This is a genomic window from Stenotrophomonas sp. Bg11-02 (genome assembly GCF_002836635.1).
In the GTDB taxonomy this organism is placed as follows: Bacteria; Pseudomonadota; Gammaproteobacteria; order Xanthomonadales; family Xanthomonadaceae; genus Stenotrophomonas; species Stenotrophomonas lacuserhaii.
On sequence record NZ_PJAY01000060.1, the window covers coordinates 57,672 to 284,431 of the forward strand.

Sequence of the window (226,760 nt, forward strand, 5' to 3'; positions counted from 1 at the left end):
TCTCCTGGGGGGTTTGGCGGGGTGCTCCCATTGACTGTGGGGCCACAAGTGTTAACCCCGGGTCCCGGGCAGGTGAGTGCGCAGGGAAAACGGCGGTCGGCTATGCTGTGTCCATGCGTGTTGAACCTGCCGACATCGAAGCCCTGTTCGACGCCATCCCGGACGTGCTGTTCTTCATGAAGGACTGCGAGGGGCGCTACACCCACATCAACCAGACCATGCTGCGCCGGCTCGGGTTGAAGTCGCGCAAGGAGGTGATCGGCCGCACCGCAGCGGAGATCTACCCGACCGGACTGAGCGCGGACTACGCCGACCAGGATGCCCGGGTGATCGGTGGGGCGGTGATCGAAAACCTGATGGAACTGCACCTGTTCGCCAATCGCGAGCCGGGCTGGTGCCTGACCTGCAAGCGTCCGCTCGTGGTGGAAGGGGAGATCAAGGGGCTGATCGGCATTTCCCGCGACCTCGGCCAGAAACACAGCCTGGGCGCGCAGTACGAGCACCTGCGGCTGGCGCTGGCGCACCTCAATGCGCATTACGCCGAAAACGTGCGCATGCAGACCCTGCTGGACATCACCGGGTTCTCGTTGTCCAAGCTGGAGCGGAGCTTCCGCAAGGTATTCCAGATGACCCCGCAGCAGGTGCTTACCCGGTTGCGCATCCAGATGGCCATGCATCTGCTGCATGGCAACGACAGCATCGCCAGCATCGGCCAGGCGTGCGGTTTCAGCGACCAGAGCGCGTTCACCCGCAAGTTCAAGGCGGAGGCAGGGGTTTCTCCCCGCGCCTACCGGGCCCGCATCACCGAACTGGCCGGCGGCTGAGCCGGCAGGCCATCCGGCCTATCCCACCGGCGCGCTGGACAAGGTAATGTGACGGCCTTGTTGCCGCACACAGTGTCCTTCGATGCCCGCCAACCCGACGCCTGCCGCTCCTGCTTCGACCACCCGCCTTGGGCATGCGCTCAAGCCCCGCCAGCTGATCATGATGGGGCTGGGCAGTGCCATCGGCGCCGGCTTGTTCCTTGGCTCCGGGGTCGGCGTGCAGCTGGCCGGCCCGGCCGTGCTGCTGTCCTACCTGGTGGCCGGTGCGCTGGTGATCATCGTGATGAACGCGCTGGGCGAAATGGCGGCCAACAAGCCCACCAGCGGCGCCTTTTCGGTGTATGCCGCCGACGCCCTGGGGCCGACCGCCGGGGCCACCGTCGGGTGGCTGTGGTGGGTGCAGCTGGTGATCGTGATCGCCGCCGAAGCGGTGGGCGCGGCCGGCCTGCTGGCTACGGTATGGACCGGCCTGTCGGTGCCGATGGCGGCACTGGCCTTCATGCTGTTCTTCACCGCCATCAACCTGCTGGGGGTGAAGAATTTCGGTGAGTTCGAGTTCTGGTTCGCCATCCTCAAGGTGGCCGCGATCCTTGGCTTCATCGCCATCGGTGCGGCGCTTCTGCTGGGCTGGTTGCCGGATGCGACGTCGCCGGGCCTGTCCAATTTCACCGGCAACGGCGGCTTTGCCCCGACCGGGCTGGCCGGCGTGGGCGCGGCGCTGCTGGTGGTGATCTTCGCCTTTGGCGGCACCGAGATCGTGGCGGTCGCCGCAGCCGAAACCGAGGATCCCGAGCGCAGCATCGCGCGCGCGATCCGCACCGTGGCGTGGCGCATCCTGGTGTTCTACATCGGTTCGCTGAGCGTCATCATCGCGGTGGTGCCATGGACCAGCGAGGCGCTGAAGTCGCCGTTCGCCGCCGTCCTGGAAGCGGCCAATATCCCCGGTGCCGGTACGGCCATCACGCTGGTTGCGGTGATCGCCCTGCTGTCGGCGCTCAATGCCAATCTGTACGGTGCGTCGCGGATGATCTTCTCGCTGGCACAGCGCCATGAGGCACCCGCCGTGCTGGGCTGGGCCGACCGTCGCCAGGTGCCGGTGCTGGCGGTGCTGGCCAGCGTCCTGTTCGGCTTCGCCGCCACGGTGATGGAACTGCTGTTCCCGGACAGGGTGCTGCCGGTGCTGCTGAACATCGTCGGTTCCACCTGCCTGCTGGTGTGGACGTTGTCGCTGCTGTCGCAGCTCGTGCTGCGTCGGCGGGCGGACCGCGCCGGTGTGTCGCTGCCGTTCCGGATGGCTGCTTTCCCCTGGTTGACGGCCTTGGCGCTGGGCATCCTGGCGCTGATCTTCGCGCTGCTGCTGTACGGCGACCAGACCCGCCTGCAGTTCCTGTCGATGGTGGTGCTGACCCTGTTCATCGCCGGCTGCAGCGCCACCGCCCGGCGTCTGCGCGGCAGCGCAGGCTGAGCGGCCATGAAGGCGTAGCGATCCGTACCGCTACGCCTGGGACGCTGTCAGTCACGGCGGTCCATGGCGGCTGAGCCGTTGCCACCGCCACCGCCCAGCAGGCACAGGGCGAATTCCGCCGAACACGTGAAGATGTTCTGGGTGACTATGCAGGTGGCGTATTGAATGCCGCAGTCGATGATGCCGCGCTGCTCGGCGTTGTTTAGCGCAAAGGCTGCCGGCGCGGCAAGGAACCCGGTGAGCAGGGCGATGGCGGGCAGTGTTCTGATGCGTTTCATGGAATGTCTCCACTAGTGACGAGAGGCTCCCTGCGCTGCAGGAAGCGGGCGTGCCCCGATTGATGCGGGGCCGTTCCGGGCTGTCGCGCCGGAACGTGCCAGCATCGTCCCGCTACCGCCGCATCAGACCCATCAGGGAAGCAGGTGCGCACCCGTCAGGGGCCTGCGTGCCTGTTTGTCGTCGTTCTTCATGATGGCGACGGCGAACGACTGCCCATGACGCACAAGGCCCGCTTGCGCGGGCCTTGTGGTTGACCGTGGATGCCCCGGGAGGCCGATCAGGCGTCGACTTCGTCATCCTTGTACGCATCGACCGGGATGCAGGCGCACATCACGTTCTTGTCGCCGTACACGTTGTCCACCCGGGCCACCGGCGGCCAGTACTTGGACTGCTTCAGGCTGGCCAGCGGGAACGCCGCCAGTTCGCGCGGGTAGGCGTGGGTCCACTCGCTTGCGGTCACGGCGGTGGCCGTGTGCGGTGCGTTCTTCAGCGGATTGTCCTCACGCTCCAGGCGGCCATCTTCGATCGCGGCGATCTCTTCGCGGATCTGGATCATCGCGTCGATGAAGCGATCCAGTTCGTGCTGGGATTCGCTTTCAGTCGGCTCCACCATCAACGTGCCGGCGACCGGGAAACTCAGCGTCGGCGCGTGGAAGCCGAAATCGATCAGCCGCTTGGCGATGTCCTCGGCGCCGATGCCGCTGGTCTTTTCCAGCGGGCGCACGTCCAGGATGCACTCATGTGCCACCAGCCCGTTGCGGCCCGTGTACAGGGTCTTGAAGTGCGGGGCCAGGCGGGTGGCGATGTAGTTGGCGTTGAGCAGGGCGACCTGGGTCGCCTTGCGCAGGCCTTCGCTGCCCATCAGCGTGATGTACATCCAGCTGATAGGCAGGATCGACGCGCTGCCGAAGGACGCCGCCGAGACCATGCCGACATCCCCTTCGCCACCGAGGACGCGCGGCAGGAATGGGGCCAGGTGCGACTTCACCGCGCAGGGACCGACGCCGGGACCACCGCCGCCATGCGGGATGCAGAAGGTCTTGTGCAGGTTCAGGTGCGACACGTCCGAGCCCCACTTGCCCGGCTTGGCCACGCCGACCAGCGCGTTCATGTTGGCCCCGTCGGTGTACACCTGGCCGCCGTGCTGGTGGATGATCTCGCAGATCTCCACGATCTCTTCTTCGAACACGCCGTGCGTGGACGGGTAGGTGACCATCAGCGCGGCAAGGCGGTCGCTGTACTTTTCCGCATTGCGGCGGATGTCGTCGACATCGACGTTGCCGTTGGCATCGGTCTTTGTGACCACGACCTTCATGCCGCACATCTGCGCCGATGCCGGATTGGTGCCATGCGCCGAATCCGGGATCAGGCAGATGTCACGGTGGTCATCGCCGCGCGAACGGTGATACGCGCGGATCGCCAGCAGGCCGGCGTATTCACCCTGCGCGCCGGAATTGGGCTGCAGGCTCACCGCGTCGTAGCCGGTGCATTCCACCAGCATGGCTTCCAGACCTTCGATCAGTGCCTTGTAGCCCACGGCCTGGTCGGCCGGCACCAGCGGATGGATGTTGCCGAACTCCGGCCAGGTCACCGGGATCATCTCGGCGGTGGCGTTGAGCTTCATGGTGCACGAACCCAGCGGGATCATCGTGCGGTCCATCGCCAGGTCCTTGTCGGCCAGCGAACGCAGGTAGCGCAGCAGTTCGTGCTCGCTGTGATGGGTGTTGAAGACCGGGTGGGTCAGGAAAGCGCTGCGGCGGGCCAGGTCGGCCGGGATGGCGTCGGCAGTGCTGTCGTCCAGCGCATCCACGTCGGCCTGTGCACCGAATACCGCGGCCAGTGCGACCACGTCCTCGCGGGTGGCGGTTTCGTCCAGGCTGATGCTGACCGAGCTGCTGTCGATGGCGCGCAGGTTGTAGCCGGCCGCGCGCGCGGCGCCGTGGATGGCGGCGGCGTCGATGCCGGTCACGTGCAGCGTATCGAAGAAGTCGCTGCCGACGGCCACGCCGTTGCTGCGCAGGGCAGCGGCCAGGATCGCCGCCAGGCGGTGGGTGCGCCGGGCGATGCGGGTCAGTCCGTCCGGGCCGTGGTACACCGCGTACATCGAGGCCATCACCGCCAGCAGCACCTGGGCGGTACAGATGTTGGAGGTGGCCTTTTCGCGGCGGATGTGCTGCTCGCGGGTCTGCAGGGTGAGGCGGTAGGCGGGATTGCCCTGCGCATCGATGGAGACCCCGATCAGGCGGCCCGGCATCGAGCGCTTGTAGGCATCACGGCAGGCCATGAAGGCGGCATGCGGGCCACCGAAGCCGAACGGCACGCCGAAGCGCTGGCTGTTGCCGACCACGATGTCCGCGCCCCATTCGCCGGGAGCGGCCAGCAGGGTCAATGCGAGCAGATCGGTCGCCACCGCGACGAGGCCGCCGCGGGCGTGCACGGCATCGACCAGCGCTTTGTGGTCGGCCACCTGGCCGAAGGTGTCCGGGTACTGCAGCAGCAGGCCGAAGGCCTCCGCTTCCAGCGCTTCGGCCGGGGTACCCACGCGCAGCACGATGCCCAGCGGTTCGGCGCGGGTGCGCAGCAGTTCCAGCGTCTGCGGATGCACCGCGTCATGCACGAAGAACGTGTCCGACTTCGACTTGGCCGAACGCTTGGCCAGGGTCATCGCTTCGGCCGCCGCAGTGGCTTCGTCCAGCAGCGAGGCGTTGGCGATTTCCATGCCGGTCAGGTCCGCGCACAGCGTCTGGAAGTTGATCAGCGCTTCCATGCGGCCCTGCGAGATCTCAGCCTGGTACGGCGTGTAGGCGGTGTACCACGCCGGGTTTTCGAGGATGTTGCGCAGGATGACGTTCGGCGTGTGGGTGCCGTAGTAGCCCTGGCCGATGAAGCTGCGCAGCACGGTGTTCTGGTCGGCGATGGCGCGGATCTTGGCCAGTGCCTGCACTTCGGTGATCGATTCGGGCAGCGCCAGCGGCGCAGGCGACTTGATCCGGGCCGGCACGATGGCGTCGGTCAGCGCATCCAGCGAGGCATGGCCGACCACGCTCAGCATCTGCGCGATCTCCGCATCGTTGGGGCCGATGTGGCGCTCGACGAACGCGTTGTGGTGTTCAAGCTCGCGCAACGAAGGGGTGTTCTGGGACATGGCGAAGGATCCGTCGGGAAAGGGCACGCACGTGGGCAGGCTGCCGATCAGCAGCCTGCGGGGGCGCCCCTCTGTCCTTTTGCCTGAGAGTTTGGAAGCACGCATGTGCGCGGCTTCGTGCCCCTTCGGCGCCGGATCGAACCGGTCTCTCCAGAGTTTTGATGCGGGTGGTCACGGGCCTGAGCGATTACGGGCGTTTGCGCCTTCGGCAGCGGTGTCCTGCTTCTCCCACCTTGTTGCCCCCCGATTATAGCGGTCGGCCCCCACGGATGCGCGGCTGGATGGGGTCAGGGACCAGACGTTTTCGGACCGGACCGAATGGCAAAGGCGAACGCTACGGTCTATCATGGCGCACTACTCGTATTCATCCGGCGCCGCCCTTCTGTCTCTTCTGGACACGGGCTGGCGCCTGCCGCGCATGGCCTGCGCGGAACCTCCGGACGCTCCCATGACTGCCGCCTCGCCTTCGACCCGCCGTCTGGCCCTGCTGCTCGCAGGCCTGGCGATGTTCGGCCCGTTCTCCATCGACACCATTTTCCCGGCGTTCCCGCAACTGGCGCAGCGGCTCGGGGTGGATGAAGTAGCGGTGCAGCAGACCGTCAGCGTCTACCTGCTGTTCTATGGGCTGATGAGCCTGGCGCACGGCCCCCTTTCCGATGCCTGGGGGCGCAAGCGGGTGATCCTCGGCGGGCTGGTGGTGTTCGTGGGCGCCTCGGTCGGCTGCGCGCTGTCCACCGACCTGACCACGCTGCTGATGTTCCGCGCGCTGCAGGGCCTGTCGGCCGGCGTCGGCATGATCGTCGGCCGCGCGGTGATCCGTGACCTGTACCACGGCCACGATGCGCAGCGGTTGATGAGCCAGGTATCGATGATCTTCGGCATCGCACCGGCCATCGCGCCGATCATCGGCGGCTGGATCCTGCTCAGCGGTGCCGGCTGGCCGCTGATCTTCTGGTTCCTGGTGGTGTTCTCGCTGCTGCTGCTGGTGGCCACCGCGCGATTCCTGCCGGAAACCCACCCGATCGACGCGCGCACGCCGCTGTCGCCGCGCGGGCTGGTGCGCGATTACCTGCGGATCGGCTCGAACCCGCGCTTCATGCGACTGGCGCTGGCCGGCAGCATCAACTTCGGTGGCATCTTCCTGTATATCGCGTCCGCGCCGATGTTCGTGATGCAGCACCTGCGATTGGGCGAGGGCGGATTCGCCTGGCTGTTCATCCCGACCATCGGCGGCATGACGGCCGGTTCGTTCCTGTCCGGGCGCATGGCCGGCCGTACCACGCCGACCCGCCAGGTCAGCATCGGTTTCATCTGCTGTGCGGTTTCGGCCGTGCTGAACATCGGCTACGTTGCCACGGCCCCGCAGCTGGTGCTGCCGTGGGCGGTGCTGCCGATCTTCATCGGTGGCCTGGGCATGGCGCTGATCTTCCCGATCCTGGCGTTGGCGGTGCTGGACATGTATCCGCACCAGCGCGGGCTGGCCTCGTCATTGCAGGCGTTCCTGCAACTGATGGTGAGCACGCTGGTGGCCGGGCTGGTGTCCCCGCTGCTCAGCCATTCGCCGCTGCAGCTGGCGCTGGGCCAGGCGGCCTTCTTCGCGGTGGGCTTCCTGTTCTGGTACTGGGAACACCGGCGCGAGCGCGCTGCGGAGGCGCTGCGGGTGGCCGCAGGCGGGGGCGCGCCGTGAAGCAGGTCAGCGCGCGGCGTGCGGTATCCTTGCCGCCCCGATTGCCCGTACCCCCCTGATGTCGACCACCTCCAAACTGCGCCGTGACATCCGCCGGCGACGCGAAACCCAGGCCGCCAACCGCGAAGCCGCGCACGCCTCACCGGTCGAGCCGCATGCCGAACTGCGCGACCAGCAGCGCACGCTGCTGGCTGGCGTGGTGCGCCGCGATGGCGAATGGGTGCTGGGCATGGATGGCCGAATCGCCGGCCAGAGTGAGAGTGCCGCCCAGGTGCTGGCCTTGATCATGCAGGCCGGCGAACTGCACGAACGCAAGGGTACCCCGGTGCGGCTGGTGTACTCAGACGCGCTGCGCGACGCCGCGCAGGCCGAGGCCAATGCGCAGGGGCTCAGTTTCGATGAGTTCAAGGACGCGCTTGCCGCGAAGATGGCGGCCGGCAAGGCCAACTGATCAGGCGTTGCAAGGAGTCCGAAGGTAACGCCGAGCCCTGCTCGGCGCTACCGGATTCCGGGTGTATCGATCAGCGTTGCGCGGGCGCTGCCGGTGCAGCAGGCGCCGCGGCGCTGGCCTGCCAACCGCAGACCTGGCCCTGGTTCTGTTCCTTCAGCCAGGCATTGACCGGGGTGAAGTATTCGATCATCGGGCCCGCATCGAGCTTGTCACCACCGGTGAGTTCCTTCAGCGTTGCCTGCCACGGCTGGCTGGCGCCCTTGCTCAGCATCGACCAGAACTTCTGCCCGGCTTCCTTGTTGCCGTAGAAGCTGCACTCGTGCAGCGGACCCTTGTAGCCGGATGCATCGCACAGGCCCTTGTAGAACTGGAACTGCAGGATGCGCGCAAGGAAGTAGCGCGTGTACGGCGTGTTGCCCGGTACGTGGTACTTGGCGCCCGGGTCGAAGAACTCCTCGCCACGGGTGGTCGGCGGGGCGACGCCCTGGTAACGCGCCTTCAGGTCCCACCAGGCTTTGTTGTAGTTGTCCGGGGTGATCGAGCCATCGAACACGCCCCAGCGCCAGCGGTCGATCATCAGGCCGAACGGCAGGAAGGCCACGCCGGACAGTGCCATGCGCATCTGGTTGTTGATCACCGCTTCGCGGCTCTCTTCGGGCTTGTCGACCAGACCGATGGAATTGAGGTACTTCGGCGTCATCGCCAGCACGATGGTGTCACCGATCGCTTCATGGAAGCCATCGTTGGCACCGCCCTGGAACAGCGGCGGCAGCGGGTTGTAGGCCAGGTCGTAATAGATGTGGCCCAGCTCGTGGTAGATCGTGGTGAAGTTCTCTTCGTTCGGCTTGATGCACATCTTGGTGCGCACATCGCCGTCCATGTTCATGTCCCAGGCGCTGGCATGGCAGACCACGTCGCGGTCCTGCGGCTTGATGAACTGGGTGTTTTCCCAGTAGGACTTCGGTAGCGCCGGCATGCCCAGCGATACGTAGAAGTCCTGCGCGCGTTCGGTCATCTGCCGTGCGGTGCGCAGTTCGGCTTCGCGCTGCGCCTTGTACAGGCCTTCCACGTTGGCGGTGCTGCCGGCCTTGGCCAGCGCGCCGCTGAGGTTGCCCTGGTACTGCTTTTCCAGTGCAGCGGTGATGTCCAGGCTGCCGGCGCCGGGATACGGCTGCAGCTGGTCCCACAGGTTGGACCAGTCCTGCTGCCACATGTTGCCGGTCAGGTGGGCGGCGATCAGCCCATTGCCCACTTCGGCCTTGTCCTTGCCATAGGTGGCGTCCAGCTTGCCGCGTGCATAGCAGTGCAGCTGCTCGTACATCGGCTTGACCTGTTCCCACAGGCGGTCGGTTTCCGGTCCGATCTGCTCTGGCGGCATGTCATAGCCACTGCGCCACATCTGCCCGGCATCGGCGAAGCCCAGGCCCTTGGCGCCTTCGTTCACCAGGCCGACGAACTGCTGGTAGTCGCCACGCATGTTCTTGGTGGTGCCGTGCCAGCCCTGCCACGCATCCAGTTGCTGGTCGTAGTCGCGGCTGCTGGACAGCACCTGTTCCAGGTCGCCGAGCTGGCGGCAGGAGCTCGGATCGTTGGCATCGGTGCAGTACTTGCCAGCGCCATAACTGCCTTCCATGCGGGTGGCGATCTGGGTCAGCTGCGCCAGCTTGGCCGGGTCGCGCGGGGCGGGCATCGAAGACATCAGCTTGAGCAGCTGCAGGGCGCGCCTGCTGTCATCGGACATCGGCTTACCTTCGAACTTCGCTGCCTGTTCGATCCAGCTGTTGAGCTGGGTCAACGAGCGCTCGTTGGCCTTGGCCGCCACGCGCTCGGAATCACTGTTGATATAGGTCGAGGACAACCACTGCGCCGAGGTCATCTCCGGGTACGCGGCCTTGTATTCGGCATTGATGCGGGCCACGAACTGGTCGGCGGTTTCGCCGGCCGGCGCGGTTGCGGTTGCCGATCCGGTGCCCGGGGTGGGCTCCTTCTTGCAGGCGACCAGCGACAGCGTGGCGGCGGCGATTGCCGAAGCCAGCAGGAGATGACGGTGTTTCACGGGTGGTCCTTGGGCGGTGAACGACCGCTGAAGGCTAGTGGGCCGGGCCCGCTGCCGCAAGGGGCAGAGGTCGGGGGGCGCCGGAGGCGCCTGCCGATGATCACCCCTCGCAGGCGGCAAAAAGGTCCCGCTGCGGCGCGTACAGGGCCGTACGTACCTGCATCAATCCGAGCACCGATGAAAACAGCGCATCGTGGTCGGTGTACCGGCCAGCGCGCTGGCGCACGCACTCCAGGTCCAGCCCGCGGTTGCGCGCGAACGAAGGCGAGAACCACATCGTCATCGGGACATGGGTCTGCTCTTCCGGCGCGATTGCGTACGGAATCCCATGCAGGAACAGGCCTTTCTCGCCCAGCGATTCCCCGTGGTCGGACACGTAGATCATCGCCGTGTCGTAGTCTTCCATGCCCTGCAGCGTACCAATGGCCTGGGCAAGCACGTGGTCGGTGTACAGCAGCGCATTGTCGTAGCTGTTGGCGATCTGGTCGCGGGTGCAACGTCCCAGGTCGACGGTATCGCAGGTAGGGGTGAAGCGGCGGAAGCGCGGCGGATAGCGCTCGAAGTAGGCCGGGCCGTGGTTGCCCAGCTGATGCAGCACGATGACCCGGTCACCGGGTTTCGCGCGCGCCTGTGCGGGAAGGTCCTGCAGCAGGATCTCGTCCAGGCAGCGCCCGTTGGCGCAAAGCCCCGGCGTGGTTGCATCGGCCAGTGACTGCAACGGCAGCCCTTCGCAGACGCCTTTGCAGCCGGACTGGTTGTCGCGCCACAGTACGTCGATGCCGGCGTGGTCCAGTACATGCAGCAGTGATTGGTGCGCACGGATCTTCTTCTCGTCATAGTCGCCACGTCCCCAGGGCGAGAACATGCAGGGCACCGACACTTCGGTGCTGGTACCGCAGGAATGCATGTCGGGGAAGTTGATCACCGGCTTCTGCGCCAGCTCCGGGGTGGTCTGGCGGCTGCCGCCATTCAGGCCCCAGTTCTGCGCACGCGCGGTTTCGCCGAGGACGACCAGCAGCAGCCGCGGCCTGCTGCCCGACGCGTGGTGCATGGCCTGTGCATCGACGCCAATCGGCAGTTTGGGCGCGCGCTGCACCGGGTTGTCGCCGCGCAGCGCACGGGGCAAGCCCAGCAGCACGTTGGCCGGGGTCGCCAGGTAACGCACTTCACGCTGGCTGCGCATCAAGGCGGAGATCTCCTGGAACGACAGCAATGCGCCGCCCACTGCAACGCCGGCTGCAAGCAGCAGGAAGCCTGCGCGCCACGACAGCGCGCCCGTCCAGCGTCGGTCGGTGAGCTGCAGGCGCCAGACCGCAAGCGTGGGCACCAGCCCCAGCAGCAACGGACCGGCCAGCGACGCGGTCAGCAGTTCGCTGCTTTCGCGGCGGTCGGTGGCCAGCACGTTGCGCAGCATGTCCGCATCCAGGTAGATGTGGTAACGGCCCATGTAGTGGGAGGCCAGCATCGTCAGCATCAGCAGCGTGCTGACCACCACCTTGGCATTCCAGCGCCAGACCAGCAGGCCAAGCAGGAAGGCATGCGTGCCCAGCAGCAGGAGCAGCAGCGACAGCGCATAGCGGAGGCTGCCGGGATGGGTGGCCATCGCGCTGTTCCAGAACAGCCCATTGCCGGCGATGGCGAAGAACAGGCTGGCCAGCGCAATCAGCGCCTCGGTGGAGAGCCGCGGCCGGCCTTGCAGCCAGGCGACGGCGGGCAGGCGCAGGGTGCGAGCGACGGTGGCGCTCATGCGCGCGCTCCCGCCGGGCGTGCGAGCGGGCGCCGCAGATAGCCGTTCAGGAGTGCGTAAAGGCCCAGCGACAGCAGCCAGCACACGATCAGGGTGGCGACGTCGTGCGACATGAAATGCGCGCCACGAAGCTGCTGGGCAAGCCCCAGCGCCATGCCGGCGAGCAGCCCGATGGCCAGTCCGCGCCAGCGCCATGCCGGTCGCCAGAGCAGCGCGAAGAAGTACAGGCTGACCCACGCATAGCCCGCACTGGCCTGGCCGGCGGGAAAGCAGGCAGCGGCGGGCAGGACGGCGGGGCGGGCCTGCAGCAGGCCGACGAACGGGCGCTCGCCTCCGTAACGCACAAGGTCCCAGGGGCAATCCATGTGGGTAAGCGATTTCAGCAGCGATACCGCGCCGGTGCCCAGCGCGATGGCCAGCAGCAGATACAACAGCGCCCAGCGCAGGCGGCGATCCTCGCCACGGCGCCACTGGTACAAGCACAGCATCAGTGCCGTAAGCGTGGCGGCGACGCTGAGCCACTTGCCCCCCTTGTGCATCAGCGTGCTGGTCATCCACGCTTCGCGCAGCAGCCATTGGTGGCCTTCCAGTGCGAAGATGCGATCGGCGATCCACTGGTCGCCGCCCAGCACCAGCACGCTGGAAAGCAGGGATGCGGCGATCAAAGGCAACCAGAGATGGCGTGCAGTGAATCCGCTGCCTGCGGTCTGCCGAACGCGTGGGAGTGGATATGCGGGAACAGCGGTGCGGTGCATGGTCAAGGCCATCTGAGGATCTGCGGCCATGCTAGGGAGCATGCTGTCGGAGAAAAATCGGAGCCCCGTTCGCCTTTGGTTAAAGCGCGAATGCGTGGCGCTTTCGATCATTCTTCGGCGTTGCTGGCACCGCTCATCGCTGCATGACAGTCGCCGGACCATGCGGTTCCCGGCACCAGTTGCCACCGGTTGCGGTTGGAGATGCCGATGTCGATGACCTGCGCGGTATCCACGCAGGGGCTCATCGCCGCATCCAGCACCAGCAGCCAGCGTGCCTGCGGTGCAGCAGCAAGCCAGCGGCCCGCATCACGCCACTGCAGGTCCCACGGTCGCTTGAAGCCGAACTCGCGTGCCGGTCGGTCGGCCTGCAGCAGGTTCTGTTCGCGCCATGCCAGCAGGCCCAGTTCTGCCTGCGGTCCGATACGCTCCCCCGCGCGCTGCATCAGCTCCGAAGCGGAGGCGTAGGGGTCCACCGCGGGCAGCAGCAGCACGCCGTACACGCACCACAGCAGGCTGTGGATGAACAACACCAGCAATGCTGCGCGGCGTTGCCGCAGCCATGCACACATGCCGAGCACAGCGGCTCCCAGGGCAAGCAGGCTCCCGCCCAGCACGGGCAGCAGACCGATCGGCATCGCACGCCGTTCCAGTTGCGCCAGCGCCCAGGGCGCGCCGTGCAGCAGCAGGGCGCCGACTGTGAATGACAGCAGCCCCAGCGCGATGCTGTAGGCCAGAAGGTAGCGACGCACACTCATCCGGCGCAGCAGGCCGGGCAACAGCGGGGCACTGGCCAGTGCCAGCGCCGGCAACATCGGCAGCACGTAGACCTCGCGCTTGCCTGCGCTGATGGTGAAGAACAGCAGCACCAGCGCGGCCCAGCCCAGCAGCAGCCAGAAGCGTGCATCGGTACGACGCAGCCGCCGCCACCACGGCCGCGCCAGCCAGGGCAGCAGCAGACTGCCGGGCAGCCACAGCGTCAGCATCACCTGCAGGTAGTACCAGGCAGGTTGCAGGTGATGCCAGGCATGGGCGTAACGCGTGGCCGTCTGCTTGAACAGCAACTCGTGCGCATAGGCCTGCAGGGCTGGGTCGGGATGGTGCAGCAGGGCCCAACCCAGCGGCGCCAGCCAGACGGCGGTGCCGAGCAGGAAAGCGGGAATGAGCCACGCCAGCGTCGCCGGGGCCGGGCCAGGCGCGTCCCGGCAGTGCCTGCGCCGGTACTGCAGCCGCCACGCCCACCACGGCAGCACGATCAGCAGGGGCAGGAAACCGACCCCCTTGGTGACCGTGCCCACCCCGGCGGCGATGCCGGCCAGCCACAGTGCGGGCAGGTTGGGACGTTCGCACAGGTGCCGCAGCAGGCCCCACAACGACGCGGTGGTCATCGCCACCAGCACCATGTCGATCTGCGCGCGCTTGGCCATCAGGCCGAACTGCAGACTGCAGAACAGGGCCGCCATGGCATAGGGCGCCAACCGCGGCGACCACAGCCGACGTGCCAGGTCAGCCACCAGCCACAGGCTGAGCAGGGCGGCCAGCAGGGAGGGCAGCAGGAAGCTGCCCTTCCAGTCCAGCAACTGGTGCGCCGCGGCCTGCATCCACATGTACACCGGTGGTTTTTCGGCATAGAACTCGCTGCCCCGGTGTGGCACCAGCCACTGGCCGGAGTCGACCATGGCACGCGCGGCCAGCACGAACCGTGGCTCGTCCGGCGGTTGTGGCAGGCGCATGCCGATTCCGGCAGCCAGCGCGACCACGGCCAGCAGCCAGAGCAGGGGCAAGCGCCAGCGCGCGCGGGGGGAGGAAGGCAGGGCCAAAGGGGGGCGTCCGGGTAAAGCCGGACTATCCACCCGGGCGCGTGGGAAAATCGTCGGAAGCGCGGGGGCACGGGATTCCGACACCGGCGGCGCTACCATGCAGGGAATTACGGGATGGGTACGCGCATGCGTCTGCTGGTGATCGAAGACAATCGGCAACTGGTCGCCAACCTGTTCGACTACTTCGAGTCGCGCGGGCATGTGCTGGACGTAGCGCCGGACGGCATCACCGGGCTGCACCTGGCCACCACGCAGGTCTACGACGCGCTGATCCTGGACTGGATGCTGCCGCGCATGGAGGGCCCTGAGGTACTGCGTCGCCTGCGCGCCGAACATGCCTCGGAAGTGCCGGTGATCATGCTGACGGCCCGCGATGAACTGCCCGACAAGATCGCCGGCTTCCGCGCCGGCGCCGATGACTACCTGACCAAGCCCTTCGCATTGCCCGAGCTGGAAGTCCGGCTGGACGCGCTGCTGTTGCGCGCGCAGGGGCGCAACCCACGCAAACGCCTGCAGGTGGCCGACCTGGTGCTGGACCTGGCCACGCTGGAAGCCCAGCGTGCAGGCCAGGTGCTGCACCTGTATCCGGCCTGCCGCAAACTGCTGGAGGTCCTGATGCGTGCCAGTCCCGCCGCCGTGACGCGGCAGCAGCTGGAGTTCGCGCTGTGGGGCGATGAACCGCCGGATGGGGACCTGCTCAGATCCCATGTCTACGAACTGCGCCGCAGCGTGGACGGACCTTTCGCGCGCAAGCTGGTGCACACCCTGCCGCGCGTAGGCTATCGCTTGGCCGTGCAGGAAGGAGAGGCCACCGATGGCCGCTAGGCCCGCCCCCCTGTATCGGCGCGTGCTGGGCTGGCTGCTGACCTACCTTGCGCTGATTTCGCTGGCGGTGTTCGGCGTGGGCAACAACGTGCATGAACATGCCGAACACGCGGCGTGGCGCGCGCTGCTGAACTCCGAGCTGGACAGCATCATCCTGCACAGCAAAGATGATCCGGACTACCGCTGGCAGGATTCGGACACGCTCAGCCTGTTCCGTCTGGACCAGCCGGGCACCCCGGCAACGCTGCGCGGACTGCACCCCGGGCTGCATGACGGCATTCCGATCGGCGAGCGCAAGGCAGCAGTGATGGTGCGGCAGACCGACACCATGGGCCGGCTGGCACTGGCCCTGGATATCTCCGACTTCGAAGCGCTGGAGCAGTTCGCCACGCGCTGGGTGCTGCTGGCCGGGCTGGTGATGGTGATCGTCACGGTGATCATGGCGCGCCTGGGCATGCAGCGGGTGGTACGCCCGTTGAGCCAGCTGGCCGGCGATATCGCCGCGCTGAAGCCGGGGGCGCCGGGGCAGCGCATCGTCGTGGATCCGCGTGGAAGCGCCGAGCTGCATACCATTGCCAATTCCCTCAACGATTACCTGGCGCGCAACGAGCAGTTCGTCGAGCGCGAACGGGTGTTCATCAGCACCGCCAGCCATGAGCTGCGTACGCCGGTGGCGGTGATCACCGGGGCGGCCGAGCTGGCGCTGGAACAGCCTGGCCTGCCCGAGCGCGCGCGCCAGCAGGTGCTGCGCGTGCAACGCACCGCCGGCGACATGGAGGCACTGATCGAACTGCTGCTGGTGCTGGCGCGCGATCCGGCGCGGCTCGCCGCGCGTGCCGAGCGCATCGCGCTGGACCAGCTGTTGCCACAGATCATCGACGACCATCGCCACCTGCTGGGCGACAAAGACCTCACCGTCGGCCTGCGGGCTGCGCCGGTCGACCTGGTGGCGCCGCTTGCGGTAGTGCAGGCGGCGATCGGCAACCTGTTGCGCAACGCCATCGAAAACAGCGGGCGGGGGAACATCCAGCTGGAACTCTCTTCCGGCGGCGTGCTGACCCTGCGCGATCCCGGGCACGGCATGAGCCCGGAGGAGATCGCCGCGATCCACGCGAGGATGGCGCGCGGGTTGCGCAACGAACACGGCGGCATCGGCCTGGAGCTGGTCGCACGCCTGTGCGAACACCTGGGCTGGACGCTGCGGTTCGAACCGGTGAAGCCGCGCGGCACCCTGGCCACGCTGGATGTCGGTGCCTCGCGCCTGCAGTGAGGCGCTCGCGCAGTGGCGACCTCGGTCGGCCCCCGCACCGCTACTCACGCTGCAGGGCCGATGGTAAGCTCAGCGGGTGCCGCCTCCTGCGGCATTTTTTTCGCCCGTCACTTTTCGATCGACAGAGGACCGCATGCCGACCGAACCTGCTACCGCCCTGATCTCCAGCGACATCGTCGGCCTGGGGCTCATCGCCGCCACCCTTGCGCTCATTTTCTGGGCAGCCAGTGGTCCCACGCCACTGCTGAAGAAAATCTTCGCGTGGGTGCCCGCCTTGCTGCTGTGCTATTTCATCCCGGCCATCTACAACACCGTCGGACTGATCGATGGCCATGGCACCGCGCTGTACAACCCGGTCGCGCGCGATGTACTGCTGCCGGCAGCGCTGGTGTTGCTGACCCTGTCCATCGACCTCAAGGGCATCGCCAAGCTGGGTCCGAAGCTGCTGCTGGTGTTCTGCGCAGGCACGGCCGGCATCATGCTGGGTGCGATCGTCTCCTTCCAGGTGATGAAGCTGATCCATCCGGAGACGGTGGCCGGTGATACCTGGGCGGGCATGGCCGCGCTGGCCGGCAGCTGGATCGGCGGCGGCGCCAACATGGTGGCGATGCGCGAGGTCTTCGGCACCGATGCCACCACCTTCGGCCAGTTCGCGGTGGTGGACGTGGCCTGCGCCAGCCTGTGGATGGCGATCCTGCTGTTCCTGGCCAACCGCTCGCAGCAGATCGATGCGCGCAACGGCGCCGACACCCGCGCCATCGATGAAATGAAAGCGCGCATCAGTGCCTACGAGGCGCAGAACGCGCGCATTCCCAGCCTGACCGACCTGATGGTGATCGTCGGCGTGGCGCTGGGTGGGGTGGGGCTGGCGCATGCCATCGCCACGCCGTTGGCGGGCTGGTTCAAGGCCAACGTGGCCTGGTCCAGCCAGTTCAGCCTGGACAGCCCGTTCGTGTGGGTGGTGCTGCTGTCCACGGCGCTGGGGTTGGCCCTGAGCTTCACCCGCGCGCGCCGGCTTGAATCTGCCGGTGCCTCGCGCCTGGGCACGGTGTTCCTGTATTTCCTGATTGCCTGCATCGGCATGCAGATGGACCTGCTGTCGCTGCTGGATCGTCCGTGGTTGTTCCTGCTGGGCCTGATCTGGATGGCCACCCATGTGCTGGTTCTGTGGATCGTGGCCAAGTTGCTGCGCGCGCCGCTGTTCTTCTTCGGCGTCGGTTCGATGGGCAACATCGGTGCGGCGGCATCGGCACCGGTGGTCGCTGCCGCATTCCATCCTTCGCTGGCACCTGTGGGCGTGCTGCTGGGGACGGTGGGTTATGCCACCGGCACCGGCCTTGCGTACGTCACCGGCCTGATCCTGAAATGGATGGCCGGGGCATGAAAAAACGGCGGGGCCGAAGCCCCGCCGTTTTCGCCTGACTCAGCAGCAGCGTCCGCCGTTCCTGCCGCCATAACGCGCTTCCTGGCGCTCGCGGAAGAACGTCTTGTAGTCCATCGGCGTGCGGTCCGGATGGTTCTCCAGTACATGCCGGACGTAGTTGTCGTAGTCCGGGATGCCGCAGCACAGCCGCGCGGTCTGCACCAGGCGTCGCCAGATGCGGCGATGGGCCTGGTGCTGGCCGACCGGTACCAGTTCGGTACTCATCACAGGTCCGCCATCTGGTGCGGCAGCAGCTTCACGTACTCGGTTTCCTTGTCCGTGCGCTGCGGCGTGCGGCGTGCGGCCGCGATGGTCTTCAGCGAATAGAACAGGATCGAGAACACCACCAGCAGGAACAGCACGGTCAGGCTCGTGTTGACGTAGGCGTTGACCACGATCTGCTGCATCTGCCCAACGGTCTTGGCCGGGGCGGTGAGGGTACCGCTGGCGATGGCGTCCTGATACTTGTGGGCCTGGGCCAGGAAACCCTGCGCCGGGTTGCTGTCGAAGATCTTGATCAGCCCGGCGTAGGTGGTGCAGATCAGCAGCCACACCGCAGGCACGGCGGTGACCCAGGCGTAGCGGTCCCGCTTCATCTTGAACAGCACCACGGTGCCCAGCATCAGCGCGATACCGGCGAGCATCTGGTTGGAGATGCCGAACAGCGGCCACAGGGTCTGGATGCCGCCAAACGGATCGACCACGCCGGAATACAGCAGGTATCCCCAGAGCGCGACGCAGCCGGCGGTGGCCAGGATGTTGGCGGTCCACGATTCGGTCTTCTTCAGCGCCGGGATGAAGTTGCCCAGCAGGTCCTGCAGCATGAAGCGACCGGCACGGGTGCCGGCATCGACCGCGGTGAGGATGAACAGCGCCTCGAACAGGATGGCGAAGTGGTACCAGAACGCCATCATCGCATCGCCGGCACTGGGGATCGCTTCGTGCAGGATCATCGCGATGCCCACGGCCAGGGTCGGCGCGCCACCTGCTCGATGGAGGATGGTCGGCTCGCCGATGGCCACCGCGGTGGCTTCCAGCTGCTCCGGGGTGATGGTGAAGCCCCAGTTGGTGGTGATGTAGTGCGCCGCCGACACCGCATCGGCACCGATCACCGAGGCCGGGCTGTTCATGGCGAAGTAGATGCCGGGCTCGATGATCGAGGCGGCGACCAGTGCCATCACCGCGACGAAGGATTCCATCAGCATGCCGCCGTAGCCGATGTAGCGCGCGTGCGCTTCATTGGCCAGCAGCTTGGGCGTGGTGCCCGAGGCGATCAACGCATGGAAGCCGGACACCGCACCGCAGGCGATGGTGATGAACAGGAACGGGAACATCCCGCCCTTCCACACCGGGCCGTCGCCGCTGGCGGCGAACTGGGTCAGCGCGGGCATCTTCAGTTCGGGCATGACGATCAGGATGCCGACCGCCAGCGCGATGATGGTGCCGATCTTGAGGAAGGTGGACAGGTAGTCACGCGGCGCCAGCAGCAGCCACACCGGCAGCACCGAAGCGATGAAACCGTAGCCGATCAGCATCCAGGTGATCTGCTTGGCGGTGAAGGTGAAGGCCGGGCCCCAGACCGGATCGGCCGCGACGATGCCGCCGAACCAGATCGAGCCGAGCAGCAGGATCAGGCCGACCACCGAGATCTCGCCGATCTTGCCGGGACGGATGTAGCGCATGTACACGCCCATGAAGATCGCGATGGGCATCGTGGCGATCACCGTGAACATGCCCCACGGGCTCTCCGCCAGCGCCTTGACCACCACCATCGCCAGTACGGCCAGGATGATGATCATGATCAGGAACGCACCGAACAGCGCAATGGTGCCGGGAACAGGCCCCATTTCCTCGCGCACCAGGTCACCCAGCGAACGGCCGTTGCGGCGGCTGGACAGCACCAGCACCATGAAATCCTGCACCGCACCGGCCAGCACCACGCCGACCACCAGCCACAGCAGGCCGGGCAGGTAACCCATCTGCGCGGCCAGCACCGGGCCGACCAGTGGACCGGCGCCGGCGATGGCAGCGAAATGGTGACCGAACAGGACGTGCTTGTTGGTCGGGACGTAGTCCAGGCCATCGTTGTTGAGCACCGCCGGCGTGGCCCGGGTGGGGTCCAGCTGCAGCACCTTGCTGGCCACGAACAGGCCGTAGAAGCGGTAGGCAATCAGGTAGATGGAGACCGCGGCAACCACGATCCACAAGGCGTTGATCGGTTCACCGCGGCGCAGTGCCACGGTGCCCAGACAGAATGCGCCGAGCAGTGCGAGCAGTGCCCAGCCCAGCTTTGAGAAGCCTTTCATGAGGTGAACTCTCCCTTAAGAACATCACAAGGGTCCGCCTTGCCCAGTGTTGGGTCAATGCAGACAGGGTGTTTCCCAGCTAGTACTTTGGTCGTAACGCGGTCACGGCGGCTCCCCGGCCGTGGCGGGCACCGCTGGAACAATGGGTTGCGGTGCGAGGGCTTGGCGCTGCCGCCGACAGCCGCCATCTTGCGGATAGACACTTTGCTGGAGTTTCCATGAGCACCCAGATCGCGGCCCGCGTGCTGCGCACCATCGAAGGCGCGCCCACGTCCGACGGCGCCGGCGTCCGCCTGACCCGCGTGATAGGCGGTTCGGCCCTGCCGGACCTGGATCCCTTCCTGCTGCTGGATGAATTCGGCACCGACAAGGCCGAAGACTATCTGGCCGGCTTCCCCAGCCATCCGCACCGCGGCTTCGAAACGGTTACCTACATGCTCGACGGGCGCATGCGGCACAAGGACAACCACGGCAACGAAGGCCTGCTTACGCCGGGCAGCGTGCAGTGGATGACTGCTGGCCGTGGGCTGGTGCATTCAGAGATGCCCGAGCAGGAAAGTGGCCGCATGCGCGGCTTCCAGCTGTGGGTGAACCTGCCGGCGCGCGACAAGATGACCGCGCCGAAGTACCAGGAGTTCGCCCCGGACCGCATCCCGCAGGTCACCCCGGCGGCCGGCGTCAGCGTCAAGATCATCGCCGGTGAGGTCGGCGGCACCGCCGGGCCGATCATCCAGCCGGCCACCGATCCGGTGTATCTGGACATCACCCTGGACGCCGGCGCGGCGTGGGACTACGTGCTGCCCGATGGCCACAACGTGTTCGCCTATGTGTTCGAAGGCGAGCTGCAGATCGGCGTGGCAGATGAGGCGCGGCCGGTGGCGGCGCAGCAGATGGCGGTGCTGGGCGGTGGCAATGCGTTGCACCTCGCCGCTGGCAGCAGTGGTGCGCGGCTGATCCTGGTCGCCGGTCGCCCGCTGCGCGAGCCGGTGATGCGGCACGGCCCGTTCGTCATGAATACCCGGCAGGAGCTGATGCAGGCCTTCGTGGACTTCCAGGAGGGCCGTTTCTGAGGCCGCCGTGGCGTTGGGCCGGTCGTCCACCGGCCCCGCCAACACGGGGCGCATGATCAGCGACCGGCGGCCACGGCTGCCGGATTGAGGTTCATGCTGCGGATCATCTGCTGCAGGCCGGCGCGCTCTTCGCTGTCGCCGGGATACAGCGCCAGCTGCGCATAGCGGTTCTTGTCGATCTTCACCACGCTGACGCGGCGGTCGGCGAAGCCCGGGGGTTCCTGGCCGCCGAGGTCGGGCAGGTACCAGTAGAGTTCTTCGCCGGCGAAGCTGTCCTTTTCCTGGCGCAACGCGCGCGGGAAGCGCAGCTCCGGATCATTCCCCGTCAGCATCAGGCTCATCACTTCGCGGCCGTCGCTGGTGGTGGCGCGGCACACCAGGAAATCGCCGGTGGCCTGCTCCTGCCATTGCAGGTTGCTGGCGGCCGGCAGCGACGGACACTTGGGTGCGCTTTGCGCTTGGGCGGTAACGGCGATGGCGCACAGGCACAGCAATATGGCAGCAGAGACGGTTTTCATGCAGTTCCCCCAGAGGCGTTCAAGTCGACGGCACCGCCAGCGGCGGGCCGGCGTGGTCGCCGTTGCGACCTGGCATCCATCCCCGGATGCCGCGTCGGCCCGCCAGCCCAGCTGGCGGGTATGCCCTGACCTTAACGGAACGTGAGCAACTGCACAAATCGCGGTTTCATCGGTAACCAAATTCCGGCGCTGTGCATGGCAGGCGAAGCCTTGGCGCCTCAGTCGCGAGCACTGCCCAGCCACTTGTAGATCATGCCGCCGATCAACCCACCCAACAGTGGCGCTACCCAGAACAACCACAGCTGCGAGACGGCCCCGCTGCCGGCGAACAGCGCCACCGCCGTGGAGCGGGCCGGGTTCACCGACGTGTTGGTGACCGGGATGCTGATCAGGTGGATCAGGGTCAGGGCCAGGCCGATCGCCAGCGGGGCGAATCCTGTGGGCGCGCGGCCATGGGTGGCGCCCATGATGACCACCAGGAACGCGGCGGTGAGCACCACCTCGCAGAGGAAGGCGGCGGCCGCGCTGTAGCCGCCGGGCGAGAGTGCGCCATAGCCGTTGCTGGCGAAAGCGCCTGCCTGTCCGGGCATGATGCTGAAAGCCGGGCTGCCCTTGGCGATCTGCAGCAGGATGAAGCCGGCCAGCAGGCCGCCCAGCACCTGGGCGATCACATACGGGCCCAGATCCCTGCCGGCGAAGCGGCCACCGGCCCACAGGCCGATGCTCACGGCCGGATTGAAGTGTGCGCCTGAGACGTGGCCGAACGCGTACGCCCCGGTCAGCACGGTCAGCCCGAAGGCCAGCGCGACGCCGAGAAAGCCGATGCCGAGTGGATTGCCATCGCCGCCGAAGTTCGCGGCCAGGACTGCGCTGCCGCAGCCCCCCAGGACCAACCAGAACGTGCCGAGGAACTCGGCAGCAAGACGCTTGCCCATGCTCATCGCAGCAGCCTCCATTGGGGTCCCGGCGGTGCCGGGACGCCGCCATTTACGTGTCAGGGCAGTGAAGGCGATGTCAATGCGCGATGAAGGATCACCTGGCCGGCAGCGGGATGAACTCCTGTGCGTCGCCGGGGATGGTGCCGAAGCGGCCGTTTTCCCAGTCGTGCTTGGCCTGCTCGATTCGCTCCTGGGAGCTGGAGACGAAGTTCCACCACAGATGGCGCGGTGCATCCAGCGGCTCGCCGCCCATCAGCATCGCCTTGACCGGCGTCTTCGCGCGAAGTCGGCCGCGGGCGCCTTCGGCCGGGATGATCAGGTGCTGGGCGGGAACATCCACGCCGTCCAGCTGGGCCTGTCCTTCCAGGATGTACAGCGAGCGTTCGCGGTGGCCGGTGTCGATGTCGATCTCCGCATCCGGGTCCAGGTCGATGGCCACGTTGAGCGTATCGGCGAACACCTTGACCGGGGATTCTTCGCCGTAGGCGCGGCCGGCGATCACCCGCAGCCAGGCGCCATTGCGGCGTTGCTGGGGCAGGGTGGCGGCACTGTGGTGGTGGAAGGCCGGTTCAACTTCCTCGTACTGCTTGGGCAGCGCGATCCAGGTCTGCATGCCGTGCAGCGGATGGCCGTGTTCGCGTTCTGGCGGCGGCGTGCGTTCGGAATGCGAGATGCCACGGCCGGCGGTCATCCAGTTGACATCGCCGGGGCGGATCACCTGGTCCGAACCGAGGCTGTCGCGGTGGCCGATGGCGCCGGCCCACAGGAAGGTCACCGTGGCCAGGCCGATATGCGGATGCGGACGCACGTCGATGCCGGTGCCGGCATCGAGCAGGGCCGGGCCCATCTGGTCGACGAACACGAACGGGCCGACGCTGCGCGCCTGCAGGGACGGCACGGCGCGGCGTACTTCCAGCCCGCCGATGTCGTGCACGCGGGGGGCGATGATGGTGGTCATGCGGGCGATCTCGCTGGCGGGGACAGGGGCGCAGGATCGCACGGGCTGCGGGGCAGGGGATGCCCCGAATGGGCAACAGGCTGTTGCGCGGTGCGCACGGGTGGGACCCCTCGCGGGTGGCTGTTGCGAAAAGCGGACTCCGTGTCTGGAGCCGGGCGGTGGGGCTGGGCGGGGGACGGCAAAAACCGCATCCATGCGGGCCTCGTTTCGCGCCATCCATGGCGCTCAACGCCCCTGTCAGGTCCCGGTGGCCGCCACCCGCGTAAGAAAAAAAAGCGGTAGCGCCGACGCATGGTCGGCGGAAACCGTCAGACCCCATTTCCCCCACAATCCGCCGACCATGGGTCGGCGCTACCAGGGCAACCACAGCCACCCCGCCCCGCCAGCAAGCGCCCTGCAGCCTTTGACGTTGATCTTGACGTTGCTTGAAGAGCAGTCGCCGGGCGCAGCCCGGCACACACACAACCTCAGCGCAGGGCATCCAGCAACCGATCGGCATCGCCATCATTGGCGGCCGCGGGCACCTGCAAGAGCCGCGCCAGCAGCGGATACACATCCACGTTGTCGAACGGCGCGATTACCTTGCCCTGCTTGAACGAGGGGCCGCGCGCGATGAACACCGCACGCATCGACGGCAGCGCATTGTCATAGCCGTGCGAGCCCCGATCCTGGTAGCTGCGGCGCGCGATGCTCTGGCGGCTGAGCGCATCCCAGCCCTCGTCCATCTGGCAGATGATCGACGGAATGCGCGGGTTGCTGCCGTAGTGCCAGCGTGCCGGCAGGTCCTGCTTCTTCCAGCACTGGTAGTGCGCGTGGCGGCCGAGCAGTGCACGTTCGGCGGCGGCCTGCTGCCCTTCCACCGGCTCGAAACCGATCGACTGGCCCGTGCTGATGTTGCGTGCCAGCCGCGGGTCCACCATGTCTTCGGTGGCGACCACCTGGCCCGGCGCCACCGCTGCCATGCCGTGGTCGGAGACCACCACCACGTTGGTGTCCGCGCTCAATCCATGCTGCTGCAGGCCATCCAGCAGGCGTCCCACCACGGCATCGGCCTGCTTGACCGCTGCGGTGTACTGTATCGAATCCGGACCATGCCGATGGCCGGCCTTGTCGACGGTTTCCAGATACAGCGTGGCCAGCCGCGGTGCAGCGGCGTCGGTCTGCCGCAGCCACCCCAGTACGCTGTCGGCGCGGGCTTCCGGTGCGATGCTTTCATCGTAGCGGCGCCATTGGCTGGGCCGGATGCCCTTGATTTCCGCTTCGCTGCCCGGCCAGGACCAGGTAGCCGTGCGTACCCCGGCCTGCTCGGCGCTGACCCAGATCGGCTCGCCGCCCCACCACTCCACCCGCGTCACCGTCTCGGCCTCGCTCAGCTTGAAGCGGCCCAGTTCGGCTACGTCCATGCTGTTGTGGATGATGCCGTGATGGTCCGGACGCAGGCCGGTGACCAGGGTGTAATGGTTGGGGAAGGTCAGCGAGGGATACGACGGGGTCATCCATTTCGCGCGTACCCCGCCGTCGATGATGCGCTGCAGGTTCGGCGTGATGCCGCGGTCCAGCGCATCGGCGCGCAGGCCATCGATGGATACCAGCAGCAGCTTGTGCGCGGGCTTTTCCTGCGCCACGGCCGGGGGCGTGGTGGGCACGGTGGAATGGGGCGGGGCGGTGGTACAGGCAGCCAGCGGCAGGACAGCGGCCAGCATCCAGGCAAAGGGGCGTCGAGTCATCACGTCATTCTAAGGCGAGGCGATGACGCACCCAAGACACCCCATGTCACTGGCGTACGAACAACGCGCCATCCCCCTGTTCCAGGCGCAGCAGCGCGGCCTTGGTTTCCAGCCCGCCGCCGAAGCCGGTCAGCGCGCCATTGCGGCCGATCACCCGATGGCAGGGCAGCACGATCGGCAGCGGATTGCGCCCGTTGGCCGCGCCCACTGCGCGGGTGGCGGTGGGCTGGCCAAGCAGGGTCGCCAGCTGCAGGTAGCTCCATGTCTGGCCGAATGGAATGTCGGCCAGCGCGTTCCAGACGCGCAGCTGGAACGGCGTGCCGCGGGGTGCCAGCGGCAGGTCGAAGTGGGTGCGCTCGCCGTGCAGGTAGGCCAGCAACTGCTCGCGTGCATCGTGCACGGTGGCCGGGTTGTGTATCCAGTGCCCGCGCCCCTTGGCATCGTGGCGGTTCTGCGGGAACAGGATGTGGGCGATGCCGTGCGCATCACCGGCCACGGTCAGTTCGCCGATCGGACTATCAAAACGATCGTAGTGCAGGGTCATGACGGAACTCCGGTAAACGGGGTGGACAGATGCCACAGGTGCAGCACGGCATACGCCCGCCACGGACGCCATGGCTGCGAGCGCTGCTCGGCCTGGCGCTCGGTCAGGCGTTTTTCCGGTGTGCCGAGCATCTGCTGCAGCACCAGGTCGCCGGCCGGGAAGGCATCGGGCTGGCCGAGCGCGCGCAGCGCGATGTACTGCGCGGTCCACGCGCCGATCCCGGGCAACGCCACGCAGCGCTGTACGAATTCCTGCAACTGCTGGCCGGCGTTGAAATCCAGCTCACCGGCATCGCAGGCGCGTGCCAGGGCGCGCAGGGTCGCCGCGCGCGTACGCGGCAGGCCGATCGACTCCAAGGGGGCGTCGGCAAGCTGTGCAGGCTTCGGGAACAGCCGGTCCAGCCCCTCCGGCATGCCCGGCAGCACCTGCCCGTACGCCTGCACCAGACGCCGTGCCAGCGTGGTCGCCGCGGCCACGCTGACCTGTTGCCCCAGCACAGCGCGCACCGCCACTTCAAAGCCTTCCCAGCCGCCCGGCACGCGCAGCCCCGGCCGCAGCGCGATGCCCTGCGCAAGCAGGGGGTCGCCCTGCAGGGTGGCGTGTACCTGGCGCAGGTCGGCATCCAGGTCGAACATATGCCGTACCCGCCGCACAACCTGCGGAATCTGCCGCGGGTCTACGCCGTCCAGCTGCAGCACCAGCTCGCTGCGGCGTGCGTCGGCATGCACCCGCAGCAGCGCGGGGCGCTCGGCCGGACCGATGACGCGTGCATAGCCGTCCTCTTCGATGCGCTCGATGCCGGGGATCATGCGCCGGCGCAGGAACTGCAGCATCAGCCCGAAATCAAGCGGCGGCCGGTAGCCCAATCGCAGGCGCAGGCCCTCGCCGGTCCGGGTTGCCACGCCGGGCAGCCGGCGGATGGCGCTGGGTGGCATGCCGCAGCCGGCCAGGAAGGCGTCGTTGAATCGGCGCAGGCTGTTGAAGCCTGCAGCGAGCGCGACATCGGTGACCGGCAGGCGGGTTTCGGTCAGCAGCTGCTTGGCCTGCAGCAGGCGCTGGGTGGTATGCAGCTGCAGCGGCGTCACGCCCAGCGCGGCCACGAACACGCGCTGCAGCTGGCGCGCGCCGACGCCGACCCGTTCGGCCAGCGCGGCCACGCTGGCGTCCTGCAAGAAGCCTGCGTGGATCAGATCGAGCGCGCGACGGACCGTCTCTTGTTCCAGTACCTGCTGGGCGGCGGGCGACAACTCCGGGCGGCAGCGCAGGCATGGCCGGTAGCCGGCGGCGGCGGCGGCCGCTGCGTTGGGGTAGTAGCGGACGTTGGACGGCTTCGGCGGCGGGGCCGGGCACACCGGCCGGCAATAGATGCCGGTGCTGCGCACGGCGGTGAAGAACGAGCCGTCAAAACGCGCGTCGCGCGCCAGACGGGCGCGTTCGCAGGTGGCAGTGTCAAGGGCGACGGTCGGGGACATGGCCACAGTCTAGGCCGCAGGGCAGGGCAGGGCTCGCCATTTTCGGACATGAATGCCAGTGGCGGGTGCCGATTCAGGAAGCGTTGTCGTCACACGCGGCGCAGGCTCTAGACTGGGGTCGTGTCCCCTTCCCGGTTCCAAGGTTCATGTCGCCCAGATGGTGCCTGCCCCTGCTATGCCTCGCCCTCGCTTCGTGCAGCAAGCTGGAGAACCCCGGCAACGTCACCGCCAATGAAGCGGCGACGCGCGCGCCCGGCGCCGATGGCGACCACATGGTATCGATCAACGTGGCCGACGCCCCACGCCCTGTCGCCCCGCCTGCCGAGCGTACCGATCGTGCATGGCCGACGGCATCACTGGAAAACGGCGAGGCCTGGATCAGCTGCAGCACTGACTACGCCAGCGAGGGTGACGGCGTAGCGCTGCCTGGCCTTGCGCGGGCCGATATGGAGCAGGCGTTGCAGCCCTGCGTGGAGCGTGGCCTGCTGCGCGTCCGCTACAGCGGCAAGATCAACCCGGGATTTGCCGAACTGAGCTGGCGGCTGGCCGTGGTGGCCGAACAACTCGGCATCCACAAGCGCATCCTGGACCTGGATTCCAGCGGCGGCCAGGTGGAGTCGGCGATCGTGGCCGGCGATGGCATCGGCGAATCGAACTGGACCATCTGGGTGCGCGAAGGGTCGATCTGCCACAGCGCCTGTGTGTTCGTGCTGGCGGCCGGTGACAATCGCCTGGTATCAGGCAAGGTCGGGATCCATCGCATGATGCGGATCAGTTCGAAGGCCACCTCGCGCGCCGAACTCAACCGCGAACTGCACGAGGTGTACGACAACGTAAAGGACTACCTGCAGCGCAACGGCGTGGCGGTGGGCGTGGCCGACCTGATGATGACCGTGCCCAACCGCAGCCTGCGCCTGCTCAGTGCCGACGAACTGCGCCAGTACGGCCTGGACGGCACCAATGCGGTGCAGGACGATCTGGAGCGGATCAAGCAGATGCGGGCCTGCGGCGATGACTTCGTGCGCCGCAAGGATGCCTTCCTGGTGGCCTTCGACCAGCAGTGCAAACGCGAAGGCGCGGAACTGGATGCAGTCAACAGCTGTGGCCAGGCACTGAAGAAAGACTACGGTTTCCCCGATGAGGTGTGCCCCTCGGACAGCCCTTTGTCGGAGATCGATGTGGCGACCCTGCCCCCCGCGCCGGGAGCTTCCCCGGCTGCCGACGATGGCGCACAGGGAAGCCTGGGGATGGATGCTTCCACGGCCGCAGGACTACAGCCCGTGGACGCGCCACCGGAGTCGTGAAGCCGCATCCCGAAGCTGGCGTAGACTGCGGGCACTTCTCCTGAACAGGTAGTGTCCGATGAAGCGTTCGTTGATGGTGTTGTCCCTGCTGCTGCCGTTCACCGCAGGGGCGCAGCAGCCCCAGCCGGCCGCGCAGCCGGCGCCGCGACCTGCCGCTGCGCCTGCCACGCCGGCTGCCGCACCGGCCGCCGCACGGCCGGGCACGCCGACCCAGCAGCTCACCCCGGCCCAGCAGGCCCAGCTGGACAAGCAGAATGCCGAAATGAGTGCTGCCGCCCTGCAGGCCGTTCGCCTGGTCGATGGCGGACAGGCCGCACAGCTGTGGGATGGCGCCTCGTCGGTGGCACGCAAGGCGGTTGCCCGCGATGCGTTCGCCAAGCAGGTCGCCGCTGATCGCGCCCGACTGGGTGCGCTGGTCGGCAGGGGCCAGCCGAGCATCAGCCGGGTCCGCTTCAATGCCGGTGCGGCGGTGCCTGAAGGTCTGTACCTCAACGTGACCTACCCCACGCGGTTCGAGAAGAGCGCCCAGCCGGTACGCGAACTGGTCAGCTTCCGTCTGGATGAGGACCGCGTCTGGCGTCTCGCCGGCTACAGCGTCCGCGCGCCGGGGACCTGAGCGATGGCCATCGAACTGCAGATGCTGGCCTGGGCCGGTGTGCTCGGGCTGGCGCAGGTGATGCTGGCTGCTGCGGCGATCACCCGCGAGCGTGGCACGCAATGGAACGCCTCGGCCCGCGATGGCCAGGCGCCGCCGCCCGGGCTGCTGGCGGGGCGCCTGCAACGGGCGCAGGCCAACTTCCTGGAAACCTTCGCGGTGTTCGCCGCCGCCGCCATCGCGGTGGTGGTGGCGGGCAGGCAGGACAGCAGTACGGCGTTGGCGGTGCAGCTGTATTTCTGGGCGCGACTGGCCTATGTGCCGCTGTATGCGGCCGGCATCCCCTACGTGCGCAGCCTGGCATGGCTGGTGTCGCTGGCTGGCATTTTGATGCTGTTGTGGGCGCTGTTGTGAACCGTCACCGCAGCACCTGATCCAGATCAAGGCCCCGCGCGTGCCCGCATCGCTATGCTGCTGCTGGACATGAAATCGCGGGGAAGCAGCATGCAGGTGACCGATGTGGTGGTGGTGGGCGCAGGCCCGGCCGGACTCTGCTTCGCCCGCGCGCTGGCAGGCAGTGGACTGCAGGTCACGGTGGTGGAGCCGCAGCCGCGCCAGGCGCTGGCGGACGCAGCGTTCGACGGCCGCGAAATCGCCCTGACCCATGCCTCGCGCCGGGTCCTGCAGGACCTGCAGCTATGGCAACGGCTGCCTGCCGCGGACATCGCCGAACTGCGGGACGCGCGGGTGCTGGATGGGCGCTCGCCGTTCGCGCTGACCTTCGCCAGCGACCGACGCGGCGGCGACCCGCTGGGCTGGCTGGTGCCCAACCACCTCATCCGCCGCGCGGCGTGGGACGCCGTCCATGACCAGCCGGGCCTGGAGCTGCGTGACGGACGCAAGGTACAGGGCGTGCGTGCGGTCGACGGTGGCCAGCAAGTGCTGCTCGACGACGGCAGCACCGTGCAGGCACGACTGCTCGTGGCGGCTGACAGCCGGTTCTCTTCCACCCGGCGCATGCTGGGGATCGGTGCGCGCCTGCAGGACTTCGGCAAAACGATGCTGGTATGCCGGATGCAGGTCGAGCGCGACCACCACCACACGGCGTGGGAATGGTTCGGCTATGGCCGCACCATGGCCCTGCTGCCGCTCAACGACGGTCTGGCATCGGCGGTGGTCACCCTGCCGCCGCGGCAGGCCGAGGCGCTGCTGGCGATGGACGGTGCCGCGTTCGGTGAAGCGGTCAGCGGGTTCTTCGAACACCGGCTGGGCCACATGCACCCGGTCACCACGCCGCAGGCGTATCCGCTGGTGGGCGTGTATGCCGAACGCTTCATCGCCGCCGGTGCGGCGCTGATCGGTGATGCGGCCGTTGGCATGCATCCGGTGACCGCGCACGGGTTCAACCTGGGCCTGGCCAGCCAGCGGCGGCTTGCCCGGCTGGTCGTCGCGCAACAGGCGCGGGGGGCGGACATCGCCGATGCACGCATGCTCGCGCGCTACCAGCGCGAGCACCGGCTGGCTTCCCGCGCGCTGTACGAGGCCACCAACGCCATCGCCCGGGTCTACACCGATGATCGCGTGCCGGCGCGGCTGCTGCGCGCGGCCGGGCTGCGCATCGCGCAGGGCGTGCGCCCGTTCCGCCGGCTGATCGCCCACCGGCTTACCCAGCCGGTGGCCGGGTAGGAGCCGGCCAGGGACCCGGCAGCGCCGGGATTACCCGGCTTCGGGTGGCAGCGCCAGCACGCGGATCACGCTGTCATTGAATTCCACCTGCTGGCCCGCGCGGATCTTGCAGGCCTTGCGCAGTTCGACGGCCCCATCGACCAGCACCAGGCCCTCGCTGATGGCCATCTTGGCTTCGCCGCCACTGCTGACCAGGTCGGTCAGCTTGAGCAGCTGCTTCAGCTCGACGTACTCGCCGTCGAGGTCGAATTCAAGGATCTGCATGGGGTATTCCCGGAATGAATGGCGCCCATTGTGAGGCAGGCGCGGGGCCCACGCACCGGTCCGGGGGGCGGCCAGAGGGACAGCGATGACACGCCGTGCACGTCGTTCATGCAAGGTGCTGTAAGCTATGCACTCGAAAAAGCGCCGGGGCACGCGTCAGAAGGGCGCCCTAAGCGCAAAATACCCCCCTTTTTTCGCCTGCCACGTTCGTGGCAGTGCCTTCGGAGTTCCCCATGTCCCAAGATACCCAGGCGCCGCTGCAGTTCGCGCAGCTCGGCCTTTCCGAGCCCGTGATGCAGGCGGTTGCCGCCGTCGGTTACGAAACCCCCTCGCCGATCCAGGCCGCCACCATCCCGGCGATGCTGGAAGGCCGCGACGTGCTGGGCCAGGCCCAGACCGGCACCGGCAAGACCGCTGCGTTCGCCCTGCCGGTACTGTCCAACATCGACCTGCAGCAGAGCAAGCCGCAGGCCCTGGTGCTGGCGCCGACCCGCGAACTGGCGATCCAGGTCGCCGAGGCCTTCCAGACCTATTCGTCGAAGATCGCCGGCTTCCGCGTGCTGCCGGTGTATGGCGGCCAGCCGTATGCCACCCAGTTGTCCGCGCTGCGTCGTGGCGTGCACATCGTGGTGGGCACCCCCGGCCGCGTCATCGACCATCTGAACCGCGGCACGCTGGACCTGTCCGAGCTGAAGACGCTGGTGCTGGACGAAGCCGATGAAATGCTGCGCATGGGCTTCATCGACGACGTCGAAGCGGTGCTGAAGAAGCTGCCGGAGAAGCGCCAGGTGGCGTTGTTCTCGGCCACCATGCCGCCGGCCATCCGTCGCATCGCCCAGACCTACCTGAAGGATCCGGCCGAAGTCACCATCGTCAACAAGACGACCACCTCGGCGAACATCCGCCAGCGTTACTGGTGGGTGAGCGGCATGCACAAGCTGGATGCGCTGACCCGGATCCTGGAAGTCGAGCCGTTCGATGCGATGATCATCTTCGCCCGCACCAAGGCCGGCACCGAAGAGCTGGCCGGCAAGCTGCAGGCCCGCGGCCTGGCCGCCGCCGCCATCAACGGCGACATGCAGCAGGCCCAGCGTGAGCGCACCATCGCCATGCTGAAGGAAGGCAAGCTGGACATCCTCGTCGCCACCGACGTGGCCGCGCGTGGCCTGGACGTGGAACGCATCAGCCACGTGCTGAACTACGACATCCCGTACGACACCGAAAGCTATGTGCACCGCATCGGCCGTACCGGCCGTGCCGGCCGCAGCGGTGAGGCGATCCTGTTCGCCACCCCGCGCGAGAAGGGCATGCTGCGCCAGATCGAGCGCGCCACCCGCCAGCCGATCGAAGAGATGCAGCTGCCCAGCGTGGAAGCGGTCAACGACAACCGCGTCAACAAGTTCACCGCGCGCATCAGCGAAACGCTGGGCCAGGGCGGCCTGGACTTCTACCGGCAGCTGCTGGAGCGCTTCGAAGGCGAGAACAACGTGCCGGCGATCGACATCGCGGCCGCGCTGGCCAAGATGATGCAGGGTGACACCCCGTTCCTGCTGCAGCCGCCGGTGCGTGCGCCGCGCGAAGAGCGTGCCCCGCGCGAGCGGTTCGAGCGCACCGACCGTCCGGAGCGGAATGATCGCTTCGATCGCGGCGAGCGCCCGAAGTTCGACCGCGCCCCGCGCGCCGAAGGCGAAGGTTTCCAGGAGCGTCCGCGTCGTGAGATGCCGCCGCGCGGTGCACCGGAGCAGGGCATGGAAACCTTCCGCATCGAAGTGGGCCACCAGCATGGCGTGAAGCCGGCCAACATCGTCGGCGCCATCGCCAACGAAGCCGGCCTGGAAAGCCGCTTCATCGGTCGCATCGACATCCACGACGGTTTCTCGGTGCTCGACCTGCCGATCGACATGCCGCAGGACGTGCTGACCCACCTGAAGAAAGTCTGGGTGTCCGGCCAGCAGCTCAACATGCGCCGCGTGGAGCCGGGCGAGGACATCAGCCAGGCACCACGTGCGCCGTCCAAGCCGCGCTTCGACAAGGGCGGTCCGCGCCGCAGCGGTCCGGGTGGTCCGGGTGCGCCGGGTGGCAGTGATCGTCCGCCGCGTCGCGAAGGCTTCAAGCCGCGTGGTCCGCGCAACGTCTGATCCGCGCATGATCCGATGAATGCAACGCCAGCCTCCGGGCTGGCGTTTTTTTTGTCCCTGGACAGGCATCCGGCCAGCGGCGGGCGGTCTACCGGGGATGCAGACAGCGCCGATTCCAGCGTGCATGATGCGCAGGCAGCAAGCAGGATCTACCACGGATTCGGGGGGTTCCAGGTATGGTTGAGGCCGGTGCGGGGACGCGGCAGCGTGCAAGGGCACGCGGCCTGACACTGCGCTTTGCACTGCTCACCGGCATGGCGGTCGGCCTGGTGGGCATCTCCGCGCTCATCCAGGAACTGCAGGCTGCCTCTACCGCCTGGATCGTCGGCCAGAGCCACTGGTCGCGTGCCCAACAGCAGGCGGTCGCCTCGCTGCACCGCTATCTGGAAAGCGGCCACGCGGCGGATCTGCAGCAGGCACGCACGCAGCTCGACGTGCCGCTGGCTGATCTGCAGGCGCGTCAGGCGCTGGAGCGGCAGCCGCCGGATACCAACGCGGCCCGCGCGGCGTTCCTGCGCGGGGGAAATGCACGCGGCGATGTGAACCGGCTGATCCTGTCCTACCGGTATGGGCGCGACCTCGCCTATTTCCGCGAGGCCTCGCAGCTGTGGCGGGAAACCGATTCGCCGCTGCTGGAAATCGCCGCGATAAGCAACGAACTGGAGCAGCGGCTGTCCGGCGGGGCCATCCCGGCCCAGGACGCAGTGCGGTATGAGCGGCGGCTGCAGCAACTGGACCTGCAACTGCAGGACACGGCGCGCCGGTTCTCGCTGGCGCTGGTCAACATGTCCGCGCTGGTGCGCATGACCACCCTCGTCGTCGGCGCGCTGTCGGTGGTTGCGATCGCGATCGTGGCGGTGCTGCTGGCCCGGCGTGTACGCATCGACCTGATGGAACAGGAGACGCGCTTCCGTGCGGCCTTCTACCAAGCCAGCGTGGGCATGCTGAAAATCGACAGCGGCGGCGGCCTGATGGAGGTCAACCAGGCCTTGTCCGATCTGCTGCAGCGACCCCGCGAGCAGCTGGTGCACATGCACCTGCGCCAGCTGCTGGCCGAAGGAGAACTGGTACTGGACGGCGAAGGGGAGATCGACTGGCCCCGTCAGCTGGAGGCCGGCGAGCTGCGCTTCCTGCGCGCCGATGGCAGCCTGATGTGGGGGCGTTGGAGCGGCACCGCCGTCCACCGCGGCAAGCAGGGCACGTCGATCTTCGCCATCGTCGAAGATGTCACCCAGAACCACGTGTTGGCCCGGCAGGTGCAGCACCACGCCAGCCACGATGTGCTGACCGCCCTGATCAACCGCCGCGAGATCGAGCGGCAGCTTGAACTGGCGTTGCAGCAGGTGCGCCACGACGGCGGCGTGCATGCGCTGTGCCATCTCAACCTGGACCACTTCAAGCTGGTCAATGAAGCGGTCGGACACGCGGCAGGCGACCAGATGCTGCGTGCCTTCGCCGAACACCTCAAGGGGGCGGTGCGCGAAGGGGACTGGGTCGGCCGGCTGGGAGCAGACGAGTTCGCGGTGTTTCTCGCCGGCGCGAGCCAGGAGGAGGCACGGCGGGTACTGCAGCGGGTGATCCGCACGCTGGGCCAAGCCAGCATCCAGTTCGGCGACGACACGCTGAAGATCAGCTGCAGCGTGGGCGTGGTCGAAGTGCGCACCGATACGCCGGACGTGAACTGGTTGATGGGCGCGGCCGACAGCGCCTGCTACGCCGCCAAGCAGGGCGGGCGCAACCGGGTGCACTGCTTCAACGAAGACCGGCTGGCGCTGGACGAGCACCGCGGCGAGGCCGAGCGTCTGCGTCGGGTCAGCCACGCCATCGCCGACGGCCGGATGCTGCTGTATGCACAGCGCATAGCCACCGTCGGCGACCCGGACTACCTGCATTACGAAGTGCTGGTGCGCATGCGCGATGAGCAGGGCGTGTTGCATGGTCCGGGTGAATTCATTGGCGCCGTTGAACGCTATGGCATGGGCATGTCGCTGGACCGCTGCGTGCTGTCCATGCTGTTCCGCCACCTGCAGGTCTGTCCGGCGCACGTGGCGCGGCTGGGCCTGTGCAACGTCAACGTCTCGGCGCAGTCGATCGCCGAGCCAGGCTTCCTGACCTTCGTCAACGACCTGCTGGAACGCAACCGCACGCTGGCCAAGCGGCTGTGCTTCGAGATCACCGAAACGGCGGTGATCAGCAACCTGGCTCAAGCGCGGGAATTCATCGATGCAGTCAAGGCGCGTGGCTGCCGCATCGCGCTGGATGACTTCGGCTCGGGGCTTTCCTCGTTTGCTTACCTGCGGCAGCTGTCAGCGGACCTGCTGAAGATCGATGGAACCTTCGTGCGCGACATGCAGACCGACCCGGTCAGCCGTGCCACCGTGCGCGCCATCGCCGCGCTGGGGCGCGAACTGCAGCTGGAGGTGATCGCTGAGTGGGTGGAAACCGAAGAGCAGGCGGCGCAGCTGGTGGAGATGGGCGTGCAGGGATTGCAGGGCTATGCGATCGAACGCCCGCAGCCGCTGGAGCGGATCACCCAGACCGCCCTGCACCCGGTGCGGCATGACACGCACGGGAAGTGGCTGGGTCGCGGTTGAAGCGCGTCGTCGCTCCCGCGCGCGGCGGCGGTCCGGCGTGAAATCGGCCGGGCTGCGATAATCTCCGGACACGGATGGCAAGCAGGCGGGTGTTGCGTGGGGAGCACGATGGTACGGTCGGGCCGCTGGAACAGGAGCGGATGGGGGCTGGCTGCGGTGCTGCTTTCCAGCCTGCTGTGGGTGTGCAATGCCGCCGCCGCGCCGCAGCCGGTGCGCGACTACCTGCTGCTGGGCGGGGCGACCGACGAGCCGACGCCACATCGCGCGTGCGAGGGCTACATGCTGCGCGGACAGCGCCAGCAGCTGGATATCCCCGCGCCGGAGGGGGGATGGTCCGGCCAGCCGCAGGCATTGGACGTGTTCAATGTGTTCGCCGGTGAGGTGTCCATCCGCCATGGCGACCGCGAGATCTGCGGCAACATGGGCGATGCGCGTACGCGTGACTCGCGGTTCCGGGCGGGCATCGGCATGGTGACCGTGCCGCGTGCCGGAAGCCGCGAACCGATCCATGTGTCCTGGGCGACCCCGCTGAAGGAGCGCTGGGGGCCCACGCTGCGGCTCGGCGCGCCGAGCCCGGTGCAGCAGCGTGATACCGCCCGGCTGCTGGTGCGTACCGCCTGCGTGGCGGTCGCGCTGGCGCTGGCGCTGTCGTCCCTGATGGGATTTTTTACCTCCCGTGACCGCATTTTCCTGATGTACATCGGTGCCTGCGCTGTGTTCGTGCTGTGGCAGGCGGTGCTGGGGGGACTGAGCGGGTATCCCGAGCCATGGTTCCCGATCGGGGTGGACAGTGCCTGGTGGCTGGTAGGCCTGACCGCCTGCGCACAGGCCGTGCTGCTACCCATGCTATGGCGACTCAATGCAGGTCATCGCGCCTGGCCGCGGTCGCGTGGCGTGGTGTCGGCCGTGAGTTGCGCCTTGTTCGCGGTGGCGCTGCTGGTGCCCTGGATGGACTGGACGTTGCTGGGCTGGACGTCGGATGTGCTGGAGGCGGCCCATTTTGCCGGCTGCGTGGCGGCCCTGCTGGCAGGGGTATGGGCGTGGTCGCGCAACGACCGCTGGGCCAGTATCGGGTTGGTCGCGCTGGCACCGTTCCTGCTGATGATCGTGGCCGACCTGGCGCGCGCCCAGTGGTTGCTGGCCCACCGTGTCGAAGCCCTGCAGCTGGCGGTGACCTGGCTGCTGATGATGGCCGCCTATGCGCTCAACCAGCGGCTGGGCAACCTGCGCGAACAACGTGATGAGATGCGCCAGCTGGCCGACACCGACGCATTGACCGGCCTGCCCAATCGCCGCGCCGGGCTGCGCGAGCTGGGCGTGCAGATCGAACGCGCACGTGCCGAGGGCGCACCGCTGGTGATCGGTTTCCTCGACATCGACCTGTTCAAGGAAATCAACGATCGCCACGGCCACGACACCGGCGATGCGGTGCTGCAGGCGGTCGCCGGGGCCCTGCGGGGCGCCCTGCGAGGCCGTGACGAGGTGTTCCGGATGGGCGGGGAGGAGTTCCTGCTGCTGTTGCCGGGCGCTCCGCGCGATGTCGCCGCGGCGCGGCTGCAGCAGGTGGGGCGCCGGATCACCGAGGCCGGGGTGGCGCTGCAGGTGGACGGCCTGGCATTGACCGCCAGCATCGGCCTGGCCCAGTGGCGGCCCGACCATGATGACCTGGCCGCACTGCTGCGCCGGGCCGACCATGCGATGTACGGCGCCAAGCGCGCGGGGCGTGACCGGGTGATGGATGGTGAGCAGCTGGACGCGGTGCGTCCGCTATGAACGGATGCCGTGGGCGCGACAATGCCGGATAATGCGGGCATGACCATCCGCATCAACAAATACATCGCCGAAACCGGCTTCTGCTCCCGTCGCGAGGCCGACCGGCTGATCAGCGAACGCCGTGTCACTGTCAATGGACGTCCCGCCGGTACCGGCGCGGTGGTCGGCGAGGAGGACAAGGTGCTGGTCGACGGCCAGCCCCTGCGCGCCCGCCAGGCCAGCCGTCCGGGCGGCCGCCGCCACGTCTACATCGTGCTCAACAAGCCGGTCGGGGTGACCTGCACCACCGAAAGTTCGGTGAAGGGAAACATCGTCGAGTTCGTCGGGCATGAGCAGCGCATCTTCCCGATCGGCCGGCTGGACAAGGATTCCGAAGGGCTGATCCTGATGACCAGCAACGGCGACATCGTCAACCAGATCCTGCGCGCCGAAAACGGCCACCAGAAGGAGTACCTGGTGGCGGTGAACAAGCCGGTGACCGACGAGTTCCTGCGCGCGATGGCGCGTGGTGTGCGCATCCATGACCAGATGACCCTGCCGTGCCGCACCTCGCGCATCGCCAAGTTCGGTTTCCGCATCACCCTGCAGCAGGGCCTGAACCGGCAGATCCGCCTGATGGCGGCTGAATTCGGTTTCCGGGTGACCCAGCTGCGCCGCGTACGCATCGACAACATCAAGATCGGCGCGCTCAAGCCGGGCCAGTGGCGCAACCTCAGCGAGCCGGAACTGCGGGGGCTGCTGCCGGGGCAGGTCGACTGGTAGGAAGGTCAGATCAGTTCGGGATGCTGGACGGGGCGACGACGGTTGAGCAGGGGATGCAGGAAGACCGCCCCGACGATGACCGCGACGCCGACGTAGAACCAACCTGCGACTTCATGTTGTTCGCGCAGCAGCACCACTGCCAGGATCACCGCGTACACCGGCTCCAGGTTGGTCACCAGCTGCACGGTGTAGGCGCTGAGGTGACGCAGCGCGACCAGCGCCAGCGCGAACGGCAGCAGGGTACAGAAGCCGGCCAGCACCAGCAGCAGGATGCCGTCGTGCACGTCCGGCAGCACCCACAGCGGGCTGGCCAGGGCGGGCAGCAGGAACGGCATCAGCGGTGCCAGCAGGGTCAAGGTCAGGGTGCCGGCGCCCAGTTCCAGCGCGGTGACCGTCAGTGGATCGGCATGGCTGACCATGCGTTTGTTGAGTGAACCGAACACCGCCACGAGCAGCGCCGACATCGCACCCACCAGCACCCCCAGGCGCATGCCTTCGGGCACCCCGCCCACCACCAGCGCCACGCCGGGCAGCACCGCGATGCCGAACAGCAGTTCGCGCAGCTGGAACGGCCGCTTGGCCACCCAGGGTTCGATGATGGAGGTGAACACCGGGGCCAGCGCGATGCAGGTGGCGGCGACCGAGGCATTGGCCAGCTTCACCGCGCCGTAGAAGGTGAGCCAGTGCAGCGCGACCAGCGCGCCGATGCCGGAGTAGGCCGCGACCACCCGCCAGGGCATGTTGCGCAGGCCCTGCCACACCCGCGGCAGCAGCGCCAGCATGGCCACCACCAGCAGCATGCGCCACCACACCAGCGGCAGTGCGGGCAGGGTGATCAGCTTGCCAAGGATGGCCGTGATGCCCCACAGCAGCACGCAGAAGTGGATCTGGAAAAGGGCTTTGCGGGTATCGGGGCTGCTCATCGCGGTATTGTGCGTCAAGCCAGCGTCGGCGGCGATGGGTCAGCGTGTGTCGCAGCGCTGCTGCAGGGCGATGGCGGCTGCCGGGTTGCGCCGCTTGCCCGCCCCGATGCACAGCAGGTAGACCTCGCGCGGCGTCGGATCGGCTGGCGATGTGATCAACGGAAGATCTTCGACCGCAGCGCCTTGTGCCCACGCCTGCGCGCGCGCGGCCCAGCGTTGCTGTAACGGGGCCGGCAGCCCGGCACGGAGGCGCGGCTGGCTGCGCTTGATCCGGGCGTAGACGAAGTCGGCGCTGAGGTCGCCGTGCAGCGGGGCCTCGTCGCTGTCTTCGATGACCAGGGCAACGTTGTGGGCGCGTGCTGCCTGCACCAGCGTGGCATTCACTGCCGCGGCGTTGCGTACCTCCAGCGCGTGCTGCAGCGGCACGCCCTGCAGGGTCGCTGGCAGTGACCGCATGAACTCCGCCAGCACGCCGGCATCTGCTTTGTGAGTGGGGGCGAACTGCCACAGCAGCGGGCCCAGCCGGTCACCCAGGCCCAGCGCGGCCTGCAGGAATGGCTGCGCGGCCTCGGCAACGCCGGACAAGTCGCGCCGCTGCACGAGGTAACGCGGGGCTTTCATCGAAAACCGGAAGCCTGGCGGTGTCTGCGCGGCCCACTGCGCGCATTGGGCCTGGGTCGGCGTGCGGTAGAACGTGCCGTTGATTTCGATGCAGCGCAGGGCGTTGCTGGCGAATGCCAGTTCCTCGCGCTGTGGCAGTCCTTCCGGATAGAACATGCCACCGCGCCACTCCGGGAATACCCAGCCGCCGATGCCGCAACGGATCGGCGCGGAAGTCGAACCCCCTCTGGTCTTTCCACCTGTCTCCATCCCACCCCTCCTTTGGCACGGGGAAGGCTGCACCGCCGGCCGTTACCATGATGAGAATTCCCGGCGCGCCCGCTCGGCGCGGCCATCCACTCTGGAGAACGTGCGTGATGAAGTCCCTGATCGGAGGCGCGATGCTGCTGGCCTTTACCACCCTGGCGACTGCGGCGACTCCGGCCCCGTTGCAGGATCTGGATGCCACGGTGGAGCGGGTACGCGCGCGCTTCGACGTGCCGGGCATCGCGGTGGCCGTGGTCAAGGACGGCAAGGTGGTGCTGGAGCAGGGCTGGGGCGTGCGCGAGCAGGGCCGCCCGGAGCCGGTGCAGGCCGATACGCTGTTTGCGATCGCCTCCAACACCAAGGCGTTCACCGCGCTGTCGCTGAACCTGCTGGCCGAAGAAGGCAAGCTGAAAATGGACGACAAGGTGGTCGACCACCTGCCGTCGTTCCGCATGTCCGATCCCTTCGTGACCCAGCAGATGACCCTGCGCGACCTGCTCTCGCACCGCAGTGGGCTGGGCCTGGGCGCCGGTGACCTGCTGTTCTGGCCGACCACCGGCTACAGCAACGCCGAGGTGGTGGAACGGTTGGGCAAGGTGCCGCTGAAGGGCGGCTTCCGCGAACGCTATGCCTACGACAACATCCTGTACGCGGTGGCGCAGCAGGTGATCGAGAAGGTCTCCGGAAAGTCCTATCAGGACTTCCTGCAGCAACGCATCTTCGACAAGGTCGGCATGGCCGGCACCCGCTACAACGCCGACCATCTGCGCCCCGGCGACAACGCCGCGGTCGGCCATGCCAAGTTCGATTTCAAGGACCTGCGCACGGTGGCACCGCTGACCTGGCAGAACAATGCCGGCGCCGGTGGCATCTACTCCAGCGTGCATGACATGGCGCGCTGGATGCAGGTGCAGTTGGCGCAGGGAAGGTTGGCTGACGGCAGTGCGCTGTTCACAGCGAAGAGCCAGCAGCAGATATGGCAGATGATCACCCCGCAGGTGGTGGCCGAGCCGGCGGTGGCGGAACTGGCGCCGGCGCGGCCGAACTTCGCCGGCTACGCCGAAGGCTGGAGCCTGAGCGATTTCCGCGGCCGCAGGCTGGTATGGCATACCGGCGGTTGGCCGGGCATGGTGTCCCGGGTGACGCTGGTGCCCGGTGAGAACCTGGGCGTGGTGGTACTGACCAACCAGGAAGCCGGCGCGGCCTTCAATGCCATCACCCTGAGCGTGCTCGATGCCTATCTGGGTGGTGACCGGCATGACTGGGTGGATGCCTACGGCAAGGCCGTGGACAAGAGCCGTGACAAGGCCGACGCGGCCTGGGCCAAACACCAGGCGGCACGCACCGCGCACACCACACCATCGTTGGCCCTGGAGCGGTATGCCGGTCGCTACCGCGACCGCTGGTACGGGGACATGCACATCACCGGCAACGGCAAGGCGCTGCGCCTGCGGTTCGACAAGACCGCGCAGCTGGTCGGCACGCTCGAACACTGGCAGCACGACACCTTCATCGTGCGCTGGGACGACCGTTCGCTCAACGCCGATGCGTTCGTCAACTTCAGCCTGGACCCGGACGGGAAGGTCCGCGAGGTCCGCATGCAGGCGATCTCCGAGCTGACCGATTTCAGCTTCGACTTCCAGGATCTGTTGTTCGTGCCGCAAGGGTGAAGCTTGCGGGGATGACGGCCAGTGGCCGTCACTCCACGACAGGCCTGCGGTGGGATAATCAACCGGTTACCCCGTTGTGAGCGACTGTGATGTTCCGCTGGTTTGAATCCCTGATCCCGGTCTTTCCGCCGGTGGACACGCGCATGCCGCCGCGCAGCGTGTTCAAGTTCTACCTGTTCTACCTGCGCCCGGTGTGGCCGGTGCTGCTGGCCACGCTGGTCGCCGGCCTGCTGCTGGCACTGGTGGAAGTGGCGATGTTCGACTTCCTCGGCCGCATCGTGGACATGGTCGCCGAGCAGCCCGGTGCCGGGTTCTTCCAGCGCCACGCATCGGACCTGCTGTGGATGGTGGCGGTGTGCGTGGTCGCCCGGCCGGTGCTGGTCGGGCTGCACAACCTGCTGGTCAACCAGGCCATCGTGCCGGGCCTGAGCAACCGCTCGCGCTGGCTGATGCACAACTACGTGGTGCGCCAGAGCCTGACCTTCTTCCACAACGATTTCGCCGGCAGCGTGGCCAACCGCGTGATGCAGACCGGTACCTCGCTGCGCGAATCGGCGGTGCAGATGGTCGATTCGCTCTGGTACATCGTGGTCTACACCGGCACCGCGCTGTTCCTGTTCGCCCAGGCCGACTGGCGGCTGATGATTCCGCTGGTGCTGTGGATGCTGGCCTACGCGGTGATCATGGTGTACTTCGTGCCGCGCGCGAAGGAGCGCGCCTGGATCGCCTCCGAAGCGCGTTCCAAGGCGATGGGCCGCATCGTCGATGGCTATACCAACATTCCGACGCTGAAACTGTTCGCCCACGGCGGACGCGAGCAGGCCTACGTCGCCGAATCGATCCAGGAACTGGCGGAGAAGCATCGCCGGCAGACGCGCATCACCAGCGGTATGGACCTGACCATCGCCATCGTCAACGGGTTCCTGATCGCCGGCACCTGTGGGCTGGCGCTGTGGCTGTGGAACGATGGGCTGATCACGGTCGGTGCGATCACCCTGGCCACCGGCCTGGTCATCCGCATCCACAACATGTCCGGCTGGATCATGTGGACCATCAACGGCATCTTCGAAGACATCGGCACGGTGCAGGACGGGATCACCACCATTTCCCAGCCGCTTACCGTGCAGGACCGCGATGACGCGGTGCCGCTCAGGGTGAGTGCCGGTGGCGTGCACTTCCAGGACATCCACTTCCACTACGGCAAGCGCGGCGGGGTGATCGCCGGGCTGGAACTGCGGGTGAAGCCGGGCGAAAAGATCGGCCTGGTCGGGCCCTCGGGCGCGGGCAAGTCGACCCTGGTCAACGTCCTGCTGCGCCTGTATGACCTGGAGAGTGGACGCATCCTGATCGACGGGCAGGACATCGCCGGGGTCACCCAGGAAAGCCTGCGCGGGCAGATCGGCGTGGTGACACAGGATACGTCGCTGCTGCATCGTTCGATCCGCGACAACCTGTTGTACGGACGTCCCGAAGCCTCTGAACAGGAACTGCGTGCGGCCGTGGCCAAGGCGCGTGCCGATGGCTTCATCGATTCGTTGGTCGATGGCCAGGGGCGGCAAGGTTACGACGCGCTGGTCGGCGAGCGCGGGGTGAAGCTGTCAGGCGGGCAGCGGCAGCGCATCGCGATCGCGCGCGTGCTGCTGAAGGACGCGCCGATCCTGGTGCTGGACGAAGCCACCTCCGCGTTGGATTCGGAGGTGGAAGCGGCGATCCAGGACAACCTGGATGAGCTGATGGGCGGCAAGACGGTGATCGCCATCGCGCACCGGCTGTCGACCATCGCGCGGATGGACCGGCTGGTGGTGATGGACCAGGGACGCATCGTGGAAACCGGCACGCATGCCGAACTGGTGGCGGCCGGCGGTCTGTACGCGCGGCTGTGGGCGCGCCAGACCGGGGGCTTTGTCGCCGCCGACGGATGATCGGTAGCGCCGAGCCCTGCTCGGCGGACGTCTTCCGTGCCGATTCAACAAGAAGCCGCCGAGCATGGGCCGGCGCCTCCTGCTGCTCCGAATCTGCTTCCACGAAATGGCTTGATCATTCTGGCCACCTGGGTTCCGGGCCGGTGGCTGATTCCAGCGGCTTGCCCATAGTCTTGCCTCACGGCGGCAGGACGTCGCCCGGCATTCGCAGCAGGCGCGGTCGGGCGCAGCCTTGCACGCTGGATCTGCGATGGCGATCAGGTGACGCCTGGTTACAGCGTCAGAGATTCCGCCTCGCGGCAAAGCTGCGATAGGTCTCTGCAGCGTCCCTCTGCACGCGTCATCCGATGATGCTCCAGGCTCCTGACAAGACGAGGCATCGCAACGACACTGGGTTGCAGCGGCCATCCGGCTGCGCTGCCTTCGCCCGAACAAGAGACCTGGCAGATGATCCGACACCTGAGCATGTTGATCGCCGCAGCGATGCTTTTTTCATCGACATCGGCAATCGCAGCGGCGGCACCGTACCAGTGCACGTTCGTGCTCCGCAGTGCACCAACTACGCAGAGCGTAAACGCAGACTCTGAGATCCATGCCAAGGAAATCATCCGCCACGAACATGGCTACTCCAATGTTGATCGCCTCTCCTGCAGCCGTGTCTGACACGGCCCTGACGCTCCCGTGCTGAAATGAGAAAGCGCCCCTGACGGGGCGCTTCGCATCCGGAGAGCCAGCAGGCCCGCCAGAAACCAGACCGGCGCCCTTACTCGATCGGCTGGTCCAGCATCAGCTGGCGCGCGAAACGCACCGGCGGGGCGCCGTAGGACAGCATCTTGTCGTGGTAGGCCTTCAGGTTGAACTGGTCGCCCAGCTTTTCCTGCGCGGCCTTGCGCGTGTCGAAGTGTTCCTGCGCACCGACGAAGTAGGTCGGCAGCTGCGCGGAGGTCAACTGCGCGCGCACCCACTTGCCCGACGCTTCGCTTTCCTGCTGGAACGCATCGTGGGTCATCAGGTGCATGGCCTGTTCGCGCGTCCAGTTGTCCACGTGCACGCCCTGGTCCAGGATCGCGTTGGAAATGGTGCGCAGGTAGAACTTCAGCTGCACCAGGTGGAACAGCGGATCGTTATCCAGGTAGCCCTGTTCCTGCATCATGCGTTCGGTGTAGACCGCCCAGCCTTCTGCGAACAGGCCCGAGCGCAGCACCGCGCGCAGCGTGGAGGGGAACTTGGCCGAATGCCAGCCTTCCAGGTAGTGCCCCGGGGTGCCTTCGTGGATGCTCAGCAGGTGGATCATGCGGGAGTTGTACTCGCGCAGGAACGAGTCGACCTGCTTGTCGTTCCAGTCATCCGGGATCGGCGAGACCGCGTAGAAGGTCTTCAGGTTCTTGTCCAGCGGGCCGGGCGAATCACAGTAGGCCACGGCCACGCCGCGCTGGAATTCGGGCATCAGGATGATGTCCACCGGTGCGTCGGGCAGGGTCATCAGGTCATGCTCGCGCACGAACGCGGTGGACTGGTCCAGCGCGGCCTTGGCATCTTCCACGACCTTGTCGCGGGCCGGTTTGTCGGCGTAGGCCAGTTCCAGCGCTGCTTCGATCGCCTTCTGCTGCTGGTCGTCGCTCGGGTTGGCCGGCATCTGCGGTGCGCCCGGCTTGTCCTTCAGCACGGTCTGGGCGATGCCATACATGTCCTGGCGCACGCGCTTGAGTTCGGCACGCGCACGCTCACCGATCTCCTGCCGGGAAAGCGAGGAATTCAGCGCGAACTTCAGCTTCTGGTCGTACAGCTCGGCGCCGACGCGGAACTCGCCCTTGGCATTGGGCACCAGGGTCTTGTCCAGCCACTGCTGCTGTTCGTCCACGGCCTTCTTCAGGCCGTCGATGGCGGCCTGCAGGCGCTGCTGGTCGGCCTGCGGCAGTTCGCCGATGTGCGGGGTGATGAAGGTATCGACGATGCTGAGGATGCCGCGGTTCTGCTTGGCCACGGTTTCAGCGTGGATCTTCGGCACGCGGGCCGGGTCCAGGTTTTCGCGCGCCTGGGCGAAGATCGCCGGGATCTTCTCCATGCGTGCGGTGGCCGACTTCAGGCGCTCGGGCAGCGGGGCGAACTCGCGCGCCATCAGGCCGTAGATCGCACTGCCTGCCAGGCCGTTGTACATCTGCGGATCCCACTTGGACGACTGCAGCACTTCGGCATTCCAGATATCCGACTGCAGCTGGTTGCGCAGGATCGCCGCATCCACCTGGTTTTCGCGGCCAAGCTTGGCCACGTCGATCTTTTCCAGCTCGGCCAGCAGGCCCTTGTAGGCGGTCAGCGTCTTCTGCTGGCCGGCGGCACTGAGATCGTCGATCTCGCTGTCGAAGCGGTGGTCGCCGATCTGCGTGGCACCCACGGGCGAAAGCTGCATCCAGCTGTCCAGGGCGCGCTTGGACAGATCGGCAAAGGCCGCATCTGCAGCGGCATCGGCGGCCTGCGCCGGCGCGGCGGCGGGCGGGGTGGCGGACGACGGGGCGTCGGCCTGCTGGCAGCCGCCGAGGGCAGCGATCAGGGCGAGGGCAAGGAGATGCTGGCGCATCGGCAATCCTGTCTTGGGGTCAATCGCCAAGCATAGGTCGCGGGCGTCGCCCTGTCTGCGTGCCAAAGGATTACCATCGTCGCCACTCCAACGCAGGGACGAGACAGAATGCACAAGGAAGCACGGCGTCATCCGCGCTGGGTCGGCGCGCTGGCCATGCTGCTGACCCTGGCCGGCTGCGGACGGCATGAGGCGGCGGCCGAAGCGGGTGCCGGCGCTGCCGGTGCGGTGGTGTCGCCGGAAGGCGCATCGCTGGCCTACGAACATGACCTGGACATCCGCCTGGATGCGGCGAAGATCGGCCCGCGGGTCAAGCAGATCGCCGACGCCTGCCAATCCGCCCGATTCGGCGACTGTGCGGTGCTGCAGGTGGGGCAGCAGGGCGGTGAGTACCCCAGCGGTTCGATCCGCGTGCGCATCGCGCCGAAGGGCGTGGAGCCGATCATCGGACTGGCCGGGCAGGGCGGGGAGGTGTCCTCGCGCAACACCCATGCCGAAGACCTCGCCCAGCAGGTAGCGGACACTGCATTGGCCAAGGCGCGCCTGCAGAAGGAGCACGATCGGCTGCTTGCCTACCAGGACAGCAAGGACATCAAGCTGGCCGACCTGCTGGTCATCACCCAGCGGCTGTCGGAGATCGAGGCGGGGGTGGAACAGGCCAACAAGGATGCGGCCCAGCAGCGCCGACGCATCGACACGCAACTGGTGACGATGCAGTTCAACGCACCGTCCGGCCAGCGCAGCCGCAATGAAATCGGCATGGCGCTGTCAGAATCCGGAGCCATCCTGACCACCAGCATCGCGTACCTCATACGGGCCATCGCCGCGCTGCTGCCGGTGCTGGTGATCGTCAGCATCATCGGTTGGATCGGCCTGCGCCTGTGGCGCCGGCGACGTGCGCGCAGGGCGGGTTGACCCCGCCCCTTCACGCGCGCCGGATCAGCCCTCGTCGGTCTCGTATTCGACGAAGACATCCAGCTCCAGGGCGAGCTCCTGTACCGCATCGCGCACCTTCTGCGCGGTGCTTTCGTTGCCCACTTCCACTTCCAGTTCATGGCTGCCCGGGCCGATGTCATCGGACAGGCCGGCCGAACTGGAATCGTCATCGTCCATCTTCGGCATCAGGTCGTCGGTTTCCTCGACATGCTCGATGCCTTCGATGCCGAGCAGCAGGTCGCTGATCGCACGCGCGTCGTCTTCGGTTCCGGTGATTCGCAGTCGCAGCAAAGCCATGGGGGTTGTCCTGATGGGAAACAGGACTCCAGCCTAGCCAGCCGGCGGAAAAGAGCGGGTGAGGGCGGAGCGGGGCCCGTGCTCACGCGTTCTGTACGGCGCTGCACGGGCCGCGTGGCGGTCAGCCAGCGCCGCTGCGCGTTACCGCACCGGCACCGGAATGTTGCACAGATCGATGTGCCCGGCCGGTCGTTTGTAGAAATCATCGACGCGGTTGCGACGGGCTTCCACGGTATCGGCGAAGGTTTTCGAGTCGGTGCGCAGTACCTGGATCGGCGTGCGTTCGGCGGCGGGGACATCGCTGGCGCGGCGTATCGAGGTGATCGGCGTACGCTGCTTCGGGTCGGCATAGAAGCCCATCGGCGCCGGACCCCGCGGCACCGCGCTGAGCAGTTCCATTCCCTTCAGCACACGGCCGACCACGGTGATGTTGCGGTCCAGCTGGCGCGGCGACTGGCCGGTGACCACGTACAGTTCGGCGCCTACGCTGCTGTCTTCGTCATTGTTGCGACCCGCGCCCAGCGCGCCATAGCAGTGCGCCAGCCAGGTCCTGCCCTCCTTCATGTCCTGGCCGACCGGGAAGCCGTCGACGAAACCGGTGCGCGACGCCCAGCCATCGCGGTCCGGCAGCGGGCTGACCTTCAATCCCGCCGTGGCCCGTTCGAATTCGGCCGGCAGTTTCTTCTGCGCCGATCCCATCGGCCGGGCCTTGGCGGCGTCGTCGGCGTCGGCATCGCCGAACTGCACCACGAAGTTGTCCTGGGACCGGTAGATGCTGGTGCCGTCCCAGAAATGTTCGTGGGCAAAGGTCTGGATGTTGGCCACGTGGCGCGGCGCGAACTGCGGCGCCAGCTCGATGATCACCCTTCCGGCGGGCAGGTCCATGTACAGCAGGTTGGCCGGGTCAGGCGTGCGCCAGTCGCGGTCGGGTGCGGCTTCCAGGATCTGCTGCGCGCTGCGGTAGGGCGTGGCCGCGGGGGCCAGCGAAGGCAGCAGGCAGGTGGCCAGGGCAAGCGCCAACAGGGCAGGGCGACGGTCCATGGTGAGCCTTTCAGGAAAGAGAGCCCGATCATGCGCGAGGCCACCGTTTCCTGCCAGCGCCCGGCGCGGTTGCCGCACGGCACCGTGACGTCCGGCCTATTCCACTAGGTCGAACTCCGCACTATTGTTCACTTCAACGTAGTGGAGATGCCGCCATGGTCGATGAAGAGATCCAGCTGAAGAAATTCCAGAAGGAGCTCAGTGCGGGGACCGTATCGCTGGCGCTGATGGCGGTGTTGGCCAAGGCACCGGAGCCGCTGTACGGCTACCTGATCGCCAAGGAGCTGGAGCAGGTGGGCGAGGGCGTGCTGAGTGGCAAGCAGAGCGCCCTGTACCCGGTGCTGCGCAACCTGGAAGGGGCCGGCCTGCTGCAAAGCCACGTAGAGCCTTCCACCAGCGGCCCGCCGCGACGCTACTACCGCATCACCGAGCAGGGACGCGCCGTGCTGGAGCAGTGGATCCAGGCCTGGCGTGCCACCCGCGATTCCGTCGATTCCGTTCTGGAGGGCGTACTGCAATGAACATCGAACACACCATGGGCAGGACCCTGCCGGCGACCATTCCTGATTACCTGGCGCAGTTGCGCGCGGCGCTGCACGATGCCGATCCGGCGATGGTCCAGGATGCGCTGTACGACGCCGAGGAGTACCTGCGTTCGGAACTGGCCGCACAGCCGGGGCGCAGCGAGCGCGAGGTGATCGCCGACGTGGCCGGCAGCTACGGCGCGCCGGACGAGGTGGCCGAGATCTACCGCGAAACCGAGCTGACGGTGAACCGCGCGCTGCGCACGCCGAAGACGCCGCTCGGAACACGTGTTGCGACCACCCCTGCATTGGGCAGCGGCTTCGATGCGGTGCCACCGGCGGCAGGCGTGGCGGCATCCGGTCCGGCCATCCCGGATCCGCCGCCGTCGCCGCCGCGCTCGCTGGCGGCGCGATTCTTCGGCGTAGCGGTGGATCCGCACACCTATGGCGCCCTGTTCTACATGCTGCTGTCGCTGGCGACGGGCACCTTCTTCTTCAGCTGGGTGGTGACCGGCCTGTCGCTGTCGCTGGGCCTGCTGATCCTGATCATCGGCGTACCGGTGGCGGTGCTGTTCTTCGGTTCCATCCGCGGGCTGTCGCTGCTGGAGGGGCGGCTGGTGGAGGTGCTGCTGGGCGAGCGCATGCCGCGCCGGCCGCGCTTCAGCGACCGCAGCCGCAGCTGGCTGCAGCGGATCGGCGACATGTTCACCGATGGCCGCACCTGGCTCACCCTGCTGTACTTCGTGCTGATGCTGCCGCTGGGTATCGCGTATTTCACCGTGGCGACGACGTTGCTGGCGCTTTCGCTGGCGTTGATCTGGTCGCCGGTGGCGGTCTGGTTTCCGGGTGCCTACACCGGGGTGACCATCAATGGCCTGCCGCTGCTGGAAGGCGCTTGGGCCACGCCGCTGCTCGCACTGGCCGGCGGGCTGCTGCTGTTCGGCACGCTGCACTTGGCGCGGGCGGTCGGTAGGATGCACGGCACCCTGGCCAAGCACCTGCTGGTGCGGCTGTAGGGGCGGCGGGCCGGTAGCGCCGAGCCATGCTCGGCGAGCGCGCAGCGCGGCCTGTGTCAGCCACCACGATGCTGGATCGAAATGCCGCCGAGCATGGCTCGGCGCTACCTTGGTCCAACGGTAGTGACGGCCGCTGGCCGTCAGCGCCAACGCCGGTTGTCAGCTAGCTTTCCGCCGCAACGGGGTGACGTTGCTCTTCTTCTTCGGCTTCGCCGAGGCCGGTGCTTCGGCATTGGCGGCGAAGAAATCGCGCACCTTCGGGTACACCACTTCGCGCCAGCGACGGCCGCTGAAGATGCCGTAATGGCCGGCGCCTTCGACGATGAAATGCTCGCGGCGGTCCTCGGCGATGCCCGTGCACAGCGACTGCGCCGCTTCGGTCTGGCCGAGGCCGGCGATATCGTCCAGTTCGCCTTCGATGCTCAACAGCGCGGTATCGCGGATGGCCGAAGGGTCGACCTTCTCACCCTTGATGTACCACTCGCCGCGCGGCAGCAGGAAATCCTGGAACACCACGCTGATGGTATCCAGGTAGTACTTGGCCGGCATGTCCAGCACCGCGTTGTACTCGTCGTAGAAACGCCGGTGCGCATCGGCATCTTCCAGGTCGCCCTTGACCAGGTCGGCGTAGAAATCCCAGTGCGAGCTGAAATGCCGGCTGGGGTTCATGGACAGGAAGCCGGCGTGCTGCAGGAAGCCTGGATACACGCGGCGGCCGGCGCCAGGGTAGCTCGGCGGCACGGTGTGGATGACGTTGTTCTCGAACCACGACAGCGGGTTCTGGGTGGCCAGGTTGTTCACTGCGGTCGGGCTGCAGCGCGCATCGATCGGACCGCCCATCATCACCAGCGACTTCGGCGTCGGTTCACCGCGGCTGGCCATCAGCGAAACCGCAGCCAGTACCGGTACGGTGGGCTGGCACACGCTCACCACATGCAGCCGCTCCACGCCGAGGTGGCGGATGAAATCCTGGATGTACTCCACGTAATCATCCAGCCCGAACTCGCCTTCGCTGCCCGGCACCATGCGTGCATCGACCCAGTCGGTCACGTACACGCGATGGTCGCGCAGCAGGGTGCGCACGGTATCGCGCAGCAGCGTGGCGTGGTGGCCGGACAACGGCGCCACCACCAGCACGAACGGCTGGTTGAGCATGGTGTGCAGCTGGTCGGCTTCGTTGCTGTGCCGCTTGAAGCGCAGCAGCTTGCAGAACGGCTTGCTGACCTCTTCGTGGACCACGATCGGCACGCGCTCGCCGTCCACCTCGATCTCGTTGATGCCCCACTCGGGCTTCTCGTAATCCTTGCCCAGGCGATGGAACAGCTCGTTCATCGCCGCCAGGCGATCAGCCCCGGGCATCTGCCCCCACCAGTGGCCGGCATTGTTGAAGAAGTGGGCATTTGCCTGGGCCTGGTGGACCCAGGGGGCCAGCAGGTTACGGGTCAATTCGTGAAGCTGGTAGAGCATATCGACTCAATATGTATGGTCATATGTTGCCGTGCAGCATACCCGATCCGGCGCGGCGTAATATTAATTGGGGTCGCAGACCTGCCGGCACCCGTTCAGGCCGTTTCCAGCGCCGAAGCTTCCTGGCCCAAGGAGGCGCCCAGCCAGCAATGCGAACCGATCGGGGCCAGGCCGTGCTTGCCCAGTTCGCGCCGGTACCAGCGGGCCGGCCGGGGGTGGAAGCCTTCGTGGTCCCCGTCGAAGTCGTCCTCGGCGGCGAAGGTCTCCAGGAAGGCGACGCCCCCGGTCAGCTCGCCGATGCCCGCCAGACCGGCACGCAGCTCGCGGTCGGGCACGTAATGCATCACATCCGAGCAGATCAGCAGGTCCACCGGCGCGCACGGCCGCAGCCAGGCGAAATCGCCGAAGCTGGCCGGGTGCAGGTTGCGGGTGCGACCGTAGCGGCCCACGGCGTAGTCGCTGCTGTCAAAGCCCAGGTAGCTCAGCTTCGGGCGCAGCTTCAGCAGCGGCGCGCGCCATGCGCCTTCGCCGCAGCCGATGTCCAGCACGCTGCGGATCGGGCGTTCCAGGTAGTACTCGGCGCTGGCCACGGCCAAGGCGACCTTGCGCGCCAGCCGCGCGCTGCCGCCGATATCGGCACGCCGGTACCAGTGCTGGAAATAAGCGGCGTCGTAGGTCTTGTGCATGTACGTGGCCCTGCGCATCGGTGAAAATGGTGCTCATCCTACGCCAGCCGCTGGAGCGAGCACATGCAGTCCTACTTCTGGGTCAAGACCTTCCACCTGGTGTTCGTGGTGGCCTGGATGGCGACGGTGTTCTACCTGCCGCGCATCCTGGTCAACATCGCCGAGACGGCAGGGCAGGCGGCAGTCAGCGAACGTCTGCAGTTGATGGGGATGCGCCTGTACCGCTTCGGCCACAGCATGTTCGGCCTGGCCTTCGTGCTGGGGCTGGTGCTGTGGCTGGGCTACCGCGTCATCCCGGACTTCCCGACCATGGTGGCCCCGGGCGGAGCCGGCTGGCTGCACGCCAAGCTGGGCCTGGTGGTGGTGCTGCTGGGGTATTTCATCTGGATCGGGCGGCTGCTGAAAGGCGTGGCCAAGGGCCGCGCGCTGCCGTCTTCGCGCGCGCTGCGCTGGATCAATGAGATCCCGCTGCTGGCCTCCATCCCGATCGTATGGCTGGTACTGGCCAAGCCGTTCTGAGCCACGCCGGGTAGCGTCGGCGCGTCGGCGTGCCGGTAGCGCCGGTAGCGCCGAGCCATGCTCGGCGAGCGCGGAGCGCGGCCTGCATCCGGCCTGGAGATGCCTGATCGGAGAGCCGCCGAGCATGGCTCGGCGCTACCAGCTACCTGATCGGAGAGGCGCCGGACATCGTCCGGCGCGTCAGGTCATGCGGCTTCGTAGGTGCCGTAGCTGCGCAGGCGCGTGTAGCGCTTGGCCAGCAGCTCGCCGGTCGGCAGGCCCTGCAGGGCGTCCAGTTCGTTGACCAGCACGGCCTTCAGGCGCTTGGCCATCTGCACCGGGTTGCGGTGTGCGCCGCCGGTCGGCTCGCGCACCACTTTGTCGATCAGGCCCAGGCCCTTCAGGCGCGGCGCGGTCAGCCCCAGCTGTTCGGCGGCGTCCTTGGCCTTGCTGGCGTCCTTCCACAGGATCGAGGCGCAGCCTTCCGGGCTGATGGTCGAATACACGCTGTATTCCAGCATGATGGTGCGGTCGCCCACGCCCAATGCCAGTGCACCGCCGGAGCCGCCTTCGCCGATCACCGTGCAGATCACCGGCACCTTCAGCTCGGCCATCTCCATCAGGTTGCGCGCGATGGCTTCGGACTGGCCACGGGATTCGGCGTCGATGCCCGGCCAGGCACCGGCGGTGTCGATCAGGGTCAGCACCGGCAGGCCAAAACGCTCGGCCATCTTCATCAGGCGCAGCGCCTTGCGGTAACCCTCCGGCTTGGGCATGCCGAAGTTGCGCTTGATCTTTTCCTTGGTGTCGCGGCCCTTCTGGTGGCCGATCACCATGACCGCGCGGCCATTGAGGCGGGCCAGGCCGCCCATGATCGCCTTGTCGTCGGCGAAGGCACGGTCGCCGGCCAGCTCCTGGAACCCGTCGAACATCAGGTGCAGGTAATCCTGCGTGTACGGACGCGACGGGTGGCGGGCCAGCTGCAGCACCTGCCATGAGGTCAGGTTGCGGAAGATCTGCGCGGTGCGCGTCCGCAGCTTGCCCCGCAGGGCCGTTACTTCGGCTTCAACGTTGACCGCCGGACCGGCGCTGGCGCTGCGCAGCTCCTGGATCTTGGCTTCCAGGTCGGCGATGGGTTGCTCGAAGTCGAGGTAGTTCGGATTCATCGGAAGCCGTCGTATGAATGTAAGGGGGGAAGTTTAGCCGAATGCGTGCGGATGCCCCGTACGCCGTCGTCTGGTCAGCTCGCCCACGGCGGGCTGTAGCGTACCTTCAGCGTGCGCACGGCGGGGTCGGCGCGCAGGGCCTGGATCAGCCTGGAATCGATGCGTACAGCGCTGTCGCCGCCCACGTCCAGCATCCCCGCCAGCGACCCTTCCGGGTCCTTCAGCAGCAGGTCCAGGCGCAGAGGCGTGCGGCCGGGGCGATGGCGGTCGAGCAGGGCATTGATGCGCTCCCAGACCGGCCGTTCGCGGCGCAGGTCCACGCGCAGCGACAGCCGCGTGGCGTAGTTCGCGCAGACCTCGTCGAAGTCCCAGCACTGGCGGATGCGCAGGGCGAAGCCGCCATTGAATTCGTCCTCGCGCAGACCGCCCTTGACCACCAGGATGCGGTCCTTGGTCATCAGGTGGCCGAACTCGGCCATCGCATCGGAAAACGCACTGCACTCGACCCGGCCGCGACCGTCTTCAAGCTGGATGAAGATCTGGCTTTCACCTTTGCGGCGCACCCCGACGACCTGACCTGCCAGCACCGTCTGCACTTCCGGGCGCCAGCGCTTTTCGCCACCGCCGCCCCCGCCGCTGGCGGCACTCCAGATCTTCTCCACCGCGCCGAGATCGGTGCCGACCAGGTCGCGCACGTCCTCCCGATGCGGATCGAAGGGGTGTCCGCTGAGGTAGAAGCCCAGCGTATCGCGCTCACCGGTCAGGCGCTGCAGCAGTGGCCATTCGTCGGTTTCCTGCAGTTCCAGGTGGATCGCCGGTGCATTTGGATCCGGACCGCCGAACAGCGAGTTCTGGCCGGACGCGCGCTCGCGCGCCATCTGCTCGGTCGCCTTGATCACTTCGGGCAACTGCAGGGCCAGCGAGGCACGATTGCGCCCCAGCTCATCCAGTGCGCCGCAGTTGATCATCGCTTCCAGCGTGCGGCGGTTGAGCTTGGCCGAACCGATGCGCGTGCAGAAATCCAGCAGGTCGGTATAGGGCCCGTTCTGCAGGCGCTCGTCGACCACCGCTTCGCAGGCGCCCTGGCCGACGCCCTTGATCGCGCCCAGGCCGTACTGGATGGTGTCCGGCGTGGCCGCTTCGAACATGTAGGCGGACTGGTTGACCTTCGGCGGCAGCACGGTCAGGCCGAGGTTGCGCACCTCATCCAAGAAGCCGACCACCTTCTCGGTATTGTCCATGTCCGAAGACAGCGTGGCGGCCATGAACTCGGCCGGGTAATGCCGTTTCAACCAGGCCGTCTGGTAGCTGACCAGTGCGTAGGCGGCGGCGTGGGATTTGTTGAAACCGTAGCCGGCGAACTTCTCCATCAGGTCGAAGATCGCATCGGCCTTGGCCTCGCCGACGCCGTCCTTGGCCGCGCCTTCGCGGAAGATCTCGCGGTGCTTGGCCATCTCGGCCGGCACTTTCTTGCCCATCGCACGACGCAGCAGGTCGGCGCCGCCCAGCGAATATCCGCCGACGATCTGCGCCATCTGCATCACCTGCTCCTGGTACACCATGATGCCGTAGGTGTCGCGCAGGATGCGCTCGGTGCGCGGATCGGGGTATTCCACGTCTTCGCGCCCATGCTTGCGGTCGACGAAGGAAGGAATCAGGTCCATCGGGCCGGGGCGGTACAACGACACCAGCGCGATCAGGTCTTCGAAGCGGTCCGGCTTGGCGTCCTTCAGCAGGCGCCGCATGCCGGAGGATTCGAACTGGAACACCGCGCCGGTGTTGCCCGAGGCGAAGATGTCCTTGTAGGTGGGGGCGTCGTCCAGCGGCAACTGGGTGATGTCCACCGGCGGGATGCCGGCGCGCTCATGGCGCTTGTTGATCGCCTTCACCGCCCAGTCGATGATGGTCAGCGTGCGCAGGCCGAGGAAGTCGAACTTCACCAGGCCGACTTCTTCCACGTCGTTCTTGTCGAACTGGGTGACCGGATTGCGGCCGATGCCGTTTTCATCGTGCTCGGCGAACAGCGGGCAGAACTCGGCCAGCGGCTCCGGCGCGATGACCACGCCACCGGCGTGCTTGCCGGCGTTGCGGGTCAGGTCTTCCAGCTGCCGGGCCAGGTCGATCAGGTCGCGGACATCGTCCTCGCTCTGGTAGCGCTGGATCAGCTCCGGCGAGGCCATCTCGCTGTCCTTGCCTTCGCCCATCGCATCCTTCAGCGAAATACCCAGGATGTTGGGGATCAGCTTGGCCACGCTGTCCACCAGGCCGTACGGGAAGCCAAGCACACGCCCGCAGTCGCGCACTACGGCCTTGGCCGCCATGGTGCCGTAGGTGATGATCTGGCTGACCCGTTCGCGGCCGTACTTGCGCGCCACGTAGTCGATGACTTCGTCGCGGCGGTCCATGCAGAAGTCGATGTCGAAGTCGGGCATCGAAACGCGTTCGGGATTGAGGAAGCGCTCGAACAGCAGGTTGTAGGGCAGGGGGTCGAGATCGGTGATCTGCAGCGCCCAGGCCACCAGCGAACCGGCACCGGAACCACGGCCCGGGCCGATCGGGATGCCCTGGTTCTTGCCCCACTGGATGAAGTCGGCCACGATCAGGAAGTAGCCGGGGAAGCCCATCTTGATGATGGTATCCAGCTCGAATTCCAGGCGGTCGCTGTAGTCCTGCAAGGTCATGCCAGGCGCTACAGGGTTCTTCTCCATGCGCAGCGCCAGGCCCTTGCGCGCTTCGCTGCGGATCCAGCTGTCCAGCGTCTCGTCGTCGGGCACCGGGTAGTTGGGCAGGAAGTAGGTGCCCAGCCGCATTTCGATGTTGCAGCGCTCGGCCAGCGCGCGGGTGTTGTCGATCGCATCGGGGATGTCGGCGAACAGCGCGCACATCTCTTCGGATGACTTCAGGTACTGCTGGTCGCTGTAGTCACGCGGACGCTTGGGATCATCCAGCACGCGCCCGGAGGCGATGCACACGCGCGCTTCGTGGGCGCTGAAATCGGTGGGTTGCAGGAAGCGCACATCGTTGCTGGCGATGACCGGCAGGCCGCGCTGGCCGGCCGCCATCAGCGCGAACTGGTTGAACGCCTCTTCGCCTTCGCGCCCGGTGCGGGTCAGTTCCAGGTGCAGGCCATCGCCGAACACCCGCTGCCAGTCGGCCAGCTGTTGTTCGGCGAGGTCGTGCTTGCCAGCGGCGGCCAGGCGGCCTGCCAGGCTGTCGCGGCCACTGAGTGCGAACAGGTTCTGGCAGCCGGCCTTCAGCCATTCAGGGTGCACGGCCACGCCGCCTTCCGGGCGATGGCCTTCCATCCACGCACGCGTCAGCAGGCGCGACAGGCTGAGGTAGCCTTCGCGGTCACGGCACAGCAGGGTCATCCGCCAGGGATCCTGGCCTTCCTCGGCGATCATCACGTCCGCGCCGGCGATGGGCTTGATGCCCACGCCTTCGGCGGCCTTGTAGAACTTGACCAGCGCGAACAGGTTGTTCAGGTCAGTGACGGCCAGCGCGGGCAGGCCAAGTTCGACCGCGCGCGACAGCAGGTTGGCCTGTTTGGCCTTCTTCGGGTCAGCCTGTTCCGGCTTCGCCGGCACGCGGATGGTGGAATCCGCCAGCGAAAATTCGGTGTGGACGTGGAGATGGACGAAACGGGAGTTGGACATGCCGGACCAGGTTGGAGCGCACCGGCCCCGGGAGCAGGCGTAGGAACGGCCGCCGGGGTCGCAGGTGCGCAGGAGTGCCCGCTCAGGGTAGCGGCGAGGGGCTGTACGGACAAGGTCTTGACGTCGGGGTGTTGCGCGCTGCGCGCGGGCTTCGAAGCCGAAGCAACGTCAACGTCAACAGCTGCATTGCTATGGGTTGGCGGGGCGGGGTGGGTTGGCGGGGGACGGCAACAACCGCATCCTGCGGGCCTCGTTTCGCGCCATCCATGGCGCTCTACGCCCCCGCCAACCCACTCCGCCCCACCTTCGACAGGTCCATGGCGGCCCTGGTAGCGCCGACCCATGGTCGGCGGATGGTGGGGGAAAAGGAGACTGACAGTGTCCGCCGACCATGGGTCGGCGCTACCGCTTTTCTTCTTTTTCATTACGCGGGTGGCGGCCACCGCCCGGCCCAACCCAGCGCTGCGGCTTTCCAGCCACCCGCGAGGGGGGTCTCACCCGTTCGCCGACCCACTCACAGCGCCAGCGCCATCTCCACCGGAGCAGCAACCGGCACCGCCAGACACTCCCGCACGGGCGCGAAACTGCGTCGGTGCTCCAGGCACGGGCCGTGCGCGCGCAACGCTGCCAGATGCGCCGGTGTGCCATACCCTTTGTGCTGGTCGAAACCAAAATGCGGGTACTGCATGTGCGCCTGCTGCATGTACCGGTCACGGCTGACCTTGGCAAGGATCGAGGCGGCCATGATCGCGCGGTCGATGGCATCGCCGCCGATCAGCGCCTCGCCCGGCAGTACCAAGCCCTTGGGCACCACGTTGCCATCGATGCGGGCCAGTTCGGCCACGTGGGCGACGGCGGCCACCACCTCGCGCATGCCCTGCAGCGTGGCCTGGTAGATGTTCAGCCGGTCCACGGTGGGCGCATCCACCAGCACCACATGGAAGGCCAGTGCGCGGTCGATGATGCGGTCGTACAACTGCTCGCGGCGGGCGGCAGTCAGCTGTTTGGAATCATCCAGGCCGTTGATGCGTGGCCGTGCCGGGTCAAACACCACCGCAGCCACCGCGACCGGACCGGCCAACGGACCGCGACCGGCTTCGTCCACGCCGGCAATGCGCTGCACCACCACGGGGGCCGGACCGCCCGCGCCGAACAGCGCCAGCGAGGCGGCGGCAGCGCCGCGACGGCTCACGAGGCCACCGCTCCGCGCGCGACCAGTTCGGCTACCGCGTCGGCCGCGCGTGCCGACGCATCGCGGCGCAGCGCTCCGTGCAACTGCTCGTAGGTCGCTTGCAGGTCGATGATCTTCTGCGGATGGTCGAACCACTGCTGGATCGCCGCGGCCAGCTTTTCCGGCACGCAGTCGTGCTGCATCAATTCCGGCGCAAGATCCTTGTTGGCCAGGATGTTGGGCAGCGCATAGCGGTCCACCTTGAGCAGGCCCAGCGCCTTGACGAGACGGTAGGTCAGCTCGTTGACCCGGTAGCCCACCACCATCGGCCGCTTCACCAGCATCGCCTCCAGGGTGGCGGTACCGGAAGCGAGCACCACCACGTCGGCGGCGATCATCGCAGTACGTGCCTGGCCATCGAGCACATGCGAATGCACCACCGGCAACGCCGAGCGCGACAACTGTTCATCGATCAGCGCACGGCAGGCCGCGTTGGCGGCCGGTACCACCACGTGCAGGCCGGGAATGCGCTCGCATACCTGCCAGGCCGCCTCGAAGAACGGTTCACCGAGCCGGCTGATTTCACCCAGCCGGCTGCCGGGCAGCACCGCCAGGACCTTGGCATTGGACGGAAGGCCCAGCGCCGCGCGCGCCTGCTCGCGGTCCACGTGCAGGGGAATGTCATCGGCCATCGGGTGGCCGACGAAACGCGCATCGATGCCGTGCCGGGCATAGATCGGCGGTTCCATCGGGAACAGGCACAGCACCAGGTCGGCGCTGGCGCCGATCTTCTCGGCACGCTTCTCACGCCAGGCCCAGACCGAGGGGCTGACGTAGTGCACCGTGCGGATGCCACGCTGCTTCAGCCAGCGCTCCACGGGCAGGTTGAAGTCCGGGGCATCGATGCCGATGAACACATCCGGCTGCCACTCCAGCACGCGCTGGCGGAACTGCGCGCGCAGCTTCAGCAGGCGTGGCAGGTGGCGCAGTACTTCGGTCAGGCCCATCACCGCCAGCTCGCTGGCATCGAACCAGGTCTGGCAGCCGGCACCGCGCATGCTGTCACCGCCGATGCCGGCGAACTCAGCATTCGGGAAACGGGCCTTGAGCTCGCTCACCAGGCCTGCGCCGAGCAGGTCGCCGGAGGCCTCGCCGGCCACCAGCGCAACGCGCAGCGGCCGCGGATCCACGTGTGCCGGCAAGCTGGCGTTGTGCACGCGGAACGGGATGACCGCAGCGGTCGGCGGCAGCGGCGCAGGATTCATCGCAGCAGCGGCCGCTCGGCCTGCTCGATGAACGCCAGCAGTTCGGCCACGTCTTCGCTGCTGCGGGCCTGTTCGGCCAGCTGCACCTTGGCCTCGGCCAGGGGCAGCCCAGCGACGTACAGCGTGCGATAAGCGCGCTTGATGCTGGCGATGCGCTCGGCATCGAAACCGCGGCGCTTGAGGCCTTCGCTGTTGATGCCGCGCGGACGGCCGAGCGAATCGCTGCCGACCATGGTGAACGGCGGCACGTCGCCATTGGTCAGCGCGCCCATGCCGAGGAAGGCATGCGCGCCGATGCGGCAGAACTGGTGCGCACCGGCAAAGCCGCTGATGATCACGTGGTCGCCCACGGTCACATGGCCAGCCAACGTGGTGTTGTTGGAAAACACGCAGTGGTTGCCGACGTGGCAGTCATGCGCCACGTGCGTATAGGCCAGCATCCAGTTGTCGTTGCCCACGGTGGTGATGCCACCGCCGCCGCCGGTGCCGCGGTTGAGGGTGACGAACTCACGGAACACGTTGCGGTCGCCGATCACCAGTTCGGTGCGTTCGCCGGCGTACTTCTTGTCCTGCGGTTCGCCGCCCACCGCCACGTGGCCGATGAAGCGGTTGTCGCGCCCGATCCGGGTGGGACCGTGCACACTGCAATGCGGTCCGATCTCGGTGTTCTCGCCGATTTCAACATCGGCACCGATCAGGGTGAACGCGCCCACGCGGACGCCATCGGCGAGTTTCGCCGACGGATCGATTGCCGCCGTGGGGTGGATCAACGGAGCGTGTCCGCTCATCGGTGGTCCTCCTGTTGGGTTATTCGCGGGTGCCGGCACACATGACTTCGGCGCACGCAACGATCTTGCCGTCGACGAAGGCCTTGCAGTCGTACACCGCCATGTTGCGGATCACGCGCTTGATCTCCACGTGCATCTCCAGCACATCGCCGGGAACGACCTTGTCACTGAAGCGGACGTTGTCGACCTTCACCATGTAGAACAGCTTGGACTGTGCATCGCGGCCCAGCGTGAGCTGGGTCAGCACGCCGCCGGCCTGCGCCATGGCTTCGATGATCAGCACGCCGGGCATGATCGGTTGTTCCGGGAAATGCCCCAGGAAAAACGGCTCGTTGATGCTGACGTTCTTGCGCGCGACGATCCTGCGGTTCTCGAAGTCGAGCGATACGACCTTGTCCACCAGCAGGAAAGGGTAGCGGTGCGGGATCAATGCCCGGATCTGGGCGATGTCCGGCAGGGTCTGTTCCTGGCTCATTCCTTCTCCTTGCTCACAGACAGGATGCGACGGGCCAGCGCATCGAGCTGTTTGAAGCGCGCGGCGTTCTTGCGCCACGTGCGGTTGTCGGTCAACGGGGTGCCGGACGAGTATTCGCCTGGCTCGGTAATGGAGTTGCGCACCACCGATTTGCCGGTGATCACGACCTTGTCGCAGATTTCGAGGTGGCCGACCACGCCTACCGCACCGCCCAGCAGGCAGTAGCGGCCGATCTTGGCGCTGCCGGCGATGCCGGTGCAGCCGGCGATCGCCGAATGGGCGCCGATCTGTACGTTGTGGGCGATCTGCACCAGGTTGTCCAGGCGCACGTCTTCGGCCAGCACGGTGTCTTCCAGGGCGCCACGATCCACGCAGGTATTGGCGCCGATCTCGCAGTCATCGCCGATACGCACGCCGCCCAGCTGCGGCACCTTGATCCACTTGCCGGCGTCCATCGCCAGGCCGAAGCCATCGGCGCCCAGCACCGCGCCGGGATGGATGCGCACGCGCTTGCCCAGCTTCACCCGGGTGACCAGGGTGACCCGGGCGATCAGTTCGCAGCCGCTGTCCAGCGTGCAGTCTTCGCCGATCACGCTGCCGGCGCCGATGATGCAGTTCTCACCGACCACGCTGCGCTCGCCGATGGTGACGAAGGGGCCGACGTGGGCGCTGGCGGCCACCTGCGCGCTGGGGTCGATGACCGCGCTGGGGTGGATGCCCGGCGCGCGCGTGGGCGCCACGTCGAACAGGGCGGCGATGCGGGCGAAGGTGTTGTAGGGATCCTTGGCGACCAGCGCGGTGCCGGGGGCGGCCTCGGCGTCGTCGGCGCGCAGCACCACGATGCCGGCCTGGCTGTCGGCCAGCTGCGCGCGGTAGCGCGGGTTGGCCAGGAAGGTGAGCTGGCCGGGTCCGGCATGGGCCAGCGTCGCCACGCCACCGATCACGGTGGAGGCATCGCCATGGACCTGCAGGCCGAACTGCTCGGCGAGTTGCTGGGCGGTGTAGGTAGGAGTGTTCACGCGGGGAGTTTACCGCGTGGCGTGACGGGGGTCATTGTCCGGCTTCGGTGGATTGGCCGTGCAGCACCTCCCCGCAACGGCGACGGGGAGGGGCCGGGCTGGGGCAGGACACGCTGCAGGCCCATCCCTGCGGCTCAGGGTCCCGCCCGATCCGCCCCATCAGCACCTGTTCCCTCCCGCACCCGCGGACGCCACGCGCCGCAATGCCGGTAGCGCCGAGCCGTGCTCGGCGAGCGCGAAGCGCGGCAGGGGCGGCCGCTGCCGGAAACAAGATCGCCGGGCAATACCCGGCGATCTTGTAATACCTGCACCAGCTTTTAGAACTGGCCGCCGAAGGTGAACTGCAGGCGTTCGACTTCGTCGCCGTCTTCCTTCTTCAACGGGAAGGCGTAGCTGATCGAGATCGGGCCCACCGGAGCGCGCCACAGCAGGGCTACACCGGTGGAGACGCGCAGTTCGTTGGCCTTGAAGTTATCGACACCGGTATATACGTTGCCGAAATCAAGGAACGCGGACACGCGCGCCGATGGGCTGTCGAACAGGCGCGGGAAGTAGGCTTCCACCGAACCCACCGTCTTCAGCGAGCCACCGAGCGGCTGGCCGTTACGGTAGCCGTTGGTGATTTCGGAACGCGGGCCGAGTGTGTTGTCTTCGAAGCCGCGCACCGAGTTGGTACCGCCAGCATAGAAGTTCTCATAGAACGGCAAGCCGGAGGCAGTAACAGTACGCCCGTCAGGCAAAACGACCGTGCTGTCGTTGCCATAGCTGTCGCCATAGCCGACCTCTGCGCGGGTGTTGATCACCAGCGAGGGAATGATGGGCCAGTACTTGCTGATCTGGTAGTTCAGCTTGTAGTACTCGACGGTCGAGCCCGGCAGGGTGGCCTCCAGGCCGACGCGCTGGTAGGTACCGCGGGTCGGCATGAAGTAGTCATTACGCGAATCGCGTGCCCAGCCCAGTTCGCTGCGCCATGCGTGGAAGGTCTTGCGGCCTACAGCATTGATGTAGTCGATGATCGACTTCGGCGTCGAGCCCTCGTACGTCGTGATCTGGTTGCTGTCAATACCAAACATCAGCGAAACCGTGTCGGTCTCGGTGATCGGCACGCCGAACACCATCTGCGCGGCACCGTTGGTGCTGTTGTACTGCGCGGTGTTGAAGTCGGAGTAGTCCAGTTCGCGCCAGGACAGGTTGTAGCCCAGCGACACGCCGTCATCGGTGAAGTACGGGTTGGTGTAGCTGAAGCCGTAACGCTGCAGGTAGCTGCTGCGCGATGCTTCCACCGACACGCGGTTGCCGCCGCCGAGGAAGTTGTTCTGTGACAGCTGCACCGAGGTGGTCATGCCGTAGGACTGCGAATAACCCAGGCCGAACACGAAGCTGCCCGAGGTGGTTTCCTTGACGTTGTACACAACGTCGACCTGGTCATTGCTGCCGGTGACCGCCGGGGTTTCCACTTCCACCGCCTCGAAGTAACCCAGGCGCTGCAGGCGGATCTTGGAACGGTCGATGGCGGCCTGCGAGTACCAGCTGTTCTCGAACTGGCGCATTTCACGGCGCAGCACTTCGTCGGACGTGCGGGTATTGCCGCGGAACACGATCTGGCGGACCGAAACGCGCGGGCCGGGAACGACCTGCATGTTGATCGCCACGGTGCGGTCGGCACGGTTGCTGGTCGGGATCGGGTTCACCTTGGCGAACGCATAACCGATATTGGACAGCGAATTGGTGATGCTGTTGCTGCTGAACTCCAGCAGCGCGCGCGAGAACGTATCGCCGGGCTTCTGGATGACCATGCGCTCGACATCTTCCTGCGGCAGCACGGTATCGCCGCTGACCTTGATCTCGGAGATCTTGTACTGCTCGCCTTCGGTGACGCCGGCGCTGATGAACATGTCGCGCTTGTCGGGGCTGATCGAGACCTGGGTGGAGTCGATGCTGAAGTCCACGTAGCCGCGGTCCAGGTACCAGGAATTGAGCTTTTCCAGGTCGCCGGACATCTTTTCCTTGGAGTACTGGTCGTCGCGGCGGTACCACGAGGCCCAGTTGTGTTCCTTCGACTCCCAGGTATCCAGGATGTCTTCGGCTTCGAACTTCTCCGTGCCGATCAGGTTGACGTGGCGGATCTTGGCCGCCTTGCCTTCCTTGATGGTGATCGCGATGTCCACCCGGTTGCGGTCCAGCGGGCTCACCACCGGGGTGATTTCCACGTTGTACTTGCCACGGTCGTTGTACTGGCGGCGAAGCTCCTGGGTCACCCGGTCCAGGCTCAGGCGATCGAAGGTACCGCCCTCGGTCAGGCCGATATCGCTCAGGCCCTTCAGCAGCTGGTCGGACTTGATGTCCTTGTTGCCGGTGACGGTCAGCTTGTTGATGGCCGGACGTTCCTTGACCGTCACCACCAGGATGTCGCCCTGCCGGTCCAGCTGCACGTCTTCGAAGAAGCCGGTCTTGTACAGGGCGCGGATGGTTTCACTGATCTTGGCGTCGGTCAGTGCCTGGCCGCGTTCCACCGGAAGATAGGTGAAAACGGTACCGGAGCTGATGCGCTGCAGGCCGTCAACGCGGATGTCGCTGACCGTGAAGGGGGCGGCAGCCTGGGCCAGTGCGGGGGCGCCGATGCCAACAGCGAGGGCGAGGGCCAGCAGGCGGCGGTTCGGGAGTCGCGTCATGTCACGTCCGGTTGAGGTCGATTGCGTGTTGCGGGATGCGGGATGCCGACGTGTAGACGGCGACAGCAGGAAAAAGTTCATCAAGGAGCCCAGGTTCATCGGGTAACCAGGCCAAGGATGTCGTTGTAGAACGCCAATCCCATCAGCCCTGCCAGCAGCGCCAGGCCAACAAACTGCCCGGCGGCCATGGCGCGCTCACTGAGCGGGCTGCCCTTGACCAACTCAATAAGGTAATACAGCAGGTGCCCGCCGTCCAAGACGGGGATGGGCAACAGGTTGATGATGCACAGGCTGAGCGACAGCAGGGCAAGGAACTGGAGGAACCAATCCAGGCCCCGCTGCGCGGAAACATTGGCTACCCGGGCGATGGTGACCGGCCCGGAAACGTTCTGCAGCGAGGCGCTGCCGGTGACGATCCGGCGCATCATGCCCAGCGAATCGGCGGCCATGCGCCCGGTTTCGCCGACGGCGACGGGCACGGCGGCGAAGGCACCGTACTTCAGCACGGTGTCGTAGGCGGGGGCATGCGACTCGGAAAAACCGATGCCGAGCTGCCAGACGGGCTGCCGGTTGCCATCCAGGCCCTGCCGGGGGGTGACTTCCAGCGCCAGCCGCTCACCGCCGCGCAGCACGTCGATCATGCCGGGCCCGCCGCGCTTGCCCAGCGCCTGCACGGCCGGGTAGACCTGGTCGGCCGCATCGATACGCTCGCCGTCCACCGCCACGATCAGGTCGCCGGGTTGCAGTATGCCGCGTACGGCGGAGTCGTCCACCAGCCGGTCCACCAGCGCCGGCTGCAGCCAGAACTGCCAGTTGACGCCGGCCAGCGGGGCAACCCGGCGTTCATCGAAGCCGGCCGGCAGCTGGGACAGCGGCAGCACGCGCTGGTGCTGGCGTTCCTGGGCGTCGACCACCTGCAGGGTGACGTCGTGGCGGTCCATCGCCGCCGCGGTGAGCGCCATGCTGGCCTCGCCCACGGTGGCCACGCTGCGGCCGTCCACCGCCAGGATGCGCTCGCCGCCCTGCAGGCCGGCGGCCTGGGCCATGCCCGTGGCGCGGCCGACGGTAGCCGAATAATCCTGCTTGCCGATGACGAACATCGCCCACAGCAGCAGCATGCACAGCAGCAGGTTGGCCAGCGGACCGGCGGCGACCACCGCGATGCGCTGCCAGACGGTCTTGTGGTTGAAGGCCTGTCCGCGCTCGTGGGGGTGCACCTCCACCTCGCGCTCATCCAGCATCTTCACGTAGCCGCCGAGCGGGATGGCGGCGATGGCGAACTCGGTGCCATGGCGGTCGCGGCGCGACCACAGTGGCTTGCCGAAGCCCACCGAGAAGCGCAGCACCTTGATCCCGCACCGGCGCGCCACCCAGTAGTGCCCGAACTCGTGGATGGTCACGAGCAGGCCCAGGCTGACGATCATCCACCATACCGATCCGAGGAACTCAGTCATGGCAGCTCACGGTGGTGGTGGCAGGGCAGGGCATTCAGAGGGCTTCGATGGCAGTCCGGGTGAGCAGGCGGGCACGCTGGTCGGCGGCAAGCAGGCCGCCCAGTGTATCGGCAGGCTCGACCGGCAGTGTTGACAGAGCGTTATCCACAAGCGCGGGAATGGTCAGGAAGCCTATCCTTCCCTGAAGAAACGCTGAAACGGCCTCTTCGTTGGCCGCATTGAGCACCGCCGCGGCGGTGCCGCCGGCCTGCATGGCCTGCCAGGCCAGCGCCAGGCAGGGGAAGGCGTCGGTATCGGGAGCTTCGAAATCCAGCCGGCTCTGGCGCAGCAGGTCCAGGCCGGCGACCCCTGCATCGATGCGCTGCGGCCAGCCCAGCCCCACCGCCAGGGTGGTGCGCATGTCCGGCAGGCCCATCTGCGCCAGGGTGGAACCATCGACGAACTCGACCAGTGAATGGACCAGGCTCTGCGGATGCACCAGCACCTCGATCCGCGAAGCCGGCACGTTGAAGAGGTGGTGGGCTTCGATGACTTCCAGCCCCTTGTTCATCAGGGTGGCTGAATCCACCGAGATCTTGGGGCCCATCGACCACTTGGGGTGCGCCACGGCCTGTGCCGGGGTGACCCGTTCCAGTTCGGCGCGGCTGCGGCCACGGAACGGGCCGCCGGAAGCGGTCAGCAGGATGCGGCGTACGCCGGCGCCTTCCAGGGTAGCGTCGCGAGAGCGCAGGCACTGGAAGATGGCGCTGTGTTCGCTGTCGATGGGGATGATTTCCGCCCCCGCCTGCTGCGCGGTGCGCATCAGCAGTTCGCCGGCCAGCACCAGCGATTCCTTGTTGGCCAGCAGGAGGCGCTTGCCTGCCGCCGCGGCGGCGAGCGTGGAAGACAACCCGGCGGCACCGACGATCGCGGCGATCACCGTGTCGCAGTCATCGCCGGCGGCCAGTGTGTCCAGTGCAGCGCTGCCGGCGTGGGCGGTGGTTGCCAGGCCGGCCTCGCGCAGGCCGTCACGCAGGCGCGGGTACAGCGCCTGATCGGCGATCACCGCGTGCAGCGGACGGTGGGCGAGGCACAGCGCGATGAGCGCATCGACCTGGGTCCCGGCAGCCAGCACGGTCGGCTGGAAGCGGTCCGGGTGGCGCGCGATGACATCCAGCGCCGATGCGCCGATCGAGCCGGTGGCGCCGAACACGGCGACACGGCGCAGGGCAGGGGCAGCATGCATGGTCAGAGTCCGAAGATTTCCTTGCCGATGGCAAACACCGGCAATGCGGCCAATACGCCGTCGATACGGTCCAGCACGCCGCCATGGCCGGGAATGATGTGGCCCGAATCCTTGGCGCCGGCATGGCGCTTGAGCAGGCTCTCGAACAGGTCGCCGAGCACCGAGGCGAACACCGCCACCACCGTCACCAGCAGCAGCCAGGGCAACTGTGCAGGGGTGACCAGCTGCCAGGCATCCACGCCGAAACCAAGGCCGAACGCGGTAGCCACCAGCAGGCCGGCGACCAGCCCACCAAACAGGCCTTCCCAGGTCTTGTTGGGGCTGATGCGCGGGGCCAGCTTGTGGCGGCCGAAGGTGCGGCCGGCGAAATAGGCGCCCGAATCGGCGGCCCAGACCACGGCCAGCGCGGTCAGCAGCCACAGGTGGCCCTGGTCGCTGGTGGCGTGCAGCAGCACCAGCGAGGCCCACGCCGGCAGGATCGCCAGGGTGCCGGCAAGCAGCTTGAGCGCGCGCGCCGGGCTGTCCGGCTGTGCACCGAAGTTGAAGAAACGCAGCCACAGCAGGGCCAGCAGCCACCAGCCGACGCCGATCAGCGCAGCCACGCGGAACAGGAACAGCGAAGCGTCGCGGTCCCAGACCACCAGCACCATCAGCACCAGGTTGAGCAGCAGCAGGGTGGTGCGGGCCAGCGTGTCTTCCACGCCCGCCAGCTTCAGCCATTCCCACAGGCCGATCAGGAACACCGCGGCGGCGGCGGCGGCGAGCCATTGGCTGGGCAGCAGCAGGATCGCGGCGATGGCCGCCGGCGCCATGATCAGCGCGGCGAGGACTCGGGTCTTGGTCATGGGCTGGACGTCTCGGTGGCCAGGGCAGCGATCTGGGCACTGGTCAGGCCGAAACGGCGCTCCCGCCCGGCGTAGGTGTCCAGCGCGCGCTGCAGCTGGTCGGTGTCGAAGTCCGGCCACAGTACATCGGTGAACCAGAGTTCGGTGTAGGCCAGCTGCCACAGCAGGAAGTTGCTGATGCGGGTGTCGCCACCGGTGCGGATGAACAGGTCCGGGGCCGGTATGTCGGCCAGCGCCACGTGGCTGCCCAGCAGGTCTTCATCGATCTGTTCGGGCAACAGGCGGCCGGCGGCCACTTCCTGGGCCAGCGTACGCGCGGCACGGGCGATGTCCTGGCGGCCGCCGTAGCTGGCGGCGATGGACAGGGTCATCGCGGTGTTGTCCACGGTGCGCTGTTCGGCCAGTTGCATGCGGCTCACCAGCGAGGCACCGAATCGCTCGCGTTCGCCGATGAAGCGTACGCGCACGCCACGGCGGTGCAGCTCGTCCACTTCGCGATCCAGCGCGTGCAGGAACAGCTTCATCAGCGCCTGCACCTCGTCATCCGGGCGGCCCCAGTTTTCGCTGGAGAACGCGAACAGGGTCAGCGCCGGGATGCCCAGTTCCAGGCAGCGGTCGATGGTGCGGTTGACCGCGCGGGCACCGGCACGGTGGCCGATCATGCGCGGGCGGCGGCGCTGCTGCGCCCAACGCCCGTTGCCATCCATGATGATGGCAACGTGGCGCGGCAGCGCGCTGGGCAGCGGGGGCGGGGCTGAAGGCATCGACTTCAGACCGCCATCAGTTCCTTTTCTTTTTCCGCCACGACCTTGTCCACGTCCTTGATGCTGTTGTCGGTCAGCTTCTGGATATCCTCCTCGGCGCGCTTCTTGTCGTCCTCGGTGATTTCCTTGTCCTTGAGCAGCTTGGCCACTTCCTGGTTGGCATCACGGCGGATGTTGCGGATGGCGACCTTGGTTTCCTCGCCTTCCTTGCCCACGGTCTTGGCCAGTTCCTTGCGGCGCTCTTCGGTGAGCGGCGGCAGGTTCAGCCGGATGACCGTGCCGACCACGGTCGGGGTCAGGCCCAGGTCGGAGGCGTAGATCGACTTCTCGACCGCTGCGACCAGCGACTTGTCGAATACCGAAATCACCAGCGAACGACCTTCGGAAACGCTGATGGTGGCCACGTTGGCCAGCGGCGACTGCGAGCCATAGGCCAGCACGGAAATGCCGTCCAGCAGCGCCGGCGAGGCGCGGCCGGTGCGGATGGTGGTCAGGGTGTGGCGCAGAGCGTCGATGCTCTTGGCCATGCGCGTCTGCGCGTTCTGCTTGATGTCGTTGAGCATCGCCCGGTCCTGGGTATTACTGGAATCGGGCGATTATAGGCGAATAGGCGCCCAGCCGGGACCGCAGGGCCCCGGTCATGCATCCGGCGCTCAGGCGGCGGGATTGCGGCCGCTGACCAGGGTGCCGATGTTCTCGCCGTGCAGGATCTTCAGCAGTTCACCCGGCTGGCCCATGTCGAACACGCGCATCGGCAGGTCGCTGTCGCGCGCCAGGGCGAAGGCCGCGGTATCCATCACTTCCAGGCCGCGGATGATCACTTCGTCGTAGGTCAGGCTGTCGAAGCGCACCGCATCGCTGTACTTGTTCGGATCCTTGTCGTAGACGCCATCGACCTTGGTGGCCTTCAGCAGCAGGTCCGCGCCGATCTCGATGGCGCGCAGAGCGGCGCCCGAATCGGTGGTGAAGAACGGACTGCCGACGCCGGCGGCGAAGATCACCAGGCGGCCCTTTTCCAGGTGGCGGATGGCGCGGCGGCGGATGTAGTCCTCGCACACGTCGTTTATCTTGATGGCGCTCATCACGCGGGCCTTGGCACCGACTTTTTCCAGTGCGTCCTGCATGGCCAGCGCATTGATCACCGTGGCCAGCATGCCCATCTGGTCGCCGGTGACGCGGTCCATGCCGCCTGCAGCCAGCCCGGCGCCGCGGAAGATGTTGCCGCCACCGATCACCAGTGCCACTTCCGCGCCAGCCTGCTGGGCTTCGACCACTTCACGGGCCAGGCGGTTGATGATCTTGGGATCGATGCCGTAGTCCTCGTCCCCCATCAGCGCCTCCCCGGAAAGTTTCAACAGGATGCGGCGATAGGCGAGCTTGGACATGGGGGACCTCAGGGTGCGTGAATTCCCGGCAGATTCTACTGGCAAGCGCGGCGCTGCTGTAGTTATTTCGCGCGCGGACCCTGGTTCAGGCGGCGGACGGGGCTTCTGCCGATGGGGCCAGGGCCGCTCCATCGCCCGGGGAACGCGCGATCACCCGGTTGCGGCCAAGGTTCTTGGAGCGGTAGAGCACATCATCGGCGGCACGCAGCAGGTCCTGCACGTCGGCGAAGCGTTCATAGCCTCCCTGGGTCGCCACGCCGGCGGAGAAGGTGATGAACAGCGGCCCGCCCTCCAGCATTGCCATCGGGGTGGACACGATGCGCGCCAGCACGCGGCGGATCACATCCAGGGCGACCGATTCGGTGGTGTTGGGCAGCAGCGCGACGAACTCTTCGCCACCAAAGCGCGCCACCGTGTCGCTGGTGCGCAGCTGTCCCTGCAGCGTGCCGGCGAACTCGCGCAGCACTTCATCGCCGGTCAGGTGGCCGTGCGCATCGTTGATCTTCTTGAAGTCATCCAGGTCGATGAAGGCTACCGAAAGCGGCCAGCCGTGCCGCGTAGCGCGCAGGAATTCCTGTTCCAGCACGGTTTCCAGCTGGCGGCGGTTGAGCACGCCGGTCAGGGCGTCGCGGTGGGCCTGTTCGGTGAGCCGGTTGGCCCGCGCTTCGAACTCGTCGGCGCGGCGGCGGGCCTGCTCGGCGTCCTGCATCTGGCGCAGGTTGCGCAGGGTCGCCAGTTCCTGTGCGTGGTCGATCAGCAGCTGCACGCGCGCCGGGGTGGTCGGCGAGGTGTCGAACAGGCTGGCGATGGTCGGCAGGGCCTGGCTGATCTGCGCCAGCACCTGGTCGAACTGCGCGCTGTCCAGCTGCAGGCGGGCATGCGCCTGCTCAAGCGCGCGCTCGCGTGCGGCGTCGGGGTCGCTGTCCAGCCAGATGTCGGCCACCGTGCCGGACAGCTGGACACAGGCCTGGAAGGTGTCCTGGGACGGGGTGCCGTCTTCACTGCGCGCGATCGCTTCGCTGAGGTAGCGGGGCAGGTCCCACTGCGCGGCCATGTAGGCCCCGACCTCGGCGTGGGTGCACTGCAGCTGCGCGCGTTCGGCGTCCAGCAGGGCCGCGTTGCTGTCGGCGTCGCGCAGCAGCGGCAGGTAGGTATCGGGGTGTGACTGGGCCAGCGCAAGCACGCCGATGTCCTGTAGCAGGCCGGCCAGCATCAGTTCTTCCAGCCGGCGCAGGCCGCGCGCCTGGCCCAGCTGGCTGGCGGCCAGCGCACTGAGGATGCTGCGGCGCCAGGCGCGTTCGCGCAGGTCCTGTTCGGGGCTGCCCGCCGTACCTGCCACGCCTTGGGTAATGGTGAAGCCCAGGGCCAGGCTGAGGGTGGCATTGAGCCCGAGCATGGTCAGCGCCTGGCCCAGGTTGTCGATCCGGCGGCGGCTGGCATACAGCGGGGAATTGGCGATGCGCAGCATGCGCGCGCTGAGCGCCATGTCGATGGCGATGATATCGGCGGCGGTGCTGAGGTCGGCTTCGGGATCCTGGGCCAGTTCGATGATGCGCAGCGCGATGCCGGGAGGCGACGGGAGATTGCGGCAGAGCGCCAGGACGGCTGTCAGCTCGGGAGGCATATCGAGTCGATCGTTCAAGGGTGCGGGATGAGGGTTCCGTCACAGATCTGCATAGTGGCCCTTGCACTAAACGAACTCCCCCGGAAGAAGTATCGGTCCGAACGCCACATAACGCAAAGGCAGTGCGGCGCTGGCCCGGGGGCCTTGCGCCGCACGCACAAAAAAGCCGCGCAAAGCGCGGCTTCTTCGTGAATCAGGTCAACCCGGCAATCACGCCAGGCCGGCCTGCTTCATCACTTCGGCGGCGTAGTCTTCCACCACCTTCTCGATGCCTTCGCCCACGGCCAGGCGCTTGAAGCCCACCACGTCGGCGCCGGCAGCCTTCAGCACCTGCTCGACGGTCTGGTCGGTGTTCAGCACGTACGGCTGGCCGTACAGGGTGACTTCGTTGACGATCTTGGCGATCTTGCCGCTGATGATCTTTTCCAGGATGTCGGCCGGCTTGGCCTTGTCCTTGTCGGTCATCTTGGCCAGCTCGATTTCCTTCTCCTTGGCAACGAAGTCGGCCGGAACGTCGGACGCCTTGTTGTGCGGTGGATTCATCGCCGCCACGTGCATGGCCAGGCCACGGGCCAGCTCGGCATCGCCACCGGCCAGTTCCACCAGCACGCCGATGCGACCGCCGTGGACGTAGGCCGCCACGTTGTTGCTGCTTTCCAGGCGCACGATGCGACGCACGTCGACCTTCTCGCCGACCTTGGCGATGACCGCAGCGCGGGTCTCGTCGACGGTGTCGCCCGAAGCCAGCTTGGCGGCCTTCAGCGAATCGATGTCGGCAGCGCCGGAGGACAGCGCAACGTCGACGACCGACTTGGCGAAGTTGGTGAAGTTCTCATCCTTGGCGACGAAGTCGGTTTCGGAGTTGATCTCGACCAGCACGGCCTTGCCGGCTTCCTGGGCGGCCACGATGACGCCTTCGGCGGCAACGCGGTCGGACTTCTTGTCAGCCTTGGCCAGGCCGGACTTGCGCAGCGCTTCGATGGACGCCTCGATGTCGCCGTTGTTCTCAACGAGCGCCTTCTTGCATTCCATCATGCCGGCGCCGGTGCGCTCGCGCAGTTCCTTGACCAGGGAAGCAGTGATTTCCATGGGATTACCTCACAAAAGAAAGGGGTTGGGCCGGCATGCTGGCCGGCCCGTATGACAGGGTGCTGTCAGCCGCCGAAGCGGCCGGCAGGGCGGGTGGACGCAGCGCATCCACCCGGGGCCTGGATCAGGCCTGTGCGTCGTCGGACTTCTTCGGCGCAGCCTTCTTGGCCGGAGCGCGACGGGCCGGCTTGGCCTCTTCGCCTTCAGCGGCTTCGGCGAACTCTTCTTCGCGCACGGTGGCGGCATGCGGAGCAGCGGCCTTGCCTTCCAGCACGGAGTCAGCGGCAGCGCGGGCGTACAGCTGCACGGCACGGATGGCGTCGTCGTTACCCGGGATGGCGTAGTCCACCAGTTCCGGGTTGTAGTTGGTGTCGACCACGGCGATCACCGGGATGCCGAGCTTCTTGGCTTCCTTGATGGCGATGTCTTCGTGGCCGATATCGATCACGAAGATCGCGTCCGGCAGGCGGTTCATGTCCTTGATTCCGCCCAGCGAAGCTTCCAGCTTGTCGCGCTCGCGACGCAGGCCCAGCACTTCGTGCTTGACCAGCTTCTCGAAGCTGCCGTCGTTCTCGCCGGCTTCCAGTTCCTTCAGGCGGGCAACCGACTGCTTGACGGTACGGAAGTTGGTCAGGGTGCCGCCCAGCCAACGCTGGTTCATGAACGGCATGCCGCAACGCTCGGCTTCTTCGCGGATCGACTCACGCGCGCTGCGCTTGGTGCCCAGGAACAGGATGGTGCCGCGCTTCTGGGCCACCGAGGAGATGAAGTTCATCGCATCGTTGAACAGCGGGACGGTCTTTTCCAGGTTGATGATGTGGATCTTGCCGCGGGCACCGAAGATGTACGGAGCCATCTTCGGGTTCCAGTAACGGGTCTGGTGACCGAAGTGGACGCCGGCTTCGAGCATCTGGCGCATGGTGATCTGGGGCATTGCAAAACTCCTGGCAGGGAACCGGCGTGCTCCGTTGTCCCTTGCGGGACGCCCGCGGAAAGTGTGCGGGACTGCGCGGGCGCGCATTGATGGTTCCGGGGTTGGGCTTCCCCATCGTCTCCGTGGCCGAACCCCTTGCGGGGCACCCCGGCACGGATCGGGACGATGGGTGTGGATTCACCGGTGACGTCCGGTGTGGACGATGTCCCGCGCAGGGATGCGGCAGGCAATCCGCCGATTATAGGCCAGCAGGGCGCGCGCTGCAATCCGCTCCAGGTGAGTGACGGCAGCGGCGGCGCGACAGGCTGGAGCTGCCGCCCGCAAGGGCTCTGGGCCCCGGGCGAGAGTCCCTGCCGGCCCGTATTCAGCTTCCTTTATGGTCCCGTGCCCTCGGTCAGCCCCGCACGTCGCTGTGTCACGAACCCGTTCAGCATCGGGCCCGGATCGGCGATAATGGCAGGCATGAGCGTAAATCTGAAAACCCCCCAGGAAATCGAGTTGATGCGCGAGGCCGGGCGACTGGCCAGCGAAGTGCTGGACATCGTCACGCCCTTCGTCAAGCCCGGTGTCACCACCGAAGAGCTGGACCGCATCTGCCATGACCACATCGTCAACGTGCAGAAGACGATCCCTGCCAACGTCGGCTACCGCGGCTTCCCCAAGAGCGTATGCACGTCGGTCAACAACGTGATCTGCCATGGAATCCCCAGCGAGGCCAAGGTGCTCAAGGACGGCGACATCGTCAACATCGACGTCACCGTGATCAAGGACGGCTGGCACGGCGACACCAGCCGCATGTACTACGTGGGCTCGCCATCGGTAATGGCCAAGCGCCTGGTCGATGCGACCTATGAAGCGATGTGGCGCGGCATCCGTGCGGTCAAGCCGGGCGCCACCCTGGGCGATATCGGCCATGCCATCCAGAGCTACGCCGAAAGCGAGCGCTTCAGCGTGGTGCGCGAGTACTGCGGCCATGGCATCGGCAAGGTCTACCACGATGAACCGCAGGTGGTGCATTACGGCCGCCCGGGGCAGGGCCTGGTGCTGCAGCCGGGCATGACCTTCACCATCGAACCGATGATCAACGAGGGCACCCGCTACAACAAGGTGCTGCCGGACGGCTGGACCGTGGTCACCAAGGATCGCAAGTTGTCGGCGCAGTGGGAGCACATGATCGCGGTCACCGAGACCGGCGTGGACGTGCTGACCCTTGCGCCGGGCGAATCGCAGGTCGCTTGACGATGCTGCCGGCGGGTTCGTTGCTGGACACGCCGGCCTCGTCGGTGCCCGATGCCGAATGGGCTGCCGCGGCGCGCCAGGCGCTGCAGCAGGCCGATGCGCGCCTGCACCGCCGCTTCGACCAGGGCGACCGGATCGAGCGCCTGCTGGCACTGCGTGCGCGTGCCGCCGATCATCTGATCCGGCTCGCCTGGCAGCGCTGCATGCCGGCCGCGCAAGGCCTTTCGCTGTTTGCCGTGGGCGGCTACGGTCGCGGCGAACTGTTCCCCCACTCGGACATCGACGTGCTGGTGCTGGGCGAAACCTCGGCCCAGCACGCCGCCGAAGCGGGGCTGTCGCGCCTGTTCGCGCTGCTGTGGGATTGCGGCCTGCCGGTCAGCCATGCGGTGCGCTCGCTGCAGCAATGCCGTGACGCCGCTGCTGACCAGACCGTACTCACCGCGCTGATCGAAGCACGTCCGCTGGTCACCGCAGACGGCGCGCGGGGTGCCCTGCGCCAGGCCACCAATGATGGGTCGCTGTGGCCGCCGCGTGCCTTCTTCCTGGCCAAGCTGGAGGAACTGCACACGCGGCATGCCCGCTTCGGCGATACCGCTGACAACCTGGAGCCGGATATCAAGGACGGTCCGGGCGGGCTGCGCGATCTCAATACGCTGGGCTGGATGGCGCTGCGTGCCTTCGGCGTGCGCGAACTGGAAGCGCTGGTCGGTCTGGGCCACCTGGGCGCCGATGAAGCGGTGGCACTGCAGCGCGAGCGCGCGGTGCTGGCTGGGCTGCGCTATGGACTGCACCTGGTCGCCGGACGTCCTGAAGAACGATTGCGCTTTGATTACCAGAAGACCCTGGCCGCACGGCTGGGGTTTGAAGACGACGCGGAAAGCCTGGGCGTCGAAAAAATGATGCAGGGCTTCTACCGCGCCGCATCGGTGGTGCGTCGGATCAGCGACCGGCTGCTGCAGCGCTTTGAAGAACAGTTCGACGGCGAGGCGGTGCCGGAGCCGTTGACGGTCGGCTTCTCGCTGCGCCGGGGGTATCTGGCAGCCAATGATGCGGACTGGCCGCGCGGGGAGATTGGCGAGGTCTTCGCCCTGTTTTCCAGCTGGGCCAACAATCCGCAGGTCCGCGGGCTGCATTCGCTCACCGCGCGCGCGCTGGCCGAAGCATTGCCGCAGCTGCCCGGATACCAACAGGCCTGCCCACACACCCGTCAGCAGTTCCTGTCGCTGCTGCGCCAGCCGCGTCCGGTCGACACGCTGTCGCGCATGGCGCGGCTGGGCGTGCTCGGCCAGTGGGTCCCGGCCTTCGCCCAGGTCAGCGGGCGCATGCAGTTCGATCTGTTCCATGTCTATACCGTGGACCAGCACACCCTGATGGTGCTGCGGAACATGGGCGAGTTTTCCAGCAGCCGGGCCGCCGAACGCTTCTCCATCGCCCACGAGGTGTGGCCGCGCCTGCGCAAGCCCGAACTGCTGCTGCTTGCCGGGCTGTTCCATGACATCGCCAAGGGCCGCGGTGGCGATCATTCCGAGCTCGGCGCAGTCGACGCGCGCGCCTTCTGCCAGACCCTGGAGATGAGTACCGCCGACACCGACCTGGTGGCCTGGCTGGTGGAACAGCACCTGCGCATGTCGGTGACCGCGCAGAAGCAGGACATCTCCGATCCGGCGGTGATCCATCGCTTCGCCACGCTGGTTGCCAGCCGCGAGCGGCTGGATTACCTGTACCTGCTGACCTGCGCCGACATCGCCGGCACCAGTCCGAAGTTGTGGAATGCGTGGAAAGACCGTCTGCTGGCCGACCTGTATTTCGCTACGCGTCGCGCACTGCGTGAGGGCCTGGAGCCGCCGCTGCCGGCCGCTGAGCGGGTGATCGAGGCGCGCGAATACGTGCGCCAGCTGGTGCGCGAGCAGGGCTATGACGATGCCACGATCAACCGGCAGTTCGCGGTGATGCCCGATGAAGGCTTCATCCGCCTGCGCCCGGAGCAGCTGGCGTGGCAGGCGGGTGCACTGGTGCCGGTCCGCCAGGGCCATACGCTGGTGAAGGTACGCCCGATCAGCCCGGATGACCCGGCGCTGGAAGTGTTCGTGCATTCGCCCGACCGCGATGGCCTGTTCGCCGCGATCGTGATGACGCTGGACCGCAAGGGCTACGGCATCCACCGGGCACGCGTGCTGGATGGACCCTCCGACACCATCTTCGATACCTTCGAAGTGAACCCGGCCGACAGCTTCGCCGATGGCGACCCGCTGCGGCTTGAGGCCGCCCTGCGCGAAGCGCTGTCCGGCGACCTGTCGCGGCTGCGTCCGTCGCGACGCGCGATCCCGCGCCAGCTGCGGCACTTCCGCTTCGCCCCGCGCATCGAGTTCCGCGATGAAGCGGGCGATGCCGCCGGCACCCGCTTCAGCCTGGTCGCACCCGACCGCCCCGGCCTGCTGGCCGACGTGGCGCACGTGCTGCGCAACCAGCGGCTGCGCGTGCACGATGCACGCATCGCCACGTTCGGCGAGCGCGCCGAAGATACTTTCGTGATCACTGACGAACACGACCTCCCCCTGGATGAAACCGCCAGGCAACAGCTGCAGGACGCCATGCTGTGCTGTCTGGACCCAGACCGAAACGCCGGAGATACCCGCTGATGGCCACCAAGCCGACCAAGAGAACCGCCGTTGCCAAGACCGTGGCAACCAAGAAGAGCACCGCTGGCAAGGCCGTGGCGGTCAAGCCGGCCGTGAAAAAGGCCGCTGCCAAGCCGGCCGCTTCCAGGAAGCCGGCCGCCAGCAAGGCCGTCGCGAAGAAGGTGCCGGCGGAGAAGGCCCGCGCGGAAAACATCGCCCGCAAGTCGCTGCGCAAGCCGCCGGCGGTGGGCGTGGAAGAATTGAAGTTCGGCATCGAGAGCGCCTTCGAGCGCCGTGCCACCTTGACCCTGCATGAGCTGGAGGGCTCCACCAAGCCGCTGGTCGGCCGGGTCATCGATGGTCTGGAAAGCGGCGAGTTCCGCGTCGCCGAGCCGGACGGGCACGGCGGCTGGAAGGTCAACGAATGGTTGAAGAAGGCGGTGCTGCTGTACTTCCGCGTCAACGACATGGCGGTGGTCGATGCGCGCCCGGCACCGTTCTGGGACAAGGTCGAATCGCGCTTCGCCGGCCATGACGAAGCGAAATTCCGCCGCGCTGGCGTACGCGTGGTGCCCGGTGCGATCGCGCGCCGCGGCACGTACTTCGGCAAGGACGTGGTGTTGATGCCGAGCTTCACCAACATCGGTGCCTACGTCGGCGAAGGCACCATGGTCGATACCTGGGCGACCGTCGGTTCCTGCGCGCAGATCGGCCAGCACTGCCACCTGTCCGGTGGTGCCGGCATCGGTGGCGTGCTGGAACCGCTGCAGGCCAGCCCGACCATCATCGAGGACCATTGCTTCATCGGTGCACGTTCGGAAGTGGTGGAGGGCGTTGTCGTCGGCCATCACAGCGTGATCGGCATGGGCGTATTCCTCAGCCAGAGCACCCGCATCTACAACCGCGCCACCGGCGAAATCAGCTACGGCTACATCCCGCCGTACAGCGTGGTGGTGTCCGGCTCGCTGCCTTCGGCAGACGGCACCCATTCGCTGTACTGCGCGGTGATCGTCAAGCAGGTGGACGCGCGTACCCGCAGCAAGACCAGCGTCAACGACCTGCTGCGCGGCCTGGCTGACTGACCGCCATGACCACCACCGTGCATGGGTTGAAGAACTGCGATACCTGCAGGAAGGCCACCAGGTGGCTGGACCGTTTCCAGGTGCCGTACACCTTCGTTGATTATCGCCAGGACAAGCCCTCGCCCGAGACGCTCATCGACTGGGCCAGCCAGGCCGGTGGCTTCCCCGCGCTGGTCAATAAATCCTCCACCACGTGGCGGCAACTGCCGGACAACCGCAAGGCGGCCGGTTCGGACGCCGAGTGGAAGCTGCTGCTGCGCGAGTACCCGCAGTTGATCAAGCGGCCGGTGGTGGTGACCGCCGATGGCAAGGTCAGCCAGGGCTTCTCGGACAACGGCTTCAAGCAGCGCTTCGGAGTGGACGCGTGAGTGCGGTGCTCGACCTGGCCTGCGAGCTGATCGCACGGCCGTCGGTCACCCCCGATGATGCGGGCTGCCAGCGGCTGCTGGCCACGCGGCTGCAGGCCGCCGGCTTCCAGTGCGAGCACCTGCGTCTGGGCGAGGTCGACAATCTGTGGGCCACCCACGGCAGCGATGGGCCGGTGCTGGTACTGCTCGGCCACACCGATGTGGTGCCGACCGGGCCGGTGGCGGACTGGACCACCGATCCGTTCGTGCCGACCGTGCGCGATGGCGTGCTGTATGGGCGCGGGGCGGCCGACATGAAGGGCAGCGTGGCCGCCTTCGTGGTCGCAGCCGAACAGTTCGTTGCCGCGCACCCGGATCATCCGGGCACGCTGGCGGTACTGCTGACCAGCGACGAAGAAGGCGATGCGATCGATGGCGTGCGCCATGTCGCGCGGCTGTTCGCTGAGCGCGGCGAGCGTATCGACTGGTGCATCACCGGTGAGCCGTCGTCGACTGCCCGGCTGGGTGATCTGTTGCGGGTAGGTCGCCGCGGCAGCCTGTCCGCGCGCCTGCTGGTGCAGGGCGTGCAGGGCCATGTCGCGTATCCGGACAAGGCGCGCAACCCGATCCACCAGGCCGCGCCTGCGCTGGCCGAGCTGACCGCCCGACAGTGGGACGAGGGCTTTGAGAGCTTCCCGCCGACCAGCCTGCAGGTGTCCAACGTGCATGCCGGGACCGGTGCCAACAACGTGATTCCCGGTCAGCTGCAGGTCGATTTCAACCTGCGCTACAACCCGCATTGGAACGCAGACAAGCTGGAAACGGAGATCGCTGCGCTGCTGGACCGGCACGGGCTGGAGTACACCGTGAAGTGGCATCGCAGCGGCGAGCCGTTCCATACCCCGGAAGGCACGCTGCGACGCGTGGCACGCGAGGTGCTCGGCGAATTCGCCGGTGCACCGCCGGAAGAAAGCACCGGTGGCGGGACGTCGGACGCGCGTTTCATTGCGCCGTTGGGCGCGCAATGCATCGAAGTAGGTCCGGTCAATGCGAGCATCCACCAGGTGGACGAGAACGTGCGCGTGGACGAGCTTGAGCGGCTGCCGGCGCTGTACCAGCGCTTGATCGAACGCCTGCTGGCGTGAGGGGTGGTAGCGCCGAGCCATGCTCGGCGGCTCCTTGCAAACGGGCGTGCGGATGGTCTTCGCCGAGCATGGCTCGGCGCTACCGCGGGTCGCGGCTAGGCCACCACCAGGCCGAACGCGGCCAGCGCTGCGGCGGCCTGGCGCTGCGAAATCACCGCCTTCCGGAACAGCTTGGCCTCCATCACGTTGAGCCCGCTGATGTCGGTCCCGCGCAGGTCCGCGCCTTCGAAGCGGGTCAGCCGGGTCTGCGCGTTGCGCAGGCTGCCGCCATTGAACACCGCCTCGCGGAAGTCGCAGCCGGAAAGATCCGCTTCGGAGAAATCCATGCCCTGCAACCGGGCCTTGCGGAACGACAGGCCGCGCAGGTCGGCGCTGACCATCAGGCAGTCGCGGAACTCCAGTGCCCATCCGCTTGCCTCCTGCAGGTGCGCGCCGGTCAGCTTGCAATCCAGGAACTGCACCGAAGACAACGTGGCGCGCCGCCAGTGGCTGTTGTTGAGATCGCAGTGCGAAAAGCGCGCGTCGCTCAGCAGTGCCGAACTGAAGTCGCAGGCCGCGCCGCGGCATCTGCTCCATTGGCTTTCCTCCAGCGAAGCCGCCAGCCAGTTCGCCCCCGCCAGCGAACACTGGTTGAACTGGAAGCCGTCCATGTCCAGCCGCGAAAAATCGCCATGATCGAAGCTGCAGCCTTCGAATACCGCCGCGCGGGGGTGCGCGGCGATGATCGCCTGCATGCGTTCGCGGGTGAGGGTTTCAGTGCGGAAAATGGCGGTCGTCATGCCGCCATTCTGGGCGATGTACACCGCTCACAATAGGCTTGAGCATTGCGTTGGAGTGTGTACAACGCCAGCGTGAAGCCGTTACTCGAACGTCCAGAAGGGCGGTGCGATCGCCTCGCGCCAATACGATTCGGCCGCCATGTAGAAGCCCTGTGCCTCGGCCAGGGCGAACCATGCCGCCGCCGCGTCCACGTCCTTGGCCAGTCCGTCGCCACCACGGCCCACGGCCAGCCCGGCCAGGTACTGGCCATACACGTTGCCCTGCCTGCCGGCACGTTCATACCAGCGCAATGCTTCGGCCTTGTCCTGCACCACGCCGATGCCGGCTTCATGCAGTGCGCCGAGGTCGACCTGGGCCTCGGCATCGCCACGCGCGGCGCGGCGCTGGATACCGGCGATGACCGGGTTCGGCGCCGGGCCTGTATCGATCGGCTGGCCATGCGGTGCCGAGCCACTGGTTGCCTCGCGCAGCGGCTTCAGCTTGTACAGTTCGCGCAGGTACACCGCCGAACGCAGCCGCCAGCGCAGCGCGCCGGTCATGTCGCCGCGACCTTCGTACCAGCGCTCCAGGTCATGCATCGCATAGGGCGAGCCGTGGTAGGCCGCACTCTGGAACCAGCGGAACGCCTTGCGCGGTGACGCCTTCATGACCACGTCGGCGGGTTTCTGTGGGCCCTCGCCGCTGTCCAGCCGGCCGCGCGCGTACAGCGTGCCGAGCGTTTCCTCGGCACTGGTGCTGTGGTGCGCGCGTGGGGTCGTCGCGGCCGCGCGCGCATACCAGTCCAGCGCGCGCGGATCATTCCAGGCCTGGTACATCCGGGCCACGCGCAGCGCCGAGTCGAAACGACCATCGGCGGCCGCGGCGAGGGCGTCGCGCTCGGTGTCGTTGGGCGGGCGGGCAGGCGTGCTGGCACAACCGGCCAGGGCAAGCAGTGCCAGCGCATGCAGCAGTGCGCGGCGGGGGAAGGGAATCATCCGTGAAGTCCTCCAAGGGGGCGGGAGATTATCCGGGACGTCGACCGCGCGGCGGCTGAACGTCGGCGCAGGAACGGTTGCCATCGCAACAGTTGCGCCGCCGCCGGAACCCGGTTACGGTCGGTCCATGTCCTTGTTCCCCGCCACCGCCGTCCGCAATACCAACCGCAATAACCTGCGCGCGAATAATCGTGCGCGGCCGATGCGGGACTGCGCCCTGGGTAGATAAGACACTCCACACCCGGACACCAGAAAACCCGCATCGACCGATGCGGGTTTTTTTTGTGCCCGGGAAACCTCCCGGGCCAGGCTGGCCGGTCGAACACCCCTACCGCGTATAGACACCAAACAGGAGCTTCCCCCATGTGTTCGATCTTCGGAATATTCGGCCTGCAGGCCGGCGATGACCTCCCCGCGCTGCGCCGGCATGCGTTGGAATCCTCGCAGCGCCAGCGCCACCGCGGTCCGGACTGGAGCGGTGTGTACCTGGACGACGGCGCGCTGCTGGTGCACGAGCGGTTGGCCATCGTCGATCCTGCTGGCGGCTCCCAGCCGCTGCTGTCCGAAGATGGTGGCCTGGCGCTGGCGGTCAATGGCGAGATCTACAACCACCAGCAGCTGAAGAACGGACTGAGCCAGCCGTACGCGTTCCAGACCGGCTCGGATTGCGAGGTGATCAACGCGCTGTACCGTCAGGGTGAGCCGTCGCAGTGGCTGGAACGGCTCAACGGCATCTTTGCTTTTGCGTTGTGGGACAAGGCGGCTGCGCGGGTGCTGGTGGCGCGTGACCCGATCGGGGTGGTGCCGCTGTACTGGGGCCACGATGCACAGGGGCGCCTGCGCGTGGCGTCCGAATTGAAGGCGCTGGTGGATAGCTGCGCCGATGCCGCGCAGTTCCCGCCGGGTCATTACTACGACAGCGCAACCGGCGAGCTGGTGCGTTACTACCAGCAGTCCTGGCGCGAGTACGACGCCGTGCAGGGCAAGCCGGTGGACCTGGCCGAACTGCGTGAAGCGTTCGAGCGCGCGGTGGAGCGCCAGCTGATGAGCGACGTGCCTTATGGCGTGCTGCTGTCCGGTGGGCTGGACTCCTCGCTGGTGGCTGCGGTGGCCGCACGCTATGCGCGCCGGCGCATCGAGGACGGTGGAGAGAGCGAAGCGTGGTGGCCGCGCCTGCATTCCTTCGCCATCGGGCTCAAGGGCTCGCCCGATCTTGCCGCCGCCGCCATTGCCGCCGAGGCGCTGGGTACGGTGCACCACGGGTTCGAATACACCTTCGAGGAAGGCCTGGACGTGCTGCCGGAGGTGATCCGCCATATCGAAACCTATGACGTCACCACCATCCGTGCATCCACGCCGATGTTCCTGCTGGCGCGCCGGATCAAGGCGATGGGCGTGAAGATGGTGCTGTCCGGCGAGGGCAGCGACGAGATCTTCGGCGGCTACCTGTACTTCCACAAGGCGCCGGATGCACGGGAGTTCCACAGCGAGCTGGTGCGCAAGCTGGATGCCCTGCACAACTACGACTGCCTGCGCGCCAACAAGTCGATGATGGCGTGGGGCGTGGAGCCGCGCGTGCCGTTCCTGGACCGCGAGTTCCTGGACGTGGCGATGCGTTTCGATGCCGCGCACAAGATGGTCGGCAGTGAAGCCTCCGGTGGGCGCCGGGTGGAGAAGGGTGTGCTGCGTGCGGCGTTCGAAGGCTATCTGCCGGAGAGCATCCTGTGGCGGCAGAAGGAACAGTTCAGCGATGGCGTGGGCTACGGCTGGATCGACGGGCTGAAGGCACACGCCGAAGCGCAGGTCAGCGACCGTGTGCTGGCTGCTGCCGACAAGCGCTTCCCGCACAACCCGCCGCAGACCAAAGAGGCCTACTACTACCGGCACGTTTTCGAGCAGTACTTCCCCAGCCATGCGGCGGCGGAGACGGTGCCGGGTGGCAAGTCGATCGCCTGTTCGTCACCGGCGGCGATCGCGTGGGATGCCAGTTTCGCCGCCGCCGCGGACCCGTCCGGGCGGGCGATCAGCGGTGTGCACGAAGCGGCGTTGGCTTGAGATGTGGGTATCGCCGAGCCGTGTTCGGCGACTCCTTGTCGAAGGCCGCCGATGGATACCCGGACACAGCTCAGCGGGCAGGTCGCAGGGTAAGCGTGTGCTGGCTGGGACCGGGCAGGAACGGGGTCGGACGTCCGTGCACGTAGTCCTCGTGGCCGGCCGCCCAGAACGGGGACAACGGGTGGCCGCTCTGGCCGCCCGGCATGTGGATGATGCCCTGGTCTTCGTGGCCGGGGGACACCACCATCCGCTGCGAAGCGCCGAAGCCGGGCCCCTGCACGCGCGGCATGTTGTTGTCACCGGGCAGCGGTTCGGCGGGCATGCACAGCCAGCGTTCCGCGAAGGCGGGCAGGGCACGGCTGATCGGGTGGCAGATCGCAGCAGTATTGCGCTCACCCCAGGTGCGTTCGGCCAGCGGCCCCTGCGCGGTCAGGTCCGCTTCCACGCGCTTGGCGGTGTCGGCCAGCAGCGCGTCCCAGCTTGCGTGGCCAGGCGGCAGTAGATGCGCCGGGCGCTGGCTGACCAGCGGCCACAGCACACCTTCGAACTGCGCCAGCCGCGGTTCCAGCCAGTCCTCGCCCAGCGCTTGTTTCGCCGGTGCCAGCATCGCACCGGTCACTTCCTCCAGCAACATGCCACGGAAACCACGCACTACCCGATAGCTCACCGAATCCACCGAGGCATGGCCCGCCCAGCTGCGCGTGATGGCCTCCAGCCGCTGCAGTTGCGGGTCATTGGAGCCCTCCACCACCTGGCGCAGCAGGTGCCACCAGCGCTGCAGGAATACCGCGCGGTCATCCAGCTGGATCGCCAGCAGGTCCGCTTCGCTGAAACGTCCGCTGGCCTGCAGTGCATCGCGGATCTGTGCGCCGCGCGCGCCGAGGTCGTAACCGCCGTCACCGGCGAGAGCCAGTGCTTCGCCGTCCATCACACGTCCGTTGGCGGTCCACAGGCGGTGGCTTGGCGGGTCGACCAGCGAGGGCGCCGCGTCACTGCGGATGCCCCATGCCGGGCAGCCATCGGCCGTGGTGGTGCGCATGCCGGTGGGCGCGCAGCCGGCAGCACGATCCGGGCGCGCACCCAGCACACGCCAGGCAATGCGTCCGGTGCTGTCGGCCAGCAGCAGGTTCTGCGCCGGGATGCGGGTGCGGTCGGCGACCTGCAATGCCTGGTCAAGATCGGCGACGCGTGCAAGCTCGGTCAGCGCCAGGCTCACCGCGCCGGGTTGGTGGGCAACCCAGCGCAGCGCATCGCCGCTGCCATCGGCACGCTGGTGCAGCAGCGGCCCCCATGCGCTCTCGCGCACGGTGAAATCCACCGGCGCAGCACCGGCCACCTCGATCTTTTCGTGGTACTCGGACAGTTTCGTGCCGGCCGGCACCGGCTGGAAATCGGCGGTGTCGATGTAGCTGTTGGTGAAGCCCCACGCCACGTGTCCGTTGCTGCCGACGATGATCGCCGGCAGGCCAGGCAGCGAAAATCCACTCACGTCGACCTGCCCACCGGGCGCCTGCGGATCAGGGTAGCGCAGGCGCACGCGGAACCAGATATTCGGTGCGCGCAGGCCCAGGTGCATGTCGTCGGCCAGGATCGCGCGGCCATCGGTCGTCAGCGCCGCGCCGACGGCGAAGTTGTTGCTGCCTTTGACATCCGTATCCGCCACGGCAGCGGCAGGCGCGGCAGGCTGGCCACGAAGGTCCAGCACATCGGCGCCGGGCAACACGGCATCGCCGCGCGGTCCGCCCATCAACGGCGCGTCCCAACTGCTGCCATCGTGGCTCAGCAGTGCGTACAGCGCCGGTGGCACTACCGCACGCAGGCGGCTGTACGCCAGCTCGCTCTGGTTGGCCGGATCCTGCAGGTCGGCATACATCGCATAGCCGGTAAGCAGGCTGTCGCTGGCCTGCCACGGCGCGGGCCGCTGGCGCAGCAGCAGGTAGGGCCAGGGCCGCACGTGCAGGCTGGCGATTCCTGCGTTCACCCCTTCCACGTAAGCCTGCAGTTCGGCACTCACCGGTTCTTTCGATGCGCGGTGGCGCAGGCGATGCACGCGCATGCGTTTGTCCACCTCCAGCGCGGCCGGGCCGAACAGCGCGGACAACTCGCCGGCGGCGCTGCGGCGCATCAGGTCCATCTCGAAACCGCGTTCCTGTGCGTGCACCTGGCCCAGGGCGCGCATCACATCGCGTTGGCTGGCGCCTTCGATGGTGACCACGCCCAGGCTGTCGCGGCTGACGGTCACCGGGGCCTGCAGGCCACCGAGGACCTGCTCGCCGTCCAGCGGCGCAAGGCTGCCGCGCAGCAACCACCAGGCCATCAGGCCGAGTCCCAGAGCCAGTATCAGCAGCAGCCAGAACAGCCGCAACAACCATTGACGCATGGGGCGCTTCCTTGCAGGGAAAGAGTGGGAACGAGTGTAGACAGCCGGTATGGCAGATCGCAGACGTGACGCGACTGCGATTGATTCCGATTAGATCACGGGATTTCCGGATAGGGCACCATGGCGCCATCGAGTCAAAGGAGCATCCCCCATGAAAGGCAATCCGGACGTCATCGCCTGCCTGAAAGAACTGCTGCGCGGCGAGCTTGCTGCCCGCGACCAGTACTTCATCCATTCCCGCCGTTACGAGGACCAGGGCCTGTTCGCGCTGTATGAACGCCTGAACCACGAAATGGAAGAAGAGACCCAGCACGCCGATGCGCTGCTGCGCCGGATCCTATTCCTGGGCGGCGACCCGGACATGCGCGCGCATGCCTTCGAACCCGGCAAGACCGTGGAAGAGATGCTGCGCAAGGACCTGGACACCGAATATGCGGTGCGCAACAACCTGGCCGCCGGCATGAAGCTGTGCGAAGCCAACGGCGACTATGTCAGCCGTGACATGTTGCTGGTGCAGTTGAAGGACACCGAAGAAGACCACGCCTGGTGGCTTGAGCAGCAGCTCGGTTTGATCCAGCGCATCGGCCTGGAGCTGTACCAGCTGAGCAAGATCGACGGAAAGGGCGCTGCCGCGCACTGACCTCGCAGCCAGCCAGCCTCGCGCCAGCCAGCAACGAAAAAGCCGGGGATGTCCCCCGGCTTTTTTCTGCTCGATTCCAGGCCATGCGTGGCGCCGGGCAGGGCCCGGCGCTACCTCCCTCATTCCACCGACAGTCCTTCCACCTTCTGCCAGCCGCGCGGCAGCAGGTGGCCACGCGTGGCGCGCGAACCCAGGTAGGTGTCCAGCTCGTTGAACTTCAGGCCCATGGTGCGTTGGCCGCTGCGGACCTGCAGGGTCTGGCCGGGGCTGATCGCCACCACCGCCACCACCCGCTCGGTGGCCAGCTTGGCTTTGGGGATCTCGATGATCTTGTTGCCCTTGCCCTTGTCCAGTTCCGGCAGGTCACTGGCGGCGATCGCCAGCAGGTTGCCCGAACTGGTCACCGCCACGATGCGGTCGGTATCCACGTTGGCCACCAGCGCCGGCTGCAGCACCGACGAGCCCGATGCCAGGTTGAGCATCGCCTTGCCGGCCTTGTTGCGGCCGATGAGGTTCTCGAAGCGGGTCACGAAGCCGTAGCCATGGGTGGAGGCCAGCACGAAGCGGCCGTTCGGCTCGGCACTGGCCAGGGTGACGAAGCTGGTGCCCGGGGCCGGCGAGAAGCGGCCGGTAAGCGGTTCACCGTTGCCGCGTGCCGAGGGCAGCGTGTGCACCGGCGTGGAATACGCGCGGCCCTCGCTGTCCAGGAAGGCGACCTGCTGGGTACTGCGCGCGCGCACCGAAGCCAGCATGCTGTCGCCATCGCGGTAATTCAGCGACGACGCATCCACGTCGTGGCCCTTGGCCGCGCGGATCCAGCCCTTCTCCGACAGCACCACGGTCATCGGCTCGCTGGGCACCAGCTCGGTTTCGTCGATGGCCTGGGCGGCAGTGCGTTGCACCAGCGGCGAACGACGCGCGTCGCCGAACTTCTTCGCATCGGCGGTCAGTTCGTCCTTGATCAGCTTCTTCAGCTTGGCCTTGCTGTCCAGGATGCCGAGGATCTTGTCGCGTTCCTTGGCGAGCTCGTCCTGTTCGCCGCGGATCTTCATTTCTTCCAGGCGGGCCAGCTGCTTCAGCTTGGTTTCCAGGATGTACTCGGCCTGGTCGTCGGACAGGCCGAAGCGCGCGATCAACGCGGCCTTCGGCTCGTCTTCGGTACGGATGATGTGGATCACCTCGTCCAGGTTGAGGAAGGCGACCAGCAGGCCTTCCAACAGGTGCAGGCGACGCTCCACCTTCTGCAGGCGATGCTGCAGGCGGCGGGTCACTGTGCTGCTGCGGAAGGCCAGCCATTCGCTCAGCAGGGTCTTGAGGTTCTTGACCTGCGGGCGGCCATCCAGGCCGATCACGTTGAGGTTGACCCGGTAGCTGCGTTCCATGTCCGTGGTGGCGAACAGGTGGCCCATCAGCTGGTCGGCGTCGACCCGGTTGGAGCGCGGCACCAGCACCACCCGCACCGGGTTGGCATGGTCGGATTCATCGCGCACGTCCTCGATCCACGGCAGCTTCTTGGCGCGCATCTGCGCGGCGATCTGCTCGATCACCTTGGACGGCGATACCTGGAAGGGCAGGGCGTTGACCACCACGTTGCCGTTTTCCTTGAAGAACGTCGCACGCGCGCGGACGCTGCCATGGCCGGTCTCGTACATGTGCAGCAGGTCGGCGGCCGGGGTGATGATCTCCGCGTTGGACGGATAGTCCGGGCCCTTCACGTGTTCGCACAGGTCGCGCACGCTGGCATCGGGATCTTCCAGCAGGTGCAGCAGGGCGCTGACGATCTCGTTGAGGTTGTGCGGCGGCACGTCGGTGGCCATGCCCACGGCGATGCCGGTGGTGCCGTTGAGCAGCAGGTGCGGCAGCCGCGCCGGCATCCAGGTCGGCTCCTGCATCGTGCCGTCGAAGTTCGGCGTCCAGTCGGTGGTGCCGTGGCCCAGTTCGCCCAGCAGCACTTCGGCGATCGGGGTCAGCTTGGATTCGGTGTAGCGCATCGCCGCGAAGGATTTCGGGTCGTCGCTGGAACCGAAGTTGCCCTGGCCTTCGATCAGCGGATAGCGGTACGAAAACGGCTGCGCCATCAGCACCAGTGCTTCGTAGCAGGCGCTGTCACCATGCGGGTGGTACTTGCCGATGACGTCGCCGACGGTGCGGGCGGACTTCTTCGGCTTGGAGGCAGCGTTGAGCCCCAGCTCGCTCATCGCATAGATGATGCGGCGCTGCACCGGCTTGAGGCCGTCGCCGAGGAAAGGCAGCGCACGGTCCAGCACGACGTACATCGAGTAATCGAGGTAGGCGCGCTCGGCATACTCGCGCAGCGGCAGTTGTTCGAAGCCGTGGAAGACGGGGCGGGCAAGATCGGTCATGCGGGGTTGTTACCTGTGTTCGGAGGCGGCGACGGCCGTCGCCCTCGCAATGCGTTGATTATCCGGATGCGGCCGGAGAAGCCAAGCCACGTGGTGGATCCAGTCCGTGCGCGGCACGGGCCAGATAGCGTCCGGGCGGCACCCCGAAGTGGCGGCGGAACACGGTGACGAAGGCGCTGGAGCTGCTGAAGCCCAGTGCGTGGGCGATATCGGCCACCGCGCGGCCCTCGCTGAGCTGGCGCAGCGCCTCGGCCAGTCGCGCCTGCTGGCGCCAGTGGGCAAAGCTCAACGTGGTCTCTTCGCGGAAATGGCGGGTCAGCGAACGGGTCGACAGGCCCGCCCAGGCCGCCCACTGCGCCAGGCTGCGGTCATCGGCCGGTTCGGCCAGCAGCTGCGAGGCGATCTTCAGCAGGCGCCGGTCGCGCGGCATCGGCAGGTGCATGCGCTGGCGCGGGGCGGCGCGGATTTCGTCCAGCAGCACCTCGATCAGGTGCTGCTGGGGTGCGCTGGCCGCATCGGCGATCGGCCAGTCGCAGACCCGCAGCGCCACGGCCTGCAGCAACGGGGAAATACCGATCACGCAGGGATCAGCCGGCAGATCGCGGCACAGCGCCGGTGCCAGCACCATGCCCCAGCCCCGCAGCGGCCCATCGATGGCCACCGTGTGCGGTTCGGCAGCAGGCATCCAGCCGGCGGACCCGGGCGCCAGCGACCAGGTCCCGTGGCGGGTGCGGGTGGTCAGCAGGCCACTTTCCACGCAAATCAGCTGGGCACGGCCGTGGGTGTGCCAGTCCACCTCGTTGGCCAGGCCGGTCGGGCTGTCGATGCGGAAGCCCACCACCGGCAGCCCATCCTCGCGTTCGAACCACTCCAGCGCACTCTCGCGCAGAACCTGCCGGCCCGCCTCGATATCGGGACCTTGGCGGACGAGGGCGGGCGACGTTGGCTGGAAACTGTCATTCATTGGCTGGATTGTACTACCGGGCCAACTGCGCGCGCTATTAACGTGGCAAGCCTGCCGATCACGCCATTGCTGCAACACAGCATTCCCAGCCAGATCGAAATATTTCCATTGAGAAATATATTTTTTGGAAGAGAATGCTACCCCATGATCTGTCCTTCCGACTCTCCCCCCAGCTTCGGGCTGCTGTTGCGCCAGGTGCGCGACGGCCTGGTCCGCCAGCTTGATGCCTCGATGGCCGAGGAAGACCTTGGCCTCAACTTCACCCACTACATCGGCCTGAAAGTGCTTGCGCGGATGGCGCCGTGCACCGCCAACGAACTGGCCAAGGCCATCGACCAGGTGCCCAGCGCGGTGACCCGCCTGCTGGACAAGCTTGAGGCGCTGGGCTGTGTTCGCCGCGAAGCGCACGCGCAGGACCGGCGCGCGCTGCAGATCGTGCTGACCGAAGAAGGCCGCGCGCTGTGGCTGCGGCTGCAGAAACGTGGCGAGGACGTGATCGATTACGCCTCCCGTGAGCTCAGCGCCGACGAACGCGCGCAGCTGCTCTCCCTGTTGACCCGAATCCGCGACTCCCTGGCGACCCCATGACTCCCATCACTTTCTCTTCCAAATGGCGGCATGGCCGGCCGTTGCTGCTTGCCGGCCTCGCGCTGGCCCTGGCAGCGTGCGCCAGCAGCCGTGGCCTGCAGCCGCACGGCGCGCTGCGCGATGTTGATTCCCTGCACAGCGAGCGCACGCTGGCCGATGCCTCGCTGGGTGCGCCCGGTTTCCCCGCGCGCGACTGGTGGACCGCGCTGGGCGACCCGCAGCTGGATGCCCTGATCAGCGAAGGACTGGCCAGCCACCCCAGCCTGGAAGCGGCTGACGCACGCCTGCGCCAGGCCCGTTCGCAGGTTGGCGGTGCACGTGCCGACCAGTTGCCGAACCTGTCTGTTTCCGGTGGTTACACCGGCCTGCGCCTGCCGGAGTCGATGCTCGGCGAGGAGACCGGTGGCCATTACGCCGGCAGCGGGCAGGTCGCGTTCAATTTCAGCTACGGCGTAGACCTGTGGGGCGGCAAGCGCGCGACCTGGGAAGCGGCGGTGGACAGCGCCCACGCGGCGGCCGTCGATGAGCAGGCCGCTCGACTGAACCTGTCGGCCAACATCACCCAGGCCTATGCCGGGCTGGCCTACGCGTGGCAACTGCACGACGTGGCGGCCGAAGAACTGGCGCGCTCGCAGAAGGCGCTGCAGTTGACCCGCCAGCGGCGTGCGGCCGGCATCGACAGCGATCTGCAGGTGCGCCAGGCGGAATCCCGCGTGCCGGCGGCGCAGCAGCAGTTGCAGGCCGCCCAGCAGCAGATCGACGAAGGGCGTACCGCTTTGGCTGCGCTGGTCGGGCAGGGGCCGGATCGTGGCCTGCGGATCGAACGCCCCCATGCGCTTGATCCGATGGCGCTGCAGCTGCCGGGCGTGCTGCCCAGCGCGCTGCTGGGCCGTCGCCCGGACATCGTGGCGGCGCGCTGGCGGGTGGAAGCGGCCGGCAAGCAGATCGATGCAGCCAAGGCGAAGTTCTATCCCAGCCTCAACCTCACCGCACTGGCCGGGGTGGTCGCCCCGGACGTTGGCGACCTGTTGCAGAGCAGCTCCACTTTCGCCTACATCGGCCCTGCGCTGAGCCTGCCGATCTTCGACGGCGGCCGCCTGCGTGCGGGACTGGACAGCAAGGACGCCGACTACGATCTGGCGGTGGCCACCTACAACCAGCGGCTGGTGGACGCGCTGCACGAGGTGGCCGACCAGGTCAACGCGGTGCGCTCGCTGCAGCAGCAGGCGCAGTCGCAGCAGCAGGCGGTGGATACCGCCCGCGCCGCGCATGGCCTGGCCGAACAACGCTACCGCGCCGGCATCGGCGGCTATCTCGACGTGCTGACCGCGCAGTCCACCTTGTTGCAGGCACAGCAGCGGTTGGCTGGGCTGCAGTCGCAGCAGGTGCTGTCCTCGGTGCGCCTCAGCCAGGCGCTGGGCGGGGGCTTTGAGCCCTCCGCCGATGACAGCCGCCGCGCCGCCTCCCTTTCCGATTCCTCGCATTCCTGAAGAAGCCTCCCATGAGCCAGACTCCCAATTCCGCGGCCCCCGCCGCTCCCAGCCGCCGCGGCAAGCTGCTGCGCGGACTGCTTGTCATCGTGCTGCTGCTGATCGCCGCAGCCGCGCTGTGGTACTTCATGTTCGGCCGTTGGTTCGAAGAAACCGACGATGCCTATGTCGGTGGCAACCAGGTGCAGATCACCTCGATGATCACCGGCACGGTAGTCGGCATCGCGGCCGATGACGGCATGCGCGTGGAGCGTGGCCAGGTGCTGGTGCAGTTGGATCGGTCCGATACCGAAGTCGCCCTGCAGCAGGCCGAAGCCAAGCTGGCCGGTACCGTGCGCCAGGTGCGCGGTCTGTACCGCAGCGTGGAAGGTGCGCAGGCCGAACTCAACGCCCGCCAGGTCACCCTGAAGCGCGCCCGTGATGACTTCGCACGCCGCAAGGACCTTGCTGCCACCGGTGCCATTTCCAATGAAGAGCTGGCGCATGCGCGCGATGAACTGGCCGCTGCCGAAGCAGCCGTGGCCGGTTCGCGCGAGACCTTCGAGCGCAGCCGGGCATTGGTGGATGACACCGTGATCGCCACCCAGCCGGACGTGCAGGCAGCCGCGGCGCAGCTGCGCCAGGCGTGGCTCAACAATGCGCGTGCCGGCATCGTTTCCCCGGTCAGCGGCTACGTTGCGCGTCGTTCGGTGCAGGTGGGCCAGCGCGTGCAGCCGGGTAATGCGCTGATGGCGGTGGTGCCGACCGAGCAGATGTGGGTGGAAGCCAACTTCAAGGAAACCCAGTTGCGGCACATGCGCCTGGGCCAGGAAGTGGAGCTGCGTTCGGACCTGTACGGCGGCGACGTGCGCTATACCGGCCACCTGACCAGCCTGGGGATGGGCACCGGCTCCGCGTTCTCGCTGCTGCCGGCGCAGAATGCCAGCGGCAACTGGATCAAGATCGTCCAGCGCGTGCCGGTGCGCATCGCCATCGATGCCAAGCAACTGGCCGAACACCCGCTGCGCATCGGCCTGTCGATGAAGGCCGAGGTGAGCCTGCGTGACCAGAAGGGCGAAGTGCTGCCCAGCCAGGTCGCTACCGGTTCGGTGTTCGATACCGATGTGTATTCCAAGCAGATGCACGATGCCGACGAGGCGATCCACAGCATCATCCAGGGCAACCTGCCGCAGCGCGCCGACGCGGCCGCAGCGGCCGGCCCGAAGGCGACCGCCGCGGTGGGCCAGCAGCCGACCACGCCGCCCCACGTCTCCAAGGCAGGCTGAGTTTCCATGTCTTCCCAAGCCCCTGCCGTGCCCGGTACGCCGGGCCCGCCGGCCGCCCCGGCGACCGGTTTCCTGCCGCCCAACATCGCCCTGTGCACCGCCGGCCTGGCGATGGCCTCGTTCATGCAGGTGCTGGACACCACCATCGCCAACGTGTCCCTGCCGACCATCGCCGGCAACCTGGGGGCCAGTTCGCAGCAGGCCACCTGGGTGATCACCTCGTTCGCGGTCAGCACCGCCATCGCGCTGCCGTTGACCGGCTGGCTCAGCCGCCGGGTCGGCGAGACCAAGCTGTTCGTCTGGGCCACGCTGGCCTTCACCATCGCCTCGCTGCTGTGCGGCCTGGCCCAGAGCATGGGCATGCTGGTGGTGTCACGCGCGTTGCAGGGCTTCGTGGCCGGCCCGATGTATCCCATCACCCAGTCGCTGCTGGTGTCGATCTACCCGCGTGAGAAGCGCGGACAGGCGCTCGCGCTGCTGGCGATGATCACCGTGGTGGCGCCTATCTGCGGGCCGATCCTGGGAGGTTGGATCACCGACAACTACAGTTGGGAATGGATCTTCCTGATCAACGTACCGCTGGGCATCTTCGCCGCATTGGTGGTGGGCAGCCAGATGAAGGGCCGCCCGGAGCAGATCGAAAAGCCGAAGATGGATTACGTCGGCCTGGTCACCCTGGTGATCGGCGTCGGCGCGCTGCAGTTGGTGCTCGATCTGGGCAACGACGAAGACTGGTTCAGTTCGCCGATGATCGTCGCGCTGTCCTGCGTTTCGGTGGTCGCGCTGGCGGTGTTCCTGATCTGGGAACTGACCGACAAGGACCCCATCGTCGACCTGCGCCTGTTCCGCCATCGCAACTTCCGTGCAGGCACGATGGCGATGGTGGTGGCCTACGCGGCGTTCTTCAGCGTGTCGCTGCTGATCCCGCAATGGCTGCAGCGTGACATGGGCTATACGGCGATATGGGCCGGCCTGGCCACCGCGCCGATCGGCATCCTGCCGGTGATCATGACCCCCTTCGTGGGCAAGTACGCCTCGCGCTTCGACATGCGCATGCTGGCCTCGGTGGCGTTCGTGTTCCTTTCCTTCACCAGCTTCCTGCGTTCCGGGTTCAACCTGCAGGTGGACTTCCAGCACGTCGCCGGCGTGCAGTTGCTGATGGGCGTGGGCGTGGCGCTGTTCTTCATGCCGGTGCTGCAGATTCTGCTGTCCGACCTGGACGGGCGCGAGATCGCCGCCGGCTCCGGCCTGGCCACGTTCCTGCGCACGCTGGGCGGCAGCTTCGCCGCTTCGTTGACCACCTGGCTGTGGTCACGGCGCACCCAGGTGCACCATGCGGACATCACCGAGCACATATCGGTGTACCAGCCGGGCATCCAGGAGCAGGTGACCGCGATGGGGCAGGGCGACCTGCAGCATGGCGCGGCGGCGCTCAATACGATGATCAATCATCAGGCATCGCAGATGGGATTCAACGACATCTTCTTCCTGCTGGGCTGGATCTTCCTGGCCATCATCGCGTTCCTGTGGTTGGCCAAGCCGCCGTTCGGCGCAGGCGCGGGAAGTGCGGCGGCCGCCGGCGGGCACTGATCGGCAATCGAGAACGCCGAGCATTGCTCGGCGTTTTCTTTTGCACGGCGCCATCCAGGCCGAACGCCAGGCATGAAAAAACCCGCTTGCGCGGGTTTGATCATTTTCCGAGTCGTGGTGCCCAGGAGAGGACTCGAACCTCCACGAAGTTGCCCCCGCTAGCACCTGAAGCTAGTGCGTCTACCAATTCCGCCACCTGGGCGACTCAGGAGGAGAATTATGGGCAACGAATTAATTCGTGTCAACACTATTCCTGCATTCCAATGACGCCACCTCGTCAGTCCTCCACGGCGTGCCCGCCGAGGTGCAGCAGCAGGCTCTGCATCGAGCGTGAAAGGCCGTTCCAGCGGACGAAGCACAGGCTCAGCTGGCGGCGCGCCCAGGCATCTTCCAGCGCGATGGCGTGGAAGCGGTAACGGCGCCGGTGCTGCCGGCAGATCGAGCGCGGCACGATGCCGATGCCGATACCGTGGCCGACCATCTCGCACACGCCTTCGAAGGTCTTCATGCGGATGCGCGGTGAAAGGCTGCGGCCGAGCGTACGCGCGTTGTCTTCGATGTGTTCCTGCAGCGCGTTGCCATCGGCGAGGGCGACGAAGGTATCGCCCAGCACCTCGGCGAAGCGGATCGCGGTGCGGGCCACGAGGCGGTGGTTGGGCGGCACGATCAGCAGCAGCGGATCATCGGCCACCGGCTGCAGCTGCAGCGGGGCGCTGTCCACCGCATCGGAGGTGATACCGGCCTCGGCCTGTCCGCCGCGTACCGCGCGCACGATCTCCTTGCTGGTGCGTTCCTTCAGGTCCACGTGCAGGCGCGGTCGCGCAGCCATCCAGGGTGCCAGCCGGCCCGGCAGGAAGGTGGTGAGTGCGCCGGTGTTGGCATACAGATGCAGGGTGCCACGCGCACCGCTGGCGAACTCCTGCAGTTCTTCGCGCAGCAGCGACTGCTGGCGCAGCATCAGCCGTGCATGGTGGGCGAGGGCTTCACCGGCCTCGGTGGTGGTGACCCCGCGCGGGTGGCGGGTCAGCAGGGCGATGCCCGCTTCGGCCTCCATCGTGCGCAGCCGTTCGCTGGTCGAGGCCAGTGCAAGGTGCGCGCGTTCGGCGCCTGCGGTGATGCTGCCGGCTTCAACCACCATCAGGAACAGGCGCAGGTCGGCCAGGTCCATTCGCATATCCGCTGCTCCCTGCCTTCGGCCCAGCCGAAGGCTCGCTCATCCAGGCCGCATTGTGCCGCAGGCGGGTGGCAGGTCCTAATGAGGGAATGAACGATTCGCTCTACTTCTATTTCCTGTTGGTGGTGGTGTTCGTGTTGGCCGGCGTGGTCAAGGGCGTGACCGGCATGGGCCTGCCGACTGTCGCGATGGGCCTGCTCGGCAGCGCGCTTTCACCGGTGGCTGCCGCCTCGATGCTGTTCGTGCCGACGCTGGTCACCAACGCGTGGCAGATCCTGGCCGGGCCGTCGATCGGGCGCATCGTGCGCCGGCTGTGGCCGATGATGCTGGGCGTGGTGGTGGCCACCGTGGCCGGCGCGGCGCTGCTGGTGCGGGTGCAGGCGCGCTGGTCCGGCCTGGCACTGGGCGTGGCGTTGATCGTGTATGCCCTGTACTCGGCGTTCGCGCCGGCCTTCCGCGTGCCGCCGCGCAAGGAGCGCTGGCTTTCGCCGCTGGTCGGTGCGATATCCGGCCTGGTCACCGGCGCCACCGGGGTGTTCGTGATGCCGGCCGTGCCGTACCTGCAATCGCTCGGGCTGGATCGCGACGAGCTGGTGCAGGCGCTGGGCCTGGCGTTCACCGTATCCACGATCTCGCTGACCACCGGGCTGCTGGTGCACGGCGCGTTCGGTGTGCAGCAGTTGGGGCTGAGCGCGCTGGCAATCGTACCGGCGCTGGCGGGAATGTGGCTGGGGCAGAAGATCCGCGGGCGGATCAGCGCGCGCGCGTTCCGGCTGTGCTTCCTCGGTTTCCTGCTGCTGCTGGGAATCGAGCTGGTGGTGCGTCCGTGGATCGGATGAGAAGGCAAAAAAAAACCCCGCATCAGCGGGGTTTTTTTCATCGATGGTGCCCAGGAGAGGACTCGAACCTCCACGAAGTTGCCCCCGCTAGCACCTGAAGCTAGTGCGTCTACCAATTCCGCCACCTGGGCATCGAGGGAGCGAATTATGCAGAGGCGTGAAGAGGCTGTCAACCCTGTTTTTCAGGCGTTTCATCGCGCCCAACAAAAAACCCCCGCTTGCGCGAGGGTTGTTTGTTTTGGTGCCCAGAAGAGGACTCGAACCTCCACGAAGTTGCCCCCGCTAGCACCTGAAGCTAGTGCGTCTACCAATTCCGCCATCTGGGCCTGCAGAGCGGGCGATTTTGAACATGAGAGAGGCGCTTGTCAACGGTTTTCTTGAAAAAAGGGCCGCCATTCATTTACGCCCGGCCATGACCCGTTCTGCACGCCCGCAGCGGCTACCATGGAGGGCGATGAACACCAAAAAACCAAGCAAGGGCGGGAAGAGCTCCCGCACATCGCCGCCGCAGGGCGCCCCCGCCGGATCGCCGAAGGGCCCGAAGAAGAAGAGCCTGCCGCCGTGGATGCCGGAAACCCTGACCGGTGGAAGCGCCGGTGCGGCTGCCGCGCCGCGTGGCGCAGGCCGCCGCGGCCCGCCCCCGTCCGGCCCGCGCGGTCGCCGTCCGTTGCCGCCGCTGGGCGCACCGGTGGATGATCCGCATGCCGCCCGCGAAGCGGAAAAATACGAACAGCCCATCGCCAGCCGCGAGGCCATCCTGGCCTTGCTTGAACGCTGCGAAGGGCCACAGACCGCCGAGGAAGTCGGCGCCCGCCTGGGCCTGACCGCACCGGATCGCGCCGAAGCGCTGTCGCGCCGACTGGGCGCGATGGTCCGCGATGGCCAGCTGGTGCAGAACCGCCGCGGTGGCTTCGCCCCGATCCAGGCGCTGAACCTGGTGACCGGCGTGGTGATCGCCAATCCGGAAGGCTTCGGCTTCCTGCGCCCGGTGGAAGGCGGCGACGACCTGTTCCTGCCACCCTATGAAATGCGCAAGGTCATGCACGGTGACAAAGTGCTGGCCAACGTGACCGGCATCGATCACCGCGGTCGCCGCGAGGGCAGCATCGCCCGCGTGCTTGAGCGCGGCATGACCCGCCTGATCGGCCGCTTCAGCGTGGAGATGGGCATCAATTACGTGGTGCCCGATGACAAGCGCATCCAGCGCAATGTGCAGGTACCGCCGGACCACACCGGTGGCGCGCGCGATGGACAGCTGGTGGTGTGCGAACTGACCCAGGCCCCGGACAGCCGCCGTCCGCCGATCGGCCGCATCATCGCCGTGCTCGGCGACAAGCTGACCGCTTCGCTGGTGGTGGAAACGGCCATCCACGGCCACGAACTGCCGTTCGAATTCCCGCAGGAAGTGCTCGATGAAGCCGCCTCGGTACCGCTGGTGGTCGAACCGGCGATGATCGGCAACCGCGTGGACCTGCGCAGCACCCCGCTGGTCACCATCGATGGCGAGGATGCCAAGGACTTCGATGACGCGGTCTACTGCGAACCCAATGCCAACGGCTTCCGGCTGGTGGTGGCCATCGCCGATGTCTCCAACTACGTGCGTCCCGGTACGCCGCTGGACGACGAAGCGCAGAAGCGCGCCACCTCGGTGTATTTCCCGGGCTTCGTGGTGCCGATGCTGCCGGAAACGCTGTCCAACGGCATCTGCTCGCTGATGCCCAAGGTCGACCGCATGTGCTTTGTCTGCGACATGCAGGTGGACCGCGACGGCCAGGTCAGCAGCTCGAAATTCTACGAAGCGGTGATGAACTCGCACGCGCGCCTGACCTACACGCAGGTGTGGCAGGCGGTTGGCGAGGACGATGCCGGCGCCAAGGCGGTGATCGGTCCGCTGCTGCCGCAGGTGGAGCGCCTGTACCAGCTGTACCACGTGTTGGCCAAGGCGCGCAGCAAGCGCGGTGCGATCGAGTTCGAATCCAGCGAAGTGCGCTTCGTGCTGGACAACACCGGCGAGGTCACCCAGGCCGGCATGCTGGTGCGCAACGACGCGCACAAGCTGATCGAAGAATGCATGATCGCCGCCAACGTGGAGGCCGCGCGTTACCTGCTCGGCCATGGCGTGCCGGCACCGTATCGCGTGCATGAAAAGCCGCCGGAGACCAAGTTCGCCGACCTGCTGGAGTTCCTGAAGGAATTCAAGCTGAGCCTGCCGCCGTGGTCGAAGGTGGTGCCGGGCGACTACACCAAGCTGCTGAAGAAGATCCGCGATCGCCCCGACGCCGCCCTGCTGGAATCGGTGCTGCTGCGCAGTCAGAGCCTGGCGGTGTACAGCCCGGACAACAACGGGCACTTCGGGCTGGCGCTGGAGGCGTACGCGCACTTCACCTCGCCGATCCGTCGTTACCCCGACCTGCTGGTGCACCGTGCCATCAAGCACGCGCTGACCGGTGCACGCGTGGACAAGTACACCTACACCGCGCGCGAAATGGCCGCGCTGGCGCTGCAGTGTTCCGAGCGCGAGCGCCGTGCCGACGAAGCCGAACGCGAAGTGGACGAGCGTTACCGCGCCGCGTGGATGGAAAAGCACGTCGGTGGCCAGTTCGAAGGCGTGATCAGCGGCGTCACCAGCTTTGGTCTTTTCGTTGAATTGACCGATTCCAAGGTGCAGGGCCTGGTGCATGTCACCCAGCTGCCGCATGACTATTACAAGTTCGATGCGGTGCGTAAGACGCTCGGTGGCGAGCGTCGTGGCACCAGCTACCGCTTGGGCGACAGCGTGCGCGTACTGGTGCTGAAGGCGAGCATGGAAGAGCGCAAGATCGACTTCCGCCTGGTCGAGCACAAGGGTGAGGAAGAAGAAGCGCCGCGCGCGGCACCATTGCCCGAGCACGGCAAACCGGCCAAGCGCACCAAGAAGAAGTACTGAGAAGACGCGGGTAGCGCCGGGTCCTGCCCGGCGTCTGCTGCAGAGGAGGCGAACACCATGCAGGGCCAACCCGAACACAGCGGCGGCTGCCAGTGCGGTGCCGTCCGCTTCGAAGTGCGCGGTGAGCTGAAGGACAGCTCGATATGCCACTGCCGGATGTGCCAGAAAGCCTTCGGTGCGTACTACGCGCCGTTGGTTTCAGTGCGCGGCGCGCAGTTCAGCTGGACCCGCGGCCAGCCCAGCCACTTCCAGTCGTCCAACCTGGTGCGGCGCGGCTTCTGCAACCAGTGCGGAACCCCGCTCACCTACGAAGCGCCGGACGGAATGGCCATCGCCGCCGGGGCCTTCGACCGGCCTGCGCGGCTGCCGCCGGTGCGCCAGTACGGCATGGAAGCGCGGCTGCCGTTCATCGATGCGCTGGGCGCATTGCCGTCCTCGCGTACCGAGCAGGACGTGGAGGCCCTGGATTTCCTGGCCCGGCTGGTCTCCCACCAGCATCCGGACCATGACACGCCGCACTGGCCCCCGCAGAGTCGCTGAGGTGCCTGCGCCGGCGCGGCCGATGCTCTACCATACCCACCCCCCTTACCGGTCACGCCGAGCATGAGCAGCAAGAGCAGCCAGTGGATTGTCGGCGTCAACGCCGTCGCTTCCTCCATCGAAAACGATGCCGAGAACGTCCGCGAGGTGCTGGTCGAAGCAGGCGCGAAGAACCCGCGGCTGGTCGAGATCGAAGAGAATGCCCGCCGCAAGGGCATCGATGTGCGCAAGGTGAACAGCCAGGCGCTGGACGGTGTCGGTGGGTCGGTGCGTCACCAGGGCGTTGCCGCACGCTATGCCGCTGCGCGCACCTACAACGAAAACGAGCTGGAAGCGCTGGTGGAAGCTGCCGAGGGCAAGGCGCTGCTGCTGGTGCTGGATGAAGTGCAGGATCCGCACAACCTCGGTGCCTGCCTGCGCAGTGCGGCCGCTGCCGGTGCCACTGCGGTGATCATTCCGAAGGACAAGTCGGCGACGGTGAACGCCACCGTGCGCAAGACCTCGGCCGGCGCGGCCGACCGTATCCCGGTGGTCGCGGTGACCAACCTGTCGCGCTGCCTGAAGGACCTGCAGAAGCAGGGTGTGTGGATCTACGGCCTGGCCGGTGAAGCGACCGCCTCGCTGTACGACCTGGACCTGAAGGGCAACATCGCGCTGGTGCTGGGTGGCGAGGCGGACGGCCTGCGCCGGCTGACCCGCGAGAACTGCGACGGGCTGGTCAAGATCCCGATGCCGGGCGAGATCGAAAGCCTGAACGTGTCGGTCGCCACCGGCGTGAGCCTGTTCGAAGTGGTACGCCAGCGCGGCTGAGCCGCCGTACCCGGTAGCGCCGAGCCATGCTCGGCGAGCGCAGCGGTAACGCAGCAACAGCGTGACGACCAACGGTCGTCACCCACAAGGGCGGAAAGCCTGACGGCCAGCGGCCGTCACTACCAGCGCCAGGAGGGTAGCGCCGAGCCATGCTCGGCGAGCGCAGCGGTAACGCAGCAACAGCGTGACGACCAACGGTCGTCACCGACCACGGCGGAAAGCCTGACGGCCAGCGGCCGTTACTACCAGCGCCAGGAGGGTAGCGCCGAGCCATGCTCGGCGAGCGCAGCGGTAACGCAGCAACAGCGTGACGACCAACGGTCGTCACCCACAAGGGCGGGGCGTTACCCACCAAAGCGGGTCGTCACCCACCAAAGCGGGTCGTCACCCACCAAAGCGGGTCGTCACCCACCAAAGCGGGTGGTCACCCACCAAGGCGGAAAGCCTGACGGCCTGCGGCCGTTACTACCCGGCGGCGCTGCCTCCCAGCGCTTTGAACAGCGTGACGTCATTGGCCAGCTGGCTCTGCCGCACGCGCGCCAGTGACAGCTCGGCCTGGCGCCGGGTCTGCTGCGCCAGCAGCCAATCGCGCAGGTCGGTCGCACCGACCCGGTAACGCACTTCTTCGGCCCGCTCCACTGCCACCGCCTCGTTGAACGAGGCTTGCGATGCGGCCACCTGGATGGCCAGCTGGTCACGTGCGGACAGCGCGTTGTCCACTTCGGAAAGCGCGGTATACAGCGTCTTGCGGAACGTGGTGGCGGCGATCTGGTAGTCCGTGCCGGCCACATCCGTGTCCAGCTGCGCACGCGGCAGGTTGAGGAAGGGAAGGGCAAGTCCGGCGCCCAGCGTAGCCACCGGATTGCGCAGCACATCGCCCAGGTTCGGACCGCTGGTGCCGATGCCGCCGTTCAGGCTCAGCGTCGGGTAGTAGCTGGTGGCCGTCACGTGGATCTGCTTGAGGCTGTTGCGCAGGCGCAGTTCGGCCGCGCGCAGGTCCGGGCGGCGCGCCAGCAGCTCGGCTGGCAGGCCGGCCTGCAGCGACGGGCTGCTGGCGCCGGCCAGGCTCTGCGGCTCCTCCGCCTGCGGCCACGGTTGGCCATCCAGCAGCACGGTCAGCGCGTTGCGTGCCTCCACCCGCTGCTGTTCCAGCGCCGATTGCCCCGCACGTTGGGCTTCAAGGCTCTGCCGGGCCTGGCGCACTTCCCTGCCCGATGCCGCGCCGGCATCCAGCCGCGCCTGCACCAGTTCCAAGGTGCGCTGCAGGCGCGCGAGGTCCTCCGCGCCTGCAGCGATGGACTGGTTGAGATAGGCGAGGTTCCAGTAGTCGTTGACCGCATCGCCGATGGCGATCAGCGCGGTGTTCTGCCGGTCTTCCTCGCTGGCCTGCGCCGACCACACCGCGATGTCACGCTGGGTGCGCAGTCTGCCCCACAGGTCCACTTCCCACTGCAGCGAAACGCCGGTGCTGTAATCACCCGTACGCTGCCAGTCCGCACTGCGGTCGATCGGCCGCGCCGTGCTGGTGCTGATGCCGGACAGGGACGGGTCCGGCCACAGCGCATTGCGCGCCAGGCCTGCCTGCAGGCGGGCCCGTTGCACGTTCAGCCCGGCCACGGCGAGGTCGTTGTTGGCGTCCATTACGCGGCTGACCAGGCGGTCCAGCCCGGCATCACCGAAGCCGGTCCACCAGGCATCGGCGCGTACATTCGGACGAGGCTGGTCCAGTCCGCTCAGCGGTGCTGCATCGGCCGTGCCGAGGCCGGCGGTGCCATAGCGGGCGGGAACCGCGGCGTCCTGCACCGGGTAACGGCCCGCCGTGGCGCAGCCGGCCAGCGCGGCGAGCAGCGAAGCGGCCAGCAGCAGGCGCGAAGGCATCGAGTAGGAACGGGTCATGGGGATCCTCATTCGCGGGCCAGCGCGTCGACCGGATCCAGCTGCGCGGCACTGCGCGCGGGCAGGAAGCCGAAGGCCACGCCGATCAGGGTGGAACAGGCAAAGGCAGCAATGATGGACCCGGTGGAGAACACCATCTGGAAATCGTTGGAGAACCTTCCGAACGCCCAGCCCAGCGCCAGCGCGAGGCTGACGCCGATCAGCCCGCCCAGCAGGCAGACCAGCACCGCTTCGATCAGGAACTGCTGGCGGATGTCACTCTGGCGCGCCCCCACGGCCATCCGCACGCCGATCTCGCGGGTGCGCTCGGTCACCGACACCAGCATGATGTTCATCACTCCGATGCCGCCGACCAGCAGCGCAATGGCGGCAATCGCGCCGATCAGCAGGGTCATCGTGCGGGTGGTCTGCTCGATGGTCTCGCGGATTTCCGCGCTGTTGCTCAGGAAGAAATCTTCGGTGCCGTGGCGCATCGTCAGCACGTTGGTGATCGCCGCCTGGGCGGCATCCATCGGCGTATCGTCCTTCACCCGCACGGTGATGCTGGACACATGGTTCTGGCCCAGCATGCGCGACATCGCCGTGGTGTGCGGCACCCAGACACTCAGGCTGGTGCTGCCGCCAAAGCCGAAGCTCTGCCGTTTTGCCACCCCGACCACGCGCGCCGGCACGTTGCCGAGCAGGATCACCTGGCCGATCGGGTCGCTGTCCAGGAAGAACTGGGTCCTGGTGTTTTCGTCGATCACCGCGACCTGCGCCAGTGACTTCACCGCGTCGGTATCGAAGAAGCTGCCACTGACCAGGCTCACCCCTTTCACCCGGAAGAACTGCTCGCCCACGCCGCTCACCGACGCGGTGGCCGACAGGTTGCGGTAACGCGCGGTCACCGAGGTGGAGACGCTGGGCGTGGCGCTGTCCACGTAGCTCTGCCCGGCCAGCGCATCGGCGTCGCTGGCCCTGAGCGTCTGCACCCGCGCCGAACGCATGTCACCGAAGCCACGTCCCGGATAGACATCGATGGTGTTGGTGCCCAGCGAACTGATGTTCTGCAGGATCTGCTGTTGCGAGCCATTGCCCAGTGCCACCACCGACACTACCGATGCGATGCCGATGATGATGCCGAGCATGGTCAGGAAGGTGCGCAGGCGGTGCGCGTTCATGGCCAGCAGGGCCATGCGGAAGGCTTCGGTGAAGCGGTCGCGGGCCGCACGCCAGCTGTTTCCCTTGCCGGCATCGATGCTTGGCGCGCGCTGCGCACGGTAGGCCGGCGCCTTCTCGTTGATGCGGTCGGCGATGATCTCGCCGTCGCGGATTTCGATGATGCGCTGGGCGTGCTCGGCCACGCTCATGTCGTGGGTGACGATGATGATGGTGTGGCCTTCGGCATGCAGCTCGCCCAGGATGCCCATCACTTCTTCGCCGGAACGCGTGTCCAGTGCGCCGGTGGGTTCGTCGGCCAGGATCACCTCGCCGCCGTTCATCAGCGCGCGCGCGATGGACACGCGCTGCTGCTGGCCACCGGACAACTGTCCCGGCTTGTGCTGCATGCGATCACCCAGCCCCAGGCGTTGCAGCAGCTGCACCGCACGCGCGCTGCGCTGTTCGCTCGGGTTGCCGGCATAGATGGCCGGCACTTCCACGTTGCCACGCGCATCCAGGTCGCCGAGCAGGTGGTAGCGCTGGAAGATGAAGCCGAAGTGCTCGCGGCGCAGTTCCGCCAGTTCATCCGGGTCCATGCGACCGGTCTCGCGGCCGGCCACCTGGTAACTGCCGCGGGTAGGGCGGTCCAGGCAGCCCAGGATGTTCATCAGCGTCGACTTGCCGGAGCCGGACTGGCCGACGATGGCGACCATCTCACCTGCATGGATGTCCAGGTTGACCTCGCGCAGCACGGCGATGGTGTCTTCGCCGGCCGGGAATTCGCGGCGCAGGTCGCGCAGCCGCAGCAGCACGGTGGAAGCGGCCGGCGTGCTCATCGGCGCGGCCCGCCGCCGCCCATGCCCGGACCCATGCGCATGCCGGGGGCACGGTTGGACGAGGCCGAGGCGCTGGCCGAGCCGCCTTCGCCGACCACCACGCGCTCGCCTTCGGCCAGGCCGGACAGGATCTCGGCATTGGCGCCGTTGTTGATACCGACCTTGACCCGGCGCGGCTGCCGCTGGCCGTCTTCACCGACCACGCGCACCACCTGCTGGCCATCACGGGTCTTCGGCCCCAGCGCGACCGATGGCACGGTCAGCGCGCCTTTGGCCTGCTTCAGCAGTACCGAAACCTGCGCGGTCATGTCGATGCGCAGGGTGCCATCGGGGTTTTCAACGTCGAACAGCGCGTTGTAGTAGACCGCCGTGCTGGAGCTCGAACTGGATGAACTGCTGGAGCTGGACGAGCTCTCGTTGGCGATCGATGCCGGCGCCGGATTCACCTGGCGCAGCGTGGCGTGGTACCTGCGGTCCGGTTCGCCCAGCGTGGTGAAGTACACCGGCATGCCCGGCTTGATCTTGACCACGTCGGCTTCGGAGATCTCCGCATTGACCGTCACCAGATCCAGCCGCGCCAGCATCACGATGGTCGGTGCGGTCTGGTTGGCATTCACGGTACGGCCTTCTTCGGTCACCACCGCCACCACCGTGCCATCCATTGGCGCGGTGATGCGGGTGTAGGCCAGGTCGGCACGCGCGGTGGCGACTTCGGTTTCGCTGCCCTTGATCTGCGCCTGGTTGGCCTGGATCTGCGCGCGGGCGGTCTTCAGCGTGGCTTCGGCGGCGTCGTATTCCTGCCGCGACGTGGCTTCGGCGGCGAGCATCTGCTGCTGGCGGGCGAAGTCCAGTTCGGCCTGGCGCAGGCTGGCCTGCTGCACCGCCAACTGCGCGCGCTGCTGCTGAAGGGTGGCTTCGGCCTTGAGCACGGTGTTCTGCTGGGTGGTGGCGTCGATCTCGGCGATCAGCTCGCCTTCCTTCACCGTATCGCCGAGCTGGACCTTCAGCGAGCGCACCTGGCCGGAGGCCTGCGCGCCGACGCTGACCAGCCGGTAGGCGTCGATGACCCCGGTGGCGTCCACCGTCTGCTCCACATCGGCGCGGGTCACCGGGGACGTGGCCAGCGTCGGTGCAGCGGGCTTGCGCAGCAGCCACCAGGCAATCGCGGCGAGCAACACGATGACCAGCAGTGACAGCAACAGACGACCGCGGCGGGTCTTGGGCAGCAGGCGGAAATTCACGGTGGGGTGTCTCGACAGGCCGTCCAGCGGCATCGTGTTCATTGTGCGAACCGTTTGCCCGCAGGCTCAATCCTCAACGTGTGTCCGTGTGTAACATGGCGGCATCAAGCGTGTTTCACCGTGTATCGCGTATGCCACTGGATACACTGCAACGCATTGGCCCAAGTGCGGTTCAGCTGCCGACAGGGGATGATGCCGCCATGGAGACCACCCACCCGATGCACCGCCTGCTCATCGTCGATGACGACAACGACATCCGCAGCCTGCTGGCCGAGCAGCTCGGTCGCGCCGGCTACCAGGTCAGCACCGCCGCCGATGGCGCGGGCATGCGCCAGGTACTGGAGCGCGAGCATGTCGACCTGATCGTGCTGGACCTGAACCTTCCGCGCGAGGATGGGCTGACCCTCTGCCGCGACCTGCGCGCACGCTCGGCCACGCCGGTGATCATGCTCACTGCACGCGCCGAACCCATCGATCGCGTGCTGGGGCTGGAAATGGGGGCCGACGATTACCTGGCCAAGCCGTTCGAACCGCGTGAGCTGCTGGCGCGCATCCGCAACGTGCTGCGCAGGACCGAAGCGTTGCCGGCCAACCTGGAGCCGCTGGCGATCCGCCGTGCGCGCTTCTCGCGCTGGATCTTCGACCTCGAACACCGCCACCTGGTCGATCCCGATGGTCGCGTGGTGGTGCTGTCCGGTGCTGAGTTCCGCCTGCTGCGGGTATTCGTCGGGCACGCCAACAAGGTGCTCTCGCGCGAACAGCTGGTCGCCCTCAGTACCGGGCGCAACTACGAATCGCAGGACCGCGCGATCGACCTGCAGGTCAGTCGCCTGCGCAACAAGCTGGCCGATGACGGTGGCCCTGATGGCCTGATCAAGACCGTGCGCAACGAAGGCTATGTGCTGGCTGCGGCGGTGACGCTGGAATGAGCCGGCTGCGCCGCTTCCTGTCTTCGATGGTGGGCCGGCTGTTCGTGATCCTGCTGCTGGGCATGAGCGTGGCGGCGATCGGCGCGACCTTGCTGGCCGGCGCCAAGCGGCAGCAGGAGTTCGAACGGCAGAACCTGACCCGCATCGCCGACCGCCTGCAGGGCTACGTGAACCTGCTGGACGGCAATCCGGAACTGCGTGAGCGGCTGCTGGCGGCGGGCGGTCCCAGCGTGCGCGTGCTGCTGCCCGGTGCCCGCCAGGGCAGGGCGGACAGCGCGTTGATGGACGTGCTGGCGGCGCGCCCCGGTCCGGTGGCCAGTGCGTCGGTGCATTTCACTTCCTTCCGGGCCTGCCTGCCGCGCATGGAAGACCTGCTGCCGCCGCCGGACAAGGACAAGCACCGCAACCGGCCGCCGCGCGAGCGCGATCCGGCCTTCATCCCACCGCGTTGCCGCGCAGTGCAGTTGACCCTGTCCGATGGCACCGCGCTGGCGCTGGCGCTGGAATCGCCTGCAGTGGCGCACAACGGCGTGCTGGCAGTGGATCCGCTGTTCCTGAGCCTGCTGGTGCTGGCCATCGCCGTGCTGGCGTATGCCGTCGCGCGGATGGCCAGTGCGCCGCTGCAGCGGTTGGCCAGCGCTGCGCAGGAGCTGGGCCAGGACCTGCACCGCGAGCCGATGCCGGTCACCGGCCCGCTGGAAGTCCAGCGCGCCGCCGAGGCCTTCAATGCCATGCAGCAGCAACTGCAGCGGCACCTGGCCGAGCGCACCCACATGCTGGCGGCGATCACCCATGACCTGCAGACGCCGGTCACGCGCCTGCGCCTGCGGCTTGAGAACGTGGAAGACGAAGCCCTGCGCGAGCGCCTGATCGCTGACCTGGCGGCCATGCAGGCGCTGATCCGCGAAGGGCTGGAGCTGGCGCGCAGCGCCGAAAGCGCCGAACAGCGGGCGCCACTGGACCTGGATTCGCTGCTGGAAAGCCTGGTGGAAGATGCCGTGGAAGCCGGCGCCGACGCCCGCTTCGATGGCGGCTGTGGCGCGGTGCTGATGCTGCGGCCGCTGGCCATGCGCCGTCTTTTCAGCAACCTGCTGGACAACGCGCTGATGTACGGGCAGTCGGCCAGCGTGCGGGCCGAACGGGATGGCAAGGGCGTGCGGGTGCGCATCAGCGATCAGGGCCCCGGGCTGGCCGAAGACGAGCTGCGCAGCGTGTTCGATCCCTTCGTGCGGCTGGAAACCTCGCGTTCGCGGGAAACCGGCGGGGCCGGACTGGGCCTGACCATCGCCCGCGCCCTGGCCGGCAAGGACGGCGCCCGGGTGAGCCTGGAGAACCGCGCAGGCGGCGGTCTGGATGCAGTCGTTTATTGGCCGGCGCCGGTGATGGCCGCCTCGCGCGGCGGGGCTTGACACAGGCGGGCGCGGATTTGCCTATGATGCGCATATCTTCCCAGCGTCAACCCGATGAACCAGATCGATCCCGCCCCTGCCCGCAAGGGCGCACGGCGCACTTGCGTGCGCGTGCGTCGGTGCCATCGTATGCCGGGAGCTGACGCGCTGCGATGAGGCACCGGGGGATTCAAGCCATCGCGCGGCGGCGCGATGGAGACGTGGCCGGCTTGCGGCGCCTGGCGCTGCACGTGCTGCTGGGGCTGCTGATGCTGGTGGGCTGCCTGCCGGCATCCGCGCACGGCGGCGGCGCGCCGCCGCTGCGCGACTACGCCATCGATGTATGGACCTCACGCAATGGCCTGCCGCACAACTCGCTGCGCGACATCGCCCAGACCCCCGAAGGCCACCTGTGGTTTGCCACCTGGGAAGGCCTGGTGCGTTACAACGGCCTGGATTTCACCGTCTTCGACCGCAGCACGCGCCCCGGCCTGCGCGACAACGGCGTGGGCTCGCTGCTGGTGGACCGGCAGGGCGGGCTGTGGATCAGCGATTCGCGCGGCAACATCACCCGGCGTTCGACCGATGGCCAGTGGGACGTGTGGCAGCGCCAGCAGCACACTCCACAGGTTCTCATCCAGGCGATGCAGATGGACAGCCATGGCCGCCTGTGGCTGTTGTTCGAAGGCAAGGGAATCGGCTATCTGGGGCCGGACGGGAAGATGGTCTACGAGGCGCCACCGAAGGATCTGCCGTTCGCGCTGAACTTCACCAAGCTGGTGGTCGATGCGCAGGACCGGGTCTGGATCGGAACCCTGGACGGCCTGGTGCTGCGCGATACCGATGGCACGCTCAAGCGCGCGCCAGCCGCCTGGGGCGTGGGTAGCGGTCTGGTGTGGCCCTACCGCGCTCCCGATGGGGTGCTGTGGATCGTCGGCGGGGAGAGCCTGTACCGGTTGCAGGACGATACACCGCACCTGGTCCATCGCCTGCCAGGGCAGATCCACCTGACCGCCATGCTGCAGGATCGCCACGGCGATCTGTGGCTGGGTACGGAGAACCAGGGCCTGCTGCGCATTTCACAGCACGGACTGGAGCGCCTGCCGGCGGGCCTGAACCTGCCCGGCGGGCGGGTGGTGAGCCTGCGCGAGGATGCCGAAGGCAGCATCTGGGTCGGCGCCAATGGCGGGCTGTACCGGCTGCGCGAAACCCTGTTCGCCAGCTATACCGAGCGCGACGGCCTGAGCGGTGACTACGTGCGCACGGTGCTGGAAGATGCGCAGCGCACGCTGTGGGTCGGCAGCGCCAGCGGCCTGGACCGGCGCGGCGCGGACGGTCGTTTCGCACCGGTCATCCTGCATAACCGGGGCGGCAAGCCCCCATCGGTGCTGAGCCTGGCACAGGGCAGGGACCGCGCTGTATGGGTAGGCACCTTCGGTGACGGGGTGATGCGGCTGGACGAAAGCGGGCATCCCGAACGCACCTATGACAGCGTCGACGGGGTGCCTATCGGCAACATCCGCGCGATCAGCATCGATGCGCAGGGCGTGGTGTGGGCCGGTACCCAGAGGGGCGTGGCACGCATCGATGAGAAGGGTGCCAGCCTGCCGCGCATGGAAGGCATGCCGACCGCATTGATCACCGCGCTGGCCCACGATGCCGCCGGCAACCTGTGGATCGGCACCATCGAAGGCATCCGCGTGCTGCGCGGCGATACCGTGCAGTACATCGACCTGGCCGGACTGGGCGGGGGGCGCAGTGTGTTCGGGTTCCAGCAGATCGGCGATGCGATGTGGATCAGCAGCGACCGCGGTCTCTATCGCTATCAGCACGGCGTGCTTTCGCGCGTCGGGCTGGAGCAGGGCATGCCGGTGGACACGGTGTTCCAGCTGGTGCCGGACAAAGTGGGCAACGTCTGGATCAGCAGCAACCGCGGCGTGCTGCGTACCGACATGGGCATGCTCAACGAAGTGGCCGACGGCCGCGCCCCGCGCCTGGACGTGGAGCGTTACAACGAAATCGACGGGATGGCGAACTCGCAGGCCAACGGCAGTTCCGGTCCGGCGGCGCTGTTGCGCCAGGACGGCACCTACTGGGTGGTGACCGCCGGCGGCCTGAGCATGGTTGATCCGTTGCGGCTGCAGCGCTTCCGCGAGCGTCTGGCGCCGCCGGCGGCGATCGAGAACGTGCAGGTGGACGGCGCACCCATCCATTGGGAAGGCAGCGAGCGCAATCGCATCGAAGGCGGGCGACGGCTGGCGGTGAGCTTTGTCGGCTTGAGCTACCTGATGTCCGAACGGATCCGCTACCGCACCCGGCTGGACGGACTGGACAGTGGCTGGGTGGAGCGCGGGCAGCAACGCAGCGTGGAGTTCATCGGCCTGCCGCCGGGTGATTACACCCTGCATGTATCGGCGGCGCATCCAGGCGGCGCCTGGAGTGACAGTGAAGCGGTGTGGTCGTTCACCATCGAGCCGTTCTGGTGGCAGCGGCACAGCGTGCAGGCGGTGGCGGCGCTGCTGCTGCTGGCCGCGCTGATCGCCCTGTACCGTTTCCTGATCAACCGCTACAAGACCTCCAATATCCGCCTGGCGCGCATGGTGGACGAGGCCACGCGCGACCTGCAGGCGCAGACCGTGCACCTGCATGCGTTGAATTCAGAGAAGAGCGACCTGGTGGACCGGCTGGCGCTGCAGTCCGAGGCGTTCGAACGCCAGGCCCGCGAAGATGCACTGACCGGCCTGCCGAACCGCCGTGCCTTCGACGAAACGATGGCGCGTGACTTCGCCCGTTCGCAGCGCAGCGGGCATCCGCTGTGCCTGGTGGTGCTTGACGTGGATCACTTCAAGAACGTCAACGACCGCCATTCGCACAGCGTGGGCGACGCGGTGCTGGTCGAGGTGGCGCAGGTGCTGGCCTCCGCCTGCCGCGATTCGGACCTGCCTGCGCGCACCGGCGGTGAAGAGTTCGCCCTGTTGCTCAACGACACCCGGCTGGAGGAAGCGGCGCAGGTCTGCGCTCGCCTGCACGGGCTGTTCCACGACCATCCGGACTGGGCCGGGATCCCGGACCTGCGGGTCACCTTCAGCGCCGGCCTGGTGGAGCTGGACCCGGCCGACCGCACGCCCAAGCTGCTGTACCAGCGCGCCGACCGCGCGCTTTACCGCGCCAAGAGCGACGGTCGCGATCGCACGAGCATCGGCTGACCCACTCGGGTCAACCGATGCTCGTCCACGTGGGTGACGACCGGTGGTCGTCGCGCTTCCAATGCAGCTCAGCGCGGCCAGGCATTGGCGATCGTGCAGAACAGTTTGGCGGTCTGCTCGGTGTCATAAACCGCGCTGTGCGCCTCTTCGGCATCCCAGCCGAGTCCTGCCGCAGTGGCGGCGCGGGCCAGTACGGTCTGGCCGTAGGCGATGCCGGCCATGGTCACCGTGTCGAACACGCTGAAGGGGTGGAACGGGTTGCGCTTGTGGCCCACGCGCTCGACCGCGGCGTTGACGAATCCCAGGTCGAAATGCGCGTTATGGCCGACCAGGATCGCGCGCTGGCAACCGTACTTCTTCATCGCCGCACGCACCGGGGTGAAGATGTGGTCCAGCGCGTGCTTCTCTTCCTTGGCCAGCCGGAACGGGTGGTCCAGGATGATGCCGGTGATCTCCAGCGACTTGGGATCGATCTCCAGGCCTTCGGCCGGCACTACATGCGCGCTGGCCGTCTGGCCCGGGTACAGCAGCCCGTTGTCGTCCATTTCGATGGGAACCGCCGCGATTTCCAGCAGGGCATTGCGTCGGCAGTCGAAGCCGCCGGTTTCCACGTCCACCACCACCGGCAGGAAGCCGCGGAAGCGCTGCGACATCGCACGGTGCGTGGCAGGAGGCGGGGCAGGGGCGTCGACGGGCGGGGGCAGCGGGGTGTCAGTCATACCCGAATTCTAACAGAGGCCGCCGGTCGCCCCCTCCAGGGGCCATGAACGAGGAAAGCCGAGCAGGGCTCGGCTTCCGGGCACTGCCACGCCGGGGGGATCACTCCGCAGCGCTGGAGGTCTCGTCGCGCTTCTCGCGCGGCGGCAGCGGCTGTTCGCCATGCACCAGGAACCAGACGTTCTCGGCGATGTTGGTGGCGTGGTCGCCGACCCGTTCCAGGTTCTTGGCCATGAACAGCAGGTGGGTACAGGGGGTGATGTTGCGCGGGTCTTCCATCATGTAGGTCAGCAGCTCGCGGAACAGCGCGGTGTACTGCGCATCCAGGCGGGCGTCGTCTTCGCGCAGCGCCAGCGCCGCTTCCACGTCGTTGTCCCGGTAGGCCTCGATGGCCCGGCGCACCTGCACCGCAGCCAAGCGGCCGAGAGCCCGCAGGCCCTGGATCTGCGGCAGCGGCGGCACCTTGCCCAGCGCGATGGAGCGCTTGGCCACGTTGGCGGCATAGTCGCCAATGCGTTCGATGTCGGCCGGGATGCGCAGGCCAGCGAGGATCTCGCGCAGGTCGCGCGCCATCGGGCCACGCAGCGACAGGCGCATGACGTCGTGGCTGATCTGCTGTTCCAGCGCGTCGATGGCTTCGTCGTTGGCGATGATGCGGCGGGCAGCATTCTCGTCGCGCTTCTCGATCACGTCCATCGACGCCTCGAGCTGTGCCACGGCCATCTCGCCCATGCGCACGATTTCGGCGACCAGGCGCTGCTGCTCTTCGTCGTAACTCTTGACGATGTGGTCGTTGGGAAGGTTCATGTCTATGCTCTCGAAAAAGGGCGTGCGTCGGATCAGCCGAAGCGGCCGGTGATGTAGTCTTCGGTCTGCTGCTTGCTGGGCTGCGAGAAGATCACTTCGGTCCGGTCATGCTCGATCAGGTCGCCCAGGTACATGAAGGCGGTGTAGTCGGAAACACGCGCGGCCTGCTGCATGTTGTGGGTCACGATGACGATGGTGTAATCGTGCTTGAGCTCCTCCACCAGCTGCTCGATGCGGCTGGTGGAGATCGGATCCAGCGCGGAGGTCGGTTCGTCCAGCAGCAGCACGTCCGGGCGCAGGGCGACGGCGCGTGCGATGCACAGGCGCTGCTGCTGGCCACCGGACAGGCCCAGCGCGCTCTGGCCCAGCTTGTCCTTCACTTCGTCCCACAGCGCGCCCTGGCGCAGCGCATGCTCCACGCGGTCGTTCATGTCCGCCTTGGACAGTTTTTCGTGGTGGCGGATGCCGTAGGCCACGTTCTCGAAGATGGTCATCGGGAACGGCACCGGCTTCTGGAACACCATGCCGACCTTGCTGCGCAGGCGGTTCATCGGGTACTTCGGCGACAGGATGTTCTCGCCATCCAGCAGCACCTCACCACGGGCTTCCAGCTTCGGGTACAGCGCGTAGATGCGGTTGAAGATGCGCAGCAGGGTCGACTTGCCGCAGCCGGAAGGGCCGATCAGCGCGGTGACTCGCTTCTCCGGCACTTCGATGTCGATGCCCTTCAGGGCATGGAACTTGTCGTAGTAGAAGTCCAGTCCACGCGCGGCCAGCTTGACCGGCGCCGGGGTGGCAAGCGATTCATGCGAGGCCGGGACCACGATGCGCTGCATCGGCACGGCGTTGGAAAGATCGTTCATGGCAGTGTCCGCGGAAAGGTCAGTCATGGGAGATACGGTTGCGCAGCAGGATGCCGCGTGCGCTCAGGCTGATAAGGAGCACGAAGACGGTCAGCACCAGTGCGCCGGCCCAGGCCAGCACCTGCCAGGATTCGTACGGGCTGCCGGCGAACTGGTTCATCACCACCGGCACAGAAGCCATCGGCTGGAACACATTGCTGCTCCAGTACTGGTTGCCGAAGGCGGTGAACAGCAGCGGGGCGGTCTCGCCGGAAATGCGCGCCAGCGCCAGCAGGATGCCGGTGACGATGCCGGCCGAGGCGCTGCGGTACAGCACCTGCACGGTGACCTTCCACTGCGGGATGCCCAGCGACAGCGCCGCTTCGCGCATCTGCGAAGGCACCAGGCGCAGCATCTCGTCGGTGGTGCGCACCACCACCGGCAGCACGATGAAGGCCAGCGCCAGCGCACCGGCGAAGGCGGAGAAGCTGCCTCCGGTCTGCATCACGAACAGCGTGTAGACGAACAGGCCCAGCACGATCGACGGGGCCGACAGCAGGATGTCGTTGACGAAACGGACCACCGTGCCGGCCTTGCGGAAGTTGCCGTACTCGGCCAGCCAGGTCCCGGCCAGCACGCCCAGCGGGGTACCGATGCCGATCGCCATGGCGCACATCACCGCACTGCCGTAGAAGGCATTGGCCAGGCCGCCTTCCTGCATGGGCGGCGGGGTCATCTGGGTGAACAGCGCCCAGTTGATACCCGGCAACCCCTTGGAAAACAGCGTCCACAGGATCCAGCCGAGGAAGAACAGGCCGAACAGCGCGGTGACGACGGAGAGCAGGATCGCCACGATGTTGCCGATGCGGCGGCGCAGATACAGCGATTCAGTGGCAGTGGACATCAGTTGCCCTCCTTGCGGGACAGGCGCATCAGCATCAGGCGGGCAATGGCGAGCACCACGAAGGTGACGATGAACAGGACGAAGCCGAGCAGCAGCAGGGCGGAACGGTAGGTCTCGGTGGCTTCGCCGAAGTCATTGGCGATCAGCGCGGCGATGGTGGTGCCCGGCTCCAGCAGCGAAGGCGACAGGCGCACGCTGTTGCCGATCACGAAGGCCACCGCCATGGTCTCGCCAAGGGCGCGCCCCAAGCCGAGGAAGATGCCGCCGATCACCGCCGAGCGGGTGTAGGGCAGCACGATGTCCCAGCTGACTTCCCATTTGGTCGAGCCCAGCGCATAGGCCGATTCCTTCAGGCGGGTCGGCACGGTGAGGAACACTTCGCGCATCACCGAAGAGATGAAGGGAATGACCATGATGGCCAGCACGAAGCCGGCGGTGAGCATGCCGATGCCCAGCGGCGGACCCTGGAACATCGGGCCGATGATCGGCCATTCGCCCAGGGTTTCATTGAGGAAGGGGGTCACGTACTCGGTCATCACCGGCACCAGCACGAACAGGCCCCACATGCCGTAGATGATCGAAGGAATGCCGGCCAGCAGTTCGATGGCCGTACCGACCGGGCCGCGCATCCAGCGCGGGGCGACTTCGGTCAGGAAGAAGGCGATGCCGAAGCTCACCGGTACGGCGATGACCATCGCGATCAGCGCGGTGACCAGGGTGCCGTAGATCGGTGCCAGCGCACCGAATTTGTTCTCCACCGGATTCCATTCGGAGGAGTAGAAGAAGCTCAGGCCCTGCGCTTCCAGGGCGTGGCGTCCGCCCCACAGCATGGACAGCGCGGCGCAGGCCAGCGCGGCCAGGACGAAGATGACGGTGCCGACCAGCACCCATCGGAACAGGCGGTCATTGCGGGCGTCACGCGCATCACGCGTGGAAGGTACGGCGGCAGGCTGTGCGATGGCATTCATGGGATAGGCGACGCGGCCAGTTGGGGGCGGGGTGACGCGGTACTCGAAAGGACGGTGCCCGCGCGGGGCGGGCACCGTGCCGGCATCACTTCAGTTCAGTACCCCAGTAGGCTTCGATCTGGGTGACCAGCTCGGCCGGCAGCGGCACGTAGTGCAGCTCGTTGGCCTGCGCCTGGCCGTTTTCGAAGGCCCACTTGAAGAACGCCAGTGCGTCCTGGTTGCGCTTGGCATCCTTGGGCTGCTTCTGCATCAGCATGAAGTTGGTGGCGGTGATCGGCCAGGCCTGCTCACCCGGTGCATTGGTGATGACCAGGTTGAAGTCCTTGGCGCTGGCCCAGTCGGCGCTGGCGGCAGCGGCGGCGAAGGTTTCAGCGCTCGGCTGCACCCAGGTGCCGGCCGCGTTCTGCATGGAGGTGTACGGCATGCTGTTCTGCAGGGCGTAGGCCAGTTCGACATAGCCGATCGAGCCCTTGATCTGCTTCACGTACGAAGCCACGCCTTCGTTGCCCTTGCCACCCACGCCGTCCGGCCACTGCACCGAAGTGCCTTCGCCGACCTTGCCCTTCCAGTCCGCGCTGACCTTGGACAGGTAGTTGGTGAAGTTGAAGGTGGTGCCCGAACCATCGGAGCGGTGCACCAGGGTGATCTTGCCTTCCGGCAGGGTCACGCCCGGGTTGGCGGCGACGATGGCCGGGTCGTTCCAGGTCTTGATCTTGCCCAGGAAGATGTCGGCCAGCAGGGCGCCGCTCAGGCGCAGCTTGCCCGGCTCCAGGCCTTCGATGTTGACCACCGGCACCACGCCGCCGATCGCCGACGGGAACTGCGCCAGGCCGGACTGGGCCAGCTCTTCGCTGCTGAGCGGCTTGTCCGACGACCCGAAATCAACGGTGCCGGCCTTGATCTGGGCGATGCCGCCGCCGGAGCCGATCGACTGGTAGTTGATCTTGGCGCCGCTGGCCGCGTTGTAATCGGCCGACCACTTGGACACCAGCGGGAAAATGAAGGAAGCGCCGGCGCCGGAGACTTCGGCGCTGACCTTGTCACCGGCGGCCGGGGCCGCGGCAGTGGAACCATCGGCCGGCTGCTGGGCGGTCGGCGCTTCGTTGCCGCCGCAGGCCGACAGGCCGAGGGCAATGGCCAGGGAAAGGGTGGCCAGGCCGGCCTTCTGCAGTTTCATGCGTCACTCCATAGCGGTAGGTTGCCGGTCTGTCCGGCGGTTGCGGCTATGAAATGATGTTTTTGTTACAGCCTGATGACGCAGGTCACGAACACCCGCCACGTCACCATATGACGGGCCTTTCACACCCCCACGCCAGCGCCCGCTTCCCGCGCGGGGGACCAGAACTGCGCGGCTTCTGCTCTCGCCTTTCACCCCCACCGCGCCCGCAGTCTGTCAGGAGTGGGCGAAGGGAGCTGGGCAGGACTCTGTGAGGCAGGAGCCGAACAGAAGCCTACATGGACGTACTTGCGGCGTGTCCTGCCCAGCTCCCTTCGCCCACTCGCCCGAGCATGCACGCGAGCAAGACCGGGCGCAAAAAAAAACGCGCAACCCTGGAAAGGTCACGCGCCCCGGACGGGGCCGGCGGAGGGAGAGAGTCCCCGCCGGCCCCATGTCGTGATGGATCAGTACTTCAGGTTCTGCGTCCAGTACGTTTCGATCTGCTGCACCAGGCTGTCCGGCAGCGGCACATAGTCCAGCTGCTTGGCCTGGTTGTCGCCGCTCTTGTAGATCCAGCGGAAGAAGTCCTGGGTCGCCTTCGCATTGGCCACGTTGCGCGGCTGCTTGCGCACCAGGATGAAGTTGGTGGCGGTGATCGGCCAAGCCTGGGCGCCCGGTGCATTGGTCATCACCAGGTAGAAGTCCTTGGCGTTGGCCCAGTCGGCGCTGGCGGCAGCGGCGGCGAAGGTGGTGTCCGACGGCTGCACGACATTGCCGGCGGCGTTCTTCATCGAAGCGTAGGACATGCGGTTCTGCAGCGCGTAGGACAGTTCGACGTAGCCGATGCCGCCCTTGATCTGCTTCACGTAGGCAGCGACGCCTTCGTTGCCCTTGCCGCCGATGCCGGCCGGCCACTGGACCGAGGTGCCTTCACCGACCTTGGTCTTCCACTCCGGGCTGACCTTGGACAGGTAGTTGACGAAGTTGAAGGTGGTGCCCGAACCGTCGGAGCGGTGCACGATGGTGACCTTCGCCGCCGGCAGGGTCAGGCCCGGGTTCAGCGCGGCGATGGCCGGGTCGTTCCAGGTCTTGATCTTGCCCAGGAAGATGTTGGCCAGGGTGGCGCCATCCAGCTTCAGCGCGCCCGGGGCGATGCCGGCCACGTTGATCACCGGCACCACGCCGCCGATCACCGACGGGAACTGGGCCAGGCCTGCAGCAGCCAGCTCTTCCGGCTTCAGCGGCGCATCGGAGGAACCGAAGTCGACCGTGGCGGCCTTGATCTGCGCGATGCCACCGCCGGAACCGATGGACTGGTAATTGACCTTCTTGCCGGTGGCGACGGTGTAATCGGCCGACCACTTGGACATCACGGGGAAGATGAAGGACGCGCCGGCGCCGGTCACATCAGCGGCGTTGGCGGCGAAGACGGACGACGCGGCCAGGATGGCGACGGCGGCGCGCGACTTGAAGGCGTGGATCACGGGGATGGCTCCTGGGTGGTGGACGGGTGGGTACCCGTCGTGTCGCTGCACATTCCATAACGATTGCGTGACACCAGCGCGACTGTCACATGACGCATCCATGACAGCGTAAAAACCGACCAGACGGCGGGAAGGTGCCCACAAACGCAGAAGGGCACGGCGCAATGCCGTGCCCCTGCTGATCAGCGTGTTGCAACTGCAGGTTTTACCAGAAGAACTGCAGGCGTGCTTCCAGGATGTTCGGGTCGTCATTGACGAAGCCACGCACGCTGGAGCTGTACTTCTGGCTGTCCACCATCACGTAGTTCAGGGCGAACTTGGTGTTGGAGCGCCAGTAGTAGTTCACGCCCACGGTCCAGATATCCATCTTGCCGCCGAGCACGCCGTCCACGATCGGCGGACGTCCGGCGACCGGGTTGGCGCTCAGGTTGCCGTCGTTGAGGTCCATGTGGTCATAGCGTGCGCCAAGCTGCCACATGCCGCTGGCGGGGTTGTCCGGCAGGCCGGTGCCCGGTACGCCGCCCTTGTAGCCCCAGGTTTCGCCGGTGATGTTCCACAGGCCGCTGACATAGAAACCATCGCTGGTGTAGTTGTCGTTGGCCATGCGCTTGGCCTTGCTGCTGTAGTACTCACCCTGCGCCTTGAACGGGCCACCGATGTACATCGCTTCCACGCCCAGGGTGGTGACGTTGTCGGTGTCGACCATGTTGCCGCTGTCGATCAGGCGCACGGTGGCGAGGTCGGCATTCGGACGGGCACGCACGCGCAGGGTGTCCGCGTCGGTGTCATAGGCCACGTAGCTCAGGCCGAAATGCAGCACCTGGCCCTTTTCGTTGATCGGGGCGAAGGTGCCGCGCGCGCCGTAGCCACTGCCGTGGGCGAGGTTGCGGGTCAGTTCGCGACCGAAGGCGCTGGCGGTCACCGACCAGTTGTCCTGGCCGTAGCCCCAGGCACCGCCGAGGCGACGCGCCACGGCGTAGGTGTTGGTCACCGCGGCCTTGGAGATGAAGTCGTTGTTCTTGGTGCTGGACAGTTCTTCCAGGCTGTTGGGCTGCTTGTACTGGCCCAGCTGGATGAAGTGGCTGCTGTTGCCGCCCAGCTTGTACTTGATGTTCGTGTCGAGGAACTTGTCGGCCTTCGCGTCGTAGCCGACCACCCATTCCACGTTGCCCGGGCCCTTGCCCTTGAGCACCAGTTCGGCACGGCGCAGCTCGAACTCGCTGTCCTTGCCGTTGGCTGCATCGCCGCCGTTGAGGTCGGCTACATCATTGTCGAACCAGTTGCCATCGGCCTGGACCAGGCCTTCGAAGGTGATCTCCGAACCGCCGATCACATCGATGGCCACTTCAGCGTGGGCGGCCGGGACGAACAGCGCAGCCGCAACGGCCGCAGTGAGAAGTTGGCGATGCAGTTTCATGGAGAAAGTAGCCTTGCAGGCAGGTGGGAAGATGCGCGCAGGCTAGATCGTGAAGATTGCGTAAATATGACAGTTCGCGAACGCGCCCCGGCCGCCACGGCCTTTGCCGTGGCGCAGGGCCCTTATCAGGCCCGATCCATATGACGGCAGGATTGCGTCGGGATGGCAGGCCGCGCAATGGCTTCAGGCGCTTTGTGTCTTGTCCTTGTAGAGGCACAGATCGTGGATCACGCACTGCGGGCAGTCGGGCTTGCGCGCCTTGCACACATAGCGCCCGTGCAGGATCAACCAGTGGTGCGCATCGCGCAGGAACTCCCCTGGAATCGCCTTCATCAGCCCGTCCTCAACGGCGCGCACATCCTTGCCCGGTGCCAGCCCGGTACGGTTGGACACCCGGAAAATATGCGTGTCCACCGCCATGGTCGGCTGCCCGAAGGCGGTGTTGAGCACCACGTTGGCGGTCTTGCGGCCCACGCCGGGCAGGGCTTCCAGCGCGGCGCGGTCTTCCGGCACCGCGCTGCCGTGCTGCTCCACCAGCAGGCGGCAGGCGGCGATCACGTTCTTCGCCTTGGCGTTGAACAGGCCGATGGTGGAGATATAGCGCTTCAGGCCTTCTTCGCCCAGGTCCAGGATCGCCTGCGGCGTGTTGGCCACCGGAAACAGCTTGCGCGTGGCCTTGTTGACGCCCACGTCGGTGGCCTGCGCCGACAGCGCCACGGCCACCAGCAGCTCGAACGGCGAGCTGTACTCCAGTTCGGTCTTCGGATGCGGATTGAGCTCGCGCAACCGGGTGAACATCTCCACCACGTCGGCGCGCGGCATCTTCGCGGTACGCCGCGCAGGCGCGCGTGCGGTCTTGCTGGCGGTAGCCATCAGCTTCCTTTGGGGACGGCCGCCCGCGCCTTGGCGCGCGCCAGGATCGCCGCGGCGGCATAGGGCAGGGCGGGCTTTTGGTCGGGTGCCGGCGGCGGTGCGCGGCGCGCGTCGCGCTCGGCTTCGCGGCGCGCCAGGCGTACCGCACGTGCCCGGTAGCGCTCCCGTGCTGCCCAAGCCTGGCGCAGCTGGTGCTGGGCCTGCAGCAACCGCTGCGGCAGATCCGGATGCCCGGGCACCCGGCTGGGATCGGCCTCACCGGGCGCGTACTCCATCAGGCCAGCCTGTACCGCGCCATCCAGGTCGTCGGCCAACACCCGTTCCAACAGCACTGCAGGGTCGATCGCACGTGCCATGGTTCAGCGGTTCTGGAATACGGCAGGGCGGCGTTCAAGGAAGGCGCTGGTGCCTTCGCGCATGTCCTGGGTGGCGAACAGCAGCCCGAACTGCGCACTTTCGTATTCCAGACCCGATTCCAGGCTGCATTCGCCGCCTACATGCACCGCATCGAGCAGCGCCCGCAGGGCCAGCGGCGCCGCGTTTGCGAGGCGTTCGGCGTGCGCGGCCACGTGCGCATCCAGCGCGTCGGCGCCGGCGACTTCGTTCACCAGGCCCAGCTGCAGCGCACGTGCGGCATCGATGGGAGTGCCCAGCAGGCACAGTTCCAGCGTGGCGGCGCGTCCGCACAGGCGCAGCAGGCGCTGGCTGCCGCCGAAGCCGGGAATCAGCCCCAGGGTGATCTCCGGCTGGCCCAGCCGGGCGGTATCGACGGCAATGCGCAGGTGGCAGGCCATGGCCAGCTCCAGCCCGCCGCCCAGTGCGAACCCGTTCACGCGTGCGATGACCGGCTTGGGCATCCGCTCGATCTGACGCATAAGGCGCTGTCCCAGAAGGGAAAAGTCCCGCCCCTCCACGGCCGACAGGGTGTTCATCTCACTGATGTCAGCCCCTGCAACGAAGGCTTTCGGCCCGGCGCCGGTCAGGATCACAACGCGTACGGCCGGGTCCCGGGCGGCGTCCTCGAAGGACGCAGCCAGCGCGCGCAGGGTTTCCCCGTTGAGTGCATTGAGTTTCTCCGGCCGCTGCACCGTCACGGTGCGGATGGCACCGTGGTCCATTACGGCAACGGGGGCGGTAATCGGGGCGTCGGCCACGCGGAATCTCCAGAAACGTTAAAAAACAGTGATGTTGAACTCTTGAAACGCAATCAGGTCAAAGCCTGCGTTGTCAGTAGCGGAACCCCCCTCGCGGCCGCTATCCTAACCCGTCGCCTCAGGGCGGCGAAAACGCCCCCTGAGTTACCACCCCTGGAGAATTGTTTGATGAAGTTGCGTTCTATCGCGGTCGCCGTCGCGGCCCTGGCCCTGACGGGCAATGCCTTCGCCCAGGACGTTGCGTCCGAAAAGGGCAAGCTCAGCTATTACTTCGGTTATGACTACGGCAACAACCTTGCCGAGCTGACCGGTCGCGGTGAGCAGCTGGACATCAACTCGGTGGTGAAGGGCCTGCAGGATGCCTACGCCAAGAAGCAGCCGGCCATTACCGCCGACCAGCTGAAGCCGGCCGTTGAAGCGTTCCAGAAGCGCGAACAGGGTCGTGCGCAGGCCGCCAAGGCCGAGTACGACAAGGCTGCTGCTGAAAACAAGACCAAGAGCACCCAGTTCCTGGCCACCAACAAGGCCAAGGCCGGCGTGCAGACCCTGGCCAGCGGCGTGCAGTACCGCGTGATCGAAGCCGGCAAGGGCGCCAAGCCGACGCAGGCCAGCACCGTGCAGCTGGAAGTGGCCGGTCCGTTCCCGTACGGCACCCGTCCGGCTGAAGCACGCCCCGCCCAGCAGATTCCTGCGATGAAGCTGAGCGAAGTGGAAATGAAGGCCATGCGCGAGACCCTGCTGCAGATGCCGGCCGGTTCGAAGTGGGAAGTGACCTTGCCGCCGGAACAGGCCTATGGTGCCGACCCGCGTACCCCGTTCCCGCCGAACGTGGCCGTGCAGTTCGAAATCAAGCTGGTCAGCGTCAAGTAATCAGCAACACCGTTCAACCCGACGCGCCGGTGGCTTCCACCGGCGCGTTTTTGTTTGCGCCGGGTGCCGGCCGCGGTCCATTCGCGGTAATGTACGGCGGTGCAAACCACGGAAAAACCAGCACGTGCCGTGCCCAGTCCCTGCATTGGAAAATGCGAACTCGACCCGCATCGGTCGTGCACCGGCTGCCTGCGCAGCCTCGACGAAATCGCGCGGTGGTCGTCGATGAGCGAGCGCGAACGGCAGCACGTCATGCACCATCGCCTGCCACTGCGCGAGCAGCTCCGAGCTTCATTGGAAGGCTCGCTGGCCGATCATCAACGCCTGATGCGCGCGCTGCATCCGCTGGATGCGCCGCCGCTGGGGGATGGCTGGAACCGCAGCGAGCTGGAGGATCTGCTGCCGCCCGGACCGCTTGTCGAAGCAGCGGTGCTGGCCGGTATCGTGCCGCGTGCCACCGGCGCGCAGGTGATCCTGACGCGCCGCACCGAAGCGCTGCGCCAGCATGGGGGGCAGGTGGGTTTCCCCGGTGGCCGCACCGAAGCCGACGACGCCGATGCGATGGCCGCGGCGCTGCGCGAAAGCAACGAAGAGATCGCGCTGGCGGCCGGCCAGGTGCAGGCCCTGGGTTACCTGGACCCGTTCGTGACCATAACCGGCTACCGCGTGACGCCGGTGGTGGCGGTGATTGATCCAGGTTTCAAGCCGGTGCCCTCGCCTGACGAAGTGGCCGACGTGTTCGAGGTGCCGCTGGACTTCCTGATGTCAGCGGACAACCTGCGCCACGTGGAAATCGTCCATCGTGGACGCGTGCGCCATGTCCTGGAATACAGCTGGCCCGGCCAGCGCATATGGGGCGCAACTGCGGCCATCCTGTACAACCTGCGCCGTCGCCTGGAGGAAGTGTCATGAACGCCAACGATGCAAGCTGGACCCCGCTTGTCGATGCGGCATCATTGGCCGCGATGCTCGATGCCGATGTGCTCCGCGTGGTGGACGCGCGCGCCACGGCAAGCACCGCAGTGCGCGTGGTCGATGCGCGTTTTTCGCTGGCTGATGCCCAGGCCGGGGCAGCACAGTACGCCGCCGGGCACATTCCCGGTGCGGTGTATGCCGACCTCGACCACGATCTATCGGACAAGCGCAGCGTGGGCCACGGCCGGCATCCGCTGCCGGACAGCGCGACCTTCGCTGTCACCGTGGGTCGCTGGGGTATCGGCCCGGACACGCAGGTGGTGGTGTACGACGCAGCCGAAGGCAGCATGGCGGCCGCGCGCCTGTGGTGGCTGCTGCGCTTGATGGGTCACCGCCAGGTGGCCGTGCTCGATGGTGGCTTCGCGGCGTGGCAGCAGGCAGGTCTTCCGGTGGCCACCGAGGCCGTCCAACCTGCCGCCCTGCCACCGTATCCCGGCCACCTCGATGCCCGTCAGGTGGCCAGCGTGGATGAAGTGGCAATGCGGCTGAAACACGCATCCGGCTGGCTGGTCGATGCACGCGCCAACGAACGTTTCCGCGGTGAAGTGGAGCCGCTGGATCCGGTGGCCGGCCACGTACCTGGCGCCGTGAACCGCCCGTTCGGCTTGAACGTGGCGGGCGGCAGGATGCGCCCGGCCGATGAACTGCGCGCCGAACTGCAGCAGGTGATCGGCGCGCATGATCCGGCGCAGGTGGTGCTGATGTGTGGATCCGGGGTTACCGCCTGCCATCTGCTGCTGGCGATGGAATCGGCCGGCCTGCACGGCGCACGCATCTATGCCGATTCCTGGAGCGGCTGGATCAGTGACGGCAGCCGGCCGGTGGCGACCGGCGCATAGCCTCCCTGACCCGTAGTAGCGAGCAAGCTCGCCACTACACATCTGCTTGGTTCACGGCACGGCGTGCTGCAGCGGCACGGCGGCCTGTACCTCGCGCCACGGAAACAACGGACCGGGATCGCGTTTGCGCGCCACCTTGTTCGCCGCATCGTCACTGGCCGGGATCTGCTCCAGGTCCAGCTCGTCATGGCCCACGATGTGGCGCAATGACGGATACCGCGCCGCCAATGCCTGGACCAGGCGCACCAGCGCGGCGATCTGTGCTTCGGGATAGGCCTCCGGCATGGTCTGGCAACGGCTGTCGAACCAGTCCGGATAACGGCCCGTATTGACCAGCTCGATGCCGATGGACTTATCGTTCATGCCCCGCACGTGGTGGGCGATGCGGTCGGTGGCCACGTACTGGTACACGCTGCCATCGCGGTCGATGTAGAAGTGCCCGCTGTTGCCGGTGCCGCTCTCGTAAAGCGGCTTCTCACCGTACTGGCGCGCCATGGCCAGGTCGGGCAGTTCGGTGCAATGCACCACCACCGTCTGCAGCGTATCCGTCGCGCGCAGTGGCAGCAGGTCGTGATAGGGCAGCGGCTGGATCTGCAGCCCGGGAATCAGCGGATTCGGCATGTGCCGATGCTAGCATTGCGCGATGAACTGCATTCCCGAAATGACCCCTGCGCGCGTTCTGCCGGTGTCCGCATGAGCCGCGGCCACTGCATCCTTTCGCATGGCTTCGAAAGCGGCCCCGATGCCATCAAGGTGACCGCGCTGGCCGACGTTGCCGAGCGCCTGGGCTGGACCCACGAGCGGCCCGACTTCATGGACCTGGACGCCAAAGCGGACGTGAGCCGGCTCGGCGATGTGCCGGCACGGCTGCAGCGGCTGATCGAGCGGGCCACGTCGGCCGTGGCACGCGGCCCGGTGGTGCTGGCAGGTTCCAGCCTGGGCGCCTACATCTCCGCCATCGCCTCGCTGCAGGTGCCGGTGGCCGGCCTGTTCCTGATGGTGCCGCCAACCACCATGGGCCCCATGCCGGCCCTGGATGCGGCCGCTGTCCCCACCAGCGTGGTCCACGCTTGGCATGACGAACTGATCCCTGCGGCCGGGGTCATCGAATGGGCGCGCAAGCGCGCCGCTTCGCTGCTGCTGGTCAACGACGGCCACCGCCTGAACGACCACGTGGCCGAATCGGCGGCCGCCTTCGAGGCCCTGCTGCGCCGGCTGTAAGGCGTGGCGACCAACGGTCGCCACCCACCAAGGCCTGAAGGTGGGTGACCACCATTCCCCAAGGTGGATGACCACCATTCCCCACGGTGGGTGACGACTCTGCCCACGGTGGGTGACGACCGTTGGTCGTCACGCTCTTGTCCCAGCACCCGCCACCCTTCAGGGCGGGCCGGCCCGCCAGCGATTACAATGGTGCCCCCGTGCCGCCGGCATGGGCGCGGGCCTGTTGCCAGGGCCTGCCCGATCCTGCGCCGCGCAAGCGGCCGCCCCACCTGCGAAACCGATCCCGTGAATTTCTTCGTCTCCTGCGCCAAGGGCCTGGAATACCTGCTTGCCGACGAGCTGTCGGCCCTGGGCCTTGCCAAGGCGACCGCCACCATTGCCGGCGCCAACGCCGAAGGCGACCTGGCCCAGGCGCAGCGCGTGGTGCTGTGGTCACGCCTGGCCAGCCGCGTGCTGTGGCCGCTGGCCGAGTTCGAATGCCCCGACGAACAGGCCCTGTATGACGGCGTGCACATGATGCCGTGGCAGGACCACATGAAGCCGGAGATGACTCTGGCCGTGGATGCCCACGTGTCCGGCGACAAGATCACCCATGCGCGTTTTGCCGCGCAGCGGATCAAGGACGCGGTGGTCGACCGCATGCGCAGCGAGGGGCTGGAGCGCCCGTCGGTGAATACCGATCTGCCCGACATCCGCATCAACCTGTCCCTGCGCAAAGGCCGGGCCACGATCTCCATCGACCTCGGTGGCGGCCCGCTGCACCGCCGCGGTTGGCGTGGCGCCGCGCATGATGCGCCGCTGCGCGAGAATCTGGCCGCCGCCGTGCTGCTGCGTGGCCAGTGGCCGCGCCTGCATGCTGCCGGGGGTGGCCTGCTGGACCCGATGTGCGGCAGTGGCACGCTGCTGATCGAGGGCGCCCTGATGGCCGCCGACGTCGCGCCCGGCCTGATGCGCCACGGCAGCCTGCCGCCGAGCCGCTGGCTGGGCTTTGACAAGCATAGCTGGAAGGCCCTGTTGACCGAGGCGCGCGAGCGCGAGACCGCCGGCCTGGCGGCGTTGAAGCCGGTGGTGTTCGGCAGCGATATCGATCCGCTGGCGATCGCCGCGGCACGCGAGAATGCTGAAGTGGCCGGCGTCGCGCATGCGATCACCTTCACCCGCGCCGACATCGATGACCTGCCGGCGCCGCCGCTGGAGATCGGCACGGTGGTCTGCAATCCGCCCTACGACGAGCGGCTGGCGGCCGATCCGGCGCTGTATCGCCGCCTCGGCGATGCCCTGCAGAAGGCGGTACCGCAGTGGCGCGCCAGCCTGCTGTGTGGCGATGACGAACTGGCCTTCGCCACCGGCCTGCGTGCCGGCAAGAAGTACCAGATGTTCAACGGTGCGCTGGAGTGCGCGCTGATCGTCTGTGATCCGGTGGCCGTGCCCAAGCGCGACCCGGCGGTGCCGCGCGAACTCAGCGAAGGCGCGCAGATGGTGGCCAACCGCATCCGCAAGAACCTGAAGAAGTTCAAGACCTGGCGTGCGCGCGAGCAGGTGACCTGCTTCCGTGCCTACGATGCCGATCTGCCCGAATACGCGGCGGCCATCGACGTCTACCAGGAAGACGGCGGCAAGGGCCGCACCTTCCTGCACGTGCAGGAATACGCCCCGCCGGCGACCATCCCCGAGAACGACGTACGCCGTCGCCGCAACGAACTGCTGTCGGCCGCGCGCGAGGTGTTCCAGGTGCCGCCGGAGCAGGTGGCGCTGAAGTCGCGCGAGCGCGGCAAGGGCGGCAGCAAGTACGGTCGCTTCGAGCGGCGCGATGAGTTCCTCATCGTGCGCGAGAACAACGCGCTGCTGCGGGTGAACCTGTTCGATTACCTGGATACCGGCCTGTTCCTGGACCACCGTCCGCTGCGCCGGACGATGGCCGAACAGATACGCGGCAAGCATTTCCTCAACCTGTTCTGCTACACCGGCGTGGCCAGTGTGCAGGCGGCGGTGGCGGGGGCGGCCAGCACCACCAGCGTGGACCTGTCAGCGACCTACCTGCAGTGGTGCTACGACAACCTGGCCTTGAACGGGCAGGGCGGCAACCAGCACCTGCTGGTGCAGGCCGATGCGATGGCCTGGCTGGAGGCCGACGAAGGCCTGTATGACGTGATCTTCTGCGATCCGCCGACCTTCTCCAACTCCGCGCGTGCCGAAGATTTCGACGTGCAGCGCGAGCAGCTGCGGCTGTTGCGCGCGGCCGTGGCCCGGCTTGCACCGGGCGGCGTGCTGTACTTCTCCAACAACTTCCGCCGCTTCAAGCTGGAAGAAAACGCGATCGCCGGGTTCGCCACGTGCCGCGAGATCAGCCCGCGCACCATCGGGCCGGATTTCGAACGCAACGCGCGCATCCATCGCGCGTGGGAACTGCGCGCGCTGTGATGGCAGCCGGTGGGTGATGACCGACGCTTACGGTGGGTGACGACCGTTGGTCGTCACTACCGGGATCGCGCGGGGCGCTGAAGCGTGACGACCAACGGTCGTCACCCACAAACACGGTCAAACCAACGCCGCAACCAGCCCCAGCGCGGGCAACGCCAGCGCCAGGGGCGCGATCCAGCGTGGCTTCCACGGGTACAGCCCGAAGGCCAGCAGCAGCCCGGCGATGGTCATCGTGCCCAGCCACAGCACCGGTCCCATCGCCCAGCCGTGGTCGACCACGCTCAGCCCGAATGCCGCGCCCAGCAGCACCCAGCCCAGCCCCGACCACTGCCGACGCCGCGACACCGGGGCGGCCTGCTTTCCATGCAGGTCCAGCTGGTGCTTTTCCATCGCCAGCGACAGCGCGGTGAATGCGCTGAAGGACAGGCCCAAGGCGAGCAGCATCATGCCTTCGCCTCGATCGGCACCGCACTGCCCCCGGCTGCCGCGGCCGCGCGCTTTTTCTTCTCTGCCGCGCTCAACGGCGGCGTCCAGCGCTGCATCCGCCAGCCGCACATCGCCAGCATTGCGCCGAAGGCCAGCATCACCAGGTCGAAGCCGGCCAATACCCAGTCGCCGGCCGGGATGGTCACGCCCAGATGGGCATGCGTGGTCAGCGCATTGAGCAGCGGCAACAACGCAAACAGGGCCGCGCCGAGGTACAGCTGCCAAGTCCACATCAGCCGCTTGGGCCAGATGAACGCTGCCAGCAGGGCCGCGCCCCAAGCGTAGAAGAACACGCTGACCTCCGCATCGGCGCGCTCGGGCAGCTGCAGCGGCAGCAGCCGGTTGCCCCAGAAGTACGATGCGAACGCAATCGGCAGCCCCGCCACCGCGCCGATGTTCAGCGCGTCCACCAGCCGCAGGCCGAAGCCGATCCGGCCACTCTTGGCATGTTTGGGCCGTTCCTTCACTGCCCACAGCACCACGCCGCTGGCCACCATCAGGCAGCCGGTCAGGCCGGACAGGAAGAACAACGCACGCAGCCCCCAGTCGGCGAAGCGGGCCAGGTGCAGTCCGTACATCACCCCGCGGGTGGCAGTGGCTGCGCCGGAGGCCGGTGATTCCATCAGCAGCGTGCCGGTCACCATGTCGTAGCGCAGCGCCGGTGTATCGACGGACAAGCGGCGGCCATCGCGCTGGCGGATGTCGATCACCGCATTGGCCGCGCCCGGGTGGGCGACGCTGAAGCCGGACACATCCACGCCTTTCCAGTGCGTGCGCGCGCTGTCCAGCAACTGCTGGATCGGCAGCGGTGCAGCGCGCCCTTCGGCCGGTGTACTGACCTCGGGCATGCCGCCGAACGCTTCGCTGAAGAACGCATCTTCATCGGTCGGGTAGGCCGCCTTGATGCCCCACGGCAGGTACATCACCATCAGGGTAACGATGCCGGTGTAGGTGATCATCGCGTGGTACGGCAGCGCCATCACCGCGCTGACGTTGTGGAAATCCAGCCAGGAACGCAGGCCCTTGTCTTTGCGGAAGGTGAAGAAGTCCTTGAAGATCTTCTTGTGGGTGATGACCCCGGTGATGATCGCCACCAGCATGAACATCGCGCAGAAGCCCACCAGGTAACGCGCCCACAGCACTGGAATGTAGTGCAGGTCGAAGTGCAGGCGGTAGAAGAACTCACCGCCGCGGGTTTCGCGGGCTTCCAGCTTGTCGCCGGTGTTCGGATCGACCGTGGCATCGCCGAAGCGTCCGCCACCGCGGCGGCGGCGCTCGCCTTCCACCGGCGGCTTGACCATCGATTCGGGATTGCGCCAGAACATGCGCATGGCCGGGTTGCGCGGGTCGGGCAGGGTGACGAACCAGGTCTCGGCGTGGCCGGCGTGTTCCTGCAGGTAGTGCACCGCGCGCTCGGCCGCGACGTCGGTACTGACTGTCGTGGCCGGCAGTTCCGGGCGCATCCAGCGGCTGATTTCCTCGCGGTAGTAGCTGGCGGTGCCGGCCATGAAGATCAACAGCAGCAGCCAGCCCACCAGCAGGCCGGTCCAGGTATGCAGCCAGGCCATCGACTGGCGGAATCCGTTCTTCATGCCCACGCTCCCAGTGCCCGCGCAACCGCCGCCATCACCACGGTGGGCAGCAGAATACCGATCCATGCGCGCAACGCCGTGCGCGTGGCAAAGGCCCACAGCGCCGCGCAGGCACACACCACGATCGCCAGCAGCATGCCGGTCAGCACGGTCTGTCCGCGCGCGCCGGGCAACGCCAGCGCGCAGAAAACGCTGGTCACCGCGGCCAGCGCGTAGCCACCGAAGATGGCGGCCATGCTGCGCGAAAACACCCCCCAGCCGGGGCGGGCGAAGAACGTGGCCAAGCGAGTGTTGGCGGTCGTGTTGGCAGTAGAAGGCGAGCGGTCCACGGTGATCCTGCAGTTGCGGTTGATGGCATCGCTGCCGGTGGAAAAGGTGGCCATCCGTGGCCGGCTGCCGGCACATCGCCGGCGGCATCCATCAGATCTTCAGAGCTTCCAGCGCAGCGTCATGGTCACGTTGCGCGGTTCGCCCCAGTACACGCCCTGGTAGAAGCCGACATTGTTGTAGTACGCCTTGTCCAGCACGTTGTTGAGGTTGAGCTGCGCACTGAAGTTCTGATTGAAGCGGTAACCGGCCGACAGGTTCACCAGGTAGAACGCATCCTGTTGGATGCGCGCACTTTCGGTGCGGCCGCTGGTCAGGTAGTCCGCGCGCGGCTTGGTGCTGTTGTTCCAGATGCCGCTCTGCCATGTCGCACCACCGCCCAGCCAGAACCGGCCGTCGATGCCGCCCGGGCGCCAGCTGGCGTTGAGCCGGAAGGTGTCCTGCGGGTTGGTGGTCTTCTGCAGCACGCCGGCACGGTTGCGGATGGTGGTGTGGGCGAAGCCGGCGGAGAGGTTCCAGTGCTCGCCGATGCTGCCCTGGGTTTCCAGCTCCCAGCCTTTCACCTTGTTGCCCTTGCCGGTGGAACGGTAGGCCTGGCTGCCATCGGGCAGCGACGACGGCGGGACCGAATCATCGATCTCGGCCACGTTGTCCTGCTCGCCTTCGAAGATTGCCGCTGAGGCATTGAGCAGGCCGCCGAAGAACTCGGCCTTCAGGCCGCCTTCCCACATCGTGCCGACCACCGGTTCCAGATAGTCGCCACTGCGGTCGCGGTAATTCTGCGGCTGGAAGATATCGGCGTAGCTGACGTAGCCGCTGAAGATCGCGTTGAAGTCGTACACCAGACCCAGGTACGGAGTCAGCGAATCATCGGGCTTGTAGCCGGTGCGGGTCGTGGCGGTCAGGTTGCCGGCGGCGTCATGGGCATAGCGCCAGGTCCTGGTTTCCCAGCTGCCATAACGTGCACCGACCACGGCCAGCAGCGGATCAGCCAGCTGCAGCCGTGCGGCCAGGTAAGCGGCGCTCTGCTTCAGCTCGTTTTCCGATGCCAGGTAGCCCAGCCGGGTGACCGGCAAGCGCGGCACATCGCCTGTCCAGCTGCGCCAGTCCGGCACCACCGCATAGGCGGAGGTGTAGTCGAAATCGAGCGCATCGGATTCCCCCTTGCGCACCGACCGGCCCAGACCGAACACCAGCTCGTGGTCGCGCCCGAACAGCTTGAACGGACCGCTGGCGTTGAGGTCGAACACCTCCATCGTGCTCTGCTCGTTGAAGTGCGAAACGTAAGCCGACACGCCGGTGCCATCCGCGCGCGGATAGCCCTGGGCGCCATACCAGACACTGCCATCGGTATCGCGGTCGGCGTGGGTCAGGCTGGCCTTGGCCGACCAGCCGTTGCCGAGTTGCTGCTCCAGGCGCACGAAGCGGGTCTTTTCAACGATCGGCCAGGCACTCCACGAGGCTGACAGGTTGGTCGAGCGCGGCAGGTTCGCCGGCGTGCCATCGGCGCCCCAGTACGGCACCACGCCCCAGGTCACCCCGGAGGTATGCGGCGACTGGTACTCATAGCCCAGCTCCAGCAGGGTGCTGTCGGTGACGTCGGCCTGCACGATGCCGTAGAACACGTCCTTGTCCAGTTGGTACACATCGCGGAAGGAATCACTCTGCTGCTTGGCCGCCACCACGCGCGCCCGGATGCGCCCATCCAGTGCCACCGGACCGCCGAGGTCGGCTTCCAGGCGCTGGTTGCCCCAGCGGCCCACGGTCAGGTTGGCACCGGCCTGGAAGGTATCGGTGGGGCGCTTGCGCACGAAGCTGATGGTGCCCGAAGGATCGCCGGCACCGGTGGTCAGGCCGGTGGCGCCGCGGATCACTTCGATACGCTCGTAGATCACGCTGTCGGTGTTGGTCTTGATCGACCCACCGAAGGTGTTGAGCATGCCATCGACCTGGAAATTGGTGATGTTGTAGCCGCGCGACACATAGTTGATGCGCTCGCTGTCGGTGACCGACACGTGCACGCCGGTGACTTGGCCCATGACATCGGACAGCGCGAACAGGCCCATGTCGTCCAGCCGCTGGCGGGTGACCACGGTGACCGACTGCGGCGTTTCGCGCAGCGACAGGTCCAGCTTGGTGGCGGTGTTTGCGTGCTTGACCGTATAGCCGTTGCGGATTTCACCATCGGCGGTGACCTGCACCGCGTCCAGGGTACGCGCGGAGGCATCGGCCGGGGTGTCTGCGTGGGCGGCCGAAGCGAGCAACAGGCTGGTGATGGCAAGCGCGAGCAGCGAACGGGGGGAAGCGTTGGACAGCGACGACATGAGGGGTGCGATTCCATGCAGGTAAAAAAGCCGGCGATGGAAACGGCCGCGCAGGCGCGCATGCCCAGCGCCAGCATGCAGCGCCCGCTCCCATCGTCACCGCACCAGGCTGGGGCGGCGAACGTTAGCTGGTACACGGGGCGGCAACGGCGGAAGGGATCCGCGACTGACTGGCTGGGCGTACGTGTTTACTAAATGATAAGTATTCGCATTTAGTTAAGCAAGCGTTTTCAGTACGGTCACACGTGTGACCGCACGGGCTTTCAGCGTACCGCGCAGGCGCGGTGGATTTCCTGGTCGATGCGCGCAGGAGCGCTGCGGCCGGTGAACACTTCGGCCATCTCCTTGCGCAGGCGGGCGTCTTCGCAGGATTGCGGATCGACCACGTTGTCGATCACCGTGCCGCGCACGTCGGGCTGGTCGTAACCGGCGCCCTGACGCACCCAGCGGCGCGCCTGTGATGATTCCTGCGCCACGCGCACGCGGTCGGCGCTGGTCAGGTTCGGATCGCGCACGACCGGACGGCTGATGCCGGTGTCCTGCTCCTTCGGGCAGGGCACCGACTGATAGGCCACCTGCTTGCCATCGCTGCACTTGTACACGCGTTGCGCGTGCGCCTGCGTGGCCAGCGCACACAGCGCCAGCGTCACCAACATCCTGGTCATTGATCCCCCCGGCGCACCGCCTTGGCGCGCGATGCGCGGGAGAATACCCGATTCAGGGAGCGTCAACACCTATGTTGGTGTAGAAATCCGAACAGTAGCGCCTGCCATTACGGCTGAGGTTGAAGCGCTGGCAGTTGGTGTCGTAACTGGTGCCCGTGGCGGTGATCAGGTAGCTGGACAGGGTCACACCGTTCAGATGGTGCTGGCTGCCGTTGGACTTCAGGGACCAATGTTCGTGCGGGCCGGTAGAGGATCCTCCATCGCACAAGGCCTGGTTCCGGGTATTGGCCGGGTTGGCAATGGCATCGTTGGCCGCCACCATCGCGCCTGTTGCGGGGCGGATGTTCATCAGGTGGTAGTAGGTGGTGGACCAGCCACCTTCGTGCACGATCTCGGCCATGCAGGAGGAGTGACGCTTGAAACGCCCCGACGCCGATGCCGATACCCAGTAGTTGCTCTGGTTGCTGCCCCACCAACCGCCGACCGACATGTCCAGCGAAGACATCGGGAACCGGCCGCTGCCGGAGTGCGTGTGTGCGCCGCCGATATGCCACTTCGCCTTGAGTGGATAAGGAAACTGCAAGAGGTTGGTCGGCGGCACATCGGCCTGCGCCCGCGCCTCGCCACCGCGTTGCGCCCTCGCCGGGCTGCTTCCGAACAGTTTGCGGTAGACATCATTGAAGCCAGCGTCGGCCAGCGCCGTGGCACGCACAGTGTCCATGCCTGAGAGCGCGTACAGGGTGCGCAGCGGGTTGTCGGCCGACAGCGCCACAGGCCCCATCGTGCGGGTGTCAGCGGCGTCATACATCGCATCACGCAGCGTTTCGGCCACTTCGCGCAGCTGCGGCCCGAAGCCGGTCCTGGTGACCAGCGTGCCGAAGGGCCGTTCCAGACTGCCAGGCGAAGCATCCTGGTTGCCCACCACGCCGGTCTGCAGCTCCATCAGGGCAAGCAGGACGCGCGGACTGATGCCGCTGTAGCCCGCCCAATGGGACAGCACTTCGGCGTGGGGGCTGAGCTGTGGCGCATGCCCGGCCAGCCAGGTGGCGATATCGAACTCAAACATTTCCTCGTACTGGTATACAAGGTCCTGGCTCTGCACGGCAGGCGCGCCGGCTTGCGCCGTTCCCAGCGTGGATGCCGCGCAGAGCACGGCCAGCAGTGCAGGTTTCATCAATCGGCGCGTATGGATGGTCATCGTTCGGATTCCAGAGTGGATCTGAGCGGCATGGTGTATTCAGGCCGCAACCTTCCCTGGACCCTGCGGAAGGGACCACGTCGAGTTGTCGGGGCTGGCTCGCTGCTGCCGCTATTGGCTGGCGGGCAGGGCCAATGCTAGGTACGTGGGACAACGCCGGGTTTGTCGGCAATCACAAAGTTACCGGCGTTGGAAAGATCCATCGGAGGTGGCATTGATGGCTATGCCATCAATCGGACAGCTCGGCAGCACGCCCGCACGCCCGCACTCACATCGGCAGCAGTGTGGTGGCCGCGTGCAGCAACAACCCGATCAGGCCACCGACCAGCGTGCCGTTGAAGCGGATGAACTGCAGGTCGCGGCCTACGCTCAGTTCCAGCTGTTCCACCAGGTGGCGTTCGTCCCACCCCTTCACCGTCTGCGCGATATGCGCGGTGACGCCATCGCGCAGGCGCGAGGTCAACCGCTGCGCACCCTCCAGCAGGTGCAGGTTGAGCGCATCGCGCAGCGCCGGGTCCGACGACAGGCTGCGGCCCAGCGCGGCCATGCTGCGCTCCAGGTGCCCGGCCAGCGCGGAGTGCTCACTCTGCAGGTCCGCACGCAGGCTGGCGTGGATGCGCGACCACAGGCCCTGCACATACTCCTGAAGGGCAGGGTGGTCGATCATTTCCTGCTTCAGCTGTTCAATGCGGGTAGCCAGCGCAGGGTCCTCGCGCAAGCGCTGTACGTAGGTGCCGAGCCACTGTTCATAGTCCTGCCGCAGCGGGTGCAGCGGGTCGGCCAGCACCTGCTGCATTTCCTCCAGCACCGCCCCGGCCAGGCGCTCGGCCAGGCTGTCGCCGATCTCGTCGATCGGCTTGATCCAGTTCACCGTGCTGGACAGCGTGGGCCACTCGCGCTGGATGTAGCGCACGATCAGCTGCGAGGCCCGCTCCTTGACCTCCGGCTGTTCCAACCAGCGCCCCAGCCGCTGCAGGCCTTCGTCCAGCACGCGCTGGTGGCGGCCATCGGCGGTCAGCAGGGTCAGCAGTTCGCCCGCGGTGGAGGCCGCGTTCCACTGCCGCAGCTGCTGCACCACGAAGCCGTGCAGCTGGCGGCGCACGGCCGCTTCGTCGAAGAAATCCAGCGCCTGCAAGGCCCAGGCGCGGGCCATGTCGGCCAGCATGCGCACCTGCTCGGGCGCGGACAGCCAGCTGCCCAGGCGGGTAGCCGGATCGAACACTTTCAGTCGCGCCAGCAGCATGTCCGGCGCCAGGAACTGGTCGCGCACGAAGACCGCCAGGCTGTCGCCGATGCGTTCCTTGCTGCGCGGGATGATCGCTGTATGCGGGATGGGCAGGCCCATCGGCCGGCGGAACAGCGCCACCACCGCGAACCAGTCGGCCATGGCACCCACCGCGGCGGCTTCGCAGAACGCGGCGACCCAGGCCCAGATACCGCGCTCGCCCTGCCAATGGCTGACCGCGAAACCGGCCAGCATCACCAGCAGCATGCCGAAGGCGATGGCTTTCAGGCGCCGCAGCTGGGCGCGGCGCGGATCATCGGGAGTCGTGTTCATGCGGGCAGTCTACCGGGCCCGGTGTTGGGCCCCGTTGACGGGCAAGTGCATGCGGTAGCGCCGAGCCACGCTCGGCGAGCGCAGCGGCAGCGTGATGCACGCCGCCCCACGTCCGGATTACGCGCTGAGCTGCGCGCGCAGCGCCGCCAGCTGCTGGCGCAGCGCATCGTTTTCGCGGGTCAGGCTGACGATGCGGGCGCGCAGCGCCGGGGCGCCTTCGCCCAGCTGTTCCAGGGCGTGCATCACCTCGGCATCGCGCAGCGCCTGCTCGTCATCGCTGACCTCTTCCGCCTGCACCGCCACGTCCGGCTTGGCCGCACGCGGCTTGCGGTTGGCTTCGCGGGCGCGCTTGGCAGCCTGCTTCAGTTCGTCCTTGCCCCCGGTGGCGGCCGCGCGCTGCTCGTCTTCCGGCAGCGATGCCACGGCTGCCGCCGCGCTGATCGACAGCTGGCCGCTCTTCACCGCCTCCACCACTTCCGGTGCCGCCTGCGCACGGATGCGTTCGATCATGCTGATCTGGTTGCTGCTCAGCTTGGCTTCGCGGGCCAGTTCGGCGCGGCTGAAGCTGGGTGCCGGATCCCACGGCGGGCTGTCCTGGTCCTCGTCCTGGCTGTCGGCGGTGCCGTCGCTTTCGCGCTGCAGCTTTTCCTGCTCGATGCGCTTGCGCTCGGCCAGGATCTCGCGCTTGCGCAGCGCCAGTTCGCCCCGCTGGAAGTCAGACACGCTGCGCCGGCCCAGGTGCTGTTCGATCATCCACAGGTGGACATCGTCCATGCTCTGGAAGCGGGTGTTCTGCACCGTGTTGAACGGCAGATCATGCTTCTGGCAGATGCCATACCGGTTGTGTCCGTCCACCAGCACGTCGCCCCACAACACCAGCGCATCGCGGCAGCCTTCGGCCAGGATGCTGCGCTCCAGCGCTTCGTACTCGTCCGCGGTGAGCGGGTCGATGTAGGCCTTCAGTTCTTCTTTGACGACGATGTTCATGGGCAACGGGCAGTCGTGGAGCGGAACCGCCCATTGTACCGGCTCGGGCTGGCGCGTCCCGGCTCAGGCGGTAGCACGGATCATCGCGCCGAGAACGTCGGCGATCTGGTCGATCTGCGCCGGTTCCACGATCAGCGGCGGCGACAACGCGATGGTGTCGCCGGTCTGCCGCACAAGCAGGTTGCCGTCGTGGAAGCAGCGCCGGAACACCTCGTAACCGCGGCTGCCCGGGGCATCGCGGCGCGGGGCCAGCTCCACCGCGCCGACCAGCCCGAAGTTGCGGATGTCCACCACGTTGGTCAGGCCCTGCAGGCTGTGCAGGGCGCGCTGCCAGTACTCGCCCAGCTCGATTGCGCGCTCGAACAGGCGCTCTTCGGCATACACATCCAAGGTAGCCAGCGCGGCGGCGCAGGCCAGCGGATGGCCGGAATACGTATAGCCATGGAACAGGTCGATGGCCTGCGCCGGCCCCTGCTGCAGGCTGGAATGGATGGCATCGCTGACCAGCACCCCGCCCAGCGGCACCGCGCCGTTGCTGGCGCCCTTGGCGAAGGTGATCAGATCCGGGGTGACGCCGAAACGCTGCGCCGCGAAGGGCATGCCGACGCGGCCGAAGCCGGTGATGACCTCATCGAACACCAGCACGATGCCGTGGTGATCGCAGATTTCGCGCAGGCGCTGCAGGTAGCCCGGCGCCGGCAGGATGACCCCGGCCGAGCCGGCGATGGGTTCCACGAACACCGCCGCGATGGTGGACGCATCGTGCAGCGCGACCAGTCGCTCCAGTGCATCAGCCAACTCCGCCCCGTGCCGCGGCAGGCCCTGGCTGAAGGCATTGCGCTGCAGGTCCAGCGTATGCGGAAGATGCGCACTGCCCCCCAGCTGCAGGCCGAACTGGCGCCGGTTGTTGGGCAGCCCGCCGATCGCCATGCCGCCGAAACCGACGCCGTGGTAGGCCTTCTCGCGCCCGATGAAACGCGTGCGCTGGCCTTCGCCGCGGGCGCGATGGTGGGCCAGCACGACCTTCATCGCCGTATCCACCGCCTCGGAACCGGAGTTGGTGAAGAACACATGGTTAAGGCCCGCCGGTGCCAGCGCGGCCAGGCGCTGCGCCAGTACGAACGGCAGCGGTGAGCCCATCTGGAAAGTGGGCGCGAAATCCAGCGTGCCGGCCTGGTCGGCGATGGCCTGCACGATTTTTTTGCGGCCATGACCGGCATTGCAGCACCACAGCCCAGCGGTGCCATCGAGGATCTGCCGACCCTCCACGTCCTCGTAATACATGCCCTGCGCACGGACCAACAGGCGCGGCGCGCCCTTGAACTGCGCGTTGGCGGTGAACGGCATCCAGAAGGCGTCGAGAGTGTCCGGCTGCGTGGTGGCCAGGACGTTGAGCGGCGGGGTCGGGGAGGGCATGACGGGCTCCGGAACGGCGGCGGTTTTTCTGACTTTAGCGTAGGGGTAAATCGCGCTGGCGTGACCTCGGCGAGGTGATGCATTCTCTGCCGGGCCCGTGAGCGCAGCAACGAAGTACAGGGAGTAAACGGATCAGGATGCCAATCCCTGCTGGCGCTCCTACGTCGCCAGCATCGCCATCGTGCGTAACGCGACCCGGACAGGTACATGGGCAAAGCATGCAAAATGCGTCCGCCGCGACAAACCGCGCGCCTCACCGGCAGTTAGCGCTCACCTGATGTATCGCATCGCGCAGCGCCTGCCGGTCCCGCTCGTCCACCGCATCCTGGAAGTACTGCAGGTCCTGCTTGCCCAGTCCGCAGGGGTCGTCGGTATAGCCGGGCGGCCACAACCCAAGGAACTGCGCCACCCCGGCGATGATCTGCTGTGGGCTCATCTGCGGACGCATGCGGAAGTAGCGAGGTCGTTCCTGGAAGGCCGCATGCACGGTGCGGCGTCCGATCAGTTTCGGGGCGAGGGCGGCAGCGTCGATGCCGTCACCGCCGCTGACGGCATCGCCGCGCAGGCGAAGGTCCAGCGGCGCGCTTGCGACCGGGTCGGCGATGTCCACAAGGGTCGCCGCATCGGGTGCGGAAACGACATGCTGTAGCGGGCTGACCACGCGGAGGCTACGTTGCATGGGCGAAACATCAGGGCTGCTGGGCAGCGCGATGGGCTGCGATGCAGGGGGTGGCGGCGGCAACCAGCGCACGCTCATGCGATGGGTATCGCTGCGCGTCAGGGTGGCGCGGGTGGTGGTCAGCAGCCACCAGCCGATCAGGGCATGCACGGCGATCACCAGCGCCCACGCGATCACGTGCGGGGCGGGCACGGGGAGTGATGGGCGGGTCAGGGCGAGGGTCGACATCGGCGGTGCATCCATGCGGTTACCTTCGGGGTGAGAGTAGGCGTGAGGGCGGAAAGTTTCGTTGGGTGGTTCGGGGGCGGCCGCTTTGCTCGCCGAGCATGGCTCGGCGCTACCAAAATCGAGCATGGCTGGGCGCTACCAAAATCGAGCATGGCTCGGCGCTACCAGCGGTGTCGGCTGAAACCAATCTGCCCCCCTTCGAGAGGGGCGTGGCAGAATCCGGAACGCTCTCTGCTTGTTGATCCTGCCCATGTCGTCCACTGCTGCACCCGCCACGTTCCCGTCCGCGCCGGCCAATTCGCCACAGCGCGTGCTGTTGGCCAGCTTGATCGGCACCACCATCGAGTTCTTCGACTTCTACATCTACGCCACTGCGGCGGTGCTGGTGTTTCCGCATCTGTTCTTCCCGGACAGCAGTGACAAGGCGGCGATGCTGCAGTCGCTGGCGACCTTCGCGGTGGCGTTCATCGCCCGGCCGGTGGGGTCGGCGGTGTTCGGGCACTTCGGCGACCGCATCGGGCGCAAGGCGACGCTGGTGGCAGCGCTGCTGACGATGGGCCTGTCCACCGTCTTGATCGGCCTGCTTCCCACGCATGCGCAGATCGGCCTGTGGGCGCCGGCACTGCTGGCGCTGTGTCGTTTCGGGCAGGGCCTGGGGCTGGGCGGTGAATGGGGCGGTGCGGTGCTGCTGGCCACCGAAAACGCGCCGCCGGGCAAGCGTGCCTGGTACGGCATGTTCCCGCAGTTGGGCGCGCCGCTGGGCTTCCTGCTGTCGGCCGGCATCTTCCTGATCCTGGGCCGCCTGCTCAGCGCCGATGACTTCCTGCAGTGGGGCTGGCGCATTCCGTTCGTGGCCAGTGCGCTGCTGGTCGGCCTGGGCCTGTGGGTGCGCCTGAACATCCATGAGACGCCTGCCTTCCAGAAGGCGCTGGATGCGCATGCGCGGGTCAAGCTGCCGATGCTGACGGTGCTGCGTGACCACGCCGTGCCGATGCTGCTGGGCACGTTGGGCGCGTTCGCTACCTTCGTGCTGTTCTACCTGATGACCGTGTTCGCGCTCGGCCATGGCACCGCGGTGCTGGGCTACAGCCGCGAGCAGTTCCTGCTGCTGCAGATGGTCGGCATCCTGTTCTTCGCCGCCGGCATTCCTATTTCGGCGCGCTACGGCGACCGCTGGGGCACGCGCCGCACGATGATCATCGCCAGTGGCCTGATCGTGGTGTTCGGGGTGCTGCTGGCGCCGATGTTCCAGGCCGGCAGCCCGTGGATGGTGCTGGGTTTCCTGTCGCTGGGGTTGTTCCTGATGGGCCTCACCTACGGTCCGTGCGGCACGTTCCTGGCAGAAATCTACCCGGTGGAGGTGCGCTACACCGGCGCGTCATTGTCGTTCAATCTGGCCGGCATCCTGGGCGCGGCGCCGGCACCGTACCTGGCGACATGGCTGGCCGAACGCTTCGGGCTGGTGGCGGTCGGCTATTACCTGTGCATCGCCGCGCTGGTGACCATCTGCGCGCTGCTCGCGTTGCAGCGGCGGGTGCGCTGATCAGACGAAGAAGCGCTTCAGCGTGCGTCCCAGCCAGCTGCCGCCCTGGTGTTCGCGGGTGAACTGGTTGAGGTGGTGCTTGACCGATTCGGCGTAGGCCTTGTCATCGCCGCGGATGTGGTTGAACAGCCAGCGCGAGAGCATGGTGCGCAGTTCGTCGGTCACGTCTTCGCCGGCCTGGAAGCGCAGGCGGTAGTCGGACACGCGCTTGCCGAAGATCTCGTGCACGCGCTTGTGCGCGGCGCAGAACGGGTAGCCGGCTTCTTCCATCAGCTCTTCTTCGAAGGCGAAGTGGGACATGGTGTAGTCGACCAGTTCGTCGATCACATCAGCCACGGCCAGCCGCTGCAGGCCCTGCTGGGCGACGTGCAGATGGTTGAGCATCTCCACGATCCGCTTGTGCTGGTTGTCGATGACCTCGATGCCGATGTTGAGATCGTCCTGCCAGACCAGTAAGGCCATCTGCGTGCTCCCTGTGTGCGATGGGAGCGAGTGTGGGCGGGCGTGCCGAGTGCGACACTGATCTGGATCAAAGCGGGTGACAGCGTGACGACCAACGGTCGTCACCCACCAGGGCGGTGGTCAAGCGGGGGTGGCGTTCAGTGCGGCGCTGCAGACCCGGTTGCGGCCGCCGGCCTTGGCCAGGTACAGCTGGCGGTCGGCTTCGGTGATCAGTTCGTGCAGGCTGTCATGCTGGGGGCGGATGCAGCACAGGCCGATGCTGACGGTCATGCGCAGCGCGGTGCCGGCGATGGGAACCTGCAGCGCGGCGATGCTCTGGCGCAGGGTTTCGAAGTACTCCACCGCTTCGTCCGGCGCCAGCCCGGGCACCATCAGGCAGAACTCTTCACCCCCGAAGCGGGCGACCAGATCGCCGCTGCGCGCGTGCGTGGCCACGGTATCGGCGCAGGCACGCAGCGCGTCGTCGCCGCCGTCGTGGCCGAAGGTGTCGTTGATGTGCTTGAAGTGGTCGATGTCCACCATCGCCACCGCGATCCAGTCGTCCTGCTGCTGCACGCCGTGCAACTGGCGCTGGCTGTGTTCCAGGAAGCAGCGGCGGTTGGGCAGGCCGGTCAGGAAATCGCGGGTGGCCAGATCCTGCAGGGTGCCGATCAGTTCCAGCTGGTCCACGTTCTGCGAGACGCGGCAGAAGAACTCTTCGCGCGAGAACGGCTTGCGCAGGAAGTCGTTGGCGCCGTTCTTCAGGAAACGGGGAATCAGCGAGGCATCGGTATTGCCGGACAGGCCGATCACCGCCACCTTGTCGCGCGAACGCTGCATGCGCAGCCGGCGGGTGAACTCCACGCCCTGCATGCCGGGCATTTCCTGGTCCACCACGGCCAGCCGGATGGACGGATGTGCATCGATCGCTGCCAGCCCTTTTTCACCGTCGGCCGCCTCATACACCGGGTGGCCGTACATGCGCAGCAGGGCGGCGGCATAGGCACGCGCGGACGGCGAATCATCCACCACCAGCGCGGCGATGCGGCGGTTGCGGTCCAGCCGCTGCACCAGCCACACCAGGTAATCCACGCTTCCGGGGGTGTTCTTCAGCACGTAATCGATGACTTTCTGTTCCAGCACGCGGCGGCGCACGTCTTCGTCATACACCCCGCTGACCACCACCGTCGGCAGGCCGCGGGAAACGAAGTAATCCACCACGGCTTCGCGGTCGCCATCGGCCAGCACCAGCCCGGTCAGCACCAGGAACCAGCCCTGTTCCTGCTCCAGCAGGCCGCCGGCTTCGGCCAGGGTCGAAGCCACCGTTACCTTCAGCTCCAGGCGCTGTTCGATGGCTTCACGCACCAGGGTGGTGAAGGTTCGCGAATTCTCCACCAGCAGGATGCGCTGGGGCAGGGGATCAACACCGGGGTCGCTTACGAAAGCGCCCTGCAGCAAGGCGGGCATGAGGCGTGCGCTCGGAACGGGCTGGGTCTTCAAGGCTATCGGCCGCTCCCCTGAAAACTTGAACTGCGTCACCAAATTAGATTGCGCAGCTTTACAAATGCCATCGTGGCGACCAGCAACGGGGTGCGCAGTAGGCGTCCGCCGGGGAAGGGCCGGTGCGGCAGCCGCTCGAATACCTCCAGCCGTCCGGCCTGGCCGGCGATGGCCTCGGCGATGACCTGCCCGGCCAGGTTGGCCGAGGCCACCCCATGCCCGGAAAAGCCCTGCGCGAAGTAGATGTCCGGGGTCAGCCGGCCCCAGTGCGGGGCGCGGCTGGGAGTGATGTCCACGTAGCCGCCCCACAGGTAGTCCAGCGGCACGCCGTGCAGCTGCGGGAACACCTGCCACAGGCGTCGCTGCATCACCGCTTCCAGTCCGGCCGGGGGCCGCGAGGAGTAACTGGCGCCGCCGCCGAACAGCACGCGGTGGTCGTGGCTGAGCCGGAAATAGTCCAGCACCAGCCCGGTATCGGACACGGCCATGTCGTTGCGGATCAGCGACCGCGCGCGCGCTTCGCCCAGCACCGGGGTGGCGCCGACATAGGTGCCGACCGGCATCACGTGGCGCTCCAGTTCCGGGGCGATGCCTTCCAGCCAGGCATTGCCGGCCAGCAGCACGTGGGCGGCGTGCACGGTGCCGGTGGCGGTACGCAGGGCAGGGCGCGGCGTGCGCTGCAGTTCCAGCACGGGCGTGTGTTCGTGGATCATCGCGCCGGCGGCGATCGCGGCATCGGCCAGCCCCTGCGCGTAGGCCAGCGGATGCAGGTGGCCGCTCAGCGGGTCGAACATCGCGCCCTGGTAGCGCGGGCTGTCCAGCTGCGCGCGCAGGGTAGCGCGGTCCCACCACTGCATGGGGTAGTCGTACTGGGTGGTCAGCCGTTCCGCGTCGCGCTGCAGCGCCTGCGACTGTCGCGTGGTGATCGGTACGTTGGCATGGCCGGACACCCAATGGCAGTCGATCCGGTGCTGGTCTATGCGATCGCGCAGCAGCTGCACGCCCTGGCGGGAGTAGTCGAACAGGGTGCGTGCGTCTTCCGCGCCGACCTGCTTTTCCAGCACGTCCACCTCGCAGCCATAGCCGACCAGCGCCTGTCCACCGTTGCGGCCGGAGGCCCCCCAGCCGATCCGGCAGGCTTCCAGCACCACCACGCGCAGGCCACGGCGCGCCAGTTCCAGGGCCGCCGAAAGCCCGGTGTAGCCGGCGCCGAGGATCGCCACGTCAACGTGGACATCGCCGTCCAGCGCCGGCAGCGGGGCGCGGGGTCGTACGCTGGCGGCATACCAGCTGGGTGGCAGGGCAGGGTCTTCGCGCAGGGCGTGCGTGGGGTCCATGGGCATAGTCTGGCGCAGTTGCCACGGTGATGGTGTGACTGCCGGTAAGGTTGCTGCGGTCATCTGCCGGGGTTACCGTGTGCGCAGCGCCGAGGACCTTCGCATGCGCCTTCCGCCCCTCGTGGGATTGCCGACCGACAGTACGCAGCAGGGCCATCATCGCTTCGCGATGGCCGGCGGGATGTATGTGCGTGCGCTGGTGGATGCCGCTGTGGTGACCCCGGTGCTGCTGCCCTCGCTGCAGCCGCCGCTGCCCGCGGGCGGCGGGCTGGCGCAGTGGCACGGCGGCCGTTCTGCCGTGGTCAATCCGGTACACGGCCAGGGAATCGACGCCCTGGCTGACGGCCTGCTGGCCGATGCGCACGCTGACGATGGCCTCGTCGAAGCCGCCCGCAGCCGCGGGCATTCCTTCGTGCCGGGCGTGCCGTGGCATCCGCAGTGGCGCGCCATCCACAATCCCTTCTATCACGCTGTGTTGCATGCGTTCGGCCAAGCTTGCCGGCAGCGACAACGATTTCAACAGGATTCCGCATGAGTACCGACAGCCGCACGCGCAGGATGCCAACGGAGGAAGATGCGCAGGAAAGCAGCCTGCTGCGCTGGCTGAAGGACCGCCGCATCACCGAAGTGGAGTGCCTGGTACCGGACATCACCGGCATCGCGCGCGGCAAGATCATCCCGGCCGACAAGTTCTCCCACGATTACGGCACGCGGCTGCCGGAGGGTATCTTCGCTACCACCGTCACCGGTGATTATCCGGATGATTACTACGAACTGACTTCGCCTTCGGATTCGGACATGGTGCTGCGCCCGGATCCGGAAACGGTGCGCATGGTGCCGTGGGCCACCGATCCCACCGCGCAGATCATCCACGACTGCTACACCAAGAACGGCCAGCCGCACGAACTGGCGCCGCGCAACGTGCTGCGCCGCGTGCTGGATGCCTACACCGAACTGGGCCTGCGCCCGGTGGTGGCGCCGGAGCTGGAGTTTTTCCTGGTGCAGAAGAACACCGATCCGGACTTCCCGCTGCTGCCGCCGGCCGGTCGCTCGGGCCGTCCGGAGACCGCGCGGCAGTCCTATTCCATCGATGCAGTGAACGAGTTCGATCCGATCCTGGACCTGATGTACGACTACGCCGATGCGATGAAGCTGGACGTGGATACGCTGATCCACGAATCCGGCGCGGCGCAGCTGGAAGTCAATTTCACCCACGCCGATGCGATGAACCTGGCCGACCAGGTATTCCTGTTCAAGCGCACCATGCGCGAGGCAGCCATGCGCCACGGGGTGTATGCCACGTTCCTGGCCAAGCCGATGGAAAACGAGCCGGGCAGTGCCATGCACATCCACCAGAGCCTGCTGCGGATCAGCGACGGAGCCAATGTGTTCGCTGGCGATGGCGATGGGGAAGGGGAGTTCAGTCCGGTGTTCGGGCATTACCTGGGCGGGCTGCAGAAGTTCGCGCCGCAGGCGATGGCGTTCTTCGCGCCCAACGTGAACTCCTACCGGCGATTGGTATTCGGCGAGGTGTCACCGAGCAACGTGCACTGGGGCTTCGACAACCGCACCTGCGGCCTGCGCGTGCCGATGGATACGCCGGACAACATGCGGGTGGAAAGCCGCTTTGCCGGTTCAGATGCCAATCCGTACCTGGCGATGGCGGCCACCCTGGCCTGCGGGCTGCTGGGCCTGCGGGGACAGCTGGCACCGGATGCGCCGATCAGCGGCAGCGCCAAGGAACTGGGCTACGACCTGCCGCGATCACTGGGCGAGGCACTGGATGGGCTGGAGCAGTGCGCCGAACTGCAGGCGCTGCTCGGCGAGCGCTTCTGCAGGGCCTATATTTCGGTGAAACGCAAGGAATACGAGACCTTCTTCCGGGTCATCAGTTCGTGGGAACGCGAGTTTCTGCTGCTGAATGTCTAGACAGTGGATACATTCGGCCGAGCATGGCTCGGCGCTACCCGTTCCGGCGCTGCGGCGTTAGGCTGGCAGCCGTCTGCAGGCCGGCATCGGCCCCCACCCCGCTATGGAGCCCCCTCCCATGAAGCTGCGTACCCTGACCCTCGGCCTTTCCGCCGCCCTGCTTGCCGCCTGTGGTGGCGGTGGTGGCAGCGGCACCGCGCAGGACAGCAAGGTCCTGAACGTCTACAACTACAGTGATTACATCGCCGAAGACACCATCCCGGAGTTCGAAAAGCAGAGCGGGATCAAGGTCACCTACGATGTGTTCGACAGTGACGAGATGGTGGAAACCAAGCTGCTGGCCGGCAACAGCGGCTACGACGTGGTGGTGCCGACGCTGAACTTCTTCGGCCGGCAGATCCAGGCCGGCGTGTTCCTGCCGCTGGACAAGGCGAAGATCCCCAACCTGGCCAAGCTCGACCCGAAGGTTATGGAGCGCATCGCCACCCAGGACCCGGGCAACAAGTACGGCGTGCCGTACATGATCGGCACCACCGGCATCGGCTACAACGTGGACATGCTGAAGGAACGTTTCGGCGGCAGCGCCGACATCGCCAACAGCTGGGACCTGGTGTTCAAGCCGGAAAACATCGCCAGGATGAAGGACTGCGGCGTGACCCTGCTGGACACCCCGGCCGACATGATTCCGGTGGCCATGCACTACCTGGGCCTGGACCCGCACAGCAACAAGCCGGCCGACATCCAGAAGGCCGGCGAGCTGCTGAAGTCGATCCGCCCGTACGTGCAGAACTTCCACTCCTCGCAGTACGTGGGCTCGCTGGCCAACGGCGGTACCTGCCTGGTGGTGGGCTGGTCGGGCGATATCATCCAGGCGCGTGACCGCGCCGAAGAAGCGGCCAACGGCGTGCACGTGGCCTATTCGATCCCGCGCGAAGGGGCGCCGCAGTGGTTCGACATGCTGGCCATCCCGAAAGATGCCAAGAACCCGGAAGCCGCCTACCAGTTCATCAATTACCTGCTGGAACCGAAGGTCGCCGCGGCCAACACCAACTTCATCCACTACGCCAACCCGGTAAGCGAGGCGACGCCGCTGGTGGACGAGGCGATCCGTACCGATCCGACCATCTACCCGCCGGCAGACGTGGCGGAGAAGATGTTCACCTATTCGATCAACACCCCGGAAACCGACAAGCTGTACACCCGCTTGTGGACGGAAATCAAAACCGGCCGTTGATCGGTGCGGTCAGCCAGCCAGATCCCCGCCTTCGGGCGGGGGCATGCTGGTGCCGGGGCAGGTGGCGGAGTTTGACGTGCTGTCCCAGTTGCGGATCTGCGGGCCCTGCCAGTGCTCGAACGTCATATCCGGCTTGCTCAAGCTGCTATAGACCATGCAGGTGTTCCAGTTCTGTATGTGCACCACGTTGGCGAACACCACTTTCTCCGGGTTGTATGCCACCCAGGTGAGCCTGTGGAGGCCGGCGCCCATCGGCGTGTACGCGTACTCCACGGTGTTGTTGTTGCCGATTGCATCACCGCTGACTCCCCAGAAGCTGGCCGTACAGCCGTCGTCGTGGAAATGGATGAGGAAGGCGCCGTTGGTGAAGTCCGACAGCATGGTCTGGCCGGTTCCGGGGTAGCCGGTGGGGCTGCAGGCCCAGGCACCCAGCGGTGCGCAGGCGAGGATCAGGGCGGCGAGGGGTCGGAGGGTGCGCATGGAAGGGGTCTCGGCTTCTGGGACTGCGGTGCAGGTACCGGGATGAGCGTGCCTGTCCACCGTGCCCAAGGTAAGAGCGGACCGCGACGCGCCGCAGTGGTGCGCCGCCGGCCGCCAACTGCCGTCATGTCGCTTCGGCACGGGCATGGCTAGAATGACGCCGCTGTCCACCATCCGCTCCCGGAGCCCCCCATGCCCGCTGAAGCCCTGCCGGAAGCCGTCGTCGCCGATACCCACGGTGAGCCCGGCTACCTGTCCATCCGTGACCTGCGCAAGGAATTCGACGGTTTCGTCGCGGTCGACGACGTCAACCTGGACGTGCGCAAGGGCGAGATCTTCGCCCTGCTGGGTGGCTCGGGCAGTGGCAAATCCACGCTGCTGCGTTGCCTGGGCGGGTTCGAAACGCCCACCAAGGGCAGCATCGTGCTCGATGGCCAGCCGCTGGTGGCGCTGCCGCCGTACAAGCGTCCGGTCAACATGATGTTCCAGTCCTACGCGCTGTTCCCGCACATGAGCGTGGAGCAGAACATCGCCTTCGGACTGAAGCAGGATGGGCTGGCAAGTGACGCGATACGCCGCCGGGTGGGCGAAATGCTCGAGCTGGTACACATGACCCAGCTGGCCAAGCGCCGGCCGCACCAGCTGTCCGGTGGCCAGCAGCAGCGCGTGGCGCTGGCCCGTTCGCTGGCCAAGGGGCCCAAGCTGCTGCTGCTGGACGAACCGATGGGGGCGCTGGACAAGAAGCTGCGCTCGCAGATGCAGCTGGAGCTGGTCAACATCATCGAAACCTCCGGGGTGACCTGCGTGATGGTCACCCACGACCAGGAAGAGGCGATGACCATGGCCACCCGCATCGCGGTGATGGACGCCGGCTGGATCCAGCAGGTGGGCAAGCCGGAGGATGTCTACGAGCAACCGGCCAACCGCTTCGTCGCCGGCTTCATCGGCTCGGTGAATTCGTTCGAAGGGGTGATCGACGAGGACCTGCCGGAGTACGTCACCGTGCGCTCGCCGGCGTTCCCCGCGCCGATCTACATCGGCCACGGCATCACCTGCTACGAAGGCCAGCCGGTCGCCTTCGCGGTGCGTCCGGAGAAGATCATGATCGGCAAGGACGAGCCGGAAGGGCATACCAACAAGGCCCAGGGCGTGATCGAGGACATCGCCTACTTCGGCAGCCATTCGGTGTACCACGTGCGACTGCCCAGCGGGGCCAGGGTGATGGCCAACTTCGCCAATTCGCAGCGCTGGGCCAGCGATGGCCTGACCTGGGGCGATGAGGTGTGGGTGCACTGGCGCGACAACGACGGCGTGGTGCTGACCTCATGAGCGCGGCCGTGCGCAAGCGCTGGATGCCGGGACTGCGCGATGCGGTGGTGGGCGTGCCGTATCTGTGGCTGCTGCTGTTCTTCGCGGTGCCGTTCGTGATCATCCTGATGATCTCCTTCGCGCATAACCGGGTGGGTTCGCCGCCGTACACCTGGCTGCTGCAGTACGTGGATGGCGCGCTTGCGCTGAAGCTGAACCTGGAAAACTACCTGCAGCTGGTGCGCGACCAGCAGTACGTGCTGGCCTATGTCAGCTCGTTCAGGATCGCTGCCATTTCCACCGTGCTGACCCTGCTGATCGGGTATCCGATGGCCTATGCCATCGCGCGCATGAAGCCCTCCACACGCAACATCATGATGATGCTCGTGGTGCTGCCGTCGTGGACTTCCTTCCTGATCCGCGTGTACGCCTGGATCGGCATCCTGGACCGCAACGGCCTGCTCAACCAGCTGCTGCTTAAAACCGGCCTGATCGACCAGCCGCTGCAGATCCTGTACACCCCGACCGCAGCCTACATCGGCATCGTGTACTGCTATCTGCCGTTCATGGTGCTGCCGTTGTATGCCAATCTGGTCAAGCATGACCAGCGCCTGCTGGAGGCCGCCTACGACCTCGGCGCCAGGCCGTGGCAGGCCTTCCTGCGCATCACTCTGCCGCTGTCCAGGGCCGGCATCATCGCCGGCTGCATGCTGGTGATGATCCCGGCGGTGGGCGAATTCGTGATTCCCGAAATGCTCGGTGGACCGGACACACTGATGATTGGCCGCGTGCTGTGGGGCGAGTTCTTCAACAACCGCAACTGGCCGGTGGCCTCGGCGGTGGCGGTGGTGATGCTGTTGCTGCTGCTGGTGCCGATCTTCCTGTTCAACCGGTCCCAGCAGCGCGTGCTGGAAGGAAAGCAGGCATGAGCACCCTGCGCGGTTACCGCTGGATGGGCTGGGGCGCGTTGGCGCTGGGCTTTGCCTTCCTGTACCTGCCGATCCTGCTGCTGATGGTGTTCTCCTTCAACAGCTCGCGGCTGGCCACGGTCTGGGCGGGTTTTTCCACCCGCTGGTATGGCGAACTGTTCAACGACCGCGCACTGATGGATGCGCTGTGGATGAGCCTGAAAGTGGCGTTCTGGACCGCCTGTGCGGCCACCGTGCTGGGCACGATGGCGGCCATGGTGATGACCCGCTTCCGGCACTTCCGTGGCAAATCCGCCTTCAGTGCGTTGATCACCGCGCCGCTGGTGATGCCGGATGTGATCCTGGGCTTTTCACTGATGACCCTGCTGGTGTCGATGGGCGGCATTCCCGGTTTCCCGGCACGGGGCGCGGCCACCATCTGGATCGCCCACGTGACCTTCACCCTGTCCTTCGTGACGGTGGTGCTGTCTTCGCGGCTGCAGGAGCTGGATATATCCCTGGAAGAGGCCGCGATGGACCTGGGCGCCAGCCGGCTGACCGTGTTCCTGAAGATCACCCTGCCGATCATCGCCCCGGCGCTGCTGGCTGGTTGGCTGCTGGCCTTCACCCTGTCGCTGGACGACGTGGTGATCGCCAGCTTCGTGGCGGGGCCCAGTTCGACGACGTTGCCGATGAAAGTTTTTGCTTCGGTGCGCATGGGCATCAGCCCGAAGATCAACGCACTGGCCACGCTGATGGTATCGGCGGTGGCGGTGGCCGCGGTGATCGGCTGGTATGTCACCGCGCGCGGCGAAAAACGCCGCCAGCGCGACCTGTTGCTGGCGCGCCAGGACAACGGGTGAGGGTATCGGGTGCCCTGCAGGCCCCCGACGCCGGGCCGGCTCAGCCGGTCAGAGAGGCCCCTTGTCGCGCAGCGTTCCGCTCAGATTGGTGAACTCCAGTCCTTCGCTGGTGATGTTGGTGTAGACGCGGTCTGCGAACCAGTCCTGGACCTGCGCGACCGTCGCCCGATGGACCGGCTCGATCCAGTAGAGAAGATAATGGTCCGGCGCTGTGGCGATGGCGGTGTATTCAACGGTTTCGGTTTCGCCCTGCTCGGGACCGCGGATGCCGACGTAGGTCATGGTGCGGCCATCTTCTTCGAACCGCAGTTCGTAGGCATTCTCGCCGAAATCCACCTCCACGACCCTGCCGATGCCGGGGTACGGATGGTGTGGATGCGTCTGCGGCGTGGGATTGGCCAGGGCGGCGGCGGCGGTCAACCCCAGCAGTGTGCTCATGATGATCTTCCTGTACACGACGTTTCCTTGTGGGCCTGTTTGAAGGCCGTGGATGGCGCTGGCGTGAGGGCTGGCGCAGAGGAAGTTTCACCGCCTGGGCCCAGCGGCGTAAGAGGGAAGCCGGTCGGGGATTGACGGCTGGTGCGATGTGTCCGTCTTACCCCGGGCCGGTAGATGAGAGCGACATCCGGTCGCACCCTCGGGTGCCGAGACAGCCGACCCGGCAACATCCGGCTCACGTTGGGCGGCGCAGAATGGATGCCTGACTTACAGGAGCCCTCCATGACCGTCGAGATCGTCAATCCCACCACCGGCCACGTGGACTATCGCCATGAGCTGCTGGACAAGGCCGGGATCGAACAGCGCCTGCAGGCTGCGGCCAGCGCCTTTTCGGCGTGGTCCGCCACGTCCCTGCAGGAACGCGCGAAGGTGCTGCGCGGCATTGGTGCCCAGCTGCGCGCCCGCAAGGACGACATCCAGGACGCGATGACCCGCGAGATGGGCAAACTGAAGGCCGAGGCGCTGGCGGAAGTGGAAAAATGCGCGGCCGCCTGCGAGTACTACGCCGACCATGCTGCCGACTACCTGAAGCCGCAGTTGATCGATACCGAGGCGCAGCGCAGCTACGTGCGCTACGAGCCGATCGGTTGCGTGTTCGCGGTGATGCCGTGGAATTTCCCTATCTGGCAGGTATTCCGCTTCCTCGCGCCGGCGTTCATGGCCGGCAACGTGGCCCTGCTCAAGCACGCCAGCAACGTGCCGCAATGCGCGGACCTGATCAACGAGGTGGTGCGCGCCGGTGGCCTGCCCGATGGCGTGTTCGATGTGCTGCATATCGACAACGACCAGGCCGCCGAGGTGCTGCGCGACCGCCGGGTGAAAGCAGTCACCCTGACCGGCAGCGAGCGGGCAGGGCGCTCGATCGCCGCCACCGCCGGCGACGTCCTGAAGAAGTGCGTGATGGAACTGGGCGGCAGCGATGCCTTTGTCGTGCTCGATGACGCGGACCTGGACAAGACGGTCGAGGCGGCGGTGAAGTCCCGCTTCGACAACAGCGGACAGACCTGCATCGCGGCCAAGCGGTTCATCGTGGTCGAGGCGGTGGCTGATGCCTTCACCGAACGCTTCGTCGCCGCAGCCGGCGAGCGTCGATATGGCGATCCTGCCGACGCGCGGACCACGCTGGCGCCGATGGCGCGGGCCGACCTGCGCGATGAACTGCACAAGCAGGTCCAGGCCAGCGTTGCCAAGGGCGCGCGGGTACTGGCCGGCGGCGAGCCGGTGGCCGGCAGCCACGCAGGGTATCCGGCAACCGTGCTGGACCAGGTCGGGCCGGGCATGCCGGCCTATGATGAAGAGCTGTTCGGCCCGGTTGCCGCGGTGATCCGGGTGAAGGACGAAGCGGACGCCCTGAGGGTGGCCAACGATACCCGCTTCGGGCTGGGTGGCAGCGTGTGGACCACCGATGCGTCGCGTGGCGAAGCGTTCGCGCAACAGATGGAGTGCGGCGCGGCATTCGTCAATTCCATCGTCAAGAGCGACGTGCGGCTGCCGTTCGGCGGCAGCAAGGAGTCCGGTTTCGGCCGCGAACTGGCCGAGCACGGCATCCATGAGTTCATGAACATCAAGACGATCTACGTGGCCTGAGCGCTACCGGTTACAGCCAGCGCACGCGCTTGAACAGCCGGAACAGGCCCACGCAGACTGCGCCGACGCCGATGATCATCGCCGGGTAGGCCCACGGCTGATCCAGCTCGGGCATGTGGGTGAAGTTCATGCCATACCAGCTGGTGATCAGCGTCGGTGCCGCCAGCAGGGCGGCCCAGGCGCCGAGGCGCTTGACCGTTTCGCCCTGCGCCAGCGTGACCAGTGACAGGTTGACGCTGAGCGCGGTGCCCAGCATCTCGCGCAGCGTATCGATCACATCGCTGATCCGCACCGCATGGTCATGCACATCGCGGATGTACAGCTTGACCTCATCGGGCACCAGCCCGGCTTCAGCGGGATAGCGTCTCAGCGCCGAGAGTACGTCCTGCAGCGGAGCCACTGCCATGCGCATCTTGTTGAGCTCGCGCTTGAGTTCGTACAGGCGCACCACGGTGCTGCGCTTGTAGTTCTCGGCGAAGATATCTTTTTCCAGCAGCTCCAGCGTATCGCGGAAGCGGTTGGTGATCGGCAGGTAGTTGTCGACTACGAAGTCCAGCACCGCGTACAGGCAGTACGAGGGGCCCATCTTCAGCAGATGCGGCTCGCGCTCCACGCGTGCGCGCACCGGTGCATAGGACAGCGACGCGCCATGCCGCACGGTGACCAGGAAGCGAGGCCCCACGAAAGCATGGGTTTCGCCGTACTGGATGCGCTCGTCGACCATCTGCGCGGTGGTGACCACCACGAACATCGAGTTGCCGTAGGTTTCCACCTTCGGCCGCTGGTGTGCGTTGCGCGCGTCTTCGATGGCCAGGTCGTGCAGGCCGAATTCCTCCTGCAGTTTCAACAGGACCGAATCGGCCGGATCGTACAGGCCGACCCATACGAAGCCGTTACCGCTGGCGATCACGTCGCTGATCGCATCCAGGCTGATGTCATGGCGTTTGCCATCATCGTCATAATGGACACAGTTGATGACGCACGCGGGGTTGTGCGGGGCGGGGCCGGTGGTATCAGGCAGGGTCATGCCACGTATCCTGCGTCAGTGTGCGTGAAGCGCCAATCGCGGCAGGCGTCGGCCCAGCACCCAGGCCAGCGCGGCGTGCACGGGCAGCAGCAGCACGATCCACTGGATGTTGTACTGCGCCTGCAGGCTGAGCCAATGCAGCACCAATCCCGCCACTGACAGCATCGCAACGCTCCACAGGGTGATGCGGAACAGGCGGCCGGGGGCGCGACGGCGCAGCAGCGCGACCGCGCCGGGCAGCAGCAGCAGGCACAGCGGTGAAAGCTGCAGCAGGTTGCGGTTGGCCCATGCGGCGTGGTGGTCGCTGAAGCCCCACAGGAACACCAGCAGGCCGCCGGCGATCGTGCTGAAGGTCCAGAACGGCAGCGCCAGCGCGGCCAGCAGGCGCGGCCGCCGACGCAGCGCAATCACCCCGGCGCCCAGCCCGAGCCCGAGTACCAGCCACGGCCACCAGGCACGCGCGCGTTCAGCCGGTTCGGCATCGATGCGGTGGGCCAGCAGCTGTTGTTCGGACTGCACCAGCGGACGCCCTTCGCTGTTGCGCGCCTGGCGCAGCGCATCGGCCAGCCGCATCGGCACGAAGGCCTCCTGCCAACGCGACAGCGGCTGGTCGGCGAACGGGCCCAGGCCCAGGTCGAAGCCGAGCCACATCCACGGTGCGGGCGATGCCAGGCGCACTGATTCGCTGCGGTAGGTGTTGCCGCGCGATCGGCCGGACAGCTGCGCGTGCAGGCCGCCGTCCAGTGCCTTGTCCAGCGTGTCGCGCACCATCGTGGCGCAGTTGGCGGTGTAGTAGTCGTAGCGGTAGCGTGCGTTCTCCGGCTTGGCACGTTCGGCCAGGTCGGCGGCCAGTGCACGCGCCTGCGCCGGGTCCAGGTCGAGCCACTGCACGCTGGCGCCGCGGCCGGCCTGGTCGTAGTAGCCCAGGTCCTGCTCCAGCGGCAACGCGACCAGGTAATACATCATTTCGCCACGCACGAAGCGGCTGATGAAATCAGGCTCACCCGGGTCGAAGTAGCCGAAGTTGTACGAGGTGGCGGCGCCGCTGACCGGGTCGACCACCACGATCGCATCGTGGCCGAAGCGCTCGAAGAAGATCGTGCCCGGCTGCATGGTGACCACGCCGATGCGCGGTACCGCCGGGTCGGTTGCTGCGCGGGCAACCGACTCGGCCGCGGGCTGCTGCGCCAGTGCCCGCATAGGCAGGCCCAGCAGGCCGGCCAACAGCAGTACCGCCAGCCAGCAGCTCAGCAGCGTTCCAGTGCGAAGGTTCAAGCGTTTTCCTGCTCGTCCGCCGGCAACACGGTCACGTGGAAAGCCTGCACGCGACGGGCGTCGGCACGGGCAACACGGAACATGAAGCGGTCCAGGGCCAGCTCGTCGCCGATCTCCGGCAGGTGGCCGATGGCTTCGGTGACCAGTCCGCCGATGGTGTCGTAGTCATCATCGGGGAAGGTAGCGCCGAAGCGCTCGTTGAAGTCGCCGATGGCGGTCAGCGCATCCACCACGTACTGGCCGTCGGCCTGGATGGCGATGCCGGCGGTCGGATCTTCGGCTTCGTCGTGCTCGTCGTCGATCTCTCCGACGATCTGTTCCAGCACGTCCTCGATGGTGACCAGCCCGGCGACGCCGCCGTACTCGTCGACCACGATGGCCATGTGGTTGCGCGACAGGCGGAATTCCTTCAGCAGCACGTTCAGGCGCTTGGCTTCGGGGATCAGCACTGCCGGCCGCAGCAGCTCGCGGATGTTGCCCGGACCGTTGTCGGCGACCACGCCGCGCAGCAGGTCCTTGGCCAGCAGCACGCCGAGGATGTCGTCCTTGTTGTCGCCGTGCACCGGGAAGCGCGAATGGCCGGATTCGACCACCTGCTGCATCAGCTCCAGGAACGGGGCCTCCACCGGCAGCGACACCATCTGCGAACGCGAAATCATGACATCGCCCACGGTCAGGTCGGCAACCGAAATGGCGCCTTCCATCATGCGCAGGGTGTCGGCCGCGATCAGGCCGTCTTCGTGTGCTGTGTGCAGCACCGCAACCAGCTGGTCGCGCGTATGCGGTTCACCGGAAAACGCAGCACCCAGGCGTTCAAGCCAGCTGCGTTTCTTCTCACTGTGCTCCTGTGCGGAGCTTGTACTGTCGTCTTCAGACATCTCGGGAAAAAAGGCACCCGGCAGGCCGGGCGATGGACGCAGTCTAGCAGGATGGCGGGACGTGCAACGCGTCTGCCGCCGACGCCAGGGGCCGGCCCCGAAGGCCGTGTTCAGCCCTCTGCGGACGCCATCGGGGCCGGGGCAGTCGCTTCTTCCGCCGGCAGGTCCAGGCTGTAAGTGCAGCCCGCCAGGGTCTGGCCGGGGTGGCTGCGGACGGTGGACACGCTGAGGATGATCGACTCGATCATGGGCTCACCGGTCTTCGGATCGGTGGTGTCCCGGCTGACTACTTCACGCCCGGCCATGAACTTGCCGTCTGCGTCGTAGGCGGTCTCCAGCTTCAATTCGCCGGCCAACGGCCGCGGATCGTCCAGGTCGAGCACGGCCATGACGCTGGCGCCGGCCAGCGCGATGTGGTCGGTCTGCCGGCCGAACACCGTGGCGGGGTTGGCCAGGCGGAATTCGGTCATGAACTGATTCTGCTGTGGCATCGGCTGCAGGCCGAGTGCGACCGCCTTCAGCGGATCGGCGGTGGCAGCGCCAAGGGCGGCATGCTCGGCGATTCCCTGGCGGCACTCGACCAGCGCCGGAATGTCCACGCCGGCGGCGGCGGCCGGCAGTGCAGGCAACAGGATCAGCAGGGCGATGCGGGCGGGCAGTGTCATCGGAAATCAACGGGCGTGCGCTGGGCAGGATGCCCGATGATAGCGGCACCACGCCGGTGACGACCAACGGTGTCCTGCCAAGCGTGCTGTGCCGGTCAGCGCAGACGCTGCTCGCTGCGGGTCCACCAGCGCCAGGCCGGACCGGCTGCCAGGACCGCGCCGACGGTACCCAGTGCGGTCACCGCCATGCCGCTGTTCGGGGACAGCGGCAGCCAGCCTGCACCCAGCGCGCAGGCCGCGCCGAGAACGAGCAGCAGGGGAGCGACGGCGGTCGGACGTTGTTCCAGCATCACAGCCTTCCTGGCATGAAATCGACGCGGGATTGAAGCACGAACCCCATGGCCTACGGAAGAGCCGCCAGCGACAGCTTCAGCGCTCGCCGGCATAGGGATCGGAAATGCCGAGCTCGGCCAGGATCTCGCGCTCCAGCTGTTCCATCGCGTCGGCTTCCTTGTCGTCCTCGTGGTCCCATCCGAGCAGGTGCAGCACCCCGTGCACGGTAAGGTGCGCATAGTGGGCGTTGAGCGCCTTGGCCTGTTCGTCGGCTTCGCGTGCCACCACCGGCGCGCAGATCACCAGGTCACCCAGCAGCGGGAATTTCACCCCCTTCGGCAAGCCTTCGGGCAGTTCGGCCGGAAAGCTGAGCACGTTGGTGGCGTAATCCTTGCCGCGGTAGTGGCGGTTGAGGGATTGACCTTCCTTGGCATCGACCAGCCGGATGGCAAGATCCGCCTCGCGGATGCGGCCTTTCAGCGCCGCCGCCACCCACTTCCGGAAACTCACCGCCGAGGGCAGCCCGGTGCGGGGCAGGGCATAGCTGACCGCAACATCAAGGCGGACGGGGCCCTTGGTCATGGGGTGGCTCCGGGCTGGATTTCGTGCAGGTCGCGACGGTCATAGGCGGTGACGATACGGGCCACCAGCGGATGGCGCACGACATCGCGGGCCTCCAGGAAGGTGAAGCTCACCCCCTCGACATCACGCAGCACGTCGATGGCATCGCGCAGGCCGGACTTCACATGCTTGGGCAGGTCGGTCTGGGTCAGGTCGCCGGTGACCACGGCGGTGGAGCCATAGCCCAGCCGGGTCAGGAACATCTTCATCTGTTCGATGGTGGTGTTCTGTGCTTCGTCCAGGATCACGAACGCGTCGTTGAGCGTGCGGCCGCGCATATAGGCCAGCGGCGCGATCTCGATCACGTTCTTTTCCAGCAGTTTGACGACCTTTTCCACGCCCAGCATTTCATACAGCGCGTCGTACAGCGGGCGCAGGTACGGATCGACTTTCTGGGACAGGTCGCCGGGCAGGAAGCCGAGCTTCTCGCCGGCTTCCACTGCCGGGCGCACCAGGATCAGCCGCTGCACGCGCGATTCGTTCAGTGCTTCCACCGCGCTGGCCACGGCCAGGAAGGTCTTGCCGGTACCGGCCGGGCCGATGCCGAAATTGATGTCATGCGCGGCGATCTGGTGCAGGTAGCGGGCCTGGTTGGCACCGCGTCCGCGTACCGTGCCGCGCTTGACCTTGATCGCCACGTCCTGCGCCTCGTAGGCGCGTTCGGCGATGTGCTCCACGTTGGCCTGGTTCAGCCGCAGGTGGATGGCCTGGCTGTCGAAGGTGACTTCGGCGGCCTCTTCGTACAGGGCCTCGACCAGCTTCTGGGCTTCGGCGGCGGCTTCGGCCGGTCCGGTGATGCGGAACACGTGGGCGCGGTTGGCGATCTCCACGCCGAGTTTCAGTTCGATCTGGCGCAGGTGGCCATCGAAGGGGCCGCTCAGGTTGGCAAGCCGTTCGGTGTCTTCCGGAGACAGGGTGAAATCGCGGTGGGCAAGTGCGGTCATTGCATCAGGCGGCACCGCCGGGACGACCGTGCCGCAGGGCTTGGAATGGGACAACAGAGTAGCGCTGTCATGCACGGACCGCCACCGCATCGCGGCTCCGGCCTGCTTTCCACAGGCACTGTGGGCGGGCATGCGAAGAAGGTGTGGATAAGCCGCGCAAAGCCAGTGAGGGCAACGCTGGCCAGGTGCTGGTCATTTCCTCGCCAGCGCACCGCCTGCCGGAGCGCTCAGGTGCGCTCCATCACCCGTCCGCGCAGCGAATTGGCGTACGCCTCGGTGATCAGCACATCGACGAACTGCCCGACCAGCCGCGGCGGTGCGGCGAAGTTGACCGTGCGCATGTTCTCGGTCTTGCCGCTCAGTTCGTTGGGATCCTTGCGCGAAGGACCTTCCACCAGTACCGACTGCACCGTGCCGACCATGCGCTCGGAGATCCCGCTGGCATGCTGGTTGATGCGCGCCTGCAGGCGCGTCAGCCGGGCGTGCTTTTCCGCGTCGCTGATGGTGTCTTCCAGGTCTGCCGCCGGCGTGCCGGGGCGACGCGAATAGATGAAGGAGAAGCTCTGGTCGAAGCCGATGTCTTCGATCAGTTTCATGGTCTTCTCGAAGTCTGCTTCGGTCTCGCCAGGGAAACCGACGATGAAATCCGAGCTGATCGAGATATCCGGGCGCACCGCGCGCAGCTTGCGGATCTTCGACTTGAATTCCAGCGCGGTGTAGCCGCGCTTCATCGCCGACAGTACGCGGTCGCTGCCCGCCTGCACCGGCAGGTGCAGGAAGTTGGCCAGCTGCGGTACGTCGCGGAAGGCGTCCACCAGCGAATCGCTGAACTCCAACGGATGCGAGGTGGTGAAGCGGATGCGCCCGATGCCGTCGATCTCGGCGATGGTGCGGATCAGCAGCCCGAGGTCGGCGAACTCGCCTTCGCCGTATGGGCCACGGTAGGCGTTGACGTTCTGCCCGAGCAGGTTGATCTCGCGCACGCCCTGCGCGGCCAGTTCGGCCACTTCCACCACCACGTCCTCGAACGGCCGGCTGACTTCCGTGCCGCGGGTGTAGGGCACCACGCAGAACGAGCAGTACTTGGAGCAGCCTTCCATGATCGACACGAACGCCGACGCGCCTTCGGCGCGCGGGGCGGGCAGGTTGTCGAACTTCTCGATCTCCGGGAAGCTGATGTCGACCTGCGGACGGTTCTGCTCGCGACGTGCGCGGATCAGTTCCGGCAGGCGGTGCAGGGTCTGTGGTCCGAACACCAAGTCCACGTAGGGTGCGCGCTTGATGATCGCTTCACCTTCCTGCGAGGCCACGCAGCCGCCCACGCCGATGATCACCTCGCGGCCGTTGTTCTTGAACGCCTTCCAGTTGCCGAGCTGGCTGAAGACCTTCTCCTGGGCTTTTTCGCGGATGGAGCAGGTGTTGACCAGGATCACGTCGGCCTCTTCGGGCCGATCGGTCAGCTCCAGCCCGTCGCTGGCGGCGAGCACGTCGGCCATCTTGGCCGAGTCGTACTCGTTCATCTGGCATCCGTGGGTCTTGATGTACAGCTTGCCGCGCACCGTGCCGGGCTTGCGCGGACCGGCGGGGAGGGGCAACAGGGGGGTGTCGCCCGGGCTGGCGGGCAGGAAGACGTCTGGCGTCCCGGTCATGGCGATCAATCCAGGCGGGTGGGGTGATGGCCCCGTAGTTTACCGGAGCCAGCCCCCCGGTAGCGCCGACCCATGGTCGGCAAGCGCAGCGGGCCGTGGCCTTGGTCGTGCGCTCAGGCCGCTGCCAGCCCCGCGTCCAGCGCTTTCCCGCGCAGAACAGCCGGATGTGCGCCCATCCGGGCGATGTACGCCGCCGTCGCCGGACCGGGCTGCAGCAGGCCGAAACCGCTCATCCAGCCCAGCGCGCTGCCCCACAGGAAATCCGCCGCGGACAGGCGCTCACCCAGCAGGTAATCCCCCTGCTGCAGCTGCTCTTCCACCACGGCCAGCACGGTTTCCGCATCCACATAAGGCGACATGCCTCGAGGCGCCGGATCGCGCTTCATCGCCTTGTCGACCATCGCCGGCTCGAAACACGAACCATAGAACGCCAGCCAGCGCAGGAACGGACCGCGCAGCCGATCACCTGCCGGTGGGGCCAGCCCGGCCTCCGGGTACAGCTCGGCCAGGTACTGGTAAACCGCGACCTGCTCGGTCACCAGAACGCCGTCATGCACGATCGCAGGCACCTTGCCCATGGGATTGAGGGCAAGGTAGGCCGGCGCCAGGTTGTCGCCTTGCTTCAGGCTGAGCAGTTCCAGCGCGTAATCCGCGCCGAGGGCTTCGAGCAGGACCAGCACCCCGCTCGAACGCGACGGGGAGGCGTGGTAAAGGGTGACATGGCGGGTGGTCATGGTCGCGCTCCAGTGGAATGAGCCGCCATGGTGGCGCAGTATCGCGGACAACTCCTGACCTCGATAGCCGTGCAAATGTCGCATACCGCCCACCGCCTGTTGCGCCTGATCGCCCTGCTGCAGGCCCGCCAGCACTGGTCCGGGGGCGAACTGGCCGAGCGGATGCAGGTGGACCGGCGCAGCATCCGCCGCGACATCCAGCGGCTGCGGGAGCTGGGCTATCCGGTGCGGGCATCTTCCGGGGTAGGCGGAGGCTACCGGATGGGCGCCGGCGGACCGTTGCTGCCGCTGCTGCTGGAAGAAGAAGAGGCCACCGCCATCGCCCTGGCGCTGCGCGCGGCGGCCTCCAGCATGGCCGGCCTGGAGGACACCGCGCGTTCGGTGCTGACCAAGCTGGACCCGCTGGTGCCCAGCCGCCGGCGCCAGCAGGCCGGCGAGATCCATGCTGCCACCGCCACCCTGTCGCAGAAGCCAAGCGTGGACGGCCAGCTGCTGGGCAAGCTGGCGGTGGCCTGCCGGCAGGCCGCGCCGCTGGCGTTCGATTACCTGAGCCATGGCGGCGCAGCCACGCATCGCCGGGTCGATGCCCAGCATCTGGTGAACTACGGCCGCTGCTGGTACCTGCTGGCCTGGGACCACGGCCGGGCCGACTGGCGCACCCTGCGCGTGGACCGTATCAGTGGCCTGCAGTCGTTGCCGGGGCAGGGCATGCGTCGCGCGCTGTCGGTGCCGCCGGAAGTGGCGGTGCACCAGGCGGTCAGCCAGGCGCCCTTCGTGCTCAAGGCCGAAGTGCACCTGCCCGGGTCGCTCCAACAGTTGGCCCCGCAGGTGCCACCCTGGTGCGGGGTGCTGCAGGAAGGTGGTCCGGAGCACTGCATCCTGCACGTCGGGGCCGACACGCCGGCGATGCTGGCCAGCCAGATCCTCAGCCTGGGCATCCGGCCCCTGCGCATCGAGACGACGCCTGCGGCGCTGCGTGCCGAGATGGTCGCCTGCCTGGGCGGGCTGGCCGCGGTGATGGCCGCTGCGGGATCTTCACGCCCGGTTTGAGCGTGACGTGCTTGGCAAGGGCCGCACAAGCTGGGACACTCGCGCCCATGAAGGGGATCTTGGGGATCGCGGCACTCATCGTTGCTGCACTGGTTGCCGTGCCGGCCAGTGCCGGCAACCTGTACAAGTGCGTGGGCGCCGACGGCGTGCCGAGCTATGTCAGCAAGCGGGTGGCCGGCGCGCAGTGCAGCGTCATCAGCTACACCCGCGACAGCCGTGCGCCACGACCGGTGGTGGCCCCTGCAGCGCCGGTTGCGGTGGCCGCTCGGCGTGAAGCACCGGCCGCCGGCGCGGTCCCGGTCGGGATGATGGGCGCGGCCACGGCGGTCGCCAGCACCACCGCCGCGGTGATCGCCTCGCCTTCCGTCACCCCTGCCTCGACTCCGGTCGCAGCGCCAAAGCCGCAGAACAAGGCGGGGCGCGTGGTCAGCGGCCAGGTCTATTCCTACATGCAGGACGGGGTGCGTCATTACACCAGCGCACGTCCTTCGCGGCAGGTCGCCAGCCTGGAACAGGTGCGCACCATCCGTTACAGCTTCATCGAGCGGTGTTTCGCCTGCGGCACCCAGCCGGGTGTCAATTTCGGCTCGGTACGTCTGAACACCACCGCCTTCCAGGCGGAGATCGCCGCGGCGGCCCGCCAGTACGGCGTGGAAGAAGCCATCGTGCGCGCGATCATCCATGCCGAATCGGCCTACAACCCGACCGCGCTCAGCCGCGCCGGCGCGCAGGGCCTGATGCAGCTGATGCCGCCGACCGCCGCACGCTTCGGCGTCACCGACTCCTATGATGCGGCGCAGAACATCCGCGGCGGCGTGCAATACCTGTCGTGGTTGTTGAAGCGCTTCAATGGCGACCTGACGCTTGCCGCTGCCGGCTACAACGCTGGCGAAGGCGCGGTGGACCGGCATGGCGGCGTGCCGCCTTACAGTGAAACGCGCTACTACGTGCAGCGGGTCGGGCAGCTTGCCGAACGCTACCGGGGAGCGCTGGCAAGCAACCAGTAGCTGCACGGCCGGTCCAGCGGCGTGGCGCTGCTGCACTGGCACATTGACCGCGACAAACGTTTCGCTACACTCGTTTCAGATTCAAAGCGGCCTGGCCCCCACCAGGTTGCCGGCAGCCTTAAAGCTACCTAATCAATATCGGAGTGCCGGATGGCCAACGATGGGGTATACGATCCAGTGAACCATGGACGTCGCCGTTTCCTTTCTGCCACCACGGCGGTGGTCGGTGCAGTCGGCGTCGGTTTCGTCGCAGTTCCTTTCATCAAGTCCTGGAATCCCAGTGCGCGTGCCAAATTGGCCGGTGCACCGATCACCGCTGACATCAGTGCCCTGCAGGAAGGCCAACGGCTGATCCTGGAGTGGCGTGGGCAGCCTATATGGATCGTCAAACGGTCCAAGGCGGTGCTCGAGGCGCTGCCGGGCCTGGACGGCCGGCTGAAGGATCCCGAATCCAGCGTCAAGGACCAGCAGCCGGAGTATGTGCTGAAGGAAAACCCGGAGCTGCGCTCGATCAAGCCGGCGGTATCGGTGCTGGTCGGGCTGTGCACGCACCTGGGGTGTTCGCCGGAAATGGTCGCCGAGATCCGTCCCGAACCGTATGACGCGCAGTGGAAGGGCGGTTATTTCTGCCCCTGCCACAAGTCGCGCTTCGACATGTCCGGGCGGGTCTTCAATGATGTCCCGGCCCCGACCAACCTGTTGGTGCCGCCGCATCACTACCAGGATGACAACACCCTGATCATCGGCGTGGACCCGGAGGGAACTGCCTGATGGCCAACATCCTTGCCCGCACCGCCAGCGGTGTCGCCGAGTGGGTCAACGCGCGCGCGCCGGGGCTGATGCCGGTGTATCGCAAGCACGTCAGCGAGTACTACGCACCGAAGAATTTCAACATCTGGTACTACTTCGGTTCGCTGGCCATGCTGATCCTGGTCAACCAGATCGTCACCGGCATCTTCCTGACGATGCACTACAAGACCAGCGCGGCCGAAGCCTTCGCTTCGGTCGAATACATCATGCGCGACGTGGAGTGGGGCTGGCTGATCCGTTACATGCACTCCACCGGTGCCTCGCTGTTCTTCATCGTGGTCTACCTGCACATGTTCCGCGGGCTGCTCTACGGCAGTTACCAGAAGCCGCGCGAACTGGTGTGGATCCTCGGCATGCTGATCTACCTGGTGCTGATGGCCGAAGCCTTCATGGGCTACGTGCTGCCGTGGGGCCAGATGTCGTTCTGGGGTGCGAAGGTGATCATTTCGTTGTTCGGCGCCATTCCGGTGATCGGCAACGGGCTGACCGAGTGGATCATGGGCGACTACCTGCCCAGCGACGCCACGCTCAACCGGTTCTTCGCCCTGCACGTCATCGCCCTGCCGCTGGTGCTGCTGCTGCTGGTGGTGCTGCACCTGGGCGCACTGCACGAGGTCGGGTCGAACAATCCCGATGGCGTGGAGATCAAGAAGGGGCCGAAGGGCAACCGCTGGTCGCCGACCGCGCCCACCGATGGCATCCCGTTCCACCCGTACTACACGATGAAGGATGCGGTAGGGGCCGGGTTCCTGCTGGTCATCGCCGCCTTCATCATCTTCTTCGCCCCGGCCTTCGGCGGGCAGTTCCTGGAGCACGACAACTTCACCGAGGCCAACCGCCTGGTGACCCCCGAACACATCAAGCCGGTCTGGTATTACACCCCTTATTACGCGATGTTGCGGGTGATCCCGAACAAGCTGGGCGGGGTGATCGTGATGTTCTCGGCGATCGCGATCCTGTTCCTGGTGCCCTGGCTGGACAAGTGCAAGGTCAAGTCGGTGCGTTACCGCGGCTGGATATCCAAGGTGATGCTGGGCGTGCTGGTGGTGTGCTTCATCTGGCTGGGCGTGATCGGTTCGGGCCCGGGTACGGCGGTGTGGGAAACCTGGGTGGGACGGGTGCTGACCTTCCTGTATTTCGCCTTCTTCCTCACCATGCCGATATGGACGCGACTGGACAAGACCAAGCCGGTACCGGAAAGGGTGACCACGCATGACTGAGCGCTGGATGGTGCGGATGGCCCTGGTGGCCACGATGCTGCTGGCAAGCGGCCTGGCCGCTGCCGCCGAGGGCACGGCGAAGATGCTGCAGGCCGGCAACGACCTCGGTGATCGCGCGTCCCTGCAGCGCGGCGCGCAGCTGTACATGAACTACTGCTCCAGCTGCCATGCGCTGAAATACCTGCGTTACTCGCGCATGGCCGCCGACCTGGGCCTGACCGAAGAAGAGGTGATGAACAACCTCAACTTCACCGGCTCGGCGATTGGCGATCCGGTGCCGGTATCGATGCCGAAGGCCGAAGCGGAGAAATGGTTCGGCAAGATGCCTCCCGATCTCAGCCTGATCTCGCGGGTGCGCGGGCCGGACTGGGTCTACACGTATCTGAAGTCGTTCTACCTGGACAGCAGCCGTCCGTTGGGCTGGAACAACACCGTGTTCCCCAATGCCTCCATGCCCAATCCGCTGTGGCAGATGCAGGGCCTGCAGCATGCCGTGCATGGCAAGCCGGAAGCGCCGGGGCTGGACCCGCCGGTGCTGGCATTGGAGCTGCGCGCGCCGGGCAATGTGGATCCAGGGCAATACGACCAGGCCGTGCGTGACATCACCAACTTCCTGGCCTACGCCGGCGAACCCGCCGCGCTCAAGCGCCAGCAGCTGGGTGTCTGGGTAGTGCTGTTCCTGGCCTTCCTGACCTTCCTGCTGTACCTGCTGAAGAAGGATTACTGGAAGGATGTCCATTGACGGCTGCGGCATGCGCGGTCGTTTGCGTTGATGCATGGCCCAATACCCTTGGCCTATTGGCTTTTGTGAGCGTCGGTTGCACACTCGGGAAAGAGTCGACTGTCGGAAATGGTCCGGCAGCGCCGATGCGGCAGGCGGACTCCTGTCGTTGGAGAGCCTTTGATGGCGGCGAGCGTACGCATGCGTAATACCCTGACGCTGTTTTCCTCGAACGACGATGTGCTCTGTCACCGGGTACGTCTGGTCCTTGCGTCCAAAGGCGTCACCTATGACTTTGTGCCGGTGGATCCGCAACATCCACCCGAAGACCTGATCGACCTCAACCCCTATCACTCCGTGCCCACCCTGGTGGAGCGCGAGCTGGTGCTGTATGCGGCGTCGGTGGTCAGCGAATATCTTGATGAGCGCTATCCGCATCCGCCGTTGATGCCTGTCGATCCGCTGTCGCGTGCGCGCATCCGCCTTGCGATGCTGCGCATCGAGCATGACTGGGTGCCGCAGGTGCAGGCCATCCAGCTGGGCAACAAGACCCAGGCCGAAGCCGGCCGCAAACGACTGAAGGAACTGTTGACCAGCGCGGTGCCGTTGTTCAAGGCCAGCAAGTTCTTCCTGAATCCTGAAATGACCCTGGCCGACTGTGCGGTCGCGCCGATCATCTGGCGCCTGCAGGCGCTGGATGTGCCGCTGCCGAAGGACGGCAAGGCGATCGAGGATTACGGCAACCGGATCTTCCGCCATCCCGGCTTCATCCGCAGCCTGACCGACCAGGAAAAGAAGCTGCGCGACCTGCCGGGCTGACCCGCACTTCCCGACTGTTTGCCCAACACTTGGTCCGCTCCCCTGCCACGCAGGGGGGCGTGCGCGTACACTTCACGCATGACTGACGAATTCTTCCGGATGACCAGCCACCGCCCGTACCTGTTGCGCGCCCTGGTGGAATGGATCAATGACAACCAGCTGACCCCGCACATCCTGGTGGATGCCGGCGTGGCCGGCGTGCAGGTGCCGCCGTCCAGCATCAAGGACGGCCGCGTGGTGCTGAACATCGCCGAACGGGCGGTGGTGGGATTGGCGATCGACAACGAGTCGGTCGCTTTCTCGGCCCGTTTTTCCGGCGTGAGCTTTGCGGTGCAGGTGCCGATCGGCGCCGTGTTGGCCGTATACGCGCGCGAAACCGGCCAGGGGATGGCGCTGCCTGACGACATCATCGGTGCGGAAACGGCCGAGGATGAAGTGACGCTGGAAGACGTGTCGGCCGATGCGGACGGTACGCCGGATGACACGCCGCCGGACGGCAATCCGCCACCGCGCCCGAGCGGCCGTCCGCAGCTGCGCGTGGTGAAGTAATCCTGACGGAGGAGCGGCGATGGTCGCTCCCTTCGCGCGTCCTCAGACGTCTTCGGCGTCATCCATGTCGGGGCGGATCGCACTGATCCGCGCCGCGCCGGGTCCGCTGAAGGACACCAGCTCATCGCCACGCAGGACCATCCTGCCTACATGGCGATCAATGCCGTCATACGAATATTCGAACTTGAAGGTGCGCTCGAAGCAGAGGCGCCCGTCGTCGCCGCGCGCCACTTTCAGGCCGATGGCATGCACGCTCTGGTCCAGCCACTGCACGTCGGCGGCCTTGCAGGCGTTGCGCCCGAGCACGCCGGCACGCTCGGCCGCCGCGCGCGACGAATTCCAGAAGGCGTAGCCGCAGGCGCCGACTATCATCAGCAGGATCAGGGTAGGCATGGTCGGCGTACTGATTGAAGTAGGAACCCTCAAGATGGTGCAGCGGATGGCGTAGTTCAAGCGCTGCGCGCGGGCTTTTAAGCGAACGTCAACAGCAACGTCAACGGCAACAGCTGCAGGGCTGTGCGCTCCCGCCCCACCTCCGACAGGTTCATGGTGGCCTCGGTAGCGCCGACCCATGGTCGGCGGAGGGTGGGGAATGGTGTCTGTGGGTTTCCGCCGACCATGGGTCGGCGCTACCGCGTTTCTTCTTCTTTCTAACGCGTGTGGCGGCCACCGGAACCTGTCAGAGGGTCGGGCGGTGGGGCTGGGGGGGGGGCGTTGAGCGCCATGGATGGCGCGAAACGAGGCCCGCACGGATGCGGCTTTTGCCGTCCCCCGCCCAGCCCCACCGCCCGGCCCACCCAGTTGCCGCCCTAAAAGCCACCCGCGAGGGGGCCTCACCCGTTCGACCCTCACTCCGTAGGTGCAGCCACCGGCAAGGGGGACTGCATCGGCGCGGCCGCCGTCAGCTTCAACAGCGCCGCCCAGTCCTGCCGGTTGAAACTGCATTCCTCTTCGCGCCCCGGCGTGCACGTCGGTGCGATCCCGTCCGGCTCGGCGTCGCGCTTGGTCGGCAGTTCGATGCGGCCACTTCGGTCGAGCATCAGCATGCGCATCGCTACCGTATTGAGGACGTTGCCGCCGACCAGGTACAGGGTGCGGTCGCCGCCCATGTTGGCCGACACCACGACCTCGCAATGCGACTTCCAGTGACCCACCGAGCCGTTGCCCAGCGCCTGCACCAGGCCGGTGTAGGTCAGGGTCTCCCGGCGGTCGCGCAGGAAGCACAGCAGGTCGCCGACGGCAGGCTTTTCCGCTGCCGGATCGGCAAGACGATAGGGCGATGCGCCGTTGTAGGCGGCACGGATGTAATCGATGTGGCGCGGGGAGGCGTTGAAGCCGGGAACCCCGGCGCGCACCATCACCCAGGAAATGAAGGCGGCCGACCAGGGGTTGTCGATCAGGAAGGCGCGGCAGTCGCTGTCGGTGTAGCGCGATCCCAACGGAGCGATACAGCTGCTGGCGCCGGGAATCGCGCCCATCGCATTCAAGGTGCCGCTGTCGCGCCAATAACCGGAGACCCGTTGCCAGGCAATCAGACCGTTGTCAGCGAGGTGCTCATTCTCCGCTTCGGTCACCGCCAGGCTGGCGGCGCGCCCTTCGCGGTCGATGAACGGACGAAACCACAGGCGGTGTTCGTTGCAGGCGGTCTGCCGGATCGACAGGGCCAACGGACTCAAGCCATAGGGCGGCGGCACATCGCAGGCTTCGGCCGCCGCGGCATCGGTGCTGACGCTGGACAGGCCGAGGGCGGAGAAGGGCAACAGGCAGGCAAGCAGCAACCGGCGCATGCGGTGCTCCGCAGAAGGGGGAGGGGCGCAGCGTCTCAGTGTGCACGTGAATAGCGGGTGCATCTGTCGGGTGACGTAGTGCCGGCCTTGGTCGGCACGCTCCCCTCAGCCCGGTGGCGGGCCGAGCTTCAGCGACAGGTCGATGGCCTGCACGTGCTTGGTCAGGCCGCCGATGGAAATGCAGTCCACGCCGTCTTCGGCAATCGCGCGCAGGCCATCCAGACCGACGCTGCCGGAGACTTCCAGCGGAATGCGTCCGGCGGTGATGCGTACCGCTTCGCGGCGCAGCGCAGCCGGGAAGTCATCCAGCAGGATGCGATCACAGCCGGACAACAGTGCCTGCTGCAGCTGGTCAAGATCTTCCACTTCCACCACCAGCGGCAGCTGCGGCCACATCGTGCGCGCCGCATCCACCGCGGCCGGCAACGAGCCAGCGGCGCGGATGTGGTTTTCCTTCAGCATCACCGTGTCGTACAGGCCGATGCGGTGGTTGTCGCCGCCGCCACAGCGCACCGCGTACTTCTGCGCCAGGCGCAGGCCGGGCAGGGTCTTGCGCGTGTCCAGGATGCGGGTGCCGGTGCCGGCCACCGCAGCGACATGGCGCGCGGTGATCGTCGCGGTGCCGGACAGGGTCTGCAGGAAATTCAGCGAGGTGCGCTCGGCGCTGACCAGCGAGCGGTTGCGCCCGTGCAGCAGCGCCAGCACGGTGCCGGCGGCCACGGCCTGGCCTTCGCTGACCTGCCAGTCGATGCGCACCTGCGGATCCAGGGCCCGATGGGTAGCGTCGAACCAGGGGCGTCCGGCGATCACCGCGTCCTGCTTGCACAGCAGGTAGGCACTGTCGGCATGGTCGGGAAGCAGCGCGGCGGTGACATCCCCGCTGCCGATATCTTCGGCCAGCGCACGCGCCACGTCGGCGGCGACCTGCGCCGGATCCGGCGCGATCAACGCGCCCGCGGCGGCCGTGCTCATGCGGAAGGGAAGTCCGCGATCTGCGCGGTGGCGATGGCTTCTTCGGCCAGCAGCACCGGGATGCCATCGTCCAGGCGGAACACCTGCTTGCGGTCGCGGGTTACCAGCGCCTGCCGCAACGGCTGGGCCAGCGGATTGCCGTCGGCCTTGTTGACGGTACCGGCACCGATGGCGCGGTTGAGGGCTTCCAGGCCCTTGGCATCCAGCAGGGACAGGGGCTGGCGGGTGTCGGGCGATACCAGCAGGTCAAGCAGCTTGCGATCCATGGTTCTTCGTCTTGCGTGGAAGACGGCTAGAATACGTCTTTAAGGCAGGTGACGGCCAATGACCCCCAACCAATCCGCGCCGCTCGTCGGCATCGTCATGGGATCCCGCTCCGACTGGGAGACCATGCAGCACGCCGCCCAGAAGCTTGAAGCGCTGGGTGTTCCGTTCGAAGTGAAGGTGGTTTCGGCCCACCGCACCCCGGACGTGTTGTTCGACTACGCCGAACAGGCCGGTCCGCGCGGTCTACGCGCGATCATTGCCGGTGCTGGTGGCGCCGCGCACCTGCCGGGCATGATCGCCGCCAAGACCGCCGTGCCGGTACTGGGCGTGCCGGTGCAGTCCAAGGCGCTGAACGGCATGGATTCGCTGTTGTCCATCGTGCAGATGCCGGCCGGCATCCCGGTCGCCACCTTCGCCATCGGCAATGCCGGTGCCTCCAACGCGGCGCTGTTCGCCGCGGCGATGCTGGCCAGTGACCAGCCGGCCATCGGCACGGCGCTGGAGACCTTCCGCGCACGCCAGACCGAAGAGGTCATGGCCCACGACGATCCGCGTCAATGAGCACGAAGACTGTTGGCATCCTGGGCGGCGGCCAGCTGGCCCGCATGATGGTCCTGGCCGGTGCGCCGATGGGCCTGCGCTTTGAACTGTTCGATCCGGCCGCCGATGCCTGTGGCGGACCGCTGGCGCCGCTGACCGTGGCCGCGTTCGATGACCGCCAGGCCTTGGCCGCGTTTGCCGCCAAGGTGGACGTGGTCACCTTCGATTTCGAGAACGTGCCGGCCGACAGCGCGCAGTGGCTGGCCGACCAGGTGCCGGTATATCCGCCGCCGTCGGCGCTGGCCGTGGCACAGGATCGGCTCAGCGAGAAGACGCTGTTCCAGCAGTTGGGCATTCCGCTGCCGCCGTTCGCCGACATCGCCAGCCGCGACCAGCTGGCCGAAAAGGTCGCCGCGTTCGGCTTGCCGTGCATTCTCAAGACCCGCCGACTGGGCTATGACGGCAAGGGCCAGTTCCGGCTGCGCACCGAAGCCGACATCGATGCGGCGTGGGACGCATTGGGCGCGCAGGTCGAAAGGACCGGCCTGATCCTGGAGGGTTTCGTGGCCTTCCAGCGCGAAGTCAGCGTGGTGGCCGTGCGCGGCCGCGATGGCAGCTTCCAGGCGTATCCGGTCACCGGCAACTGGCATGTTGATGGCGTACTGTCGGCCAGCCTCGCGCCGGCCCGGCTGTCCGACGCCGAGCAGCAGGCGGCGATCGGCTATGCCCGCACCCTGGCCGAGCACCTGCAGTACGTGGGCGTGTTCGCGCTGGAGCTGTTCTGCCGCGATGGCGAACTGCTGGCCAACGAGATGGCGCCGCGCGTGCACAATTCGGGTCACTGGACCATCGAAGGCAGCGAAACCTCGCAGTTTGAAAACCATCTTCGTGCGGTTTTGGGCCTGCCGCTGGGCGATACGCGCATGCTGGGGCATGCCTGCATGCTCAACTGGATCGGTGCGATGCCCGATGCGGCGCCGGTGCTGGCGCAGGCCAGTGGCCACTGGCATGACTACGGCAAGCAGCCGCGCGACGGTCGCAAGGTCGGCCATGCCACCCTGCGTGACGACGACGCATCCGCGCTCGCCTCGGCATTGGAGCAGGTAGGCGAAGCGCTGGGTCGACAGGCCCAGGCAGCCCCGGCCGTCCAGGCCCTGCGCGCCTGACCGGTAGTGACGGCCGCTGGCCGTCATTGAATGGGTAGTGACGGCCGCTGGCCGTCATTCAACGGTGGGTGACGACCGTTGGTCGTCACGGCCTGGCGCTGCCTTCGGCGCTACCCTCAACCCGGCATCTGCTCCGCAGCGAATTCCCAGTTGACCGCCTTCCACCAGGCCTCCAGATAGCGCGCACGGTCGTTCTGGTAATCCAGGTAATACGCGTGTTCCCAGAGGTTGCAGGCCAGCAGTGGCACGCTGTGGCTGGTCAACGGCGTGGCGGCATTGCGGGTGACAACCACGGCCAAGCTGCCGTCCGGATGCAGTACCAGCCACGCCCAGCCCGCACCGAACAGGCCCAGCGCGGCGTCATTGAACGCCTTGCGCAGGCTGGCGGTGTCACCGAAGCAACGCTTCACCTGATCAGCCAAGCGCCCCACTGGATCCCCGCCACCGCGCGGCCGCAGGCTCTGCCATTGGAACTGCAGGTTCCAGGCCTGGGCGGCCGCTTCGAACAGCGCGCCCTGGCTTTCGCGCACGATCCGCTCCAGCGGCGCATCCTCCCATTCGGTGCCCACGATCCGCGCATTCACCTGATCCACGCAGCCGCGCTGGTGTTGCCCATGCTGCAGCGCCACCGACCGTTCGGACAGATGGGGTTGCAGGGCGCCGGGCGAGTAGGGAAGGTCGGTGAGTTCCATGGGCAGGCGATGAAGGAGGGGAAGGAGGATGCCGGTGGTCGGTTCCATCGGCTTACAATGGCGACTACTGTGGGAAGTCTAGCCGACCGTCGCGGTCGGATTCGCCCATCCGGGAGGCAGTGTGGTTGTGGCAGTGATGCAGCAGATCCAGGCCGAAGTCGATCGTTACCCCCTCGTGCTGTTCATGAAGGGTACGCCGCAATACCCGATGTGTGGCTTTTCCAGCCGCGCGGTGCAGGCCCTGATGGCCGCCGGGGCGGTGTCCCTGCGCACCATCAACGTACTGGAAGAGCCGGAAATACGCGCCAACCTGCCGCGCTTTTCCAACCTGCCGACGTTCCCGCAGCTGTTCATGCACGGTGAGCTGATCGGGGGCTGCGACATCGTGATGGAACTGTTCGAAGCCGGCGAGCTCAAGCGCATCGTCGAAGAAGCCTCGGTTGCATGAGCCTGGCCGCGTCGCCTGACGCCGAAGCCGGCGCGCTCGAAGGCCGGGTGATCCTGGTGGTCGGCGCCGGTGGCGGGCTCGGCAGCGCCGCCGCGGTGGCCTGCGCGGCGGCCGGGGCCACGGTGATCCTGCTCGGGCGCAAGCCGCGCCGGCTTGATCGGGTCTACGCCCAGGTGCAACAAGCCGGACCGGAGCCGCTGCTGTATCCGCTGGACCTGGAGGGCGCCACACCGGACGATTTCGCCGAGCTGGCCAGCCGCGTGCAGGCCGAACTGGGCCGCTTGGACGGCATCTTCGTTTGCGCGGCCGATTTCCCCGGCCTGACCCCGTTCGAGCTGGCCGAACCGGCTGCGTTCGCCCGTTCGCTGCACGTCACGCTGACCGCGCCCGCCCTGCTGGTACAGGCCTGCCTGCCGTTGTTGAAGCAGCGCGAGGATGCGGCGGTGGTGTTCTGCCTGGACGACCCGGCACGGGTGGGGGCCGCCTACTGGGGCGGCTACGGCGTGGCCCAACATGGGCTGCGCGGGCTGCTGGCCAGCCTGCACGACGAGTTGAAGCAGGGACCGGTACGCATTGCCGGGCTGCAGCCGGCCCCGATGCGGACGGCGCTGCGCGCCCGCGCATGGTCGTTGGACCAGGATGATGCGGCCGGCGGACCGGGGGCGGCTGCCGCCGCGGCGGTCGTGCTGCTATCGCCGCAGGGCTTGACGTGGCGAGGAAGCGTGAAGGCCGTCCGCCCTGAATAGGGTGTTTCGTGAGCTGAACCTTCGCGGGGAGTGAAGGAAGCGTCACGATTGGGTTGCGATCAGGCCGCTTCTGTCGCACTACCGTCACATTCGGATCGTACCGTGTTAATCTATTGTTAACCGTTGCGGCAGCTGCCGTTCACGGTTGGGAACCCCAGATAACTGTCCGAGCAGCCGCCCGCAAGGCTGCCTGGATGCGCTTTTTTATCCGCCATCGCCAACTCCCATCGAGGCTACCCTAGATGAACCACACTCTCCGGATGTCCAAGCTCACCCTTGGCCTCTTGACCGTGCTTGCCGCCGCTCCTGCCTTTGCCCAGAGCACCTCTGCCGGTGTCGGCGGCCAGGTCGTCTCTTCCGCCGGTGCGCCTGTCGCTGGCGCTGAAGTCACCATCACCCACACCGAGTCCGGCACCGTTTCGCGTGCCACGACCGATGAAGCCGGCCGTTATTCGGCACGCGGCCTGCGCGTGGGTGGCCCGTACACCATTACGGTCACCAAGCCTGGCGAAGGCACCAAGACGGAAAGCGGCGTCTACCTGAACCTCAACCAGGTCAATACGATCAATGCCAACCTGGCGGGTGACATGGTCGCCACCGATCTGAACACCGTTCAGGTTGTCGCCGTTGGCGGTGGCTCGGAAGTGTTCAGCTCCACCAAGATGGGCTCGGGCACCAACATCAATCGCGAGAGCCTGGACGCGTTGCCGTCGGCCAACCGCAACATCCAGGACTACATCCGACTGGATCCGCGTATCTCGCAGGTCAGCAAGGCTGACGGCGCGATCTCCGCCGGTGGTCAGAACACCCGTTTCAATGCGATCCGCATCGACGGCATCAATGCATCCGATCCGTTTGGCCTGGAGTCCAACAACCTGCCGACCGAGCGTCAGCCGGTGTCGATGGACGCTATCCAGGAAATCAACATCGACCTGGCCAACTACGACACGACGATCTCCGGCGGCACGGGCGCGGTAATCAACGCCGTGACCAAGTCGGGTACCAATAATTTCGACGGTACCGTCTATTACGCTTACCGTGACAAGGACATGGTGCGTGATCGTCTGGAAGGCGATAACACCGATTTCGCCGGGTTCAAGGACGAGAAGACCTACGGCATGACCTTCGGTGGTCCGCTGATCAAGGACAAACTGTTCTTCTTCACCAACTATGAAAAGTACGAGCGCAGCGCACCGGGCATCGGCCTGGGTGACACGCCGTTCGGCACCGGCCAGATCACCGCCGCCGACATTGCGACCGTGCAGCAGCGCATGTCCGCTCTCGGCTATGACGCTGGCAGCCTGACTGCGCAGGACAGCAAGACCGAGATCGAAGAGTATGCGGTCAAGCTGGACTGGAATATCAGCGACAACCACCGTGCGGCCCTGCGCTACAACAAGATGGAGCAGGATGTGATGCGCTTCCCGGGCATCGCCAACAGCACCATCTCGCTCAGCAGCTACTGGTATTCGCAGCCGAAGACCTACGAAACCTGGATGGGTGAACTGTTCAGCGACTGGTCCGAGAACTTCTCGACCGAGTTCAAGGTGTCGCATAAGGACTACAGTGCCATCCGCGCCACCGCCAGCGACCTGCCGCAGATCCGCATCAACGGCTTCGGCACCAACAACAGCGCACTGCTGCTGGGCACCGAGCAGAACTCCCACGTCAACATCGTGGAGTCCAAGGAACTGAGCGCCTTCGGTGCAGGTACCTGGTACGTCGGCGATCACACCGTGAAGTTCGGCTTCGACTATTCCGACAACGACCTGATGAACTTCTACGGTCGTAACCTCAACGGTGTGTACGAGTTCTCGAACCTGCAGAACTTCCTCGCCGGGACCCCGAGCCGTTACCAGTTGCGCGCTCCGCGTCCAGATGGCAGCCGCGCCGATATCCCGGCCAGCTTCAACCTGAAGAATACCGGTCTGTTCGTGCAGGACAGCTGGGCTGTCAACTACAACCTGACGCTGATGTTCGGCGTCCGCGTGGACATGCCCGATTTCAGCGACCAGAAGCTGTACAACGCCAACATTGAAAACCGCTACGGCTACGACAACACCAAGCTGCCGGACAAGGCGCTCGTGCAGCCGCGCGTTGGTTTCAATTACACCTTCGACAGTGATCGTCCCACCCAGCTGCGCGGTGGCGTTGGCCTGTTTGGTGGCGCTGCCCCGAACGTGTGGCTGGCAGGCGCATACCAGAACACTGGTCTGAACTACATCGAATACGACCAGCGCAGCACCACGGCCAACCCGCAGACCGGCGTCTTTACCCCGGACATCAACAATCCGTACATTCCGGCCGGCGGCCCGACCGCTGCGCGTCAGAACGTGGATCTGATCGATGACGGCGTGCGTCTGCCTTCGGTGTACAAGGCCAACCTGGCCTTTGATCACGAGCTGCCGTGGTACGGCGTCGTGGCCTCGGCCGAGGTGCTCTTCACCAAGGTCAAGGACGGCATCTACTTCGAACGCCTCGACCTGGGCGCACCCACGGCAGTCGGCCCGGACGGCCGTGCAATCTACTGGAATGCTGCAGGTCGCAACCCGGCCAATGCGGGTCGTTTCGGCATCGAGGCAGGTACGAACAACGCGGGCAACCGTGCCAACCGTCCGAACGACATCGGCGATGTGCTGCTGATGAAGAACACCGACAAGGGCCACGGTGCACAGGCGACCTTCTCGCTCGCCAAGCCGCTGACCGAAAACTTCGGCTGGTCGCTGGGTTACACCTACACCAAGGCCACTGAAGTCAATCCGCTGACCAGCTCGCAGAACACCTCGAACTGGAACAACGCGATGATCTTCAACGCCAATGAGAACATTGATTACAACTCGCGCTATGCCATCAAGGATCGTGTGACCGGATCGCTGGAGTGGAAGCACAACTTCTTCGGTGACAACGCCACTCGCATTGGCATGTTCTACGAAGGTCGCTCGGGCCGCCCGTACAGCTACATCTTCTACAATGACGTGAACGGCGACAGCGCCACGACCAACGATCTGTTCTATGTGCCGGCGGGCCGTGGTGACGTTCTGTTCACCGGCGGCGCGGCGATGGAAGACGCGTTCTTCACGTGGCTGGAAGGCAACTCCGACCTTGCTGGCTATGCAGGCCAGGTCGTGCCGGCCAACCAGCATCGTGCGAAGTGGGTCAACAGCTTCGACGTGCGCATCAGCCAGGAGTTCCCGGGCTTCATGGACGGTCACAAGGGCGAGATCGCGCTTGACATCATGAACGTGGGTAACCTGCTCAACAAGAAGTGGGGTCTGATCGACGACTACGGCTTCTTCTCTACCCGTCGCATCGCGAACTACGCGGGTATTGATCCGGCCACCGGCAAGTATGTCTACAATTTCAACGGCTCCACGGACAACCCGCAGGTCCAGGAAAACAACAACGACAAGGGCAACACGGCTGTGTCGCGTTGGTCGATGCAGGTCACCCTGAAGTACAAGTTCTGATCTTCCCGGAACTGAAAGCGTAAAAAAGGCGGCCGGGGAAACCCGGCCGTTTTCTTTTTCATGGGGGCAGCGCTACAGTCGGACACCTTGAGGAAGCGAAACGTTGGACATGACCACGACGATTGAAAAACCGGCACGTACGCTGCCGGTGCAGGACGCGCGGATCTACCCGCGCGGTGGGCTGGATGTGCTGTCCCGGGCGGAAGTCGCGCGCCTGCGCGATGCCTCCGGTGGCGGCATGCACGAACTGCTGCGCCGCTGCGCGCTGGCGGTGCTGACCAGTGGCAGCGCCTCGGACGACCCGCGCGCGGCGCGTGACCTGTACCCGGATTTCGACATCCAGGTTGCCCAGCAGGACCGCGGCGTGCGCATCGACCTGGCCAACGCGCCGGCGATGGCCTTCGTGGACGGCGAGATCATCCGTGGCGTGGCCGAGCTGCTGTTCGCGGTGGTCCGCGACCTGGCCTACATGGCCATCGAAATGGGCCCGGCCTATGCGGCCGAACTGGAATCTTCGGACGGCATCACCAATGCGGTGTTCGGGCTGCTGCGCAATGCGCGCATCCTCAATCCGGGTGACCCGAACCTGGTGGTCTGCTGGGGCGGCCACTCGATCGGTCGCGACGAATATCTGTACACCAAGCAGGTCGGCTACGAGCTGGGCCTGCGCGGGCTGGACATCTGCACCGGCTGCGGCCCGGGCGCGATGAAGGGCCCGATGAAGGGCGCCACCATCGCCCATGCCAAGCAGCGCAAGAGCGTGTCGCGCTACATCGGTCTGACCGAGCCGGGCATCATCGCCGCCGAGTCGCCGAACCCGATCGTCAACCACCTGGTGATCATGCCGGACATCGAGAAGCGGCTTGAGGCGTTCGTGCGCATCGGCCACGGCATCATCGTGTTCGCTGGTGGCGTGGGCACGGCAGAAGAGATCCTGTACCTGCTGGGCATCCTGCTGCGCGAAGAGAACAAGGACCTGCCGTTCCCGCTGATCCTGACCGGCCCGACCGTGGCTGCGCCATATTTCGAGCAGATCGACCGCTTCATCCGCCTGACCCTGGGCGATGCGGCCGCCGAGCGCTACCAGATCATCATCGGCGACCCGTCGGCGGTGGCGCGCAAGATGACCGCAGGCATCAAGCAGGTGCGCGAACATCGGCTCGCGCAGAAGGATTCGTTCTTCTTCAACTGGTCCATCGACATCCCGTGGGACTACCAGCAGCCGTTCGAGCCCACCCATGAAGCCATGGCCGGGCTGGACCTGCACCACGGCCGCGCCCCGCACGCCCTGGCGGCCGACCTGCGCCGCGCGTTCTCCGGCATCGTTGCCGGCAACGTGAAGGAAGATGGCATGCGCCGGATCGAGGAGTTTGGTCCGTTCCAGATCCATGGCGACGCCGACATGATGCAGGCGCTGGACGCGCTGCTTCGCGCCTTCGTCGACCAGCGCCGTATGAAGATCTCCGGCGAGTACAAGCCGTGCTACCAGGTGCTGGCCTGACTGGCGGCCGGGCAGGGTAGTGACGGCCGCTGGCCGTCAGCCCTTGCCGCTGCGCTCGCCGAGCATGGCTCGGCGCTACCGTGGATCCCGGTAGTGACGGCCGCTGGCCGTCAGCGTTGATCTGGTGGGTGACGACCGTTGGTCGTCACGCCTGTCGCCCTTGCGGCGCCGACCTTTTGACGCTTGTCGCCCCCGAATGACCGTTCGTCCTGCACCCCCTTGCGGGGCGTGCCGGGCTGCCTCATCGTGCCGACATCACGCTGGGGAGCGTCCCATGTCTTTACGCCTGTCCAAGGGCTTCACGCTGCTGGAACTGATGGTCACCGTCGCCGTGCTGGCGATCCTGTCGACCATCGCGTTCCCGAGTTTCCAGAGCACCATCCGTTCCAACCGCGTCGCGGCCACCGGCAACGAAATGACCGCTCTGTTGTCGCTGGCACGCAGTGAGGCGGTGCGCAACAAGCGCGGCGGTGGGGTCTGCGGCAGCGCCACGGGCACCTCGTGCGACAACAACTGGTCGCGCGGCATGCTGGCCTGGGCCGATGTGAACGGCGACGGCACCTACCAGGCTGGCGAAACCGTCCTGCGCTACATCCCGATCAAGACCGATTCCCTGACGGCGGGCGGGCCCAGCACTGCGGTCATCGCCTTCGACAATCGCGGCCGCCGCCGTGCCGCCGCCGCCCAGTCGCTGACCCTGCAGCCGACGGAGTGTGGCGGTGAGGCGCTTCGCCGCCGGCTGGACATAAACGCCGCCGGCCAGATCAATTCCATCAAGGGCGCCTGCCAATGAGTCGTCGTCTTCCTTCCTTCGCACGCGCCCAGCGTGGCTTCAGCATGATCGAGGTGCTGGTCGCAGTACTGATCCTCGCCTTCGGCCTGCTGGGTTTCGCCATGCTGCAGACCATGAGCGTGCGCTTCGTGCAGAGTTCGAACTACCGCACCCAGGCCACCAACCTGGCCTATGACCTGCTCGACCAGATGCGCAGCAACCGCTACCAGGCAGGCTGGTATACCAATGCAGCGTTCGCCGCCGGCACCGTCCAGGCGTCCAGTTGCACGCGCAACCTGGGCACCGCGGTGACCCTCAACAACAACATCACCCGCTGGCAGTGCCAGGTGGTCCAGGCCCTCGGCGAAGGCGCCAGTGCGACGGTAGTCAACGCCAACGGCCAGGTCACCGTGGGCATCGCCTGGGGCGACCAGCGCTGGGATCCTGCAAATCCTGACGGGCGGACCACCTTCACCCTGGTGTCGCAGCTGTGAGGCGCACAGTCTCTGCCGCGCGTCGCCAGGCCGGTCTGTCGCTGATCGAGCTGATGATCGCCATGGTCATCGGCCTGGTGCTGATGCTGGGCGTGATCCAGATCTTCGCCGCATCGCGTGCCGCATCGCGGTTGGCTGAAGGCAACGCCCGTGCGCAGGAAAACGGTCGTTTCGCGATCGAGTTCCTGCAGCGTGACATTCGCATGGCCGGTCATTTTGGCTGCGTGAACGACCAGGCCCATTTCGTGAAGGGCGAGGGCGACCCGGTGGTCAACATCGCGGCGACCAGCGGCTCCGGCCATCCGCTGGATTTCACAGTCAGCATCCAGGGCTATGAAGCGCCAAGCACTGCGCCAGGCGGCCAGCTGACCCTGGGCGACACCTGGGCTGGCCCGGCCGGGCTGCCGGCCGCGATCGCCGCGCTGAATCCGCGTGGCGGCAGCGACATTCTGGTGCTTCGCTATCTCGCCGCCGAAGGCGTGCCGGTCACCGCCTTGACCGCCAACACCGACAGCGTGGTGGGCTTCGATGCCACTGCCGGCGCGCGGTTCAACGAGGGCGGCGTAGGCACGCCCAATCTGTTCGGCGTTGCGGACTGCAGCCATGCCAATGTGTTCAGGGGCACCTACACGGCGGGCAGCGTCACGGCCCTGGGATCCAACCTCAACCGCTTCACCGTGCAGCCGACCGGCCAGACGATGATCTACCGCGCCGAATCGGTGGTGTATTACGTTGGCACCTCGGGGTCTGGCGAGCCTGCATTGATGCGTGCGCGGGCCGACGGAAACAACGGCTATGGCTTGAGGGAAGAACTGGTGGAAGGCATCGAAAGCCTGCAGCTGCTGTTCGGCCTCGACAGCACCACCGAGATGAGCTCCACCACGCCGCCGGCCGGCAACATCACCACCCAGGCCGTGGCCAGTGGCGTCACCAGCGATGCAAATGCCACCGGTGCCGCGCAGTGGCGCCGCGTCGGACAGGTCCAGGTGGGCGTGCTGGCCCGCAGCCCGGCGCGTTCGCAGGCCGAAGCGCCCACGGACGCGGTCAACTATCCGCGCGCGCTCGGCGTCGGCTTCGCGCCGGCCACGGCCAGCGACGGCCGCTACCGCACCACCTATGAATCCACGATTGCCCTGCGCAACCGACTGTTCGGGAACTGACGCCATGAATGCTCCTGCCCGCCTGCGACCCATGCCCCGCAACCAGCGCGGCGCCGTGTTGTACGTCGCGCTGATCATGCTGATCCTGCTGGCGCTGATCGGCATCGCCGGCATGCAGGTTGCCGGCATGCAGGAAAAAATGGCGGCCAATTACCGCGCCACCAACGTCGCCTTCCAGAATGCCGAAGGCGTCACCCGGCGTAGCGAAAACGCGTTGGAAGCGATCGCCAACCGCACCGCCGCGCCGGCCAATGCGCCGCTGGTGGATACCGATATCCAGCAGAACTGTGACGTCGCCTTCGATCCGGTCAGCTGGGGGCGTGGGCGCCCGTTGACCACCGCCCAGGCGGTCAACGTACGACGCATCGACGCCTGCATCATCGGTGGCGGCTCGCTGGCGATGGGCGATGCGCTCGACCCGGTCACGCCGGTCTACCAGATCACCACCTTTGCCACCGATACCGCGACGGATTCCTCGTCCACGGCCTCGGTCGACACCGTCTTCAAGCTCTGAGGCCACCGGCATGACACGTCGTACTTTCCGGATCGCTGCTGCGTCCGCTGCTGTCGTGCTGGGCGCGGGCGCCTATTTCGCCTACAGCCTGTTCGCCGCGCAGGGGCAGGGTGCCCTGGCGCAGGCTCCATTGAACAACACCACCTCGATCCAGCCGGCTTTCATCATGGCGGTCGATGACTCGAACTCGATGACCTTCGAGCGCATCTTCCAGGGCGGCGATGGACGCATGCAGTGGAACGGCAGCAGCTTCTTCCGTTCGGCCGGCGTGTTCTACGACGTGGGCGAGGGCTGCGCGAACAACTCGGTCGACTGCTATCTGTACCTGTTCCCGCACGCGTCGTTCAATACCTCTTACACCCCGGGTCGCGCCATTCCGCCGATCGATGAGTTCGGTTTTGCGCGATCTCCCGCGTACAACGCGAGTTACTACAACCCGGACGTGAAGTATGACCCGTGGAGCCTTCCGGAGCCGCCGGCCGCGGGTATTCCAGCGCTCTGGCCTGACGCCGCGTTCGACAGGGCCCGCGCCGACCCGCGTAATCCCTCGGTTTACGGTACTGATTTCAGCAACGACTACAACACGATCTACAACCTTGCATATCGCGAGGTCAACGGCGAGTCGTTCCAGTTCATGACCGGGATGACGATCCCTTCCGGGACGCGCTACCGTTCCAATGGACGCAGCTGCAACTCCAACAACAACAACGGCAATGGTCTGCCCAGCACCGGCAACGCTTGGACGACGCTGTCTTCGGACGTGCTGGTGCGGGCCAACTGCACGGTGCAGATGGCCTACGTGCCGGCGACTTTCTACCTGCCCGCAGCTGCGCCGGCCCCGGCCGGCTACAAGACCGCCGATGCCAACCGCCCCGTGATCGCCAATGCCTGCGGTCCTGGCTGCAACATGCGGCGCTACCAGATCCTGCCGGACAACTATTCCGACGCCACCGCGCGGGTGGCCGCGCAGGTCAATTTCGCGAACTGGTTCCAGTATCACCGCAACCGCATCCTGTCGATGGTGGGCTCGTCCTCGCACGCGATGGCTGGCGTGGAGAACATGCGGGTCGGCTATTTCACGATCAATAATCGCGTCAACGTGACCATGCATGACGTGTCCACCCAGCGTGCGAACCTGTTCAACCAGATCTACGGCCTGAACCCCAGCGGCGGTACGCCGAACCGCCAGGCGGCGGCCTTCCTGGGTGAACAGTTCCGCCGCACCGACGCCGGTGCGCCGGTCGTGCGCGCGTGCCAGCGCAATGGCGGCATGCTGTTCACCGATGGCTATACCAACAGCGGCAACTCCGCCGGTGGCTATGGCAATGCCGATAGCGCCGGCGGCACCCATTTCCCCGGCGCGCCGTTTGCCGACAATTACAGCAATACCATCGCCGACATCGCGGCTTCGTACTATGGCGGCGCTTCGACGCCCCTGCGTACCGGCGCCAGCTTCCAGACCGGACTGGTGCCGGTGCCGGAAGAATGCTCGACGCTGAGCCCCTCGTCTGCCCAATGGAAGCGGCTGGACTGCCAAGCCAACCTGCACATGAACTTCTACGGCGTGACGCTGGGTGCGCAGGGGCTCATTTATGAAGTGAATCAGGCAGCAACCGACGATCCCTATGCCAACCCGCCGAACTGGAACGCCGGTGGCGATCCGCTCTCGGGCGACGATGGCCGGGTGATCGACGAGTTGTGGCATGCCGCGATCAATTCGCGCGGTGAGTTCATCAATGCCAAGACGCCGGGCGACGTCACCGACGCGATGCGTCGCGTGCTCGAGGCCGTCGGCGCTGCGGCATCGCCGTCGGGCACGCTGGCCACCAGCGGTGCGCGCATTGGCGCCGGCTCGCTGACGGTTTCGCCGGAATACAGCGTGCAGAAAAACGGTACCGACTGGTTCAGCCGCCTGACGGCTGCCCGCGTGACCGTCAACGCGGCGCGCGAAGCGCAGTTCACGCCGATCTGGGAGGCCAGTGCGCAGCTGCCTGCCGCCGCAGCGCGCAACGTGTACTTCAATGATGGCAGCAGCGTGCGCAAGTTCGGCCCGACCACGGTGACGTTGGCCGGGCTGTGCGGCCTGTCCAGCTCGTTGTACCCGGGCCAGGCGATCTGCACGACCGGCGGGCTGACCGGACTCGGCGCGACACCCACCATCGCCGCCAACTACCTGCTGGGTGATACCGCCAACGAAGTCCGTCGCAATGGCAAGCTTCGCGATCGCACCAACGCGCTGGGCGACATCATCAATTCCACGCCGGTCATCAGCGCCCCGACCGACGATTTCGGTTACCGCGCGCTGGGCGGCACACTGGCCAGCAGCTACACCGCGTACTTGAACAGCAAGCGCACCAGCAAGCGTTTCATGGTGTATGCCGGCGCCAACGACGGCATGTTGCACGCCTTCGATGGCGGCATGGACGGTACGGGTGCGGTCAGCGGTAACGGCGGACGTGAAACGTTCGGCTACATTCCGGCCACCTCGTACGGCCACATGGGCAACCTGCTGATTCCCTACGATCCGGCCAAGGTGAATGCCCAGCAGTTCTCTCACCGCTACTTCGTGGATGGTCCGCTCACCGTTGCAGATACCTACTACAACGATACCTGGAATACGACGCTGGTCGGCAGCACCGGCGCGGGTGGTCGGGGCGTGTTCGCGCTGGATGTGACCACGCCGGGCAGCTTCACTGCCACCAACCGGCTTTGGGAAATCAATGACCTGAGCGGTGCCGATGCCGTCAAGGCCAACATCGGCCACGTCCTCGGCAAGCCGGTGATCGTACCGGTGCGCACCCTGAATGGTGGCGTCAGTTGGAAGGCCATCTTCGGCAACGGCTATTCCAGCAGCAGCGGCAAGGCTGTGCTGTTCGTGGTGGATATCGGTAACGCGGCTACGCCGACGATCCGCATGATCGAAGCCACCGAGAGCAACTCGGGCATCGCAGGCAGCAATGGCCTGGGCAACATCATCGTGCTCGACCGGCTGGATACGGCCAATATCAATGCGTCCACCGGCTTGCCGGCCAGGGTACGGGACGGCTATGCCGACACCGTCTACGCGGCCGACCTGAAGGGTGCGGTGTGGAAGTTCGACCTGCTGTCCACGGCCAATTCGGTCACCGTACCGGTGTTCACCACCAGCACCTTCGTGCAGAGCGGGGCGACGTATCGCCAGCCGATCACCGGCGGCCTGCAGGCATCGGCCGGTGAAAGTGGTGGCGTGCTGGTGATGTTCGGTACCGGCAGCTTCTCCTTCAATGACGACACGCTGCCGATTTCCTCGACGCAGATCCAGAGTCTGTATGGTTTCAACGACACCTCCAATGCGGCCGTCACCAGCACCCTGACGCGCACCAGCCTGACCCCGTATACGGTGGCTGCCGGGACCGGTGGGCGGACACTGAGCCGCGGTACCGCGCCCACCAGCGCGCGCGGCTGGTACATCGACCTGCCTGCCGGTGAGCGCGCGGTGGGTTATCCCGAGCTGGCGTCCGGCATCCTGTTCATTCCGACCTACACGCCGGATTCGATCACCTCCGGTTGTACCGCAGGCGGTGGCAACAACCTGTTCGGGCTCAATCCGCGCACCGGTGGCGGTGCCTTGTCCGGCGTGCGCATGGGTTCGATCAGCGGTGCCACCGCAGTCGCGGGAACCGCCAGCATGGCGTTGGCCACGGGAGGTACCGCGCCGGTCAAGGACGTCGGTGTCTCGGTCGTGCCGCGCCTGCAGCCGCCGGCCAACCCCGGTGGTGGAGCGCCCGCGCCGACCCCGCCGGGGGGCTCGGGCTGCTGGATGGTGGTCAACGTAGCGGGCGCTCCGCCGATGTATGTTCCATATCCCTGCGGTCGCCAGTCCTGGCGCCAGATCCAGTAATGGAGAATCCCCTGATGTCCTCTCTGGTTTCCCTGCGTGCCGTCCACCAGCATGGCCTGCGGTCGCGCGCGCGCGGCTTCACCCTGATTGAACTGATGGTGGTGGTGGCCGTGGTCGCCATCCTGGCCGCCATCGCCTATCCGTCCTACGTGGAGCAGGTGCGCAAGTCGCGGCGGGCGCAGGCCAAGGCCGATCTGGTCGAGTACGCGCAGTTGGCCGAGCGCTCGCATACCACCAACAACACCTATGCGAACTTCCGCTTCAGCAATGGGGCGACAACGTTCCAGTCACCGCGTGAAGGCGGCACCGCGCGCTATACGATCACCTTCCAGGGCGGGCAGGGCACGTTCACGCTGACCGCCACGCCGCAGGGACCCCAGGCGCAGGACAAGTGCGGCACCCTGTCGGTCAACCAGGCCAATGTGAAAACGCCCTCCGCGGCGACCTTGCCGGAGTGCTGGTGATCGTTCGCGACGGGCTTGCGCGGCGCGTAATCTCACCGTAGAATGCGCCTCCCCGCCCGAATAGCTCAGCCGGTTAGAGCACTTGACTGTTAATCAGGGGGTCGTTGGTTCGAGTCCAACTTCGGGCGCCAGATTCAGTAGAAAGCCGCGATCATGTCGCGGCTTTCTGCGTTTTCGATCAGTCCGCGCAGCCATCGCTCTTGCGAGTGACCCGGCTGCGTACCCGCCCCGGTACGCTGACGACGACTTCGCTGTGCAGGCGGTCGCCGATATGGATGCAGATGGTCTGGGCGACGCCTGCATTGCGTCCATCAGCACGGAACTGCATGCGTTTTCGCCACAGGCTGGTCCGGGCGCTGACCGTGGAAGGGGCCCTTTGTTCCACCAGCAGGACGCCCTTCGGGGCCTTGCCCGGGCGCAATGGCGTGTGCGGGGCGGGGTACACCAACCAGCCCCTGGCCCAGTCACGGCCGCAGGTGATGCCATCGCTGCTCGGGCACGCTTCGATGCGCTGGCGGCGAGTGAGGGCGGTACTGCGAACGGTCGACAGCATCGCATGCAGCTGCATGCGTAGACTGTCTGAGCGTACCCGCGCCAGGGTCCGTTGGAAGGAGGGCAGGGCGGTGGCTGCCAGGGTGGCGACCAGCGCCAGCGCCATGCACAGTTCAGCCAGGCCGTAGCCGCGGGAACAAGGTGCAGGCAGGGTTGGATGTGGCATGCAGAGGTCCTCCGTGACTGCATGGTCCGCCTTGTCCCGGCACCGGTCCGTCGCCAGAGCCGTCAACCGCAGGTAGCCGATTCCCTCAACCTGCCGTCACCGGCCTGCCCGCTATAATTGTTCCCCCCGGGACCTGGCAGCACCATGAGCGACCGTTTCCAACTCGTATCGCCGTATTCGCCCGCAGGCGACCAGCCCAACGCGATCGAGAAGCTGAGCAGCAATTTTGAAGCCGGCGTGGCCAAGCAGACCCTGCTCGGCGTGACCGGCTCGGGCAAGACCTACACCATCGCCAACGTCATCGACCGCATCCAGAAGCCGACGCTGATCATGGCGCCGAACAAGACGCTGGCCGCGCAGTTGTACGGTGAGTTCAAGGCATTCTTCCCGCACAATGCGGTCGAGTATTTCGTCAGCTACTACGATTACTACCAGCCCGAAGCCTATGTGCCGTCCTCGGACACCTTCATCGAGAAGGACAGTTCGATCAACGAACACATCGAGCAGATGCGCCTGGCCGCCACCAAGACCCTGCTGTCGCGACCGGATGCGCTGGTGGTGGCCACCGTATCGGCGATCTATGGCCTCGGCGCGCCGGAAGACTACCTGTCGCTGCGGCTGATCCTGTCCAAGGGCGAGCGCATCGACCAGCGCGACCTGATCAACCACCTGACCCAGCTGCAGTACACCCGCAACGAGTATGAACTGCATCGCGGCACGTTCCGCGTGCGTGGCGAAGTGATCGACGTGTTCCCCGCTGAATCGGACAGCGAAGCGCTGCGCATCGAACTGTTCGACGGTGAAGTGGAGAAGATCACCCTGTTCGATCCGCTCACCGGCGAAACGCTGCGCAACATGATGCGCTTCACTGTCTACCCGAAAACCCACTACGCCACCACCCGCGAGCGCGTGCTGGCGGCGGTGGAAACCATCAAGGTGGAGCTGAAGGAGCGACTCGAGCAGCTGTATGCGGAAAACAAGCTGGTGGAGGCGCAGCGCCTGGCCCAGCGCACCCAGTTCGACATCGAGATGATGGCCGAGGTGGGCTTCTGCAACGGCATCGAAAACTACTCGCGCCACCTGACCGGCAAGCCGGCCGGTTCGCCGCCGCCGACCCTGTTCGACTACCTGCCGCCGGATGCGCTGCTGGTGATCGATGAATCGCACGTCACCATTCCGCAGATCGGCGCGATGTACAAGGGCGACCGTTCGCGCAAGGAAACACTGGTGGAGTTCGGCTTCCGGCTGCCGTCGGCGCTGGACAACCGGCCGCTGCGTTTCGAGGAATGGGAACAGCGCTGCCCGCGCGCCATCTACGTGTCGGCGACGCCGGGTCCGTATGAGTACCGCGAAGCCGGCGAAGACATGGCCGAGCTGGTGGTGCGCCCCACCGGGCTGATCGATCCGGTGGTGGAGATCCGCCCGGTCGGCACCCAGGTCGACGACCTGATGAGCGAGGCCAACGAACGCATCAAGATGGGCGACCGCGTGCTGGTCACCACCTTGACCAAGCGCATGGCCGAGAACCTCACCGAGTACCTGAGCGAGCACGGCATCCGCGTGCGCTACCTGCACTCGGACATCGACACGGTGGAGCGCGTGGAGATCATCCGCGACCTGCGCCTGGGCAAGTTCGACGTGCTGGTGGGCATCAACCTGCTGCGCGAAGGCCTGGACATGCCCGAGGTCTCGCTGGTGGCGATCCTGGACGCGGACAAGGAAGGTTTCCTGCGCTCCACCGGCTCACTGATCCAGACCATCGGCCGTGCGGCGCGCAACGTGCGCGGCAAGGCGATCCTGTATGCCGACCGGATGACGAAGTCGATGCAGGCGGCCATCGATGAGACCGACCGCCGCCGCGCCAAGCAGGTGGAATACAACGAAGAGCACGGCATTGTGCCCAAGTCGGTCGCCCGCCCGATCGTCGATGTGTTGGAGGGCGCGCGTTCGGAGGCGTATGACCGGGCCTCGCGTAAGGGCAAGGGCAAGGGAAAGATCGGCGCGGTCGAGATCGCCGAGGAGGGCGCCGATTACGCGACGTTGTCTCCGTCCCAGGTCGCCACCCGGCTCAAGTCGCTGGAACAGCGGATGTACCAGCACGCCAAGGACCTGGAGTTCGAAGAGGCCGGGCGCGTGCGCGACCTGATCAAGCGCCTGAAAGAGGCCAGCCTGGGCTGATCGGGGCATCGGTAGCGCCGCGCCATGCTCGGCGAAAATCCCCGAAACCACGCGCCGCCCTCGCTTTCGAAGATTTCTTCACAAAAGTGTTGCACAACCCCGGTCTCCTCCGTAATATACGCGGCCTGCCCCGACGCAATCGCAACGCGGCAGGAAACAAAAACGGGCGGTTAGCTCAGCGGTAGAGCACTACCTTGACATGGTAGGGGTCACAGGTTCGAACCCTGTACCGCCCACCACTTCCAGCGAAGTGGGAACGAAAAAAACCAGCCATCGCGCTGGTTTTTTTGTGCCTGGAATTCGGGATTCATGCTCTGCGGCGTGGTCCTGATCCGCACAGGCAGGGTCGATGAATACCGGGCCGAAGTGTCTGTCCGCGGCACGGCCGACCAGATAGCGTGTTCTTCTTTGCGCGAAAACTTCCGCTGTACTGAGATCAGGCAGCCGGAACCGCCGGCGATGCGGAGCCTCCCGATGACCACCCACGGCAGGAACACGATTGCCACCTTGCTGATCGGCGCGCTGTTGGTTGCGGCCCAGAACGAATCCGCAAGCGGCGCGCCAAGAGCGCCCGGTCAGTACGAGCCGCACCGCAGGCTGGGAGACAATCCGCCCATCACGCTTCCGGCCAGCGGACTACCGGGCGAGGAGATCAGATTCAACCGCCAGCGTAGCGAGGGCTCGGAATCCTGGGCGTACCGATGGCAGGTTGGCGAAGAGGACGGCGGCAGCTGGATCCTGGTCGGCTACACCTTCAACCACTTCGACGAGCAGGAGCGCTGACGGCAGCGCTTCATCCGCTACGCCTGCCTCAGCCTGCGGTGAATGCCTGCCGTAGGCTGCGCAATGAATCCTGGCGGCAGCGGGTCGCGCAGTCCTCGCCCATCTTGAATTCCTGCAGGCGCATGCCGACCAGCGTCAGCGACAACGCGTAGCCGCTGCCGGAACCGAGGCGCGCATGGCTGATCGCATGGCGTGCCAGGGCGTCTACATGATCACGGTCAGGCAGCAGGCCGAGGAACGCGCGTTCGGCGCTGTCCAGGTCCGGCGCGGTCAGCACGATGCGCGGGTCATTGGCGCAGTTGAGCAGGGCGGGCGCGGGGCTGGCCGGGGGGAGGAAAGCGTCCATGGCGTCGTTCGGCTCGATACAGAAGCGGTACGTGCACGATGCGTCATCAACATTGTCAGAACATTGCGCGCCCCCTGCGCGGCTTATCATCAGTGCTGGTTTCTGCTGCTCACCGGTTTCCCATGCGCATCCTGCTGGTCGAAGACGATCCTGACCTGTCCCGTGCCCTGCAGTCCGGGCTGGAACGCCAGGGTGTGGTCGCCGACGTGGTGGACACGCTTGCCGCGGCCGCCGCCGCGCTGCGTGACCCGGTGCACCAGTTGTTGCTGCTGGACCGCCAGCTGCCCGACGGCGATGGCCTGGCCTTCGTAGCCATCGCCCGTGCGCTGCGGCCCAATCTGCCGGTCATCATGCTTACCGCCAAGGGCAGCCTGGGCGACAAAGTGGAAGGACTGGATGTCGGCGCGGACGATTACCTGGTCAAGCCGGTGGCCATCGAGGAGTTGATGGCGCGCATCCGCGCGGTAGCGCGCCGCCCCACCGAAATGGTCACCCCGGTGCTGCAGTTGGGCCGGCTGCGTTTCGATTTCGAATCGCTGCAGGCGCAGGTGGAGGGACAAACGCTGGCGCTGCCGCGCCGCCAGCTGCTGGTGCTGCAGGCGCTGGCCTTGCGCCAGGGCCGCACGGTGACCCGCAGCGGGCTGGAAGAAGCGGTGTACGGCTTCGACGACGACATCCAGTCCAATGCACTGGACGCGCATATTTCCAAGCTGCGCAAAGCGCTGCAGCAGGCCGGTGCGGGCGTGGAGATCCACGTCATCCGCGGGGTCGGCTACCTGTTGGCCGAGGCATGAAAATGAATACCGATATCCGATCCATTTCACTCGGCCTGGCCTGGCGCGTCTGCCTGGCCCAGGTGTTCACCGTGCTGATCGCGGTGATGGCGCTGATCCTGACCTGGGGTGACCAGGAATCGGTGCACATGGACATGTTCACTGCCGATGACGTGGTGGCCGCGCTGCACGGCGACGGCACGGCCATCCGGTTGGATCGCACGCGCTGGGATGCCCTCAATGCGGAGGCCGGCGGCAACCTGTGGTTCGTCGCCGTGGATGAACGTGGCAATACCTTGTCCGAGGGAGCCGTGCCGGATGTCCATCGCGAACTGCTGTCACGGCTGGAGCGCGTCGGCTACAGCGAACTGGGATCACTGACCCCGCCCTACCTGGATGCGGCGCGCATCGTGATCAGCAACCAGGATGGCAGGCGCGTGACCGCGATGGTCGGTGGCCAGCCGAAGCACGGGCTGTGGGAAGGTGCGCTGATGGTGCTCCGGCTGATCGGCCCGTGGTTCTTCCTGCCGCTGATCGTGGTGACCCTGCTGGTCATGCCGCTGGTGATCCACCGTGCGATGCGCGGGGTGCGGCAGCTGGCGCGCGAGGCGCGGCTGCTGGACATCGGCAAGGCCGGCGCGCGGCTGGATACGCAGCTGGTCAGCAGCGAGATCGCCCCGCTGGTGAGTGCCTTCAACGATGCCATCGGCAAGGTGCAGCAAGGCTACGCTGCACGCGACAAATTCCTGGCCGACGCCGCGCACGAGCTGCGCGTGCCGATCGCGGTGGTACAGGCGCGCCTGTCGCAGCTACCGCAGGGCGCCTTGAAGGCGCAGCTGTTGAACGACATCGCGCGGCTGGGCAACGTCGCCGAACATCTGCTGGACCTGCAGCGCCTGGACCGCAGCGTGGAGAAGCTGCAACCGCTGGACCTGGCCGCATTGGCGCGCACGGCGGCGGCGGAACTGGCGCCGCTGGTGATCGGTGCCGGCTACACCTTCGAGGTGGATGCGCCGGACGAGCCGGTGTGGATCGTCGGCGATGGCATCGCCCTGGGTCGCGTCATGGCCAACCTGGTGCACAACGCGATCGTGCATGGCGGCGGCCGCGGCACCATCAGCGTACGGCTGGAAGCCGACGCCACGCTGGAGGTCGCCGACCAGGGCGCCGGTGTCCCGGAAAACGACCGCGAGGCGATCTTTGAACCGTTCCACCGCCTGCGTGCGGCCGGCAGCGGCAGCGGGCTGGGCCTGCACCTGGTTAAGGAGATCATCCAGCACCACGAAGGCGCGGTGAGCGTAGGCGAGGCACCGGGTGGTGGCGCCAGTTTCCGCATCGCATTCAACCGTTCGGTCCGCCGCCCCGGCTGAAACCCGAGCCTGCACTGTGCGGAACGCTGATGGCAGCCGCTGCGCCAGCAGGACACGCTGCAGGGCATGGGGGGACAGGCCTGCGATCATCTCGTCGTGTCGCCGGGCCTGTGGGGCAAGGCCAGTGCCGCCGCGCTGGTGGCCGGTGCCACGGCATGCTGTCAAATGCCGGCACTGCCGCCGGCCGTGGTGGCCTGGCCGGCCCTGTTGCTGGGCATGGTCCTGTGGCTGGTCCACTGGCGTGGGCGCTGGCTGGGCATGCTGCTGGTGGGCTGCAGCTGGGCGGGGCTGCACGGGCTTTGGGCGTTGCAGGCGCAGCTTCCGCCGCAGCAGCCACCGGTCGACCAGGTGCTGCGCGGCAGGGTGATCGATCTGCCCGAGCATCGCCCGTCCTACAGTCGTTTCCTGCTGCGTGTCGATGACGACCCGGCACTGCCGGAGTATCTCCGCGGCCGGCGCGTGCAGGTCTACTGGAGCGCGCCCTTCGCACGTGGCGGGTCCGGCAGCGCAGTGCCCGGATCAGGCCCTGGTGGTGTGCGGCACACCGTTGCCGCCGGATCACGCTGGCAACTTCCGCTGCGACTGCGCGCGCCACGCAGCCGGATCAATCCGGGCGGATTCGATGGCGAACGCCACGCGCTGATGCTCGGTATCACCGCCAGCGGGCAGGTCCGCGCAGGCTCGGTCCCGCACCAGCTGGAAGGCCCTGCCGGGCTGGCGGCCTGGCGCGAACGCATGTCGCAGCGGATCCGGCAGGCGCTGCCCAGCGAAACGTCGCGGTTCCTGCGCGCCCTGGCGCTGGGCGACACGCGCGAGCTCAGCGATGCGGATTGGGAACAGCTGCGCGCACTGGGCCTGACCCACCTCATCGCGATCTCCGGGTTCCATGTCGGCTTGGTCGCCGGCGGCCTTGCGCTGCTGGTCGGCCTGCTGTGGCGCTGTATCGCGATGCTGCCCCGGCACGTGCCACGGCCCACCGCGGCCGCGCTGGCGGCGGCTGCGGGCGCGGTGGCCTACGCGCTGGTGGCCGGGCTGGCACTGCCGACCGTGCGCACCGCATTGATGATCGCGGTGGTGGCGCTGGCGCGCGCCAGCCGCCGGCGCATGCCATGGGCCCAGTCGCTGGCGTTGGCGGCCTTCGCGACCCTGCTGGTCGCCCCGCTGTCGGTGCTGGCTGCGGGGTTCTGGCTCAGCTTTGGCGGTGTGCTGTGGCTGATGTGGTGCCTGCCCGGTGGGCAGCGTGCCGAGCCCGGGCTGGCCGGCCTGCTCAAGCCGTTCCTGGCCGCGCAGGGGATTGCCAGCCTGGCCCTGTTGCCGCTCGGCATCAGCCTGTTCGGCCAGGCCTCGCGCATTGGTCCGCTGGTGAACCTGCTGGCGGTGCCGTGGTGGAGCCTGGTGGTGGTGCCGCTGGCGCTGCTCGGCACGGCGCTGGAGGCGCTGCATGCCGGGCTGGGGGCCTGGTGCTGGCGACTTGGCGACGCCGCCTTTGCCGTAAGTTGGACCTGGCTGCAGCCGCTGGCCGCGTGGAGCGGGGCGGTGTGGTGGTTGCCGGAGGCGCCGCGCTGGACGCTGCCGTTGGCCCTGCTGGGGGTGTTCTGGTGGTTGCTGCCGCGTGGCCGTGGCGGCCTGCTCGCGGCACCGCTGTTATGCCTGCCGCTGCTCTGGCCGGATCGGCAACTGCCGGCGCCGGGGGCGGTGGAGGTGCTGGTGCTGGACGTGGGGCAGGGCACTGCGGTGGTGGTGCGGACCGCGTCGCGGCTGCTGCTGTACGACCTCGGGCCCCCGGGCGTCGGCACCGATTCCGGCGAGCGCGTCGTGCTGCCCGCGCTCCGCGCACTGGGTGCCGGCGTGCCTGACCGGGTGCTGCTCAGCCATGCCGACGCCGACCATGCCGGTGGCCTGCCCGGGATCCGCCGTGCGTTTCCGCAGGTGCCGGTGTGGGCGCCGGCAGGGTCCGGAGTCGGCGGCGCATCGCCCTGCCATCGCGGCCAGCAGTGGCGATGGGACGGGGTGGATTTCGAAATCCTGCATCCGGTGCAGGGGCACCGGGAGCGCGGCAATGCGTCCAGCTGTGTGCTGCGCATCGCCACCGCGCGCGGGGTGATCCTGCTCACCGGTGACATCGGCTTCGCCGAAGAAGCCCAGCTGCTGCGGTCCAACCGCAACGCGCTGAAGGCGGACGCGGCGCTGGTGGCCCACCATGGCAGCGCCGGCTCGTCCAGCGCACCGTGGGTGGACGCGGTGGGGGCGCGGCTGGCACTGGTGTCGGCCGGGCACCGCAACCGCTTCGGCCATCCGCGCGCCGAGGTGGTGCAGCGCTGGGCAGCGTCCGGTGCCGAAGTGCTGGGCACCGCGTCCTCCGGCGCACTGCACGTGTGGCTGGGCGCGCAGGGGCTGCAGGTCCGCGAACAACGGGTGCATGCGGGTCGCTGGTGGAATGCTGCGGGCCGGGAGCGGGCGGCTGCTATCCTATCGGTGGACAAACAGGCGGCCGCTGGGCCGGAGGGTTGGAAACGTGTGGGAACTGGTCAAGGCCGGCGGTTGGCCGATGGTGCCGCTGCTGCTGCTGGGTGTACTGGCTTTGGCGATCGTCCTGGAGCGTTTCTGGTCCCTGCGCCGCAACGAGGTGCTGCCACCGGGCCTGGGCCAGGATGTGCGCAACTGGGCGGCACGCGGCAAGCTGGATCCGGCCCACCTGGCGACCCTGCGGGCCAATTCGCCGCTGGGCGCGCTGCTGGCGGCGGCGCTGGACGCACGCAATCGTCCGCGCGACCAGATCCGTGAGCGCATCGAAGACACCGGGCGCTTCATCGTCCATCGCATGGAACGCTTCCTCAATGCGCTGGGCACCATCGCTTCGGCCGGTCCACTGCTGGGCCTGCTGGGCACGGTGGTCGGCATGATCCAGATGTTCCTGGGCATCCTGGACCACGGCGTGGGCGATGTGAACCAGCTGGCCGGTGGTATCGGCAAGGCACTGGTATGCACGGCCACCGGCATGATCGTGGCGATCCCCGCGCTGATGTTCCATCGCTACTTCAAGGGCCGCATCAACGGCTACGTGATCGAGATGGAACAGGAGGCCAGCGCGCTGCTGGATGCGCTGGATGGCCGTCCGGGCGTGATGGCCACGCCGCCGCGTGCTGCTGCCCCGGCTGCCGCCAACCCCGGCAGCGCCGCCCCGGCCAAGGCCTGACGGATGCGCATCCGCAACGACCGCGCCGGCGATGAGCCGCATATCGACCTGGTGCCGCTGATCGACGTCATCCTGGTGCTGATCATCTTCTTCGTGGTCACCACCACCTTCGATGCGCGTTCCACCCTGCAGGTGCAGCTGCCGCATGCCAGCCAGCAGGCCAACAGTGAACCGCCGCGCGCGCTGAGCATCCTGGTCAACGCCGATGGCCGCTACTTCGTCAACGACCAGGAAGTGCTGCGCACCGACGTGGAGTCGGTCAAGCAGACCATTGCTGCGGTTGCCGGCGAAGACCGCACCCAGTCCGTGCTGCTGCGCGCCGACGCGCGCACCCCCTACCAGGCCGTGGTCACCGCACAGGATGCCCTCGGCCAGCTCGGCTTCCGCCGGATTTCCATCGCAACCGCTCCCGAGGTGCGTCAATGAGTTCCAAACACGCGCCCGTCTGGCCGATCTACAAGCGCCTGCTCGGCTACACCCGCGCCTACTGGGTATTCATGGTGGCCGCCGTGGTGGCGATGGCCATCGAAGCGCTGGCCGGCTACTCCTTCACCCGCTTGATGGAACCGCTGGTCAACCGTGGCTTCGTCAACCCCGAGCCGCGCATGGCGGTGATCCTGCCGCTGACCATCCTGGGCCTGTTCCTGATGCGCAGCCTGGCCACGCTGGTCAGTGACTACACCCTGGCCCGCACCGGCCGCAGCGTGGTGCGCGACCTGCGCGAACAGGTGCTGGAAAAGTACCTGCACCTGCCGTCGTCGCACTTCGATACCGAAGCCACCCCGGTGATGGTCAGCCGGCTGAACTTCGATACCGAACAGGTCACCCAGGCCAGCGCCGATGCCTTGAAGACGCTGGTGGCCGACACCCTGACCATCATCGCGATGCTGGTGGTGATGCTGCAGATGAGCGTCAAGGTCACCATGGCGATGCTGGTGGTGGTGCCGATGATCGGCTTGATCGTGTCCTACGTGGGCAAGCGCTACCGGCGCATCAGCCGCGGCATCCAGGACGGCATGGGCACCATGGCCGCCACGGCCGAGCAGTCGTTGTCCGCCCAGCAGGAAGTCAAGGTGCACGGCACCCAGCGGCATGAGATCGACCGCTATTCGCGGCTGGCCAACCGCATGCTGGGCCTGAACATGAAGGTCGAGACCACGCGCGCCTTCGCCTCCAGCACGGTGCAGTTCCTGGCCGCGCTGGCGCTGGCGGTGATCGTCTGGGTAGCCACCCGCGAAGCGCTGGTCGGCAAGCTCAACGCCGGCCAGTTCATGGGCCTGATGACCTCGATGATGGCGATCATTCCGTCGCTGCGACGGCTGACCAGCGTGCAGACCTCGATCTCGCGCGGTGTGGCCGCCGCCGAGCGGCTGTTCTCCATCCTGGACATGCCGGTGGAGCGTGACCAAGGCAGCAAGCGCATCGAACGGGCACGCGGTGAACTGGCTTTCGAACACGTGATGCTGCGTTACCGCGAAGACGCCGGCATCGCGCTGGACGACATCAGCTTCGTTGCACGCCCCGGCACCGTCACCGCCGTGGTGGGACGCTCGGGCAGTGGCAAGACCAGCCTGATCCGGCTGGTGCCGCGCTTCTACGAGCCCAGTGGCGGCCGCATCACGCTGGATGGCGTGCCACTGGACGATTACCCGCTGGCCGACCTGCGTCGGCAGGTGGCGATGGTGGGACAGAAGGTGATGCTGTTCGACGACACCATCGGCTCGAACATCGCCTACGGCATGGATGCCAGCCAGGAGCAGATCCGCGCGGCGGCCGAGGCGGCCAACGCCTGGGAGTTCATCGCGCGCCTGCCGCAGCAGCTGGACACCCCGGTCGGTGAGAACGGGGCGCTGTTGTCCGGTGGCCAGCGCCAGCGCCTGGCGATCGCCCGCGCGATCCTGCGTGATGCGCCGATCCTGATCCTGGACGAGGCGACCGCCGCGCTGGACAACGAATCCGAACGGCTGGTGCAGGACGCGCTGCAGCGGCTGATGCCCGAGCGCACCACGCTGGTCATCGCGCACAGGCTGTCCACCATCGAACACGCCGACCAGGTGCTGGTGATGGACCAGGGCCGCATTGTCGAGCGCGGCACGCACGATGAACTGCTGGCCATGGGTGGCCTGTACGAGCACCTGTACAACATGCAGTTCCGCGAAAGGCAGGCCTGATGTCCGGCAAGGGTACCCAGACACCGGCCTACTGGTATGACGGCTCCACGGTGCCGCTCGGGATGCGCCTGCTCAGCCCGCTTTATGCGGCCGTGTCCGGCCTGCGGCGACGCCTGTACCGGCGCGGCTGGCTGAAGCGGCACGCGTTGCCGGTGCCGGTGATCGTGGTCGGCAACATCACCGCCGGTGGCACCGGCAAGACCCCGCTGACCATCGCGCTGGTGCAGCAGTTGCGCGCAGCGGGCTGGAAACCCGGCGTTGCCAGCCGTGGCTATGGCCGCGAGCAGGCTGAAACCGGGCGCTGGGTGGACGCCGATACGCCGACCGCGCTGGGCGGCGACGAACCGGTGCTGATTGCCTGGAAAACCGGTGCGCCGGTGCGGGTGGATGCCGACCGGGTAGCTGCCGGCAAGGCGCTGGTCGAGGCGGGTTGCGATGTGATCGTCTGCGATGACGGCCTGCAGCACTACCGCCTGGCGCGCGATATCGAGATTGAAGTCATTGACGCGCAGCGTCGTTACGGCAACGGCCGGCTGCTGCCTGCCGGCCCGCTGCGCGAGCCGGTGGCCCGCGCCGGCGAATGCGATTTCCGCGTGGTCAACCAGGGCGCGGCCAGCGCGGAAAACGCGGCGGTGGCGTGCGGGTTCGGGCAATGGCCGATGCGCCTGCGCATCGACAGTGCGCAGCCGCTGGTGGGCGGACGCCTGCGCGCGCTTTCGCACTTTGCCGGGCAGCGCGTGCACGCCGTGGCCGGCATCGCGCACCCGCAGCGATTCTTCGACATGCTGCGTGCCGAACGCATCGGCGTGGTCCCGCATGCCTTCGCCGACCACCACGCCTACCAGCCGCAGGACCTGCGCTTTGGCAGCGAGCTGCCGATCCTGATGACCGAAAAGGACGCGGTGAAGTGCCGCGCTTTCGCCAACGACTGGCACTTCGCCATTCCCCTGCAGGCCGATCTGCCCGCCGCGTTCTGGGTGGCATTGACCGACCGCCTTGAGAAGCTGCGCGCGCGCTGAACCGCCCGCGCGCGTGGCCTGTAACCGGAGAACCCCATGACCGAGTTCGTCGTCGCCATTCCTGCCCGCTATGCCGCTTCGCGCCTGCCCGGCAAGCCGTTGCGCCTGCTCGGCGGGGAACCGCTGGTGCTGCACGTGGCGCGGCGCGCGCTGCAGGCCGGCGCGCGCGAAGTGTGGGTGGCCACCGACGATGCGCGCATCGCCGAGGCGCTGGCGGGGTTGCAGGACGTGCAGGTGGCCATGACCGATCCGTCCCATCCCTCCGGCACCGACCGGCTGGCCGAATGTGCACGCCATGCCGGTTGGGCCGATGACACCGTGGTGGTCAACCTGCAGGGTGACGAACCGTTTGCACCGGCCGCCGGCATCCGTGCGGTGGCCGACGCGCTGGCCAGCGGCCGCGCCCCGATGTCCACGCTGTGTACACCGGTCGACGATGCGGCCACGCTGTTCGATCCCAACGTGGTCAAGCTGGTGCGCAACGCGCGCGGTGAGGCCATGTATTTCAGCCGTGCGCCGATTGCCTGGCACCGCGATGGTTTCGCGCGCAGCCGCGAGGTATTGCCGGACGGGGTCCAGTGGCTGCGCCACATCGGCATCTACGGCTACCGCGCCGGCTTCCTGCAGCAGTTCGCCGCAATGCCGCCCGGCAGCCTGGAACAGGTGGAAAACCTGGAACAACTGCGGGTGCTGGAGGCCGGTTACCCGATCAGCGCGGCGCTGTCGCCGGCGCCGTTCCCGGCCGGCATCGACACCCCGGAAGACCTGGAGCGGGCCGAACAGTTGCTGGCCAGCGGCGAAGCCTGAGCGGGCCCGGAAAAAATCCGCGTGGCACAACGATTGCATGACGCGCGGTCCGGCATAATCAGGGTATGAACGCCCAACCCGTCCAGGACCTCCCCGAGTTCGCCACGTGGCTGAACGCCGCGCCCGCCACCCTGAGCGAGCTGCGCGGGCAACCGCTGGCCCTGCTGTTCGTCAATGCGGCGTCGGCATGGTGCGCGCAACGCCTGGCCGAAGTGGCGAACTGGCAGTCGCGCCATCCCGGTCGGCTGCAGGTGCTGGTGCTGCAGGTGCCGCGTTTCGATTTCGAACGCGACGAAACGGCCAGCCTGAAGCTGCTGCGCCGCCAGGGCCTGCACTCGGTCGCGCTGCTGGACAGCGACTGGGACGGCTGGCGGCGCTTCGGGGTGACGGCCTGGCCGACGATGGTGCTGATGGATGTCTACGGCCGCGAAAGCAGCCGCCTGGTCGGCCTCGGCCAGCCGGGCGAGCTGGACCGTGCGCTCAACGAACTGTGCGGCAACCTGCAGCCGACACCGTTCGAAGCACTGCGCGAGCTGCGCCCCGAGCCGCGCCTGCCGCTGTGTTTCCCCACCGGGCTGGCGGTCACCACCGAGCGGCTGTATATCGCCGACAGCGGCCACCACCGCGTGCTCGAATGCACCCATGGCGGGCGCGTGCTGCGCCAGTTCGGGCAGGGCACGCCGGACTTCATGGATGGCGGGGCGCAGGACGCAGCCTTCAACCGGCCGCAGGCGCTGGTGGTGGAACGCGAGTCGCTGTACGTGGCCGACACCGGCAACCATGCCCTGCGTCGCATCAACATCATCACCGGCCAGGTGGACACGCTGTGTGGCAATGGCCGGCCGGGCGAACTGCGCGACGGGCAGGTTGACGACCCGCGCAGCGTGGCGCTGAACCACCCAGCAGGGCTGGCCCTGGCGGACAATGAACTGCACGTGGCGATGGCCGGTGACAACCGTATCTGGAGCTATCATCTGGGCCAGCGACGACTTACCCGGCGCGCCGGCAGCGGCGCCATCGACCAGCGCGACGGCAGTGGCAACGTGGCGGCCTTCGCCCAGCCGACCGGACTGGCCGTGGTGCAGCAGGCGCTGTACGTGGCCGATGCGCTGGCCTCTTCGATCCGCTGCGTGCAGCTGCGCGGCGACCTTGTGCAGACGCTGATCGGGCAGGGCGTGTGGAACCACGGCAGCGAAGACGGTCCGCGTGACCGGGCCAGCCTGCAGTTCCCGCAGGCCATCGCGCTCAGCCCGGATGCACCGCTGCTGTGGATTGCCGATGCCGGCAACGGTCGCCTGCGCACCCTGCGACTGGGCGGCGGCGAACTGGTCACCCAGGCCTTGCCCCGCCGGCTGCACGGGCCGGCCGGCCTGGCGGTCGGATCCGGTGCGGTCTGGATCGCCGAAACCGATGCCCACGCCGTGCTGCGCTTCGACCCCGCCAGTGGCGTGCTGAGCGACGTGCCGATCACCGAATGAACGCTGTACCCGCTTTCGATGGCAAGGCCTTCGCAGCCGCGCTGAGCACCGCGCCCGGTGTCTACCGCATGTACGCCGCCGACGATGTGCTGTTGTATGTCGGCAAGGCGCGCGCCCTGCGCAACCGTGTCGGCAGCTATTTCAACGGCAGCCCGAAGAACGCGCGGATCATGTCCATGCTGTCGCAGATCGTGCGCATGGACGTCACCGTGACGCGCTCGGAAAGCGAAGCGCTGCTGCTGGAAAACCAGCTGATCAAATCGCTGTCGCCGCGCTACAACGTGTCCCTGCGCGACGACAAGACCTATCCGCACGTGCTGCTGACCCGCGAGGCGTGGCCGCGCATCGCGCTGCACCGCGGGCCGCGCGCCGTACCGGGCCGCTACTTCGGGCCCTATCCGGGGGTCACTGCGGTGCGCGAAACGCTGAACCTGATGCACAAGCTGTTCAAGCTGCGCAGCTGCGAGGACAGCGTGTTCAAGAACCGCTCGCGGCCGTGCCTGCAGTACCAGATCGGCCGGTGCAGCGCGCCCTGCGTGGATCTGGTGGCGGCCGAGGATTACGCCGAAGCAGTGCGCCGCGCCTCGATGTTCCTGGAAGGCAAGAGCGATGAGCTGACCCGTGAGCTGGGCGAGCAGATGCAGGCGGCCAGCGAGTCGCTGGAATTCGAGCAGGCCGCACGGCTGCGCGACCTGGTCAAATCGCTGCGCAGCATGCAGACCCGCCAGTACGTGGACGGCCGCGCCGCCGACCTGGACGTGCTGGCGGTGGCCACCCGTGGCGCGCAGGCCTGCGTGATGCTGCTGGCCTTCCGTGACGGCCGCAACATGGGTACGCGCCCGTTCTTCCCGCGCACCAATGGCGAAGACAGCCCGGAAGAAGTGCTGGGCGCGTTCGTGTCGCAGTACTACGTGGAATTCGAGCCCCCGCGCGAGATCCTGCTGGATCGCGAAATCCCGGATGCAACCCTGCTGGAAGCCGCGTTTTCCGCGTCCTCCGAACGCCGCGTGCAGTTGAAATGGAACGTGCGTGGCGAACGCGCGGGCTACCTGGAACTGGCCAGCCGCAACGCGCAGCTGACCCTGGCCACCGAACTCAACAGCCGCGATTCCCAGCATGCGCGCAGCGAGGCGGTGCGCGAGATGCTGGGCCTGGCCGAGCCGGTCAAACGGGTGGAATGTTTCGACATCAGCCACACCATGGGCGAGGCCACGGTGGCGTCGTGCGTGGTGTTTGATGCGGCCGGGCCGGTGAAGGCGCAGTATCGCCGCTTCAACATCAGCGGCATCGAACCCGGCGATGACTACGCCGCCATGCGCCAGGCGATCGACCGCCGTTTCCGCCGGGCGGTGGAAGAGCAGGGCGTGCTGCCGGATGTGCTGCTGATCGACGGTGGCGCCGGCCAGCTGGCGCAGGCCCAGGCCGCACTGGCCGATCTGGGCGTGGAAGGCGTGCTGCTGGTGGGTGTGGCCAAGGGCGCCGAACGCCGCGCCGGGCACGAAGCGCTGGTGCTGCCGGACGGACGCGAGCTGCGCCCCGGCGCTGCCTCGCCGGCGCTGCAGTTCATCCAGCAGGTGCGCGACGAGGCGCATCGGTTTGCCATCACCGGGCATCGCGGCCGCCGCCAGAAGGCCCGCATGACCAGCAAGCTGGAAGATATAGCCGGTATCGGGCCGCGCCGCCGCGCCAGCCTGCTCAAGCATTTCGGCGGACTGGTCGGCCTGAAGGCGGCCGGCGAGGCGGAAATCGCCAAAGTGGAAGGCATCAATGCTGCCCTCGCTGCGCGTATCTACGCTAACCTTCATGGACTGCCCGAGCCGAATGCGGCGGGCGAGTAGAGATTACCGATGACGTTGACCCTCCCCACCTGGCTGACCCTGCTGCGGATCCTGATGATCCCGGTGCTGGTGCTGGTGTTCTATCTTCCCTACACGTGGACCAACTTCGCCTCGGCGGCGCTGTTCGGCCTGGCGGCGATCACCGATTGGCTGGATGGCTGGATCGCGCGGCGCTACCAGCTGGAATCGGCGTTCGGTGCGTTCCTGGATCCGGTGGCCGACAAACTGATGGTCGCCGTGGCGCTGTTCCTGATCGTGCAGGGCCATCCCACGCCGTGGATGGCGTTCTGGGCGGCGGTGATCGTGGGCCGCGAAATCGCCGTTTCGGCACTGCGCGAATGGATGGCCGAACTGGGCCAGCGGGCGAAAGTGCGCGTGGCGGTGATCGGCAAGGTGAAGACCACCGCGCAGATGGTCGCGCTGCTCTGCCTGCTGTATTCAGTGGCGCCGAACACCCCGGTGGAGGACATCTGGATGGGCCCGCCGGTGTTCCACATGGGCGACTGGACGCTGGCGATCGCTGCGGTGCTGACCCTGTGGTCGGGCCTGCAGTACCTGCACGCGGCGTGGCCGAGCCTGCGCGCCGATGAGCGTGCGGCACGCGAACGCGCGCGCCTGAAGAAGGGCGGCTGAAAGCGGTTGACACCGATGTGAAGACAGGTAAAATGCCGCCTCCCAAGCGGGAATAGCTCAGTTGGTAGAGCGCAACCTTGCCAAGGTTGAGGTCGCGAGTTCGAGTCTCGTTTCCCGCTCCAGAATCTGAAAAGAGGCCGAAAGGCCTCTTTTTTTTGTGCCGGCGGAAGCGGCTGGCGTCCCCCCGTCCTTGACACCGGCGACAGGCCGTGTAGAATGCCGCCTCCCAAGCGGGAATAGCTCAGTTGGTAGAGCGCAACCTTGCCAAGGTTGAGGTCGCGAGTTCGAGTCTCGTTTCCCGCTCCAGGTTTTGAAGAAGAGGCCCACGCGGTCTCTTTTTTTTGCCTGTATTCGAAGGTGCGCTGCGTGCGTGATTGCTGCGATCGGAGAGCTGAACAGGCTTGACGAGATGAAGGAATTTCGACACAATATCGCTTCTTCGGCGCAGGTCGAAGAGATTGCGGGAATAGCTCAGTTGGTAGAGCGCAACCTTGCCAAGGTTGAGGTCGCGAGTTCGAGTCTCGTTTCCCGCTCCAGTTTTACCGGGCCCCGGAAGGGGCTTTGTTTTTCTCCCGCACCGGCCGTGCGGGGCGATGCTTCCGGAAGGGAGTGGCGCAGCGGAAAAGCAGCGTTTTGAAGCGTGAAAACGCTGGTGTGGTCCCGGGTCTTCCGGTAGCATGTCGGCCTCACGCGGGAATAGCTCAGTTGGTAGAGCGCAACCTTGCCAAGGTTGAGGTCGCGAGTTCGAGTCTCGTTTCCCGCTCCAAATCCCGACAGGCCCCGACAGGGGTTTCGTCTTACCAGGATCGCATTCCTGGTAGCTGTACACCGGCCTGGTGGCAGAGTGGTTATGCAGCGGCCTGCAAAGCCGCGTACGCCGGTTCAATTCCGACCCAGGCCTCCAACGCTTCATGCAGAAAGCCCGCCAATGGCGGGCTTTCTGCTATCTGCTCAACCGGTAGCTGCAACGCGCCGCATCACCCCACGCCCATCGCCAGCAGCGCCCGGCTGGTCCGCATCGTGCGGTCGGCCATGCCCTCCGGCGTGGCCTTGCTGGTGCTTGATCCCAGGTTGATCCGTCGGCTTACACCCAGCAGGTCATCGCGGTCGGCCAGTGCATTGAGGCCGGCGTCCTGCCACCACGCCGCAGCAGCCAACGCACCCACTTCCGGTGATTCCAGCAGCTCGGGCTGTTCCTCCAGCGGCAGGCCAAGCAATTCGCCGATGCGGCGATAGTTGTCGCGGCCGGTCAAGGCGATCGGTCCGCGGCCGCGGTAGCGATACCCATCGCCACTGGCCTCGTCGCGGTTGCCATTGCGGTTGGCGTACACGCGGTTGGCCAGCCGCTCCGGCTTGCGTACATACTGCGGCTGCTCGGCCTCGGACAGGCGCCGGCCGAATACTTCACCGATGCGTTTGCGGCTGTACGAAAGGTTTTCCTGCAGGTGCTGCAGGCTCAGGCTTTCATGGCCGATCTGTGCCAGGAAATGCGCGATCCGCCGCGGGGTGGTGATGTCGAAACGTTGCATCGCCTCGTTCAGCGGCGCGGTCCAGCGCTGGGCCAGCGCCAGGGGGCACATCAGGATCTGCGAGAGCAGGGCGGCGTTGATCATCAGTCACTCCACGGGCTGGCGTTGGAAGGTGTGCACCAGATGAGCGCACCATCGCCCTGCAGTGGCCTGCAATCCAGTAGCGGCCGGCCGCGCGCTGCGCCGCAGGGGGCAGCCAATGCGTGGTCCGCAAACGGCCACGCGCATTACGGCATCCCGCGCAGCCCCTTATGCGGCGGCTGTCGTCACAACTGCGACGAATCTACATAGTGGCGGCCTTGCTGGGTCAGGTCGATGTCGCCGTCTTCGCCCTGTGCGGCAAGTCCCGCTTCAACCGCCCAGTTGGCGTCTTCCTGCGCAACCGGGCGGGTGGCCTGTATGTCTTCCAGAATGCGTTGCTGCTGCGCGGTCAACTGCATGCGCGTGTTCTCCGTCTGGCGATTGAAGGTTTCAGCCTACGCAAGCGCGGTGAGGAGCGCGTCGGGACACGTCGCAGGACGCCACACGGACCGGGCGATCGAGGTGAATGATTCAGTGAGGTTCGCGGAATGTGTCTGCTGTATCATTGACGCGTAGATAAAAGCATGTCTAATTCATAGGCATCGTGTTGCCTCGCTGGATGCCCCCGCATCCCCGCTGCCACCGATTTCGTGGAGGTCGTACATGGATTACGGCAGACAGGATCTGGCCGACCAGGTTCGCGACGAGCTGCAGGACAGCTACCAGCGGCATGGATGCGGCCCGGAGTTCTGGAATACCTACCAGCAGGTGCTGGCGCGGCTGGTACCGGAGGGGCGTGAGCGCACCCAGGTGACCAACGACATGGCGTTGCTGATCGAACAGCTTGGCATCGTCCGGCGCGCCCAGCTGGTGCCGCCGGCGGACCCGCCATCGCGTTGATTCAGCCTGCCAGCGCGGCACCCAGCACGACCAGTCCCAGCAGCAGGCTCAGCAGTCCCAGCAACGCAAGCGTCCGCTGCCGTATCCACTGCGGCCGATGTCCGGCCAGTCGCTGCGGGCTGATGTGCTGGATGAGCCCGGGGCCCAGCCCTGCCGCCCGTTGCGATTGCTCACAGGCCACCGCGCAGGCACCGCAGTCCAGGCAATCGGCCTGCGGGCCATCGCGCACGTCCAGCGTCATCGGGCAGGCCTGCACGCAGCGTCGGCAGTCGGTGCAGTCGCCCAGCCGATCATCGGCGAAACGGGGCATCGGTCCGGCCAGCTGCGGATGGGCCCAGCGGAATACGTAATCCTGTGCGGTGCCGGGATCGAGCAGGCCGCGTCCGCGCTGGGCGATGCTGCCACCTCCTGGCCGCCTTGGCCCGCGCGGCTCGCCACGAGGCGCCAGGTACAGCATGCGCGGGGTATGTCCATCGCGCAGCAGCGGCTGCAGACGCGCGAAGGGACACAGCAGGCGGCAGACATGCCGGCGCAGGAAACCGGCGTTTCCCCATGTAGCCACGGTGTAGAAGACGATCCAGAACGATTCGAAGCCGTCCAGCCGCAGGGCGACGGCGCGGGCCAGCAGCGACTGGATGGGAGTGAACAGGCCGACGAAGCTCAACGCAGTCCACAGCGCGATGCCGATCCAGAGCGCATGGCGCGCGATCGGCTCCGCAGGGGACTTGCCAAGCAGGCGCCGCGTGCCGCGTTCCACCCAGGCGAACAGCGTGCTCCACACGGTCTGCGGACAGGCATGCCCACACCACAGGCGGCCGGCCAGGTGCGTGCACAAGGCCAGCGTCACCGCCAGCACCGCCAGCGCCCCCAGCAACAGGCCGGCCTGGCTGGGCCACAGGGTCAGTCCGAACACATCGAAGCGGCGCTCCACCACGTCCAGCAGCACCGCCTGGCGGCCGTCCCAACGCAGCCACGGAAGGGCGTGGAAGCCGATCAGCAGCACGACCGGCAGGGCCGTTCGGGTCCATGACGGCAGCGTGGGCGGATTCATCCCAGCGGCACCTCGTCGTCGTCTCCATCGTGCGCCGATGCCGGCCGCAGCAGGTAGCAGGTGGTGGCGCTGGACAGGCTGGTGATCCCCCAGAACATGAAGAACCCAAGCGTGTAGCCCAGCCCGCGGCTGATGCCGTGGCCGGGGAAGCTGATATCGCGCAGGCGCAGCGGATCGACGAAGGCGAAGAACACCACGCACGCCAACGCCGCGGTGATGAAGCCTGGCCAGAGGATCGCGCCCAGCGCGGGCAAGCGTCGCCCTGGGGGCCAACGGGCATGGGCGGGGCACTGTCGGGGCATGGGTCACATTCCGGCAGGAGGGCGGTTGGGAGCCGACAGGAGCAGGGAGCGTCCCACCGGCAGCGGCCACTGTAGAAACCGCCCACGCCGGTGTCCTTGATCCTGATCAAGCGGGCGTTGTGGAGCCCGGTGCGATCATGGGCCATCAGATCCACGCCGATTCCATGGACACCCTGCCACTGCCGCTCCCCGTAGCCTCCCCCGACCTGTGCACCGAAGCGGAAGTGACCCGTCTGGTGCACGACTTCTATGCGCGCGTACGCGACGAACCCCGGCTGGGTCCGGTGTTCACCGCGCACGTGCAGGACTGGCCGACCCACCTGGCGCAGCTGGTCGATTTCTGGTCGGCCCTGCTGCGCGGCACCCGGCGCTTCCAGGGCTCGCCGATGTCCAAGCACATGGCCATCGATGACATGGACCGCGATCTGTTCGACCGCTGGCTGGTGTTGTTCCGGATGACCTCGGCGGAAAGTGGCAACCCGGAGATGCAGCGGCTGGCCGATGACATCGCCGCGCGCATCGCCGATACGTTCTGGAAGCGCTACCGGATGCTGCGCCTGCCATCGATCGGCCTGCCGATCCTCGGCTGATCGGCCTGGATTGATCTGGGTCAAGGCGTCTGCGCGCGGGCGCAGGCACGCTGCAGGCATGGACACGTACTCACCTGTTGAAGGCGGCCTGGCGTGGTGTTTCGACGCAGCGACCCTGCGCCGGCATGACAAACCGGGTCCGCGCTACACCTCCTACCCGACCGCGCCGCATTTCCATGAGGCATTCGGCGAGACCGACTTCACCGCCGCCTTGGCACGCAGCAACGGGCAGGCACGCGCGTTGTCGTTGTACGTGCATGTCCCGTTCTGCAGCAGCCCGTGCTTCTATTGTGGCTGCAACCGGATCATCAGCCGCGACCGCAGCCGTGGCCATGCTTACGTAGTGCGGGTGCTGGCCGAGGCCGACCTGGTGGCTTCGCACATCGACCCGTCCCGCGAGGTGATCCAGCTGCACCTGGGCGGCGGAACGCCCAATTTCCTCACCCGCGAGGCGATGACCGAACTGCTGCAGGGCCTGCGCAGGCGCTTCCGACTCAGTACCTCCGCGGCGCGCGATTTCTCCATCGAACTCGATCCGCGCTTCATCGACCGCGACGACGTGGCCCTGCTGGCCGAACTGGGATTCAACCGGGCCAGCCTGGGGGTGCAGGATTTCGATCCGGCGGTACAGGCATCGATCAACCGCCTGCAGGGCGTGGAGCAGACGCTGGATATCCTGCAGGCCTGTCGCGACCACGGCATGCGCTCGGTCAACGTGGACCTGATCTACGGCCTGCCCGGACAGAACGAACACGGCTTCGGGCGCACGCTTGAGCAGGTGCTGGCACTGCGCCCGGATCGGCTGGCGGTCTACGGCTATGCGCACCTGCCACAGCTGTTCCGCGCGCAGCGGCAGATCGACGAATCCCGTCTGCCGGCGCCGGAGCAGAAGCTGGCGCTGCTGGGGCTGGCGGTGGAGCGGCTGCTGCAGGCCGGCTACCAGTACATCGGCATGGACCATTTCGCGCTGCCGGAAGAAGACCTGTCGCGTGCCCAGCGCGCCGGCCAGCTGCACCGCAACTTCATGGGGTACACCACCCATGCCGATACCGATCTGCTGGGCCTGGGGGTCAGCGCCATCAGCACGGTGGCCAGCAGCTACAGCCAGAACCCGCGAGACCTGCCGGCGTGGGAGGCGGCGGTCGATGCCGGGCATCTGCCGGTGTGGCGCGGCGTACAGCTCGACCAGGACGACCTGCTGCGCGCGGAGATCATCCAGCAGCTGATGTGCCACGGCCGCGTCGATGCGGCGGCCGTGTGTGCCGCGCGCGGTATCGTCTTCGAAGCGTACTTCGCCGATGCGCTGGTGCAGCTGCAGGCGCTGCAGGCCGACGGGCTGGCCGAGCTGGACGAGGGAATGGTGCGTGCCACCGAAGCGGGGCGCCCGCTGCTTCGCCTGTTGGCGATGTGCTTTGACCGCTACCTGTCGCGGCCGGGACAGCCGGCGCGTTACTCGCGTGCCCTGTGAGGCATCGGGGGGGTGCTGGCAAGCGGATCTGGTGCCCGGAGCCGGGATCGAACCGGCAAGACCTTGCGGTCGGCGGATTTTAAGTCCGCTGCGTCTACCAGTTTCGCCATCCGGGCCGCGCGGCATAGGGTGCACCACGGGGCACGAATTTGGAATGGCGGCGCGCGTGCGTGGAACCGTGACCAGATGCGCGGTATGGGCCGCTCAGCTGTCAACAACGCGTTGTTCATGCCATATTCGGCTTTGTAAGGGGCCAAGGAGTGACCATGTCGTTGCACGCGATTGCCTACGTCAGCCAGGCCCGTCTGGAGCTGCCACCGCAGGAGCTGGATGCGTTGCTGGCCGATGCGACGGCGTTCAACCGGATGGCCGGTGTCACCGGCGTGCTGATGTTCGATGGCGAACGCTTCCTGCAATACCTGGAAGGCCCCCGTGATGGCCTGGATTCCGTCTACGGCAGGGTCCTCAACGCCAGTCGCCACCATGGCGTACGGCAACTGGCCGCGGCAGTGGTGGGCACGCGCCGGTTCCCCCACTGGACCATGGCCAACCGGCGGATCGATCCGCTGACGATGAGCCACATCATCGACGCACCCTGGACGGGCATCAGCGCCGACCGGCCCACAGCCGAGCAGGGGCTGGCGCTGCTGCTCCGCAGCTGGACCGGCGGCGATGGCGAGCTGGAGCCTGCGGCGGTCAGCCTGGGCTCCTGATCACGGGCGTGGTCAGCGCCGGGCATGGCGGTTACCCTTGTGCCTCTTTGAGTTGGAGGCGGGTGCGCAATGGAACGATCGAGCCGCATCGCGCAGCAGGAAGGCTTCGCATGAGCGTCCCGGTTTCGGCCGCTGCGTCGCCGCGTCCTGCGATCATCGGCCTGGGATATGTCGGCCTGCCCCTGGCGGTCGCCTTCGGGCGGTTGTTCCCCACCCTGGGCTTCGATATCGATGCCACACGTGTTGCCGAACTGCAGCAGGGCCACGACCATACCCTGGAACTGGAGGACGGCGAGCTGGCGGGCGCACCGCTCCTGCGCTGTAGCGCCGATGCGGCCGAACTGGCGGCCTGCAACGTCTACATCATCACCGTGCCCACGCCGATAGACGCGCATGAGCAGCCCGACCTGGGCCCGCTGCGCTCGGCCAGCGAACGCGTGGCCAGCGTGCTGAAGGCCGGCGACCTGGTGGTGTATGAGTCCACCGTGTACCCCGGCACCACCGAAGAAGTCTGCATTCCCCTGCTGGAAGCGGGTTCGGGATTGCGCTTCAACCAGGACTTCTACTGCGGCTACAGCCCCGAACGGGTCAGTCCGGGCGACCGCACGCGCCGGCTGGCCGACATCCGCAAGATCACCTCCGGTTCCACCCCGGAGGTCGCCGCGATCGTGGACGCGCTGTATCGCCGGATCATCACCGCCGGCACGTTCCCCGCACCGTCGATGCGCGTGGCCGAGGCGGCCAAGGTCGTGGAGAACATCCAGCGCGACGTCAACATCGCGCTGGTCAACGAACTGGCGCTGATCTTCGACAAGCTCGGCATCGATACCCAAGACGTGCTCGACGCAGCCGGCAGCAAGTGGAATTTCCTGCCGTTCCGGCCCGGCCTGGTCGGCGGGCATTGCATCGGCGTGGATCCGTATTACCTGCTGCACAAATCCGAGAGCGTGGGCTACCACCCTGATCTCATCCATACCGCGCGCCAGGTCAACAACCGGGTCGGCGCGCACGTGGCCGAGCGGGTGCTGTCGCTGCTGGCCGAACGCGGCCGTTCCCCGGCCCAGGCCCGCATCCTGGTGCTCGGCGTGACGTTCAAGGAAGACTGCCCGGACCTGCGCAACAGCCGTGCGCTGGAACTGGCCGAACAGCTCCAGGCCAGTGGTGCGCGGGTGGATGTGCACGATCCATGGGTGGGGCCGGCGGTATTGGCGGACACCGCGGTGCACTGGGTCGCCCGTCCAGAACCCGGTGCCTACGATGCGCTGGTGCTGGCGGTGGCGCACGCCGCGTTCCTGGACATGGATGCGGCACGGATCGCGGCCCTGCAGGCACCGGGCGGCATCGTCTACGACGTCAAGTCGGCGTGGCCCCGTGCTTCGGTGGACGGCCGCCTGTAAGCGGCTGGCGCGGCGTCGACGCCGTCGCGGGTAGACTGGTCGCAGCCATCCTGAAAGGAACGCCATGCACCGCTACCTGGCCTACGCGCTCGCCATCATCCTGTTCCCGGTCTGCCTGTGGCTGGCCACATACTGGGTCGCCTGGTACTGGGGGGTAGGGCTGACGGCCGCACTGGTGGTGCTGGGCACCTGGGACCTGCTGCAGTCGCGCAGCACGTTGCGCCGCAACTATCCGGTGCTCGCGCATTTCCGTTACGGGCTGGAATCGATCGGCCCGGAGATCCGCCAGTACTTCGTGCAGAGCGACCTGGAAGACGTGCCGTTCTCGCGCCAGCAGCGCGCGCTGATCTACCAGCGCGCCAAGAACGAGATGGACGTGGTGCCGTTCGGCACGCTGCGCAGTACCTACGCGGTGGATTACGAGTGGATCAACCACTCGCTGGCGCCCACCAGCATCGGTCACAGTGATTTCCGCGTGCTGATCGGACCCAACTGCGCCAAGCCCTATTCGGCCAGCGTGTTCAACATTTCCGCCATGAGCTTCGGCTCGCTGTCGGCCAATGCGATCCGCGCGCTCAACGAAGGCGCGCGGCGCGGCGGCTTCCACCACGACACCGGCGAAGGCTCGATATCGTCCTACCACCGCGAGAAGGGCGGCGACCTGGTGTGGGAAATCGGCTCGGGCTACTTCGGCTGCCGCCATGACGATGGCAGCTTCAGCGAAGAGCGCTTCGTCGCCAATGCGACCACCGATCAGGTCAAGATGATCGAGATCAAGCTTTCCCAGGGCGCCAAGCCGGGCCACGGGGGGGTGTTGCCGGCGGCCAAGGTGAGCGCGGAGATCTCCGAGACCCGCGGCGTGCCGATGGGCGTGGACTGCGTGTCGCCCTCGCGGCACTCCGCGTTCTCCACGCCGATCGAACTGCTGCAATTCGTCGCCCGCCTGCGCGAGCTGTCCGGCGGCAAGCCGGTCGGCTTCAAGCTGGCGATCGGCCATCCGTGGGAGTGGTTCGGCATCGCCAAGGCGATGAGCGAGACCGGCCTGCTGCCGGACTTCATCGTCGTCGATGGCGCCGAGGGCGGTACCGGCGCGGCCCCCGCCGAGTTCGTCGACCATGTCGGCGTGCCGATGCACGAAGCGCTGCTGCTGGTACACAACACGCTGGTCGGCCTGGACCTGCGCGATCGCATCCGCCTGGGCGCGGCGGGCAAGATCACCAGCGCCTTCGACATCGCGCGCATCATCGCGCTGGGTGCGGACTGGTGCAATGCCGGGCGTGGTTTCATGTTCGCGCTGGGCTGCATCCAGTCGCTCAGCTGCCACAGCGACAAGTGTCCTACCGGTATCGCCACCCAGGATCCATCGCGCTGGCGCAGCCTGGACCCGACCGACAAGGCCGAACGCGTGCACAACTACCATCGGCATACCCTGCATGCGTTGAAGGAGCTGCTGTGCGCGGCCGGACTGAATGATCCGGCCGAGCTGGGGCCGGAACACATCCTGCGCCGGGTATCGCCGGTTGAGATCCGCTCGCTGGCTTCGCTGTACCGCTACCTGGCCCCGGGCGAGCTGCTGCGCCAGGTCCCGGACCATGCGGTATTCCACGATTACTGGGCCGATGCGCGCAGTGATTCGTTCCAGCCACCGGCACGGATCCAGGCGCTGCGCGCGAGCAAATCGCGGTGAGCGTGGAAGCGCTGCCGCGCTTCCGTGGCGGTCGCGGCGACGATGCGCCGGCGCTGTGGGCACTGCGCACGCGGTGCGTGCGCGAACTGTGCCGCAGCCACTATCCGCCGGACGTGATCGCGCGCTGGTCGGCTTCGCCGCCGCCACCGCGTTATGCGGGGCTGATCGCCGAAGCAGGCTGCGTGGTGGCCGACGACGCGCAGGGACAGTTGCTCGGCTACGGGATCCTGGTGCTGCAGGACAACGAAGTCGATGCGCTGTTCGTCGCCCCGGAGCAGGCCGGGAAGGGGCTGGGCCAGGCCGTGCTGCAACAGCTGCTGACCCTGGCTGATCCGCAGCGCGACGTGCTGCTGTCGGCCTCGCTCAACGCGGTCGCGTTCTACCAGCGTGCCGGCTTCCTGGATGAAGGGGAACAGGCATACCCGCACCCCAGTGGCATCACGCTCGCAGCCAGGCGCATGCGCCGACCGGCGATGTCAGCGCGTCGCTAGCCAGTGCATCACGCCGTCGGCCGCCCGTTTGGCGCTGGCATAGCAGGCGGTCAGCAGGTAGCCCCCGGTGGGGGCTTCCCAGTCCAGCATCTCGCCTGCGCAGAACACGCCCGGCACTGCCTTCAGCATCAGCCCGGCATCCAGCGACGGCAGGGTCACCCCGCCGGCGGTGCTGATCGCTTCGGCCATCGGCCGCGGGCGCTGCAGCTGGATGGGCAGGCGCTTGAGGGTGGCGGCAACTGCGGCGATGTCCTGCCCGGCGTCCTTGCCCAGCACCTCGAACAGCAGCGATGCCTTCACCGCATCGACGCCGGTCTGCCGGCGCAGGTGCTCGCCGAAGCTGCGACCCTTGCGCGGGCGCGCCAGGTCGGCCGCCAGGCGGTCCTGCTCGCGTCCCGGCACCAGGTCCAGCCACAGGGTTGCGCTGCCATCACGATTGATCGTCTCGCGCAGGTCGGCCGACAGCGCGTAGACCAGGCTGCCTTCGATGCCGTACTCGCTCACCACGCATTCGCCTTGATGATGCCGCGGCGCGCCGTGCAGGTCGTTCCAATGGGCTACCACGGACTTCAGCGGCGTGCCGGCATGGCGCTGTACGAACCACGGGGTCCATGGCACATCGAAGCCACAATTGGCCGGTTGCAGCGGCGCAATCGCCGCACCGCGGGCCTGCAGCAGGGGAACCCACGCACCGTCCGATCCCAGCTGCGGCCAGCTGCCACCGCCGAGCGCGAGCAGCGTGGCATCGGCGTGCACCCGCTGCTCGCCGTTTTCGATGGTGAAGCGCAGCGCGCCGTCGGCGTCCCAGCCGTGCCAGCGATGCTGCACGTGGAATCGGACGCCTTGTTCCTTCAGCCGGCGTACCCAGCCGCGCAGCAACGGGGCCGCCTTGCGGTCCACCGGGAATACCCGCCCGGAACTGCCGACATAGGTCTCTACACCAAGGCCGGCGGCCCAACGTCGCAGCGCGTCGGCATCGAACGCGTCCAGCCATCCGGCGACCGCCGCGGTCTGTTCGCGGTAGCGGCTGTCGAACAGCGGACGGGGGTCGGAATGGGTCAGGTTCAAGCCGCCCTTGCCGGCGATCAGGAATTTCCGCCCGGGCGAGCCCTTGGCTTCGTACAGATCCACCGACAATCCTGCCGCGCACAATTGTTCGGCGGCGAACAGGCCTGCCGGGCCGCCACCTACCACCGCCACGCGCGCGGGCGGGCCGGATTCAGCGGGGCTGGACATCAAGCAGCTCGACATCGAACACCAGCGACGACCCGGCCGGAATCGGCCCTACGCTGCGCTGTCCGTAGCCCATGTCCGGGGTGATCATCAGGGTGCGCTTGCCGCCTACCTTCATGCCGGCCACGCCTTCATCCCAACCCCGGATGACCTGGCCACCGCCGAGATCGAACGAGAACGGCTCGCCCCGGGTCACCGAGCTGTCGAAGGTCTTGCCATGCTTGTCTGCTGCGCGCTCGTCGTAGATCCAGCCGGTGTAGTGCACGGTGACCTTGCTGCCCGGCGTGGCGACAGCGCCGGTGCCGGGCTGGGTATCGATGGTTTCAAAGGCGGCGATGGTCCCACCCGGCGGCGGGCCGGAAGGCGCGCACGCGGCAAGGGCCAGGGACAGCAGCAGGGGAGCGAGCAGGCGGCGCATGGGCGGCATCCAAATCGAAGGGATGCAAGGGTAGCGCATCGCGCTGGAAACGGAGGCCGCGCCCCGCCGTCCCTACCGTGCGCCGAGGCCGCCCGGCGCGCCGCCGCGCTGCCCTGGAACCACGACATGGCCCAGGGTGACCAGATGAAAACGCTCAAAACGTGGCACAACCGCATTGACCAGCGTAATGCCGTTGTCGAAGGGGTGGATCACGTTGTAGCCGGCAACCAGCCCGTCTGATTCCAGGGCCTGCGCGAGCTGCTGGACCTGTGCCTCCACCGGCCCTGCCGGCCGCTCTTCCAACGAGACGGTGATGATCGGCTGGCTCGCCAGGCGGTCTTCGATATCCATGCGGGCGCTGGGCTGCAGCCGCGGCCATTGCTGCAGCAACTGCACCGGATGGACGGACGCCGCCCGACCCGCGCGTGCCGGGGTGGCGTTGCTGGCAAGCGCCAGATGCGACTGCAGCAGCTCGTGCAGGGCCCTGCGTGCGGCGTGGGCGGGATTGAGTGAAGCGCCAGCGCCATACGGGCGTGCGTGGTCATGGCAGAGGTGCGCGACGGCCAAGCAGCTGGTGATGCCTGGCGTGCTGGAAATGTCGAGCAGGCAGATATCGGCATCCACGCACAGTTTGACCTGGCGATACAGATCAGCGACATCAGCGGGCAGGCCCGCAGGACCGACCACGCGCAGTGCTTCGTCGGCGGCGTGGAAGAAGTGGGTGAGCAGGAACATCGAGATGGCATCGCGCTCGGCGCATTCGTTCAGTGCGTGCAGCAGCGCTTCGTCCAGACTGCCACCGATCGCCGTGCCGCTGTTGCTGGCATAGCGGCGCAGGGGAGCGTAGTCAAACGTATCCGCGGCCAGTGGTGCATCGGCATAGGTGGGTGCGGAGAGCGCAACCGGATAGTGGAAGTCCGTCGCGCCGACCAGGCCGGTGTAGCAGCGCGTGGCGATCGTTTCCTCGATCTGGTCGAACAGCAGCGCGCCGGGCAGGTAGCCGGTGAGATCAGGACCGAGCAGCGCGATCAGGTCCTCCACCGGGCGCACCTCAGCCCCGTGCGCGGCATGGCGATCCATCAACAGGTGCTCCATGGCCTCATACAGCGAGCCGACCGCTGCCGCCTCACGCGCGCCTTTGCCCCATCCGCCGGTCAACAGCACACCATCGGCGTCGTGAAGTTCGGTCAACGCAGCGCACGGCGACTGCCCGGTAAAGCTGGTGACGGGCCGTATATCGAGACTGTCGAACGCTGCCTGGATGCGCTGGGCAGCATCGGACAGGCTGAAATGTCGTTCCTCGGGAATGCTTGTGTTCATTGTCTGCACGCGTCCGCAGGAGGGGGCTTGTGGCGATACCGCTTGCGAACCGGCACCGGGCTTACGGTCCAGTCCGGTGTCGAAGTGACTGCGGGTGCGAAGGCTGCAGCCCGAAAGCGGGAGGGCTGCAGCGCTTTCACTCAGCCCGGGGTCAACCCAGCAGCGCGATTTCCTGCGCATTGAGCTGCAGGTCGGCGACCTGGATGGCGCCGGTGATCAGGAACGGAATATTGAAGATGCCCATGGTGTTTCCTTTGAAAGGATCGCCGCCGTTTGCGGCAAGGCAAGGGTCTCAACCCGGCAGACGCACAGGCATCATCCGCTGCAGCGCAACGGCGTAGGAGTAGTCCGTGGCCTTATGATGGGCACCATGTCGAAACTCCTGCTCAACCTGCGCCACGTCGGCGATGACGAGTACCACGATGTGTGCACGCTGCTGGACCAGCACCGCATCGCGTGGTATCGCACCGAACCCAGCCCCTGGGGCATCTCCAACGGCGGCCTATGGATCGGCGATGACGAAGACCATCCACGCGCCCGCGAGCTGATCGGCGCCTACCAGGCGCAGCGCAGCGTGCGCATGCGCGCCGAGCGCGAACAGGCCCTGCAGGACGGCAGTGCGGAGACCTTTGGCAGCCTGCTGCGGCGTCGGCCCGGGTTTGTCGTACTGGTGCTGCTGGGCATGGGGGTGGCGGCCGCGCTGGTGCTGCTTCCGTTCATGCTGCTGCGCGGCTGAGCAGGCGCGCAGCGGGTAAAATGGGCGGATGATCGCCAATACCGCTGCCTACCACTTCGTCACCGTTGAAAACCCCCAGCAACTGGCCGACCAGCTGCTGGCGCGGGCCGAGGCCGCTGGGCTGCGGGGCAGCATCCTGGTGGCGGGCGAGGGGCTGAACCTGTTCCTGGCCGGGGCGCCGGCTGGAATCGACGGCTTCTATTCAGCCCTGCAGGCTGACGACCGCTTCGCCGGGATGCGGGTCAAGACCAGCTTCAGCGAACACCAGCCCTTCGCCCGGCTGAAGATGAAGGTGAAGGACGAAATCATCAGTTTCCGCCGCGATGACGGCCAGCCGCTGGCGTATCCACGCGCCCCGGCGATCGACCCGGCCACCGTGCAGCGCTGGCTGCGCCAGGGCCACGACGATGCCGGAAAACCGGTGGTGATGCTCGACACGCGCAACCTGCAGGAGGTCGAATTCGGCACATTCCAGGATGCGCTGGTGCTGCCGATCGAGAAGTTCACCGATCTTCCCGCAGCGCTGGCACCGCACCGCGACGCGCTGAAGGACAGCACCGTGGTCAGCTTCTGCACCGGCGGCATCCGCTGCGAAAAGGCCGCGCTGTGGATGCGCAACGACGGCATGGAGAACGTGCTGCAGCTGGAAGGCGGCATCCTGGGCTACTTCGAGGAAGTGGGCGGGGAAGGCTACGACGGCCGCTGCTTCGTGTTCGACGAGCGGGTGGCGTTGGATGCACAACTGCAGCCCTTGGTGGACCAGCCGCTGCCGGAGCCCAAGCCCAGCGCGTTCTGACTCTGCGCGGTAGCTCCGAGCCATGCTCGGCGGCTAGCGATGGGGCAACGTGGGATCCGAAGCAGGGGCCGCCGAGCATGGCCCGCCGAGCATGGCCCGGCGCTACCGGGGGTTCACGGCATTGAGGGCCACGGGAATCAGCGTCCCGCCATCGGCACTGGCAAGCGTGTCCGGCCATCCCCATACCGTGGGCATCTCCTCATGGAATGCCTGCCTGATGATTCCCTTGTCGATCCTCGACCTGGCCCCGGTCTGCGAGGGCAGTGACACCACCGCCGCCTTCGCCAACATGCTTGAACTGGCCCAACAGGCCGATGCGCTGGGCTACCGCCGCTTCTGGCTGGCCGAGCACCACAACATGCCGGGCATCGCCAGCGCCGCCACCGCGGTGCTGATCGGCCATGTCGCCGGTGGCACCCAGCGCATCCGGGTCGGGGCTGGCGGCATCATGCTGCCCAACCACGCCCCGCTGCAGGCCGCCGAACAGTTCGGCACGCTGGCCTCGTTGTATCCGGATCGCATCGACCTGGGGCTGGGCCGCGCGCCCGGTACCGACCAGCCCACCGCCCGCGCGCTGCGGCGCTATTTCGACAGCGCCGACCAGTTCCCGCAGGATGTCCGCGAGCTGCTGCATTACTTCGAACCGGCACAGCCCGGGCAGGCCGTGCAGGCAGTGCCGGGGGCTGGCCTGCGGGTGCCGGTGTGGATACTGGGCTCCAGCCTGTTCGGCGCGCGCCTGGCCGCCTCGCTGGGCCTGCCGTACGCCTTCGCTTCCCACTTCGCCCCCGATTCGATGGACGAGGCGCTGGCGGTCTACCGCCGTGATTTCCGTGAATCGGCCACGCTCAAGCGGCCGCATGCGATGTTGGCCCTGAACGTGGTGGCCAGCGAAAGCGAAGCCGAATCGCGGCGGCTGTTCACCAGCCAGCAGCAGAGCTTCGTCAATCTGCGACGCGGCAATCCCGGCCGGATCCCGCCGCCGGTGGACGACATCGATACGTTCTGGCAGCCGCATGAAAAGGTCGGCGTGGAGCGTGCGCTGGCCTGCACCGTGCTGGGTGACGCGCAGCAGGTGGGCGAGGGCATCGCCGCCTTCGTCGAACGCCACCAGCCTGACGAACTGCTGTTGACCGCGAACATCTACGACCATCGCGCGCGCCTGCGTTCGTTCGAACTGGCCATGCAGGCCTGGCACGCGCGCCACGCTGCCTGAATGACGCGCGTACGCCACCACGCGCGCTGAACATCCACCTCACGCGGCGTTGCACGGCGCTCGCGTGAGATGGAGCTCTACCAAGGAGCAACTCATGAACGCAGATCGCCAGCAGCACATCACCCAGCTCGCCGCCCTGATCAAGGATGTCGAGGTGGCGATGTTCACCACCACCGGCGTCGATGGCCGCCTGTACAGCCGCCCGCTGGGCACCCAGGAAGTGGAATTCGACGGCGACCTGTGGTTCGCCACCTCGGCCGACAGCCCGAAGGTGGCCGAGATCGCACTCAATCCGCGGGTCAACGTGGCTTATGCCTCGCCTTCGAAGAACAGCTACGTGTCCGTCGCGGGCACCGCGCGGATCGTCGACGACCGGGCGAAGATCGATGCGTTGTGGTCACCGGCGATGAAGCTGTTCTTCCCGGAGGGCAAGGATGATCCGAACCTGCGGCTGATCCACGTCCAGGCCGAATCGGCCGAATACTGGGATGGCCCGGGTACCCTGCTGGGCAAGGCGCTGAGCTTCGTGCTGTCGGCGGTGCAGGATGAGCCGAGCCGGCTGGGCGACAACGGGTTCGTCGACCTTCGTTGATCCCCGGTCTGCTGTGTCGAGCAAGCTCGACACTACGGTCTGGTCGGCAGTCGTTCTGTAGTGTCGAGCTTGCTCGACACTGCGGTCGGTCAGAACCAGCGCTGCAACAGTTCCGCTACGTACTCGACCAACTGCCCGGAACTGAAACCGAAGAACACCACCGCGACCACTGCGGCTATCCAGTTCACCAGCATCAGCACCCCATCGCGTTCCAGCAGCGCCAGCGAAAACAGCAGCAGCTGGAAGCCGAACAGATAATTGGTGAAGGGGATCGGCAGGGACAGCAGCACCCCCAGCAACACCAGCAGCAGGCCGCTGAAGGCATGCGCGGCAACCGGCTGCAGGAGCTGCGGCAGCCGCGGCTTCAGCAGGCGGTCGAGCCGGCGCAGCGCGCCATCGATACGGTCCAGGAACCTGTGCATCGTGCCGCGCCTGGGTCCACGGCGGGCGATGAAACCCGGCACCCACGGCTTGCGCAGCCCGCACATCATCTGCGCGCCGATCAGGATGACCAGCGGACCGCTGAGGGCCCCGCCCACGCCGGGAATCGGGATGAACGAGGGCAGGATGGCGATGAACAGGAACACGCCGAACGCACTCTGCTGCAGGTTCTGCAGGATCTGCCCCAGCTTCATGTGCTGGGCCGGGTCGCCGAACTCGAACATCGCCAACAGCGTGCGGATGCCTTCGTTGCGGTAGTTCGACCCGCTGTCTGAGGGGCAAGCGTCGTCCGGCGGCAGGCCGGGATCAGGCGGTGAGTTCATCGGCCTGCTCGTCGGAAAGCGTGCGCAGCAGAAGTTTGTCCACGCGCGCACCGTCCAGGTCGATCACCTCGATGCGCCAACCGGCCCAGTCGAAGTACTCGCCCACGTGCGGGATGCGGCCGAAGAAGTGGATGCACATGCCGGCCAGCGTGTAGTAATCGCCGTCCTCGGCATCGGGCAGGTCATTGGTGCCCAGCAGCTCGCGCAGGTCTTCGATCGGCAGCGAGCCGTCCACCAGCAGCGAGCCGTCTTCGCGGGTCACCACCAGCGCATCTTCATCCGCGTTTTCGGTGGCCTGCAGACGGCCGACCACCGCGCCCATCAGGTCGCTGATGGTGACCAGCCCCTGAATTTCGCCATACTCGTCCACCACCAGTGCGACCGACTGCTGTTCCTCGCGGAAGATTTCCAGCAGCTTCATCGCATGGGTGCTTTCAGAAACGTACAGCACCTCGCGCAGGTTCTGGAACAAGGCGTGGTCACCGCGCGCCATGCGCGTGGCCAGGCTCTTCATTTCAAGGATGCCGACCACGTCCGAGTCATTGTCCCGGTACACCGGATACCGCGAGAACTCGTTCTCGCTCATGATCTCCAGGTTCTTCTCCAGCGCGCCCTGGGTATCCAGCCATGCAATGCGGTTGCGCGGGGTCATCAGGCTGTCGGCGGTGCGGTCGCCCAGCCGCATCACGCGGTTCATCATGTCGCGCTCGTGCGCGTCGATCACGCCGGCCTCGTGGCTTTCGGCCACCAGCATGCGGATCTCTTCTTCGGTGACGCTAGCCGCTTCATCCTTGCCCAGCCCGATCACCCTCAGCACCAGGCGGGTGCTGTGGGACAGCAGCCAGACGGCCGGGAAGGCGATCCGCGAAAGCCAGCCCATCGGCCAGGCAACCAGGCCGGCGATATCTTCCGAGCGGGTGATGGCAAGACGCTTGGGCACCAGCTCGCCGAAGATCAGCGTCAGGAAGGTGATCAAGGCCACCGCCAGTGCCTTGCCGACCTGGTTGGCGTAGGCGAAGCCGGGGAACAGGTCGTGCAGCCAGGCAGCGATGGCCAGCCCGATCGCCTCGCCACCGAACACACCGGTCAGGATGCCGATCAGGGTGATGCCGATCTGCACCGTGGACAGGAAGCTTTCCGGCTTTTCGGACAGTTCCAGTGCGCGTTCGGCGCGCTTGCTGGTGGCGGCCATCTGCTTGAGCCGGCTCTTGCGCGAGGTCATGACCGACATCTCGGACATGGCGAAGAAGCCGTTGAGCAGGATCAGGGCCAGGACAATAATCAGTTCAAACACGGGCATCGTCCCCGGTTGGTGGCAGGGAAGAAGGGTGTCTGCGATGGCGGCAGGCGCTGGGGACCGGGGTCGGGCGCGGCGGCGGGGGGTAAGGGTCGTCGTCCATAGGTGTGCGCCCGTAGGCGCGCTGGCATCTTAGCAAACAGAGGGTGGCGAGCGGCAACTGCCCGTTCAGGTTGGGGGCGGATTCCGTCAGAAATGTCCGGGAGTACCCGCAACGGTCATCTAGCCGTCATAATTCCACCTGGTGCCGTCCTTCCCGTGACGGCGAACAGGTTTCTCAATGTTCTCTCTGCAGACCATTTTCGGCTCCGGCAAACAGTTCTACACCCTGCTTGATGAGGCCGCCGTCGCGGCCAGCGACAGCGCACGCGCCCTGCACGCGATGATGCGCGAGTCCGACCGCCAGCCTGCGCTGGATGCCTTCAAGCTTGCCCGTCTGCGTGAACGCGCCGCGTCGGACAAGATCAGCCAGGCGCTGGTGGACAGTTTCATGACCCCGATCGAGCGCGAGGACATCGAAGCGCTCGGCTCGGCGCTGTACAAGATTCCCAAGCAGGTCGAAAAGTTCGCTGACCGCTATTCGCTGGCCGTGGCCCACCTGGAGCACATCGACTTCGCCCCGCGCGCGGCGATGCTGGAACAGGCCGCCGCCGTGGTGGTGGAAATGGTGGCGGACCTGCGCCACATGAACCTGGACCGTATGACCGCGCTCAACGAAAAGCTGCGCGCGCTGGAAAACGAGGCCGACCGGCTGATGCTGGAGCTGTACCGCGACATCTATTCCGGTCGCCTGGACCACCTGCAGATGTTCCTGCTGAAGGAATTCTTCGAGATCCTGGAAAAGGCCATCGACCGCTGCCGCGAGGCGGGCGTTGTGGCGTACCAGATCGTCTTGAAGAACAGCTGACGGGCCGCACGGATGCTGACCCTTGTCCTGGTGGTGATTTTCGCCGCGCTCGTCTTCGAGTTCATCAACGGCTTCCACGATACCGCCAACTCCATCGCCACCGTGGTCGCCACCAAGGTGCTGTCGCCGGGTTGGGCGGTCATGCTGGCGGCCTTCATGAACCTCATCGGCGCACTGACCGGCACCGCCGTCGCGCTGACCATCGCCTCCGGCCTGCTCAACACCAACGTGGTCGACGTGACCCCGCAGGTGATCCTGTGCGCACTGCTGGGCGGCATCATCTGGAACCTGATCACCTGGTGGAAGGGGCTGCCGTCCTCTTCCTCCCACGCGTTGATCGGTGGCCTGTGCGGCGCCGGCCTGGCCGCTGCCCACAACAATTGGGATGCGTTGATCTGGTCCGAGCGGCTGGGCAGCTGGGCGCAGAACAAAGGCCTGCTGTGGAAGGTGTTCGTGCCGATGATCACCTCGCCGGTGGCCGGCTTCCTGCTCGGCATCGTGGTGATGCTGCTGCTGTGGGCGATGATCGCCGGCCTGGCCAAGGTGGGCGGGGCGATCGGTCGCCTGGCACGCCCGCGCTTCGTCAACATGTTCTTCGGCAAGGCGCAGATCGTTTCGGCGGCCTACATGGGCTTCGCGCACGGGCACAACGATGCGCAGAAGACGATGGGCATCATCGCCATGACGCTGATCGGCGCCGAGGCCACCGGTGCACTGGACAACCTGCCTTCGTTCCTGGCCTTCATGCATCCCGACGCGAGTGCGGGTGACGGCATCGCGATGTGGATCGTGCTGACCTGCGCGGTGGTGATGGCGGCCGGTACGGCTTCAGGTGGCTGGAAGATCATCAAGACGCTCGGCCACAAGATGGTCAAGCTGCACCCGATCCATGGCTTCGCTGCGGAAACCAGCTCGGCCACGGTGCTGACCGTGGCGGCGCACTTCGGCATGCCGGTGTCGACCACGCACAGCATCTCCACGGCGATCATGGGCGTTGGCTTTGCCAAGAACCCGCGTTCGCTGCGGTTGGGCGTGATCGAGCGCATCGTATGGGCCTGGATCCTGACCATCCCGGCGGCCGGTGGCTGTGCCTACCTGATCCTCAAGCTGTTCGAGATGGTGGGCTGGGCCTGATCGCCCGACGCCGCGCATCGGCACAAAAAAACGCCGGCCCTCGAGGCCGGCGTTTTTTGTTGGTCAGGCTTCAAGCGAGGCCAGGTCGCCCTTGGTCTCCAACCACCCCTTCCGATCCGATGCACGCTTCTTCGCCAGCAGCATGTCCATCAGCGAATGGGTCTGCTCGCCATCATCGATGGTCAACTGCACCAGACGGCGCGTATCGGGATGGATGGTCGATTCACGCAGCTGCGGCGGGTTCATCTCGCCCAGGCCCTTGAAGCGGGTCACGCTGATCGCACCCTTGATCTTCTCGCGCTCGATCTTGTCCAGCATGGTGCGCTTCTCTTCTTCATCCAGCGCGTAGAACACCTGCTTGCCCACGTCGATGCGGAACAGCGGCGGCATCGCCACGAACACGTGGCCAGCATCGACCAGCGCCGGGAAATGCTTCAGGAACAGCGCGGTGAGCAGGGTGGCGATGTGCAGGCCGTCGGAGTCGGCGTCGGCCAGGATGACGACCTTGCCGTAGCGCAGGCCACTGATGTCTTCCTTGCCCGGATCGCAACCGATGGCGATGGCCAGGTTGTGCACTTCCTCGGAGGCCAGCACGCTGTTGGAGGAGACCTCCCAGGTGTTCAGGATCTTGCCACGCAGCGGCATGATGGCCTGGAAATCCTTGTCGCGGGCCTGCTTGGCGCTGCCGCCGGCCGAGTCACCTTCCACCAGGAACAGCTCGGTGCGGGACAGGTCCTGGCTGATGCAGTCGGCCAGCTTGCCGGGCAGGGCCGGGCCCTGGGTGACCTTCTTGCGCACCACCAGCTTTTCGGTCTTCAGGCGTGCGCTGGCGCGCTCGATGGCCAGCTGCGCGATGCGCTCGCCGATTTCCACGTTCTGGTTCAGCAGCAGGCTGAAGGCGTCATGGGCGGCGCCTTCGACGAAGCCGGCGGCCTGCCGCGAGGACAGGCGTTCCTTGGTCTGGCCGCTGAACTGCGGGTCGGTCATCTTGATCGACAGCACGAAGGCGACCCGGTCCCACACATCTTCCGGCGCCAGCTTGACGCCGCGCGGCAGCAGGTTGCGGAAGTCGCAGAACTCGCGCAACGCCTCGGTCAGGCCGGTACGCAGGCCGTTGACGTGGGTACCGTGCTGGGCGGTGGGGATCAGGTTGACGTAGCTTTCCTGCACCAGCTCGCCTTCGGGCATCCACGCCACGGCCCAGTCGGCGATCTCGTTTTCCTTCTTGACGTGGCCCACGAACAG

Annotated in this window: 196 protein-coding genes, 11 tRNA genes, 4 pseudogenes and 1 riboswitch (1 of these 212 only partly in view); of the genes and pseudogenes, 106 read left to right on the forward strand and 105 right to left on the reverse strand. The window is 66.8% G+C overall.

Translation table 11 applies throughout. The annotated features are described in order from the left end of the window. Window positions 1-113: 113 nt before the first annotated feature. Together CXG43_RS10460 and CXG43_RS10465 are read left to right on the forward strand one after the other, a co-directional pair. Window positions 114-824, forward strand: coding sequence for an AraC family transcriptional regulator (locus CXG43_RS10460; RefSeq protein WP_042613521.1), 711 nt, complete (start codon window positions 114-116; stop codon window positions 822-824). A gap of 82 nt (window positions 825-906) precedes the next feature. Continuing rightward, entirely contained in the window at window positions 907-2,289 is a 1,383-nt protein-coding gene (locus tag CXG43_RS10465) for an amino acid permease (protein ID WP_101099910.1), read from the forward strand. Window positions 2,290-2,336: 47 nt separating this feature from the next. Here CXG43_RS10465 and CXG43_RS10470 read toward each other — a convergent pair whose 3' ends face one another. Both CXG43_RS10470 and gcvP read right to left on the reverse strand, forming a co-directional pair. Next, a complete protein-coding gene (locus CXG43_RS10470; RefSeq protein ID WP_101099911.1) occupies window positions 2,337-2,567 on the reverse strand; it encodes a hypothetical protein in 231 nt (76 codons plus the stop codon). Between the two features lie 278 nt (window positions 2,568-2,845). Further along, window positions 2,846-5,713, reverse strand: coding sequence for an aminomethyl-transferring glycine dehydrogenase (gcvP, locus tag CXG43_RS10475; RefSeq protein ID WP_101099912.1), 2,868 nt, complete (start codon window positions 5,711-5,713; stop codon window positions 2,846-2,848). Window positions 5,714-5,774: 61 nt separating this feature from the next. Continuing rightward, a riboswitch (glycine riboswitch) is annotated at window positions 5,775-5,877 on the reverse strand. A gap of 284 nt (window positions 5,878-6,161) precedes the next feature. Here gcvP and CXG43_RS10480 point away from each other — a divergent pair. Both CXG43_RS10480 and CXG43_RS10485 read left to right on the forward strand, forming a co-directional pair. After that, window positions 6,162-7,400: a multidrug effflux MFS transporter gene (locus CXG43_RS10480; protein ID WP_101099913.1), complete on the forward strand. Its 1,239-nt coding sequence runs from the start codon at window positions 6,162-6,164 to the stop codon at window positions 7,398-7,400. Between the two features lie 58 nt (window positions 7,401-7,458). Continuing rightward, entirely contained in the window at window positions 7,459-7,851 is a 393-nt protein-coding gene (locus CXG43_RS10485) for a hypothetical protein (RefSeq protein ID WP_101099914.1), read from the forward strand. Between the two features lie 70 nt (window positions 7,852-7,921). Here the strand turns inward: CXG43_RS10485 and CXG43_RS10490 are convergent, their stop codons facing one another. The 4 genes from CXG43_RS10490 to CXG43_RS10505 all read right to left on the reverse strand — a co-directional run bounded on the left by CXG43_RS10490 (window position 7,922) and on the right by CXG43_RS10505 (window position 14,139). Then, window positions 7,922-9,907 (reverse strand): M2 family metallopeptidase, encoded by a 1,986-nt coding sequence (locus CXG43_RS10490; protein WP_101099915.1) that lies wholly within the window; start codon window positions 9,905-9,907, stop codon window positions 7,922-7,924. 100 nt (window positions 9,908-10,007) lie between these two features. Continuing rightward, window positions 10,008-11,654: a phosphoethanolamine--lipid A transferase gene (locus tag CXG43_RS10495; protein ID WP_101099916.1), complete on the reverse strand. Its 1,647-nt coding sequence runs from the start codon at window positions 11,652-11,654 to the stop codon at window positions 10,008-10,010. After that, window positions 11,651-12,289, reverse strand: coding sequence for a phosphatase PAP2 family protein (locus CXG43_RS10500; RefSeq protein ID WP_101100112.1), 639 nt, complete (start codon window positions 12,287-12,289; stop codon window positions 11,651-11,653). Before CXG43_RS10500 ends, CXG43_RS10495 begins: the two co-directional genes overlap by 4 nt. Window positions 12,290-12,516: 227 nt before the next feature. Continuing rightward, window positions 12,517-14,139 (reverse strand): glycosyltransferase family 39 protein, encoded by a 1,623-nt coding sequence (locus tag CXG43_RS10505; RefSeq protein WP_232767752.1) that lies wholly within the window; start codon window positions 14,137-14,139, stop codon window positions 12,517-12,519. Window positions 14,140-14,352: 213 nt separating this feature from the next. On the opposite strand from CXG43_RS10505, the gene CXG43_RS10510 reads away from it, so the two are divergent. The 3 genes from CXG43_RS10510 (at window position 14,353) to CXG43_RS10520 (ending at window position 17,705) form a co-directional block, all read left to right on the forward strand. After that, window positions 14,353-15,051, forward strand: a complete 699-nt coding sequence (locus tag CXG43_RS10510; RefSeq protein ID WP_101100113.1) for a response regulator transcription factor — start codon at window positions 14,353-14,355, stop codon at window positions 15,049-15,051. Beyond that, entirely contained in the window at window positions 15,041-16,321 is a 1,281-nt protein-coding gene (locus CXG43_RS10515; RefSeq protein WP_101099918.1) for a HAMP domain-containing sensor histidine kinase, read from the forward strand. Before CXG43_RS10510 ends, CXG43_RS10515 begins: the two co-directional genes overlap by 11 nt. A gap of 133 nt (window positions 16,322-16,454) precedes the next feature. Continuing rightward, window positions 16,455-17,705 carry a DUF819 family protein gene (locus tag CXG43_RS10520; RefSeq protein WP_101099919.1) on the forward strand — a complete coding sequence of 417 codons (1,251 nt, stop codon included), beginning with the start codon at window positions 16,455-16,457 and terminating at the stop codon, window positions 17,703-17,705. A gap of 39 nt (window positions 17,706-17,744) precedes the next feature. On the opposite strand, the gene CXG43_RS10525 is transcribed toward CXG43_RS10520, so the two are convergent. Continuing rightward, on the reverse strand, window positions 17,745-17,969 hold the full coding sequence (locus tag CXG43_RS10525) for a CstA-like transporter-associated (seleno)protein (RefSeq protein ID WP_057509146.1): 225 nt from the start codon (window positions 17,967-17,969) through the stop codon (window positions 17,745-17,747). Then, on the reverse strand, window positions 17,969-20,050 hold the full coding sequence (locus tag CXG43_RS10530) for a carbon starvation CstA family protein (protein ID WP_101099920.1): 2,082 nt from the start codon (window positions 20,048-20,050) through the stop codon (window positions 17,969-17,971). The genes CXG43_RS10525 and CXG43_RS10530 overlap by 1 nt, the downstream gene beginning before the upstream one ends. Window positions 20,051-20,268: 218 nt before the next feature. On the opposite strand from CXG43_RS10530, the gene CXG43_RS10535 reads away from it, so the two are divergent. After that, window positions 20,269-21,120 carry a pirin family protein gene (locus CXG43_RS10535; RefSeq protein ID WP_101099921.1) on the forward strand — a complete coding sequence of 284 codons (852 nt, stop codon included), beginning with the start codon at window positions 20,269-20,271 and terminating at the stop codon, window positions 21,118-21,120. Window positions 21,121-21,176: 56 nt separating this feature from the next. Here CXG43_RS10535 and CXG43_RS10540 read toward each other — a convergent pair whose 3' ends face one another. From CXG43_RS10540 to CXG43_RS10565, 6 genes are all read right to left on the reverse strand, one after another. Further along, window positions 21,177-21,638: a hypothetical protein gene (locus CXG43_RS10540; RefSeq protein WP_101099922.1), complete on the reverse strand. Its 462-nt coding sequence runs from the start codon at window positions 21,636-21,638 to the stop codon at window positions 21,177-21,179. A gap of 218 nt (window positions 21,639-21,856) precedes the next feature. After that, window positions 21,857-22,579 carry an aquaporin Z gene (gene aqpZ, locus CXG43_RS10545; RefSeq protein WP_101099923.1) on the reverse strand — a complete coding sequence of 241 codons (723 nt, stop codon included), beginning with the start codon at window positions 22,577-22,579 and terminating at the stop codon, window positions 21,857-21,859. A gap of 91 nt (window positions 22,580-22,670) precedes the next feature. Next, entirely contained in the window at window positions 22,671-23,534 is an 864-nt protein-coding gene (locus CXG43_RS10550; RefSeq protein WP_101099924.1) for a pirin family protein, read from the reverse strand. Window positions 23,535-24,001: 467 nt separating this feature from the next. Continuing rightward, window positions 24,002-25,261, reverse strand: a complete 1,260-nt coding sequence (locus CXG43_RS10555; RefSeq protein WP_101099925.1) for an ectonucleotide pyrophosphatase/phosphodiesterase — start codon at window positions 25,259-25,261, stop codon at window positions 24,002-24,004. A gap of 46 nt (window positions 25,262-25,307) precedes the next feature. Then, window positions 25,308-25,805, reverse strand: a complete 498-nt coding sequence (locus tag CXG43_RS10560; protein WP_101099926.1) for a methylated-DNA--[protein]-cysteine S-methyltransferase — start codon at window positions 25,803-25,805, stop codon at window positions 25,308-25,310. Beyond that, window positions 25,802-27,277: an AlkA N-terminal domain-containing protein gene (locus tag CXG43_RS10565; RefSeq protein WP_101099927.1), complete on the reverse strand. Its 1,476-nt coding sequence runs from the start codon at window positions 27,275-27,277 to the stop codon at window positions 25,802-25,804. The genes CXG43_RS10560 and CXG43_RS10565 overlap by 4 nt, the downstream gene beginning before the upstream one ends. Window positions 27,278-27,423: 146 nt before the next feature. On the opposite strand from CXG43_RS10565, the gene CXG43_RS10570 reads away from it, so the two are divergent. From CXG43_RS10570 to ubiM, 4 genes are all read left to right on the forward strand, one after another. Continuing rightward, window positions 27,424-28,581, forward strand: a complete 1,158-nt coding sequence (locus tag CXG43_RS10570; protein ID WP_332870926.1) for a hypothetical protein — start codon at window positions 27,424-27,426, stop codon at window positions 28,579-28,581. Window positions 28,582-28,639: 58 nt separating this feature from the next. Further along, window positions 28,640-29,197, forward strand: coding sequence for a DUF4019 domain-containing protein (locus CXG43_RS10575; protein ID WP_101099928.1), 558 nt, complete (start codon window positions 28,640-28,642; stop codon window positions 29,195-29,197). 3 nt (window positions 29,198-29,200) lie between these two features. Further along, window positions 29,201-29,590, forward strand: coding sequence for an MAPEG family protein (locus CXG43_RS10580; protein WP_101099929.1), 390 nt, complete (start codon window positions 29,201-29,203; stop codon window positions 29,588-29,590). Window positions 29,591-29,680: 90 nt separating this feature from the next. Further along, window positions 29,681-30,862 (forward strand): 5-demethoxyubiquinol-8 5-hydroxylase UbiM, encoded by a 1,182-nt coding sequence (gene ubiM, locus CXG43_RS10585; RefSeq protein WP_101100114.1) that lies wholly within the window; start codon window positions 29,681-29,683, stop codon window positions 30,860-30,862. A 30-nt stretch (window positions 30,863-30,892) separates the two neighbouring features. Here ubiM and CXG43_RS10590 read toward each other — a convergent pair whose 3' ends face one another. Continuing rightward, window positions 30,893-31,126 carry an RNA-binding S4 domain-containing protein gene (locus CXG43_RS10590; RefSeq protein ID WP_101099930.1) on the reverse strand — a complete coding sequence of 78 codons (234 nt, stop codon included), beginning with the start codon at window positions 31,124-31,126 and terminating at the stop codon, window positions 30,893-30,895. 233 nt (window positions 31,127-31,359) lie between these two features. Here CXG43_RS10590 and CXG43_RS10595 point away from each other — a divergent pair, with 233 nt between their 5' ends. The 4 genes from CXG43_RS10595 to CXG43_RS10610 all read left to right on the forward strand — a co-directional run bounded on the left by CXG43_RS10595 (window position 31,360) and on the right by CXG43_RS10610 (window position 38,393). Next, window positions 31,360-33,264 carry a DEAD/DEAH box helicase gene (locus CXG43_RS10595; RefSeq protein WP_101099931.1) on the forward strand — a complete coding sequence of 635 codons (1,905 nt, stop codon included), beginning with the start codon at window positions 31,360-31,362 and terminating at the stop codon, window positions 33,262-33,264. 176 nt (window positions 33,265-33,440) lie between these two features. Further along, entirely contained in the window at window positions 33,441-35,858 is a 2,418-nt protein-coding gene (locus CXG43_RS10600; protein ID WP_232767735.1) for an EAL domain-containing protein, read from the forward strand. A 108-nt stretch (window positions 35,859-35,966) separates the two neighbouring features. Then, window positions 35,967-37,631, forward strand: a complete 1,665-nt coding sequence (locus CXG43_RS10605) for a diguanylate cyclase (protein WP_101099932.1) — start codon at window positions 35,967-35,969, stop codon at window positions 37,629-37,631. Between the two features lie 39 nt (window positions 37,632-37,670). Beyond that, window positions 37,671-38,393, forward strand: coding sequence for a pseudouridine synthase (locus CXG43_RS10610; RefSeq protein WP_101100116.1), 723 nt, complete (start codon window positions 37,671-37,673; stop codon window positions 38,391-38,393). Between the two features lie 5 nt (window positions 38,394-38,398). Here the strand turns inward: CXG43_RS10610 and CXG43_RS10615 are convergent, their stop codons facing one another. Continuing rightward, window positions 38,399-39,316, reverse strand: a complete 918-nt coding sequence (locus tag CXG43_RS10615) for a DMT family transporter (protein WP_101099933.1) — start codon at window positions 39,314-39,316, stop codon at window positions 38,399-38,401. A gap of 39 nt (window positions 39,317-39,355) precedes the next feature. Further along, window positions 39,356-40,186 carry a DUF72 domain-containing protein gene (locus CXG43_RS10620; protein ID WP_101099934.1) on the reverse strand — a complete coding sequence of 277 codons (831 nt, stop codon included), beginning with the start codon at window positions 40,184-40,186 and terminating at the stop codon, window positions 39,356-39,358. Between the two features lie 107 nt (window positions 40,187-40,293). Between CXG43_RS10620 and CXG43_RS10625 the strand changes: the two genes are divergently transcribed. From CXG43_RS10625 to CXG43_RS19140, 3 genes are all read left to right on the forward strand, one after another. Then, the gene (locus CXG43_RS10625; protein ID WP_101099935.1) at window positions 40,294-41,853 is read left to right on the forward strand and encodes a serine hydrolase; all 1,560 of its coding nucleotides are present in this window, start codon (window positions 40,294-40,296) and stop codon (window positions 41,851-41,853) included. An 89-nt stretch (window positions 41,854-41,942) separates the two neighbouring features. Beyond that, the gene (gene smrA, locus CXG43_RS10630; RefSeq protein WP_101099936.1) at window positions 41,943-43,775 is read left to right on the forward strand and encodes a multidrug efflux ABC transporter SmrA; all 1,833 of its coding nucleotides are present in this window, start codon (window positions 41,943-41,945) and stop codon (window positions 43,773-43,775) included. Between the two features lie 447 nt (window positions 43,776-44,222). Continuing rightward, window positions 44,223-44,438 (forward strand): hypothetical protein, encoded by a 216-nt coding sequence (locus tag CXG43_RS19140; RefSeq protein ID WP_157825220.1) that lies wholly within the window; start codon window positions 44,223-44,225, stop codon window positions 44,436-44,438. 100 nt (window positions 44,439-44,538) lie between these two features. Here CXG43_RS19140 and CXG43_RS10635 read toward each other — a convergent pair whose 3' ends face one another. After that, window positions 44,539-46,350, reverse strand: coding sequence for a DUF885 domain-containing protein (locus CXG43_RS10635; RefSeq protein ID WP_101099937.1), 1,812 nt, complete (start codon window positions 46,348-46,350; stop codon window positions 44,539-44,541). 108 nt (window positions 46,351-46,458) lie between these two features. Here CXG43_RS10635 and CXG43_RS10640 point away from each other — a divergent pair, with 108 nt between their 5' ends. After that, window positions 46,459-47,265, forward strand: coding sequence for a DUF4349 domain-containing protein (locus CXG43_RS10640; RefSeq protein ID WP_101099938.1), 807 nt, complete (start codon window positions 46,459-46,461; stop codon window positions 47,263-47,265). A 24-nt stretch (window positions 47,266-47,289) separates the two neighbouring features. Here the strand turns inward: CXG43_RS10640 and CXG43_RS10645 are convergent, their stop codons facing one another. Both CXG43_RS10645 and CXG43_RS10650 read right to left on the reverse strand, forming a co-directional pair. Next, window positions 47,290-47,583 carry a hypothetical protein gene (locus tag CXG43_RS10645; protein ID WP_101099939.1) on the reverse strand — a complete coding sequence of 98 codons (294 nt, stop codon included), beginning with the start codon at window positions 47,581-47,583 and terminating at the stop codon, window positions 47,290-47,292. Window positions 47,584-47,724: 141 nt separating this feature from the next. Further along, window positions 47,725-48,624 (reverse strand): peptidylprolyl isomerase, encoded by a 900-nt coding sequence (locus tag CXG43_RS10650; protein WP_101099940.1) that lies wholly within the window; start codon window positions 48,622-48,624, stop codon window positions 47,725-47,727. A 155-nt stretch (window positions 48,625-48,779) separates the two neighbouring features. Here CXG43_RS10650 and CXG43_RS10655 point away from each other — a divergent pair, with 155 nt between their 5' ends. Together CXG43_RS10655 and CXG43_RS10660 are read left to right on the forward strand one after the other, a co-directional pair. After that, a complete protein-coding gene (locus CXG43_RS10655) occupies window positions 48,780-49,145 on the forward strand; it encodes a PadR family transcriptional regulator (protein ID WP_057508663.1) in 366 nt (121 codons plus the stop codon). Beyond that, a complete protein-coding gene (locus tag CXG43_RS10660) occupies window positions 49,142-50,164 on the forward strand; it encodes a sensor domain-containing protein (RefSeq protein WP_101099941.1) in 1,023 nt (340 codons plus the stop codon). The genes CXG43_RS10655 and CXG43_RS10660 overlap by 4 nt, the downstream gene beginning before the upstream one ends. A 159-nt stretch (window positions 50,165-50,323) precedes the next feature. Here CXG43_RS10660 and phaZ read toward each other — a convergent pair whose 3' ends face one another. Then, on the reverse strand, window positions 50,324-51,631 hold the full coding sequence (gene phaZ / locus CXG43_RS10665) for a polyhydroxyalkanoate depolymerase (RefSeq protein ID WP_101099942.1): 1,308 nt from the start codon (window positions 51,629-51,631) through the stop codon (window positions 50,324-50,326). 95 nt (window positions 51,632-51,726) lie between these two features. Beyond that, complete coding sequence (locus tag CXG43_RS10670; RefSeq protein ID WP_101099943.1) at window positions 51,727-52,317, reverse strand: class I SAM-dependent methyltransferase; 591 nt, start codon at window positions 52,315-52,317, stop codon at window positions 51,727-51,729. A gap of 63 nt (window positions 52,318-52,380) precedes the next feature. On the opposite strand from CXG43_RS10670, the gene CXG43_RS10675 reads away from it, so the two are divergent. After that, the gene (locus tag CXG43_RS10675; protein ID WP_101099944.1) at window positions 52,381-52,836 is read left to right on the forward strand and encodes a CopD family protein; all 456 of its coding nucleotides are present in this window, start codon (window positions 52,381-52,383) and stop codon (window positions 52,834-52,836) included. Window positions 52,837-53,021: 185 nt separating this feature from the next. Here CXG43_RS10675 and CXG43_RS10680 read toward each other — a convergent pair whose 3' ends face one another. The 17 genes and pseudogenes from CXG43_RS10680 to rpsB form a co-directional block, all read right to left on the reverse strand. Further along, entirely contained in the window at window positions 53,022-53,981 is a 960-nt protein-coding gene (locus tag CXG43_RS10680; protein WP_101099945.1) for an acetyl-CoA carboxylase carboxyltransferase subunit alpha, read from the reverse strand. Between the two features lie 74 nt (window positions 53,982-54,055). Then, on the reverse strand, window positions 54,056-57,637 hold the full coding sequence (dnaE, locus tag CXG43_RS10685; protein ID WP_101099946.1) for a DNA polymerase III subunit alpha: 3,582 nt from the start codon (window positions 57,635-57,637) through the stop codon (window positions 54,056-54,058). Window positions 57,638-58,151: 514 nt separating this feature from the next. After that, window positions 58,152-58,829, reverse strand: coding sequence for a ribonuclease HII (locus tag CXG43_RS10690; RefSeq protein WP_101099947.1), 678 nt, complete (start codon window positions 58,827-58,829; stop codon window positions 58,152-58,154). Continuing rightward, window positions 58,826-59,989 (reverse strand): annotated as a pseudogene (gene lpxB / locus CXG43_RS10695) (lipid-A-disaccharide synthase); the annotation flags it as partial. The gene CXG43_RS10690 and the pseudogene lpxB, both read right to left, overlap by 4 nt. Before the next feature lie 80 nt (window positions 59,990-60,069). Then, window positions 60,070-60,861 carry an acyl-ACP--UDP-N-acetylglucosamine O-acyltransferase gene (gene lpxA, locus CXG43_RS10700; protein ID WP_042613829.1) on the reverse strand — a complete coding sequence of 264 codons (792 nt, stop codon included), beginning with the start codon at window positions 60,859-60,861 and terminating at the stop codon, window positions 60,070-60,072. A gap of 19 nt (window positions 60,862-60,880) precedes the next feature. Beyond that, on the reverse strand, window positions 60,881-61,336 hold the full coding sequence (gene fabZ / locus CXG43_RS10705; RefSeq protein WP_101099949.1) for a 3-hydroxyacyl-ACP dehydratase FabZ: 456 nt from the start codon (window positions 61,334-61,336) through the stop codon (window positions 60,881-60,883). Continuing rightward, window positions 61,333-62,355 carry a UDP-3-O-(3-hydroxymyristoyl)glucosamine N-acyltransferase gene (gene lpxD, locus CXG43_RS10710; RefSeq protein ID WP_101099950.1) on the reverse strand — a complete coding sequence of 341 codons (1,023 nt, stop codon included), beginning with the start codon at window positions 62,353-62,355 and terminating at the stop codon, window positions 61,333-61,335. The genes fabZ and lpxD overlap by 4 nt, the downstream gene beginning before the upstream one ends. Before the next feature lie 317 nt (window positions 62,356-62,672). Further along, entirely contained in the window at window positions 62,673-65,027 is a 2,355-nt protein-coding gene (gene bamA / locus CXG43_RS10715) for an outer membrane protein assembly factor BamA (RefSeq protein WP_198551411.1), read from the reverse strand. Between the two features lie 95 nt (window positions 65,028-65,122). After that, window positions 65,123-66,481 (reverse strand): RIP metalloprotease RseP, encoded by a 1,359-nt coding sequence (gene rseP, locus CXG43_RS10720; RefSeq protein WP_101099951.1) that lies wholly within the window; start codon window positions 66,479-66,481, stop codon window positions 65,123-65,125. A gap of 34 nt (window positions 66,482-66,515) precedes the next feature. Further along, window positions 66,516-67,706 (reverse strand): 1-deoxy-D-xylulose-5-phosphate reductoisomerase, encoded by a 1,191-nt coding sequence (gene dxr / locus CXG43_RS10725; protein ID WP_101099952.1) that lies wholly within the window; start codon window positions 67,704-67,706, stop codon window positions 66,516-66,518. A 2-nt stretch (window positions 67,707-67,708) separates the two neighbouring features. After that, window positions 67,709-68,551 carry a phosphatidate cytidylyltransferase gene (locus tag CXG43_RS10730; RefSeq protein WP_101099953.1) on the reverse strand — a complete coding sequence of 281 codons (843 nt, stop codon included), beginning with the start codon at window positions 68,549-68,551 and terminating at the stop codon, window positions 67,709-67,711. Beyond that, window positions 68,548-69,315: a polyprenyl diphosphate synthase gene (uppS, locus tag CXG43_RS10735; RefSeq protein ID WP_101099954.1), complete on the reverse strand. Its 768-nt coding sequence runs from the start codon at window positions 69,313-69,315 to the stop codon at window positions 68,548-68,550. The genes CXG43_RS10730 and uppS overlap by 4 nt, the downstream gene beginning before the upstream one ends. Before the next feature lie 5 nt (window positions 69,316-69,320). After that, entirely contained in the window at window positions 69,321-69,878 is a 558-nt protein-coding gene (gene frr, locus CXG43_RS10740; RefSeq protein WP_101099955.1) for a ribosome recycling factor, read from the reverse strand. A gap of 90 nt (window positions 69,879-69,968) precedes the next feature. Next, window positions 69,969-70,700 (reverse strand): UMP kinase, encoded by a 732-nt coding sequence (gene pyrH / locus CXG43_RS10745; protein WP_042613838.1) that lies wholly within the window; start codon window positions 70,698-70,700, stop codon window positions 69,969-69,971. A gap of 85 nt (window positions 70,701-70,785) precedes the next feature. Further along, window positions 70,786-72,324 carry a GGDEF domain-containing protein gene (locus CXG43_RS10750; RefSeq protein WP_101099956.1) on the reverse strand — a complete coding sequence of 513 codons (1,539 nt, stop codon included), beginning with the start codon at window positions 72,322-72,324 and terminating at the stop codon, window positions 70,786-70,788. A gap of 210 nt (window positions 72,325-72,534) precedes the next feature. Then, window positions 72,535-73,413 (reverse strand): translation elongation factor Ts, encoded by an 879-nt coding sequence (gene tsf, locus CXG43_RS10755; RefSeq protein ID WP_042613840.1) that lies wholly within the window; start codon window positions 73,411-73,413, stop codon window positions 72,535-72,537. Between the two features lie 124 nt (window positions 73,414-73,537). Beyond that, complete coding sequence (gene rpsB, locus CXG43_RS10760) at window positions 73,538-74,347, reverse strand: 30S ribosomal protein S2 (RefSeq protein WP_042613841.1); 810 nt, start codon at window positions 74,345-74,347, stop codon at window positions 73,538-73,540. A 462-nt stretch (window positions 74,348-74,809) separates the two neighbouring features. Here rpsB and map point away from each other — a divergent pair, with 462 nt between their 5' ends. Genes map through dapE form a run of 5 tightly spaced genes read left to right on the forward strand, consistent with a single transcriptional unit; the run spans window position 74,810 to window position 80,778 of the window. Beyond that, window positions 74,810-75,586, forward strand: a complete 777-nt coding sequence (map, locus tag CXG43_RS10765; protein ID WP_198551409.1) for a type I methionyl aminopeptidase — start codon at window positions 74,810-74,812, stop codon at window positions 75,584-75,586. Window positions 75,587-75,588: 2 nt separating this feature from the next. After that, entirely contained in the window at window positions 75,589-78,225 is a 2,637-nt protein-coding gene (locus tag CXG43_RS10770) for a [protein-PII] uridylyltransferase (RefSeq protein ID WP_101099958.1), read from the forward strand. Next, window positions 78,225-79,286, forward strand: coding sequence for a 2,3,4,5-tetrahydropyridine-2,6-dicarboxylate N-succinyltransferase (gene dapD / locus CXG43_RS10775; RefSeq protein WP_101099959.1), 1,062 nt, complete (start codon window positions 78,225-78,227; stop codon window positions 79,284-79,286). Before CXG43_RS10770 ends, dapD begins: the two co-directional genes overlap by 1 nt. 5 nt (window positions 79,287-79,291) lie before the next feature. Continuing rightward, a complete protein-coding gene (locus CXG43_RS10780) occupies window positions 79,292-79,654 on the forward strand; it encodes an arsenate reductase (RefSeq protein ID WP_101099960.1) in 363 nt (120 codons plus the stop codon). Then, a complete protein-coding gene (gene dapE / locus CXG43_RS10785) occupies window positions 79,651-80,778 on the forward strand; it encodes a succinyl-diaminopimelate desuccinylase (protein WP_101099961.1) in 1,128 nt (375 codons plus the stop codon). Before CXG43_RS10780 ends, dapE begins: the two co-directional genes overlap by 4 nt. Window positions 80,779-80,873: 95 nt before the next feature. On the opposite strand, the gene CXG43_RS10790 is transcribed toward dapE, so the two are convergent. Together CXG43_RS10790 and CXG43_RS10795 are read right to left on the reverse strand one after the other, a co-directional pair. Beyond that, window positions 80,874-81,557 carry a pentapeptide repeat-containing protein gene (locus CXG43_RS10790; protein ID WP_101100118.1) on the reverse strand — a complete coding sequence of 228 codons (684 nt, stop codon included), beginning with the start codon at window positions 81,555-81,557 and terminating at the stop codon, window positions 80,874-80,876. An 81-nt stretch (window positions 81,558-81,638) separates the two neighbouring features. Continuing rightward, window positions 81,639-82,532 carry a tetratricopeptide repeat protein gene (locus CXG43_RS10795; protein WP_101099962.1) on the reverse strand — a complete coding sequence of 298 codons (894 nt, stop codon included), beginning with the start codon at window positions 82,530-82,532 and terminating at the stop codon, window positions 81,639-81,641. Between the two features lie 363 nt (window positions 82,533-82,895). Here CXG43_RS10795 and asnB point away from each other — a divergent pair, with 363 nt between their 5' ends. After that, window positions 82,896-84,587 carry an asparagine synthase B gene (gene asnB / locus CXG43_RS10800; protein ID WP_101099963.1) on the forward strand — a complete coding sequence of 564 codons (1,692 nt, stop codon included), beginning with the start codon at window positions 82,896-82,898 and terminating at the stop codon, window positions 84,585-84,587. Between the two features lie 70 nt (window positions 84,588-84,657). Here the strand turns inward: asnB and CXG43_RS10805 are convergent, their stop codons facing one another. After that, window positions 84,658-86,967, reverse strand: coding sequence for a penicillin acylase family protein (locus CXG43_RS10805; RefSeq protein ID WP_101099964.1), 2,310 nt, complete (start codon window positions 86,965-86,967; stop codon window positions 84,658-84,660). A gap of 151 nt (window positions 86,968-87,118) precedes the next feature. Here CXG43_RS10805 and bfr point away from each other — a divergent pair, with 151 nt between their 5' ends. Continuing rightward, window positions 87,119-87,607 (forward strand): bacterioferritin, encoded by a 489-nt coding sequence (bfr, locus tag CXG43_RS10810; protein WP_101099965.1) that lies wholly within the window; start codon window positions 87,119-87,121, stop codon window positions 87,605-87,607. Window positions 87,608-87,726: 119 nt separating this feature from the next. Here the strand turns inward: bfr and parC are convergent, their stop codons facing one another. Then, on the reverse strand, window positions 87,727-89,970 hold the full coding sequence (gene parC / locus CXG43_RS10815; RefSeq protein WP_101099966.1) for a DNA topoisomerase IV subunit A: 2,244 nt from the start codon (window positions 89,968-89,970) through the stop codon (window positions 87,727-87,729). A gap of 58 nt (window positions 89,971-90,028) precedes the next feature. After that, window positions 90,029-90,934, reverse strand: coding sequence for a helix-turn-helix transcriptional regulator (locus tag CXG43_RS10820; protein ID WP_101099967.1), 906 nt, complete (start codon window positions 90,932-90,934; stop codon window positions 90,029-90,031). Between the two features lie 144 nt (window positions 90,935-91,078). Here CXG43_RS10820 and CXG43_RS10825 point away from each other — a divergent pair, with 144 nt between their 5' ends. From CXG43_RS10825 to CXG43_RS10840, 4 genes and pseudogenes are all read left to right on the forward strand, one after another. Beyond that, window positions 91,079-91,522 (forward strand): MarR family transcriptional regulator, encoded by a 444-nt coding sequence (locus CXG43_RS10825; RefSeq protein WP_042615348.1) that lies wholly within the window; start codon window positions 91,079-91,081, stop codon window positions 91,520-91,522. Beyond that, entirely contained in the window at window positions 91,519-93,012 is a 1,494-nt protein-coding gene (locus tag CXG43_RS10830; RefSeq protein WP_101099968.1) for an efflux transporter outer membrane subunit, read from the forward strand. Before CXG43_RS10825 ends, CXG43_RS10830 begins: the two co-directional genes overlap by 4 nt. 11 nt (window positions 93,013-93,023) lie before the next feature. After that, window positions 93,024-94,187, forward strand: a pseudogene (locus CXG43_RS10835) (HlyD family efflux transporter periplasmic adaptor subunit); the annotation flags it as partial. Between the two features lie 96 nt (window positions 94,188-94,283). Next, entirely contained in the window at window positions 94,284-95,867 is a 1,584-nt protein-coding gene (locus tag CXG43_RS10840) for a DHA2 family efflux MFS transporter permease subunit (protein ID WP_101099970.1), read from the forward strand. Between the two features lie 115 nt (window positions 95,868-95,982). On the opposite strand, the gene CXG43_RS10845 is transcribed toward CXG43_RS10840, so the two are convergent. Continuing rightward, a tRNA-Leu gene (locus CXG43_RS10845) sits at window positions 95,983-96,069 on the reverse strand. A gap of 75 nt (window positions 96,070-96,144) precedes the next feature. Beyond that, the gene (locus CXG43_RS10850) at window positions 96,145-97,041 is read right to left on the reverse strand and encodes a LysR family transcriptional regulator (RefSeq protein WP_101099971.1); all 897 of its coding nucleotides are present in this window, start codon (window positions 97,039-97,041) and stop codon (window positions 96,145-96,147) included. Between the two features lie 89 nt (window positions 97,042-97,130). Between CXG43_RS10850 and CXG43_RS10855 the strand changes: the two genes are divergently transcribed. Beyond that, entirely contained in the window at window positions 97,131-97,880 is a 750-nt protein-coding gene (locus CXG43_RS10855; RefSeq protein ID WP_101099972.1) for a sulfite exporter TauE/SafE family protein, read from the forward strand. A 44-nt stretch (window positions 97,881-97,924) separates the two neighbouring features. Here the strand turns inward: CXG43_RS10855 and CXG43_RS10860 are convergent. Both CXG43_RS10860 and CXG43_RS10865 read right to left on the reverse strand, forming a co-directional pair. Then, window positions 97,925-98,011 (reverse strand) — tRNA-Leu (locus CXG43_RS10860). Between the two features lie 108 nt (window positions 98,012-98,119). Further along, window positions 98,120-98,206, reverse strand: a tRNA-Leu gene (locus tag CXG43_RS10865). Window positions 98,207-98,334: 128 nt separating this feature from the next. On the opposite strand from CXG43_RS10865, the gene rnr reads away from it, so the two are divergent. From rnr to rlmB, 3 genes are all read left to right on the forward strand, one after another. Next, on the forward strand, window positions 98,335-100,806 hold the full coding sequence (rnr, locus tag CXG43_RS10870) for a ribonuclease R (protein WP_101099973.1): 2,472 nt from the start codon (window positions 98,335-98,337) through the stop codon (window positions 100,804-100,806). 57 nt (window positions 100,807-100,863) lie between these two features. Further along, window positions 100,864-101,346 (forward strand): GFA family protein, encoded by a 483-nt coding sequence (locus CXG43_RS10875; RefSeq protein WP_101099974.1) that lies wholly within the window; start codon window positions 100,864-100,866, stop codon window positions 101,344-101,346. Between the two features lie 63 nt (window positions 101,347-101,409). After that, entirely contained in the window at window positions 101,410-102,156 is a 747-nt protein-coding gene (gene rlmB / locus CXG43_RS10880) for a 23S rRNA (guanosine(2251)-2'-O)-methyltransferase RlmB (protein WP_101099975.1), read from the forward strand. A 465-nt stretch (window positions 102,157-102,621) separates the two neighbouring features. Here rlmB and CXG43_RS10885 read toward each other — a convergent pair whose 3' ends face one another. The 3 genes from CXG43_RS10885 to CXG43_RS10895 are packed head-to-tail and all read right to left on the reverse strand — an operon-like array spanning window position 102,622 to window position 107,269. Continuing rightward, a complete protein-coding gene (locus tag CXG43_RS10885) occupies window positions 102,622-104,052 on the reverse strand; it encodes an efflux transporter outer membrane subunit (protein ID WP_101099976.1) in 1,431 nt (476 codons plus the stop codon). An 8-nt stretch (window positions 104,053-104,060) separates the two neighbouring features. Then, window positions 104,061-106,028, reverse strand: coding sequence for a MacB family efflux pump subunit (locus CXG43_RS10890; RefSeq protein ID WP_101099977.1), 1,968 nt, complete (start codon window positions 106,026-106,028; stop codon window positions 104,061-104,063). Beyond that, the gene (locus CXG43_RS10895) at window positions 106,025-107,269 is read right to left on the reverse strand and encodes an efflux RND transporter periplasmic adaptor subunit (protein WP_101100119.1); all 1,245 of its coding nucleotides are present in this window, start codon (window positions 107,267-107,269) and stop codon (window positions 106,025-106,027) included. The genes CXG43_RS10890 and CXG43_RS10895 overlap by 4 nt, the downstream gene beginning before the upstream one ends. A gap of 200 nt (window positions 107,270-107,469) precedes the next feature. Between CXG43_RS10895 and CXG43_RS10900 the strand changes: the two genes are divergently transcribed. The 3 genes from CXG43_RS10900 (at window position 107,470) to CXG43_RS10910 (ending at window position 112,792) form a co-directional block, all read left to right on the forward strand. After that, window positions 107,470-108,198 (forward strand): response regulator, encoded by a 729-nt coding sequence (locus CXG43_RS10900; RefSeq protein WP_042614348.1) that lies wholly within the window; start codon window positions 107,470-107,472, stop codon window positions 108,196-108,198. After that, a complete protein-coding gene (locus tag CXG43_RS10905; protein WP_101099978.1) occupies window positions 108,195-109,607 on the forward strand; it encodes an ATP-binding protein in 1,413 nt (470 codons plus the stop codon). The genes CXG43_RS10900 and CXG43_RS10905 overlap by 4 nt, the downstream gene beginning before the upstream one ends. A gap of 248 nt (window positions 109,608-109,855) precedes the next feature. After that, window positions 109,856-112,792, forward strand: coding sequence for a ligand-binding sensor domain-containing diguanylate cyclase (locus CXG43_RS10910; RefSeq protein ID WP_232767758.1), 2,937 nt, complete (start codon window positions 109,856-109,858; stop codon window positions 112,790-112,792). A gap of 68 nt (window positions 112,793-112,860) precedes the next feature. Here CXG43_RS10910 and rnt read toward each other — a convergent pair whose 3' ends face one another. From rnt to CXG43_RS10965, 11 genes are all read right to left on the reverse strand, one after another. Then, window positions 112,861-113,445, reverse strand: coding sequence for a ribonuclease T (gene rnt / locus CXG43_RS10915; protein ID WP_042614351.1), 585 nt, complete (start codon window positions 113,443-113,445; stop codon window positions 112,861-112,863). 166 nt (window positions 113,446-113,611) lie between these two features. Beyond that, entirely contained in the window at window positions 113,612-114,316 is a 705-nt protein-coding gene (phoU, locus tag CXG43_RS10920; RefSeq protein ID WP_042614352.1) for a phosphate signaling complex protein PhoU, read from the reverse strand. 32 nt (window positions 114,317-114,348) lie between these two features. Further along, complete coding sequence (pstB, locus tag CXG43_RS10925) at window positions 114,349-115,179, reverse strand: phosphate ABC transporter ATP-binding protein PstB (RefSeq protein WP_101100120.1); 831 nt, start codon at window positions 115,177-115,179, stop codon at window positions 114,349-114,351. A gap of 19 nt (window positions 115,180-115,198) precedes the next feature. After that, on the reverse strand, window positions 115,199-116,062 hold the full coding sequence (pstA, locus tag CXG43_RS10930; protein ID WP_101099980.1) for a phosphate ABC transporter permease PstA: 864 nt from the start codon (window positions 116,060-116,062) through the stop codon (window positions 115,199-115,201). Further along, window positions 116,062-117,030 carry a phosphate ABC transporter permease subunit PstC gene (gene pstC / locus CXG43_RS10935; protein ID WP_042614355.1) on the reverse strand — a complete coding sequence of 323 codons (969 nt, stop codon included), beginning with the start codon at window positions 117,028-117,030 and terminating at the stop codon, window positions 116,062-116,064. Before pstC ends, pstA begins: the two co-directional genes overlap by 1 nt. Before the next feature lie 85 nt (window positions 117,031-117,115). Continuing rightward, the gene (pstS, locus tag CXG43_RS10940) at window positions 117,116-118,207 is read right to left on the reverse strand and encodes a phosphate ABC transporter substrate-binding protein PstS (RefSeq protein ID WP_042614356.1); all 1,092 of its coding nucleotides are present in this window, start codon (window positions 118,205-118,207) and stop codon (window positions 117,116-117,118) included. A 446-nt stretch (window positions 118,208-118,653) separates the two neighbouring features. Then, a complete protein-coding gene (pstS, locus tag CXG43_RS10945) occupies window positions 118,654-119,673 on the reverse strand; it encodes a phosphate ABC transporter substrate-binding protein PstS (RefSeq protein ID WP_042614357.1) in 1,020 nt (339 codons plus the stop codon). Between the two features lie 205 nt (window positions 119,674-119,878). Continuing rightward, a complete protein-coding gene (locus CXG43_RS10950; protein WP_101099981.1) occupies window positions 119,879-121,090 on the reverse strand; it encodes an OprO/OprP family phosphate-selective porin in 1,212 nt (403 codons plus the stop codon). Between the two features lie 183 nt (window positions 121,091-121,273). Then, on the reverse strand, window positions 121,274-121,963 hold the full coding sequence (nth, locus tag CXG43_RS10955; RefSeq protein WP_101099982.1) for an endonuclease III: 690 nt from the start codon (window positions 121,961-121,963) through the stop codon (window positions 121,274-121,276). After that, on the reverse strand, window positions 121,963-122,319 hold the full coding sequence (locus tag CXG43_RS10960; RefSeq protein ID WP_101099983.1) for a hypothetical protein: 357 nt from the start codon (window positions 122,317-122,319) through the stop codon (window positions 121,963-121,965). The genes nth and CXG43_RS10960 overlap by 1 nt, the downstream gene beginning before the upstream one ends. Before the next feature lie 3 nt (window positions 122,320-122,322). Further along, window positions 122,323-123,081, reverse strand: coding sequence for an enoyl-CoA hydratase-related protein (locus CXG43_RS10965; RefSeq protein ID WP_198551393.1), 759 nt, complete (start codon window positions 123,079-123,081; stop codon window positions 122,323-122,325). A gap of 204 nt (window positions 123,082-123,285) precedes the next feature. On the opposite strand from CXG43_RS10965, the gene CXG43_RS10970 reads away from it, so the two are divergent. The 3 genes from CXG43_RS10970 (at window position 123,286) to CXG43_RS10980 (ending at window position 125,801) form a co-directional block, all read left to right on the forward strand. Continuing rightward, window positions 123,286-123,987 carry an FKBP-type peptidyl-prolyl cis-trans isomerase gene (locus CXG43_RS10970; protein ID WP_042614363.1) on the forward strand — a complete coding sequence of 234 codons (702 nt, stop codon included), beginning with the start codon at window positions 123,286-123,288 and terminating at the stop codon, window positions 123,985-123,987. A gap of 99 nt (window positions 123,988-124,086) precedes the next feature. Beyond that, window positions 124,087-124,899, forward strand: coding sequence for a CoA pyrophosphatase (locus CXG43_RS10975; protein ID WP_101099985.1), 813 nt, complete (start codon window positions 124,087-124,089; stop codon window positions 124,897-124,899). Next, entirely contained in the window at window positions 124,896-125,801 is a 906-nt protein-coding gene (locus CXG43_RS10980; RefSeq protein ID WP_101099986.1) for a sulfurtransferase, read from the forward strand. The genes CXG43_RS10975 and CXG43_RS10980 overlap by 4 nt, the downstream gene beginning before the upstream one ends. 51 nt (window positions 125,802-125,852) lie before the next feature. Here the strand turns inward: CXG43_RS10980 and CXG43_RS10985 are convergent, their stop codons facing one another. Next, the gene (locus CXG43_RS10985; RefSeq protein WP_101099987.1) at window positions 125,853-126,422 is read right to left on the reverse strand and encodes an N-acetylmuramoyl-L-alanine amidase; all 570 of its coding nucleotides are present in this window, start codon (window positions 126,420-126,422) and stop codon (window positions 125,853-125,855) included. A 72-nt stretch (window positions 126,423-126,494) separates the two neighbouring features. Between CXG43_RS10985 and CXG43_RS10990 the strand changes: the two genes are divergently transcribed. Together CXG43_RS10990 and rlmKL are read left to right on the forward strand one after the other, a co-directional pair. After that, the gene (locus CXG43_RS10990; RefSeq protein ID WP_101099988.1) at window positions 126,495-127,022 is read left to right on the forward strand and encodes a hypothetical protein; all 528 of its coding nucleotides are present in this window, start codon (window positions 126,495-126,497) and stop codon (window positions 127,020-127,022) included. Window positions 127,023-127,310: 288 nt separating this feature from the next. Further along, window positions 127,311-129,446 (forward strand): bifunctional 23S rRNA (guanine(2069)-N(7))-methyltransferase RlmK/23S rRNA (guanine(2445)-N(2))-methyltransferase RlmL, encoded by a 2,136-nt coding sequence (gene rlmKL, locus CXG43_RS10995; protein ID WP_101099989.1) that lies wholly within the window; start codon window positions 127,311-127,313, stop codon window positions 129,444-129,446. Between the two features lie 117 nt (window positions 129,447-129,563). On the opposite strand, the gene CXG43_RS11000 is transcribed toward rlmKL, so the two are convergent. The 10 genes from CXG43_RS11000 to CXG43_RS11045 all read right to left on the reverse strand — a co-directional run bounded on the left by CXG43_RS11000 (window position 129,564) and on the right by CXG43_RS11045 (window position 140,906). Beyond that, a complete protein-coding gene (locus tag CXG43_RS11000; protein ID WP_101099990.1) occupies window positions 129,564-129,893 on the reverse strand; it encodes a DUF3325 domain-containing protein in 330 nt (109 codons plus the stop codon). After that, window positions 129,890-131,524, reverse strand: coding sequence for a PepSY-associated TM helix domain-containing protein (locus CXG43_RS11005; protein WP_101099991.1), 1,635 nt, complete (start codon window positions 131,522-131,524; stop codon window positions 129,890-129,892). Before CXG43_RS11005 ends, CXG43_RS11000 begins: the two co-directional genes overlap by 4 nt. After that, a complete protein-coding gene (locus tag CXG43_RS11010) occupies window positions 131,521-131,853 on the reverse strand; it encodes a DUF3649 domain-containing protein (RefSeq protein ID WP_101100121.1) in 333 nt (110 codons plus the stop codon). Before CXG43_RS11010 ends, CXG43_RS11005 begins: the two co-directional genes overlap by 4 nt. A gap of 99 nt (window positions 131,854-131,952) precedes the next feature. Further along, window positions 131,953-134,175 (reverse strand): TonB-dependent siderophore receptor, encoded by a 2,223-nt coding sequence (locus CXG43_RS11015; RefSeq protein WP_101099992.1) that lies wholly within the window; start codon window positions 134,173-134,175, stop codon window positions 131,953-131,955. A 263-nt stretch (window positions 134,176-134,438) separates the two neighbouring features. Next, a complete protein-coding gene (locus CXG43_RS11020) occupies window positions 134,439-134,840 on the reverse strand; it encodes a hypothetical protein (RefSeq protein WP_157825150.1) in 402 nt (133 codons plus the stop codon). Window positions 134,841-134,892: 52 nt separating this feature from the next. Then, window positions 134,893-136,038 carry a M23 family metallopeptidase gene (locus CXG43_RS11025; RefSeq protein ID WP_101116131.1) on the reverse strand — a complete coding sequence of 382 codons (1,146 nt, stop codon included), beginning with the start codon at window positions 136,036-136,038 and terminating at the stop codon, window positions 134,893-134,895. 268 nt (window positions 136,039-136,306) lie between these two features. Next, window positions 136,307-137,596: a DUF445 family protein gene (locus tag CXG43_RS11030; protein WP_101099995.1), complete on the reverse strand. Its 1,290-nt coding sequence runs from the start codon at window positions 137,594-137,596 to the stop codon at window positions 136,307-136,309. Window positions 137,597-137,713: 117 nt separating this feature from the next. After that, window positions 137,714-138,583, reverse strand: coding sequence for a plasmid replication/partition related protein (locus tag CXG43_RS11035; protein ID WP_101099996.1), 870 nt, complete (start codon window positions 138,581-138,583; stop codon window positions 137,714-137,716). Window positions 138,584-138,646: 63 nt separating this feature from the next. Continuing rightward, window positions 138,647-139,999, reverse strand: coding sequence for an aspartate aminotransferase family protein (locus tag CXG43_RS11040; protein WP_101099997.1), 1,353 nt, complete (start codon window positions 139,997-139,999; stop codon window positions 138,647-138,649). Between the two features lie 253 nt (window positions 140,000-140,252). Then, on the reverse strand, window positions 140,253-140,906 hold the full coding sequence (locus CXG43_RS11045; protein ID WP_232767738.1) for a hypothetical protein: 654 nt from the start codon (window positions 140,904-140,906) through the stop codon (window positions 140,253-140,255). 250 nt (window positions 140,907-141,156) lie between these two features. Here CXG43_RS11045 and CXG43_RS11050 point away from each other — a divergent pair, with 250 nt between their 5' ends. Beyond that, window positions 141,157-142,449 carry an MFS transporter gene (locus tag CXG43_RS11050; protein ID WP_101099999.1) on the forward strand — a complete coding sequence of 431 codons (1,293 nt, stop codon included), beginning with the start codon at window positions 141,157-141,159 and terminating at the stop codon, window positions 142,447-142,449. Here CXG43_RS11050 and CXG43_RS11055 read toward each other — a convergent pair whose 3' ends face one another. The 3 genes from CXG43_RS11055 to CXG43_RS11065 all read right to left on the reverse strand — a co-directional run bounded on the left by CXG43_RS11055 (window position 142,450) and on the right by CXG43_RS11065 (window position 145,727). Beyond that, complete coding sequence (locus CXG43_RS11055) at window positions 142,450-142,911, reverse strand: bacteriohemerythrin (protein ID WP_101100000.1); 462 nt, start codon at window positions 142,909-142,911, stop codon at window positions 142,450-142,452. A gap of 120 nt (window positions 142,912-143,031) precedes the next feature. Next, entirely contained in the window at window positions 143,032-144,357 is a 1,326-nt protein-coding gene (locus CXG43_RS11060; RefSeq protein WP_101100001.1) for a diguanylate cyclase, read from the reverse strand. A 68-nt stretch (window positions 144,358-144,425) separates the two neighbouring features. Next, window positions 144,426-145,727, reverse strand: a complete 1,302-nt coding sequence (locus CXG43_RS11065; RefSeq protein ID WP_232767739.1) for an FAD-binding oxidoreductase — start codon at window positions 145,725-145,727, stop codon at window positions 144,426-144,428. 103 nt (window positions 145,728-145,830) lie between these two features. Between CXG43_RS11065 and CXG43_RS11070 the strand changes: the two genes are divergently transcribed. The 3 genes from CXG43_RS11070 to CXG43_RS11080 all read left to right on the forward strand — a co-directional run bounded on the left by CXG43_RS11070 (window position 145,831) and on the right by CXG43_RS11080 (window position 148,890). Next, complete coding sequence (locus tag CXG43_RS11070; RefSeq protein WP_101100122.1) at window positions 145,831-146,262, forward strand: gamma-glutamyl-gamma-aminobutyrate hydrolase family protein; 432 nt, start codon at window positions 145,831-145,833, stop codon at window positions 146,260-146,262. Further along, window positions 146,259-147,656, forward strand: a complete 1,398-nt coding sequence (locus CXG43_RS11075; RefSeq protein ID WP_042614383.1) for a glutamine synthetase family protein — start codon at window positions 146,259-146,261, stop codon at window positions 147,654-147,656. Before CXG43_RS11070 ends, CXG43_RS11075 begins: the two co-directional genes overlap by 4 nt. A gap of 118 nt (window positions 147,657-147,774) precedes the next feature. Beyond that, the gene (locus CXG43_RS11080) at window positions 147,775-148,890 is read left to right on the forward strand and encodes a polyamine ABC transporter substrate-binding protein (protein ID WP_101100003.1); all 1,116 of its coding nucleotides are present in this window, start codon (window positions 147,775-147,777) and stop codon (window positions 148,888-148,890) included. A gap of 9 nt (window positions 148,891-148,899) precedes the next feature. Here the strand turns inward: CXG43_RS11080 and CXG43_RS11085 are convergent, their stop codons facing one another. Beyond that, window positions 148,900-149,370, reverse strand: a complete 471-nt coding sequence (locus tag CXG43_RS11085) for a hypothetical protein (protein ID WP_101100004.1) — start codon at window positions 149,368-149,370, stop codon at window positions 148,900-148,902. 192 nt (window positions 149,371-149,562) lie between these two features. Between CXG43_RS11085 and potA the strand changes: the two genes are divergently transcribed. The 3 genes from potA to CXG43_RS11100 are packed head-to-tail and all read left to right on the forward strand — an operon-like array spanning window position 149,563 to window position 152,449. Beyond that, window positions 149,563-150,699 (forward strand): polyamine ABC transporter ATP-binding protein, encoded by a 1,137-nt coding sequence (potA, locus tag CXG43_RS11090; RefSeq protein WP_101100005.1) that lies wholly within the window; start codon window positions 149,563-149,565, stop codon window positions 150,697-150,699. Then, complete coding sequence (locus CXG43_RS11095; protein WP_101100006.1) at window positions 150,696-151,607, forward strand: ABC transporter permease subunit; 912 nt, start codon at window positions 150,696-150,698, stop codon at window positions 151,605-151,607. Before potA ends, CXG43_RS11095 begins: the two co-directional genes overlap by 4 nt. Further along, on the forward strand, window positions 151,604-152,449 hold the full coding sequence (locus CXG43_RS11100) for an ABC transporter permease subunit (protein ID WP_042614388.1): 846 nt from the start codon (window positions 151,604-151,606) through the stop codon (window positions 152,447-152,449). Before CXG43_RS11095 ends, CXG43_RS11100 begins: the two co-directional genes overlap by 4 nt. A gap of 48 nt (window positions 152,450-152,497) precedes the next feature. Here CXG43_RS11100 and CXG43_RS11105 read toward each other — a convergent pair whose 3' ends face one another. Next, the gene (locus CXG43_RS11105; RefSeq protein WP_101116151.1) at window positions 152,498-152,887 is read right to left on the reverse strand and encodes a hypothetical protein; all 390 of its coding nucleotides are present in this window, start codon (window positions 152,885-152,887) and stop codon (window positions 152,498-152,500) included. A gap of 282 nt (window positions 152,888-153,169) precedes the next feature. Between CXG43_RS11105 and CXG43_RS11110 the strand changes: the two genes are divergently transcribed. Beyond that, window positions 153,170-154,534 carry an NAD-dependent succinate-semialdehyde dehydrogenase gene (locus CXG43_RS11110; RefSeq protein ID WP_101100008.1) on the forward strand — a complete coding sequence of 455 codons (1,365 nt, stop codon included), beginning with the start codon at window positions 153,170-153,172 and terminating at the stop codon, window positions 154,532-154,534. Between the two features lie 10 nt (window positions 154,535-154,544). On the opposite strand, the gene CXG43_RS11115 is transcribed toward CXG43_RS11110, so the two are convergent. From CXG43_RS11115 to CXG43_RS11155, 9 genes are all read right to left on the reverse strand, one after another. Beyond that, on the reverse strand, window positions 154,545-155,561 hold the full coding sequence (locus CXG43_RS11115) for a magnesium and cobalt transport protein CorA (RefSeq protein ID WP_101100009.1): 1,017 nt from the start codon (window positions 155,559-155,561) through the stop codon (window positions 154,545-154,547). A gap of 15 nt (window positions 155,562-155,576) precedes the next feature. Beyond that, complete coding sequence (locus CXG43_RS11120; RefSeq protein ID WP_101100010.1) at window positions 155,577-156,836, reverse strand: DUF4105 domain-containing protein; 1,260 nt, start codon at window positions 156,834-156,836, stop codon at window positions 155,577-155,579. Next, the gene (locus tag CXG43_RS11125; RefSeq protein ID WP_042614392.1) at window positions 156,833-157,714 is read right to left on the reverse strand and encodes a transporter associated domain-containing protein; all 882 of its coding nucleotides are present in this window, start codon (window positions 157,712-157,714) and stop codon (window positions 156,833-156,835) included. Before CXG43_RS11125 ends, CXG43_RS11120 begins: the two co-directional genes overlap by 4 nt. 110 nt (window positions 157,715-157,824) lie before the next feature. After that, the gene (locus CXG43_RS11130; protein WP_101100011.1) at window positions 157,825-158,379 is read right to left on the reverse strand and encodes a hypothetical protein; all 555 of its coding nucleotides are present in this window, start codon (window positions 158,377-158,379) and stop codon (window positions 157,825-157,827) included. Between the two features lie 95 nt (window positions 158,380-158,474). Beyond that, a complete protein-coding gene (locus CXG43_RS11135; RefSeq protein ID WP_042614394.1) occupies window positions 158,475-158,669 on the reverse strand; it encodes a hypothetical protein in 195 nt (64 codons plus the stop codon). A 79-nt stretch (window positions 158,670-158,748) separates the two neighbouring features. After that, window positions 158,749-159,234 (reverse strand): rRNA maturation RNase YbeY, encoded by a 486-nt coding sequence (gene ybeY, locus CXG43_RS11140; RefSeq protein ID WP_042614395.1) that lies wholly within the window; start codon window positions 159,232-159,234, stop codon window positions 158,749-158,751. Beyond that, complete coding sequence (locus CXG43_RS11145) at window positions 159,231-160,217, reverse strand: PhoH family protein (RefSeq protein ID WP_101100123.1); 987 nt, start codon at window positions 160,215-160,217, stop codon at window positions 159,231-159,233. Before CXG43_RS11145 ends, ybeY begins: the two co-directional genes overlap by 4 nt. Window positions 160,218-160,444: 227 nt before the next feature. Beyond that, window positions 160,445-161,866, reverse strand: coding sequence for a tRNA (N6-isopentenyl adenosine(37)-C2)-methylthiotransferase MiaB (gene miaB, locus CXG43_RS11150; RefSeq protein ID WP_101100012.1), 1,422 nt, complete (start codon window positions 161,864-161,866; stop codon window positions 160,445-160,447). Between the two features lie 113 nt (window positions 161,867-161,979). After that, window positions 161,980-162,600, reverse strand: a complete 621-nt coding sequence (locus CXG43_RS11155; RefSeq protein WP_101100013.1) for a glutathione S-transferase family protein — start codon at window positions 162,598-162,600, stop codon at window positions 161,980-161,982. A 75-nt stretch (window positions 162,601-162,675) separates the two neighbouring features. On the opposite strand from CXG43_RS11155, the gene CXG43_RS11160 reads away from it, so the two are divergent. From CXG43_RS11160 to CXG43_RS11190, 7 genes are all read left to right on the forward strand, one after another. Continuing rightward, a complete protein-coding gene (locus tag CXG43_RS11160; RefSeq protein ID WP_101100124.1) occupies window positions 162,676-163,650 on the forward strand; it encodes a WYL domain-containing protein in 975 nt (324 codons plus the stop codon). 47 nt (window positions 163,651-163,697) lie between these two features. After that, window positions 163,698-164,657, forward strand: coding sequence for a lytic transglycosylase domain-containing protein (locus CXG43_RS11165; protein WP_101100014.1), 960 nt, complete (start codon window positions 163,698-163,700; stop codon window positions 164,655-164,657). 150 nt (window positions 164,658-164,807) lie between these two features. Continuing rightward, window positions 164,808-165,428 carry a ubiquinol-cytochrome c reductase iron-sulfur subunit gene (petA, locus tag CXG43_RS11170; RefSeq protein ID WP_101100015.1) on the forward strand — a complete coding sequence of 207 codons (621 nt, stop codon included), beginning with the start codon at window positions 164,808-164,810 and terminating at the stop codon, window positions 165,426-165,428. Next, a complete protein-coding gene (locus CXG43_RS11175) occupies window positions 165,428-166,687 on the forward strand; it encodes a cytochrome bc complex cytochrome b subunit (RefSeq protein WP_101100016.1) in 1,260 nt (419 codons plus the stop codon). Before petA ends, CXG43_RS11175 begins: the two co-directional genes overlap by 1 nt. Then, on the forward strand, window positions 166,680-167,429 hold the full coding sequence (locus CXG43_RS11180) for a cytochrome c1 (protein WP_101100017.1): 750 nt from the start codon (window positions 166,680-166,682) through the stop codon (window positions 167,427-167,429). Before CXG43_RS11175 ends, CXG43_RS11180 begins: the two co-directional genes overlap by 8 nt. Before the next feature lie 162 nt (window positions 167,430-167,591). Beyond that, on the forward strand, window positions 167,592-168,227 hold the full coding sequence (locus CXG43_RS11185; protein WP_101100018.1) for a glutathione S-transferase N-terminal domain-containing protein: 636 nt from the start codon (window positions 167,592-167,594) through the stop codon (window positions 168,225-168,227). 78 nt (window positions 168,228-168,305) lie between these two features. Further along, window positions 168,306-168,776, forward strand: coding sequence for a ClpXP protease specificity-enhancing factor (locus CXG43_RS11190; RefSeq protein ID WP_101100019.1), 471 nt, complete (start codon window positions 168,306-168,308; stop codon window positions 168,774-168,776). Between the two features lie 42 nt (window positions 168,777-168,818). On the opposite strand, the gene CXG43_RS11195 is transcribed toward CXG43_RS11190, so the two are convergent. The 4 genes and pseudogenes from CXG43_RS11195 to CXG43_RS11210 all read right to left on the reverse strand — a co-directional run bounded on the left by CXG43_RS11195 (window position 168,819) and on the right by CXG43_RS11210 (window position 171,801). After that, complete coding sequence (locus CXG43_RS11195; RefSeq protein WP_101100020.1) at window positions 168,819-169,169, reverse strand: DUF3301 domain-containing protein; 351 nt, start codon at window positions 169,167-169,169, stop codon at window positions 168,819-168,821. 461 nt (window positions 169,170-169,630) lie between these two features. Further along, window positions 169,631-170,563 (reverse strand): annotated as a pseudogene (locus CXG43_RS11200) (DUF2272 domain-containing protein); the annotation flags it as partial. 105 nt (window positions 170,564-170,668) lie between these two features. Beyond that, the gene (gene nadC / locus CXG43_RS11205; protein ID WP_101100022.1) at window positions 170,669-171,535 is read right to left on the reverse strand and encodes a carboxylating nicotinate-nucleotide diphosphorylase; all 867 of its coding nucleotides are present in this window, start codon (window positions 171,533-171,535) and stop codon (window positions 170,669-170,671) included. Continuing rightward, window positions 171,532-171,801 carry a Trm112 family protein gene (locus CXG43_RS11210; RefSeq protein WP_042614172.1) on the reverse strand — a complete coding sequence of 90 codons (270 nt, stop codon included), beginning with the start codon at window positions 171,799-171,801 and terminating at the stop codon, window positions 171,532-171,534. The genes nadC and CXG43_RS11210 overlap by 4 nt, the downstream gene beginning before the upstream one ends. 58 nt (window positions 171,802-171,859) lie before the next feature. Between CXG43_RS11210 and purE the strand changes: the two genes are divergently transcribed. Both purE and CXG43_RS11220 read left to right on the forward strand, forming a co-directional pair. Further along, window positions 171,860-172,363 carry a 5-(carboxyamino)imidazole ribonucleotide mutase gene (gene purE, locus CXG43_RS11215; RefSeq protein WP_101100023.1) on the forward strand — a complete coding sequence of 168 codons (504 nt, stop codon included), beginning with the start codon at window positions 171,860-171,862 and terminating at the stop codon, window positions 172,361-172,363. Further along, window positions 172,360-173,508: a 5-(carboxyamino)imidazole ribonucleotide synthase gene (locus tag CXG43_RS11220; protein WP_101100024.1), complete on the forward strand. Its 1,149-nt coding sequence runs from the start codon at window positions 172,360-172,362 to the stop codon at window positions 173,506-173,508. The genes purE and CXG43_RS11220 overlap by 4 nt, the downstream gene beginning before the upstream one ends. Before the next feature lie 116 nt (window positions 173,509-173,624). Here the strand turns inward: CXG43_RS11220 and CXG43_RS11225 are convergent, their stop codons facing one another. Further along, window positions 173,625-174,206, reverse strand: a complete 582-nt coding sequence (locus tag CXG43_RS11225; RefSeq protein WP_101100125.1) for a superoxide dismutase — start codon at window positions 174,204-174,206, stop codon at window positions 173,625-173,627. Window positions 174,207-174,327: 121 nt separating this feature from the next. Here CXG43_RS11225 and grxD point away from each other — a divergent pair, with 121 nt between their 5' ends. The 11 genes from grxD to CXG43_RS11280 all read left to right on the forward strand — a co-directional run bounded on the left by grxD (window position 174,328) and on the right by CXG43_RS11280 (window position 187,777). Further along, window positions 174,328-174,648: a Grx4 family monothiol glutaredoxin gene (gene grxD, locus CXG43_RS11230; protein WP_042614176.1), complete on the forward strand. Its 321-nt coding sequence runs from the start codon at window positions 174,328-174,330 to the stop codon at window positions 174,646-174,648. Next, window positions 174,645-175,394, forward strand: a complete 750-nt coding sequence (locus CXG43_RS11235; protein ID WP_101100025.1) for an SDR family NAD(P)-dependent oxidoreductase — start codon at window positions 174,645-174,647, stop codon at window positions 175,392-175,394. Before grxD ends, CXG43_RS11235 begins: the two co-directional genes overlap by 4 nt. A gap of 242 nt (window positions 175,395-175,636) precedes the next feature. Beyond that, window positions 175,637-178,861 carry a carboxypeptidase regulatory-like domain-containing protein gene (locus CXG43_RS11240; RefSeq protein ID WP_101100026.1) on the forward strand — a complete coding sequence of 1,075 codons (3,225 nt, stop codon included), beginning with the start codon at window positions 175,637-175,639 and terminating at the stop codon, window positions 178,859-178,861. A 103-nt stretch (window positions 178,862-178,964) separates the two neighbouring features. Beyond that, window positions 178,965-180,362 carry a nucleotide 5'-monophosphate nucleosidase PpnN gene (gene ppnN, locus CXG43_RS11245; RefSeq protein ID WP_198551420.1) on the forward strand — a complete coding sequence of 466 codons (1,398 nt, stop codon included), beginning with the start codon at window positions 178,965-178,967 and terminating at the stop codon, window positions 180,360-180,362. 274 nt (window positions 180,363-180,636) lie between these two features. Beyond that, on the forward strand, window positions 180,637-181,155 hold the full coding sequence (locus CXG43_RS11250; protein ID WP_101100028.1) for a GspH/FimT family pseudopilin: 519 nt from the start codon (window positions 180,637-180,639) through the stop codon (window positions 181,153-181,155). Next, a complete protein-coding gene (gene pilV / locus CXG43_RS11255) occupies window positions 181,152-181,628 on the forward strand; it encodes a type IV pilus modification protein PilV (protein WP_042614181.1) in 477 nt (158 codons plus the stop codon). Before CXG43_RS11250 ends, pilV begins: the two co-directional genes overlap by 4 nt. Next, complete coding sequence (locus tag CXG43_RS11260) at window positions 181,625-182,788, forward strand: PilW family protein (protein WP_269801219.1); 1,164 nt, start codon at window positions 181,625-181,627, stop codon at window positions 182,786-182,788. Before pilV ends, CXG43_RS11260 begins: the two co-directional genes overlap by 4 nt. Window positions 182,789-182,792: 4 nt before the next feature. Then, window positions 182,793-183,302, forward strand: coding sequence for a PilX N-terminal domain-containing pilus assembly protein (locus CXG43_RS11265; RefSeq protein ID WP_042614182.1), 510 nt, complete (start codon window positions 182,793-182,795; stop codon window positions 183,300-183,302). 10 nt (window positions 183,303-183,312) lie between these two features. Then, the gene (locus CXG43_RS11270; RefSeq protein WP_101100029.1) at window positions 183,313-187,182 is read left to right on the forward strand and encodes a PilC/PilY family type IV pilus protein; all 3,870 of its coding nucleotides are present in this window, start codon (window positions 183,313-183,315) and stop codon (window positions 187,180-187,182) included. A 14-nt stretch (window positions 187,183-187,196) separates the two neighbouring features. Further along, entirely contained in the window at window positions 187,197-187,646 is a 450-nt protein-coding gene (locus CXG43_RS11275) for a type IV pilin protein (protein ID WP_101100126.1), read from the forward strand. Window positions 187,647-187,700: 54 nt separating this feature from the next. After that, a tRNA-Asn gene (locus CXG43_RS11280) sits at window positions 187,701-187,777 on the forward strand. A gap of 47 nt (window positions 187,778-187,824) precedes the next feature. Here the strand turns inward: CXG43_RS11280 and CXG43_RS11285 are convergent. Then, on the reverse strand, window positions 187,825-188,364 hold the full coding sequence (locus tag CXG43_RS11285; RefSeq protein WP_101100030.1) for a GspH/FimT family pseudopilin: 540 nt from the start codon (window positions 188,362-188,364) through the stop codon (window positions 187,825-187,827). A gap of 144 nt (window positions 188,365-188,508) precedes the next feature. Here CXG43_RS11285 and uvrB point away from each other — a divergent pair, with 144 nt between their 5' ends. From uvrB to CXG43_RS11300, 3 genes are all read left to right on the forward strand, one after another. Further along, complete coding sequence (gene uvrB, locus CXG43_RS11290) at window positions 188,509-190,542, forward strand: excinuclease ABC subunit UvrB (RefSeq protein ID WP_101100031.1); 2,034 nt, start codon at window positions 188,509-188,511, stop codon at window positions 190,540-190,542. Between the two features lie 164 nt (window positions 190,543-190,706). Then, window positions 190,707-190,781 (forward strand) — tRNA-Val (locus tag CXG43_RS11295). A 70-nt stretch (window positions 190,782-190,851) separates the two neighbouring features. After that, the gene (locus CXG43_RS11300; protein ID WP_101100032.1) at window positions 190,852-191,325 is read left to right on the forward strand and encodes a hypothetical protein; all 474 of its coding nucleotides are present in this window, start codon (window positions 190,852-190,854) and stop codon (window positions 191,323-191,325) included. Window positions 191,326-191,353: 28 nt separating this feature from the next. Here CXG43_RS11300 and CXG43_RS11305 read toward each other — a convergent pair whose 3' ends face one another. Then, window positions 191,354-191,671, reverse strand: coding sequence for a hypothetical protein (locus CXG43_RS11305; RefSeq protein ID WP_223181619.1), 318 nt, complete (start codon window positions 191,669-191,671; stop codon window positions 191,354-191,356). Between the two features lie 122 nt (window positions 191,672-191,793). On the opposite strand from CXG43_RS11305, the gene CXG43_RS11310 reads away from it, so the two are divergent. The 16 genes and pseudogenes from CXG43_RS11310 to CXG43_RS11385 all read left to right on the forward strand — a co-directional run bounded on the left by CXG43_RS11310 (window position 191,794) and on the right by CXG43_RS11385 (window position 205,860). Further along, window positions 191,794-192,465 (forward strand): response regulator transcription factor, encoded by a 672-nt coding sequence (locus tag CXG43_RS11310; RefSeq protein WP_101100033.1) that lies wholly within the window; start codon window positions 191,794-191,796, stop codon window positions 192,463-192,465. A gap of 2 nt (window positions 192,466-192,467) precedes the next feature. After that, window positions 192,468-193,814, forward strand: a complete 1,347-nt coding sequence (locus CXG43_RS11315; protein WP_101100034.1) for a HAMP domain-containing sensor histidine kinase — start codon at window positions 192,468-192,470, stop codon at window positions 193,812-193,814. Window positions 193,815-193,910: 96 nt separating this feature from the next. Further along, window positions 193,911-196,322, forward strand: a pseudogene (locus tag CXG43_RS11320) (DNA internalization-related competence protein ComEC/Rec2); the annotation flags it as partial. Window positions 196,323-196,329: 7 nt separating this feature from the next. Then, a complete protein-coding gene (locus CXG43_RS19445) occupies window positions 196,330-197,010 on the forward strand; it encodes a MotA/TolQ/ExbB proton channel family protein (RefSeq protein ID WP_232767740.1) in 681 nt (226 codons plus the stop codon). Window positions 197,011-197,013: 3 nt separating this feature from the next. Further along, window positions 197,014-197,436, forward strand: coding sequence for a biopolymer transporter ExbD (locus CXG43_RS11330; RefSeq protein ID WP_042614192.1), 423 nt, complete (start codon window positions 197,014-197,016; stop codon window positions 197,434-197,436). Beyond that, window positions 197,433-199,181 (forward strand): lipid A export permease/ATP-binding protein MsbA, encoded by a 1,749-nt coding sequence (gene msbA, locus CXG43_RS11335; protein ID WP_101100037.1) that lies wholly within the window; start codon window positions 197,433-197,435, stop codon window positions 199,179-199,181. Before CXG43_RS11330 ends, msbA begins: the two co-directional genes overlap by 4 nt. Next, complete coding sequence (lpxK, locus tag CXG43_RS11340; protein ID WP_042614194.1) at window positions 199,181-200,200, forward strand: tetraacyldisaccharide 4'-kinase; 1,020 nt, start codon at window positions 199,181-199,183, stop codon at window positions 200,198-200,200. The genes msbA and lpxK overlap by 1 nt, the downstream gene beginning before the upstream one ends. 36 nt (window positions 200,201-200,236) lie before the next feature. Further along, entirely contained in the window at window positions 200,237-201,007 is a 771-nt protein-coding gene (gene kdsB / locus CXG43_RS11345) for a 3-deoxy-manno-octulosonate cytidylyltransferase (protein WP_101100038.1), read from the forward strand. A 65-nt stretch (window positions 201,008-201,072) separates the two neighbouring features. Continuing rightward, complete coding sequence (locus CXG43_RS11350) at window positions 201,073-202,485, forward strand: hypothetical protein (RefSeq protein WP_101100039.1); 1,413 nt, start codon at window positions 201,073-201,075, stop codon at window positions 202,483-202,485. Next, entirely contained in the window at window positions 202,482-204,323 is a 1,842-nt protein-coding gene (uvrC, locus tag CXG43_RS11355; protein WP_042614197.1) for an excinuclease ABC subunit UvrC, read from the forward strand. Before CXG43_RS11350 ends, uvrC begins: the two co-directional genes overlap by 4 nt. A gap of 9 nt (window positions 204,324-204,332) precedes the next feature. Further along, window positions 204,333-204,956: a CDP-diacylglycerol--glycerol-3-phosphate 3-phosphatidyltransferase gene (pgsA, locus tag CXG43_RS11360; RefSeq protein ID WP_042614198.1), complete on the forward strand. Its 624-nt coding sequence runs from the start codon at window positions 204,333-204,335 to the stop codon at window positions 204,954-204,956. A 46-nt stretch (window positions 204,957-205,002) separates the two neighbouring features. Beyond that, a tRNA-Gly gene (locus CXG43_RS11365) sits at window positions 205,003-205,078 on the forward strand. 108 nt (window positions 205,079-205,186) lie between these two features. Continuing rightward, window positions 205,187-205,262 (forward strand) — tRNA-Gly (locus CXG43_RS11370). A gap of 154 nt (window positions 205,263-205,416) precedes the next feature. Next, window positions 205,417-205,492, forward strand: a tRNA-Gly gene (locus CXG43_RS11375). Between the two features lie 154 nt (window positions 205,493-205,646). Then, window positions 205,647-205,722: transfer RNA gene (locus CXG43_RS11380), tRNA-Gly, on the forward strand. Between the two features lie 64 nt (window positions 205,723-205,786). Further along, a tRNA-Cys gene (locus CXG43_RS11385) sits at window positions 205,787-205,860 on the forward strand. Between the two features lie 73 nt (window positions 205,861-205,933). Here CXG43_RS11385 and CXG43_RS11390 read toward each other — a convergent pair. Beyond that, complete coding sequence (locus CXG43_RS11390; RefSeq protein ID WP_101100040.1) at window positions 205,934-206,569, reverse strand: glycoside hydrolase family 19 protein; 636 nt, start codon at window positions 206,567-206,569, stop codon at window positions 205,934-205,936. Window positions 206,570-206,751: 182 nt separating this feature from the next. Further along, a complete protein-coding gene (locus CXG43_RS19290) occupies window positions 206,752-206,925 on the reverse strand; it encodes a hypothetical protein (protein ID WP_182655478.1) in 174 nt (57 codons plus the stop codon). 244 nt (window positions 206,926-207,169) lie between these two features. Here CXG43_RS19290 and CXG43_RS11395 point away from each other — a divergent pair, with 244 nt between their 5' ends. Next, window positions 207,170-207,406, forward strand: coding sequence for a hypothetical protein (locus tag CXG43_RS11395; protein WP_042613007.1), 237 nt, complete (start codon window positions 207,170-207,172; stop codon window positions 207,404-207,406). 1 nt (window position 207,407) lies between these two features. Here CXG43_RS11395 and CXG43_RS11400 read toward each other — a convergent pair whose 3' ends face one another. Together CXG43_RS11400 and CXG43_RS11405 are read right to left on the reverse strand one after the other, a co-directional pair. After that, window positions 207,408-208,457: a 4Fe-4S dicluster domain-containing protein gene (locus CXG43_RS11400; RefSeq protein ID WP_101100041.1), complete on the reverse strand. Its 1,050-nt coding sequence runs from the start codon at window positions 208,455-208,457 to the stop codon at window positions 207,408-207,410. Beyond that, complete coding sequence (locus CXG43_RS11405; RefSeq protein WP_101100042.1) at window positions 208,454-208,759, reverse strand: hypothetical protein; 306 nt, start codon at window positions 208,757-208,759, stop codon at window positions 208,454-208,456. Before CXG43_RS11405 ends, CXG43_RS11400 begins: the two co-directional genes overlap by 4 nt. A gap of 164 nt (window positions 208,760-208,923) precedes the next feature. Here CXG43_RS11405 and CXG43_RS11410 point away from each other — a divergent pair, with 164 nt between their 5' ends. Next, window positions 208,924-209,349, forward strand: coding sequence for a group III truncated hemoglobin (locus CXG43_RS11410; RefSeq protein WP_101100128.1), 426 nt, complete (start codon window positions 208,924-208,926; stop codon window positions 209,347-209,349). 58 nt (window positions 209,350-209,407) lie between these two features. Beyond that, window positions 209,408-210,817, forward strand: coding sequence for an oxygen-independent coproporphyrinogen III oxidase (hemN, locus tag CXG43_RS11415; RefSeq protein ID WP_101100043.1), 1,410 nt, complete (start codon window positions 209,408-209,410; stop codon window positions 210,815-210,817). Window positions 210,818-210,846: 29 nt separating this feature from the next. On the opposite strand, the gene CXG43_RS11420 is transcribed toward hemN, so the two are convergent. Then, window positions 210,847-210,933, reverse strand: a tRNA-Leu gene (locus CXG43_RS11420). Window positions 210,934-211,083: 150 nt separating this feature from the next. Between CXG43_RS11420 and CXG43_RS11425 the strand changes: the two genes are divergently transcribed. The 4 genes from CXG43_RS11425 to CXG43_RS11440 all read left to right on the forward strand — a co-directional run bounded on the left by CXG43_RS11425 (window position 211,084) and on the right by CXG43_RS11440 (window position 215,105). Further along, complete coding sequence (locus tag CXG43_RS11425; protein WP_101100129.1) at window positions 211,084-211,530, forward strand: BLUF domain-containing protein; 447 nt, start codon at window positions 211,084-211,086, stop codon at window positions 211,528-211,530. Window positions 211,531-211,640: 110 nt separating this feature from the next. Then, window positions 211,641-212,927 (forward strand): nucleotide sugar dehydrogenase, encoded by a 1,287-nt coding sequence (locus tag CXG43_RS11430; RefSeq protein ID WP_101100044.1) that lies wholly within the window; start codon window positions 211,641-211,643, stop codon window positions 212,925-212,927. A 64-nt stretch (window positions 212,928-212,991) separates the two neighbouring features. Further along, window positions 212,992-214,614 (forward strand): FMN-binding glutamate synthase family protein, encoded by a 1,623-nt coding sequence (locus CXG43_RS11435; protein WP_101100045.1) that lies wholly within the window; start codon window positions 212,992-212,994, stop codon window positions 214,612-214,614. Window positions 214,615-214,616: 2 nt separating this feature from the next. Then, on the forward strand, window positions 214,617-215,105 hold the full coding sequence (locus CXG43_RS11440; RefSeq protein ID WP_232767760.1) for a GNAT family N-acetyltransferase: 489 nt from the start codon (window positions 214,617-214,619) through the stop codon (window positions 215,103-215,105). Here the strand turns inward: CXG43_RS11440 and CXG43_RS11445 are convergent. The 3 genes from CXG43_RS11445 to CXG43_RS11455 all read right to left on the reverse strand — a co-directional run bounded on the left by CXG43_RS11445 (window position 215,091) and on the right by CXG43_RS11455 (window position 218,076). Next, window positions 215,091-216,341, reverse strand: a complete 1,251-nt coding sequence (locus CXG43_RS11445; RefSeq protein WP_101100046.1) for a TIGR03862 family flavoprotein — start codon at window positions 216,339-216,341, stop codon at window positions 215,091-215,093. The two genes, CXG43_RS11440 and CXG43_RS11445, sit on opposite strands and share 15 nt — an antisense overlap. After that, the gene (locus tag CXG43_RS11450; RefSeq protein ID WP_101100131.1) at window positions 216,325-216,756 is read right to left on the reverse strand and encodes an FKBP-type peptidyl-prolyl cis-trans isomerase; all 432 of its coding nucleotides are present in this window, start codon (window positions 216,754-216,756) and stop codon (window positions 216,325-216,327) included. The genes CXG43_RS11445 and CXG43_RS11450 overlap by 17 nt, the downstream gene beginning before the upstream one ends. Window positions 216,757-216,828: 72 nt before the next feature. Further along, window positions 216,829-218,076 (reverse strand): YcaO-like family protein, encoded by a 1,248-nt coding sequence (locus CXG43_RS11455; RefSeq protein WP_157825152.1) that lies wholly within the window; start codon window positions 218,074-218,076, stop codon window positions 216,829-216,831. A 370-nt stretch (window positions 218,077-218,446) separates the two neighbouring features. On the opposite strand from CXG43_RS11455, the gene CXG43_RS11460 reads away from it, so the two are divergent. From CXG43_RS11460 to CXG43_RS11475, 4 genes are all read left to right on the forward strand, one after another. Continuing rightward, a complete protein-coding gene (locus CXG43_RS11460; RefSeq protein WP_101100048.1) occupies window positions 218,447-218,812 on the forward strand; it encodes a DUF6164 family protein in 366 nt (121 codons plus the stop codon). 28 nt (window positions 218,813-218,840) lie between these two features. Then, window positions 218,841-219,608, forward strand: a complete 768-nt coding sequence (locus tag CXG43_RS11465) for a sulfurtransferase (protein WP_042613016.1) — start codon at window positions 218,841-218,843, stop codon at window positions 219,606-219,608. Window positions 219,609-219,825: 217 nt separating this feature from the next. After that, window positions 219,826-220,821, forward strand: coding sequence for an LLM class flavin-dependent oxidoreductase (locus tag CXG43_RS11470; RefSeq protein ID WP_101100049.1), 996 nt, complete (start codon window positions 219,826-219,828; stop codon window positions 220,819-220,821). A 94-nt stretch (window positions 220,822-220,915) separates the two neighbouring features. After that, the gene (locus CXG43_RS11475) at window positions 220,916-221,413 is read left to right on the forward strand and encodes a pyridoxamine 5'-phosphate oxidase family protein (RefSeq protein WP_101100050.1); all 498 of its coding nucleotides are present in this window, start codon (window positions 220,916-220,918) and stop codon (window positions 221,411-221,413) included. Window positions 221,414-221,502: 89 nt separating this feature from the next. Here CXG43_RS11475 and CXG43_RS11480 read toward each other — a convergent pair whose 3' ends face one another. Continuing rightward, window positions 221,503-222,078 carry an exopolysaccharide biosynthesis protein gene (locus CXG43_RS11480; RefSeq protein WP_223181638.1) on the reverse strand — a complete coding sequence of 192 codons (576 nt, stop codon included), beginning with the start codon at window positions 222,076-222,078 and terminating at the stop codon, window positions 221,503-221,505. Window positions 222,079-222,160: 82 nt separating this feature from the next. Further along, window positions 222,161-223,471, reverse strand: coding sequence for a hemolysin family protein (locus CXG43_RS11485; RefSeq protein WP_101100132.1), 1,311 nt, complete (start codon window positions 223,469-223,471; stop codon window positions 222,161-222,163). 283 nt (window positions 223,472-223,754) lie between these two features. Between CXG43_RS11485 and CXG43_RS11490 the strand changes: the two genes are divergently transcribed. Continuing rightward, window positions 223,755-224,381, forward strand: coding sequence for a DUF47 family protein (locus tag CXG43_RS11490; protein WP_042613020.1), 627 nt, complete (start codon window positions 223,755-223,757; stop codon window positions 224,379-224,381). Window positions 224,382-224,393: 12 nt separating this feature from the next. Next, the gene (locus CXG43_RS11495) at window positions 224,394-225,515 is read left to right on the forward strand and encodes an inorganic phosphate transporter (protein ID WP_101100052.1); all 1,122 of its coding nucleotides are present in this window, start codon (window positions 224,394-224,396) and stop codon (window positions 225,513-225,515) included. Window positions 225,516-225,578: 63 nt separating this feature from the next. Here CXG43_RS11495 and parE read toward each other — a convergent pair whose 3' ends face one another. After that, on the reverse strand, window positions 225,579-226,760 hold the 3' portion of the coding sequence (parE, locus tag CXG43_RS11500) for a DNA topoisomerase IV subunit B (protein WP_042613022.1). 708 nt of this gene lie beyond the right edge of the window; 1,182 of the gene's 1,890 nt are visible here — the last part of the coding sequence; its start codon lies off the right edge, out of view; its stop codon occupies window positions 225,579-225,581.

Excerpts from the sequence above, each read along its gene's own strand:
- CXG43_RS10460 (WP_042613521.1), top strand. The coding sequence starts at position 114 with ATGCGTGTTGAACCTGCCGACATCGAAGCCCTGTTCGACGCCATCCCG.
- CXG43_RS10465 (WP_101099910.1), top strand. The coding sequence starts at position 907 with ATGCCCGCCAACCCGACGCCTGCCGCTCCTGCTTCGACCACCCGCCTT.
- CXG43_RS10470 (WP_101099911.1), bottom strand. The coding sequence starts at position 2,567 with ATGAAACGCATCAGAACACTGCCCGCCATCGCCCTGCTCACCGGGTTC.
- gcvP (WP_101099912.1), bottom strand. The coding sequence starts at position 5,713 with ATGTCCCAGAACACCCCTTCGTTGCGCGAGCTTGAACACCACAACGCG.
- CXG43_RS10480 (WP_101099913.1), top strand. The coding sequence starts at position 6,162 with ATGACTGCCGCCTCGCCTTCGACCCGCCGTCTGGCCCTGCTGCTCGCA.
- CXG43_RS10485 (WP_101099914.1), top strand. The coding sequence starts at position 7,459 with ATGTCGACCACCTCCAAACTGCGCCGTGACATCCGCCGGCGACGCGAA.
- CXG43_RS10495 (WP_101099916.1), bottom strand. The coding sequence starts at position 11,654 with ATGAGCGCCACCGTCGCTCGCACCCTGCGCCTGCCCGCCGTCGCCTGG.
- CXG43_RS10505 (WP_232767752.1), bottom strand. The coding sequence starts at position 14,139 with ATGCGCCTGCCACAACCGCCGGACGAGCCACGGTTCGTGCTGGCCGCG.
- CXG43_RS10510 (WP_101100113.1), top strand. The coding sequence starts at position 14,353 with ATGCGTCTGCTGGTGATCGAAGACAATCGGCAACTGGTCGCCAACCTG.
- CXG43_RS10515 (WP_101099918.1), top strand. The coding sequence starts at position 15,041 with ATGGCCGCTAGGCCCGCCCCCCTGTATCGGCGCGTGCTGGGCTGGCTG.
- CXG43_RS10520 (WP_101099919.1), top strand. The coding sequence starts at position 16,455 with ATGCCGACCGAACCTGCTACCGCCCTGATCTCCAGCGACATCGTCGGC.
- CXG43_RS10525 (WP_057509146.1), bottom strand. The coding sequence starts at position 17,969 with ATGAGTACCGAACTGGTACCGGTCGGCCAGCACCAGGCCCATCGCCGC.
- CXG43_RS10530 (WP_101099920.1), bottom strand. The coding sequence starts at position 20,050 with ATGAAAGGCTTCTCAAAGCTGGGCTGGGCACTGCTCGCACTGCTCGGC.
- CXG43_RS10535 (WP_101099921.1), top strand. The coding sequence starts at position 20,269 with ATGAGCACCCAGATCGCGGCCCGCGTGCTGCGCACCATCGAAGGCGCG.
- CXG43_RS10540 (WP_101099922.1), bottom strand. The coding sequence starts at position 21,638 with ATGAAAACCGTCTCTGCTGCCATATTGCTGTGCCTGTGCGCCATCGCC.
- aqpZ (WP_101099923.1), bottom strand. The coding sequence starts at position 22,579 with ATGAGCATGGGCAAGCGTCTTGCTGCCGAGTTCCTCGGCACGTTCTGG.
- CXG43_RS10550 (WP_101099924.1), bottom strand. The coding sequence starts at position 23,534 with ATGACCACCATCATCGCCCCCCGCGTGCACGACATCGGCGGGCTGGAA.
- CXG43_RS10555 (WP_101099925.1), bottom strand. The coding sequence starts at position 25,261 with ATGACTCGACGCCCCTTTGCCTGGATGCTGGCCGCTGTCCTGCCGCTG.
- CXG43_RS10560 (WP_101099926.1), bottom strand. The coding sequence starts at position 25,805 with ATGACCCTGCACTACGATCGTTTTGATAGTCCGATCGGCGAACTGACC.
- CXG43_RS10565 (WP_101099927.1), bottom strand. The coding sequence starts at position 27,277 with ATGTCCCCGACCGTCGCCCTTGACACTGCCACCTGCGAACGCGCCCGT.
- CXG43_RS10570 (WP_332870926.1), top strand. The coding sequence starts at position 27,424 with ATGTCGCCCAGATGGTGCCTGCCCCTGCTATGCCTCGCCCTCGCTTCG.
- CXG43_RS10575 (WP_101099928.1), top strand. The coding sequence starts at position 28,640 with ATGAAGCGTTCGTTGATGGTGTTGTCCCTGCTGCTGCCGTTCACCGCA.
- CXG43_RS10580 (WP_101099929.1), top strand. The coding sequence starts at position 29,201 with ATGGCCATCGAACTGCAGATGCTGGCCTGGGCCGGTGTGCTCGGGCTG.
- ubiM (WP_101100114.1), top strand. The coding sequence starts at position 29,681 with ATGCAGGTGACCGATGTGGTGGTGGTGGGCGCAGGCCCGGCCGGACTC.
- CXG43_RS10590 (WP_101099930.1), bottom strand. The coding sequence starts at position 31,126 with ATGCAGATCCTTGAATTCGACCTCGACGGCGAGTACGTCGAGCTGAAG.
- CXG43_RS10595 (WP_101099931.1), top strand. The coding sequence starts at position 31,360 with ATGTCCCAAGATACCCAGGCGCCGCTGCAGTTCGCGCAGCTCGGCCTT.
- CXG43_RS10600 (WP_232767735.1), top strand. The coding sequence starts at position 33,441 with ATGGTTGAGGCCGGTGCGGGGACGCGGCAGCGTGCAAGGGCACGCGGC.
- CXG43_RS10605 (WP_101099932.1), top strand. The coding sequence starts at position 35,967 with ATGGTACGGTCGGGCCGCTGGAACAGGAGCGGATGGGGGCTGGCTGCG.
- CXG43_RS10610 (WP_101100116.1), top strand. The coding sequence starts at position 37,671 with ATGACCATCCGCATCAACAAATACATCGCCGAAACCGGCTTCTGCTCC.
- CXG43_RS10615 (WP_101099933.1), bottom strand. The coding sequence starts at position 39,316 with ATGAGCAGCCCCGATACCCGCAAAGCCCTTTTCCAGATCCACTTCTGC.
- CXG43_RS10620 (WP_101099934.1), bottom strand. The coding sequence starts at position 40,186 with ATGGAGACAGGTGGAAAGACCAGAGGGGGTTCGACTTCCGCGCCGATC.
- CXG43_RS10625 (WP_101099935.1), top strand. The coding sequence starts at position 40,294 with ATGAAGTCCCTGATCGGAGGCGCGATGCTGCTGGCCTTTACCACCCTG.
- smrA (WP_101099936.1), top strand. The coding sequence starts at position 41,943 with ATGTTCCGCTGGTTTGAATCCCTGATCCCGGTCTTTCCGCCGGTGGAC.
- CXG43_RS19140 (WP_157825220.1), top strand. The coding sequence starts at position 44,223 with ATGATCCGACACCTGAGCATGTTGATCGCCGCAGCGATGCTTTTTTCA.
- CXG43_RS10635 (WP_101099937.1), bottom strand. The coding sequence starts at position 46,350 with ATGCGCCAGCATCTCCTTGCCCTCGCCCTGATCGCTGCCCTCGGCGGC.
- CXG43_RS10640 (WP_101099938.1), top strand. The coding sequence starts at position 46,459 with ATGCACAAGGAAGCACGGCGTCATCCGCGCTGGGTCGGCGCGCTGGCC.
- CXG43_RS10645 (WP_101099939.1), bottom strand. The coding sequence starts at position 47,583 with ATGGCTTTGCTGCGACTGCGAATCACCGGAACCGAAGACGACGCGCGT.
- CXG43_RS10650 (WP_101099940.1), bottom strand. The coding sequence starts at position 48,624 with ATGGACCGTCGCCCTGCCCTGTTGGCGCTTGCCCTGGCCACCTGCCTG.
- CXG43_RS10655 (WP_057508663.1), top strand. The coding sequence starts at position 48,780 with ATGGTCGATGAAGAGATCCAGCTGAAGAAATTCCAGAAGGAGCTCAGT.
- CXG43_RS10660 (WP_101099941.1), top strand. The coding sequence starts at position 49,142 with ATGAACATCGAACACACCATGGGCAGGACCCTGCCGGCGACCATTCCT.
- phaZ (WP_101099942.1), bottom strand. The coding sequence starts at position 51,631 with ATGCTCTACCAGCTTCACGAATTGACCCGTAACCTGCTGGCCCCCTGG.
- CXG43_RS10670 (WP_101099943.1), bottom strand. The coding sequence starts at position 52,317 with ATGCACAAGACCTACGACGCCGCTTATTTCCAGCACTGGTACCGGCGT.
- CXG43_RS10675 (WP_101099944.1), top strand. The coding sequence starts at position 52,381 with ATGCAGTCCTACTTCTGGGTCAAGACCTTCCACCTGGTGTTCGTGGTG.
- CXG43_RS10680 (WP_101099945.1), bottom strand. The coding sequence starts at position 53,981 with ATGAATCCGAACTACCTCGACTTCGAGCAACCCATCGCCGACCTGGAA.
- dnaE (WP_101099946.1), bottom strand. The coding sequence starts at position 57,637 with ATGTCCAACTCCCGTTTCGTCCATCTCCACGTCCACACCGAATTTTCG.
- lpxA (WP_042613829.1), bottom strand. The coding sequence starts at position 60,861 with ATGAGCGGACACGCTCCGTTGATCCACCCCACGGCGGCAATCGATCCG.
- fabZ (WP_101099949.1), bottom strand. The coding sequence starts at position 61,336 with ATGAGCCAGGAACAGACCCTGCCGGACATCGCCCAGATCCGGGCATTG.
- bamA (WP_198551411.1), bottom strand. The coding sequence starts at position 65,027 with ATGACGCGACTCCCGAACCGCCGCCTGCTGGCCCTCGCCCTCGCTGTT.
- rseP (WP_101099951.1), bottom strand. The coding sequence starts at position 66,481 with ATGACTGAGTTCCTCGGATCGGTATGGTGGATGATCGTCAGCCTGGGC.
- dxr (WP_101099952.1), bottom strand. The coding sequence starts at position 67,706 with ATGCATGCTGCCCCTGCCCTGCGCCGTGTCGCCGTGTTCGGCGCCACC.
- CXG43_RS10730 (WP_101099953.1), bottom strand. The coding sequence starts at position 68,551 with ATGACCAAGACCCGAGTCCTCGCCGCGCTGATCATGGCGCCGGCGGCC.
- uppS (WP_101099954.1), bottom strand. The coding sequence starts at position 69,315 with ATGCCTTCAGCCCCGCCCCCGCTGCCCAGCGCGCTGCCGCGCCACGTT.
- frr (WP_101099955.1), bottom strand. The coding sequence starts at position 69,878 with ATGCTCAACGACATCAAGCAGAACGCGCAGACGCGCATGGCCAAGAGC.
- pyrH (WP_042613838.1), bottom strand. The coding sequence starts at position 70,700 with ATGTCCAAGCTCGCCTATCGCCGCATCCTGTTGAAACTTTCCGGGGAG.
- CXG43_RS10750 (WP_101099956.1), bottom strand. The coding sequence starts at position 72,324 with ATGCCTCCCGAGCTGACAGCCGTCCTGGCGCTCTGCCGCAATCTCCCG.
- tsf (WP_042613840.1), bottom strand. The coding sequence starts at position 73,413 with ATGGAAATCACTGCTTCCCTGGTCAAGGAACTGCGCGAGCGCACCGGC.
- rpsB (WP_042613841.1), bottom strand. The coding sequence starts at position 74,347 with ATGCCCCAGATCACCATGCGCCAGATGCTCGAAGCCGGCGTCCACTTC.
- map (WP_198551409.1), top strand. The coding sequence starts at position 74,810 with ATGAGCGTAAATCTGAAAACCCCCCAGGAAATCGAGTTGATGCGCGAG.
- CXG43_RS10770 (WP_101099958.1), top strand. The coding sequence starts at position 75,589 with ATGCTGCCGGCGGGTTCGTTGCTGGACACGCCGGCCTCGTCGGTGCCC.
- dapD (WP_101099959.1), top strand. The coding sequence starts at position 78,225 with ATGGCCACCAAGCCGACCAAGAGAACCGCCGTTGCCAAGACCGTGGCA.
- CXG43_RS10780 (WP_101099960.1), top strand. The coding sequence starts at position 79,292 with ATGACCACCACCGTGCATGGGTTGAAGAACTGCGATACCTGCAGGAAG.
- CXG43_RS10790 (WP_101100118.1), bottom strand. The coding sequence starts at position 81,557 with ATGACGACCGCCATTTTCCGCACTGAAACCCTCACCCGCGAACGCATG.
- CXG43_RS10795 (WP_101099962.1), bottom strand. The coding sequence starts at position 82,532 with ATGATTCCCTTCCCCCGCCGCGCACTGCTGCATGCGCTGGCACTGCTT.
- asnB (WP_101099963.1), top strand. The coding sequence starts at position 82,896 with ATGTGTTCGATCTTCGGAATATTCGGCCTGCAGGCCGGCGATGACCTC.
- CXG43_RS10805 (WP_101099964.1), bottom strand. The coding sequence starts at position 86,967 with ATGCGTCAATGGTTGTTGCGGCTGTTCTGGCTGCTGCTGATACTGGCT.
- bfr (WP_101099965.1), top strand. The coding sequence starts at position 87,119 with ATGAAAGGCAATCCGGACGTCATCGCCTGCCTGAAAGAACTGCTGCGC.
- parC (WP_101099966.1), bottom strand. The coding sequence starts at position 89,970 with ATGACCGATCTTGCCCGCCCCGTCTTCCACGGCTTCGAACAACTGCCG.
- CXG43_RS10820 (WP_101099967.1), bottom strand. The coding sequence starts at position 90,934 with ATGAATGACAGTTTCCAGCCAACGTCGCCCGCCCTCGTCCGCCAAGGT.
- CXG43_RS10825 (WP_042615348.1), top strand. The coding sequence starts at position 91,079 with ATGATCTGTCCTTCCGACTCTCCCCCCAGCTTCGGGCTGCTGTTGCGC.
- CXG43_RS10830 (WP_101099968.1), top strand. The coding sequence starts at position 91,519 with ATGACTCCCATCACTTTCTCTTCCAAATGGCGGCATGGCCGGCCGTTG.
- CXG43_RS10840 (WP_101099970.1), top strand. The coding sequence starts at position 94,284 with ATGTCTTCCCAAGCCCCTGCCGTGCCCGGTACGCCGGGCCCGCCGGCC.
- CXG43_RS10850 (WP_101099971.1), bottom strand. The coding sequence starts at position 97,041 with ATGCGAATGGACCTGGCCGACCTGCGCCTGTTCCTGATGGTGGTTGAA.
- CXG43_RS10855 (WP_101099972.1), top strand. The coding sequence starts at position 97,131 with ATGAACGATTCGCTCTACTTCTATTTCCTGTTGGTGGTGGTGTTCGTG.
- rnr (WP_101099973.1), top strand. The coding sequence starts at position 98,335 with ATGAACACCAAAAAACCAAGCAAGGGCGGGAAGAGCTCCCGCACATCG.
- CXG43_RS10875 (WP_101099974.1), top strand. The coding sequence starts at position 100,864 with ATGCAGGGCCAACCCGAACACAGCGGCGGCTGCCAGTGCGGTGCCGTC.
- rlmB (WP_101099975.1), top strand. The coding sequence starts at position 101,410 with ATGAGCAGCAAGAGCAGCCAGTGGATTGTCGGCGTCAACGCCGTCGCT.
- CXG43_RS10885 (WP_101099976.1), bottom strand. The coding sequence starts at position 104,052 with ATGACCCGTTCCTACTCGATGCCTTCGCGCCTGCTGCTGGCCGCTTCG.
- CXG43_RS10890 (WP_101099977.1), bottom strand. The coding sequence starts at position 106,028 with ATGAGCACGCCGGCCGCTTCCACCGTGCTGCTGCGGCTGCGCGACCTG.
- CXG43_RS10900 (WP_042614348.1), top strand. The coding sequence starts at position 107,470 with ATGGAGACCACCCACCCGATGCACCGCCTGCTCATCGTCGATGACGAC.
- CXG43_RS10905 (WP_101099978.1), top strand. The coding sequence starts at position 108,195 with ATGAGCCGGCTGCGCCGCTTCCTGTCTTCGATGGTGGGCCGGCTGTTC.
- CXG43_RS10910 (WP_232767758.1), top strand. The coding sequence starts at position 109,856 with ATGCTGGTGGGCTGCCTGCCGGCATCCGCGCACGGCGGCGGCGCGCCG.
- rnt (WP_042614351.1), bottom strand. The coding sequence starts at position 113,445 with ATGTCGCAGCGCTTCCGCGGCTTCCTGCCGGTGGTGGTGGACGTGGAA.
- phoU (WP_042614352.1), bottom strand. The coding sequence starts at position 114,316 with ATGAACCTTCCCAACGACCACATCGTCAAGAGTTACGACGAAGAGCAG.
- pstB (WP_101100120.1), bottom strand. The coding sequence starts at position 115,179 with ATGAACGATCTTTCCAACGCCGTGCCGATGCAGCGCATCGTGGTCCCG.
- pstA (WP_101099980.1), bottom strand. The coding sequence starts at position 116,062 with ATGTCCACTGCCACTGAATCGCTGTATCTGCGCCGCCGCATCGGCAAC.
- pstC (WP_042614355.1), bottom strand. The coding sequence starts at position 117,030 with ATGAATGCCATCGCACAGCCTGCCGCCGTACCTTCCACGCGTGATGCG.
- pstS (WP_042614356.1), bottom strand. The coding sequence starts at position 118,207 with ATGAAACTGCAGAAGGCCGGCCTGGCCACCCTTTCCCTGGCCATTGCC.
- CXG43_RS10950 (WP_101099981.1), bottom strand. The coding sequence starts at position 121,090 with ATGAAACTGCATCGCCAACTTCTCACTGCGGCCGTTGCGGCTGCGCTG.
- nth (WP_101099982.1), bottom strand. The coding sequence starts at position 121,963 with ATGGCTACCGCCAGCAAGACCGCACGCGCGCCTGCGCGGCGTACCGCG.
- CXG43_RS10960 (WP_101099983.1), bottom strand. The coding sequence starts at position 122,319 with ATGGCACGTGCGATCGACCCTGCAGTGCTGTTGGAACGGGTGTTGGCC.
- CXG43_RS10965 (WP_198551393.1), bottom strand. The coding sequence starts at position 123,081 with ATGGACCACGGTGCCATCCGCACCGTGACGGTGCAGCGGCCGGAGAAA.
- CXG43_RS10970 (WP_042614363.1), top strand. The coding sequence starts at position 123,286 with ATGAAGTTGCGTTCTATCGCGGTCGCCGTCGCGGCCCTGGCCCTGACG.
- CXG43_RS10980 (WP_101099986.1), top strand. The coding sequence starts at position 124,896 with ATGAACGCCAACGATGCAAGCTGGACCCCGCTTGTCGATGCGGCATCA.
- CXG43_RS10985 (WP_101099987.1), bottom strand. The coding sequence starts at position 126,422 with ATGCCGAATCCGCTGATTCCCGGGCTGCAGATCCAGCCGCTGCCCTAT.
- CXG43_RS10990 (WP_101099988.1), top strand. The coding sequence starts at position 126,495 with ATGAGCCGCGGCCACTGCATCCTTTCGCATGGCTTCGAAAGCGGCCCC.
- CXG43_RS11000 (WP_101099990.1), bottom strand. The coding sequence starts at position 129,893 with ATGATGCTGCTCGCCTTGGGCCTGTCCTTCAGCGCATTCACCGCGCTG.
- CXG43_RS11005 (WP_101099991.1), bottom strand. The coding sequence starts at position 131,524 with ATGAAGAACGGATTCCGCCAGTCGATGGCCTGGCTGCATACCTGGACC.
- CXG43_RS11015 (WP_101099992.1), bottom strand. The coding sequence starts at position 134,175 with ATGTCGTCGCTGTCCAACGCTTCCCCCCGTTCGCTGCTCGCGCTTGCC.
- CXG43_RS11020 (WP_157825150.1), bottom strand. The coding sequence starts at position 134,840 with ATGACCAGGATGTTGGTGACGCTGGCGCTGTGTGCGCTGGCCACGCAG.
- CXG43_RS11025 (WP_101116131.1), bottom strand. The coding sequence starts at position 136,038 with ATGACCATCCATACGCGCCGATTGATGAAACCTGCACTGCTGGCCGTG.
- CXG43_RS11030 (WP_101099995.1), bottom strand. The coding sequence starts at position 137,596 with ATGAACACGACTCCCGATGATCCGCGCCGCGCCCAGCTGCGGCGCCTG.
- CXG43_RS11035 (WP_101099996.1), bottom strand. The coding sequence starts at position 138,583 with ATGAACATCGTCGTCAAAGAAGAACTGAAGGCCTACATCGACCCGCTC.
- CXG43_RS11040 (WP_101099997.1), bottom strand. The coding sequence starts at position 139,999 with ATGCCCTCCCCGACCCCGCCGCTCAACGTCCTGGCCACCACGCAGCCG.
- CXG43_RS11045 (WP_232767738.1), bottom strand. The coding sequence starts at position 140,906 with ATGTCGACCCTCGCCCTGACCCGCCCATCACTCCCCGTGCCCGCCCCG.
- CXG43_RS11050 (WP_101099999.1), top strand. The coding sequence starts at position 141,157 with ATGTCGTCCACTGCTGCACCCGCCACGTTCCCGTCCGCGCCGGCCAAT.
- CXG43_RS11055 (WP_101100000.1), bottom strand. The coding sequence starts at position 142,911 with ATGGCCTTACTGGTCTGGCAGGACGATCTCAACATCGGCATCGAGGTC.
- CXG43_RS11060 (WP_101100001.1), bottom strand. The coding sequence starts at position 144,357 with ATGCCCGCCTTGCTGCAGGGCGCTTTCGTAAGCGACCCCGGTGTTGAT.
- CXG43_RS11065 (WP_232767739.1), bottom strand. The coding sequence starts at position 145,727 with ATGGACCCCACGCACGCCCTGCGCGAAGACCCTGCCCTGCCACCCAGC.
- CXG43_RS11070 (WP_101100122.1), top strand. The coding sequence starts at position 145,831 with ATGCGCCTTCCGCCCCTCGTGGGATTGCCGACCGACAGTACGCAGCAG.
- CXG43_RS11075 (WP_042614383.1), top strand. The coding sequence starts at position 146,259 with ATGAGTACCGACAGCCGCACGCGCAGGATGCCAACGGAGGAAGATGCG.
- CXG43_RS11080 (WP_101100003.1), top strand. The coding sequence starts at position 147,775 with ATGAAGCTGCGTACCCTGACCCTCGGCCTTTCCGCCGCCCTGCTTGCC.
- CXG43_RS11085 (WP_101100004.1), bottom strand. The coding sequence starts at position 149,370 with ATGCGCACCCTCCGACCCCTCGCCGCCCTGATCCTCGCCTGCGCACCG.
- potA (WP_101100005.1), top strand. The coding sequence starts at position 149,563 with ATGCCCGCTGAAGCCCTGCCGGAAGCCGTCGTCGCCGATACCCACGGT.
- CXG43_RS11095 (WP_101100006.1), top strand. The coding sequence starts at position 150,696 with ATGAGCGCGGCCGTGCGCAAGCGCTGGATGCCGGGACTGCGCGATGCG.
- CXG43_RS11100 (WP_042614388.1), top strand. The coding sequence starts at position 151,604 with ATGAGCACCCTGCGCGGTTACCGCTGGATGGGCTGGGGCGCGTTGGCG.
- CXG43_RS11105 (WP_101116151.1), bottom strand. The coding sequence starts at position 152,887 with ATGAGCACACTGCTGGGGTTGACCGCCGCCGCCGCCCTGGCCAATCCC.
- CXG43_RS11110 (WP_101100008.1), top strand. The coding sequence starts at position 153,170 with ATGACCGTCGAGATCGTCAATCCCACCACCGGCCACGTGGACTATCGC.
- CXG43_RS11115 (WP_101100009.1), bottom strand. The coding sequence starts at position 155,561 with ATGACCCTGCCTGATACCACCGGCCCCGCCCCGCACAACCCCGCGTGC.
- CXG43_RS11125 (WP_042614392.1), bottom strand. The coding sequence starts at position 157,714 with ATGTCTGAAGACGACAGTACAAGCTCCGCACAGGAGCACAGTGAGAAG.
- CXG43_RS11130 (WP_101100011.1), bottom strand. The coding sequence starts at position 158,379 with ATGACACTGCCCGCCCGCATCGCCCTGCTGATCCTGTTGCCTGCACTG.
- CXG43_RS11135 (WP_042614394.1), bottom strand. The coding sequence starts at position 158,669 with ATGCTGGAACAACGTCCGACCGCCGTCGCTCCCCTGCTGCTCGTTCTC.
- ybeY (WP_042614395.1), bottom strand. The coding sequence starts at position 159,234 with ATGACCAAGGGCCCCGTCCGCCTTGATGTTGCGGTCAGCTATGCCCTG.
- CXG43_RS11145 (WP_101100123.1), bottom strand. The coding sequence starts at position 160,217 with ATGACCGCACTTGCCCACCGCGATTTCACCCTGTCTCCGGAAGACACC.
- miaB (WP_101100012.1), bottom strand. The coding sequence starts at position 161,866 with ATGACCGGGACGCCAGACGTCTTCCTGCCCGCCAGCCCGGGCGACACC.
- CXG43_RS11155 (WP_101100013.1), bottom strand. The coding sequence starts at position 162,600 with ATGACCACCCGCCATGTCACCCTTTACCACGCCTCCCCGTCGCGTTCG.
- CXG43_RS11160 (WP_101100124.1), top strand. The coding sequence starts at position 162,676 with ATGTCGCATACCGCCCACCGCCTGTTGCGCCTGATCGCCCTGCTGCAG.
- CXG43_RS11165 (WP_101100014.1), top strand. The coding sequence starts at position 163,698 with ATGAAGGGGATCTTGGGGATCGCGGCACTCATCGTTGCTGCACTGGTT.
- petA (WP_101100015.1), top strand. The coding sequence starts at position 164,808 with ATGGCCAACGATGGGGTATACGATCCAGTGAACCATGGACGTCGCCGT.
- CXG43_RS11175 (WP_101100016.1), top strand. The coding sequence starts at position 165,428 with ATGGCCAACATCCTTGCCCGCACCGCCAGCGGTGTCGCCGAGTGGGTC.
- CXG43_RS11180 (WP_101100017.1), top strand. The coding sequence starts at position 166,680 with ATGACTGAGCGCTGGATGGTGCGGATGGCCCTGGTGGCCACGATGCTG.
- CXG43_RS11185 (WP_101100018.1), top strand. The coding sequence starts at position 167,592 with ATGGCGGCGAGCGTACGCATGCGTAATACCCTGACGCTGTTTTCCTCG.
- CXG43_RS11190 (WP_101100019.1), top strand. The coding sequence starts at position 168,306 with ATGACTGACGAATTCTTCCGGATGACCAGCCACCGCCCGTACCTGTTG.
- CXG43_RS11195 (WP_101100020.1), bottom strand. The coding sequence starts at position 169,169 with ATGCCTACCCTGATCCTGCTGATGATAGTCGGCGCCTGCGGCTACGCC.
- nadC (WP_101100022.1), bottom strand. The coding sequence starts at position 171,535 with ATGAGCACGGCCGCCGCGGGCGCGTTGATCGCGCCGGATCCGGCGCAG.
- CXG43_RS11210 (WP_042614172.1), bottom strand. The coding sequence starts at position 171,801 with ATGGATCGCAAGCTGCTTGACCTGCTGGTATCGCCCGACACCCGCCAG.
- purE (WP_101100023.1), top strand. The coding sequence starts at position 171,860 with ATGACCCCCAACCAATCCGCGCCGCTCGTCGGCATCGTCATGGGATCC.
- CXG43_RS11220 (WP_101100024.1), top strand. The coding sequence starts at position 172,360 with ATGAGCACGAAGACTGTTGGCATCCTGGGCGGCGGCCAGCTGGCCCGC.
- CXG43_RS11235 (WP_101100025.1), top strand. The coding sequence starts at position 174,645 with ATGAGCCTGGCCGCGTCGCCTGACGCCGAAGCCGGCGCGCTCGAAGGC.
- CXG43_RS11240 (WP_101100026.1), top strand. The coding sequence starts at position 175,637 with ATGAACCACACTCTCCGGATGTCCAAGCTCACCCTTGGCCTCTTGACC.
- CXG43_RS11250 (WP_101100028.1), top strand. The coding sequence starts at position 180,637 with ATGTCTTTACGCCTGTCCAAGGGCTTCACGCTGCTGGAACTGATGGTC.
- pilV (WP_042614181.1), top strand. The coding sequence starts at position 181,152 with ATGAGTCGTCGTCTTCCTTCCTTCGCACGCGCCCAGCGTGGCTTCAGC.
- CXG43_RS11265 (WP_042614182.1), top strand. The coding sequence starts at position 182,793 with ATGAATGCTCCTGCCCGCCTGCGACCCATGCCCCGCAACCAGCGCGGC.
- CXG43_RS11270 (WP_101100029.1), top strand. The coding sequence starts at position 183,313 with ATGACACGTCGTACTTTCCGGATCGCTGCTGCGTCCGCTGCTGTCGTG.
- CXG43_RS11275 (WP_101100126.1), top strand. The coding sequence starts at position 187,197 with ATGTCCTCTCTGGTTTCCCTGCGTGCCGTCCACCAGCATGGCCTGCGG.
- CXG43_RS11285 (WP_101100030.1), bottom strand. The coding sequence starts at position 188,364 with ATGCCACATCCAACCCTGCCTGCACCTTGTTCCCGCGGCTACGGCCTG.
- uvrB (WP_101100031.1), top strand. The coding sequence starts at position 188,509 with ATGAGCGACCGTTTCCAACTCGTATCGCCGTATTCGCCCGCAGGCGAC.
- CXG43_RS11300 (WP_101100032.1), top strand. The coding sequence starts at position 190,852 with ATGCTCTGCGGCGTGGTCCTGATCCGCACAGGCAGGGTCGATGAATAC.
- CXG43_RS11305 (WP_223181619.1), bottom strand. The coding sequence starts at position 191,671 with ATGGACGCTTTCCTCCCCCCGGCCAGCCCCGCGCCCGCCCTGCTCAAC.
- CXG43_RS11310 (WP_101100033.1), top strand. The coding sequence starts at position 191,794 with ATGCGCATCCTGCTGGTCGAAGACGATCCTGACCTGTCCCGTGCCCTG.
- CXG43_RS11315 (WP_101100034.1), top strand. The coding sequence starts at position 192,468 with ATGAATACCGATATCCGATCCATTTCACTCGGCCTGGCCTGGCGCGTC.
- CXG43_RS11330 (WP_042614192.1), top strand. The coding sequence starts at position 197,014 with ATGCGCATCCGCAACGACCGCGCCGGCGATGAGCCGCATATCGACCTG.
- msbA (WP_101100037.1), top strand. The coding sequence starts at position 197,433 with ATGAGTTCCAAACACGCGCCCGTCTGGCCGATCTACAAGCGCCTGCTC.
- lpxK (WP_042614194.1), top strand. The coding sequence starts at position 199,181 with ATGTCCGGCAAGGGTACCCAGACACCGGCCTACTGGTATGACGGCTCC.
- kdsB (WP_101100038.1), top strand. The coding sequence starts at position 200,237 with ATGACCGAGTTCGTCGTCGCCATTCCTGCCCGCTATGCCGCTTCGCGC.
- CXG43_RS11350 (WP_101100039.1), top strand. The coding sequence starts at position 201,073 with ATGAACGCCCAACCCGTCCAGGACCTCCCCGAGTTCGCCACGTGGCTG.
- uvrC (WP_042614197.1), top strand. The coding sequence starts at position 202,482 with ATGAACGCTGTACCCGCTTTCGATGGCAAGGCCTTCGCAGCCGCGCTG.
- pgsA (WP_042614198.1), top strand. The coding sequence starts at position 204,333 with ATGACGTTGACCCTCCCCACCTGGCTGACCCTGCTGCGGATCCTGATG.
- CXG43_RS11390 (WP_101100040.1), bottom strand. The coding sequence starts at position 206,569 with ATGATCAACGCCGCCCTGCTCTCGCAGATCCTGATGTGCCCCCTGGCG.
- CXG43_RS19290 (WP_182655478.1), bottom strand. The coding sequence starts at position 206,925 with ATGCAGTTGACCGCGCAGCAGCAACGCATTCTGGAAGACATACAGGCC.
- CXG43_RS11395 (WP_042613007.1), top strand. The coding sequence starts at position 207,170 with ATGGATTACGGCAGACAGGATCTGGCCGACCAGGTTCGCGACGAGCTG.
- CXG43_RS11400 (WP_101100041.1), bottom strand. The coding sequence starts at position 208,457 with ATGAATCCGCCCACGCTGCCGTCATGGACCCGAACGGCCCTGCCGGTC.
- CXG43_RS11405 (WP_101100042.1), bottom strand. The coding sequence starts at position 208,759 with ATGCCCCGACAGTGCCCCGCCCATGCCCGTTGGCCCCCAGGGCGACGC.
- CXG43_RS11410 (WP_101100128.1), top strand. The coding sequence starts at position 208,924 with ATGGACACCCTGCCACTGCCGCTCCCCGTAGCCTCCCCCGACCTGTGC.
- hemN (WP_101100043.1), top strand. The coding sequence starts at position 209,408 with ATGGACACGTACTCACCTGTTGAAGGCGGCCTGGCGTGGTGTTTCGAC.
- CXG43_RS11425 (WP_101100129.1), top strand. The coding sequence starts at position 211,084 with ATGTCGTTGCACGCGATTGCCTACGTCAGCCAGGCCCGTCTGGAGCTG.
- CXG43_RS11430 (WP_101100044.1), top strand. The coding sequence starts at position 211,641 with ATGAGCGTCCCGGTTTCGGCCGCTGCGTCGCCGCGTCCTGCGATCATC.
- CXG43_RS11435 (WP_101100045.1), top strand. The coding sequence starts at position 212,992 with ATGCACCGCTACCTGGCCTACGCGCTCGCCATCATCCTGTTCCCGGTC.
- CXG43_RS11445 (WP_101100046.1), bottom strand. The coding sequence starts at position 216,341 with ATGTCCAGCCCCGCTGAATCCGGCCCGCCCGCGCGCGTGGCGGTGGTA.
- CXG43_RS11450 (WP_101100131.1), bottom strand. The coding sequence starts at position 216,756 with ATGCGCCGCCTGCTCGCTCCCCTGCTGCTGTCCCTGGCCCTTGCCGCG.
- CXG43_RS11455 (WP_157825152.1), bottom strand. The coding sequence starts at position 218,076 with ATGAACACAAGCATTCCCGAGGAACGACATTTCAGCCTGTCCGATGCT.
- CXG43_RS11460 (WP_101100048.1), top strand. The coding sequence starts at position 218,447 with ATGTCGAAACTCCTGCTCAACCTGCGCCACGTCGGCGATGACGAGTAC.
- CXG43_RS11465 (WP_042613016.1), top strand. The coding sequence starts at position 218,841 with ATGATCGCCAATACCGCTGCCTACCACTTCGTCACCGTTGAAAACCCC.
- CXG43_RS11470 (WP_101100049.1), top strand. The coding sequence starts at position 219,826 with ATGATTCCCTTGTCGATCCTCGACCTGGCCCCGGTCTGCGAGGGCAGT.
- CXG43_RS11475 (WP_101100050.1), top strand. The coding sequence starts at position 220,916 with ATGAACGCAGATCGCCAGCAGCACATCACCCAGCTCGCCGCCCTGATC.
- CXG43_RS11480 (WP_223181638.1), bottom strand. The coding sequence starts at position 222,078 with ATGTTCGAGTTCGGCGACCCGGCCCAGCACATGAAGCTGGGGCAGATC.
- CXG43_RS11490 (WP_042613020.1), top strand. The coding sequence starts at position 223,755 with ATGTTCTCTCTGCAGACCATTTTCGGCTCCGGCAAACAGTTCTACACC.
- CXG43_RS11495 (WP_101100052.1), top strand. The coding sequence starts at position 224,394 with ATGCTGACCCTTGTCCTGGTGGTGATTTTCGCCGCGCTCGTCTTCGAG.